General features: G+C 60.3%; 194 protein-coding genes, 2 tRNA genes, 1 other RNA gene and 2 pseudogenes. 112 read left to right on the forward strand and 87 right to left on the reverse strand.

Translation table 11 applies throughout. The annotated features are described in order from the left end of the window. Nucleotides 1-122 precede the first annotated feature (122 nt). From CLV74_RS12975 to putA, 3 genes and pseudogenes are all read left to right on the forward strand, one after another. Nucleotides 123-437 (forward strand): annotated as a pseudogene (locus CLV74_RS12975) (transposase domain-containing protein); the annotation flags it as partial. Next, a complete protein-coding gene (locus tag CLV74_RS12980; RefSeq protein WP_146134954.1) occupies nt 401-703 on the forward strand; it encodes a hypothetical protein in 303 nt (100 codons plus the stop codon). The pseudogene CLV74_RS12975 and the gene CLV74_RS12980, both read left to right, overlap by 37 nt. A gap of 324 nt (nt 704-1,027) precedes the next feature. Beyond that, nucleotides 1,028-4,441: a bifunctional proline dehydrogenase/L-glutamate gamma-semialdehyde dehydrogenase PutA gene (putA, locus tag CLV74_RS12985; protein WP_106265456.1), complete on the forward strand. Its 3,414-nt coding sequence runs from the start codon at nt 1,028-1,030 to the stop codon at nt 4,439-4,441. Nucleotides 4,442-4,495: 54 nt separating this feature from the next. Here the strand turns inward: putA and CLV74_RS12990 are convergent, their stop codons facing one another. Beyond that, a complete protein-coding gene (locus CLV74_RS12990; RefSeq protein WP_106265459.1) occupies nt 4,496-5,443 on the reverse strand; it encodes a LysR substrate-binding domain-containing protein in 948 nt (315 codons plus the stop codon). 113 nt (nt 5,444-5,556) lie between these two features. Here CLV74_RS12990 and CLV74_RS12995 point away from each other — a divergent pair, with 113 nt between their 5' ends. The 12 genes from CLV74_RS12995 (at nt 5,557) to gph (ending at nt 17,619) form a co-directional block, all read left to right on the forward strand. Further along, entirely contained in the window at nt 5,557-6,552 is a 996-nt protein-coding gene (locus CLV74_RS12995) for a class 1 fructose-bisphosphatase (RefSeq protein ID WP_106265832.1), read from the forward strand. Nucleotides 6,553-6,571: 19 nt separating this feature from the next. Continuing rightward, complete coding sequence (locus CLV74_RS13000; RefSeq protein WP_106265461.1) at nt 6,572-7,444, forward strand: phosphoribulokinase; 873 nt, start codon at nt 6,572-6,574, stop codon at nt 7,442-7,444. A gap of 10 nt (nt 7,445-7,454) precedes the next feature. Continuing rightward, nucleotides 7,455-9,449: a transketolase gene (gene tkt, locus CLV74_RS13005; protein ID WP_106265463.1), complete on the forward strand. Its 1,995-nt coding sequence runs from the start codon at nt 7,455-7,457 to the stop codon at nt 9,447-9,449. An 8-nt stretch (nt 9,450-9,457) separates the two neighbouring features. Beyond that, nucleotides 9,458-10,459 carry a type I glyceraldehyde-3-phosphate dehydrogenase gene (gene gap / locus CLV74_RS13010; RefSeq protein ID WP_106265465.1) on the forward strand — a complete coding sequence of 334 codons (1,002 nt, stop codon included), beginning with the start codon at nt 9,458-9,460 and terminating at the stop codon, nt 10,457-10,459. Continuing rightward, nucleotides 10,459-11,667 carry a phosphoglycerate kinase gene (locus CLV74_RS13015; RefSeq protein WP_106265467.1) on the forward strand — a complete coding sequence of 403 codons (1,209 nt, stop codon included), beginning with the start codon at nt 10,459-10,461 and terminating at the stop codon, nt 11,665-11,667. Before gap ends, CLV74_RS13015 begins: the two co-directional genes overlap by 1 nt. 16 nt (nt 11,668-11,683) lie before the next feature. Continuing rightward, nucleotides 11,684-12,763 carry a class II fructose-bisphosphate aldolase gene (fba, locus tag CLV74_RS13020; protein WP_106265469.1) on the forward strand — a complete coding sequence of 360 codons (1,080 nt, stop codon included), beginning with the start codon at nt 11,684-11,686 and terminating at the stop codon, nt 12,761-12,763. A gap of 23 nt (nt 12,764-12,786) precedes the next feature. Beyond that, complete coding sequence (locus tag CLV74_RS13025; protein WP_170108050.1) at nt 12,787-14,256, forward strand: form I ribulose bisphosphate carboxylase large subunit; 1,470 nt, start codon at nt 12,787-12,789, stop codon at nt 14,254-14,256. Between the two features lie 65 nt (nt 14,257-14,321). Beyond that, the gene (locus CLV74_RS13030) at nt 14,322-14,711 is read left to right on the forward strand and encodes a ribulose bisphosphate carboxylase small subunit (RefSeq protein ID WP_106265471.1); all 390 of its coding nucleotides are present in this window, start codon (nt 14,322-14,324) and stop codon (nt 14,709-14,711) included. Between the two features lie 93 nt (nt 14,712-14,804). After that, complete coding sequence (cbbX, locus tag CLV74_RS13035) at nt 14,805-15,722, forward strand: CbbX protein (RefSeq protein WP_106265474.1); 918 nt, start codon at nt 14,805-14,807, stop codon at nt 15,720-15,722. After that, nucleotides 15,719-16,396, forward strand: coding sequence for a ribulose-phosphate 3-epimerase (gene rpe, locus CLV74_RS13040; protein WP_106265477.1), 678 nt, complete (start codon nt 15,719-15,721; stop codon nt 16,394-16,396). Before cbbX ends, rpe begins: the two co-directional genes overlap by 4 nt. Before the next feature lie 12 nt (nt 16,397-16,408). After that, a complete protein-coding gene (locus CLV74_RS13045) occupies nt 16,409-16,963 on the forward strand; it encodes a thioredoxin family protein (protein ID WP_106265479.1) in 555 nt (184 codons plus the stop codon). Then, nucleotides 16,963-17,619 (forward strand): phosphoglycolate phosphatase, encoded by a 657-nt coding sequence (gene gph / locus CLV74_RS13050; protein WP_106265481.1) that lies wholly within the window; start codon nt 16,963-16,965, stop codon nt 17,617-17,619. Before CLV74_RS13045 ends, gph begins: the two co-directional genes overlap by 1 nt. On the opposite strand, the gene CLV74_RS13055 is transcribed toward gph, so the two are convergent. After that, on the reverse strand, nt 17,616-18,518 hold the full coding sequence (locus tag CLV74_RS13055) for a LysR family transcriptional regulator (RefSeq protein ID WP_106265484.1): 903 nt from the start codon (nt 18,516-18,518) through the stop codon (nt 17,616-17,618). The genes gph and CLV74_RS13055 overlap by 4 nt on opposite strands. 192 nt (nt 18,519-18,710) lie before the next feature. Between CLV74_RS13055 and CLV74_RS13060 the strand changes: the two genes are divergently transcribed. Next, nucleotides 18,711-19,997 (forward strand): NAD(P)/FAD-dependent oxidoreductase, encoded by a 1,287-nt coding sequence (locus CLV74_RS13060; protein ID WP_106265486.1) that lies wholly within the window; start codon nt 18,711-18,713, stop codon nt 19,995-19,997. 3 nt (nt 19,998-20,000) lie between these two features. Here CLV74_RS13060 and hypE read toward each other — a convergent pair whose 3' ends face one another. The 21 genes from hypE to betC all read right to left on the reverse strand — a co-directional run bounded on the left by hypE (nt 20,001) and on the right by betC (nt 41,144). After that, nucleotides 20,001-21,029 carry a hydrogenase expression/formation protein HypE gene (gene hypE, locus CLV74_RS13065; RefSeq protein WP_170108051.1) on the reverse strand — a complete coding sequence of 343 codons (1,029 nt, stop codon included), beginning with the start codon at nt 21,027-21,029 and terminating at the stop codon, nt 20,001-20,003. Then, nucleotides 21,026-22,168 (reverse strand): hydrogenase formation protein HypD, encoded by a 1,143-nt coding sequence (gene hypD, locus CLV74_RS13070; protein WP_106265488.1) that lies wholly within the window; start codon nt 22,166-22,168, stop codon nt 21,026-21,028. Before hypD ends, hypE begins: the two co-directional genes overlap by 4 nt. Beyond that, on the reverse strand, nt 22,165-22,455 hold the full coding sequence (gene hypC, locus CLV74_RS13075) for a HypC/HybG/HupF family hydrogenase formation chaperone (protein ID WP_106265490.1): 291 nt from the start codon (nt 22,453-22,455) through the stop codon (nt 22,165-22,167). Before hypC ends, hypD begins: the two co-directional genes overlap by 4 nt. Nucleotides 22,456-22,458: 3 nt before the next feature. Then, nucleotides 22,459-23,934, reverse strand: coding sequence for a sigma-54-dependent transcriptional regulator (locus tag CLV74_RS13080; protein ID WP_106265492.1), 1,476 nt, complete (start codon nt 23,932-23,934; stop codon nt 22,459-22,461). Next, nucleotides 23,934-24,884 carry a hydrogenase nickel incorporation protein HypB gene (gene hypB, locus CLV74_RS13085; RefSeq protein WP_211299049.1) on the reverse strand — a complete coding sequence of 317 codons (951 nt, stop codon included), beginning with the start codon at nt 24,882-24,884 and terminating at the stop codon, nt 23,934-23,936. Before hypB ends, CLV74_RS13080 begins: the two co-directional genes overlap by 1 nt. Further along, entirely contained in the window at nt 24,884-25,225 is a 342-nt protein-coding gene (hypA, locus tag CLV74_RS13090; RefSeq protein ID WP_106265494.1) for a hydrogenase maturation nickel metallochaperone HypA, read from the reverse strand. The genes hypB and hypA overlap by 1 nt, the downstream gene beginning before the upstream one ends. After that, a complete protein-coding gene (locus CLV74_RS13095) occupies nt 25,218-26,099 on the reverse strand; it encodes a hydrogenase expression/formation protein HupK (RefSeq protein WP_106265496.1) in 882 nt (293 codons plus the stop codon). Before CLV74_RS13095 ends, hypA begins: the two co-directional genes overlap by 8 nt. Then, nucleotides 26,100-26,927 carry a [NiFe]-hydrogenase assembly chaperone HybE gene (gene hybE / locus CLV74_RS13100; protein ID WP_106265498.1) on the reverse strand — a complete coding sequence of 276 codons (828 nt, stop codon included), beginning with the start codon at nt 26,925-26,927 and terminating at the stop codon, nt 26,100-26,102. Then, nucleotides 26,924-27,760: a hydrogenase expression/formation protein gene (locus tag CLV74_RS13105; protein WP_106265500.1), complete on the reverse strand. Its 837-nt coding sequence runs from the start codon at nt 27,758-27,760 to the stop codon at nt 26,924-26,926. Before CLV74_RS13105 ends, hybE begins: the two co-directional genes overlap by 4 nt. A gap of 21 nt (nt 27,761-27,781) precedes the next feature. Beyond that, entirely contained in the window at nt 27,782-28,177 is a 396-nt protein-coding gene (locus tag CLV74_RS13110; protein ID WP_106265502.1) for a thioredoxin domain-containing protein, read from the reverse strand. Nucleotides 28,178-28,187: 10 nt separating this feature from the next. Further along, nucleotides 28,188-28,508 (reverse strand): HypC/HybG/HupF family hydrogenase formation chaperone, encoded by a 321-nt coding sequence (locus CLV74_RS13115; protein ID WP_106265505.1) that lies wholly within the window; start codon nt 28,506-28,508, stop codon nt 28,188-28,190. A gap of 3 nt (nt 28,509-28,511) precedes the next feature. Then, nucleotides 28,512-29,120 carry a HyaD/HybD family hydrogenase maturation endopeptidase gene (locus tag CLV74_RS13120; protein ID WP_106265507.1) on the reverse strand — a complete coding sequence of 203 codons (609 nt, stop codon included), beginning with the start codon at nt 29,118-29,120 and terminating at the stop codon, nt 28,512-28,514. Nucleotides 29,121-29,418: 298 nt separating this feature from the next. Next, nucleotides 29,419-30,195 (reverse strand): Ni/Fe-hydrogenase, b-type cytochrome subunit, encoded by a 777-nt coding sequence (gene cybH, locus CLV74_RS13125; RefSeq protein ID WP_106265509.1) that lies wholly within the window; start codon nt 30,193-30,195, stop codon nt 29,419-29,421. Between the two features lie 3 nt (nt 30,196-30,198). Next, a complete protein-coding gene (locus CLV74_RS22845; protein ID WP_170108052.1) occupies nt 30,199-30,375 on the reverse strand; it encodes a DUF6732 family protein in 177 nt (58 codons plus the stop codon). A 16-nt stretch (nt 30,376-30,391) separates the two neighbouring features. Further along, nucleotides 30,392-32,182 (reverse strand): nickel-dependent hydrogenase large subunit, encoded by a 1,791-nt coding sequence (locus CLV74_RS13130; protein WP_106265511.1) that lies wholly within the window; start codon nt 32,180-32,182, stop codon nt 30,392-30,394. Nucleotides 32,183-32,185: 3 nt separating this feature from the next. After that, the gene (locus CLV74_RS13135) at nt 32,186-33,274 is read right to left on the reverse strand and encodes a hydrogenase small subunit (RefSeq protein WP_106265513.1); all 1,089 of its coding nucleotides are present in this window, start codon (nt 33,272-33,274) and stop codon (nt 32,186-32,188) included. Nucleotides 33,275-33,505: 231 nt separating this feature from the next. Beyond that, a complete protein-coding gene (gene hypF, locus CLV74_RS13140) occupies nt 33,506-35,767 on the reverse strand; it encodes a carbamoyltransferase HypF (RefSeq protein WP_106265516.1) in 2,262 nt (753 codons plus the stop codon). Next, entirely contained in the window at nt 35,767-37,191 is a 1,425-nt protein-coding gene (locus CLV74_RS13145; protein WP_106265518.1) for a nickel-dependent hydrogenase large subunit, read from the reverse strand. Before CLV74_RS13145 ends, hypF begins: the two co-directional genes overlap by 1 nt. Next, nucleotides 37,188-38,180 (reverse strand): NADH-quinone oxidoreductase subunit B family protein, encoded by a 993-nt coding sequence (locus tag CLV74_RS13150; protein ID WP_106265520.1) that lies wholly within the window; start codon nt 38,178-38,180, stop codon nt 37,188-37,190. Before CLV74_RS13150 ends, CLV74_RS13145 begins: the two co-directional genes overlap by 4 nt. Beyond that, nucleotides 38,177-39,505 carry a sensor histidine kinase gene (locus tag CLV74_RS13155; protein WP_106265842.1) on the reverse strand — a complete coding sequence of 443 codons (1,329 nt, stop codon included), beginning with the start codon at nt 39,503-39,505 and terminating at the stop codon, nt 38,177-38,179. The genes CLV74_RS13150 and CLV74_RS13155 overlap by 4 nt, the downstream gene beginning before the upstream one ends. 115 nt (nt 39,506-39,620) lie before the next feature. After that, nucleotides 39,621-41,144 (reverse strand): choline-sulfatase, encoded by a 1,524-nt coding sequence (gene betC, locus CLV74_RS13160; protein WP_106265522.1) that lies wholly within the window; start codon nt 41,142-41,144, stop codon nt 39,621-39,623. A gap of 204 nt (nt 41,145-41,348) precedes the next feature. Here betC and choX point away from each other — a divergent pair, with 204 nt between their 5' ends. From choX to choV, 3 genes are all read left to right on the forward strand, one after another. Next, nucleotides 41,349-42,263 carry a choline ABC transporter substrate-binding protein gene (choX, locus tag CLV74_RS13165; protein WP_106265524.1) on the forward strand — a complete coding sequence of 305 codons (915 nt, stop codon included), beginning with the start codon at nt 41,349-41,351 and terminating at the stop codon, nt 42,261-42,263. 95 nt (nt 42,264-42,358) lie between these two features. Next, nucleotides 42,359-43,198 carry a choline ABC transporter permease subunit gene (choW, locus tag CLV74_RS13170; protein WP_106265526.1) on the forward strand — a complete coding sequence of 280 codons (840 nt, stop codon included), beginning with the start codon at nt 42,359-42,361 and terminating at the stop codon, nt 43,196-43,198. Then, a complete protein-coding gene (gene choV / locus CLV74_RS13175; protein WP_106265528.1) occupies nt 43,195-44,226 on the forward strand; it encodes a choline ABC transporter ATP-binding protein in 1,032 nt (343 codons plus the stop codon). Before choW ends, choV begins: the two co-directional genes overlap by 4 nt. Here the strand turns inward: choV and CLV74_RS13180 are convergent. Genes CLV74_RS13180 through CLV74_RS13195 form a run of 4 tightly spaced genes read right to left on the reverse strand, consistent with a single transcriptional unit; the run spans nt 44,223 to nt 48,350 of the window. Then, nucleotides 44,223-44,846, reverse strand: a complete 624-nt coding sequence (locus CLV74_RS13180; RefSeq protein WP_106265529.1) for an ATP-binding cassette domain-containing protein — start codon at nt 44,844-44,846, stop codon at nt 44,223-44,225. The genes choV and CLV74_RS13180 overlap by 4 nt on opposite strands. Further along, nucleotides 44,846-46,543 (reverse strand): ABC transporter permease, encoded by a 1,698-nt coding sequence (locus CLV74_RS13185; protein WP_106265531.1) that lies wholly within the window; start codon nt 46,541-46,543, stop codon nt 44,846-44,848. The genes CLV74_RS13180 and CLV74_RS13185 overlap by 1 nt, the downstream gene beginning before the upstream one ends. After that, entirely contained in the window at nt 46,516-47,715 is a 1,200-nt protein-coding gene (locus CLV74_RS13190) for an ABC transporter substrate-binding protein (protein WP_106265533.1), read from the reverse strand. The genes CLV74_RS13185 and CLV74_RS13190 overlap by 28 nt, the downstream gene beginning before the upstream one ends. Then, nucleotides 47,715-48,350, reverse strand: a complete 636-nt coding sequence (locus tag CLV74_RS13195; protein ID WP_106265535.1) for a CDP-alcohol phosphatidyltransferase family protein — start codon at nt 48,348-48,350, stop codon at nt 47,715-47,717. The genes CLV74_RS13190 and CLV74_RS13195 overlap by 1 nt, the downstream gene beginning before the upstream one ends. A gap of 273 nt (nt 48,351-48,623) precedes the next feature. On the opposite strand from CLV74_RS13195, the gene CLV74_RS13200 reads away from it, so the two are divergent. The 4 genes from CLV74_RS13200 (at nt 48,624) to CLV74_RS13215 (ending at nt 54,171) form a co-directional block, all read left to right on the forward strand. Next, nucleotides 48,624-51,005 (forward strand): mechanosensitive ion channel domain-containing protein, encoded by a 2,382-nt coding sequence (locus CLV74_RS13200; RefSeq protein WP_106265537.1) that lies wholly within the window; start codon nt 48,624-48,626, stop codon nt 51,003-51,005. A gap of 137 nt (nt 51,006-51,142) precedes the next feature. After that, nucleotides 51,143-52,108: a GAF domain-containing protein gene (locus CLV74_RS13205; RefSeq protein WP_211299050.1), complete on the forward strand. Its 966-nt coding sequence runs from the start codon at nt 51,143-51,145 to the stop codon at nt 52,106-52,108. A 126-nt stretch (nt 52,109-52,234) separates the two neighbouring features. Then, nucleotides 52,235-53,758 (forward strand): aldehyde dehydrogenase, encoded by a 1,524-nt coding sequence (gene adh, locus CLV74_RS13210; RefSeq protein WP_106265539.1) that lies wholly within the window; start codon nt 52,235-52,237, stop codon nt 53,756-53,758. A 71-nt stretch (nt 53,759-53,829) separates the two neighbouring features. Continuing rightward, the gene (locus tag CLV74_RS13215; RefSeq protein WP_106265541.1) at nt 53,830-54,171 is read left to right on the forward strand and encodes a DUF779 domain-containing protein; all 342 of its coding nucleotides are present in this window, start codon (nt 53,830-53,832) and stop codon (nt 54,169-54,171) included. A 73-nt stretch (nt 54,172-54,244) separates the two neighbouring features. On the opposite strand, the gene CLV74_RS13220 is transcribed toward CLV74_RS13215, so the two are convergent. Genes CLV74_RS13220 through CLV74_RS13230 form a run of 3 tightly spaced genes read right to left on the reverse strand, consistent with a single transcriptional unit; the run spans nt 54,245 to nt 57,325 of the window. Next, nucleotides 54,245-55,279 (reverse strand): ABC transporter substrate-binding protein, encoded by a 1,035-nt coding sequence (locus CLV74_RS13220; protein ID WP_106265543.1) that lies wholly within the window; start codon nt 55,277-55,279, stop codon nt 54,245-54,247. Beyond that, nucleotides 55,276-56,661, reverse strand: a complete 1,386-nt coding sequence (locus tag CLV74_RS13225; protein ID WP_106265545.1) for a sensor histidine kinase — start codon at nt 56,659-56,661, stop codon at nt 55,276-55,278. The genes CLV74_RS13220 and CLV74_RS13225 overlap by 4 nt, the downstream gene beginning before the upstream one ends. Continuing rightward, on the reverse strand, nt 56,654-57,325 hold the full coding sequence (locus CLV74_RS13230) for a response regulator transcription factor (RefSeq protein WP_106265547.1): 672 nt from the start codon (nt 57,323-57,325) through the stop codon (nt 56,654-56,656). The genes CLV74_RS13225 and CLV74_RS13230 overlap by 8 nt, the downstream gene beginning before the upstream one ends. Nucleotides 57,326-57,508: 183 nt before the next feature. Between CLV74_RS13230 and CLV74_RS13235 the strand changes: the two genes are divergently transcribed. The 12 genes from CLV74_RS13235 (at nt 57,509) to CLV74_RS13290 (ending at nt 70,943) form a co-directional block, all read left to right on the forward strand. After that, nucleotides 57,509-58,489, forward strand: coding sequence for a Bug family tripartite tricarboxylate transporter substrate binding protein (locus tag CLV74_RS13235; protein ID WP_106265549.1), 981 nt, complete (start codon nt 57,509-57,511; stop codon nt 58,487-58,489). A gap of 110 nt (nt 58,490-58,599) precedes the next feature. Then, a complete protein-coding gene (locus CLV74_RS13240; RefSeq protein WP_106265551.1) occupies nt 58,600-59,031 on the forward strand; it encodes a tripartite tricarboxylate transporter TctB family protein in 432 nt (143 codons plus the stop codon). Between the two features lie 12 nt (nt 59,032-59,043). Continuing rightward, nucleotides 59,044-60,582 (forward strand): tripartite tricarboxylate transporter permease, encoded by a 1,539-nt coding sequence (locus tag CLV74_RS13245; protein ID WP_106265553.1) that lies wholly within the window; start codon nt 59,044-59,046, stop codon nt 60,580-60,582. Nucleotides 60,583-60,896: 314 nt separating this feature from the next. Continuing rightward, on the forward strand, nt 60,897-61,670 hold the full coding sequence (locus tag CLV74_RS13250) for a crotonase/enoyl-CoA hydratase family protein (protein WP_106265555.1): 774 nt from the start codon (nt 60,897-60,899) through the stop codon (nt 61,668-61,670). Between the two features lie 88 nt (nt 61,671-61,758). Further along, nucleotides 61,759-62,799 carry a TRAP transporter substrate-binding protein gene (locus CLV74_RS13255; protein ID WP_106265558.1) on the forward strand — a complete coding sequence of 347 codons (1,041 nt, stop codon included), beginning with the start codon at nt 61,759-61,761 and terminating at the stop codon, nt 62,797-62,799. Nucleotides 62,800-62,804: 5 nt separating this feature from the next. Continuing rightward, nucleotides 62,805-63,344 carry a TRAP transporter small permease gene (locus CLV74_RS13260; protein WP_106265561.1) on the forward strand — a complete coding sequence of 180 codons (540 nt, stop codon included), beginning with the start codon at nt 62,805-62,807 and terminating at the stop codon, nt 63,342-63,344. Next, nucleotides 63,344-64,666, forward strand: coding sequence for a TRAP transporter large permease (locus tag CLV74_RS13265; protein ID WP_106265564.1), 1,323 nt, complete (start codon nt 63,344-63,346; stop codon nt 64,664-64,666). Before CLV74_RS13260 ends, CLV74_RS13265 begins: the two co-directional genes overlap by 1 nt. A gap of 11 nt (nt 64,667-64,677) precedes the next feature. Further along, nucleotides 64,678-65,142 (forward strand): MarR family winged helix-turn-helix transcriptional regulator, encoded by a 465-nt coding sequence (locus CLV74_RS13270; protein WP_245888546.1) that lies wholly within the window; start codon nt 64,678-64,680, stop codon nt 65,140-65,142. A gap of 35 nt (nt 65,143-65,177) precedes the next feature. After that, nucleotides 65,178-66,992 carry a feruloyl-CoA synthase gene (locus tag CLV74_RS13275; protein WP_106265568.1) on the forward strand — a complete coding sequence of 605 codons (1,815 nt, stop codon included), beginning with the start codon at nt 65,178-65,180 and terminating at the stop codon, nt 66,990-66,992. A 9-nt stretch (nt 66,993-67,001) separates the two neighbouring features. Further along, nucleotides 67,002-67,877, forward strand: coding sequence for an amidohydrolase family protein (locus CLV74_RS13280; RefSeq protein ID WP_106265570.1), 876 nt, complete (start codon nt 67,002-67,004; stop codon nt 67,875-67,877). After that, nucleotides 67,877-69,424 carry an acyl-CoA dehydrogenase family protein gene (locus CLV74_RS13285; protein ID WP_106265572.1) on the forward strand — a complete coding sequence of 516 codons (1,548 nt, stop codon included), beginning with the start codon at nt 67,877-67,879 and terminating at the stop codon, nt 69,422-69,424. The genes CLV74_RS13280 and CLV74_RS13285 overlap by 1 nt, the downstream gene beginning before the upstream one ends. A 94-nt stretch (nt 69,425-69,518) precedes the next feature. After that, nucleotides 69,519-70,943 (forward strand): alkaline phosphatase D family protein, encoded by a 1,425-nt coding sequence (locus tag CLV74_RS13290; RefSeq protein WP_106265575.1) that lies wholly within the window; start codon nt 69,519-69,521, stop codon nt 70,941-70,943. Between the two features lie 133 nt (nt 70,944-71,076). Here the strand turns inward: CLV74_RS13290 and CLV74_RS13295 are convergent. The 8 genes from CLV74_RS13295 to leuC all read right to left on the reverse strand — a co-directional run bounded on the left by CLV74_RS13295 (nt 71,077) and on the right by leuC (nt 77,662). Next, nucleotides 71,077-71,153, reverse strand: a tRNA-Pro gene (locus CLV74_RS13295). Next, nucleotides 71,144-71,194, reverse strand: coding sequence for a hypothetical protein (locus CLV74_RS23470; RefSeq protein ID WP_425430981.1), 51 nt, complete (start codon nt 71,192-71,194; stop codon nt 71,144-71,146). The genes CLV74_RS13295 and CLV74_RS23470 overlap by 10 nt, the downstream gene beginning before the upstream one ends. 7 nt (nt 71,195-71,201) lie before the next feature. After that, complete coding sequence (locus tag CLV74_RS13300) at nt 71,202-72,173, reverse strand: DMT family transporter (RefSeq protein WP_106265577.1); 972 nt, start codon at nt 72,171-72,173, stop codon at nt 71,202-71,204. Between the two features lie 110 nt (nt 72,174-72,283). Beyond that, nucleotides 72,284-73,390 carry a 3-isopropylmalate dehydrogenase gene (gene leuB / locus CLV74_RS13305; RefSeq protein ID WP_106265580.1) on the reverse strand — a complete coding sequence of 369 codons (1,107 nt, stop codon included), beginning with the start codon at nt 73,388-73,390 and terminating at the stop codon, nt 72,284-72,286. A 111-nt stretch (nt 73,391-73,501) separates the two neighbouring features. Next, nucleotides 73,502-74,365, reverse strand: coding sequence for an endonuclease/exonuclease/phosphatase family protein (locus CLV74_RS13310; RefSeq protein ID WP_170108049.1), 864 nt, complete (start codon nt 74,363-74,365; stop codon nt 73,502-73,504). 95 nt (nt 74,366-74,460) lie between these two features. Further along, nucleotides 74,461-75,300 carry a hypothetical protein gene (locus CLV74_RS13315; protein WP_106265582.1) on the reverse strand — a complete coding sequence of 280 codons (840 nt, stop codon included), beginning with the start codon at nt 75,298-75,300 and terminating at the stop codon, nt 74,461-74,463. Nucleotides 75,301-75,548: 248 nt separating this feature from the next. Next, the gene (gene leuD / locus CLV74_RS13320) at nt 75,549-76,154 is read right to left on the reverse strand and encodes a 3-isopropylmalate dehydratase small subunit (protein ID WP_106265584.1); all 606 of its coding nucleotides are present in this window, start codon (nt 76,152-76,154) and stop codon (nt 75,549-75,551) included. 98 nt (nt 76,155-76,252) lie between these two features. Beyond that, nucleotides 76,253-77,662 carry a 3-isopropylmalate dehydratase large subunit gene (gene leuC, locus CLV74_RS13325; RefSeq protein ID WP_106265586.1) on the reverse strand — a complete coding sequence of 470 codons (1,410 nt, stop codon included), beginning with the start codon at nt 77,660-77,662 and terminating at the stop codon, nt 76,253-76,255. 254 nt (nt 77,663-77,916) lie between these two features. Here leuC and CLV74_RS23390 point away from each other — a divergent pair, with 254 nt between their 5' ends. From CLV74_RS23390 to CLV74_RS13360, 8 genes are all read left to right on the forward strand, one after another. Continuing rightward, nucleotides 77,917-78,042, forward strand: coding sequence for a hypothetical protein (locus CLV74_RS23390; RefSeq protein ID WP_281260663.1), 126 nt, complete (start codon nt 77,917-77,919; stop codon nt 78,040-78,042). Nucleotides 78,043-78,240: 198 nt separating this feature from the next. Beyond that, nucleotides 78,241-78,582, forward strand: a complete 342-nt coding sequence (gene rsfS / locus CLV74_RS13330) for a ribosome silencing factor (protein WP_106265589.1) — start codon at nt 78,241-78,243, stop codon at nt 78,580-78,582. A gap of 30 nt (nt 78,583-78,612) precedes the next feature. Next, entirely contained in the window at nt 78,613-79,083 is a 471-nt protein-coding gene (gene rlmH, locus CLV74_RS13335; protein WP_106265591.1) for a 23S rRNA (pseudouridine(1915)-N(3))-methyltransferase RlmH, read from the forward strand. A 129-nt stretch (nt 79,084-79,212) separates the two neighbouring features. Continuing rightward, nucleotides 79,213-80,730, forward strand: a complete 1,518-nt coding sequence (gene gpmI / locus CLV74_RS13340; RefSeq protein ID WP_106265593.1) for a 2,3-bisphosphoglycerate-independent phosphoglycerate mutase — start codon at nt 79,213-79,215, stop codon at nt 80,728-80,730. Next, the gene (locus CLV74_RS13345; RefSeq protein WP_342753489.1) at nt 80,727-81,860 is read left to right on the forward strand and encodes a murein hydrolase activator EnvC family protein; all 1,134 of its coding nucleotides are present in this window, start codon (nt 80,727-80,729) and stop codon (nt 81,858-81,860) included. Before gpmI ends, CLV74_RS13345 begins: the two co-directional genes overlap by 4 nt. Before the next feature lie 5 nt (nt 81,861-81,865). Beyond that, nucleotides 81,866-83,203 carry a S41 family peptidase gene (locus CLV74_RS13350; protein ID WP_106265595.1) on the forward strand — a complete coding sequence of 446 codons (1,338 nt, stop codon included), beginning with the start codon at nt 81,866-81,868 and terminating at the stop codon, nt 83,201-83,203. Beyond that, a complete protein-coding gene (locus tag CLV74_RS13355) occupies nt 83,200-83,682 on the forward strand; it encodes an RNA pyrophosphohydrolase (RefSeq protein WP_106265597.1) in 483 nt (160 codons plus the stop codon). Before CLV74_RS13350 ends, CLV74_RS13355 begins: the two co-directional genes overlap by 4 nt. 176 nt (nt 83,683-83,858) lie before the next feature. After that, on the forward strand, nt 83,859-84,734 hold the full coding sequence (locus CLV74_RS13360) for a LysR family transcriptional regulator (RefSeq protein WP_106265599.1): 876 nt from the start codon (nt 83,859-83,861) through the stop codon (nt 84,732-84,734). Between the two features lie 7 nt (nt 84,735-84,741). On the opposite strand, the gene CLV74_RS13365 is transcribed toward CLV74_RS13360, so the two are convergent. The 3 genes from CLV74_RS13365 to CLV74_RS13385 form a co-directional block, all read right to left on the reverse strand. Further along, nucleotides 84,742-85,551, reverse strand: a complete 810-nt coding sequence (locus CLV74_RS13365; RefSeq protein ID WP_106265601.1) for a division plane positioning ATPase MipZ — start codon at nt 85,549-85,551, stop codon at nt 84,742-84,744. 185 nt (nt 85,552-85,736) lie between these two features. Beyond that, a complete protein-coding gene (locus CLV74_RS22580) occupies nt 85,737-87,425 on the reverse strand; it encodes a Hint domain-containing protein (RefSeq protein WP_146134957.1) in 1,689 nt (562 codons plus the stop codon). 293 nt (nt 87,426-87,718) lie between these two features. Then, the gene (locus tag CLV74_RS13385; RefSeq protein WP_146134958.1) at nt 87,719-88,033 is read right to left on the reverse strand and encodes a hypothetical protein; all 315 of its coding nucleotides are present in this window, start codon (nt 88,031-88,033) and stop codon (nt 87,719-87,721) included. Between CLV74_RS13385 and CLV74_RS23395 the strand changes: the two genes are divergently transcribed. Continuing rightward, nucleotides 88,026-89,681 carry a Hint domain-containing protein gene (locus tag CLV74_RS23395; RefSeq protein WP_106265612.1) on the forward strand — a complete coding sequence of 552 codons (1,656 nt, stop codon included), beginning with the start codon at nt 88,026-88,028 and terminating at the stop codon, nt 89,679-89,681. The two genes, CLV74_RS13385 and CLV74_RS23395, sit on opposite strands and share 8 nt — an antisense overlap. A 168-nt stretch (nt 89,682-89,849) precedes the next feature. On the opposite strand, the gene rpmE is transcribed toward CLV74_RS23395, so the two are convergent. Further along, complete coding sequence (gene rpmE / locus CLV74_RS13395; RefSeq protein WP_106265614.1) at nt 89,850-90,071, reverse strand: 50S ribosomal protein L31; 222 nt, start codon at nt 90,069-90,071, stop codon at nt 89,850-89,852. A gap of 11 nt (nt 90,072-90,082) precedes the next feature. Further along, the gene (gene rplS / locus CLV74_RS13400) at nt 90,083-90,460 is read right to left on the reverse strand and encodes a 50S ribosomal protein L19 (protein ID WP_106265616.1); all 378 of its coding nucleotides are present in this window, start codon (nt 90,458-90,460) and stop codon (nt 90,083-90,085) included. A 275-nt stretch (nt 90,461-90,735) separates the two neighbouring features. Here rplS and CLV74_RS13405 point away from each other — a divergent pair, with 275 nt between their 5' ends. Next, nucleotides 90,736-91,485: a hypothetical protein gene (locus tag CLV74_RS13405; RefSeq protein ID WP_106265618.1), complete on the forward strand. Its 750-nt coding sequence runs from the start codon at nt 90,736-90,738 to the stop codon at nt 91,483-91,485. A 7-nt stretch (nt 91,486-91,492) separates the two neighbouring features. Here CLV74_RS13405 and trmD read toward each other — a convergent pair whose 3' ends face one another. The 10 genes from trmD to CLV74_RS13450 form a co-directional block, all read right to left on the reverse strand. Beyond that, nucleotides 91,493-92,269, reverse strand: a complete 777-nt coding sequence (gene trmD, locus CLV74_RS13410) for a tRNA (guanosine(37)-N1)-methyltransferase TrmD (protein WP_106265620.1) — start codon at nt 92,267-92,269, stop codon at nt 91,493-91,495. A 3-nt stretch (nt 92,270-92,272) separates the two neighbouring features. Further along, nucleotides 92,273-92,782: a ribosome maturation factor RimM gene (gene rimM / locus CLV74_RS13415; RefSeq protein ID WP_106265622.1), complete on the reverse strand. Its 510-nt coding sequence runs from the start codon at nt 92,780-92,782 to the stop codon at nt 92,273-92,275. Continuing rightward, on the reverse strand, nt 92,779-92,925 hold the full coding sequence (locus CLV74_RS22850; protein ID WP_170108053.1) for a hypothetical protein: 147 nt from the start codon (nt 92,923-92,925) through the stop codon (nt 92,779-92,781). The genes rimM and CLV74_RS22850 overlap by 4 nt, the downstream gene beginning before the upstream one ends. A gap of 12 nt (nt 92,926-92,937) precedes the next feature. After that, the gene (gene bluB / locus CLV74_RS13420; RefSeq protein ID WP_106265624.1) at nt 92,938-93,564 is read right to left on the reverse strand and encodes a 5,6-dimethylbenzimidazole synthase; all 627 of its coding nucleotides are present in this window, start codon (nt 93,562-93,564) and stop codon (nt 92,938-92,940) included. 11 nt (nt 93,565-93,575) lie between these two features. Further along, nucleotides 93,576-93,938: a 30S ribosomal protein S16 gene (gene rpsP, locus CLV74_RS13425; protein WP_106265627.1), complete on the reverse strand. Its 363-nt coding sequence runs from the start codon at nt 93,936-93,938 to the stop codon at nt 93,576-93,578. A 51-nt stretch (nt 93,939-93,989) separates the two neighbouring features. Then, nucleotides 93,990-94,292: a chorismate mutase gene (locus CLV74_RS13430; protein WP_245888547.1), complete on the reverse strand. Its 303-nt coding sequence runs from the start codon at nt 94,290-94,292 to the stop codon at nt 93,990-93,992. Further along, nucleotides 94,285-94,899, reverse strand: coding sequence for a GNAT family N-acetyltransferase (locus tag CLV74_RS23195; protein WP_106265631.1), 615 nt, complete (start codon nt 94,897-94,899; stop codon nt 94,285-94,287). Before CLV74_RS23195 ends, CLV74_RS13430 begins: the two co-directional genes overlap by 8 nt. Continuing rightward, nucleotides 94,896-95,438 (reverse strand): GNAT family N-acetyltransferase, encoded by a 543-nt coding sequence (locus CLV74_RS13440; protein ID WP_106265633.1) that lies wholly within the window; start codon nt 95,436-95,438, stop codon nt 94,896-94,898. The genes CLV74_RS23195 and CLV74_RS13440 overlap by 4 nt, the downstream gene beginning before the upstream one ends. Further along, entirely contained in the window at nt 95,438-96,952 is a 1,515-nt protein-coding gene (gene ffh, locus CLV74_RS13445; protein WP_106265635.1) for a signal recognition particle protein, read from the reverse strand. Before ffh ends, CLV74_RS13440 begins: the two co-directional genes overlap by 1 nt. 261 nt (nt 96,953-97,213) lie before the next feature. Next, on the reverse strand, nt 97,214-97,792 hold the full coding sequence (locus tag CLV74_RS13450; protein WP_106265637.1) for an FMN-dependent NADH-azoreductase: 579 nt from the start codon (nt 97,790-97,792) through the stop codon (nt 97,214-97,216). Between the two features lie 161 nt (nt 97,793-97,953). Between CLV74_RS13450 and CLV74_RS13455 the strand changes: the two genes are divergently transcribed. Continuing rightward, complete coding sequence (locus CLV74_RS13455) at nt 97,954-98,829, forward strand: LysR family transcriptional regulator (protein ID WP_106265639.1); 876 nt, start codon at nt 97,954-97,956, stop codon at nt 98,827-98,829. Here CLV74_RS13455 and CLV74_RS13460 read toward each other — a convergent pair. Then, nucleotides 98,792-99,142, reverse strand: coding sequence for an ArsR/SmtB family transcription factor (locus tag CLV74_RS13460; RefSeq protein WP_106265854.1), 351 nt, complete (start codon nt 99,140-99,142; stop codon nt 98,792-98,794). The two genes, CLV74_RS13455 and CLV74_RS13460, sit on opposite strands and share 38 nt — an antisense overlap. Nucleotides 99,143-99,350: 208 nt before the next feature. Here CLV74_RS13460 and CLV74_RS13465 point away from each other — a divergent pair, with 208 nt between their 5' ends. The 6 genes from CLV74_RS13465 (at nt 99,351) to CLV74_RS13490 (ending at nt 102,522) form a co-directional block, all read left to right on the forward strand. Beyond that, nucleotides 99,351-99,695, forward strand: coding sequence for an AtpZ/AtpI family protein (locus CLV74_RS13465; protein WP_106265641.1), 345 nt, complete (start codon nt 99,351-99,353; stop codon nt 99,693-99,695). Then, a complete protein-coding gene (locus CLV74_RS13470; RefSeq protein ID WP_106265643.1) occupies nt 99,670-100,461 on the forward strand; it encodes a F0F1 ATP synthase subunit A in 792 nt (263 codons plus the stop codon). Before CLV74_RS13465 ends, CLV74_RS13470 begins: the two co-directional genes overlap by 26 nt. A gap of 57 nt (nt 100,462-100,518) precedes the next feature. Continuing rightward, entirely contained in the window at nt 100,519-100,755 is a 237-nt protein-coding gene (locus CLV74_RS13475; protein ID WP_072709644.1) for a F0F1 ATP synthase subunit C, read from the forward strand. 107 nt (nt 100,756-100,862) lie between these two features. Next, nucleotides 100,863-101,411, forward strand: a complete 549-nt coding sequence (locus CLV74_RS13480) for a F0F1 ATP synthase subunit B' (RefSeq protein ID WP_106265645.1) — start codon at nt 100,863-100,865, stop codon at nt 101,409-101,411. A 3-nt stretch (nt 101,412-101,414) separates the two neighbouring features. Further along, nucleotides 101,415-101,972 (forward strand): F0F1 ATP synthase subunit B, encoded by a 558-nt coding sequence (locus CLV74_RS13485; protein WP_211299051.1) that lies wholly within the window; start codon nt 101,415-101,417, stop codon nt 101,970-101,972. A 178-nt stretch (nt 101,973-102,150) separates the two neighbouring features. Beyond that, on the forward strand, nt 102,151-102,522 hold the full coding sequence (locus tag CLV74_RS13490; protein WP_106265651.1) for a hypothetical protein: 372 nt from the start codon (nt 102,151-102,153) through the stop codon (nt 102,520-102,522). Here CLV74_RS13490 and CLV74_RS13495 read toward each other — a convergent pair. From CLV74_RS13495 to CLV74_RS13505, 3 genes are all read right to left on the reverse strand, one after another. Then, nucleotides 102,519-103,286 carry a FadR/GntR family transcriptional regulator gene (locus CLV74_RS13495; protein WP_106265654.1) on the reverse strand — a complete coding sequence of 256 codons (768 nt, stop codon included), beginning with the start codon at nt 103,284-103,286 and terminating at the stop codon, nt 102,519-102,521. The two genes, CLV74_RS13490 and CLV74_RS13495, sit on opposite strands and share 4 nt — an antisense overlap. A 122-nt stretch (nt 103,287-103,408) precedes the next feature. Then, entirely contained in the window at nt 103,409-104,620 is a 1,212-nt protein-coding gene (locus CLV74_RS13500) for a TsoY family (seleno)protein (RefSeq protein WP_106265657.1), read from the reverse strand. Between the two features lie 104 nt (nt 104,621-104,724). After that, nucleotides 104,725-105,180, reverse strand: coding sequence for a GNAT family N-acetyltransferase (locus CLV74_RS13505; RefSeq protein WP_106265660.1), 456 nt, complete (start codon nt 105,178-105,180; stop codon nt 104,725-104,727). A 137-nt stretch (nt 105,181-105,317) separates the two neighbouring features. Here CLV74_RS13505 and smc point away from each other — a divergent pair, with 137 nt between their 5' ends. Then, nucleotides 105,318-108,770, forward strand: a complete 3,453-nt coding sequence (gene smc, locus CLV74_RS13510) for a chromosome segregation protein SMC (protein ID WP_106265856.1) — start codon at nt 105,318-105,320, stop codon at nt 108,768-108,770. Here smc and CLV74_RS13515 read toward each other — a convergent pair. The 6 genes from CLV74_RS13515 to CLV74_RS13540 all read right to left on the reverse strand — a co-directional run bounded on the left by CLV74_RS13515 (nt 108,767) and on the right by CLV74_RS13540 (nt 113,857). After that, a complete protein-coding gene (locus CLV74_RS13515; RefSeq protein WP_211299052.1) occupies nt 108,767-109,252 on the reverse strand; it encodes a GNAT family N-acetyltransferase in 486 nt (161 codons plus the stop codon). The genes smc and CLV74_RS13515 overlap by 4 nt on opposite strands. Further along, the gene (locus tag CLV74_RS13520; RefSeq protein WP_106265664.1) at nt 109,219-110,403 is read right to left on the reverse strand and encodes a lytic murein transglycosylase; all 1,185 of its coding nucleotides are present in this window, start codon (nt 110,401-110,403) and stop codon (nt 109,219-109,221) included. The genes CLV74_RS13515 and CLV74_RS13520 overlap by 34 nt, the downstream gene beginning before the upstream one ends. A 63-nt stretch (nt 110,404-110,466) precedes the next feature. Then, complete coding sequence (gene cbiB, locus CLV74_RS13525) at nt 110,467-111,369, reverse strand: adenosylcobinamide-phosphate synthase CbiB (RefSeq protein WP_106265667.1); 903 nt, start codon at nt 111,367-111,369, stop codon at nt 110,467-110,469. Beyond that, nucleotides 111,366-112,322 (reverse strand): threonine-phosphate decarboxylase, encoded by a 957-nt coding sequence (locus CLV74_RS13530; protein WP_106265670.1) that lies wholly within the window; start codon nt 112,320-112,322, stop codon nt 111,366-111,368. The genes cbiB and CLV74_RS13530 overlap by 4 nt, the downstream gene beginning before the upstream one ends. A gap of 69 nt (nt 112,323-112,391) precedes the next feature. After that, nucleotides 112,392-113,366 (reverse strand): glutathione S-transferase family protein, encoded by a 975-nt coding sequence (locus tag CLV74_RS13535; RefSeq protein ID WP_106265672.1) that lies wholly within the window; start codon nt 113,364-113,366, stop codon nt 112,392-112,394. Nucleotides 113,367-113,473: 107 nt separating this feature from the next. Beyond that, nucleotides 113,474-113,857 (reverse strand): winged helix-turn-helix transcriptional regulator, encoded by a 384-nt coding sequence (locus CLV74_RS13540; protein ID WP_106265674.1) that lies wholly within the window; start codon nt 113,855-113,857, stop codon nt 113,474-113,476. 111 nt (nt 113,858-113,968) lie between these two features. On the opposite strand from CLV74_RS13540, the gene CLV74_RS13545 reads away from it, so the two are divergent. Together CLV74_RS13545 and CLV74_RS13550 are read left to right on the forward strand one after the other, a co-directional pair. Then, entirely contained in the window at nt 113,969-114,814 is an 846-nt protein-coding gene (locus CLV74_RS13545) for an SDR family oxidoreductase (protein ID WP_106265677.1), read from the forward strand. Between the two features lie 129 nt (nt 114,815-114,943). Continuing rightward, a complete protein-coding gene (locus CLV74_RS13550; protein WP_106265679.1) occupies nt 114,944-115,297 on the forward strand; it encodes a hypothetical protein in 354 nt (117 codons plus the stop codon). Nucleotides 115,298-115,449: 152 nt separating this feature from the next. On the opposite strand, the gene CLV74_RS13555 is transcribed toward CLV74_RS13550, so the two are convergent. Continuing rightward, nucleotides 115,450-116,622, reverse strand: coding sequence for a MalY/PatB family protein (locus CLV74_RS13555; protein ID WP_106265682.1), 1,173 nt, complete (start codon nt 116,620-116,622; stop codon nt 115,450-115,452). A gap of 100 nt (nt 116,623-116,722) precedes the next feature. Between CLV74_RS13555 and def (CLV74_RS13560) the strand changes: the two genes are divergently transcribed. From def (CLV74_RS13560) to CLV74_RS13575, 4 genes are read left to right on the forward strand one after another with little or no spacing between them, the layout of a single operon-like run. Next, entirely contained in the window at nt 116,723-117,241 is a 519-nt protein-coding gene (gene def / locus CLV74_RS13560) for a peptide deformylase (protein WP_106265684.1), read from the forward strand. A gap of 20 nt (nt 117,242-117,261) precedes the next feature. Beyond that, complete coding sequence (gene def / locus CLV74_RS13565) at nt 117,262-117,729, forward strand: peptide deformylase (RefSeq protein ID WP_106265686.1); 468 nt, start codon at nt 117,262-117,264, stop codon at nt 117,727-117,729. Next, the gene (gene fmt / locus CLV74_RS13570) at nt 117,726-118,640 is read left to right on the forward strand and encodes a methionyl-tRNA formyltransferase (protein WP_106265688.1); all 915 of its coding nucleotides are present in this window, start codon (nt 117,726-117,728) and stop codon (nt 118,638-118,640) included. The genes def (CLV74_RS13565) and fmt overlap by 4 nt, the downstream gene beginning before the upstream one ends. Before the next feature lie 3 nt (nt 118,641-118,643). Beyond that, nucleotides 118,644-118,880 (forward strand): hypothetical protein, encoded by a 237-nt coding sequence (locus tag CLV74_RS13575; protein ID WP_106265690.1) that lies wholly within the window; start codon nt 118,644-118,646, stop codon nt 118,878-118,880. Nucleotides 118,881-118,942: 62 nt separating this feature from the next. Here the strand turns inward: CLV74_RS13575 and CLV74_RS13580 are convergent, their stop codons facing one another. The 6 genes from CLV74_RS13580 to CLV74_RS13605 all read right to left on the reverse strand — a co-directional run bounded on the left by CLV74_RS13580 (nt 118,943) and on the right by CLV74_RS13605 (nt 122,601). Continuing rightward, nucleotides 118,943-119,566 carry a trimeric intracellular cation channel family protein gene (locus CLV74_RS13580; RefSeq protein WP_106265692.1) on the reverse strand — a complete coding sequence of 208 codons (624 nt, stop codon included), beginning with the start codon at nt 119,564-119,566 and terminating at the stop codon, nt 118,943-118,945. Next, on the reverse strand, nt 119,563-120,021 hold the full coding sequence (gene rnhA, locus CLV74_RS13585) for a ribonuclease HI (RefSeq protein ID WP_106265694.1): 459 nt from the start codon (nt 120,019-120,021) through the stop codon (nt 119,563-119,565). Before rnhA ends, CLV74_RS13580 begins: the two co-directional genes overlap by 4 nt. Further along, nucleotides 120,014-120,484, reverse strand: coding sequence for a DUF3429 domain-containing protein (locus CLV74_RS13590; RefSeq protein WP_245888548.1), 471 nt, complete (start codon nt 120,482-120,484; stop codon nt 120,014-120,016). The genes rnhA and CLV74_RS13590 overlap by 8 nt, the downstream gene beginning before the upstream one ends. 105 nt (nt 120,485-120,589) lie before the next feature. Then, the gene (ispH, locus tag CLV74_RS13595) at nt 120,590-121,540 is read right to left on the reverse strand and encodes a 4-hydroxy-3-methylbut-2-enyl diphosphate reductase (RefSeq protein WP_106265696.1); all 951 of its coding nucleotides are present in this window, start codon (nt 121,538-121,540) and stop codon (nt 120,590-120,592) included. A gap of 61 nt (nt 121,541-121,601) precedes the next feature. Beyond that, nucleotides 121,602-122,042, reverse strand: coding sequence for a YqaA family protein (locus CLV74_RS13600; RefSeq protein ID WP_245888549.1), 441 nt, complete (start codon nt 122,040-122,042; stop codon nt 121,602-121,604). A gap of 4 nt (nt 122,043-122,046) precedes the next feature. Further along, on the reverse strand, nt 122,047-122,601 hold the full coding sequence (locus CLV74_RS13605; protein ID WP_106265702.1) for a LabA-like NYN domain-containing protein: 555 nt from the start codon (nt 122,599-122,601) through the stop codon (nt 122,047-122,049). A 125-nt stretch (nt 122,602-122,726) separates the two neighbouring features. Between CLV74_RS13605 and folK the strand changes: the two genes are divergently transcribed. The 12 genes from folK (at nt 122,727) to CLV74_RS13665 (ending at nt 132,058) form a co-directional block, all read left to right on the forward strand. Further along, on the forward strand, nt 122,727-123,329 hold the full coding sequence (gene folK / locus CLV74_RS13610) for a 2-amino-4-hydroxy-6-hydroxymethyldihydropteridine diphosphokinase (RefSeq protein ID WP_106265705.1): 603 nt from the start codon (nt 122,727-122,729) through the stop codon (nt 123,327-123,329). 37 nt (nt 123,330-123,366) lie between these two features. Continuing rightward, nucleotides 123,367-123,723 (forward strand): DNA-directed RNA polymerase subunit omega, encoded by a 357-nt coding sequence (rpoZ, locus tag CLV74_RS13615; RefSeq protein WP_106265708.1) that lies wholly within the window; start codon nt 123,367-123,369, stop codon nt 123,721-123,723. A gap of 25 nt (nt 123,724-123,748) precedes the next feature. Continuing rightward, nucleotides 123,749-125,881 carry a RelA/SpoT family protein gene (locus CLV74_RS13620; protein WP_106265710.1) on the forward strand — a complete coding sequence of 711 codons (2,133 nt, stop codon included), beginning with the start codon at nt 123,749-123,751 and terminating at the stop codon, nt 125,879-125,881. 75 nt (nt 125,882-125,956) lie between these two features. Further along, entirely contained in the window at nt 125,957-126,559 is a 603-nt protein-coding gene (locus tag CLV74_RS13625) for a DUF2062 domain-containing protein (RefSeq protein WP_342753490.1), read from the forward strand. A 19-nt stretch (nt 126,560-126,578) separates the two neighbouring features. Next, nucleotides 126,579-127,328 (forward strand): pyridoxine 5'-phosphate synthase, encoded by a 750-nt coding sequence (locus tag CLV74_RS13630; RefSeq protein ID WP_106265714.1) that lies wholly within the window; start codon nt 126,579-126,581, stop codon nt 127,326-127,328. Further along, nucleotides 127,325-127,945 carry a LysE family translocator gene (locus CLV74_RS13635; protein WP_106265716.1) on the forward strand — a complete coding sequence of 207 codons (621 nt, stop codon included), beginning with the start codon at nt 127,325-127,327 and terminating at the stop codon, nt 127,943-127,945. The genes CLV74_RS13630 and CLV74_RS13635 overlap by 4 nt, the downstream gene beginning before the upstream one ends. Then, nucleotides 127,942-128,340: a holo-ACP synthase gene (acpS, locus tag CLV74_RS13640; protein WP_106265718.1), complete on the forward strand. Its 399-nt coding sequence runs from the start codon at nt 127,942-127,944 to the stop codon at nt 128,338-128,340. Before CLV74_RS13635 ends, acpS begins: the two co-directional genes overlap by 4 nt. 69 nt (nt 128,341-128,409) lie before the next feature. Beyond that, nucleotides 128,410-129,246, forward strand: a complete 837-nt coding sequence (gene lepB / locus CLV74_RS13645; RefSeq protein ID WP_106265721.1) for a signal peptidase I — start codon at nt 128,410-128,412, stop codon at nt 129,244-129,246. Next, complete coding sequence (rnc, locus tag CLV74_RS13650) at nt 129,243-129,932, forward strand: ribonuclease III (protein WP_106265723.1); 690 nt, start codon at nt 129,243-129,245, stop codon at nt 129,930-129,932. The genes lepB and rnc overlap by 4 nt, the downstream gene beginning before the upstream one ends. Beyond that, nucleotides 129,929-130,801 carry a DMT family transporter gene (locus CLV74_RS13655; RefSeq protein ID WP_245888550.1) on the forward strand — a complete coding sequence of 291 codons (873 nt, stop codon included), beginning with the start codon at nt 129,929-129,931 and terminating at the stop codon, nt 130,799-130,801. The genes rnc and CLV74_RS13655 overlap by 4 nt, the downstream gene beginning before the upstream one ends. Nucleotides 130,802-130,826: 25 nt before the next feature. Next, nucleotides 130,827-131,732 (forward strand): GTPase Era, encoded by a 906-nt coding sequence (gene era, locus CLV74_RS13660; RefSeq protein WP_106265725.1) that lies wholly within the window; start codon nt 130,827-130,829, stop codon nt 131,730-131,732. Continuing rightward, nucleotides 131,732-132,058, forward strand: coding sequence for a DUF1491 family protein (locus CLV74_RS13665; RefSeq protein ID WP_106265727.1), 327 nt, complete (start codon nt 131,732-131,734; stop codon nt 132,056-132,058). Before era ends, CLV74_RS13665 begins: the two co-directional genes overlap by 1 nt. Here the strand turns inward: CLV74_RS13665 and CLV74_RS13670 are convergent. Continuing rightward, nucleotides 132,031-132,633, reverse strand: a complete 603-nt coding sequence (locus CLV74_RS13670; protein WP_146134959.1) for a Pr6Pr family membrane protein — start codon at nt 132,631-132,633, stop codon at nt 132,031-132,033. The genes CLV74_RS13665 and CLV74_RS13670 overlap by 28 nt on opposite strands. Before the next feature lie 107 nt (nt 132,634-132,740). Between CLV74_RS13670 and recO the strand changes: the two genes are divergently transcribed. Next, on the forward strand, nt 132,741-133,472 hold the full coding sequence (recO, locus tag CLV74_RS13675) for a DNA repair protein RecO (RefSeq protein ID WP_106265731.1): 732 nt from the start codon (nt 132,741-132,743) through the stop codon (nt 133,470-133,472). 76 nt (nt 133,473-133,548) lie between these two features. Here the strand turns inward: recO and CLV74_RS13680 are convergent, their stop codons facing one another. Next, the gene (locus CLV74_RS13680) at nt 133,549-135,246 is read right to left on the reverse strand and encodes an acyl-CoA dehydrogenase family protein (protein WP_106265733.1); all 1,698 of its coding nucleotides are present in this window, start codon (nt 135,244-135,246) and stop codon (nt 133,549-133,551) included. A gap of 148 nt (nt 135,247-135,394) precedes the next feature. Between CLV74_RS13680 and CLV74_RS13685 the strand changes: the two genes are divergently transcribed. Further along, on the forward strand, nt 135,395-136,162 hold the full coding sequence (locus CLV74_RS13685) for a sulfite exporter TauE/SafE family protein (RefSeq protein WP_106265735.1): 768 nt from the start codon (nt 135,395-135,397) through the stop codon (nt 136,160-136,162). Nucleotides 136,163-136,274: 112 nt separating this feature from the next. On the opposite strand, the gene CLV74_RS13690 is transcribed toward CLV74_RS13685, so the two are convergent. After that, entirely contained in the window at nt 136,275-137,873 is a 1,599-nt protein-coding gene (locus CLV74_RS13690) for a phosphoenolpyruvate carboxykinase (protein ID WP_106265737.1), read from the reverse strand. A 356-nt stretch (nt 137,874-138,229) separates the two neighbouring features. Here CLV74_RS13690 and CLV74_RS13695 point away from each other — a divergent pair, with 356 nt between their 5' ends. Genes CLV74_RS13695 through CLV74_RS13725 form a run of 7 tightly spaced genes read left to right on the forward strand, consistent with a single transcriptional unit; the run spans nt 138,230 to nt 143,621 of the window. Next, nucleotides 138,230-138,931, forward strand: a complete 702-nt coding sequence (locus tag CLV74_RS13695) for a response regulator transcription factor (RefSeq protein WP_106265739.1) — start codon at nt 138,230-138,232, stop codon at nt 138,929-138,931. Next, nucleotides 138,931-140,649: a sensor histidine kinase gene (locus CLV74_RS13700; RefSeq protein WP_245888551.1), complete on the forward strand. Its 1,719-nt coding sequence runs from the start codon at nt 138,931-138,933 to the stop codon at nt 140,647-140,649. Before CLV74_RS13695 ends, CLV74_RS13700 begins: the two co-directional genes overlap by 1 nt. A gap of 53 nt (nt 140,650-140,702) precedes the next feature. Continuing rightward, on the forward strand, nt 140,703-141,113 hold the full coding sequence (locus CLV74_RS13705) for an HPr kinase/phosphorylase (RefSeq protein WP_106265741.1): 411 nt from the start codon (nt 140,703-140,705) through the stop codon (nt 141,111-141,113). Between the two features lie 9 nt (nt 141,114-141,122). Beyond that, nucleotides 141,123-142,001, forward strand: a complete 879-nt coding sequence (gene rapZ, locus CLV74_RS13710; protein WP_106265743.1) for an RNase adapter RapZ — start codon at nt 141,123-141,125, stop codon at nt 141,999-142,001. Between the two features lie 19 nt (nt 142,002-142,020). Further along, entirely contained in the window at nt 142,021-142,413 is a 393-nt protein-coding gene (locus CLV74_RS13715) for a PTS sugar transporter subunit IIA (protein ID WP_106265745.1), read from the forward strand. 9 nt (nt 142,414-142,422) lie between these two features. Then, nucleotides 142,423-142,701: an HPr family phosphocarrier protein gene (locus CLV74_RS13720; RefSeq protein WP_106265747.1), complete on the forward strand. Its 279-nt coding sequence runs from the start codon at nt 142,423-142,425 to the stop codon at nt 142,699-142,701. A gap of 17 nt (nt 142,702-142,718) precedes the next feature. Further along, the gene (locus CLV74_RS13725; protein ID WP_425430980.1) at nt 142,719-143,621 is read left to right on the forward strand and encodes a lysophospholipid acyltransferase family protein; all 903 of its coding nucleotides are present in this window, start codon (nt 142,719-142,721) and stop codon (nt 143,619-143,621) included. Nucleotides 143,622-143,785: 164 nt separating this feature from the next. Here the strand turns inward: CLV74_RS13725 and CLV74_RS13730 are convergent, their stop codons facing one another. From CLV74_RS13730 to CLV74_RS13750, 5 genes are all read right to left on the reverse strand, one after another. Continuing rightward, the gene (locus tag CLV74_RS13730; RefSeq protein ID WP_106265749.1) at nt 143,786-145,378 is read right to left on the reverse strand and encodes an ABC transporter ATP-binding protein; all 1,593 of its coding nucleotides are present in this window, start codon (nt 145,376-145,378) and stop codon (nt 143,786-143,788) included. Then, a complete protein-coding gene (locus CLV74_RS13735; RefSeq protein ID WP_106265751.1) occupies nt 145,375-146,484 on the reverse strand; it encodes an ABC transporter permease in 1,110 nt (369 codons plus the stop codon). Before CLV74_RS13735 ends, CLV74_RS13730 begins: the two co-directional genes overlap by 4 nt. After that, a complete protein-coding gene (locus CLV74_RS13740) occupies nt 146,484-147,638 on the reverse strand; it encodes a microcin C ABC transporter permease YejB (RefSeq protein ID WP_106265753.1) in 1,155 nt (384 codons plus the stop codon). The genes CLV74_RS13735 and CLV74_RS13740 overlap by 1 nt, the downstream gene beginning before the upstream one ends. A 34-nt stretch (nt 147,639-147,672) precedes the next feature. Then, nucleotides 147,673-149,601 (reverse strand): extracellular solute-binding protein, encoded by a 1,929-nt coding sequence (locus CLV74_RS13745; protein WP_170108054.1) that lies wholly within the window; start codon nt 149,599-149,601, stop codon nt 147,673-147,675. 189 nt (nt 149,602-149,790) lie between these two features. Further along, on the reverse strand, nt 149,791-150,309 hold the full coding sequence (locus CLV74_RS13750; RefSeq protein WP_106265755.1) for a c-type cytochrome: 519 nt from the start codon (nt 150,307-150,309) through the stop codon (nt 149,791-149,793). 113 nt (nt 150,310-150,422) lie between these two features. Here CLV74_RS13750 and CLV74_RS13755 point away from each other — a divergent pair, with 113 nt between their 5' ends. Next, nucleotides 150,423-151,256: a prephenate dehydratase gene (locus CLV74_RS13755; RefSeq protein ID WP_106265757.1), complete on the forward strand. Its 834-nt coding sequence runs from the start codon at nt 150,423-150,425 to the stop codon at nt 151,254-151,256. Nucleotides 151,257-151,410: 154 nt separating this feature from the next. Here CLV74_RS13755 and CLV74_RS13760 read toward each other — a convergent pair whose 3' ends face one another. Continuing rightward, nucleotides 151,411-151,878, reverse strand: a complete 468-nt coding sequence (locus CLV74_RS13760) for an SRPBCC family protein (RefSeq protein WP_106265759.1) — start codon at nt 151,876-151,878, stop codon at nt 151,411-151,413. A gap of 43 nt (nt 151,879-151,921) precedes the next feature. Next, entirely contained in the window at nt 151,922-152,890 is a 969-nt protein-coding gene (nudC, locus tag CLV74_RS13765; RefSeq protein ID WP_106265761.1) for an NAD(+) diphosphatase, read from the reverse strand. Nucleotides 152,891-153,118: 228 nt separating this feature from the next. Between nudC and CLV74_RS13770 the strand changes: the two genes are divergently transcribed. From CLV74_RS13770 to CLV74_RS13795, 6 genes are all read left to right on the forward strand, one after another. Next, on the forward strand, nt 153,119-153,760 hold the full coding sequence (locus CLV74_RS13770; protein WP_170108055.1) for an HAD family hydrolase: 642 nt from the start codon (nt 153,119-153,121) through the stop codon (nt 153,758-153,760). A 43-nt stretch (nt 153,761-153,803) separates the two neighbouring features. Beyond that, an RNA gene (ffs, locus tag CLV74_RS13775) (signal recognition particle sRNA small type) lies at nt 153,804-153,900 on the forward strand. A 154-nt stretch (nt 153,901-154,054) separates the two neighbouring features. Then, nucleotides 154,055-155,818 (forward strand): DNA polymerase III subunit gamma/tau, encoded by a 1,764-nt coding sequence (locus CLV74_RS13780; RefSeq protein WP_106265765.1) that lies wholly within the window; start codon nt 154,055-154,057, stop codon nt 155,816-155,818. A 24-nt stretch (nt 155,819-155,842) separates the two neighbouring features. Beyond that, nucleotides 155,843-156,187, forward strand: coding sequence for a YbaB/EbfC family nucleoid-associated protein (locus CLV74_RS13785; protein WP_106265767.1), 345 nt, complete (start codon nt 155,843-155,845; stop codon nt 156,185-156,187). Between the two features lie 4 nt (nt 156,188-156,191). Continuing rightward, the gene (recR, locus tag CLV74_RS13790; protein ID WP_211299053.1) at nt 156,192-156,791 is read left to right on the forward strand and encodes a recombination mediator RecR; all 600 of its coding nucleotides are present in this window, start codon (nt 156,192-156,194) and stop codon (nt 156,789-156,791) included. Nucleotides 156,792-156,863: 72 nt separating this feature from the next. Then, nucleotides 156,864-157,208 (forward strand): nuclear transport factor 2 family protein, encoded by a 345-nt coding sequence (locus CLV74_RS13795; RefSeq protein WP_106265769.1) that lies wholly within the window; start codon nt 156,864-156,866, stop codon nt 157,206-157,208. 78 nt (nt 157,209-157,286) lie between these two features. Here CLV74_RS13795 and CLV74_RS13800 read toward each other — a convergent pair whose 3' ends face one another. Continuing rightward, entirely contained in the window at nt 157,287-158,039 is a 753-nt protein-coding gene (locus tag CLV74_RS13800) for a DUF1013 domain-containing protein (RefSeq protein ID WP_106265771.1), read from the reverse strand. 130 nt (nt 158,040-158,169) lie between these two features. Here CLV74_RS13800 and CLV74_RS13805 point away from each other — a divergent pair, with 130 nt between their 5' ends. Further along, nucleotides 158,170-158,805, forward strand: coding sequence for a ribonuclease T2 family protein (locus CLV74_RS13805; protein ID WP_106265773.1), 636 nt, complete (start codon nt 158,170-158,172; stop codon nt 158,803-158,805). 6 nt (nt 158,806-158,811) lie between these two features. On the opposite strand, the gene CLV74_RS13810 is transcribed toward CLV74_RS13805, so the two are convergent. Together CLV74_RS13810 and CLV74_RS13815 are read right to left on the reverse strand one after the other, a co-directional pair. Next, the gene (locus CLV74_RS13810; protein WP_106265775.1) at nt 158,812-159,795 is read right to left on the reverse strand and encodes an NAD(P)H-quinone oxidoreductase; all 984 of its coding nucleotides are present in this window, start codon (nt 159,793-159,795) and stop codon (nt 158,812-158,814) included. An 11-nt stretch (nt 159,796-159,806) separates the two neighbouring features. Beyond that, nucleotides 159,807-160,514, reverse strand: coding sequence for a COQ9 family protein (locus CLV74_RS13815; protein ID WP_106265777.1), 708 nt, complete (start codon nt 160,512-160,514; stop codon nt 159,807-159,809). A 112-nt stretch (nt 160,515-160,626) separates the two neighbouring features. On the opposite strand from CLV74_RS13815, the gene rpsU reads away from it, so the two are divergent. Next, nucleotides 160,627-160,830 carry a 30S ribosomal protein S21 gene (rpsU, locus tag CLV74_RS13820; RefSeq protein WP_106265779.1) on the forward strand — a complete coding sequence of 68 codons (204 nt, stop codon included), beginning with the start codon at nt 160,627-160,629 and terminating at the stop codon, nt 160,828-160,830. Nucleotides 160,831-160,893: 63 nt separating this feature from the next. Here the strand turns inward: rpsU and CLV74_RS13825 are convergent, their stop codons facing one another. Continuing rightward, nucleotides 160,894-161,853, reverse strand: coding sequence for an AraC family transcriptional regulator (locus CLV74_RS13825; RefSeq protein ID WP_106265782.1), 960 nt, complete (start codon nt 161,851-161,853; stop codon nt 160,894-160,896). A gap of 118 nt (nt 161,854-161,971) precedes the next feature. On the opposite strand from CLV74_RS13825, the gene CLV74_RS13830 reads away from it, so the two are divergent. The 4 genes from CLV74_RS13830 (at nt 161,972) to CLV74_RS13845 (ending at nt 165,528) form a co-directional block, all read left to right on the forward strand. Next, nucleotides 161,972-162,739, forward strand: coding sequence for a 3-hydroxyacyl-CoA dehydrogenase (locus CLV74_RS13830; RefSeq protein ID WP_106265784.1), 768 nt, complete (start codon nt 161,972-161,974; stop codon nt 162,737-162,739). A gap of 15 nt (nt 162,740-162,754) precedes the next feature. Beyond that, nucleotides 162,755-163,945, forward strand: a complete 1,191-nt coding sequence (locus CLV74_RS13835; RefSeq protein ID WP_106265786.1) for an acetyl-CoA C-acyltransferase — start codon at nt 162,755-162,757, stop codon at nt 163,943-163,945. 181 nt (nt 163,946-164,126) lie between these two features. After that, nucleotides 164,127-164,203, forward strand: a tRNA-Met gene (locus CLV74_RS13840). Nucleotides 164,204-164,484: 281 nt separating this feature from the next. Further along, on the forward strand, nt 164,485-165,528 hold the full coding sequence (locus CLV74_RS13845) for a calcium-binding protein (RefSeq protein ID WP_106265788.1): 1,044 nt from the start codon (nt 164,485-164,487) through the stop codon (nt 165,526-165,528). Between the two features lie 52 nt (nt 165,529-165,580). Here the strand turns inward: CLV74_RS13845 and CLV74_RS13850 are convergent, their stop codons facing one another. Beyond that, the gene (locus CLV74_RS13850) at nt 165,581-166,342 is read right to left on the reverse strand and encodes a DeoR/GlpR family DNA-binding transcription regulator (protein WP_106265872.1); all 762 of its coding nucleotides are present in this window, start codon (nt 166,340-166,342) and stop codon (nt 165,581-165,583) included. A gap of 283 nt (nt 166,343-166,625) precedes the next feature. On the opposite strand from CLV74_RS13850, the gene glpD reads away from it, so the two are divergent. The 12 genes from glpD to CLV74_RS13910 all read left to right on the forward strand — a co-directional run bounded on the left by glpD (nt 166,626) and on the right by CLV74_RS13910 (nt 182,464). Next, nucleotides 166,626-168,230, forward strand: coding sequence for a glycerol-3-phosphate dehydrogenase (glpD, locus tag CLV74_RS13855; protein ID WP_106265791.1), 1,605 nt, complete (start codon nt 166,626-166,628; stop codon nt 168,228-168,230). 26 nt (nt 168,231-168,256) lie between these two features. After that, complete coding sequence (locus CLV74_RS13860) at nt 168,257-169,345, forward strand: ABC transporter ATP-binding protein (protein ID WP_106265793.1); 1,089 nt, start codon at nt 168,257-168,259, stop codon at nt 169,343-169,345. Between the two features lie 12 nt (nt 169,346-169,357). After that, a complete protein-coding gene (locus tag CLV74_RS13865; RefSeq protein ID WP_106265795.1) occupies nt 169,358-170,434 on the forward strand; it encodes an ABC transporter ATP-binding protein in 1,077 nt (358 codons plus the stop codon). Beyond that, nucleotides 170,434-171,303 carry a carbohydrate ABC transporter permease gene (locus CLV74_RS13870; RefSeq protein WP_106265797.1) on the forward strand — a complete coding sequence of 290 codons (870 nt, stop codon included), beginning with the start codon at nt 170,434-170,436 and terminating at the stop codon, nt 171,301-171,303. Before CLV74_RS13865 ends, CLV74_RS13870 begins: the two co-directional genes overlap by 1 nt. Nucleotides 171,304-171,307: 4 nt before the next feature. Next, nucleotides 171,308-172,159: a carbohydrate ABC transporter permease gene (locus tag CLV74_RS13875; protein WP_106265799.1), complete on the forward strand. Its 852-nt coding sequence runs from the start codon at nt 171,308-171,310 to the stop codon at nt 172,157-172,159. 24 nt (nt 172,160-172,183) lie between these two features. Further along, on the forward strand, nt 172,184-172,456 hold the full coding sequence (locus tag CLV74_RS13880) for a DUF2160 domain-containing protein (RefSeq protein ID WP_106265802.1): 273 nt from the start codon (nt 172,184-172,186) through the stop codon (nt 172,454-172,456). 72 nt (nt 172,457-172,528) lie between these two features. Continuing rightward, nucleotides 172,529-174,250, forward strand: a complete 1,722-nt coding sequence (locus CLV74_RS13885; RefSeq protein WP_106265804.1) for an ABC transporter substrate-binding protein — start codon at nt 172,529-172,531, stop codon at nt 174,248-174,250. Between the two features lie 113 nt (nt 174,251-174,363). Beyond that, nucleotides 174,364-175,854, forward strand: a complete 1,491-nt coding sequence (gene glpK / locus CLV74_RS13890) for a glycerol kinase GlpK (protein ID WP_106265806.1) — start codon at nt 174,364-174,366, stop codon at nt 175,852-175,854. Continuing rightward, nucleotides 175,851-177,002, forward strand: coding sequence for an iron-containing alcohol dehydrogenase (locus CLV74_RS13895; protein WP_170108058.1), 1,152 nt, complete (start codon nt 175,851-175,853; stop codon nt 177,000-177,002). Before glpK ends, CLV74_RS13895 begins: the two co-directional genes overlap by 4 nt. 262 nt (nt 177,003-177,264) lie before the next feature. Further along, nucleotides 177,265-179,040: a methyl-accepting chemotaxis protein gene (locus CLV74_RS13900; protein ID WP_106265810.1), complete on the forward strand. Its 1,776-nt coding sequence runs from the start codon at nt 177,265-177,267 to the stop codon at nt 179,038-179,040. 556 nt (nt 179,041-179,596) lie between these two features. Then, complete coding sequence (locus CLV74_RS13905) at nt 179,597-181,390, forward strand: PAS domain-containing sensor histidine kinase (protein ID WP_170108056.1); 1,794 nt, start codon at nt 179,597-179,599, stop codon at nt 181,388-181,390. A 204-nt stretch (nt 181,391-181,594) separates the two neighbouring features. Next, nucleotides 181,595-182,464, forward strand: a complete 870-nt coding sequence (locus tag CLV74_RS13910; RefSeq protein WP_106265814.1) for a LysR family transcriptional regulator — start codon at nt 181,595-181,597, stop codon at nt 182,462-182,464. Here the strand turns inward: CLV74_RS13910 and CLV74_RS13915 are convergent. Both CLV74_RS13915 and pcaQ read right to left on the reverse strand, forming a co-directional pair. Continuing rightward, complete coding sequence (locus CLV74_RS13915; RefSeq protein ID WP_106265816.1) at nt 182,461-182,874, reverse strand: response regulator; 414 nt, start codon at nt 182,872-182,874, stop codon at nt 182,461-182,463. The genes CLV74_RS13910 and CLV74_RS13915 overlap by 4 nt on opposite strands. Nucleotides 182,875-183,021: 147 nt before the next feature. Beyond that, nucleotides 183,022-183,948, reverse strand: coding sequence for a pca operon transcription factor PcaQ (gene pcaQ, locus CLV74_RS13920; protein ID WP_106265819.1), 927 nt, complete (start codon nt 183,946-183,948; stop codon nt 183,022-183,024). 85 nt (nt 183,949-184,033) lie between these two features. Between pcaQ and pcaD the strand changes: the two genes are divergently transcribed. The 7 genes and pseudogenes from pcaD to CLV74_RS23200 all read left to right on the forward strand — a co-directional run. Then, nucleotides 184,034-184,819, forward strand: coding sequence for a 3-oxoadipate enol-lactonase (gene pcaD, locus CLV74_RS13925; protein ID WP_106265821.1), 786 nt, complete (start codon nt 184,034-184,036; stop codon nt 184,817-184,819). Next, nucleotides 184,819-185,205, forward strand: coding sequence for a 4-carboxymuconolactone decarboxylase (gene pcaC, locus CLV74_RS13930; protein ID WP_106265823.1), 387 nt, complete (start codon nt 184,819-184,821; stop codon nt 185,203-185,205). The genes pcaD and pcaC overlap by 1 nt, the downstream gene beginning before the upstream one ends. Further along, nucleotides 185,198-185,926 carry a protocatechuate 3,4-dioxygenase subunit beta gene (gene pcaH, locus CLV74_RS13935; protein WP_106265825.1) on the forward strand — a complete coding sequence of 243 codons (729 nt, stop codon included), beginning with the start codon at nt 185,198-185,200 and terminating at the stop codon, nt 185,924-185,926. Before pcaC ends, pcaH begins: the two co-directional genes overlap by 8 nt. Before the next feature lies 1 nt (nt 185,927). After that, nucleotides 185,928-186,527 (forward strand): protocatechuate 3,4-dioxygenase subunit alpha, encoded by a 600-nt coding sequence (gene pcaG / locus CLV74_RS13940; protein WP_106265828.1) that lies wholly within the window; start codon nt 185,928-185,930, stop codon nt 186,525-186,527. 51 nt (nt 186,528-186,578) lie between these two features. Then, complete coding sequence (locus tag CLV74_RS13945; RefSeq protein ID WP_106265874.1) at nt 186,579-187,421, forward strand: 3-oxoadipate:acetyl-CoA acetyltransferase; 843 nt, start codon at nt 186,579-186,581, stop codon at nt 187,419-187,421. Further along, a complete protein-coding gene (locus CLV74_RS13950; RefSeq protein ID WP_170108057.1) occupies nt 187,418-188,770 on the forward strand; it encodes a lyase family protein in 1,353 nt (450 codons plus the stop codon). Before CLV74_RS13945 ends, CLV74_RS13950 begins: the two co-directional genes overlap by 4 nt. Next, nucleotides 188,767-188,861: pseudogene (locus tag CLV74_RS23200) on the forward strand (succinyl-CoA--3-ketoacid-CoA transferase); the annotation flags it as partial. The gene CLV74_RS13950 and the pseudogene CLV74_RS23200, both read left to right, overlap by 4 nt.

Genomic DNA, 188,861 nt, shown 5'->3' on the forward strand with positions numbered 1-188,861 from the left:
TGGCCTCCAAAGCCACTTTCGCCTTGAACTCTGCCGAATAGCGTTTCCGTTTGGTCATTTCTGTGCGTTCTTCCTCAGGCGCTACAGCTTAGCACCTGGTCCGAAATCCCGCGACCACCTCTTACGGCCTCAAACGATGGGTGGGCCTGACCCGGTTCCTTGACGACGGTTGCATCGAGATGGATACAAATGCAGTCGAGAACGCAATCCGCCCGATCCCTCTGACAAGGAAGAATGCACTCTTTGCGGGAAACGACGACGGGGCGGTCACATGGGCACGCATGGCATCGCTGATCGGCACCTGCAAACTGAACGGCATCAACCCGCAGGCCTATCTGGAACGCGTGCTGGACAAGATATTGAACGGACATATGCAGGACGAGATCAAAAGCCTGATGCCATGGAACTTCAAGCCGAACGGGTCAAAGTACTCATGAGTAAGATTAAGGACCTCGAGCGCAGCATCGAGGTGATTGCGGGCCAGATCACGGCTCAGCAGATGATCATGGAGGGCGTCATCGTCGAAGCCCTCCGCAAGAAAGCCATCGACGAAGCGCAAATCATGGCGCTGCTGACCCAGGGCATGGACGTCTTCGAGAGCAACAAGAACATGACCAAGAGCGAGACCTTCGGCGCGCTCGGCGCCCTGACAAGCGTTGCTGACACAATCAAACACATGAAAGACGCGAAACTCATCGGCTGATGCACCAACGACAACCCAAGTATCGTCAAGACACAACTCGAAGGGTGGTCAGCCGGCGCTTACGATACAGACAGACTGTGACAGCAGCAGATGCCCTGCAGCGTACTACGCTATTAACGCCCTACAGCGTGTTCCATCCGCATGGGTCACGGTTTTATGGAAAAGGCGAAACTGATGTAGTTTCGGCATATGAAAACCTAGATGCCGTTCATGCGTTCTATTTTAAGTCAAAATGCGCCTTGTAGCGATCAATTGCAGTGAAATCGACTTTTTGAATTCCGCTATCCTGCATCAGACAAGAATCTTCCTGTGCAGGAGCATCGCATGGCGCCTTTCGCCTTTTCCGCCTTCACTCATGACGCAAAATTCCGCGACGAACGCGCGCTTTTGGCTGAACTGATCAGCCGTGCCGGCCTGTCAGAGGCGCAGCGCAGCCAGATTTCGGCGCGGGCGGCTGTGTTGGTGGATCGCATTCGCAAAGAGGCGCGGCCTACGTTGATGGAGCATTTCCTTGCGGAATATGGCCTCTCGACCCGTGAAGGGGTGGCGCTGATGTGTCTGGCCGAGGCAATGCTGCGTGTGCCGGACTCGATCACCATTGATGCTCTGATTGAGGACAAGATTGCCCCCAGTGAATGGGGCAAACACCTTGGGACGGCCTCGTCGACGCTGGTGAATGCGTCGACTTGGGCGCTGATGCTGACAGGCCGCGTTCTGGATGATGAAAAGCCGGGCATGGCGGGCGTTCTGCGCGGTGCCATCAAGCGGGTTGGGGAACCGGTCATCCGTACTGCCGTTGGCCGCGCGATGAAGGAAATGGGCCGCCAGTTCGTTCTGGGCGAAACCATTCAGAAGGCGCTGGAGCGTGCCTCCAAGATGGAGGCAAAGGGCTACACCTACAGCTATGATATGCTGGGTGAGGCCGCGATGACGGCCGCTGACGCGCAGCGCTACGCAAAGTCCTATGGTCAAGCGATCGACGGGATTGCTGCGGCGTGCACCAAGGGATCAGTTCAGGAAAACCCTGGCATTTCTATCAAACTGTCGGCGCTGCATCCTCGATATGAAGTCGCACAGGAAGCCCGTGTGATGGAGGAACTGGTTCCTGTCGTGCTGGATCTGGCCCGCAAGGCCAAGGCGGCGGGCATGGGCCTGAATGTGGACGCCGAAGAGCAGAACCGCCTGGTCTTGTCCCTTAAGGTCATTGAAGCCGTGCTAAGCAGCCCCGACCTTGCCGGTTGGGACGGCTTTGGTGTGGTTGTGCAGGCCTATGGCAAGCGGGCAGGGCTGACGCTGGATTGGCTGTACAAGCTGGCTTCGAAGCTGGATCGCCGCATCATGGTGCGCTTGGTGAAAGGTGCCTATTGGGACACCGAGATGAAGCTGGCGCAGGTTGAGGGTCTGGATGGCTTTACCCTGTTCACCAACAAGGCTGCGACGGACGTTAGCTATATCTGTAACGCCAAAAAGCTGTTCGGCTATGCGGACCGTATCTACCCCCAATTCGCGACCCACAACGCTCATACGGTTGCTGCGATCCTAGAGATGGCCGAAGGCCGTCCCTTTGAATTCCAGCGCCTTCATGGGATGGGCGAGCGTCTGCATGAGATTGTCTTGAAGGACACCAAAGGCCGCTGCCGCATCTATGCGCCGGTCGGGGCGCATCGCGATCTTCTGGCCTATCTGGTCCGTCGTTTGCTTGAGAATGGCGCGAACTCGTCCTTTGTGCATCAGATCGTGGATGAGGATGTCCGCCCTGAAGAGATCGCCGCTGATCCCTTTAAGGCAGTCGAAACGGCCACCGCGCCCGCGGGGCTGCTGGCTCCGAAAGATCTGTTTGGTGCAGAGCGTGTGAATGCCCGTGGTTTTGATCTGACCGATGAAGAGATGCTGGCCCAGATCGATGCGGTGCGCGATGTGACCTTGCCCGATGCTGCGCCTTTGACGGTCGCCAGCCCCGCTGGTCAGCACCGCCCTGTGGTGAACCCTGCCACCGGTGAAGTGATCGCCCATGTGACCGAAGCGGACGCGGAAACCGTTGCAGCGGCCATCACCAACGCCGCCCCTTGGACCGCCCCCGTTGCCACCCGCGCCGACGTGCTGCGCAAGGCGGCTGACCTTTATGAGGCGAACTTTGGCCTGATCTTTGCGGCGCTGGCGAAAGAGGCGGGCAAGACTTTGCCCGACGCTGTGGGCGAACTGCGCGAGGCAGTCGATTTCCTTCGCTACTACGCGTTAGAGGCGGAAAAATCGGATATGGCTCCGCGTGGCGTATTCACGGCGATCTCGCCTTGGAACTTCCCGCTGGCGATTTTCACTGGCCAGATTGCGGCGGGCCTTGCCACCGGAAACGCGGTTCTGGCCAAACCGGCCGAGCAAACCCCGCTGATCGCTGCCATCGCTGTGCGCCTTCTGCATGAGGCCGGCGTGCCCACTCATGCCCTGCAACTGCTGCCGGGCGAAGGGGCGACGGTTGGTGCAGACCTGACCTCGGACGCACGGGTGTCGGGAGTGGTCTTTACCGGCAGCACTGACACCGCTCTGCTGATCCGTCGCGCGATGGCTGCGAATATGGTCCCTTCCGCGCCTTTGATTGCGGAAACCGGCGGTCTGAATGCCATGATTGTGGACAGCACGGCTCTGCCCGAACAGGCGGTGCGGGACATTGTTGCCTCGGCCTTCCGTTCGGCGGGGCAGCGATGCTCGGCCCTGCGGTGCCTATATGTGCAAGAGGACGTCGCCCCCCATTTGATTGAAATGATCAAGGGCGCGATGGACCAACTTGTTGTTGCCGACCCATGGCTGCTGTCCACGGACGTTGGCCCTGTGATCGACGAAGAGGCGCAAAGCCAGATCAACGCCTACATCAGCGCCGCGCAGGCCGAAGGCCGTGTGCTGCACCAACGTGCCGCGCCAGAGGTGGGTCATTTCGTGGCTCCGACCCTGATCAAGGTGGATGGCATTCAGACGCTAGAGCGTGAAATCTTTGGCCCCGTCCTGCATGTGGCGACCTTCAAAGGGCGTGACCTTGAAAAGGTGATCGCGGCGGTGAACGCAAAGGGCTATGGGCTGACCTTCGGTCTGCACACCCGCATCGACACCCGCGTGCAAGAAGTTGCGGACGGCATCCATGTGGGCAACCTCTATGTGAACCGCAACCAGATCGGCGCGATCGTCGGCAGCCAGCCGTTTGGCGGCGAAGGGTTGTCTGGCACCGGTCCAAAGGCGGGTGGTCCTCTGTATCTGAAACGTTTCGTCCAGCCGCAGGCTGCTGGCGCCGCTGGCGCGTGGGCGTATGCGGCTGATCTGCCTGCTTTGCAGCAGCAATTGACCGAAGCGCCCCACGGTACTGAGGTGGAACGTCTGGTGCTGCCCGGCCCGACTGGCGAGGCGAATACGCTGACCTTCACCGCACGCGAACCCATCCTCTGCATGGGGCCGGGGCCTGCGGCCGCGCAAGCGCAGGCCGCACAGGTCATGGCTCTGGGTGGCGTGGCAGTTCCGGTGGATGGCGCTGTTGATCCAGAGGCGCTGACCTCGTTGTCAGGTTTCAGCGGTGTGCTTTGGTGGGGGGATGAGGCGACGGCCCGCACCTATGCAGAGGCGCTGGCGCAGCGGACTGGGCCGATCCTGCCCCTGATCACCGACACACCCGATCCGGCCTATGTGCTGCATGAACGGCACTTGTGTATCGACACGACGGCCGCAGGGGGCAACGCTGCCCTGCTGGCCGGTTAACCGAATAACCCCCGACTGCCCCCGCCCTGTGCGGGGGCTTTTTTCGTTCATGGCCTAGCCAAGTGACGGACACAGTCCTTTTAGATCGGGAAAGATGCGATCTGTGTTCTGACCAATCCAGTCGCGCACGGTCTCTGCCGCTGCGGACAGGGGGCGATCAGGACGCGATAGCAGGTACCATTTCCGCGAAATCGGCAGCCCGTCCACATGCAGGCAAACCAAACGGCCTGTGCGCAGTTCATCCGCCACCGTGTGGGCCGAGATCACCGCGACGCCCATCCCGCTCATGACCGCTTGCTTGATGGTTTCGTTCGAATCCATGACCACACGGGCGACCTCTTGGCCGTCGCCGATCTCATCCAGAAAGCGGCTGGCCAGAATGCGGGTGCCAGAGCCTGCCTCGCGCATGACAAACCGTTCTTTCAGCACCGCATCGCGGGGAACATGCGGTAGGCCCGCCAAGGGATGATCGTGGGCGGCGATCAGAACATGGGGGTGATCGGCCAGCGTGATCTCTTCGGTCAAAGGCTCGCGCGGGGGGCGGCCCATGATGCATAGATCGAAGGCGCCCCGTTTCAGGTCCTCGATGGTTTCGCCACGGTTGCCAATGACCAAACTGACCTCGATTCCCGGCATCTCCCGTTGCAGCATTGCGACGATTTTGGGGGCAAAATACTTGCCCGTACTGACCACCCCCAGCACAACGCGGCCAGACTGCCCTTGGTTGAGCGCGACAATCTGATGCACTGCACGGTCGAGCGATGCGGTAATCTCTGCGTAGGCATCGAGTAGCGCCTGCCCTTGCGGAGTTGCAGCATTCCGGTCAGAGCCTTCGCGGGACAAAAGCGAACACCCAACAATTTCCTCAAGCGATTTCAATTGGCTATGTACCGCTGGACCTGTCAGCCCCAGCTGCAATGCGGCCGCAGAAATTGTGTTCTCTGCCGCGACTGCACGTAAGGCGCGTAGCTGCTTCAACGTGATCTGGTTGGCGTAGCGCATTAAATTTTTCTTTCGAACAGATTAAATTTTTCAAATTTTATTATCACTCAGGCTGGGGAATATCAACGGCAAGCAACCGGTTCGGGAAGGGAGGCCCTGATCACATGCTGCCAATGACCCACGCAAGCCGTGCGCCTATTCCGGCCCCCTTGCGCCCCGTAATCAGCGCCCTGTGCGATGTCGCAGCGGGCCTTTCGGACACCATCAGCCGCGGCCCATTAGGTCCGGCGTTGGCCGACAGCGTCGGCAACAACACCGATGGTGACGTGCAAAAGGCACTCGACGTCATGGCGGACGAGGCCTTCGCTGGCGCTCTTAGCGGCACAGGTGTGCGCTGGTACGCATCCGAAGAGCGTGAAGAGGTGATCGAGATCGACGTGAATGGCGCCTTGGCGCTGGCGATTGATCCGCTGGACGGCTCGTCCAATATCGACGCGAATGTTTCGATTGGAACTATTTTTGGCATCCAGCCTGCCACAGATGACGCCGAGGGAACTTTCCTTCGCGATGGCAACAGCTTGCTGGCATCTGGATACTTCATCTACGGCCCCCAGACCGCGCTGGTCGTGACCTTTGGTGACGGTGTGCGCCAGTTCATCTGGGACCGCGAAGCCCGCCAGTTCATTGAGGCCGAGACCGCCCCCTGCATCCCCGATACCTCTAGCGAATTCGCCATCAACGCCTCGAACTATCGCCATTGGCCCAAGCCCGTACGTGCCTACATCGACGATTGTCTGGCCGGTGCCGAAGGCCCGCGCGGCAAGAATTTCAACATGCGTTGGGTTGCGTCCTTGGTAGCGGAAACCCATCGGATCATGTGTCGCGGCGGCATCTTCCTTTACCCCTCGGACGGGCGGAAGGGCTATGAAAGCGGCCGCCTGCGGCTGGTTTATGAATGCGCCCCCATCGCCTTTCTGGTCGAGCAATCTGGCGGCAAGGCCACAACCGGCACTGCCCGCGTGCTGGATCAGGTGCCCGCCCATCTGCACGCCCGCACGCCGCTGATTTTCGGCACCGCCGACAAGGTGGATCGCGTGGCGACCTACTATGACCTGCCCGACACCGAAGTCTCGGCTCTTTTTGGTAACCGCGGCCTGTTTCGCGCCTGAATTCTGACGGAAAATCAATATGTCCAAGAAACATCCCATCATCTCGGTCACCGGCTCTTCCGGCGCAGGCACGACCACCGTCAAAAGCACGTTTGACCAGATTTTCCGCCGTGAAGGCGTGACGCCGGTATCGATTGAGGGCGATGCATTCCACCGCTTTGACCGCGCCGCCATGAAGGCTGAACTGGACCGCCGCACCGCCGAAGGGGATCAGGGGTTCAGCCACTTTTCCTATGATGCAAATGAACTGGAAAAGCTGGAAAGCGTCTTCCGCAGCTACGCCGAGACCGGCAAGGGCGAGACCCGCCATTACGTTCACGACGAAGACGAGGCCGCCCGCCTTGGCAGCGCCCCCGGCACCTTCACCGATTGGAAGCCCTTTGAGGAAAACAGCGACCTGCTGTTCTATGAGGGGCTGCACGGCGCGGTGGTGAATGATCAGGTCAATCTGGCCAAGCTGGCAGATCTCAAGGTGGGCGTTGTGCCTGTCATCAATCTGGAGTGGATCCAGAAGATCCATCGTGACAGTTCAAAGCGCGGTTACACGACCGAGGCCGTCACCGACACCATCCTGCGCCGCATGCACGCCTATGTGCATTGCATCTGCCCGCAATTCTCAGAGACCGACATCAATTTCCAGCGGGTGCCGGTGGTGGATACCTCGAACCCGTTCATCGCACGCTGGATTCCCACGGCGGACGAAAGCCTTGTGGTGATCCGCTTCAAGAACCCCCGTGGCATCGATTTCCCGTACCTCATGTCGATGATCCACGACAGCTGGATGACCCGCGCCAACTCGCTGGTGATCCCCGGCGGCAAGATGGACCTTGCCATGCAGCTGATCTTCACGCCGATGATCCTGCGCCTTGTTCAAGAATCCAAGCGGAGCTGAGGAGGCTGCCATGACTGTGCAAACCCGCGTAACTGTTGACGAAACAACGATGGCCAATGCGATTCGCGTCCTGACGATGGATGCGGTGCAGGCGGCCAACTCGGGGCATCCCGGTGCGCCGATGGGGCTGGCCGATGTGGCCACCGTTCTGTTCAACCGCTTTCTGACTGTGGACCCTAAAGACCACACATGGCCCGACCGCGACCGTTTTGTCATGAGCGCCGGACACGGCTCGATGCTGGTCTATGCGATCAACCATCTGCTGGGATACGACGACATGGACGCGGACCAGCTGCGCAATTTCCGCCAGATGGGCGCACGCACCGCAGGTCACCCCGAATACGGTCACGCCAAAGGGATCGAGACCACAACCGGCCCACTGGGGCAGGGGATTTCGACCGCTGTCGGCATGGCGCTGGCAGAACGGATGCACAACGCCCGCTTCGGCGATGATCTGGTGGACCACTGGACCTATGTGCTGGCCGGTGACGGCTGCCTGATGGAAGGCATCAGCCACGAGGCCATCGATTTGGCAGGTCACCTTGGTCTGGGCCGTCTGATCGTCTTTTGGGACGACAACAAGATCACCATTGATGGCGCGACCGATCTGTCCACCAGTATGGATCAGCGCGCCCGCTTTGAGGCGGCCGGTTGGCACGTGCAGGCCGTGGATGGTCACAACCCCGATGCCATCGCCCGCACGATTGAAAAAGCCCGCGCTGACTTGCGCCCTTCGCTGATCGCCTGCCGTACGACCATCGGCAAAGGCGCCCCCAACAAAGAGGGCAGCCACAAGGTGCACGGTGCGCCATTGGGCGCCGAAGAGATTGAAGCCGCGCGCGCTGCGCTGAACTGGCCCCACGCGCCGTTCGAAGTGCCGCGAGAGGTCAAAAGCGCATGGGGTGGCATCGCTGCCCGTGGCGCCAATGCCCGCGCCGACTGGACCGCCCGCAAGAAAGCCAGCGACAAGCGTGATGTGTTCGAGGCGACCCTTAGCGCCCCCGATGAGGCCGCGCTGGATGCTTGCATCAACGCTTATAAGGCCAAGCTTAGCGCCGATCAGCCCAAAGTCGCGACCCGCAAGGCGTCCGAGATGGCTCTGGAAGTGATCAATGGTGCGCTGCCCAATTCGGTTGGTGGCTCGGCGGATTTGACTGGCTCGAACCTGACCCGCACCAGCCAGATGCGCAGTGTCACCCGCGACGATTACAGCGGCGACTACATCCACTATGGCATCCGCGAACATGCTATGGCGGCGGCGATGAACGGCATCGCGCTGCACGGCGGGTTCTTTACCTACGGCGGTACGTTCTTGGCCTTCGCGGACTATTGCCGCCCCTCGATCCGCCTGTCGGCGCTGATGGGTGTGCCGGTGTCCTACGTGATGACCCACGACAGCATCGGTCTGGGTGAAGATGGCCCGACCCACCAGCCGGTGGAGACCATCGCCTCGCTTCGGGCCATGCCGAACCTGACGGTCTTCCGCCCCTGTGACGCGGTAGAAACCGCCGAGGCATGGCAGCTGGCCGCGACATCGAAAGCGACGCCGACCTTGCATTGCCTGTCTCGCCAGAACCTGCCGGTGCTGCGGACCCGCCATTCGGACAGCAACCTGACCGCCAAGGGCGCATATGTTCTGCGTGCGCCGGAAGGGGAACGGGATGTGACCTTGATCGCCACCGGATCAGAGGTCGAGATCGCGATGGAGGCTGCAGACCTCTTGGCGAACGAAGGCATTAACGCCGCCGTGGTCTCGGCCCCCAGCTTTGAGCTGTTTGCGCAGCAGCCCACCGAATACCGCGCCGCCGTTCGTGGCTCTGTCCCCCGCGTGGGTGTCGAGGCCGCCATCCGTCAGGGGTGGGAGCTGTTCCTAGAGCGCAACGACGGCTTTGTCGGCATGACCGGCTTCGGGGCCAGCGCCCCTGCGGATGAATTGTACCGCCACTTCAATATCACTGCCGGCGCGGTTGCCGCATCGGCTAAACGACTGATCAACAAGGGATAACCAGTGCCATGACAACCAAGGTTGCCATCAACGGCTTCGGCCGTATCGGGAGAAATGTGCTTCGCGCTATCGCAGAGTCCGGCCGCAACGACATCGAAGTGGTTGCGATCAACGATCTGGGCCCCGTTGAGACCAACGCCCATCTGCTGCGCTTTGACAGTGTGCATGGCCGCTACCCCGGCGACGTGCGCGTGAACGGCAATGCCATCGATATCGGTCGCGGCCCTATCGAGGTCACCGCCATCCGCGATCCCAAAGACCTACCGTGGGACGGCGTTGATATCGCGCTGGAATGCACCGGTATCTTCACTGCCCGCGAAAAGGCCGCGCTGCATTTGGAAAACGGGTCCAAGCGGGTACTGGTTTCGGCCCCCGCGACGGGCGTGGATCGGACCGTGGTCTTTGGTGTGAACCACCGCGATCTGACTGGAAGCGACATCATCGTGTCGAACGCATCCTGCACCACAAACTGCCTGTCGCCTGTCGCCAAGGTTCTGAATGAGGCCATCGGGATCGAAAAAGGCTTTATGACCACGATCCACAGCTACACCGGCGATCAGCCGACGCTGGATACCATGCATTCGGACCGTTATCGCGCCCGTGCGGCGGCTCTGTCGATGATCCCCACCTCGACCGGCGCGGCAAAGGCTGTGGGTCTGGTGCTGCCGGAACTGAACGGCAAGCTGGATGGTGTGGCGATCCGTGTGCCGACCCCGAACGTCTCGGTCGTGGACCTGACCTTCATGGCTGCCCGCGACACCACTGTCGAAGAGATCAACGAGGCCATCCGCACCGCTGCCAACGGCGATCTGAAGGGCGTGCTGGGGTTCACCGATGCGCCGAACGTGTCGATGGACTTTAACCACGATCCCCACTCGTCGATCTTCCACATGGACCAGACCAAGGTCATGGAAGGCCGCATGTGCCGCATCCTAAGCTGGTACGACAACGAATGGGGCTTCTCGAACCGCATGGCGGACACTGCCGTCGCGATGGGGAGGCTGATCTGATGACACTGCCCTCGATCATGGATGCCGAGGTGAAAGGCCGCCGCATTCTGGTCCGTGCGGATCTGAATGTTCCGGTGGATGGCGATCGGGTCACCGATGCCACTCGCATCGCCCGCTTTGCCGAAGGGATGAAGCCCCTGCTGGAAAAAGGCGCCCGTCTGGTGATCCTGACCCACTTTGGCCGCCCCAAAAGCAACGAGATGAACCCCGCCTATTCCGTGGACAAACTGCGTCCTGCCCTGTCGGCGGCCTTGGGGGTTCCGGTCAAATTCTCGGACGTCTGCGCCGAGGATTCAGCGGTGATCCTCAGCCGTAGCCTGAAAGACGGCGAGGTCCTGCTGTGCGAGAACCTGCGCTATAATCCTGGCGAGACGGCGAATGACCCCGCCTTTGCCGCTGCGCTGGCCAAGATGGGCGATGTCTATGTGAATGACGCGTTCAGCTGTGCGCACCGTGCGCATGCCTCGACCGTTGGTCTGGCGCAGATGCTGCCCGCCTATGCAGGCCCTCTTTTGCTAGAGGAAATGCAGGCTCTGACGACGGCGCTGGAGAACCCCGCGAAACCGGCGGTGGCGATCGTCGGTGGCGCGAAGGTCTCCAGCAAGATTGCGGTCCTTAAGAACCTTGTGACCAAGCTGGACCACGTGATCATCGGCGGCGGGATGGCGAACACCTTCCTCTTTGCCGATGGCGCACCCATGGGCCGCTCACTGCATGAGGCCGATCAGGTGGAAACCGTGGCCCAGATCCGCAAGCTGGCCGCCAAATCGGGCTGCCAGATCCACCTGCCCACGGATGTTGTGGTGGCGACCGAGTTCAAAGCCGGTGCCGAAAACCGTGTGGTCGGGGCCAAGGAATGTCTTGGTGGATCAATGATTTTGGATGCCGGTCCCCGCTCTCTTGCCGGTTTCCAACGGGTCCTCAGCGAGTGCCGGACGATCCTCTGGAACGGCCCGCTGGGGGCCTTTGAAATCCCGCCTTTCGACCATGCCACCAATCAACTGGCCCGCAGCGCCGCCGCACTGACGCGGCAGGGACGCGCGGTCAGTGTGGCAGGCGGAGGCGACACGGTGGCCGCCCTGAACGGCGCGGCTGTCGCGAATGAGTTTAGCTACGTCTCCACTGCGGGTGGGGCGTTTCTGGAATGGCTGGAGGGCAAGACCCTTCCCGGTATCGCGGCCCTGCAAGGGGCAGCCAAGGCAGCCTGAGGGGGAGGAGACCAATATGGCACTGATAACCTTGAGACAATTGCTGGATCACGCAGCCGAGCACAGCTACGGCGTTCCGGCTTTCAACATCAACAACATGGAGCAAGGGCTGGCGATCATGAAGGCTGCCGAGGCAACTGGCGCGCCGGTGATCCTTCAGGCCAGCCGTGGCGCACGGTCCTACGCGGGCGACATCATGCTGCGACACATGGTGACGGCACTGGCCGAGATGTACCCCGACAACCACGTCGTGCTGCATCAGGACCACGGCAACAATGACGCCACCTGCCTTTCCGCGATCCGTCACGGCTTTACCTCGGTGATGATGGACGGCTCATTGCATGAGGACATGAAGACCCCCGCCGACTTTGACTACAACGTCGAGATCACCGCACGCGTCACAAAGGCGGCCCATGCGGTGGGGGCCTCGGTCGAGGGCGAGTTGGGCGTCCTTGGCAGTCTGGAGACTGGCGAGGCCGGTGAGGAAGATGGCTCGGGCGCGGTGGGTAAACTGTCCCACGACCAGCTGCTGACCGATCCGGATCAAGCGGTGGATTTCGTAATGGCGACCCGTTGCGATGCGCTGGCGATTGCCTGCGGCACCTCGCACGGGGCCTATAAATTCAGCCGCAAACCCGATGGCGATATCCTGTCGATGGAGACCATCAAGCGCATCCACGAAAAGCTGCCCAACACCCATCTGGTGATGCACGGGTCCAGTTCGGTTCCGCAGGAGTTGCAGGACCTGATCAATGCCCACGGCGGTGACATGCCCCAGACCTACGGCGTGCCGGTCGAAGAGATCGAGCGCGGCATCAAGATGGGCGTGCGCAAGGTCAACATCGACACCGACTGCCGCATGGCCATGACCGGTCAGTTCCGCAAGATCGCCACCGAAAAGCCCAGCGAATTCGATCCCCGTAAATTCCTGATCCCCGCGATGAAGGAACTGGAAGACCTGTGCCGCGACCGCTTCGAGCGTTTCGGCACCGCTGGCCAGTCCGCGAAGATCAAGCCGCTTTCCATGGATGAAATGGCCCGCCGCTATGCCAGCGGCGCGCTGGACCCCCAAATCGCTGCCGCCCGCGCAGCCTGAGTCAGACAGAGGAGGCCTGACCCATGAACGACATGAGCAACCCTACCGAGATCAAGGACAAGAAAAAGCGCTACGCCGCTGGTGTTCTGAAATACGCCCAGATGGGCTACTGGGATGGCGACTACCAGCCCAAGGACACTGATATCCTTGCCCTGTTCCGCATCACCCCGCAGGAAGGCGTGGACCCTATCGAGGCAGCGGCCGCTGTGGCAGGCGAATCTTCGACCGCCACATGGACTGTGGTCTGGACCGACCGTCTGACCGCTGCCGACCAGTACCGTGCCAAGGCCTACCGCGTTGATCCGGTCCCCGGCCAGCCCGGCCAGTACTTTGCCTATGTGGCCTATGACCTGATCCTGTTCGAAGAGGGCTCGATCGCGAACCTGACGGCCTCGATCATCGGCAACGTGTTCAGCTTCAAACCGCTGATGGCCGCGCGTCTGGAAGACATGCGCTTTCCTGTGGCCTACGTCAAAACCTTCAAAGGCCCGCCCACCGGTCTGGTGGTCGAGCGCGAGCGTCTGGACAAGTTCGGCAAGCCCCTTCTGGGCGCAACCACCAAGCCCAAGCTGGGTCTGTCGGGCAAGAACTATGGCCGCGTGGTCTATGAGGGCCTGAAGGGTGGTCTGGACTTCATGAAGGACGACGAGAACATCAACAGTCAGCCCTTCATGCACTGGCGTGACCGCTTCCTGTACTGCATGGAGGCGGTGAACAAGGCGACTGCCGAAACCGGCGAAGTGAAGGGCCACTACCTGAACATCACTGCGGGCACCATGGAAGAGATGTACGCCCGCGCCGAGTTCGCCAAGCAGCTTGGCTCGGTCATCGTGATGGTGGACCTGATTGTTGGCTGGACCGCGATCCAGTCGATCAGCGAATGGTGCCGCCGCAACGACATGATCCTGCACATGCACCGCGCAGGTCATGGCACCTATACCCGCCAGAAAAACCACGGCATCAGCTTCCGCGTGATCGCCAAGTGGCTGCGTCTGGCTGGCGTCGACCACCTGCACTGCGGTACTGCCGTGGGTAAGCTGGAAGGCGATCCCATGACCGTTCAGGGCTATTACAACGTTTGCCGCGAAACACGGAACGAAGTGGATCTGCAGCGCGGTATCTTCTTCGAGCAGGAGTGGGGCGACATCAAGAAAGTGATGCCTGTGGCCTCGGGCGGTATTCACGCGGGCCAGATGCACCAGCTGATCGAGCTGTTCGGCGACGATGTGGTTCTGCAGTTCGGCGGCGGCACCATCGGTCACCCGATGGGCATTCAGGCCGGCGCAACCGCAAACCGTGTGGCGCTGGAGGCGATGATCCTTGCCCGCAACGAAGGCCGCGAGATCGGTCGCGAAGGTCCTGAAATCCTGCGCGAAGCGGCCAAGTGGTGCAAGCCGCTGGAAGCGGCGCTGGATACCTGGGGGAACATCACCTTCAACTACACCTCGACGGATACCTCGGACTTTGTGCCGACGGCGATGCCCGCGATGTAAGCGGTTTTGCCACACGCGATTTGCTTTGCGTGTGGCGCCATCACCAGATTTCAGGAGAGACAATCATGCGTATGACACAAGGCTGCTTCAGCTTTCTTCCCGATCTGACCGACGAGCAGATCAACAAGCAAGTCGAGTATATTCTGGGCCGTGAATGGGCGGTGAGCCTAGAGTACACCAACGATCCGCACCCCCGTAACACCTATTGGGAGATGTGGGGGCACCCCATGTTCGATTTGCTTGACGCCAAAGGCGTGATGATGGAGTTGGACGAGTGCCGGAAGGCTAACCCGGATGCCTACATCCGCATTCAGGCCTTCGACAACACCCGTGGCTTCGAGACCGTGATGATGAGCTTTATCGTCAATCGCCCTGCGGATGAACCTTCGTTCCATATGACGCGGACCGACGTGGACGGCCGTTCGCAACGCTATAGCTGGGATGCGCGGCGCTAAGGTGATCGGCGCTTGCGCCGATCCGAGAGGCCGGGGGCGCTGCCCCCGGACCCCCGAGGTATTTTTACCAAGATGAAAGCAGGGAGTAGGAAGATGGCCGACGATGTGGTGCAGACCGTAGATCTGGCGGCGGAGTATGAGGCCTCGGGCGTGCGGGAGGTTCTGGAGGAACTGGACCGCGAGTTGATCGGCCTTGCGCCCGTCAAGCAGCGTATTCGCGAGACGGCGGCTTTGCTTTTGGTGGATAAGGCGCGGCGGGATTTGGGGCTCTCGATCGAGACGCCGACCCTGCATATGTCGTTTACCGGCAATCCCGGTACCGGCAAGACGACTGTGGCGCGAATGATGGCTGGGTTGCTGCACCGGCTTGGCTATGTGCGCAAAGGGCATCTGGTGTCGGTGACGCGGGATGATCTGGTGGGGCAGTACATTGGCCATACGGCACCCAAGACCAAAGAGGTCTTGAAGCGCGCCATGGGCGGGGTGCTGTTCATCGATGAGGCTTACTATCTGTATAAGCCCGACAACGAGCGCGATTACGGACAGGAAGCCATCGAGATCCTGTTGCAGGTCATGGAGAACAACCGCGACGATCTGGTGGTGATCATGGCCGGTTACGCGGACCGGATGGACAAGTTTTTCAGCGCCAATCCGGGCTTTCGGTCGCGCATCGCCCATCACATTGATTTTCCTGATTACTCGGATGACGAATTGCTGCGGATTTCCCAGTCTATGCTGGAAAGCCAGAGCTATGTGTTTGATCCCGAGGCCGAGGCGGCCATGGCGGATTATATTGCGCTACGCCGGATGCAGCCTCATTTTGCCAACGCGCGGTCGATCCGGAATGCGCTGGACCGTGCGCGGTTGCGGCAGGCGAACCGGCTGTTTTCCGAGGCCAAAGGCCCGTTGGATGCGGTGGCCTTGTCCACCATCACAGCAGCGGATTTGCGGGCCAGCCGTGTGTTCCAAGGGGGCCTTGATGTGGACCGGATGCGGGAGGCAGCGGAATGAGTTTTGATCGCGGCGTGAAGATTGCTCCGTCCATTCTATCGGCGGATTTTGCGAATTTCGGTCAGGAGATACGGGCCATCGAGGCGCAAGGGGCCGATTGGGTTCATGTGGATGTGATGGACGGGCATTTCGTGCCCAACTTGACCTTTGGCCCGCCAGCGGTGAAGGCGTTCCGGCCCCATGTGAAGACGGTTATGGATGTGCATCTGATGATCGCGCCGGTGGACCCTTATATTGACGCTTATGCGGATGCGGGGGCCGATGTGCTGACCGCGCATCTTGAGGCGGGGCCGCATATTCACCGCACCTTGCAGGCCATACGCGGGGCGGGAATGAAGGCTGGTCTTGCTTTGAACCCCGCAACCCCTGCCGAAGCGGTGGCCCATCTGCTGGACTTGACCGATCTGATCTGCGTGATGACCGTGAACCCCGGTTTCGGCGGGCAGAAGTTCATCGATATGACCGCCAAAATCCGCGCTTTGCGGGCAATGATTGGGGATCGGCCCATCCACATTCAGGTGGATGGTGGCGTTGATCCCACCACTGCGCCTTTGGTCGCTGCGGCGGGCGCTGATGTGCTGGTGGCGGGAAGTGCGGTGTTCAGGGGCGGATCGGTGGACAGCCCAGAGGTTTATGGCGCTAATATCGCGGCAATCCGCAACGCCTGTTCCTGAAGGAGACCTTAGATGCCTGTCACTCCCCCTATCTGCGATTTCGGCTGGCCCGCGCCTGCGTTCTCATTGCCTGCGATTGATGGGCGCAAGGTGAGCCTGTGCGATGTGAAGGGCGAAAAAGGCACGCTGGTCATGTTCATCTGCAACCACTGCCCCTACGTGCTGGCGGTGATGGACCGGATCATTCGGGACGCGAAAGAGTTGCAAACGCTGGGGGTTGGTGTGGTGGCGATCAGCGCAAATGATGCCACGGCCTATCCGGCAGACAGCTTTGAAAACATGCAGAAAATGGCGGAGGAGCGTCAGTTTCCTTTCCCCTATCTGTATGATGAGAGCCAAGAGGTGGCCCGCGCCTATGATGCGGCCTGTACGCCGGATTTCTTCGGCTTTGATGCGCAGGGCGGGCTGCAATATCGCGGGCGGCTGGATGCCTCGACCAAACAGGCGGGGCCGGATGATCTGCGCCGCGATCTTTTTGAGGCGATGAAACAAGTGGCTCTGACGGGGAAAGGCCCGCAGGAGCAGATCCCCTCGATGGGGTGTTCGATCAAGTGGAAGGAGAGTTGATGGCGCGGATAGTTTTCGACCTTGATGGGACGCTGATCGACAGTGCGCCCGATATCCACGGGATCGCCAATGCGCTGCTGACCGCCGATGGCTATGACCCGATCACGCTGGAACAGGCGCGGGATTTCATCGGCAATGGCGCGGCTGTGTTCGTACAGCGGATGCGGGCGGCGCGTGGCATTCCTGACAGTCGGCAAGAGCGGATGCTGATGGATTTCGTGGCCAACTACGATCGCGCTGTGACCCTGACCCGTCCCTATGCGGGGGTCGAGGCAGCGCTGCGGACCCTGCGCGGGCAGGGGCATCGCTTGGGGATTTGCACGAACAAGCCGCTGCGGGCGACGAAGGCGGTGTTGGATCACCTCGGATTGTCGCCGTATTTCGAGACCGTCTGGGGCGGGGACAGCCTGCCGGTGCATAAGCCTGACCCCTCGCCACTGGATGCGGCCTTCCGCAAGCTGGGGGAGGGGCCAGAGATTTATGTGGGCGACAGCGAAGTGGATGCCGAAACCGCGCAGCGGGCGATGGTGCCGTTTTTGCTGTTCACCGAAGGCTATCGCAAAACGTCCCTGTCGATGATCCCGCATACAGCCACTTTTAGCGCCTTTGACGGGTTGCCCGATCTGGTCAGTTCACTGCTGGCCGAGGCCGCCTAGGCCCCCGACGTGGGCGCTGTGATCCGTGCCAGCCAGTCGCGGAAGGCGACCAGCGGCGGATAGCTGTCCCGCGCATAGGGCCAGCACAGGTAATAGGCCGCATCGCTGCGCATCCCTTCGGGGCGGGCGCGGACCAATGTGCCTGCGTCCAGTTCATTCTTGATCAGGAATTCCGGCAGCAGGGCTATGCCGATGCCTGCCATCGCGGCTTGGGCGGCGGTGGCGAACTGGTCAAACAGCATCCCGTGGACTGCGCCGCAAGCAATGCCTGCGTGGTCAAAATACCGCTCCCATGCGTCGGGGCGGCTGGTCAGGTGCAGAAGGGGCGCGGCCATCAGGTCTTCGTCGCTTTGGATGTTCAGCCGCTCTAGCAGTTCTGGCGAGCAAGCGGGCACCACGGTTTCCCCCATCAGGTACAGAAAATCGCAACCGGTCCAGTCCGGTTTGCCGAAATGGATTGCGGCGTCCACGGCCTCGGACCCGAAATCGAAGCGCTGGATTTTGGTGACCAGATTGATGGTGATTCCCGGCGTCTGTTGCAGAAAATCAGGCAGGCGCGGGGCCAGCCAGCGGGTGCCGAAGGTGGGCAGGATCGCCAGAGACAGGGTGCCGCCCGTGGGATTTGCCCGCAAATTCATCGATGCGGCCGAGATTTTTTGCAGCGCCTCGCGGATGTCGCGTGCATAGCGCTCTCCCCCTGCGGTCAGGCGGATGGTCTGGCGTTCGCGGTGGAAGAGGTCCGTTCCAAGCTGCTCTTCCAACGCCTTGATCTGCCGAGAGACCGCCGATTGGGTCAAAGAAAGCTCATGGGCCGCAGCAGTGACGCTTTGGGTGCGGGCTGCGGCCTCGAATGCCTGCAAAAGCGACAAAGAAGGCAGGAAACGGCGGGGTGTGCGCATCGGGAAAACTCATTCGTCAGTCGTATGACACTAGCGCGGAGCAGGGCCAAAGGCGAGGGTCAGGGCTATGTTTTGACGTGGCGCTCTGGCGGGGTCATGCGAAAAGAGAATGACCTTGGCATGATTTGGCAATGGCTTTGCGGCGCGGATGGCGCTCATGCTTTGGGAAAGACTGCGCAAGAGAGATTGCCGATGACTGCAAGCACCCTGACTCACGGCCTTTGGGGCCGCAGCGCCCCTGCCGCGCGGGACACCGCGCCTTTGGACGGCGATGTTCAGGCTGATGTGGCCATTATCGGCGCGGGTTACACGGGTTTGTCGGCGGCGCTGCATCTGGCGCAACTGGGCCGTAGCGTGGTGGTGCTTGAGGCGCGGGATATCGGCTTTGGCGGCGCTGGGCGCAACGTGGGGCTGGTGAACGCAGGAATGTGGGTGATGCCCGAGGACCTGCTGACCGCGCTTGGGTCGGACATGGGATCGCGCCTGCTGGATTTCCTTGGCGATGCCCCGCGAGAGGTCTTCGATCTGATTGACCGATACGCCATCCCGTGTGAGGCGCAGCGGACCGGCACCCTGCATTGCGCCGTGGGCCCAAAGGGCTTGGCCGAGGTGCGGGACCGTTGCCGCCAATGGCAGGCCCGTGGCGCAGCAGTTGAGGTTCTGGGCAAGGCCGAGGCAGCACGCAAGATCGGCTCGGATGGTTATGAGGGCGCTTTGTGGGATCATCGGGCGGGAACGATCCAACCGATGGCTTATGCGCGTGGCTTGGCGCGGGCGGCGCTGGCCGAGGGCGCACAGATTTTCACCGCCACGCAGGTTCGGGACGTGCAGCATGTGGGCGATGGCTGGCAGTTGCGCACTGATGGCGGCACCGTGCGGGCGGGCGCTTTGATTGCTGCGGGCGATGCCTATATGGCCCGCGTTTTTCCCGAACTTGCGACGCAGCAGGTTATCCTGCCCTATTTCAACATGGCGACCACGCCGCTGACACCGCAGCAACTGTCCGAAATCCTGCCCGAAAAGCAGGGGGCTTGGGACACGCAAGAGGTGCTGACCTCATTCCGGTTGGATGCGGCGGGGCGGCTGGTTTGGGGCTCGGTCGGGGCCTTGGGGGTTGAGGCTGGCGTGCATCGCGCGTGGGCCCTGAGGGATATGGTGCGCCTTTTCCCGCAGCTTAGGGGCGTGACGTTTGAACATGAATGGTTCGGCCAGATTGGCATGACGGCGAACAACCTGCCGCGCCTGCATGTGCTGGGGCCGAACGGCTTTGCGGTGGCGGGCTACAATGGGCGGGGCATTGCGCCGGGCACTGTGTGTGGCAAAGCGTTGGCCCATCACATCGCGGGCAATCTGCCTTTGGACGAAATCCCCTTGCCGCAGGTCACGGCTCACCCTGCGCCGATGCGCGATATAAAAAGCGCCGCCCTGAGAGTGGGGGCGGCGCTGGTCCATGGGGTGAACGCGGTGCGTCCCCGTTAGGTGTCAGCAGATGCGCGGCAGTTGCTCGCCCACCAGCATATCCACGATGCGCGCGCCGCCGAACAATGTGCGCATGGTGACCTGACCTTTCGGCCCCTTCTTGGCTTTGCCGATGATGCAGGCCCCTTGGCCCGCTTCGGTGGTTTTCATCGCGGCTAGGGCTGCCTCGGCCTGATCTTCTGGAACGAACAGCACCAGCGTGCCTTCATTCGCCAGATACAGCGGGTCGAGGCCGAGGATCTCGCAGACCCCTTTGACCTCGGTGCGCAGGGGCAGAGCGGTTTCCTCGATCTCGATCGCCAACCCGCAGGCCTCTGCCATCTCGTTCAAGGCGCTGGCCACGCCGCCACGGGTGGCATCGCGGCAGGCTCGCACGTCTGCCGCCGCGCAGACAGCCTGCATCAGATGGTCAAGCCCCTGACAGTCGGACTGGATGTCGGTGGACAGCATCATATCGCCCCGCGCTGCCAGAATGGCCGCGCCGTGATCGCCGAGAACGCCGTTGACGATGGCAACGTCGCCCTCTTGGATGCGATCGGCGGACAGTGTGCGCCCCGCAGGGATCACGCCCACGCCCGAGGTGGTGATGAAGACCTTATCCGCGCTGCCACGGCCCACGACCTTGGTGTCACCGGTGACAATGCGAACGCCGGCCTTTTCCGCCTCAATACGCATGGACTCGACGATCCGGCGCAGCAGGGCGATTTCGGTACCTTCTTCGATGATGAAGGCCGCCGACAGCCACAGGGGGTTTGCGCCGCCAACGGCCAGATCGTTTACGGTGCCGCAAACGGCGATCTTGCCGATATCACCGCCGGGGAATTCCACAGGGTCAACGACAAAGCTGTCGGTGGTGAAGGCCAGTCGCGCACCCGGTTCCTGCAGAGCGGTGTCCATCAGGCGGGCCTGATCCTCCATCCCGTCGGGTTGGAAGACCGATGTAAAGACGCTCTCGATCAGATCGCGCATTGCCTTGCCGCCGCCGCCGTGGGCCAGCGTGACGGTGTCCTGTTTCAGGCGCATCATGTTCATTCTGCTGCCTCCACTGCGCGGGCGCCGCCGTATTGGTAGTATGCCGCGCAGGCCCCTTCCGAGCTGACCATCAGCGCGCCAAGGGGCATTTCCGGTGTGCAGCCCTTGCCGAACATCGGGCACTGGGTGGGCTTCATCCGGCCAGTCATGACCGCGCCGCATTCGCAGCCCTCGGGCTCTTGGACCGAGCGGGTGCCGGTGGCGTAGCCGATGCCGAACTTCTCTTCCGCATCAAAGGCTTTGTATTGCTCGCGAATGCGCAGGCCGGAATGATCGATCTCGCCCAAGCCCCGCCATTCAAAGCTGGGGCGCTGTTCGTAGACGTCATTGATGGCCGCGATGCTGACGGGGTTGCCGTGTTCCGGAACAACGCGGGCGTATTGGTTCTGTACAGTCGCTTTGCCGTCGCGGATTTGCTCTAGCACCATCAGGACCGATTGCAGCAGGTCCAAGGGTTCAAAACCCGCCACGACGATCGGCTTGCCGTAATCGTCAGCGATAAAGTCGTAGGGGTGGGTACCGATCACCATGCTCACGTGGCCGGGTCCGACAAAGCCGTCCAGCTTCATGTGCGGATCGTCCAGCAGCGCCTTGATGGGCGGCGGCACGGTGATGTGGTTGCAAAAGACGGTAAAGTTGGTCAGCCCTTCGCGCGACGCTTGCTGGATCGAAAGCGCGGTTGATGGCGTGGTGGTCTCAAACCCGAGGCCAAAGAAGATCACCTCTTTGTCGGGGTTCCGGCGGGCCAGTTCCAGCGCGTCCAAAGGCGAGTAGACCATGCGGATATCCGCGCCGTCCGCCTTGGCCTGAAGCAAGGACTTGCGGGTGCCGGGCACGCGCATCGCATCGCCAAAGGTGGTGAAGATCACGTTGGGCTGCTCGGCCAGTTGGACGCATTCGTCCACGCGGCTCATGGGCAGAACGCAGACGGGGCAACCGGGGCCGTGGATGAACTCGATGCCCGGATGGGTCAGCTTATCAAGGCCATAGCGGAAGATTGCGTGGGTGTGGCCACCGCAAATCTCCATGATCCGGACGGGGTTTTCGGCGGTCGCGCCGATCTGGTCACAGACGCGGGCGATGGCATCCAAAGCTGCGCGGGCAGCTTTCGGATCGCGGAATTCCTCAGCGTATTTCATGCCCGTCCCTCCAGTGCCGCGTCACCAGCGGCCATCGCCTCTAGGGTTTCCTGCGCCTCACCAAGACCGCGCAGAGCCTCTAGTGTTTTAGCAGCCTCATCCTCATCGATTTCGGCCATGGCAAAGCCCACGTGGATCAGGGCCCATTTGCCCACCACATCCTCTAAGGCGCCGGTGACAATGGGCGCGACGTTCACCTCGCGCCGGACGCCCGACACTTCGGCCATGGCCATCATGCGGGTGGGGTCGGTGATGGCTGTGATCTGACCGGGTATACCCAGACACATGGCTTAGTCCTCCCTCTCGTCGGCATCGGCGTGTGTGTCGATGCCATAGCGTTCAATCTTTGCCCGCAGACCGACGCGGGACAGGCCCAACTCGTTCGCGGCGCGGCTTTTGTTCCATTTCAGGCGGGTCAGGGTCTCGCGCAGGATGCGCATTTCGATGACCTCGATCCGGTCTTTCAGCGTGCCTTCGGTGGTCAGCACCGCATCCGTATGCATGTCCGAGTGGGCATCGCGCGGCGCGGCTTGCAGGATGTGGCGGCTGATCAGCTCGGGCCCAAGCGTCGCGTCCTGCGAGAAGATCAGCATGCGGATCATCTCATTCTCAAGCTCGCGCTGGTTGCCGGGCCAGTCGTAGTTTGCCAGAAACCGCAGCGCATCGTCCGAGATGCCATGCACCGGTTTGCCATGCTTGGCCGCCGCATCGAACAGCAGGCGCTGTGCCAAAACGGGCAGATCGCCAAGGCGGTTGCGCAGGGGCGGGATGCATAGGGTGGTGGGGGCCAGCGCGTGATAAAGATCGCCGCGGAAGGTGCCGTCAGCCACCTCTTGGCGCAGGTCTTTTTCGCTGCCCGACAGGATGCGCACATCCACGCGGATCATCTCATACCCGCCCAAGGGGCGGAACGCGCCTTCGGTCGCGACGCGCAGCAGGGCCAGTTGCATACGCGGGCTTAGATCATGGATGCCGCTGATATAAAGCGTGCCGCGATCTGCCTTTTGCAGCAGGCCGGTTTTCTTGGATGCCAAACCGGGGACCGAGCCACGACGGGCGCCGAACAACTCGATCTCAAGAATATCGTCATCAACGCCGGTGACGTCGATCTCATAATAGGGCCGGTCCGAGCGCAATGAGGTATAGTGCATCGCCCGCGCGATTTGGCCTTTGCCGGTGCCTGCCTCGCCTTGCAAGAGGACCGGCACGTCAAAGCTGGCGAATTGGCGGGCCTGTTCGATCACCCCGTTCAGGGGCGAGTTGGCCGAGCGCAGCACATTTTCAAAACCCATGCCTTCGCGCAGAGCCTTGCGCTGATCTTCAACGCTGCTTTCCACGCGGCGGGCCAGATAACGCATCTCTAGCGACATGCGCTCATGATCGCGGTTCAGGCGGAATAGGTCTGTGGCGTTCTTGGCTACCATGATCAGCTGATCTGGATGCCAAGGCTTGGTCAGGAACTGGTAGATCCCCGCGTCATTGATCGCGGAAATCATGTCGTTGGTTTCGGTGTAGCCCGTGATGATGATGCGCACAGTTTCTGGCCAGCGCTCGCGCACTTCGGCCAGAAACTCGACCCCCGATTTGCCCGGCATCCGCTGGTCGCAGAAGATCACCTGAATGTCCTGTTCCTGCATGATCGTCAGCGCGGGTTCAGCGCCCGTGGCGGTATAGCAGTCAAAGTCATCCTCAAGCGCCATGCGCATCGCCGAGAGGCTGTGCTCTTCGTCGTCAACCAGCAGGATAGAGGGCAGGGGCGCAGTCATTATTCCGCCGCCTCAGGCTTTGCTTTCTGGGCCAGACGGTCACGCAGCCATTGCAGCCACACGTCCATGCCCTCGCCGGTGCGAGCGCTGACGCGGATGATCTCGATGCTCGGGTTCACGCGGCGCAGGTTTTCCTCATAGAGGTCCAGATCCACGTCGCAGTAGGGCGCCAGATCCACCTTGTTCAGCAGCGCCATGCGCGATGCGGTGAACATGTCGGGGTACTTCAGGGGCTTATCCTCGCCCTCGGTGACCGAGAGGATCGCGACCTTGGCGTCCTCGCCCAGATCAAAACCGGCGGGGCAGACAAGGTTGCCCACGTTCTCGATGAAGAGCATCGAGTTATTGGCCAGCTTCAAATGCTCCATCGCGTGGCCGACCATATGGCCATCCAGATGGCAGCCCTTGCCGGTGTTGACCTGCACGGCCTTGGCTCCGGTTGCGCGGATGCGGTCGGCGTCATTGGCCGTTTGCTGGTCGCCTTCGATCACGGCCAAAGGCTGATCGCCCAAGGCCTCGATGGTCTTGCACAGCAGGGTGGTTTTCCCCGATCCGGGCGAGCTGACAAAGTTCAGGGTCAGAATTTCGCGGTCGGCCAGAATGGCGCGGTTCGCAGCGGCATAGCGGTCATTCTTTGCCAGAATATCGGTTTCCAGCTGGATCAGGCGTTCCTGGCTCATGCCCGGTACGGCGACGCCTGCGGGACCGGTGCCATAGTGGATGTCCCCGTGATCCCCGTGGTGATGGTCGCCGTGGTGGTGATGCCCATGATCGTGGCTGTGGTCATGCCCATGCCCATGCGCGTGGTCGTGGTCGTGTCCGCAGCCGCAGGCATCCCCGTGGGCATGGCTGTGATCATGGTCATGATGGTGATGATGGCCCGCGCCATGATCGTGATGATGGCTGTGTCCTTCGACGCTGCCGGTTCCGCATCCGCAAACATTACACATCAGAGTACCTCCAGATCCTTGATCCGCATTTCATCGCCCCCCACGGGCATCAGCTTGCCGCCGCCGCAATCAGGGCAGGGGTCCAAGCGGTTTTCAATCTCGACCTCATGTATGCAGTCGTAGCACATGGCCCGTCCGGGCAGGTCGATCATTTCCAGCGTGGCACCTTCCGCGACCGAGCCGCGCATCACCACGTCAAAAGCAAAACTCAGCGCGTCCTTCTCGACGCCGGAAAAGCGGCCAATCTCGACCCGAACGCATTTCACACCGTTGAAGGCATGTTGGCGGGCCTGATCCTCGATCACGGTGCGAATGCCTTCGCAAAGGGACATCTCATGCATCCAGCGGCCTTTCCTTCAAAGTCAGCGGCGTGCAGGGGTCAAGCACGTCGATGATCGCTTGCGCCTGATCCTGATCGCATGGCGTCAGGCTCGCAAGGGTTTGATCCATAACGCCATTCTTTGCCAGCAGATGATCGGTGGGCGTTATCCGCGCAAACTCCATGACCCGTCCGTCGCGCACGGTTGCCCGCACCGCATATGTTCCGCGTGCTGCCGGAACTGTGACGCACCCGTCCGGCAGCACGCGGGCCTCGGGACGCCAGCCACTCACGAGTAGCGCCACGAGGTCAAGGGCCCGCCCCACGACACGCCAGAGGGGCCCCCTGCCATAAAGGCATTCGATGTCGCGCATCAAAGGGTGGGCCATCTGGCGCGCGGCGGTCGAATTTTCAAGCGGGCTGGAGGAGAAAAGGCTTTGGTCAGTCGGGATGGGCAAACCGTTCGCCACCGCAGTATGCGGCGCAAAGCGGGTCATGACAGCCGCCAGCAAGGGCGCAAGCCCTGCGTCGCTGGCGGTGAAATCGGTTAACTGGTGAACATCGTCCGGCAGACCTTTGCCGAAAAGATGGGTGTGCAGATTGTCTGCCTGCATCGGCTCGGGCGCAATGCCGAACCGTTGGGGCCAGATCAGACACAGACGCAGCAGATGCTCGCGCCGGATTTCATTCGCCAGATCGTCGCTGGCGGAAGGGGTCGGCAGGCCAAGGGCCAGCCGGACAGCCGTGCTTTGGGCCGCGCGGCACAGGTTGAAAATGCGCGGCAGGGTTTCGGCCACCTCGGCAGCGGGTCGGCCAAGCACCAACCGCGCCACCGGAAGACCGGTGGGGGGCAGTGCGGACCAACGGGCCGCTGTGATCAAGGTGGTCGTGGTCATTTAATCGGCCTCGCTGGACGCCATGCCGGCCGAGATGATCTGGCGGCGGGTGGGTGCGTCGGTCAGGATCGGCACGGGCTGTTCTTTGGCCTTTGCCTCTTCCGCTGCGGCCTCTTCGGCAGCCTGCACAGCAGCGATTTCTTCTTCGCGGGCGGCGCGGATGTCGGCGCTGCGGTCGGTCTCGGCGCGGTGTTCTTCTTGGAAAAGGGCCACCATGACGGCCTCGGCGACCTCAACCGCTGCGGCCTGCGATTTGAAATCATTCATCGGCGAGAACAGAGAGCACGCCTTGTAGCCGCCTGTCTGTTCGCGGGTGTTGCATATGAATTCATACTGCCCCGAGGGGAAGCTGTGGACCTCTTTGGCCCCTGCCATCAGGTCATTCCAATCCTCGCCCTCGGCGGGCAGCTGGATCAGGTTCATGAACCAAGGCGAGATCAGGATGCCCAACGGGCGCCCCTCATGCATGCGCCAGCCCACGGCCTGCACATGCAGCAGCTTGTTCACAATCGGCACGTCGCGCATCTTGGCGTGCCAGACTTCGGTGAAATCGGTCACCAACGCCTTGGTCTTGGCCGACAGAACCGCAGCCTCTGCCATCGCGTCCGAGCCCGGATCGTGGCTGACAAGGAACTGTTCCTTGGGCGCATCGCAGTTCGGGCAGGACCAGTCATCGGGCAGGTGGATAAAGGGCGTGCCGGGCAGGACCTGACGGGTGTCGTCGCCCTCTTCAGGATCGTAGGGTGTCCAGCAAATCTTGCACTCCATCACGGCGCGCGGGCTGATTTTATCGTTTGCGCCCAGATAGCTGCCTTCAAAGCCGCTCATCGGATGGCCTCCAGAACTTCCACCAGACGCTCACCGCTATCGATCAGGTCTTCGGGGGCGGCGACGGTCACTTCGGGGATCGCGGTGACTTCGAACGTATCAAGGATCAGCACGTCCATCGAGTTGAAGAACTGCACCCGCCAGGCATTCTGAAGCGCGGTTGCGGTGACGCGGCAGTTGCCATAGCCGCGCGACAGGATGTCGGTGCTGCCTTGGCCCAGAGCCTTGTCCAGCCACTCCAGATCCTGCTCGGTGTGGGGCAGCAGGGTCAGATTGATCACGTGAACCTCATCGCCCGCCTGATAGCTGGCCGATTTGTCCTGCATTTCCACCAGCAAGGGCGGCGCGTTCAGCACGCCTGCCGCCTTTGGGGCGCTGGTGCCAAGGGCCGCGCGGCGCGGCGCAAAGGCGCGGTCGCGGGCGATCTGGGGCGAGGGGCCGACCTCGATCATGTCCAGATTGGCGGCCTTCAGAACCCAGATACCGGCAAAGACAGATTCCTGCGCGGCAACGGCGGGGATGCCGTGCATCTTCATCGCCACTTCGCCTTCGCCCATGGTCTCGGCCACAAGGCGGCGGTTGGCTTTGTCCAGACCGCTAAGATCAAAGGTACTGTTCATGCCGCCTTCACCGCTGACCTTGGCGGCTTGAGCCACCGCGGCCATCAGTTCCATCGCAGGGCGCAGGGACTCATCAATCTCCATCTCGGGGAAATGGGTGTGATAGGTGCGCATGTCCTGCGGCATGGGCATGTACTGCAGTTCTTCGCCGCTATCGTCCTGCTGTGAGCCGGGGCCGTAGCCCGTGGGGGGCAGGTGGAAGTTGCTAACCATCTGTCGTCTCTCCTTTGGGGCTTAGGCGTCTGCGATTTCGCAGGTGGCGGTCTGCGCCAGAATCTGGGTGATGCGGGCCATGTATTCGTCCCAATCCCGCACGCGGGGAATGCCGCCTATCATCTGGCCATCGCGGTAAAAGATCAGGCTGGGGGTTTTCAGAACGCGGGTATCTTCGCGCACCTGCTGTTCGATCGCGTCATCGACGACGGCGCAGTCGAAACGGCCCTGAAAGGCTTGCTTCAACTCTGGCAGGATGACGGCCACATCGGCGGTCTCAAGGTTGCGTTTGGGATCGCCGGGGACGAACAGCACATGCACGCCGGGGCGGGCGGTGAATTCGGTCACGTCATGGGCGCTGGCAAGGTTGGGCCAGCTGAATTCAGTCACCAGACGGTCAATCAGCGGATGGGTCATAGCGGGCCTCTCAGGCTGTGGTTTTGCCCGCGTCCAGCGCGGCTTGAAGGTGGGGCGGCAGTTGCGGGCCGCGCTCCTCGATATCGGCAAAGGCATCGCCCAGATCATGACCGGCCATCAGATTGCGCAGCCCGTCCAGAGCGGCGGTAATCTTTTGCGCCTCATCGGCGGTGATGATTTCGCGGGAGGCCCCGAGAAATGTCAGCACCCAGTCACCGGGCTTGGCCTCATCGGTCAGGGAAAGGTCAATCAGCGCCTCTTCCCGCCCGTCTGTGGCGCGGGCGGCAATGCCATCAACCGAGATCACTTGCATCGGAACACCAAGGCACATGGGTCAGACGCTTTCAGGAAAGAAACGGTCATCGCCTGTGCGGCAGGCCTCGGCCTCGGAGGGGCGGCCCCCTTCATAAGCGCCGCGCATGATCGAGGGGTCTGCAAGGTTGCTGGTGTCCACATCACCGTCTACGGGCAGGACACCCATCTCGGCCAGCTTGTCGAGGCCGATCTTCAGGGCGGGGTCGATCTGGGCCGCAACTGCGTCACGCAAGCCCCCGCCGTAGTCTTCCAGTTCAACCGGCTGGCAGCCGATCAGCACCATACGCTCGGGGCAGTAGCCCATCAGCTGCGCGGTGGCGATCACGTCCTGAAAGCCGGTTTGGTGCAGACTCATTTTCTTGGCGCCCATAAAGGCGGGCACTTCGTCATCTTCGACAATCTTCAGGGTGCCGGGCTCCAGCCCGTAGTCGACCGCGTCAAAGACGACCAGAGCGTCTGCGTCTTCCAGAAATGGGAGAAGATAAAGGCCCTGTGTGCCGCCATCCATAACCGTGACATTCGGGCCGAAAGCTGTGGTTTGGGCAAGCCGCTCAACACACCGCACACCAAAGCCTTCATCGGCCCAAAGGACATTACCAATACCAAGTATGAGCACTTTCGGTGCCATCGTCTTCTCCCCCCTGACCGGCGCCGACTGGTTGCCAGCTTTCCGGTTTCTTCCAATATCGGCAGTGTGGCAGCGGACGCGAAGGGATGGAAGAAAATCACCTTTTCCCGCAGAAAGTTGATTTTTATTGTTTTTCAATTGGTTGTTGGAATTCTGGCTGCATCGGGCCGCGTATTGATGAAAAGTAAGTATCCATAATTGTGGTAACTTGGAATGTTGCTATCAGGCAGAAAGGCGGACCCGAAGATCCGCCTTTCCGATTCCCGTCCAAAGTGACAGGGGCATATACAGTCGACCGTTATTCGGGACGGTCGTCCTTGAAGGTCCGGTGCCCCGAAATCATGGTCGAGACCATAGACTGGCGGCTGAGGATGTCTTCGCGGATGGCTGCATAGATGTGGATGATCATGAAGACCACGATGAACCACATGCCCAGATGGTGGATGCCATGCAGGATCTGGGTGTTGCCCACCAGACCGATCAGCCAACCCATGACGATATCGGGCAGGCTGCCTTGACCCGCGCCTTCGGCATAAAGGGCCCAACCGGTTAGCAGCATGAAGGTGATGCCCACGGTCATGAACATGAACATGGCGATCTGTGCCAGCGGGTTGTGACCCACGTACTTCTTGGGCTCGGCCTCAAGGAACATATACCAGCGCAGTTCAAAGAAGACCTCGCGCCACCAATGGCCATTCCAGAAAGGCACGTAGAACAGCTGCTTGGAGTGGTGGTTGCCCACGATCGCCCAGTAGATCCGGCCAAAGAAGCCGACTGTCATGATCTGCGCCGCCGCAAAGTGGGCAAAGCGCATATAGCCCATGACGAACTGGTGGGTCGCCTCGGCAAAGGTCATGGTGGGCAGCGGGCTGGCGATAAACCAGCCGGTGAAGCACAGCACCAGAATACAGGCTGCGTTCACCCAGTGCCACAGACGCACGGGCCATTCGTAAACGAAGACCGATGTGCGGCGGCGGATGCTTTCGATGTCGTCGGCTGTGGCATCACCCGTCAACCGCGAGCTTTCGAGGGGGCGGACCCCCTCGTTCGGAGTGTGGATGGTGTCATGGGCCATTGATCACTCCTTCCGGCGTGCGGTGCGGAGGGTGTACAGGACACCCGCCACAGCAATCAGGCCAAGACCATGCATCGGCGACAGCAGCCAGTGCGATGCGCCCGAAAGGGCGGCATCGTGGCCGGTGTGTGCCTGAGCCGCAGTCGCGCCGAACAGAAGAGCAAAAGTTGTGTATTTCATGGGTTTGTTCCTCTGATTAGCGCACTTTGACGGTGGTCAGTTCATCGCCGTCGGGCGACATCACGTGGGTCGAGCAAGCCAGACACGGATCGAAGCTGTGCAGGGTGCGCAGGATTTCGACCGGCTCGTCGGGACGCTCCATCGGGGTGTTCATCAGCGACGCTTCAAACGCGCCGATGTTGCCTGCGGTGTCGCGGGGGCTGCCGTTCCAAGTGGTGGGAACCACGCACTGGTAGTTCTCGATCCGGCCGTCCTTGATCTTGATCCAGTGACCTAGAGCGCCGCGGGGCGCTTCGGTCATGCCAACGCCTTTGGCCTCTTTCGGCCAGGTGCTGGGATCCCACTTCTCGACGTTGGCGGTGTTCTCATCGCCGTTCTTGATGTTCTGCACCAACTTGTCGAAGAAGTGCTTCTGCAGGCGGCCACAGTATTCGGATTCCAGCGCACGCGCCGCAGTCCGGCCAAGGGTCGAGAACAGCGCCTCGACGGGCAGATCCATAGTCCGCAGCAGACCGTCGACCTGATCCTTGATGTCCTCGTGGCCTTTTGCGTAGCCGACGATGTAGCGGGCCAGCGGGCCGACTTCCATCGCGTGACCGCGCCAGCGGGGGGCCTTGATCCAGCTGTATTTGCCAGCTTCGTCCAGCTCCTGAATGTTGGTCTTGGTGCCTTTGGCGTTCGGACCCAGTTCGAACTTGGGCTCGGTGCGGCCATCCCAAGGGTGCAGACCCTTGCCGGGCTCGCCGTAGTCATACCAGCTGTGATCGACGAATTCCTGAACCTGCTCGGGGTCGCGGGGATCAACGTCGTGCACCTCGTTGAGGTTGCCGTTGATGATCGCGCCACGGGGCAGATGCAGTTGCTCGGGGCTGAAGTCGTTGGGGTTTTCGGGGATGTCCCCATAGGCAAGACACGCCTTGGACGACAGACCGCCACCATAGAGCCAGCTCTTGTAAAAGCCGCCAATGGCCACAACGTCGGGCAGATAGACGTTCTTGTTGAACTCAATACACTTGTCGATGATCGAGGACACAAGGTTCAGACGTTCCATGTTGATCGCGCCGACAGCACCGGTGCTGTGGACGTTGATCGGGCAGGGTACGCCGCCCACCAGCCAGTTCGGGTGCGGGTTCTTGCCGCCGAAGATGGTGTGCACCTTCACGATCTCTTTCTGGAGGTCCAGCGCTTCGAGATAGTGGGTGGTGGCCATCAGGTCTGCCTCGGGGGGCAGTTTGTAGGCGGGGTTGTCCCAGTAGCCGTTCTTGAACAGACCCAGCTGACCCGATTCAACGAACTTTTTCAGGCGGTTCTGAACGTCACGGAAATAGCCGGGCGACGACAGCGGGTGCGAGGGCGACACCATCTGCTGCAATTCGCTGGTGGCTTTGGGGTCCGCGCGCAGGGCGTTGACGGGGTTCACCCAGTCCAGCGCGTGCAGGTGATAGAAGTGCACGACGTGGTCGTGAATTTCCAGGTTCAGCTGCATGATGTTCCGGATCGAGTTCGCGTTGTCGGGGATGGTGATCCCCAGCGCGTCTTCCACCGCACGGACCGAGGTCAGCGCGTGGGTGCCGGTGCAAACGCCGCAGATGCGCTCGGTGAAGGCCCAGGCGTCACGGGGGTCACGACCCTTCAGGATCACTTCCAGACCGCGCCACATGGTGCCGGTGCTGACCGCGTTGCGGATCACGCCGTTCTCATCCACGTTCACTTCGCAGCGCATGTGACCTTCGATACGGGTCACCGGGTCCACGACGATGCGGCGGCCGGTGTTGTCGAGGTCAAAGCCGTTCGGAGTTGCGACCATGGCTTATGCCTCCTCTTTCTTGTCTTGGGTTTTTCGTTGGGCGGCTTTCAAAGCACTGACAGCGGCGTGGGCGGCCACACCTGCACCGACGACGCCAGCAGCGGTCAGGCCGATCTTGTCCGCGTTTGCCTCAACGCCGAATTGGGTCAGGTCGGTCACGCGGTCATAGAAGCTGCCCTGATCCCAGAACCCGTCTTCCGAACAGCCGATACAGCCGTGGCCCGACTGGATCGGGAAGCTGACGCCTTCGTTCCACCGGATGGTCGAGCAGGCGTTATAGGTGGTCGGGCCTTTGCAGCCCATCTTGTACAGGCAGTAGCCCTTGCGTGCGTGCTCGTCGTCCCATGCCTCGACGAACTGGCCGGCGTCAAAGTGCGGACGGCGGTAGCATTTGTCGTGGATACGCTGGCTGTAGAACATCGCGGGGCGGCCCTGACGGTCCAGCTCGGGCAGACGATCAAAGGTCAGCATGTAAGTGATCACACCGGTCATTACTTCGGCGATGGGCGGGCAGCCCGGAACCTTGATGATCGGCTTGTCGGTGATGACCTTGTGGACGGGCGTCGCTTGGGTCGGGTTAGGCTTGGCGGCCTGCACACAGCCGTAGGACGCACAGGCCCCCCAGCTGATGATCGCCTTGGCGTCTTTCGCCGCATGACGCAGCTTTTCGACAAAGGGCTTGCCGCCGGTGATGCAGAACATGCCGTCTTCATTGAGGGGCGGATTGCCCTCAACGGCTAGGATGTAGTTGCCTTTGTACTTCTGGATGGTCTCTTCCAGTGCGGCTTCGGCAGCGTGACCGGCAGCGGCCATCAGCGTGTCGTCGTAGTCCAGCGAGATCATCGACAAGACCACATCCTTGGCCAGCGGGTGCGCGGCGCGGATGAAGGATTCCGAACAGCAGGTACATTCCAGACCATGCACCCAAATAACGGGCGTACGTGGTTTGGTTTCCATCGCATGGGCGATTTTGGGTACAAAGCTGGGGCTCAAGCCCAGGGCCGCCGCGGTCAGCGAGCAATATTTCATAAAGCTCCGCCGCGTGATCCCCTGACGCCGCATGACGTCGTAAAAGGTTTCGATCTGGCTCAAAACTGGTCCTCCCCTCACTGGATCGATTCCGTTGGAATGCGATTGCATACATTCCATCAGGTTAACCTTCGGGCAGGTGGGGCATGTGATCAAAGCGAATGCATGTGGCGGGCAGACACATTTAATGTGCTGCATTTTCATGCACTTGCTGCATATGTGGCGGTGTTTTCTGCGACTGCGGGCGGATGGGTGGTTGCCAGCTTTCTATCCGTTTGGATGGATAGTTTTCAGTCAGCCTAAGTGACGGGCTGCCGCGATCAGTGCCTGCCCCAGCGCCAGACCGCCATCATTCGCGGGGGTCTTGGTGTGGTGCATCACTGGCACTTTGATGCCTAGAGAACTGGCTTCGGCCTCGATCCAATGGCAGGTCAGGTCCAGCAGCAACGCGCTTTGAAAGCACCCGCCCGATAGGGCAATTGCCCGCGCTCGTCCCTGCTGTACAAGCCCCACGGCGGCGCACGCAAAGGCCCGCGCAAGGGCAGAGTGGAACCTGAGCGCGATGATCTCAGTCGAAACGCCATTCTCCAGATCATTACGGAGTGGCTCCCACATCTTGGCGGGATCGATGCGCGAACCGGATGCGTTGATGTCGTAGTAAAACGCCATTTCCTCGGGCGGCGCCTTTTGTGCGAGCGCTTCCAGCGTCATCGCCGCCTCGCCCTCATAGCTTTGTCGGTCGGGGCAAATCCCAAGACAGGCGGCCACCGCATCAAAGAGCCGCCCCGCGCTAGAGGATTGCGGCGTGTTCAGGCCCCGTTCAGCAGCCATGCGGGCCATTGCAAGCGGTTTGTCAGGGAACAATGCATCCGCCCAATCGGGCAACCCTGCCTGATCCAGCCTCGCCAGCGCATTGCGCCAAGGCTCTTTAGCGGCCATGTCCCCACCGATCAGCGGAGCAGGCCGCAGCCAAGCGGCGCGTTCATAGCCTGTGTAGTCCCCAAGCAGCACCTCACCGCCCCAGACAGTGCCATCCGGCCCCAGCCCAACCCCGTCTAGGATGATCCCTGCCACCTCTCCTCCGTCCAGAGGCCAGAGGTTTTCCCCCATGCAAGCGGCCAGATGGGCGTGATGGTGTTGGATTTCTTCCAGCTTCAACCCTTCGGCCTCGGCCCGCGCTGCCCCGTGACGCGAGGCGCGGAAATCGGGGTGCAGGTCCACGGCGACCACTTGAGGCTTGTGGTCAAAAAGGTCCGAATAGTCGCGGTCAGCTTGCTGGAATGCCTCCCACGTCAACGCCTCGTCCAATTCGCCCAGATGGTGTCCCAACAGCGCCTGCCCGTTCTTGATCAGGCACAGCGCCGCCTTCATCTGCCCGCCATAGGCCACAGTCTGCGGCGCATCCTCAAAGCCCTTAGGCAGTGGCAATGTTCCTGGTACGCGCCCCCGCGCACGGCGCAGCACCATCGGGCCATGGGGCGTGATCCGCTCGACACTGTCATCAATACGGCGGGCGATATCGCGGTCATGCATCAGGAAGGCATCCACGAAGGGGGCCAGCTTTTCCCGCGCCTCTTCATTGCCAATCACCTGCGGCTCGCCGCTAAGGTTGCCACTGGTCATCACCAAAGGCCCGTCCAGCAGATCCAGCAGCAGATGGTGTAGCGGTGTGTAAGGCAACATCCAGCCAAGGGTGCTTTGATTGGGGGCAATTTCAGAGGGCAGCGACCCGCGGTTGGCCAGCAAAACGATGGGCGCAGCGGGGTCTTGCAGAAGGGCGACCTCTGCGTCCGAGGGGGCGGCGTACTGGCGGATCGTGTCCAGCGTTCCCATCAGGGCAAAGGGCTTTGCGGGGCGCATCTTTCGTTGGCGCAGCAGGGCGATCGCCCCTGCATTGCGCGCATCACCTGCCAGATGAAATCCGCCAAGGCCTTTGATAGCTAGGATTTCCCCGTGGTGTAGACGGGCGGCGGCCTCGGCCAGTGGCGCATCATGGTGGGGTTCGATCCAGACCTTGGGACCGCAGGCGGGGCAGGCTACGGGCTGCGCGTGAAAACGGCGATCCGCAGGGTCGGTGTATTCCGCAGCACAGTCCGCGCACATCGCAAAGGGGGCCATAGTGGTTTGGCTGCGGTCATAAGGCAAAGCGTTCAGGATCGTGAAGCGCGGCCCGCAGTGGGTGCAGTTGGCAAAGGCATAGCCAAAGCGGCGCTCGCTTGGGTTATGGATTTCTTCCAAGCAATCGGGGCAAGTGGCTGCATCGGGTGTCACACGGGTCTCGGCCCCTGACCCCTCAGAGGCAGCGATCACGAAATCCGTCGGAGCCTCGCCCGTGATCGGTGTGACCTCGATCCCGTCGATGCGCGACAGGGGCGGAGCCTTGGTGCGGAGCAGATCGGGAAGGGTGGCGGCAGGGCCATATGCCTCGATCAGCACGCCTTCGGGATCGTTCAGAACACGGCCCGTCACCCCAAGTTCACGGGCCAGCAGCCAGACGAAGGGGCGAAAGCCCACGCCTTGGACTTGCCCCCGTACCCTGATGCGCAGGCCTTCCATCAGTGGACCGTGCAGACCATGCAAGGGTCAAAGCTGCGCACGATGTGCTGGACAGACAAAGGCGTATCCTCGCCCTCGGCCACAGGTGCGCCGACCAAGGCGGCCTCTACAGGGCCTGCGGTCCCGCCCGCATCGCGGGGGCTAAAGTTCCAAGTGGTCGGCGCGATGATCTGGTAGCCGCTGATCGCGCCGTCTTTGACGGTGATCCAATGGCCTAATGCCCCGCGTGCAGCCTCGACCACGCCAACGCCAGCGCCGTCTTTGGGCAAAATCACTTGATCCATGAACCGCGCTTCAGGGCGAATGTCCCGCAACAGGCGCTCCATTTCGATCTGGGTTAGGGCCAACTCCAACAGACGCCCTGCCACGCGGGCCCTGACACCGCCCTCAGCCGCCAGCGCCCGTGCCAAGGGGTGACCCACGACGATCTGCCGCGCAAGTGCGCCGGTTTCAAAGGTCCGCCCCTGAAGGCGCGGCGCTTTGCACCAACTGTAGGCGCCCTCGCGCATCATCTCATCGGGGACGGTTGCGCCTGCAGACGGATGCGCGGCCTCACCAAGCATCCACGCATGGCTGATGTCTTCGCGAATGGCTGCGAAATCCACGGGGGCCTCAGCGCCGTTATCCCATGTGCCACCTTTGAAAACGCGCCCCTCTGGCAAGGGGTAGGCCCCAAAGGACAGATACCGCCCTGTTCCGCGCCCCATCGCGCCGGTGCCAGTTGCCTCGGCCACGCGCAGGAACAGGCCCGCATCGCCAGTGGTCCATGCCTCTAGCTGCTGCACAGTTCCGAGCGCGATGAAATCTTCCAGCTTGCCGCCAAAGGTCTGCGCCTCAAGGTACCTGCGAAACGCCTGAAGCGAGGCACCGATGCGGATCAGATCGCGGGCTGTAGGCGTGCGGGTCACGCCGCCCGGTTGGATCGCCAGCGTATGGGGCCACTTGCCACCCAGCATTCCCACCACATGCAAGAGGTCCGCGCGCGCCTCGATCGCGCGGCGCAGGGCGCTGCCTTGTCCGGCGGTGAAACGCTCAAGAACGGTCTGATGCCAGTCCGCACCCGCATAGGCTGCCCGAGCGTAGTCGGGCATGAAGAACAGGTTGAAATGGGCCATATGGTCCGAGACATTCTCGATCATATGCAGCAGGGCCGCGACCTTGGCCCCTTCGGGCGCAGGCTGAACGCCCGCCAAATCAGCCAGCGCTAGCGCCGCTGCCGCCGACTGGCTGATCGAGCAAATCCCGCAGATGCGCGGCGTAATCGTCAACGCATCCAGCGGACCTTTCCCCAGCATCATCCGTTCAAACCCGCGAAACAGGGGCGAGTTCGTATAGGCCGCCGAGACAGCGCCGTCCTGCACCTCAAGCCGGATTTCCAGATCCCCTTCAACACGGTTGAAAGGGCCAACAAGAAGGGTCGTCATGGTTTGGGCTTTCGCAGGGTCGGAGGGACCGTGACGCGGTCCGATACCGCATTTTCGGCCAGTCGTTTCGGGGTCGCGGCTTTGGAGAGTGACGCCAGTGCCATGAACCACGCTTTGGGCATGTCGGTAGGCAGACCCACGGGGATGCCCGCGAATTTCGGCGTCTCGGTAAAGCCGTGGCCAGGTTCTTCAAACTCGGGCGCGGTGCAGTTGATGCAAGGGTAGCCCGCCCGTGTGCAACTATTGGCCCCGTTCCAGCCCCGCGTGTTGCAATCGCCCACGGCTTGGGTGCCGACACAGCCCAGATGCTCCATCATGCAGCCCATCTCGCACAGGTGTTCGGCGCTGGCTTTGTATTCGTAGAACTCGTTCTTGGTGCAGGCGTGGTGGACCAGCGTGTCGGCGTAAAAGCGGGGACGGGCCAGACCGTCCAGATCATCGTTGCCCAAGGCACCGGCTTTCAGCAGCAGTAGCGTTTCGGTCACCCAATCGGGGTGCGTTGGGCAGCCTGCCACGTTGATCACCGGCAGACCTGACTGGCTGCGCCATTTAGCAGGGAAGAGGCCGCCCGCATGGCCGCCGTCATACTGCAGACCGACCGCATCGGTCAGGTTTTCCCCAGCCGAGGTCATGCCTCCGTAAGCCGCACAGGTGCCCACCGCGATCACATGCTGCGCTTTCGGGGCCAGATCGCGGACCCACTCCATCATCGAGCGTCCTGTGCCCGCCAGCAAATGATAGCGCCCCGTGCCATTCGGCCCCCGCAGGATCGAGCCTTCGACGCAGAGGATATCCAGCCTCTGTTCGCCCGTAGCCACCGCATCCAGCATACGGCGCACCTCGGCCCCCGTGGCTTCGGATAGAGACGGGTGCCACAGGAATTCAAGCCCCGCGCCGTCCAGCAGGTCCAGAACATTGGGGTCTTCGGCACAGAGCAGAGACATAGTGCAGCCCCCACAGCCGCCCGATTGCAGCCAGAGAATATTCATACCGCATCCCCCCGCAGCAATGTCAGGCGAAAGCAGGTGCCTGTGTCTGTGGGCACCAGTTCCAATGCGCCGCCGTGTTCATCGGCAATCTTGTGGCTGATTGACAGGCCAAGCCCCGTGCCTTGGCCGACCTCTTTCGTCGTGAAGAACGGGTCAAAGACCTTGGCGCGGACATCTTCGGGAATGCCGGGGCCATTGTCGCAAACGTCGATGATCGCCTTGTCGCCGTCATATCGGGTCTCAATGCAAAGGCGGGCGTCGTCTTGGCCGGTCATGGCATCCACCGCGTTCTGGATCAGATTCATCAGCACCTGCTGGATATGGCCTGCGCGGGCGTGGGCGATGCAGGGGCTTTCGCCTTTGATCGTCACGGTCACATTGCGCTTGCTGCCCCGCTCTACCCAATCGGCGGCGATGCGGGCGGTGCGTTCAAGGTCTGTGGGGGCCAACTCGCCCGATCCCTCAGCCGACAGGCGGCGCAGGTCTTCGACGATGTTCTTGACCCTTTCCGAGCCGTCGCGGGCCCCTTCGATGGCAATGCGCAGATTGCGCAGGTCGCGGTCCAGTTTCAACGAGGTGCGCAATTCGATCAACTCTTGCCGCGGGGCGCCAGCCTGCACGCGGTCAAAGTAGGTCTCGAACCGGTTGATGTATTTTTCCAGCGCGTGGGTGTTGGCGTAGACAAAGCTGATGGGGTTGTTCAACTCATGGGCCACGCCCGCCAGAAGACGGCCTAATGACGCCAGCTTTTCGTTGCGCACCAGTTGGGTTTGGGTCTGCTTCAGCTCTTCGTGGCTGGCTTCCAGTTCCGAATAGGCGCGGCGAAGCTCTCCCAAGGGGCGGCCCGTCAGGATCACACCTGCCCGCTTGCGGCCTGCCCGTAGGCGGGGCGAGACGCGGAATTCCACCGGCTCGGCCCCGATTGTTGTCGCCAGTTCCGCCTCGGCGGTGTTGTCGGCCCGCTGCGCCATTGTCTTGGCGATCGCCTCCATCAACGCGCCGCCTGATGTGCCTTGCAGGAATCCCGCGATGGGTTGGCCAATCAGCTTTTCCACTGGCAGACCCACGGCTTTGCAGAAAGACCGGCTGGCATCTGCGATGCAATGGGCGGTGTCGGTCACCACCAGATAGTCGCTGATCGAATGCATGATCGACGACAGAAAGGTGCGCAAGGCTTCAAGTTCAGCGTTTCGTGTCTCTAGCTGTTCCTGATAATCGACCAGTTCCGCATAGGTCCGGTCCACGGCCTGCATGACGTCCACCCACGCGGCATCGCCCAAGTCGGCACGAAGCGTTTCGCCAGAGTGTAGCTGCTCGGGTGTCATGGTTGCCTTCCGCGTCATGAAAAGACCCCGCGGGTCTTCCCGCAGGGTCCAACAGATTGAAACCAAAGGTCAAGGGCCAGCAGCTAACCACAAGTGGCAAGCCGCTTGGCAGCGCTTATTCCCCGCGGGGGAAGCGTTTGTTTTCTTCCAGAACGTTCAGGTCCATGTGGTTGCGCATGTAGCGTTCCGACGCCTTTTGCAGGGGCTGGTAGTCCCATGGGTAATAGTCGCCGTTGCGCAGGGCCTCATAGACCACCCAGCGACGGGCCTGACTTTCGCGGACCTCTGAATCAAACCGGTCCAGATCCCAGCGCTTGTCCGCCTCGGCGCGGAAGCGGGCCAGCACATCGGCATGATCGGGGCTGCCAGCCAGATTGGTCAACTCGTGCGGGTCGTTTTCCAGATCGAACAGTTGTTCGGGGTCCAGATTGCAGCGGGTGTATTTCCACTGTTCATGACGCAGGCAGACCATCGGCGCGTATGAAGCCTCGGCCGCGTATTCCATTGCGACGGGGCTTTCCCGTTTTACGCCCTGACCGCAAGGCACCAGCGATTCACCGGTGGTCCACGGCATGACCTCATCCATGCTGACGCCCGCTAGATCGCAGACCGTCGGACAGATATCGATGTTCGAGACCGCCTCGGTCACCAGACCGGGTTCCATCTGCGGCGCGGCGATCATGATCGGCACGCGGGCCGAGCCTTCAAAGAAGTTCATCTTGAACCATAGGCCCCGTTCCCCAAGCATGTCCCCGTGGTCCGAGACAAAAAGGATGATGGTGTTCTCGGTCTGGCGGGTGCCGTCCAGCGCCTCAAGAATGCCGCCGATCTTGTCGTCCAGATAGGTGATGTTGGCGAAATAGGCGCGGCGCGAGTCGCGGATGTCCTTTTCGGTGATGTCAAAGTTACGCCAGTCGTTCGCGTCGAAAATCCGCTTGGAATGGGGGTCCTGTTCCTCATAGGGAATGGCCGGAATCGTGGGCAGCAGATGGTCGCAATCCTCATACATGTCCCAGTATTTTTTGCGGGCCACGTAGGGATCATGGGGGTGGGTAAAGCTGACGGTCAGGCACCACGGACGCGCATCCAGACCGCGCCCCAGATCATAGATCTTGCGGGTCGCGTTGTAGGCAACCTCATCGTCGTATTCCATCTGGTTGGTGATCTCGGCCACGCCCGCGCCGGTGACGCTGCCCATGTTGTGATACCACCAGTCGATCCGCTCGCCGGGTTTGCGATAGTCCGGCGTCCAGCCGAAATCGGCGGGGTAAATGTCGGTGGTCAGGCGCTCTTCGAACCCGTGCATCTGGTCTGGGCCGACAAAGTGCATTTTACCCGAAAGACAGGTCTGGTATCCCGCACGACGCAGGTGATGCGCATAAGTCGGAATTGACGAAATGTATTCCGCAGCGTTGTCATAGACACGGGTCGCGCTGGGAAGCTGGCCCGACATGAAAGACGCGCGCCCCGGTGCGCACAAAGGCGAGGCGGTATAAGAGTTGCGAAAACGTGTCGAACGTGCCGCCAGTTTTTTCAGGTTCGGGGCATGTAGCCATTCAGCCGGTCCGTCCGGAAACAGAGTCCCGTTTAACTGGTCCACCATCAGAATGAGGATGTTGGGGCGATTTTCGGAACTCATGCAACACAGTCCTTTCACATTTGCGGCGGGACGAAACCCGATAACTCTTGGCCAAGGTTTAGCGCAATCTGCGCCTAATCCATGGCCTGTCAGCGGCAGAAACGCGGGAATTTCCGCCTTTTTCGTTGACTCTCGGCAGATGACCTTATCTTTATTGACTGGTCAATCAATAAAACACAGAACACAAACTCAGGGAAAAGAAGTATGAAACTGAAAACCACTCTTTCGGCTCTGGCGATCGTTGCTGCGGCACCGGCGCTGGCAGAATGCAACGAAGTCAGCTTTTCTGATGTGGGCTGGACCGACATCACCACCACCACTTCGGTGGCCAAGCACGTGCTGACCGGTCTGGGCTACGATGTGGATATCAAGATCCTGTCGGTTCCCGTGACCTTCGCCTCGCTGGAAAGCGACGACGTTGATGTGTTCCTTGGCAACTGGATCCCCGCGCAGACCGGCGCGATCCAGCCCTATCTGGACAAGGGCGAGATCGAGCAGCTGGTCGTGAACCTGGAAGGCACCAAGTACACGCTGGCCGTTCCCACCTACACCTATGAAAAAGGTCTGAAGACCTACGGCGACATCGCCAAGTTCGAAGAGTCGCTGGACGGCAAGATCTACGGCATCGAGCCCGGCAACGAAGGCAACGACTACCTGATCGGCCTGACCGAGGCGAACACCCATGGTCTGGGTAACTTTGAAGTCGTCGAAAGCTCGGAGCAGGGCATGCTGGCGATGGTGAACCGCGCCGTGAAAGACGACGAAGATGTTGTCTTCCTTGGCTGGGAACCCCACCCGATGAACGCCAACTTCAGCCTCAAGTACCTGACCGGCGGCGAAGACTTCTTTGGCGGTGAAGGTGTGGTCTACACCACCACCCGCAAAGGCTACGCCGAAGAGTGCCCGAACGTCGGCACCCTGCTGAAAAACATGAAGTTCAGCCTTGCCATGGAAAACGAGATCATGGGCAAGATCCTGAACGACGGCGAAGACGCGGATGACGCAACCAAAGCATGGCTGGTTGCCAACCCCGATGTGCTGGGTCCCTGGCTGGAAGGCGTGACCACGCTGGACGGTGCAGAAGGTCTGGCAGCTGTGAAAGCCTCGCTGGGTCTGTAACGACCGAAGTTGCGAAGGGGGCCCGTCCGCGTGGCGGGCCCTTTTCGTTCCGGCACCGAAGGACACAGTCGAACAAGGAAACTTAAGGGTAAATTATGCTTCAATGGCTGACAGATAACAAAATTCCAGTAGGGGCTTGGGCCGAAGACGTCTTTGATTTCCTTCGCGACAACGCCGAATTCTTTTTCGAAGGGATGTCCAACGCGATGGAGTGGCTGATCGATGCCATTCTTTGGGTGTTGCAAACGCCCCATCCGTTCATCGTTATCGCAGCCTTCGTCGCGCTGACCTGGGTTTTGCAACGCAGCTGGAAAGTCTGTGCCTTTGTCACTTTGGGGTTCCTGTTCATTCTGAATCAGGACTACTGGGAAGAGACCACGGAAAGCATCACGCTGGTGCTGTCGGCCTGTGTGGTCTGTATGGCCGTCGGCGTGCCCATAGGGATTTACGCTGCGCACCGGCCCAAGGTGTATAGCTATCTGCGGCCCATTCTGGACCTGATGCAGACCCTGCCGACCTTTGTGTATCTGATCCCTGCTATTGTTTTCTTCGGCATCGGCATGGTGCCCGGCCTGATCGCGACGGTGATCTTTGTACTGCCCGCACCGATCCGCCTGACCTATCTGGGTGTCTCCTCGACCCCGCAGCAGCTTTTGGAGGCCGCACGTGCCTTTGGCGCGACGCCCAAGCAGGTGCTGTATAAGGTCGAGCTTCCCTACGCGTTCCCGCAGATCATGGCCGGTCTGAACCAGACCATCATGCTGTCGCTCTCGATGGTGGTTGTGGCCGCGCTGGTGGGCGCGGATGGCCTTGGCGTGCCGGTTGTGCGGGCGCTGAACCAGGTGAACACCAAGCTTGGCTTTGAATCCGGCTTTGTCATCGTGGTTGTCGCCATCATGCTGGATCGCATCCTGAACATGGGAGACAAGAAATGAGCACGGCAGTCCAATTCGATAACGTCTCGATCGTCTTCGGCTCTCATCCGGAAAAGGCTCTGCCCCTGATGGATGATGGCAAGGATCGCGGTACAGTACAGACCGAAACCGGTCAGGTGCTTGGCGTGCATAACTGCTCGCTCGATGTGGCGACCGGTGAAATTCTGGTGCTGATGGGGCTGTCTGGCTCGGGTAAGTCCACGCTTTTGCGGGCGGTGAACGGTTTGAACCCCGTGGTGCGCGGGGCGGTGCATGTGAATGACGGCCAGAACATGGTCGATATCACCCATGCTGACAAACAGACCCTGCGCCGGATGCGTCTTAGTCAGATCGCGATGGTCTTCCAGCAGTTCGGTCTGCTGCCATGGCGCACCGTGCGCGAGAACGTGCAACTGGGTCTGGAACTGGGCGGCATGGACAAGGCCGAGCGCGACGCAAAGGTCGAGCAGCAGCTTGAGCTGGTGGGCTTGTCCCAATGGGCCGATCGTAAGGTGGGCGAGTTGTCGGGCGGCATGCAGCAGCGTGTGGGTCTGGCCCGCGCCTTTGTCACCGACGCGCCGATCCTGCTGATGGACGAACCCTTCAGCGCGCTGGACCCACTGATCCGCGCCAAGTTGCAGGACGAACTGCTAGAGCTTCAGCAAAAGCTGAACCGCACTATCATCTTCGTCAGCCACGATCTGGACGAGGCTTTCAAGATCGGCAACCGTATCGCCATCATGGAAGGTGGCCGGATCGTGCAGTGCGGCACCCCGCAGGAAATCTTCTCGAAGCCTGCGGATGAGTATGTGACCGAGTTTGTGGCCCACATGAACCCGCTTGGCGTCTTGCGCGCGCAAGACATCATGTCGGCGGCAACTGGCGTGGCCTTTGGTCAGGTGGATGCCAAAACCCCCGTGGGCAAGGTCATGGAGATGATGACCGGCGAAGAGGGGGCCTTGGACGTCACGCAAGGTGGCCAGATCATCGGCCAGATCACGAAGGACGATATTCTGCGGAATCTGGTGGACCCGCGCAGCGCGGCTTAACCGATGTGGATCACCGGTCCTGCGGCGGCTTCGGCATCTGCGGGATCGTGGGTCACCATGACCACAGGCAAATTCTGGACGCGGGCGCGGGTGAAAACCAGCGCCCGTATCTGTTCGCGCAGGTCCGCATCCAAACCGCTGAACGCCTCATCCAGCAGCAACGCCTTTGGCTGGCTAAGCAGCATCCGCATCAAGGCCACCCGCGCCTTTTGCCCGCCTGAGAGGGTGGCTGGATCGCGGTTGGCAAAGCCCTGAAGCCCGACGTCCCTCAGGGCGGTTTCGATGGTCTTATGACGCTCTTTCCGGTTGCCGCCTTTCGGCAGGCCAAAGGCAAGGTTCTGCCCGACGCTTAGATGCGGAAACAGCAGGTCGTCTTGGAACAGGATACCGATGCGGCGCGCCTCGGTCGGCAGGGCGGTGATATCCTGCCCGTCCAGAATGATCCGCCCTTGTTGGGCGAAGGCGGGGTCCAACGTGCCGGTGATGGCCGCCAGCAGCGTTGACTTGCCCGAACCTGATGGCCCCATGATCGTCAGCACCTCGCCCCCGTGCACGGTGGTATCCACCTGCGCGATCAGGCGCTGGCCAAGGGTGATGGTCAGGTTCTGGAGATGCAGCATCAGGGGTGGGTTCCACGGCGGTTGGCGTAAAGGATGCGCGGCAGGGCCAGCGCAAGGGCAAAGGGCAGTAGGGCCGCCAAGGTCAAGGCGATCCCGTAGACCCCGATGGCGCGGCGATCCCCGCCTGAGGCTAGGGCGACTGCCTCGGTGGTCAGGGTGGCAATGCGGCCCCCGCCGGCCAAGAGGGTCGGCAGATATTGCCCGACCGAGACAGCAAAGCCCACAGCGGCGGCGGTCAGGATCGGAGCCAGCAGCATCGGCAGGCGGATGGCGAACAGCACGCGCGTGGGGCTGGCGCCTAGCGCATGGGCGACTGTGGCGTGGCGGGTGTTCCACGCCTGCCAAGGGTCCGACAGGGAGAGGAAAATATAGGGGATCACAAAGACCAGATGGCTTAGGATCACCACCCAGCGTCCCATAGTCAGCCCGCCGCTGATCAGCAGCACTTGCAGGCCCGGCAAGAACGCGATCTGCGGGATCAGCAGCGGTAGATAGACCAGCCACATCACGCGCCCCTCTAGAGGTTTGCGCTTGCGATAGCCTGCCTCAAGGCAGCCGATGCATAGGATCAGCGCGATCAGGGTTGTGGTTGTGGCGATCAGGGCGGTCTCGGCCAGTGGGGCGCCAAGCTGCGGCAGAAACCGGTCCAGCGTGCGGGTGGTCAGGGCCTCGGGCAGGGCGTCCGGAAACTGCCAGCGGGCGGCAAAGGACCAGACCGCAAGGCTGGCAAGACCGCCCAAGACCGCAATGGCTGATGTCGCTGCGGCGGCGATTGCCAAGGGCCGCAAGGCGGGTAGCCATGGGCTGCGGGTGCCTGATGTGATCCACAAAAGGCCGAGTTTGCCCACCAACTTCTCTGCTAGGAACCACGCAGCAAGGGCAGCGATGACTAGCGCCAGTTGGATCACCGCCCCCGCCGCGCCTTGCAGGCGCAGGGTCAGGTCGGGATCGGACATCCAGCGCAGGATTTGCACGGATAAGGTTGATGGTGTCGTCGGCCCCAAGATCAGCGCCATATCCACGGCGGTCATGGCATAGGCCAGCACCACATAGACTGGCAGGCGGATTTGGCCGTAAAGGCGCGGTAGCACCACCTTCAACCAAGCGCCCGCGCCCGAATGCCCCAGACTGCGGGCCACGGCCAGACTGCGGATGGCATCGGTCTGCGCCAAAGCAGCCAGCGCTATCAGCAGAAGGAAGGGCATCTCTTTGACCGCAAGCCCTAGCGTCAGGGCGATGCCCGCGGGGTCGTTCAAAATCAAAAGGTCGGGCGGGCGGTCCCAGCCGGTCAGCCAAGGGCTAACTGCGCGGGCAATCCAGCCGGAAGGTGCGATCATGAACGCCAATCCGAACGCCGCCGAGGCATGAGGGACCGACAGCAGCGGCGATAAGGCCCGCCGCAGCCACATCAATGCGCGGCTGCCGTGCAACTGGCTGAGGATCAGAATGACGAGCCCTAGGGCGATCAGGGTGGAGCCAACCCCAGTCACCACCGACAGCCAAGCGGCGCGGGGCAAACCGGGCCACGCCAGCACATCGGCCATGGGCGCTGCACTGGCGCCATTTAAGGTGATAAAACCGAAAAGGGGGGCAAAGACCCCCCATAGCCCCGCAGCCACCGGCAGCAACATGGCCGCCAGTGTCAGGCGGGGCACCCACGCCAGCAGGGTCACTGCACCCCGTAGCGCTTGGTCCATTCCTCGGTCAGCATGGTCATCCAGCTGGGATGGGGCTCGGGCAGGGCGGTGCCAAGCTGCGCAGGCGTCAGGGTGGCGACACCCAACTCGATCTGGTCGAAGGCAGCGCGCTGGTCATCGGACAGTTTCGCCATATCCAGTACGGTGCCATAGCCAAGGTTCAGCGGGTCGAGACCGTGGGCCTGCGCCTCGGGCGAGAGGATGAAGTTCGCGATAACCATCGCCCCTGCCGCCGCATTGGCGTTGTAAGGGATCGCCAGATAGCTGGCGTTTCCAAGGGTGCCTTTGTCCAGAACATAGGTGCGCACGGTTTCAGGCAGTTGGAAGTTCGCGATGGCGGTCGAGGCCTCGCCCGGGCTGAAGCTGATGGCCAGATCAATCTCGCCGTCGTTGATCAACTGCAACTGCTGCGGGCCGGTCTGGGGATAGGCCTTGCCTTCACGCCAAAGGGTCGGGGTCAGGGTATTCAGATAGTCCCAAAGCGGGGCCGAGACTTTGGCGAATGTCTCAGGCGTGGCCTCTTGCGACAGGGCAGCGGCGTCATCTGTCAGGTCCAAAAGCGCCTGCTTCAGGAAGGTCGCGCCAAGGAAATCCGGCGGCTGGGGGTAGGTGAAACGTCCAGGGTGCGCGGTGCTCCATTCAAGGATTGCGTCCATTGAGGTCAGCGGTGCCTCAATATCTGCGGTGTCATACATGAAGACCACTTGCGCCATGGCCCACGGGCTTTCATAACCCTCGGTCGGGACGGTAAAGTCGGTTTGCACGGTCTTGCCGTCCACATCCACGAACTGCCAGTTGGGCAGCTGTTCCGCGAAGGGGCCGAACAGCAGATCCTGCCGCTTCATCGAGGCAAAGTTGGCCCCGTTGATCCAGATGATATCCACCGCGCCGCCTTCGTTCTTGCCGGCTTGCTGTTCGGCCAGAACGCGGGCAACCGCATCGGCGGTGTCGGTCAGTTTCACATGCTCAAGTGTGACGCCATATTCCTCGGCCACTCGGTCCCCGACCCACGCGATAAAGTCATTGGTGGTGGTCGAGCCGCCCCATGCGTTCCAGTAAACGGTCTGGCCGTTTGCCTCTTTCAACACAGCGTCCCAATTGCTGGGATCAGGTTGCGCCATGGCGGTGGTGGCGAAAAGAGCGGCCGAAAGGGCCGTCAGCATGCGTTTCATCAAGATCCTCCAGAAGTGTCTGTCTTGTCTGGTCCGAACACCTGACGGGCCAGCAATATGCGTGAGAGCGCCGTGACAAAGCACAGCGATCCAAAAATCCATGCGGCCACGGGAAAAGCCGCGGGCCAAAGGCACAGAAGGGCGAAAAAGGCGATGGTCTCAAAGCCCTCCAGCAGCCCTCCGGTGAAATAGAGCGATTTTGCCCCGCGGGCAGAGGTCTGCATCCGGTGTTTTTCCGCCAGAATGGCGTAGCCCAGAAAGCTGGCCCCGTTGACGTAGAAACTGGTCAGAAGGAAGGCTCCTGCCGCGCCGTTCTGTGCGGGGTCCAGCAGGACAAATCCCAGGGGCACAGCGCCGTAGAACAGGAAATCACAGGTGATATCCAGATAGCCGCCAAAGTCGGTTTTGCGGCTGGCGCGGGCAACGGCTCCGTCCAGCCCGTCGGCCAAGCGGCTGGCCAGCAACAGCATCAGTGCCGCGCCGGTCATCCCCAGCGCGATCAGCGCAGCCGAGGTCAACCCTAGCGCCAGACCTGCAAGCGTCACCCCATTTGCACTGACACCGCGCCCCGCAAGGGCGTGGCCCATGCGGTTCAAGGCAGGGTCGATCAGAGGGCGTATGGCGGCGTCAAACATGGGGCATAAAATGTTCGTAAGATCAGGGCTTTGTCACCCGCCAATTTGCATTGCTACAGCATCTCTACAAGAACGTGATTGCCTTGTGAAAAGCCGAAAGTGTTAATAACAGTTCTGAAAATGGTACTTTTCGGGAACTTTCCGTCAGGGAAGACGTAGGTCAAGTGATCCACTTTGTCCGCCAATCGGGTAGGACGAAGGCAATTCGATGCTTCGGTGCTGCGTTTAAGCAATGCAGCCGAGGCCAATAAACGACAGGAAGATCTTCCAGATATGATCCGACTTCAGACTTTGATGACCGCCCTGATGCTGGCGCTTGCCCTGCTTTTCGGAACGGTTTCAGGCCATGGGGCGCTGGCGCAGGATGCTACGGCAACGGCCACCGAAACCCCCGCTGAACAGACCCAGACCGATAAACTGATCGACGTTCTTCAAGATGACGCGACCCGCGCCAAGCTGATTGACGCGCTGCGCAGTCTGGATGATGCCACCGTTGCGCCCGCGTCAGAAAGTGCCGAAGGACCCAGTGCCGATACTGCCGTTGAAGCAGCCGCAACCGAAGCGGCCAGCGCGGTAAGTGACGATGTCTCGGTCGGGCGTCAGATCGCGACCTTTACCAAGGTTTTCGCCGAGGACATCATTCAGGAGGTCCAGCAAACGTGGAAACAGACCGTCCGTTCGCTAAGCAACCTTAGTGCCTTGGGCGGCACCGATAGCGTTGTGCTGACCGATGCCTTTCGTGATCTGGGTCTGCTGATCGTCGCAACGGTTGGTGTCTTCCTTGTGCTGCGGGGCGTGGCACAAGCGTTCTACGCCCGTCTTGGCGCTAAAGCCGCCGAGAGCCGCTTCCTTCGGACGGTCGGCCTGTTCATGTTCTCGGGCGTGGTGGATGTTCTGAACGTTCTGGTCGCGTGGCTGGTGGGCTATATTCTGGCCCTGACGGTCTTTGGCAGCTTTGGCGAGATCGGCATCCGCCAGACCCTTTATCTGAACGCTTTTGTTCTGGTCGAGCTGATCAAGGTCGTGGTCCGCATGGTCTTCTCGCCCGCGTCCAGCGCGTTGCGTATCCTGCCGCTTAGCGACACAGGGGCCAAGTTCACCGCGCGTCGTCTGAGCCTGCTGATCGGTTTGATCGGCTATGGCCAACTGCTGGTGATCCCTGTGATCAATGGCGATGTGTCATTTGCAGCGGGCCGTGCGGCGACGCTGGTTCTGGCGCTACTGGTGCTGCTGATCACCATCTTCACCGTTCTGCGTAAGCGCGGCGACGTGGCAAGCTGGCTGCTGGGACAGGACGAGGAACTGGCCCCCCGAGGCGCCGCCCGTGTTCTGGCGCGCAACTGGCACTGGCCGGTGCTGCTGTATCTGGCGGGCGTCTTTGTGATCGTGATGACCCGTTCCAGCAATGTGGTTTTCACAACTTTTGTGAACTCGGCCCAAGTGGCGCTGGTGGTGCTGATCGGGATCATCGCCTCGGGTGCGATGACGCGGATCGTGCGCAAGGGCATTTCGCTGCCCGATACGATCAAGGAAAAGCTGCCCGCGCTTGAAGGTCGCCTGAACGCCTTTGTGCCCAAGTTGTTGATGGCGGTGCGGGCGCTGATCATTCTGTTTGTGATCCTGTTCGCACTAAATGCTCTGGGTGTCTTGAGCCTTGGTGCGCTACTGGCCAGCGAGTTCGGCGCGAGAGTGTCGGGAACCGTTGTCAGTGTCCTGTTCATCCTGATCGTCTCGACTGGGATCTGGCTGGCGCTGAGCAGCTGGGTGGATTACCGCCTGAACCCCGAATGGGGCAGCGTTCCGACCAGCCGCGAGACCACGCTGCTGACCCTGCTGCGCAACGCGGCAACCATCGCATTGGTCATCATAACCCTGATGTTCGTTCTGGCCGAAATCGGTCTGGACATCGCGCCTCTGCTGGCCTCGGCCGGTGTGCTGGGTCTGGCGATCGGCTTTGGCTCGCAGAAGATGGTGCAGGATATCATCACCGGTATCTTCATCCAGTTCGAAGGCGTCATTAACGTGGGTGATGTGATCACCCTGAACGGCACCACCGGCGTGGTGGAAAAGCTGACCATCCGCTCGGTCAGTCTGCGCGACTATCAAGGGGCCTATCACATGATCCCCTTCAGCAGCGTGGACATGGTGTCGAACTTCATGAAGGACTACGGCTATTTCGTCTGCGATATGGGTGTCGCCTACCGTGAAAGCGTGTCCGACGTGAAAGACGCCATGTTCGCCGCCTTTGAAGAACTGGTCGCCGATCCAGAACATCGCGCCAAGATCATGGGCGATATGGAGTGGTCGGGCCTGAACACCTTCGGCGACAGCGCGATTATCCTGCGCAGCAAGATCAAGTGCTATCCAGGTGATCAGTGGAACATTGGACGCGCCTACAACGAGATCGTCAAACGCATCTTTGACGAGCGCGGGATCGAGATCCCTTATCCCTACCAGACCCTCACCTTTGCCGAGAGCAAAGCAGGCGAAAGCCAGCCGGTTCGGGTAAAAATGGAAGAAAAGCTGATCGAAGGGACGGCCCGCGAAACAACCCGCGAAGATGCTCCGGCCAAGTCGGATCGTCCGAAAAGCAGGGACATTCCGGCGCAATCCGACACGAATCCGGGCGATGGACCGGACGGAGACATGCGCTAAGGCGTGTCTCTAAGACTAACGGACAATGGCCCGCAGGGATTCAATCCTTGCGGGCTTTTTGCTGCTGCGAAAGAATGTGCGCGCTGGCACATGGCTTGGGGAAGCAGTCTGCCAGCCTGCGGGGAGGAGTGATGGTTATGGATTTTCGTGAACATACGGATCGGGTGTTGTCGGTGGCGGAGTCCGGCTCGGCTGCGGCACGGTCGCGGCTGGCGGCGTCTTGGCGGCGATCCTTGGTGCGTCACGGCATTGATCCAGCCACGGGCCGTGCGCCCCAGCGTCTGACCCAGCGCGAATTGCGCCCCCTGCTAGAGGCGAACGAGTCCTTCATACGCAGCGCCGAAAGCCGCATCGACAACCTGTTCGATCTGGTCGGCCAGTCGGGCTGTGCGGTCCTGCTAACGGACGCGCAAGGGATCGTGCTGCAGCACCGCTGCGGTGATGGCGATGCGGATACCTTTCAGAACTGGGGCCTGTGGGCAGGAAATAACTGGTCGGAAGAGGCCGAAGGCACCAATGGCATCGGCACCTGTCTGGCCGAGCGTCGCCGCGTCACGATCCACCGAGACGATCACTTCATCGCCCGTAACATCGGTCTTAGCTGCATGGACGCGCCGATCTTTGGCCCGCAGGGGCAGCTGTTGGGGGCGCTGGATGTGTCCTCGGCGCGGTCGGACCAGACCGAAGGCTTTAACCAGCTGATCGCGGCGATGGTGGAACAAACCGCCCGCCAGATCGAGGCTGACTGCTTCCGTGCGACCTTCCCCAAAGCCCGCATCGTCATGGCTGGTGAAGGCGACACCCGTGCCAATTCCTTGTTGGCCGTGGATCAGGATGATCTGGTCATCGGCGCAACCCGTCAGGCCCGTCTGACGTTGGACCTGCCCAGTGAGGGAATTCTGCGTCCGCTGCCCGCCGTGGACGTGCTGGGACGCGACGATGATTCCCAAAAAGGATTCGAAGGAGCCGAGCGCGCTGCGGTCATGCGGGCCCTTTCCCGTGCCGATGGCAACGTGACTCAGGCGGCAAAGGCCTTGGGAATCGGTCGGGCGACCATGTATCGCCGGATGAAGCGTCTGGGAATTTCCGAAAAGTCTCACTGACTGTCTCAGCCCTGAGACAGTCCCCCGAAAGCTGCGACTTTGGTGGGGATGCGCTGGATCAAAAGGGTGGGCATCGTCCCCTCAATCCCGGTCGGAGGATACCGGGTCACATGAGGAGGACTATCCATGAACGAGATGGCTCAAGCCGGTACCGCTGCACGCGTTTCGCCCTTTAAAGAGCGTTATGACAACTTCATCGGCGGTCAGTTTGTTGCACCCCGCAACGGCCGTTACTTTGACAACGGCAGCCCCATCACCGGTGGCAAGATCTGTGAAATCGCTCGCTCGGACGAGGGCGACATCGAAGCGGCACTGGACGCCGCACACGCCGCAAAAGACGCATGGGGCCACACTGCCCCCGCCGCACGCGCAGCTGTTCTGCTGAAAATCGCAGACATCATGGAAGAAAACATCGAGCTGCTGGCAACCTGCGAAACCTGGGACAACGGTAAGCCGATCCGTGAAACCATGGCCGCTGACCTGCCGCTGGCGATCGACCACTTCCGCTACTTTGCTGGCGTTCTGCGCGCTCAGGAAGGCGCCCTGTCGGAAATCGACTCGGACACCGTTGCCTACCACTTCCACGAGCCTCTGGGCGTTGTTGGTCAGATCATTCCCTGGAACTTCCCGCTGCTGATGGCGTGCTGGAAACTGGCACCTGCACTGGCCGGTGGTAACTGTGTGGTTCTGAAGCCCGCAGAGCAGACCCCCGCAGCGATCATGGTTCTGTGCGAACTGATCGCAGACGTTGTGCCCGCAGGCGTTCTGAACGTCGTAAACGGCTTTGGTCTGGAAGCAGGCAAGCCGCTGGCACAGTCCAAGCGCATCGCCAAGATCGCCTTCACCGGTGAAACCAGCACCGGTCGTCTGATCATGCAGTACGCATCGGAGAACCTGATCCCCGTCACGCTGGAACTGGGCGGCAAGTCGCCGAACATCTTCTTCGAAGACGTGGCACGCGCTGACGATGATTTCTTCGACAAAGCGATCGAAGGCTTCGTGATGTTCGCGCTGAACCAGGGCGAAGTCTGCACCTGCCCCAGCCGCGCACTGATCCACGAATCGATCTATGACCGCTTCATGGAGCGTGCTCTGGCCCGCGTTGACGCCATCGTTCAGGGTGATCCGCTGAACCCCGCCACCATGATCGGTGCGCAGGCGTCGAACGAGCAGATGGAGAAGATCCTTGGTTACTTCGACATCGGCCGTCAGGAAGGTGCAGAAGTTCTGATCGGTGGTGAGCGCAACGTTCTGGGCGGCGATCTGGCAGACGGCTACTACGTGAAGCCGACCGTCATGAAGGGCCACAACAAGATGCGCATCTTCCAGGAAGAGATCTTTGGCCCGGTTGTGTCTGTGACCACCTTCAAAGATGCCGACGAGGCGCTGTCGATTGCGAACGACACCATGTTCGGTCTGGGTGCCGGCGTATGGTCGCGTGATGCGAACACCTGCTACCGCTTTGGTCGTGCCATTCAGGCGGGCCGCGTCTGGACCAACTGCTACCACGCGTACCCCGCACACGCGGCGTTCGGTGGCTACAAGCAGTCGGGTATCGGCCGCGAGACCCACAAGATGATGCTGGACCACTACCAGCAGACCAAGAACATGCTGGTCAGCTACAGCCCCAAGAAACTGGGCTTCTTCTAAGAGACCCAAGGCCGGGGGGCGCTGCCCCCCGGACCCCCCGAGGTATTTTCACCAAGATGAAAGAGGCGGAGATGACCAAAGTCTATGACAAGGTTTCTGCCACTCCTGCAGCGCTGAAACTGTTGGCCGAGATCGTGGAAGACCACGGTCCGGTGATGTTTCACCAATCGGGCGGATGTTGCGATGGCTCGTCCCCGATGTGTTACGCGCAGGGGGATTTCAAACTGGGTGTGAACGACATTCAAATGGGAGAAATTGGCGGCATGCCCTTTTACATTTCGGAGACCCAGTTCGAAGTGTGGATGCATACGGATCTGATCATCGATGTGGTGAAGGGCCGTGGGGGTATGTTCAGCCTTGATAATGGGCGCGAGCAACGCTTCCTCACCCGCTCGACGCTCTGTGCCAGCTGACTCCCCGTATTCCATCCAGCTGGCTAAAAAAGAAGGCGTAGACCACCTCTCCGGTCTGCGCCTTTCTTTGTTTTTATGGGGTTAGAAAACGGGGGGCGCCGAAGGTGAGACGCCATTGGGTGATGAAGAGGCTGCGCCTTTGTTGGTCGCGGGCCACCAGTAGCATCGGCTCGAGCCGGATCGAGCGTTCCGAACTGGCGGGTAGGCCGCTTTCGTCTTCGTCGCGCTGCCATTCAAGGCCGCTCATGAAAAGCTGTGCCTTGCCCGCGTCCGAGAGCAGGAAATCCAAGAGGCGGCTGGCGGCGATCGGGTTCGGAGCGTTCTTCGGGATCATGAAGGCGCGGGAGAGAAAGAGCGTGTAATCCTCGGGCAGGATCACGCCGATTTTGTCGTTGGTCTGGGTGCTGACGTAGGAGCCAAGCACGTTATAGGCCAAGAGATAGCGCCCTTCGGCCACGCCTTTGATGATCTCGGCCGAGCAGCAGGTGGCGATGGCGTCCGTGCGGCTGAAACCTTCTAAAAGACCGCCGAAGGTGCTGGCCTCGATGCTGTCGGAGAAGGCCAAGAGGTAGCCCAGACCGGAAGCCTCGATGTCATAGGTGGCGATGCGGTTCTGGTAGCGCGGGTTTTGCTGGCGCATCAGGTCCAGAAGCTGGAAGCGGGTGCGGGGAACCTCTTCGGGGGGGACCAGATCGGTGTTGTAGAGCATGACCGCAGGTTCGCGGGTGATGCCCCAGAGTTCATTGCGCCAGATCCGTTCGGACGAGAGGGTTTCCGTGAGGCTGGAGCGATAGGGGCGGGCGCAGGCAATATTGACCAGTTCGACCATCTGGTGGACGCCGGACGACAGGACCGCATCGGCGGGATTATCCCCCGTTTGGCAGCCGTCCAGCGTAAGTTTGTAAAGGGCGTTTGACCCCCATTGCTCATAGGTGACGGTGATGTCGGGGTTGGCCTCTGTGAAGGCCTGGATCGTGGGTCCAAGGACGGCGATATCCGTGGTGGACCGGAACATCAGCGCAGTCGGGCCGGTGCCATAGGTGGCGACGGCCTCTTGCGCGGTGGCTGGGACGGCGAGGGCCAGCAGAAGGGCGGCAGCGCGGATCATTCGGGCACCTCATGGGCGGTCAGGGTCAGGCTGACGCGAAAGCCGTCATCGGTGGGGGTCATGGTTAAATCGCCCTCGAATGCCTCGGCCACGGCACGGACGATGGAAAGGCCGAGACCTGCGCTTTGCCCTTTGGAGGCGGCGTTGCGTTCGAACCGTTGGCCCATGCGTGACAGGACTTCGGGGGTGGGGCCGGGTCCTGCGTCCTGCACCCAGAGGCTGGCGCGGGTGCCGGTACGGCTGACGCCGATGCGGACTGGCGGGGTGCCGTGGCGCAGGGCGTTGTTGAACATGTTCTTTGCCGCTTCGGTCAAGGATATTTCATCGGCCATCACGAAGATCGGATCGGGGCCGATGACCAGTTCAACCTCGGCACCGGGGGAGAGCAATTCGTGATCGCGGGCTTCGACCACCTCTAGCGCCACATCTCGCAAGTCGATGGGACGGCGCGGGGCGCTGTCGGTGCGGTGGATCACAAGTGCGCGGGACAGCATCTGGTCTAGCAGTTCACCCAAGGACCGAGACCGGCGGGCAAGGCGGCCAACCATCAGGCGTTGCGCCTCGGGGACGGTTTCCTCGCTGGCCAGTTCCGCTTGGGTGCGGATGGCGGCCACTGGGGTGCGCAACTGGTGGGCCGTGTCCGAGATCAGGTTGCGCATGCTGCCGATCTGGCGATCCAGACGGCGCATAAAGCGGTTCATGGCGTCCACCATCACGGCGGCCTCGGCAGGAACGTTGTTGTCCATTGGCGTCAGGTCATAGGGGTCGCGGTCCAAAAGCTCGGATGCGATCCGGTCCAGTGGCGCCATCGCATTGCGGATCACCACAATTGCCAGCACCATCAGCGCAAGCCCTGCGAGGATCGAGGCGATCAGCGCATCCCGTGTCAGGCCAAGGGCCATGGCGTTGCGGGCCAGCATGGTCTGGCCCACGGTGACCGAGACCGTGCCGGAAAATTCCCGCTCCGCGAAGATGCGGGTGATGGTGACAAAGCGGGCGGCCTCATTCTGAAGGGTGGCGTCGAAGAAGACCGGTTGGTTTGAGGGGCGACGCTGGGGCTCGGGGGCCGAGGTGACAGCGGCGTGGCCGGTTAGAAGTTGTTCATCGGGGCCGCGCACGGCATAGCCGATCCGGTCATCGGGGGCCTGCGCCAGCAGCTGAAACGCCGAGACTGGCAGATCGGCCATCGGGGTGCCGTTCAGGATGGTGATGGATTCGGCAATGTCACTTGCCGCGCCCAAAAGTAGCCGGTCATAGGCCTGTTTGGCTGCCTGTTGCCCATAGGCGAAACTGGCAATCGCCACGATCACGCCCCCGACCAGCAGCAGCGACAGAACCCCGACAACCACGCGCGAGGTCAGGGATCGTGTGGCCCTAGCCATCCAGCGCGATCCGGTAGCCCAGGCGGCGCTGGGTCTCGATCAGAACACCTGTGCCAGACAGTTTTTTGCGCAGTCGGGCGATGTAAAGCTCGATCGCGTTCAGTCCCACATCCGCATCGTCAAAGGCGAAAAGCCCGTCATAAAGCCGCTCTTTGCTTAGAACGTTGCCGTTCGCGCGCAGCAAAAGGCCCAGAAGGGTGGCTTCGCGGCGGGTCAGGTCCACGGGGTCCCCGTTGATCTGCGCGGTCATGGTGGCGGGGGAAAAACTCAGCGGACCAAGGGTCAGCGCATCGGTTTTCTGATCGGATTCACGGCGGACCAAAGCCCGCAGGCGGGCCTCAAGTTCGCGGTGATCGAAGGGTTTGACCAGATAGTCATCGGCCCCCAAATTCAGCGCCGAGACCCGATCATCTACCGAAAATAGCGCCGTCAGCATCAACACAGGGGTGCGAATCCCCCGCCCGCGAATGTCTGAAAGCAGTTCAGTTCCCGCCCGATCCGGAAGGTTGATATCCAGTACAATCGCGTCGTAGCGCTGGACCGCCAGAAAGTCCTCGGCGCTTTCGCAGGACTCGGCCAGATCGCACGCCATGCCTGCTTTTCCTAGGCGAATGGCGATGGCCTCGGCCATATCGACCGCATCTTCGACGATCAGAATGCGCATAATTTTCTTTCCCCATCCGGCCCAGAAAATGCGTTTCCTGTCGCGGTGACAGGTTGGTGACAGCTTTCCCCGTTAGTGGTCCTTCATAGCCCGACACGAGAAGACTGCAAATATGCAGCGCTATGTCGGCAAAAACGACCGGATCCGAGGAGATCCGCGAAGATCACTGTGGAGGAGATAGACATGATCTTTAAAGCAACTGTTGCTGCCCTGATGCTGGGTGCGTCCGCGTTTGCCGCTTCGGCAGAAGGCTGGAAGCCCGAGAGCCCCGAGTGCATCGCACCCGCGAACCCCGGTGGTGGCTGGGACTTCACCTGCCGTCAGGTTGGCAAGTCGATGCAGGACCTCGGCTTGATCGAGAAAACCATGCAGGTTGTGAACCTGGCCGGTGGCGGTGGCGGTGTTGCCTACGCCGAAGTCGTGAACAAGCGTAACGACAGCAACGACCTGATCGTTGCGGCCTCGTCGGCAACCGCGACTCGTCTGGCGCAGGGCGCATACCCCGGCAACACCATGGACCAGGTGCGTTGGCTGGCGTCGATCGGCGCAGACTATGGCGTGATCGCCGTGGCCGCCGACAGCGAAATCACCACCCTTCCCGCGCTGCTGGACATGATCAAAAATGACCCCACCTCGGTGTCGGTTGCTGGCGGTTCGGCTGTTGGCGGCTGGGACCACCTGAAGGTTTTGATCGCAGCGAATGCCTACGGCGTCGAAGACGTGCGTAAGGTCAAGTACATCGCGTTCGATGGCGGCGGCGAAGCTGTAACCCAGCTGCTGGCCGGTTCGGTTCAGGCATTCACCGGTGACATCTCGGAAGCCAAAGGCTTTGTTGACAGCGGCGACCTGAAAGTCATCGCAGTTCTGTCGCCCGAGCGTCTGGGTGGCGAATTCGCCGACTTCCCGACCGCAAAAGAGCAGGGCGTTGACGCGATTGGCGCAAACTGGCGTGGTTTCTACGCTCCCGGTGGCATGAGCGACGAAGCTTATGACGCATGGGTCGGCAACATCTCGGCGCTGTACGCATCGCCCGAGTGGAAAGAGATCATGGCCGCAAACGGTCTGGCGCCGCTGGACCTGCAGGGTGCAGATTTCGAGAAGTTCGTGAGCGAGTCGGTTGCTCAGATCCAGAACATCTCGCGCGAGATCGGCATCATCAAGTAATTCTACGCAGTCCCCCTGTGTAGATCTTAAGGGGCGCCGCTCTCTCCCCTTCATAGCGGCGCCCCTACTTTCATACCCCCCAAATACAATGCCGTTTCAGGAGATCCCTAATGAGTGATCGTATCTTCGGCATCTTCGGCGTTCTTCTTGCGATCGGCTACGCTATGGCGGCCTTCGCAATCGAAGAAAGTTTTCTGTCGGATGCTGTTGGCCCCAAAGCCTTTCCCCTGATCATCGCCACCGTTCTAGGACTGAGCTCCTTGGTGATCGCGATCAAACCCGATCAAGAACCCCATTGGCCCCCCTTCGCCCGTCTGGCGGAAATCGCGGCGGCCGTGGTTGTTATGGTGCTTTATGCCCAGTTCCTGCCGGTGATCGGCTTTGTCTTTGCCACCGCTTTGGCTGCGACCTATCTGGCGTGGCGTCTGGGATCGACGGTCCTTGGCGCGATTGCCACCGGCGTCGGCACCTCGGTCGGTATTTATGTCATTTTCCATCTGGTTCTGGGCCTGTCGCTGGCCCGTGGCCCGCTGGGTTTCTAAGGAGGATTACGCATGGAACTCCTGTCTTCGCTTGGTGACGGCTTTCTGATCGCCCTGACCTGGCAAAACCTGCTGCTGGCGCTTCTGGGCTGTTTTCTGGGCACCATCATGGGCGCGCTGCCCGGCCTTGGGCCGTCGAATGGCGTGGCTATCCTGATCCCGCTGGCCTTTACCCTTGGTCTTGGCGCGACGCCTGCGCTGATCCTGCTGACCAGCGTTTACTATGGCGCGATGTACGGTGGCCGTATCAGCTCGATCCTGCTGAACATTCCGGGTGACGAGCCCGCGATGATGACCTGTCTGGACGGCTACCCGATGGCCAAGAAGGGCATGGCCGGCGAGGCCCTGAGCCTTTCGGGTATCGCATCCTTCGTCGGCGCGTTCTTTGCTACTTGGGGTCTGATCCTGCTGGCACCGCAGCTGGTGAAAATCGCCCTGCTGTTCGGCCCTGCGGAATACTTTGCCCTGTTTGCACTGGCGTTCATGACCCTTGGTGGTGTCAGTTCGACCAATCAGGCGAAATCGGCCTTTGCTGCCGCGCTGGGTCTTGGTCTGGCGATGGTTGGTGTGGACACCCAAACCGGCGTGCCGCGCTTTACCTTTGGCGAAGTGCACCTCTACGACGGTCTGGATTTCCTTGTGGCGATCGTGGGTCTGTTTGCTCTGTCCGAAGTGTTCATCTTCCTTGAAGAGCGTCATGGAAACGCAAACGCCGACAGCCGTCAGTTGCAGATCGGCCGCCTGACGCCGCCGATGTCGATGATCAAGCAGTGTACCCCCACCATGCTGCGTACCTCTCTGCTGGGTTTCCTTGCGGGCGTTCTGCCCGGCGCGGGTGCCTCGCTGGGATCGTTCATCAGCTACTCGATGGAAAAGCGTCTGGTGGACAAAGAGGGTACCTTTGGCAAAGGCGATCCGCGCGGTGTGGCTGCCCCCGAGGCTGGCAACAACGCGGCTGCGGGTGGCGCACTGGTGCCAATGCTAGCGCTGGGTGTTCCCGGTTCGGGCACCACGGCGGTTCTGCTGGCGGTTCTGCTGTCGCTGAACATCACTCCCGGTCCGCTGCTGTTCAGCCAGAACCCCGATGTGGTCTGGGGCCTGATTGCCGCGCTGTTCATCGCCAACTTCATGCTGCTGGCTCTGAACATCCCGATGGTGGGCCTCTTCACCCGCCTGCTGATGGTTCCCCCGCGCATTCTGATGCCGATTGTGGCCATGGTCAGCTTTGTGGGCATCTACGGCATCTCGGGTTCGTCCTTTGACCTGCTGGTGATGATCGGCTTCGGTGTGATGGGCTGGGTGCTGCGCAAGCTGGACGTGCCGCTGGTTCCGATCATTCTGGGTACGCTTCTGGGCAATTCCATGGAGGCCAACCTGCGCCGCGCGATCACCATCGACAACGGCAACTGGTTCACCCTCTTTGACAGCCCGCTGGCAATCGGTCTTTGGGCCGTGGCGATTATCGGCTTCATCCTGCCGATGGTGTTCGGCCGCGTCGTGAAGGGCAAAATGCGCCAGCGCCGCGACGAAGAAGGCGCGATTTCGGACTGATCAGTCCTTACTTTACCACCACTCACGAGGCCCCCAACCGCAAGGTTGGGGGCTTTTTTTCATGGCGCGCCCTTTCGAGGGGCCGACGACAACACGCCAGACGAAAATTTTCTGCACATGCGCAGTGATACCGCAAACAGCCAGAGTAACACGTTGAAAAGACGCCTGTTCACACGCAGCATTTCTGTTTCCAAGAATTTAGTTTCCAAGGAAAATGTTTGTTGACACAACAGTTCCGTTTATCCCATTCTGCTAGCCAAAAGGGGCAAGGTGTTTTTAATCGCGCCATGTGCCACGCAGACGGAAAGACTTTGATGACCAACACCACCGATATCCTGAAGGTCGAGATTGACGGCCCCGTAGCCACCCTGACCATGAACCGTCCGGGCAAGCGCAACGCTATGTGCGATGAGCTGCTGGAGCAGATCGACACCTTCTTCGCGGCGCCCCCCGAGGGCGTGCGGGTGGTGATCATGACCGGCACCGAAGGGCATTATTGCTCGGGTCTGGATTTGTCTGAACATGTGGCCCGCGATGCCGAAGGCACAATGCGCCACAGCCGCAATTGGCATCGGGTGATGGACCAGATCCAGTTCTCGGGTCTTCCGGTGATCAGCGCGATGTTCGGAGCGGTGATCGGCGGCGGTTTGGAAATGGCGGCCAGCACCCATGTGCGCATCGCCGAGCCGGGCACGATTTTCCAGCTGCCCGAAGGGATGCGCGGCATCTTCGTGGGTGGCGGCGCGACTGTGCGTATCGGGCGCATCATCGGCGCGGACCGTATGTGCGAGATGATGCTGACCGGTCGCAAATACAACACCGAAGAAGGGCTGGCCCTTGGCCTGACCCACTACGCAGTAGGCGAGGGCGAGGCACTGCCGCTGGCATGCAAACTGGCCGCCAAGATCGCCAAAAACGCATCGCTATCTAATTATATGATGATCCAGGCGATCAGCCGGATCAACGATATGTCGAAGGCAGACGGTCTGTTTACCGAAAGCCTTTGTGCGGCGGTCAGCCAGACCAGCCGCGACGCGGAAGAGGGGCTGAAAGCCTTCCTCGAAAAACGCGCGCCCGAGTTCCGATAAGGGCTATATCAGCTTTGTGCGCCACGGAGGATGGCGCACGAGACAAGATCGTTCATTCACAGAACAGGATTTTAGGGAGGACCTGAGAATGACCAAACTAACTCGCCGTACCATGATGGCGTCCATGGGTGCCGCACTGGCCACCCCCGCACTGCTGAGCCGCGCGAATGCCGCAGAGGTCACCCTGCGCCTTAGCCACTTTCTGCCCGGCGTTGCGCCCATCCAGACCAAATTCTTCGAGCCTTGGGCCGCAGAACTGAAAGAAGCGTCGAACGGTGCAATCGACGTACAGATTTTCCCCTCGCTGCAGCTGGGTGGTAAGCCGCCGCAGTTGGCCGACCAGACCCGTCAGGGCATCGTCGACATCGCGTGGACCCTGCCTGTTTACACGCCTGACCGTTTCCCCATCGCGGAAACCATGGCGCTGCCCTTCATGGTGACCAACGCCGAGAAGACCTCGATCGTGATGCATAAGCTGATGGACGAGTTCGCACAGGGCGAATACGACGGCATGAAAGTGCTGGCCTATCACACCCACGATGGCGGCAAGCTGCACACCCGCAACGCCCCCGTCACCAGCCAGGCTGACCTTAAGGGTCTGAAGCTGCGCGCACCGAACCAGGCGACCGGCCAGATGCTGGCGGCGCTGGGTGCCGAGACCGTGTTCTTCCCCGTGACCGAGATGGTCGTGGGTCTGTCGAATGGCGTGATCGACGGTTGCTGCCTGCCCTTCGAAGTGGTTCCCGCATTCAAACTGCAAGAGCTGACCAAGTTCACCTCGATGCCCGCAGCGGGCGCGCGTGGCCTTTACGCCAACACCTTCTCGCTGGTCATGAACCAGCGCAAGTACGACGACATGTCGGATGACCTGAAGGCAGTGATCGACGCGCATTCGGGCATGGATCTGTCGGCACGTCTTGGCAAGCAGTTCGACGAATTCGAAGCCTTTGGCCGCTCGGTCGTTGAAAAGCAGGGCAACGAGATTGTCGAAATTCCCGCCGAAGAGATCGCCAAGTGGCAAGAGGTTTCCAAGCCTGTCGTCGCCGCATGGGTCGAGAAGCTGAATGGCATGGGCTTTGACGGTCAGGCGGTTGTCGACCGCGCCAACGAACTGCTGGACGCGGGTTAAGCGGCATGGCCGAACGGCTTGAAACAGAAGACTGGCAGGGGGTGAACGGCCCCCTGTTCAGCATCCTGCGTCCCATCGCGGTGGCCTCGGCGGCCGCAGGGGGCGTGGTGATCTTTGCGGCGGCGGTGCTGGTCACTGCATCGGTCGTGATGCGAAATCTCGGGATCGGCGGCATCCGCGGCGACTTTGAATCGGTCGAGCTGGCGTGCGCTGCCTGTGCCTCACTGTTCCTGCCCCTTTGCCAGATGAACAAGGGCCACGTCATGGTGGACCTGTTTACCAATTGGCTGCCTGACGGGGCGCAGCGCCGTCTGGACGGGATCTGGACCTTTATCTTTGCCCTTGTCTGGGGCCTGCTGTGCTGGCGTCTGACCCACGGGCTTTCCGAAATTTACAGCTATGGAGACAAGACCATGCTGCTGCGCGTGCCCGTTTGGCTGGTTTACGTGCCCGCGGTCTTCGGCACCGGCCTTTCGGCCATCATCGCCTTCTTCATGAGCCTTCCGATGCTAAGCCGCGTGTTCCGCGGTCTGGGGACTGTCTGATGGATCCGACGACTATTGCGACCATCATGGTCATTGTTCTGCTGCTGCTGATCTTTGTCCGCATGCCGATCGCGCTGGCGATGGGTGCTGTGGGGGCGGTCGGCTATGTGGTGCAGCTGAACCACTATGCCCTGCTGGCGTATTTCAATGTGGCTTGGGTCGACAAGTTCATGTCCTATGAACTGGCGATTGTGCCGCTGTTCATCCTGATGGGCCATCTGGCCACGCGGACCGGCATTTCGGGGGCCATCTTCTCGGCGTCAAACGCTTGGATCGGCCACAAGCGCGGCGGTCTGGCGATGGCGGCTGTGGCGGGCTGTGCGATGTTCGGCTCGATCTCGGGCTCATCGCTGGCAACTGCGTCCACCATGGCCCGTGTGGCCCTGCCCGAGATGCGCAAGCACGGCTATTCCGGCGCGCTGTCGTCCGGCTCGCTGGCGGCTGGCGGCACACTGGGTATTCTGATCCCGCCGTCGGTGGTTTTGATCATCTACGCCCTGCTGACTGAACAGAACATCGTAAAGCTGTTCCTTGCGGCAACCATTCCCGGTCTTCTGGCTGTGGTCGGCTTTTTCATCGCGATTGCGGTCTATGTCCGCCTGCGCCCCGAAGAAGGCCCCACCCATGAGAAAGCGGATATGAAGACCCGCATCAAATCCCTGACCGAGATCTGGCACGTCGTCGCGATCTTTGTTGTGGTGCTTGGCGGGATCTACGGCGGCTTTTTCACCCCCGCCGAGGGTGCCTCGGTTGGTGTGATCATGACGCTGGCTGTGGGCATCTTCAAAGGCGGCCTGAGCATGGGCGACTTGATCGACTGTCTGATCGACACCGCAGGTTCGACCGCGATGATCTTTGCCATCGTCTTTGGCGCGGACATTTTTAACGTGGCGCTGGCCCTTAGCCAGATGCCTGCGGATGTGGCCAACTACTTTAGCAATGCCGATATCGCACCGATGACCGTTCTGCTGGGGATGGTGGTGTTCTACCTGATCATGGGCTGCGTCATGGACAGTCTGTCGATGATCCTGCTGACCGTTCCGGTGTTCTTCCCGACGGTCATGGCGCTGGACTTTGGCCTGATGCCGGAACAGCAGGCCATGTGGTTCGGGATCATCACGCTGGTTGTGGTCGAGATGGGTCTGATCACGCCACCTGTGGGGATGAACCTCTTTGTGATCTCGGCCATGGCCAAGGACATTCCGACCAGCCAGATCTTCCGCGGCACCACGCCATTCATCATGGCCGAGTTCTGCCGGATTGCGATCCTGATCAGCTTCCCCGCCCTCAGCTTCTGGCTGGTGGATGTGGTTGCGAACTAGGGGGTAATGGCATGACGCAGGCAATGAACAAGATCGAACAGGATGACCGTCCCTTGGACAACGGCTTGCGCCAGTTCATGGGGTACACCCTGAAACGGGCTTATCTGACGCTTCGCGCGGATATGATCCTGTCGATCGAACCGCTTGGCCTGCGCACGCGCACGTTCTCGGCCCTGTCAGTTGTGGCCGAGAACCCTGACATCACCCAAACCCAGCTGGCCTGTGCCTTGAACATCGAACGTTCAGGCGTGGTTGTGCTGGTTGACGAATTGCAGCGCGCCGGGCTGATCACCCGCAACAAGGTGCCGGGGGACCGCCGGTCCTATGCGCTGCGGGCCACCACCAAGGGCATGGCCACTTGGAAGGACGCCGAGGCGCGCGTTTTGGCCCATGAACGCCAGATGTTGGCGGGTCTGACGACCGAAGAACAAGAGAATTTAAAAGTACTGCTGCGCCGTATTGGCGCTGGCGCCTGATCCACGACAGGGCTTGGCCCTCTAGGGAGGCTAGAATGAAAGACCAAATCACGGGGCTGGAACTGGTCCCGCACTCTGTCCGGCTTGACCGCCGCGATGGCTCTCTCGAAATGCGTTCGAATGTTGCCTGCGATCCGGTTGTCGCGCACACCGGCGTGTGGGTGCATCAATGGGCCGAGGCCGCGCCCGAGCGGACCGCAATCGCAGAACGTTCGGGTGAAGGCTGGCGCGAGGTCTCTTATGCCGCGCTGCTGGAACAGGTGCAGGCGATTGCCGCTTCGCTGGCCGCCCGTGGTTTGGGGCAGGACACACCCATCGTGGTAATGTCCGGCAACGGTGTGGATCACGCGCTGCTGTCGCTTGGGGCGCAATACGCGGGCGTTCCCGTTGTCCCGCTGGCCGAACAGTACTCTCTGATCACCGAGGCCCACGCCCGTCTGGTCTATGTCCTGAACAAGGTCAAACCTGCGATGGCTTTCGTCGATGACGCGGGCCGCTATGCCGAGGCGCTAAAGCGCCCCGAGCTGGCAAACGTTGAGGTTGTCGCGAGCATCACCGAAGGTGCGCCCCGTGCTGTGACGCCCTTTGCCGAACTGTTGAAAGGTGACAGTGGCGTTGATCTGGCCGCCGTTCACGCCAAGGTCGGTCCCGATACGCTGGCGAAAATCCTGTTCACATCCGGCTCGTCCTCGGACCCCAAAGGGGTTCTGACCAGCCAAGGAATGATGTGCGCCAATCAGGCCCAGATGGCTGCGGTAATGCCCTTCTTGAAAGAGCGTCCGCCAAGCATCACCGACTGGCTGCCGTGGAACCACGTCTTTGGCGGCTCGCACAACAGCTACATGATGTTGGCCAATGGTGGCAGTCTGTACATCGACAACGGCAAGCCCACCAAGTCGGGCTTCAAGCACACAGTGCAGAACATCATCGACCGCCCCGGCACGCTGTCGTTCAACGTACCGGTTGGCTTTGCCATGCTGGTCCATGAGATGGAGACCAACACCGCCCTGCGCGAAGCCTACTTCCGCGATCTGGATCTGATCTTCTATGCCGGTGCCTCATTGCCGCAGGATGTCTGGACCCGTCTGGAAGAAATGGCGATGGAGGTCCGTGGCCGTTTGCCCTTGATGATCAGCAGCTGGGGCATGACCGAAACGGCGCCTGCCACGATCATGGTGCATGAGCCCATTGGCCGTTCAGGCGTGATCGGCGTGCCGCTGCCCGACACCACCGTCAAGCTGATCCCCGATGATGAGATGCGCTGTGAATTGCGCGTAAAGGGGCCCAACGTGATGAAGGGCTATTGGGGCGATGAGGTGAAATCCAAAGAGGCCTTCGACGAAGAAGGCTTCTTGATCACCGGTGATGCGGTGAAGTTTGTGCACTCCGATGACGCGGAGCGGGGTCTGACTTTTGATGGTCGCGTGTCCGAAGATTTTAAACTGCTGACCGGCACTTGGGTGCAGGCGGGCAAGTTGCGTCTTGAGGCTCTGGAAGGTCTGCGCGGTCTGGTGCAAGACGTGGTGATCTGTGGTCACGACCGCGATCAGATCGGCCTGTTTATTTTCCCGCGTCCGGATCATGTGCATGGGGACAACACGTCCGAAGGCGCTGTAATTGATCCGGTTCTGCAAGCTGAATTGGAAGAGCGTCTGCGCGCCATGGCCTCTGCCGCGACGGGGTCCGCCAAGCGCATCAGCCGCGCGATCATCTTGGCCGAGCCGCCCTCGGTCAAGGATGCAGAGATCACGGATAAGGGCAGCCTGAATGTCCGCAAAATCATGACACGCCGCGCAGATTTGCTTGAGCGGCTTTACGACAACGAAGACCCGGCGCTGATCCGGGTGTGAGGTGACACTATGGTAGATTTCTCGAAAGTCCGCGCGATCGATTTCCACACCCATGCCGAGGAAAGCTGCGGCTGCCACGCTGATGACGGCTATGACGAGCTGCAAAGCACCATGGCCAAGTATTTTGGCGCTCCGTGGAACCACCCGCCGACCATCCCTGAAACGGCAGCCCATTACCGTGAGATGAACATCGCGGCGGTGATCTTCCCCGTGGATGCCGAGCGTGAGACCGGCTATCGCCGCTACAGCAACTATGAGGTCGCCGAGGCCTGCGCGAAAGAGGATGATATCCTGATCCCCTTCGCCAGCATTGATCCCCACAAGGGCAAGCTTGGCGCCCGTGAGGCCCGCGATCTAGTAGCGAACTACGGCGTTCAGGGCTTTAAGTTCCACCCGACCATGCAGGGGTTCTACCCCAACGACCGCATGGCCTATGACCTCTATGAGGCGATTGCCGAAACCGGCAAACCCGCCCTGTTCCACACCGGTCAGACTGGCGTGGGATCGGGGATGAAGGGCGGCAACGGCATGCGCCTGAAGTATTCCAACCCCATGTATATTGATGATCTGGCGGTGGATTTCCCTGATATGCCGATCATTCTGGCGCACCCGTCCTTCCCCTGGCAGGAAGAGGCGCTGTCGGTCGCGACCCACAAGCCCAACGTCTACATCGACCTGTCGGGTTGGTCGCCCAAGTACTTCCCCGAGATCCTGATCCGCTATTCGAACACCCTTCTGAAAAAGAAGATGCTGTTCGGGTCGGACTGGCCGATGATCGCGCCAGAGAAGTGGCTGGATGCCTTTGACAAGCAGAACTTCAAAGACGAAGTGCGCCCGCTGATCCTGAAAGAGAACGCCATGCGGCTGCTGGGGGTGACGGGCTGATGGTTCCGTTCAAAGCGCCCGTTGATGACATCCTCTTCAGCCTGCGCCATGTGGCCGATGCTGCGCGTCTGCCGTCCTATGACGACGAACTGACCGAAGGCATCGTCAGCCACTTTGCCAGCTTTGCCGAAGGGGTCATCGCCCCTTTGGATGAAAGCGGCGATGCGCAAGGATGCCGTCTGGAAAATGGCCGCGTGCGGATGCCGGACGGCTTTGGCGATGCGTTCGCGCAACTGGTCGAAGGCGGCTGGCAAGGGCTGACCGCGCCAGAAGAGTTCGGCGGCATGGCTGCGGACCACGTGACCGCCGCCTGCGTGTCCGAGATTTTCAGCGGCGCGAACCATTCGCTTCAGATGGTCTGCAATCTGGTGCCGGGGGCGATCTCGACCCTGATGCGCTTTGGCTCGGACGATCAGAAGGCCGCCTATGTCCCGCCTTTGGCCGAGGGGCGCTGGCTGGCGACCATGTGCCTGACCGAACCGGGCGCGGGCAGCGATCTGGGCCGTGTTCGCACCAAAGCGGTGAAGGACGGCGATCACTGGGCGATCACCGGCGAGAAGATCTTTATCTCGGGCGGTGATCAGGACATGAGCGAGGGGATTTTCCACCTTGTTCTGGCCCGCACTGGCGCGATGGAAGACGGGGTAAAGGGGCTATCGCTGTTCCTGTGCCTGTCGGAAAACGATGGCGTGCGCAATGACATCACTGTCACGCGGATCGAAGAGAAGCTGGGTCTTCATGCCTCGCCCACTTGCCAGATGGCCTTTGACGGCGCGCGCGCCGAATTGCTGGGGCAAGAGGGTAAGGGCCTGATGGCGATGTTCACCATGATGAACCACGCCCGCCTTGATGTGTCGTTGCAAGGGGTGGCCCATGCCTCGCGCGCCCATCAGATCGCCAGCACCTACGCGGCCGAGCGGACGCAGGGCCGTAAGAAAGATGGCTCGGTTGCCGTTCTATCGGATCATGCGGATGTGCGCCGGATGCTGGACACCCAGCGGGCCTTGGCCCTTGGGGCGCGGGCCATGTGCCACCTGACGATGGTAGAGATGGACCTGAACGCACGGCCTGCGCTGGTCGATTTCCTGACGCCGGTCTGCAAGGTGTTCTGCACGGAGGCCGGCACCGCCAGCGCCGATCTGGGGATGCAGGTTCTGGGCGGCTACGGCTATCTGACCGAATACCGCGTCTCACAAACGTGGCGGGATGCGCGGATCACCTCGATCTATGAGGGGGCGAATGGCATCCATCACCTGACCACGGCGACTCGGGGCCTGAAAATGCCCGGCGCAGGAGACGCTTTCGCCGATCTCATCGGTGAATTGACGAAGGGCGCCGATGTTTTGCAGGTGTTAGAAATATGGAAATCCCAGCGGGCCAAGCTCGAAGCCTCCGACGATCCGGCAGAACTGGCCCATGGATTCGGAGAGCTGACTGGCGATCTGTTCTATCGGGCGGTTTGGGCTAAGCTGGCGGCCAGCGGTGACGCCGAGATGCAGCGCCTGAATGATCGGGTGCAAGCACGCCCCTTGCCTGTGCGGGTTTAACCGCACCGCAAGGACGGAAATACAGCCGTAAGGGTTTAAATCGGAGCGGGGCGACTATCTTAAAAGGGTCGCCCCGCTTTTTTTATGAGTTTTCATGACCGAATTGAACATTCCCCGCCGCGCTGGTCCGATCCTGCATTTTCGTGGCCACTCTGACGCGGGCCTTTCCCTGCATGTGATCGTCGTGCGCCCCGCGGATGAGGACGCGCCTGCTTCTTTATCAGTGTCAGGGGATGAGACGACGCCTGAACTGTTGACCGAGGTGCAGGGCGCTCGGTTCTGGCGCTATGGGGTCACGCTGACAGCGGCGGATACGGGATATGCCTTTGAAGGGCAGCACTATGATGTGGTGACGGCTCTGGACGGGGATCTGCGGGTCGGCTTCGTGTCGTGCAACGGCGAAGAACATGGGGATCTGCATCGCAATATGGCTGACCGGAATGCCATGTGGCTGCGTTTGTGGGAGGCCCATCGCACGTCGCCATTGGCTTTGCTGATCCAAGGGGGTGATCAGATTTACGCCGATGAGGTGACCGACGGGCATCCTTTGACGGATGATTGGCCGAAGGGGCTGAAGAAGGCGCCGACCACTGAAGAACTGGCTGATTTATATGGGTATCTCGAGCGGCGGTTTGTGGATCGGTATTTGCGTTTGCTGGCCTCGGACCAGATGGCGCCGCTTTTGGCGCGAGTGCCGACGCTGGCGATTTGGGACGATCACGACATCTGCGACGGCTGGGGGTCTTTGCCCGAAAAGGTGACGGATAGTGCGATCGGACAGACTTTGTTCGCGGTGGCGCGCCAGATGTATCTGCTGTTCCAGCAAGGCATGGTCGAGGCCGATATTCCGACCCTGTTTCCCGACCCGACAGGGGCAAGTCTGGGCTGGCGCCATCGCCTGCCGGGCCTGACTCTGCTGGCGCCTGATCTGCGATCCCAGCGGCAACGCCATCAAGTGATGGGCCCTGAAGGGTGGTCCATGGTTGAAAGCACAATGCCCGAGAAGGGTGATCAGACGTTCTTGATCTCAAGCGTACCGCTGTTGGGACCACGCCTGTCGATCGTCGAGGGCTTGATGATGCTGATGCCCAGATTTCAGAAATACGAAGACGATCTGCGGGACCAATGGCAGAGCCGCGCCCATCGCAAGGCCTGGCAACGTATGCTGCGTGAGGTGCTGCGAATGCGGGCAGCAGGGCCGGTGACTGCGATTTCGGGCGAGATTCATCTGGCCACGCGGGCCGAGATGACCTGTGGCGAGGGAGTGATGCATCAACTTGTGGCGTCTGGGATTTCCCATCCGGCACCAACAAAGAACTACGCTCGCGGATTGGGGCTGTTGGCGGGGCTGGGAGAGGCGCCTTTGAAGGGACATCCCATACGCATTTTGCCGCTGCCAGGCCAAAACACTCGCTATATTGCGGAGCGGAATTTCCTAGTGCTTGAACGGCAGGGCGGGACATGGGAGGCCCGCTGGCATCTGGAAGAAAGCGGTGTGACCCCTGCGCTGGTGCTTTAGAGAAGGGGGCTGTCTGCCCCCTCTTGGGCCATGCGGCCCAATTCACCCCCGAAGGTATTTTCACCAAGATGAAGGGGCGGTTTTCTGGTGGGGCAGAACGAACAAAGGCGCCCGACGGGGCGCCTTGTTTTATTGGTCGGAGTGAGAGGATTCGAACCTCCGGCCCCTGCCTCCCGAAGACAGTGCTCTACCAGGCTGAGCTACACTCCGACCGTGACGGGGCAGGTACCGCACTTGGGGTGTCTTGGCAAGGGCGCTTTAGCGTTTCTTGGCGCGGTTTAGGAACAAAAGTGTGTAGCGGGGGGTGGTGCCGGTTTCGAACCGGACGCCGGTGTTGGTGACGGGCGCTTTGGTGTCTTTGCGGACCCCTTCGCGCATCACAATATAGACGCCGCTGGCGATGATGATTCCCGCTCCGATCATGGTGGGGAAATCGATGTATTCGCCGAAGAACATGTAGCCGTAGAAGATCGCCCAGAGCATCTGGCTGTATTGCATGGGAGCGACAACGCCTGCCTCTCCGGTGCGGTAGGCGCGGATCATAAGGCTCATGGCGGTGAGAGAGAGTAGGGCGACGGCGGCAATGGTGCCAAGTTCCCACAGTTCCATGGGTTTGTATTCAAAGGGCAAAAGCATGCCCATGATCACGATGTTGGCGATCAGGGGGTAGAGGAGCAGCACGATGCTGCTTTCCTGCGAGCCGATGCGGCGGACAATGATGGACACGAACGAGCCGCCGACCGCAGCACCGAGGGCGGCGAAATGGCCCAAGGTCAGCTCGGATGAGCCGGGGCGTAGAACCACAATCACGCCAATCAAGCCCACAATGACGGCGCCCCAACGGCGGGGGCCGACGCGTTCACCCAGAATGGGGACCGAGAGGACTGTGATCAGTAGGGGTGTAGCGAAGATCATCGCATAGACCTGCGCAAGTGGCAGAACCGAGAATGCGTAGAAGGCGCAGACGCCGGTGAAGACCACTGCGACTGTGCGGGCGTAGGTCCAAGCAGGGGTGGCGGGGCGCAGGTTCGCGGGCTCTTTCGTCTGGATGAGCACGACTGTGAGGACCGGAAAGCTGAAGAGGACGCTGAAGAAAACGATCTGGAAGGGATGGTGATTGGCCCCCAGCACTTTGACCAGCACGTCATGCAAGGCGTAGAGGGCAAAGCCCAAAAGCGCGAAGGCAGCACCTTTGCCATTTGACTGGGGAGGAAGAGACGTGGTTGCCATGCTGTCACCTGCAGAGGATTGTGGGCCCTAAGGAAAACCCTATTCCCCTCAATCAAAAAGAAAAGGGGGCCGCAAGGCCCCCCTGATGCATTTATGAACTTGCGCTCAAATCAGAGGCTGCTGTCCAGCGCTGCCAGGATCGCATCGCCCATTTCGCTGGTCGAGACCGGTGTTGCGCCTTCTTCGCCCAGAAGATCGGCGGTGCGGACACCGTCACGCAGCACTTTTTCGATGGCCGCTTCCAGACGATCTGCCTCTGCGCCCTGATCGAAGCTGTAGCGTAGGGCCATCGCGAACGACAGGATGCAGGCGATCGGGTTGGCCTTGCCTTGACCCGCGATATCGGGGGCCGAGCCGTGGACCGGTTCGTACATCGCCTTGGGGCGGCCGTTGGCCATGGGGGCACCGAGCGACGCCGACGGCAGCATGCCGAGCGAGCCGGTCAGCATCGCGGCGGCATCCGACAGCAGGTCACCAAAGAGGTTGTCGGTCACGATGACGTCGAACTGCTTGGGCCAGCGGCAGAGCTGCATAGCGCCTGCGTCGGCGTACATGTGCGACAGTTCCACATCGGGGTATTCTTCGTCGTGGATCTTCTGGACCACTTCGCGCCACAGGATACCCGATTCCATCACGTTTGCCTTCTCCATCGAGCAGACCTTGTTGCCACGGCGGCGGGCCAGTTCGAAGGCCGAGCGGGCGACGCGTTCGATTTCCGATTCGGTGTAGCGCTGGGTGTTGATGCCCACACGCTCGTTGCCTTCTTCGAAGATGCCGCGCGGCTCGCCGAAGTAGATGCCCGAAGTCAGTTCGCGCACGATCATGATGTCCAGACCGGCAACCACGTCACGCTTCAGCGAGCTGAAGTCGGCGAGCGCGTCAAAGCACTGGGCGGGGCGCAGGTTGGCGTAAAGGTCCATTTCCTTGCGCAGACGCAGCAGGCCACGTTCGGGCTTCACGCTGAAGTCCAGCACGTCGTACTTGGGGCCGCCAACGGCACCTAGCAGAACTGCGTCGACTTCCTGTGCTTTCGCCATGGTGTCGTCGTGCAGCGGAGTGCCATGAGCGTCGTAGGCTGCGCCGCCGACCAGATCCTCGCTAACGTCGAATTTCAGGTCACGCTTTTCGCCGTACCAGTCGATGATGCGGCGAACCTGGCCCATGACTTCGGGGCCGATGCCGTCGCCGGCAAGGATAAGAAGCGAGGGATTGCTCATTGGCTGGTCCTTTCTGTCCCAAGTGTTGCCGATGGCCTACCCAAGCCCGCGCGTAGGGTCAAGAAAGGCCGTTGGGAATCGGGGGTGGAATCGCGCAAATTGCCGTTAAAATCAGGGTGGAACGGTAAGATCGGCCCAGATCAGGCTGTGACGGCTGGCGCCTGCTGGTGGAGGGATATGGCCGCGTGCTGTGACGGTCAGTGTCCGTTGCGGCAGGATGTAGCTGACGCGCATCTGCGGCAGGCCCAGATCGCGCCAGTCTGCGGTAGGAAAAGGGGCAGCGGCATCTGTGAGGCGCGGGTCATTCAGCAGCGCGTGCAGCGGAGGTTTGAGACCTTCGCCAAGGGTTGGATCATTGTTCAGATCGCCGAGGATTACGAACGGCGCGTCCCCTAAGGTGTCCAGATGGTTGTGGATCAGGCGGATTTCATCGCCGTTGCGTAGGCCATTCCGGTCTTCTGGTCCGTCAAAGACCGGCGGGCTGGCGTGGAGGGTCAGGAGATGGAAGAGCGACCCATCGGCCAGTTGAATGGGGATGCGCCAGTGGCCGATCGTGGACAGTCGTTGACGCGCCCTTGCCTCATCTGACATGGGGGGCAGAGTTGCCCACGGCAGATCGGCCCAAATGAGACCTGAGAGGTCCGTAAAACCGCTTGTATCAAGCGGAAAGCGCGACAGGATCGCCATTCCGGCCTGCCCGTGAAATCGCCCGTAGCCTTGCCGGTCTTCGGGGCCCAACCGACCATCGCCGTTCAGGTCGATGCCTGTATAGAACCCGGCGTTCGGCGGGGCGGTGAATATGTAGGGGTAATCGCGACCCCGTTCGGCGATCAGGTCGCGAAAGGCTGTCAGGGCGCGGTTTTCCGCGTCGAAATCCAACGATTGCAGGGCGATGATGTCGGCCTGCGATGCGGCAATCATTTGTGCGGCGGCTAGGACATCAGGGGCTTTGCCCGAGAGGATGTCGCGCAGCAAAAGGCCCGGCCCTTTGCGAGATAGTTCGGTGTTGAAGGTGGCGACGCGAAGCGTCTCAGCCCAAGCGGCTCCGCCCCAAAACAGGGCGAAGGCGATTATCCAAAGGCATGCAGTTCGTCCCCATCCTCGCGGTGCTGCGAGCGACGGCGCTTGTCTGCGATCATATGTGCCACCCGTGCTGTCGCGATACCGCGCATCAGCAGGCTGGCAGGAAGAAATGCCCATGCTGCCACCGACCAGATCAGAGTCTGCGGCTTGCTTGCGTCAATCGGGTCAATCAGCCCCGAAGCCATTTGCAAAACCGCCGGGATCAGGAATGGCAGAAGAACCCCTAACGCCACGTTAAAATTGGCGTCCCGATTAAGACGGCTGACAACATCGCCGCCGCCAGTGGGGTCAAATGTGGGCAGGTTGGTCCAGACGTTGAAGGCATGGCGCTGGCGCGGCCAGCCGTTGACCCACAGCACAAGGGCAAAGAAGCAAAGGGCAATCAGCGAGACCAGATAGGCCAGACCAGCGGTGCGCTGGACAGTCAGAATTTCGACGGGGGTGGCGTTCTCGGGCAAGCTCAGCAGCAGCAAGCGCACGGGCGAGAAGGGGAAATCCAGCACATTGCCCACAACCGTACCGACACTGGTGAACAGCTGGCTCATGGCGGTGGGGTAGACGGTGCCGCGCTGGATGATGCTGAGGATCAGAACCGTTAGCAAAAGTGACCCGAAGCGCAGCCGGTTGAAGGGCGGTGCGTCGCGAAACTCGACCAGACTGGGGTAATCGGCGGTATATTCAGAGAATACAAGCCAGCCAGAGAACAGAGCGACCAGCAGAATGATCGGCGCACTGTCACTGCCGCCGGGTTCCAGCAGCGATGGCGTTGCGACAAGCAATACGACCAGAAACGCACGCAAAAGCGCGCCAAAATAGCGAGTAAACACCGCTCTACCTCTCAAACCAGGGCCTGAGCTTTTGCTCTTTTATCCCCTGATGTGCCCGCAATTATGCGGGGCTGCCTCATTCTTGCCTTAATTAAGCAGCGTGAGGGGGATGGCCTCAATACCTGTAAGCAGGATGAACATGAATCCGGGCGATTTAGAGGTGAAGTTGGTGCGCAATTGCATCATTTTCAGAACAAGAAAGGGGTCCCAAAAGGACCCCTTACAAGATATTGTGGTTTTATAGGGTCTTAGACCCAAGGACGCTCTTGCGTGGCTTTCGATTCGAAAGCGTCGATCGAGGCACCTTTTTCAAGCGTCAGACCGATGTCATCCAGACCTTCCAGCAGGCAATGCTTGCGGAAGGGGTCGACTTCGAACGAGAAGCTTTCGCCGTCCGAGGTGGTCACGGTCTGGGCTTCCAGATCCACTTCCATACGGGCGTTGGCGCCTTTTTCTGCGTCCTTCATCAGCACGTCGACCTGCTCTTGGGGCAGGACGATGGGCAGGATGCCGTTCTTGAAGCAGTTGTTGAAGAAAATATCGGCAAAGCTGGGTGCGATCACGCACTTGATGCCGAAATCCTTGATCGCCCAAGGGGCGTGTTCGCGCGACGAGCCGCAGCCGAAGTTGTCACCGGCAACGATGATCTCGGCTTCGCGATAGGCGGGCTTGTTCAGCACGAAATCGGGGATTTCTTTGCCTTCGCTGTCGTAGCGCATTTCATCAAACAGGTTCACGCCGAGGCCCGAACGCTTGATGGTTTTCAGGAACTGCTTGGGGATGATCATATCGGTGTCGATGTTGATCAAAGGCATAGGTGCGGCGATCCCGCTGAGTTTTTCGAACTTGTCCATATCCTGTTTTCCTTCCGAAAAAGGTGGGTATGGCCTGCGTCTGGTCTACGTATGGCAAACGTACATACATAAACGCCTGACGCAGGCGGCGGGATTTCTTAGGCCAGAGTGCGCACGTCGGTGATCTTGCCGGTGATCGCAGCAGCAGCTGCCATCGCGGGCGACATCAGGTGAGTGCGGCCACCGCGGCCCTGACGACCTTCGAAGTTACGGTTCGAGGTTGCTGCGCAACGCTCGCCCGGCTTCAGCTGGTCGGGGTTCATGGCAAGGCACATCGAGCAGCCTGCAAGACGCCATTCGAAGCCGGCCTCTTGGAAGATATCTGCCAGACCTTCTTCTTCGGCCTGTGCGCGGACCAGACCCGAACCGGGAACGATCATCGCACGGATGCCGTCCTTGACCTTGCGGCCTTTCAGGATCTCGGCTGCGGCGCGCAGGTCTTCGATACGACCGTTGGTGCACGAACCGATGAAGACGGTGTCGATCTCGATGTCGGTCAGGGGCGTGCCCGAAGTCAGGCCCATGTATTCGATCGAGCGGGCAGCCGCATCAACCTTGCCGCCTTTGAAATCGGCGGGCGAGGGAACCACGGCGCTGATCGGCAGTGCGTCCTCGGGCGAGGTGCCCCAGGTCACGGTGGGTTCAATCGATTCACCTTCGATGACCAGCACCTTGTCGAAGTGTGCGCCTTCGTCGGTGAAGAGGGTCTTCCACCAGTTCAGAGCGGCATCCCACTGGGCGCCTTTGGGCGCATGGGGACGACCCTGCACGTAGTCGAAGGTGGTCTGGTCGGGAGCGATCAGACCGGCGCGGGCGCCGCCTTCGATGGCCATGTTACAGATGGTCATACGACCTTCCATGGACAGATCGCGGATCGCTTCGCCACAATATTCGATCACGTAGCCGGTGCCGCCAGCGGTGCCGGTTTCCGCGATGATGCGCAGAACGATGTCTTTCGCGGTCACACCGGGCAGCAGTTTGCCGGTGATCTCGACCTTCATGTTCTTGGACTTCTTCTGGATCAGGGTCTGGGTGGCCAGAACGTGTTCCACTTCCGAAGTGCCGATGCCGTGGGCCAGTGCGCCGAACGCACCGTGGGTCGCGGTGTGGCTGTCACCACAGACGACGGTCATGCCGGGCAGGGTCCAGCCCTGTTCGGGGCCGACGATGTGCACGATGCCCTGACGGACGTCGGTCACGGGGTAGTAGTGGATGCCGAATTCTTTCGCGTTGGTGTCCAGCGCGGCAACCTGAATGCGGCTGTCTTCGGGCATGTTGCTGGGATCTTCACGGCCCTCGGTGGTGGGGACGTTGTGATCGGGAACAGCAATGGTTTTCTCGGGCGCGCGCACCTTGCGGCCGGCCATACGCAGACCTTCAAAGGCCTGAGGGCTGGTCACTTCGTGAACCAGGTGGCGGTCGATATAAAGCAGGCAGGTGCCGTCTTCGGCCTCATGGGCGACGTGGGCATCCCAGATTTTATCATAGAGTGTCTTCGGGGCGGTCATGGTCCTCTCCCGTGGATATCTTGGAAATGTGATGGTCAAGCAGGTTCGGGTCCCGCCTTATAGGCGGGCGAGAACGGTGTGCGTCGCACCGAAGAAGCGCCACGGCAAACGGGCGCGATCATCCATGTCGAAAAAAGCCATCATGGCGTGGAAATACAGCGACCCGCACTTATCTTCAAGAGCGCAGGCGCGGGCGGGGTGACATTCCGGTTTCCATGCAGTAATTGCGCCGTTCTGTCTGGATGGTCCGAGTGATGAAAAATACGTTGTCCCTGCTGCAAATGCTGCTGACCTGTGCCCTTGTTGCGATGTTTGCCGGAGCCCACGCCAGTCCCGATTTTCCGCCGCAGACGGTGGTACATCCCGCGGATGCCCGTTAATAGAGCGCCCCAAGTGAGTCGCGCCGCCCGGACGGGCGCTGCGCGATTGAGATTTTTCGCATCAAATGGTACTGTGGACTTATGTCCGGCGTCAGGACCATATGGCGCGTTATACAGGAGGACTGAGTCCTGACACTGACCGATCATGCGGCCGAGCCCGCTGACAACTCTCCGGTAGCTGCTGCCGGAACGCCTGAACTGACCAGTGAGGTCATTCTGGCCCGTGTCCTGAAATCCCTTGATGAAGACAAGGCCGAGGACGTTGTGCAGATCGACCTGCGCGGCATTTCCTCGATCGGTGATTATATGATCATCGCTTCGGGCCGGTCTTCGCGTCAGGTGGTATCGATCTCTGAAAAGATGGTGGATCGCCTGAAGCAGGAATATGGCATCTCTTGCAAGCTGGAAGGTAAAGACGGTGGCGATTGGGTTCTGATCGATACCGGCGACGTGGTGGTGCATGTGTTCCGCCCCGAAGTGCGCGAATTCTACCAGCTGGAAAAGATGTGGCTGCCCGCAGGGGCATCCGGCGCGAAGTAAAGCCCTGCGGGGCAAGGACAGGGAGCAGGGATGCGTGTGCACCTCTGCGTGGTGGGGCGGCTTCGGTCCGGCCCCGAGGCCACGCTTGTCGACGATTATCTGACACGGTTCGACCGGACTGGGCGGGCGCTGGGTCTAGGCCCTGCCCGCATCATCGAGGTCGAGGATAAGAAAAGCCGCGGCATGGGTGCCGAGGCCGATTTGCTTCGCAAATCGATTCCCGCTGGCGCCAAGCTGGTGGTGATGGACGAACGGGGCAAGGTGATGACCTCGCCCGATTTTGCGAACAAGCTTGGAGACTGGCGCGATACGGGCTGTCAGGATCTGGCCATCGTGATCGGTGGCGCGGACGGGATTGATCCGTCCCTGCGGGCCGAGGCGGATTTCGCGATCTCTTTCGGCAAGATGGTCTGGCCCCATATGCTGGTGCGGGTCATGCTGACCGAACAGCTTTACCGTGCAGCCAGCATCCTGTCGGGCGCGCCCTATCATCGTGAGTGAGCGGTAAAAATCTTCGCCGAAGATTTTTTAATGGCAGATTTTTCGGCGAAAAATCTGGTCGCGCGGTTGTCTATGGTTCACCCCGCCTTTGGCTTGCGCTAGGAGAGGGCAAGCCTAGGAGGGAACGTGATGACTGCACCCAAGCCCGTTGTTCTGTGTATTCTTGATGGTTGGGGTCTGAGTGATAGCAACTCGGCCAATGCGCCGGCTTTGGCGGACACCCCGAATTTCGACCGGATCTGGAACGATTGCCCCCATGCGCGGCTGATCACCCATGGTCCTGATGCGGGTCTTCCCAGCGGGCAGATGGGCAACTCTGAGGTCGGTCACACCAATATCGGCGCGGGCCGTGTGGTGGCGATGGATTTGGGCCAGATCGATTTGGCGATCGAGGACGGGTCTTTCTACGAAAATCCTGCCTTGCAGGATTTTATCACCAAGGTGAAGGAAAGCGCAGGGATGGCTCATGTAATGGGTCTGATCTCGGATGGCGGTGTGCATGGTCACACGGTCCATGCGCTGGCCGCGGCCAAGGCGATCACCGATGCAGGCGTCCTTGTGGCGATGCATGTGATCACCGACGGGCGCGATGTGGCGCCAAAGTCCGCAGACAAATACGTGGCCGAACTGGAAGAGAAGCTGCCCGAGGGTGCCTTTATCGCCACCGTGTCGGGCCGCTACTATGCCATGGACCGCGACAACCGCTGGGAGCGGGTTCAGCTGGCCTATGACGCGATGATCCACGGCAAGGCCCCTGATGCAGAGAGCGTCGCGGCGGCGATTGAGGCCAGCTATGCCGAGGATGTTCTGGACGAGTTCATCAAGCCCGTGACCATCGGCGGCTATGAGGGTGTGCATGACGGGGACGGGGTCTTCTGCCTGAACTTCCGTGCGGACCGCGCCCGTGAAATCCTGCGCGCCATTGGCGAGCCTGACTTTGCCGATTTCGACGCGGGCGAGCGTCCTGCTTTGTCGGCGCTCTTGGGCATGGTGGAATATTCCGAAGGTCATAGCGCCTATATGACCACCGCCTACCCCAAGCGTGAGATCGTCAATACGCTGGGCGCGTGGGTGGCCAAACAGGGCAAGACCCAGTTCCGTCTGGCGGAAACCGAGAAATACCCGCATGTGACCTTCTTCCTCAACGGCGGGAAAGAGACCCCCGAAGAGGGCGAAGATCGCTTTATGCCCAAATCGCCAAAGGTGGCGACCTATGATTTGCAGCCCGAAATGTCGGCCCCCGAAGTGACCGAGAAATTCGTGGAAGCGATTAACAGCGGCTATGACCTGATCGTCGTGAACTATGCCAACCCCGACATGGTCGGTCACACTGGCGATCTGGAGGCGGCGAAGGCGGCATGTACCGCTGTGGACACTGGGCTGGGCAGGGCGCTGGAGGCGCTGGCGGCCAATGGTGGCGCGATGATCGTCACTGCCGACCACGGTAACTGCGAGGTTATGGTTGATCCCGCAACCGGCGGCGCACATACCGCGCACACGCTGAACCTTGTGCCTGTGGTGCTGGTGGGTGGCCCCGAGGGGGCCGCGCTGCGTGATGGCCGTCTGGCCGATCTGGCACCCACGGTGCTGGCGTTGATGGAATTGCCCCAGCCTGAGGAAATGACCGGGGAGAGCCTGCTGAAGTGAGCTTGCTGCGCGCTGTTTGCCTAGCCCTGTCCTTTGCTGCGCCAGCTATGGCGCAGGACGATCCGGCTGCGGCGGCTTTGGCCGCCAAAGAGCAGTTGCAGGCGGCCCATGCGGCGCTGGATGCGGCCAGCGGCAGTCAGGATCGGGTCGAGGCACTGACGCGTACTGTCCAAGCCTATGAGGCGGGATTGCAGGCCATGCGGAATGGCCTGCGCCGTGCGGCGATCCGTGAAACAGCTTTGCGGGAAAGTCTGGATGCCAAGCGGGACGAGGTCTCGGCCCTGTTGGGCACCTTGCAGACCATCGGCCGCGCCCCTGCGCCGATGATGCTGATGCATCCGTCGGGGCCGACGGGGACGGCGCGGGCGGGGATGATCCTGTCTGATATCTCGCCTGCGGTTCAGTCCGAAGTGAATGTCCTGAGCGCGCAACTGGATGAGGTGCGCACCCTGCGGGCCTTGCAGCAGACTGCGGCTGAAACCCTGCGCGACGGCTTGCAAGGGGTGCAGGAAGCACGGACCGAGTTGAGCAAAGCCATCAGTGACCGTGTTGACCTGCCCCGCCGCTTTTCCGCCGATCCGGTGAAAGAGGCGCTGCTGATCGCCTCGGCCGAGACGCTGGAGGGGTTCGCAGGTGGCCTGAGTGAAATCGTGGTGGATGACATTCCCGAAGGCGAGGGTGCGTTGCAGCCATTCGTGGGGCCGGAGAAGGGTGATTTGCCCTTACCGGTGCAGGGAACGATTCTGCGGATGCCCGGCGAAGCCGATGCCGCAGGCATCCCGCGCCCAGGTATCATTATCGCAACCGAGCCCGGTGCGCTGGTCACCAACCCCTCGGCGGCGACGGTGCGCTATGCAGGTCCCCTGCTGGACTACGGAAACGTGATAATTCTAGAGCCCGAACCGGACATTCTTTTCGTGCTTGCGGGCATGGAACAGGTTTACGGTGAGGTCGGACAGGTATTGCCTGCGGGCGATCCGGTAGGTTTGATGGGCGGCGAGAGGCCAGCACAGGATGCGGTAGCCACGCAAACCGGTGCGAGCCAGAGCAGTGAAACGCTCTATTTAGAGATCAGGGAAGGCCAGCAGCCGGTAGATCCGGCGGAATGGTTCAAGACGGATAAGGACTGAAGACTATGCGCAAGTTTGTAATGGCCATCGGTGGCGGCGTTGTGGCGGGCCTGTTGGCCTCGACCCAGATTGCCGGTCCGCTGCTGGCGCAGGAAGCCGCAACCAAGGGAAGCGTCTATGAGCAGCTGGACCTGTTCGGCGATATCTTCGAGAGAATCCGTGCGCAGTATGTCGAAGAAGTGGACGAAGGCGATCTGATCGAGGCAGCCATCAACGGCATGTTGCAATCGCTTGACCCCCACAGCAGCTATCTGGCCCCCGATGATGCACAGGCCATGCGCGTCCAGACCCGTGGCGAGTTCGGCGGTCTGGGTATCGAAGTGACACAGGAAGAGGGCTTTGTGAAAGTCGTCTCGCCGATGGATGGCACCCCTGCCGATGAAGCAGGCGTTCTGTCGGGCGACTTTATCACTCATGTGGATGGCGAGAGCCTGCTGGGTCTGACGCTGGATGAGGCGGTCGAGATGATGCGCGGGCCGGTGGGCTCGGAAATCCGTGTGACCATCGTGCGCGAAGGCGAGCCGGAGCCGTTCGACGTCACCATTATCCGCGACACCATTACCCTGACCGCTGTGCGCACCCGTATGGAAAGTGGCGCTGTGGTCCTGCGGGTCAGCACCTTTAACGATCAGACCTACAAGAACCTTGCGGAAGGTCTGGAAAAGTCGGTCGAAGAAGCGGGCGGCATGGATGCAGTGACGGGTATCGTCATCGATCTGCGCAACAACCCCGGTGGTCTGCTGAACCAGGCCATTCTGGTGGCCGATGCCTTCCTTGAGAAAGGTGAAATCGTCAGCACCCGTGGCCGTAACCCCGAAGACGGCGAGCGCTTTAACGCGACGCCGGGCGATCTGGCGGGTGGCAAGCCTGTGGTTGTGCTGATCAACGGCGGCTCTGCCTCGGCCTCCGAGATCGTGGCGGGCGCGCTGAAAGATCACCGCCGCGCGGTGATCGTGGGGACGAAGTCCTTCGGTAAGGGCTCGGTCCAGACGGTGATGCCGCTGCGCGGGGATGGTGCGATGCGTCTGACCACGGCGCGGTATTACACGCCGTCGGGCCGGTCTATTCAGGCGCTGGGTGTCTCGCCCGATATCGTCGTCGAACAGCCTCGCGTGCCGGTGAATGCTGAGGCCGAGGAAAAGACTACCCGCAACACCCGCAGCGAAGCGGATCTGCGCGGCTCGCTGGACAATGACAGCCTGACCGAGGACGAAATCCGTCAGATCGAGGAAGAGAACGCCAAGGCCGAGGAAGCCGCGAAGCTGCGCGACGAGGACTATCAGCTGGCCTATGCGATCGACATCCTGAAGGGACTGTCGGCTTTGGAGCTGGAACAGAAGTGAGCCCCGAAGACATTCTGAAGCTGCCCTACCGGCAAAACGTGGGCGTTATGATCGTCAATGGCGAGAACCACGTCTGGGTCGGGCAGCGGCTGGACAGCGAGGTTCCCGCCTGGCAGATGCCCCAAGGGGGCATCGACAAGGGCGAGGACCCGAAAGTGGCAGCCTTGCGCGAGCTGGAAGAAGAGACCGGTATCGCCCCCGATCAGGTGGTGGTCGAGGCCGAGACCGATGGCTGGCTGGCCTATGACCTGCCCCATGACATCGTGCCGAAAATCTGGAAGGGCCGCTATCGCGGGCAGGAGCAGAAGTGGTTCCTGATGCGCTATCTGGGCCCTGACGAGGCGATCGTTATCGAGCAGGAGCATCCCGAGTTCAGCGAGTGGCGCTGGCTGCCGGTGGATGATCTGGTCGACAACATCGTGCCGTTCAAGCGCGCGGTCTATGAGCAAGTCGTGGCAGCGTTCCGCCAGTATTTGTGAGGCGTTGCCTTTGGGCCGAGGTCTGCGCCGTGAGTATTTAGGCAATAAAGAAGCCTGCACGGCGGGTTGACCGGCTGGGGGCGCTCTTGCGGCAAAGCTTGCGCCGGTGAGTATTTAGGTCAAGAAGAAGGCGGGGCGTTTGCTCTGCCTTTTTTGTTTCGCGTCCGGAGGCGGCTATGATCGACAAGCTGGAGATGTTTATCGCCTTGGCGCAGCACAGCCATTTCGGGCGGGCGGCGGAGGCTTGCGGGGTGACGCAGCCGACGCTCTCGGCTGCGATCCGGCAGTTGGAAGAGCAGCTGGGGGTGATGCTGGTCTGGCGGGGCAGCCGGTTTCAGGGGCTGACGCCGGAAGGGCAGCGGGTGCTGGAATGGGCGCGGCAGATTTGCGGTGATGCGCGGGCCATGCGCGAGGAGATGCGGGCGCGCAAGAGTGGCCTCTCGGGCCATGTGCGTTTGGGCGTTGTGCCGACTGCGGTCAGTATGGTGCGCCTGTTGACCGTGCCTTTTGCCGAGCGCCATCCGGGGGTGAAGTTCACTATCCTGTCGCGGACGAGTGCGGAGATTTTGTCTTTGCTGGAAGATCACCGGATCGATGCGGGGCTGAGCTATCTGGAGAACGAGCCCTTGGGCCGCGTGGTGACGGTGCCGCTCTATGAAGAGCGTTATGTCCTGATGGTGCCTGAGGGGCATCCTTTGGCCCTGCAGGGGCATGCGGATTGGGCCGATGTCGGAGGCGAGGCTTTGGCGGCGCTGACGCCGGATATGCAGAATCGCCGGATTTTGAACCAGCTTTTGCTGGCGGCTGGGGCGGCCCCCGAGATCGCGGTGGAAAGCAACAGCGTTCTGGCCTTGGTGGCGCAGGTGCGGGCGGGGGGCTGTGTGACCATTCTGCCCGAGGGCAATGCCGAGATGTTCGCGATGGAGGGGCTGGCCTGTTTGCCTTTGGCGGGAGGCGGGCAGCCCTTGGGGCTGATTGCGCCCGAGCGCGAGCCCTATACGCCGGTCCTGGCGGCGCTGATTGATGAGGCGCGGCGGGTGGCCGCGCCCTGATCCGTTCTTAGAAGTTCACTTTGACGCCGGGCAGGTTCAGCGTCTTGATCAGGTCGCGCAGTTCCTGACGGGCGGCGATGTTCGAGATCGAGAGTTGCGTCACACCGATGTCCTTGAGGTCCAGCAGCGTAAGACCCTTGGGGAAGAGTTCGCGGAAGACCACACGTTCCGAAAAGCCGGGGGCGATGCGGAAGCCGATCCGCTGGGCCAGTTTTTCCACCGCGGCGGTCATCTTCTTTTTGTTGATCATGTTCTGGGCGCCGATCCGATTGCGGACCACGATCCAGTCAATCGGCGAAAGGCCGGCCTGTGCGCGCAGCTGGCGGGCGTGCCAGACCATCTCTGAATAGACCGAGGGGCCAAGGATCGTCTCGCCGTCCGCATCGGTGCGGGCCAGCAGGTCAAAGTCCACGAAGCTGTCGTTCAGGGGGGTGACCAGCGTGTCGGCAAGGCTGTGGGCCATCTGGCTGAGGCGGGTGTGCGAGCCGGGGCAATCGATCAGGATGAAATCGCAGTCGGCCTCGAACGCTTGTACGGCGGCCGAGAGGCGGGCGTCGTAGATGTTCTCGCCGTCCTTGAGGGTGGCGGGATCGATCTCGGGCAGTTCGGAGTAGAGGGGGCTGGGAAGGGTGATGCCTTCGAGCTTCATGAAACGGGCGCGGTTTTCGGCGTAGCGGCCGAAGGACTTCTGACGCATGTCCAGATCCAGTGCGCCGACCTTGAACCCGAGGCGCACCAGCGCGGTTGCGATATGCATCGAGGTGGTCGATTTACCCGAACCGCCCTTTTCATTGCCGACAACAATGATATGCGCCATACGCCTTTATCCCTTTTCCATGCCCTGCCACGGGCCGTTCTTTAGCATTGCTTATGCATAGCGAGAGGCGGAAACGGCAAGACCGTGCATGTCGCCTGACGCTATTTTTTCACCAGATTTTGCCATTTTCCCACCATTTTGTGGGGCAGATGACAATATGCAGCAGATTTGGTGGTGATGTGGTGTCACGCGGCGTCGGTCAGGACGCAGGCGCGGACCAGCTTTGCCTCGTAGGTGCGCAGGCAGGGGCGGGCGGTCTGGCCGTAGCTTTTGGTTACATGGGCCGCGTCCAGTTCGGGGAAGATGCTCAGGATCTCGGATCGGGCGGCAGCGGTCATGGCGTTCCAGCATTCCGCGCCGGGATGCAGGCTTTCCGAGGCCAGTCCTTCGGCGAAGACGATCTGGTGGTTGTCAAAGAGCATGTGGAAATATTCCACGGTCGGGCCCTCTTGGCGGGTGACGAAACGGCCATCGACCAGATGTTTTGCGGCGATGAGGATTTCCTCTTCTCCCAGCAGCAGTTCGGCGCGGGGGTGGCGGAACCAGATGCGGTGATTGGGCGAGAGCAGAAGGTCTGCGGTGGTGCCGAAGACCCCCTGGCGGATGCGGACAGGGGCCAGATCTCCTTGGGCGCAGACGGTGCGGCTGCCGATCCATCGGACCGGTTGATAGCCGTTGTCCATGGTTTGGACCTTGTCGCCCGCGCGGATGTCCTGAATGGGGATCGCGCCGCGTTGGGTGGCGATCAGGGTGCCGCGGGCAAAGCAGATTACGCCGGTGCGGGTTGTGGTCAGTAGGTCGGCGTTTACCGGTTCTCCTTTGTTCTTGAGGGTGATGTCCAGCGCGCCGGTGAATGCCGCATAGTTGGTGCCGCTAATGGTCCCGTCTAGTGCCCCATCCGCCGCGTCTGCCTTCATCAGTTGTAGCGGGGTTTTGTAATGCTGGGCCGGATCGCTGATGGTGGCGTTGATCTGCGCCAGAGAGGTGGTCGAATAGTAGCCACCCAATGCGATAGCGTCGGTATTCTCGCCCTCGCCGGTGGTGAAGTCGGTGATGGTGACACTGCCGCCAGTGTAGATGAAGATGTCGCCGCCATCGCCGCCAGTGACGGTATCGCCGTCGCCCATCATGATGGTGTCGTCGCCCGCACCGCCGATGATGACGTCGCTGCCGCTGCCACCGTCGATGATGTCGCCGCCCGCACCGCCGTCTATGGTGTCAGCACCGCTGCCGCCGTCAATCGTATCACTGCCATCATTACCGCTAAGGGTATCGGCACCGAGCCCGCCCGAGATCACGTCGTTACCATCGCCGCCGTAGATCGTGTCCACGCCGTTGCCACCGTCGATGGTGTCATCGCCGCCGCTGCCGTCGATCATATCGGGGCCGTTATCGCCTTGAATAGCATCGCCCAATTCGGTGATTGGGCTGCCGTTGCTGTCGGTAAAACCCGCAGTCATCGTGTCGGCGCCGTTCAGACCCCGTACGATGCCATCGCCTTGCAGGGTGAAGCTGGCGCTCTGGTCAAAGGTGATCGCAACACCGCTGATCCCAGTCAGCGACAGGCCGTCCACCGCATGGAAATACAACTGATCGCCGATGGAAAAGACCATCAGTGGCAGATTTGCCGTCGTCACGCCCATGTCGATCGTCGCGGTCGCCTGCCCGAGATAGCTGGCGCTTTGGCCGCTTTGTCCGTTCAGGGCGAATTGGAAACTCTGGCCCGGAGACAGAGAGGCATCGCTGGCGGCAATGGCTCCGTCAACGGTCTGCTGCATTTGGGTGCCGCTGGCAATCGAGAGGCCAGCGTCCAGATCCACGCCGCTAAGGCTACCCTGATACAGGTAGATATGTTGGAGAGAATACGTACCCATCCGATGATCCAGCTTTCTGCTTCGGGTCTCTTGAACGGACCCGCCTGCGCGCTCACGCGAATTTGCTGTCTCAAAGATATTACGTTCATCGGTATGTTACATTTACCCTTTGGGCTAAATGCTTATATCAAAAATGTGTATATATTACAATTGCTTGCATGGCATTTTTCGAGACATCTCGCCTAGCGCGCGTTTGCTATCCTTTTGGATATAAGGTAAAAGTGCTAATCATGTTTTGCGCAAAGCTTTAGACGACACCTTTGCGAAGGCTTACGAATCTGCAAATACCTGTTTCAGGTATTCATCTTTGATGTTGATTTATAGGGGTGCGATCCTTCGCAAAGCGTAGAGCGCAGGCTATGTGCCTCTTTTAGATCACATTTTTGAAACATCTGTGCATATTTATCGGATGTCTTGCATAAGCTTTTGAAATCAAAAATGGAAAAAAGTTTCAAACGGCTCTTCATGATCAGCGTTGCATTTTTGCGGTCTGATTGAGTTGGACGTTCTGAGGTGTGCATCACATCCTTAAGGGCAAGAGCGTATCTGCCAGTTCCCCATTTTACCCGAGTGTAACGCGTAAGCCTGAGGAACATTTTGATGCCCACATATGCTTCCACGAATGCAAATGCGAACTATGCTTACAACGACTCGTTCCTGTCACTAACGGGAACACTGGTTCAGGCGCTGGTTCTAAATGACCTGTCCAGCAGTGGCGCAGTGACCTTTGAGGACAACGATGGCACGCTGCAGCCGGACGAGAGTTTCGCTGTTATCAACGCCAGCGGCGCTGCGCAGATGGCGACCTACCTAGGGTCGGGCACCGCCTACACACTGGGGCTGAATCTGTTCGGGATTGGGGTGCGTCTGAACGAAAAGCCGGTGATGGCTTATGAGATTGGCGGTCAGGTGTATCTGTACACCCCTGAGGGGCTGCCGATCCTGTCAGGGATCATCACCTATTTCGAGATTGATGCGAACGCCAGCTTCACCTTCGACACCGACCCTAACGGGATCGTTGATGGTAGCTCTACCTCTGAGGTGATGGGTGTGGGCTACACCGATGGCGACGGGGACCAGATCACCAACGGCGCTGACAGTATCCGAGGCAACGGGGGCGATGATACGATCAACGCCGGAGACGGAGCCGACACGGTAGATGGCGGCGCAGACAACGACGTGATTTATGGCGGCAACGGCAACGATGTGCTGATTGGCGGCAGCGGCAATGACATTCTGGATGGCGAGGCTGGCAGCGACCAGCTGCTTGGAGGCGAAGGTGATGACCAACTGACCGGTGGCGAGGGGGATACTCTGACCGGTGGGGCTGGGAATGACCAGTTCGTCTACACGGGCGGCTTGGTGCTGATCGACGACTTTGGCAACGACGACGGTTTTCTGGATGACGGCGATACTACCAACAATGACTTCGTGGACCTGAGCGGGTACTACGACATTGATGCGGTCACGCTGGTGAATGCCCGCATCGCCAACCCCGAGGACCAGTTCCGCAATGCACTCGATCTGCTTAAGGCGGACCAGTTGGACGGGACGCTGGATGGGGTGGTCGAGGGGACGGATTACTCTGACATCATCGGCTCGATTGATCTGACGCTTCAGTCCGGTGGCGGCGCGGTGGCCGGCGCCAGCCTGACCAACGACAACACCGGCGTGATCTGCTTTGTGCGCGGGACGCTGATCAGCACGCAACGCGGACAGATTCCGGTTGAGGAACTGACCTGTGCGGACAAGGTCCAGACCATGGACAACGGGATGCGGCCCATTCGCTGGATCGGGCATCGTTCGGTCAGTGGGCGCGGGGCGCTGGCGCCGGTGCGGATCACCAAGGGCGCCTTGACCAACGACCGCGATATTCTGCTGTCGCCCAATCACCGGGTCTGGCTGCGAGACACCCATAGCGGCCTATATATGGGAACCGAGGAAGTCCTGGTTTCGGCCAAGCATCTCACAGGGGCGAAGGGGGTCGAGGTGGCCTCTTGCGATACGGTGGAATATTTCCACCTGCTGTTTGATAACCATGAGGTGATCTTTGCCGAAGGGATGCCAAGCGAAAGCCTGCATCCGGGCAAGCAGACGTGGGGCACATTTGGCGATGCGGCCCGCGCGGAAATTCTGGAGATCTTCCCCGAACTAAACGCCGAGCAGGTGACCGAGACCTATGGCATCACTGCCCGTCCCTGTGCGCGGTTCTATGAGGGCCGATTGATCGGCCAGATGGTCATGCAGCGCCGCTGAGGCGCAACGGTTCGGGTCTGCATCGGTTCGCAGGCCCCGGCGCTGCCGCGCTATCCCCCAATGCACTTGCAGGCAGCGCCCCTTATTCTTTCCCTCCTGCCACGCGCAGAACGAAAAACGCCGCGCTGGAAAGCGCGGCGTTTGACGTTGAACCAATGCGGTAAGGGATTAGAAGCCCAGACCTGCGTATTTGTTCTTGAACTTCGACACGCGGCCACCCTGGTCCAGCAGGCGCGAGTTGCCGCCGGTCCATGCGGGGTGCACGGTGGGGTCGATGTCCAGCGACATGGTGTCGCCTTCTTTGCCCCAGGTCGAGCGCATTTTCAGGATGGTGCCATCGGTCATTTTGACGTCGATGAAGTGGTAGTCGGGGTGAATGTCTTTTCTCATGACTACGATCCTTATGCGTTAGCTTTGGGCTTGTAGTTGGTAACTTCTGCGATACGGGCCGACTTGCCGCGACGCGAGCGCAGGTAGTACAGCTTCGAGCGACGCACGCGACCGCGACGTACAACTTCGATGCTCTCGATGTTGGTCGAGTAGAGGGGGAATACGCGCTCTACGCCTTCACCGAACGAAATCTTGCGAACAGTGAACGAGCCCGCGATGCCTTTGCCGTTCTTACGGCCAATGCAGACGCCTTCGTACATCTGCACACGGCTACGGGTGCCTTCGGTCACTTTGTAGCCGACGCGGATGGTGTCACCGGCTTTGAAGTCGGGGATTTCTTTCCCCAGCGCAGCAATCTGCTCCGCTTCGATCTGAGCGATCAGGTTCATCGCTGTTCTCCTAAATGCTTGTGGTTGATCCACAAAGGTCTGTTCGCCGCACCATAGCTCTTGGTCTTCTATCGGGTCCGCTGGATGCGCCCGCCAGAGATCGCTTGGCTTTCCTTATGTCATCCCGACATGGGGAAGGGCCCGATACCCGCCAGAAGAAGACGGAATCGCACTGGGTCCAACCATGCGCGGAATGCGCGCGGTATGTCAGGTTTTGCTGGGGTTGGCAAGGGGTAGGGTTAGTAGCTAAGCGTTTGATAGCAGGAGGCTAGAGAATGAAAAACTTTGTAGACGGCGTATTGGCACACGGAATATTTTTAGGGGCGCTTTCAATCTTAATGCTCTTTAGTCTTTATCAGACCTCCTTGTTTGATGATGAGGCATTGATCTCAGCTCTAATGGGGGCAGTAGTTGGCGGCGCATTCACGTTCTCTGCATCGTTCTGGATAAATGCGAAGGAAAAGAACGAAGAAGCTCATAGCGCGGTACTGATTGCCCAGAAAAAGCTCTTTGGCTATGCAGCTACCTTTGCGCTCATTGAGAAGAAATTGGAGGCCGTGAAAAAATTTCGAATTGACGAAAATGAAGCAAATTTCGGAACTATCGACCTTGAAATTGCTTTTGAGCCATTTGACGCGCGAGATGTCGCTTCCGTCCTTCCCATTCTTGAAGGTGAGCAGAAGGAAAAATTTCTGAACTATTTGGCTGTAAGTGAACTGATCGTCCGCAAGTTTGAGCGACTGTGCTCTGCACAGATAGAAGTCGCGAAGACTGCTTCTTTGCCTGAGTCATCAATACTGTTAAAAGGGAATTTCACAATTGAGAACCCGCAGTCAATTGCGCAAGATTTGGAGAATATGTCGGCCTTCGCGCGTGATTTGCAGATGGAAGTATTAGGAAAAGCAGGAGATGGCGATTCCGACGAGCGTATGAGTAAACAGGCTGGGGTTCATATTTATAATCTCACAAAAAACTTCGAGCGAAAAACGGGCATGAAAACCGGATATTTAAATATTTCTGGCTAAGGTTCAATTACTCCAACAAATCAGGCCGACGCTCCCGAGTGATCCGCTCTGACTCTTCCTTGCGCCATTCGGCCACCTTTCCGTGGTGGCCGGACATTAGCACGGGGGGGATTTCTCGGCCCTTCCATTCGGCGGGGCGGGTGTATTGGGGGTGTTCCAGCATGCCGTTGGAAAAGCTTTCTTCCTCGATGCTTTCGGCATTGCCCAGAACGCCCGGCAGCAGGCGGACGGTGGCGTCCAGTAGGGCGTAGGCGGCGATCTCGCCCCCTGTCATCACGAAATCCCCGAGCGAGACCTCTTGGATGCCGTAGTGTTCCAGCACCCGCTCATCCACGCCTTCAAAGCGGCCACAAAGGATCGTAACCCCGTCGCAGCGCGACAGGTTGCGGGCCATTTGCTGGTCAAGCCGTTTGCCGCGGGGCGACATGTAGAGGATCGGCCAGTTGCCGCGGGCGCCGGCCATGGCGTCCTCGATCGCGTTGCCGACCACATCAGGGCGCAGCACCATGCCCGCGCCGCCGCCGGCGGGGGTGTCGTCCACGTTCTTGTGCTTGCCCACGCCGTAGTCGCGCAGACCGATGGTCTCTAGCTGCCAGCGGCCTTCCCGCAGGGCTTTGCCCGTCAGGCTTTCGCCCAAGATGCCCGGAAAGGTTTCAGGAAACAGCGAGATGATGCGCGCGGTCCAGACCCCTGCCAGTTCGGGGTTGGGGTCCATCAGATCACGGGGCTGGACGGTCAGCTTGACCGCCTTGCGCCCGTGCGAGCGTTTGGGCGTGTCGGTCATGGGTTATTCAAACAGTCCTTCGGGGGGATCGGCGATCACGCGGCCACCGGCGATATCCACGGTGGGCACGACCTCTTTGGTGAAGGGCAGAAGGACGGTGGTCTTCATGCCGGGGCCGAATATCTCCAGCAGGTCCGAGGCGCCGTGGTTCTGCACCGCCTTGATGGTGCCAAGCGCATTGCCGCCGGTGTCCAGCACGGTCAGTCCGATGAGGTCGGCGTAGTAGAATTCATCCTCATCGGTGGCGGGCAGCTGGCTGCGCAGGGCGTATAGGCGCAGGCCGCGCAGGGCGTCGCCTTGTTCCTTGGTGTCCACGCCCGACAGGCGCGCGGCCAGACCGTTGCTGATCTGGCGGCTGATGGTCACCTCAAAGCTGCGGCTGCCGTCCTCGGAGGTGAGGGGGGCGTACATCGCGATATCTTCGGGGTTGGCGCAGTAGCTTTTCAGGCGCACTTCGCCTTTGACGCCGTAGGCTCCGCCGATGGCTCCTACACAGACGCGGTCTTCGGTCATTTCACGGCCCTCATCACACATAGTCCGTTGCGGCTTTCGCCGCCGATTTCATCGCAGAGTTTATTCTTTTCCGACCGTTCGTACATGACACCGGCAAAGAAGACGATGGCCAGAAGGAACGGAAGGCGGATCAGCCCGAACATCAGGAAAGCCTTTCAGCGGGTTTCGACGGGTGGGACGGTGCGGACCTCCCATCCTTTGCGCTGGAGTTCGGGGGTGTCGTCCTCTTGTTCGGGATAGCCGATACAGAGGTAGGCCACCAGACGCCAATCCGGTGAGACGTCCAGATCACGGCATAGCTGGTCGGGGTCCAGAATGGAGACCCAGCCAAGTCCAAGCCCGTGGGCCCGCGCGGCCAGCCAGAACTGCATGATGGCCGAGACGACAGAATAACGGCGCATTTCGGGCATGGTGCCTGCGCCAAGGCCTTTGCCCTTGATCGTGGTTTCGTCACAGAAGACAGCCAGATGCACGGGGGCCTCTTGCATGCCGGACAGCTTGAGACCGGCATAGATTTTCGCCGCCTCGCCCGAATAGCCCTCAAGCGCTTCGGCGTTGGCGGTCTGGAAATTCGACAGCGCCGCAGCACGGGCCGCGGCGCTGGTCACGCGCACTAGGCGCCAAGGTTCGGACAGGCCCACAGACGGGGCCAGAGCAAACGTGGCAAGCAGGTCCGACAACAGGGGTTCCTCGACCGGATCGGTGCGGAAGTGGCGCACGTCGCGCCGCCACCGCATGAGCCGGTCGAGCTCGTCCAGAAAACTGTCCGAAAACCCTGTCATGGCAGAAGTGCTTATTCTTCTGCTGCTTCAGCTGCCGCTGCGGCCTTTTCAGCCTTCTCTTCAGCGCGCTCTTGAGCTTTCTTGCCGGGAACGGCTTTCTTGGGGTTGTTGCGAACTTTTTTCTCAACAACGCCAGCGTTTTCCAGGAAGCGTGCTACGCGGTCGGTCGGCTGTGCGCCGTGACCCATCCAGTACTGGACGCGTTCGATGTCCAGAACAACGCGACGCTCGTCGTCTTTTGCCAGCAGGGGGTTGTAGGTGCCCAGCTTCTCGATGAAGCGGCCGTCGCGGGGCATGCGCGAGTCGGTTGCAACGATTGCGTAGTGGGGGCGTTTTTTGCTGCCACCACGGGCCAGACGGATTTTCATGGACATTGGAGTGTCTCCTTCGAGGGTTTTCTTGGTTTTTCCAGAGTGGGCCGCGTCTTACGCGTCCTTCTGTTTTGCTTCGTGATGCTTGATCACTTCCTGAATGATGAAGTTCAGGAATTTCTTGGCGAATTCGGGGTCCAGATCGGCCTGAATCGCAAGGTCTTCGAGGCGCGCGATTTGCTTTTCTTCGCGCGCGGGGTCCGAGGGGGGAAGGTCGTGTTCGGCCTTCAGCTTGCCCACAGCCTGCGTGTGCTTGAACCGCTCGCCCAAGGTATAGACGAGGATCGCATCCAGACGGTCGATGCTTTCACGATGCTCTTTCAGCACGTTGGCGGCGCGGCTCACAGGATCAGTCAAGGGCCCATCCTTCGGGTTTGAAATTGGGGTTCTGGTAAAAGCCGATTTCCTGCGCGATCGCGTCGGCGATCTGGCTGGAGCGGCATTTCTCGGGCGAGGGGTGGCGGTAGACCACATCGTTGCCATCGACGGACGGTGCCTCATGATCCTTTTTGCAGCCAAGCCGTTCGGCAAGGCGGATGGAATCGAGGTTCTTGGGGTCCAGATAGCTGACGGCGGTTTCCCACCCGCGCTTATAGTAGAAATAGCGGCGCACGGCGTCGGCGGCCTCAAGGGCGATGCCGCGACCGGCCACGCGGGGCCAGATGATCCATGCGATCTCGGCTTCGGGCCAGCCTGCGGGTTTCCAGCCGCCGGCCATGCCGTAGGTCTCATCGGTTTCGGAATCGTGGATCATCCACATGCCGTAGCCGCGGATCTGCCAATGGCCGATTTCGGCGGCGTAAAGCATCCACGCCTCATAGGTGTTCAGCGGCCCGCCCATAAAGCGCGAACGGTAGCTGGAGAACGTGGCCTTGAAGTCGGGGTAATCCTGTGGCTCGGGGCCGCGTAGAACCAGACGCTTGGTGCGGATCTCGGGGATCTTGGTGGGGACGAAGTCGCTCATGCGTAGGCCTCCATACCGCCGTCCATCAGGTCGGCTGCCGAGAGGTGACGCCAGATTTCTTCCTGCCCGTAGCGGACATGGTTGAACATGCTTTCAAAGCGCGCGCCCATCTTACGGGCGACGGCCTTGCTGGCGTCATTAGGGGGCATGATCAGGCTGACAACAGTGCCCCAGCCCAAGGTTTCATAGGCGTAGGTGCGGGCGGCGATGGCGGCCTCGGTCGCGTAGCCTTTGCCGTCATAGCCTTCATAGATGTCCCAGCCGATTTCGGGTTCGGGCCAGCCTTCGGGGTTCCAAAGGCCGACGTTGCCGATCAATTCGCCGGTGTCCGACAGGGTCACAGCCCAACGGCCATAACCGCGCAACTGCCAATGCCCGATCTCACAGGCCAGCATGCGCCAACTGGATTCGGGATGCGCAGGCCCACCACAAAACTTTGAACGCTCGGACGCATAGAAGGCCGAGAACACGGGGAAATCCCCGAGCTCGAACCCCCGCAGCGTCAAACGCTCGGTCTTTATGATGGGTGCTTTGGTCATTACTTCTTCTTGCCGAACATGTTGGGCAGACCGCCAAGGCCGGGCATACCGCCGCCCATGCCACCCAGACCGCCCATGCCCAGTTTGCGGGCCGTGCTTTCCAGCTGGCGGGTGTCGATCTGGCTGGGGTCGATCTGGCCGTCCGCGCCCATGCCGGGCATGTCCTTGCCGCGCATGGCCTGAATAGCCTGCTTGAGCATACCCTTGCCGCCCTTCTGGCTGATCTTTTTCATCATGTCCGCCATCTGGCGGTGCATTTTCAGCAACTTGTTCAGATCGGAAACGTCCTGACCTGCACCGGCAGCGATCCGCTTTTTGCGGCTGGCTTGCAGCAGGGCGGGGTTCGCACGCTCTTTCTTGGTCATCGAGTCGATCAGGGCGATCTGGCGGCGGATGACTTTGTCGTCCATGCCAGCGGCCTCGGCCTGCTTGGCCATCTTGGCCATGCCCGGCATCATCGACATCATGCCCTGCATGCCGCCCATTTTCAGCATCTGTTCCAGCTGGCCCTTCAGGTCGTTCATGTTGAACTGACCCTTCATCATGCGCTTCATCATGCGCTCGGCCTGTTCGGCCTCTAGGGTCTGCTGGGCCTTTTCAACCAGCGAAACGATGTCGCCCATGCCGAGGATACGGCCGGCCACACGCTCGGGGTGGAATTCTTCCAGAGCGTCCATCTTTTCGCCGAGGCCGACGAATTTGATAGGCTTGCCGGTGACAGCGCGCATGGAAAGAGCCGCACCGCCGCGACCGTCACCGTCCATACGGGTCAGGACAACGCCCGAGACGCCGATCTTGTCGTCGAATTCGGTTGCAACGTTCACCGCGTCCTGACCGGTCAGGCCATCGACCACCAGCAGGGTTTCGCGGGGATTTGCCACGTCGCGGACAGCGGCGGCCTGCGCGATCAGTTCCTGATCGATGTGCAGACGGCCTGCGGTGTCCAGCATGTAGACGTCATAGCCACCCAGCGACGCCTGTGTCTTGGCGCGCTTGGCGATGGTGACGGGGTCTTCGCCTTTGACGATCGGCAGGGTGTCCACGCCGATCTGCTGACCCAGAATGGCCAGCTGCTCCATCGCCGCGGGACGGTTGACGTCCAGCGAGGCCATCAGCACGCGCTTGCCTTCGCGGTCTTTCAGACGCTTGGCCAGTTTGGCGGTGGTGGTGGTCTTACCCGAGCCCTGCAGACCGACCATCAGGATCGGGGCGGGCGGGTTGTCGACCTTCAGCTTGCCGGGTTCGCCTTCGCCGGCCAGAAACTCGACCAGTTCATCGTGAACGATTTTGACGACCTGCTGGCCGGGAGTAATGGATTTGGTAACTGCGGCGCCGGTGGCTTTCTTCTGGACCGCTTTGATGAAATCGCGGGCGACCGGAAGCGAAACGTCTGCCTCAAGCAGGGCAGTGCGGACTTCGCGCAGGGCGGTTTTCACATCGTCTTCGCTGAGTGCGCCCGCTTTGGTCAGCCGGTCAAAGACACCGCCAAGGCGTTCAGAGAGATTTTCGAACATGCCAAGCCCTTTCAAAGACCGTTAAAGTTATGCCACCCATGTAGGCGACGCAGCGACATACGCCAAGCGCCCCCATGGGCGCAACGCGCTGATGGAGGGCGATCCCGGCAAAAGCCATGGGACCGGAAGTTTTCACGCTTCCGGAGATTCCAGCGGGCTATGCCTGAATTGCCTGCCAGAGTCAACAAAGGCGCACCCCGTTCAGGGCACGCCTTTGCACATTATATACAGGGCCGCGCAGAGGGAGGCGGGGCCAGCCGGTTAGGCGGCGATCTGTGCGACCGCGTCATAGGCTTTTTTGACCGAGCCGTCCGCGTCTACCGCCAACTGGTCTGCGGCCACGATGGTCACGTCGGTGATGCCGATAAAGCTGAGAACCTGCTTGAGGTAGGTGCTGGCGAAATCCACGGGTGAGCCTGCGGGCACACCGCCCGAAGCCACAGCGATGATGGCGCGCTTGCCAGTCAGCAGACCTTCGGGGCCAGCTTCGGTGTAGCGGAAGGTGACGCCTGCGCGGGCGACCAGATCGATCCATGCCTTCAGACGGGCAGGGACGCCAAAGTTGTAGATCGGCAGGCCGATGACCAGCGTGTCGGCGGCTTGCAATTCAGCGATCATTGCGTCGGACAGAGCCAGCGTTTCCTTCTGGGCTTCGGTGCGTTGATCCGCGGGGGTAAAGTTCGCGCCGACCCATGCTTCGTCGATCAGGGTCAGGCCCGCCAGATCGCGGGTGGTGACCGTGTCTGCGCCCAGACGTTCGATGATGCGGGTGGTCAGATCGCGGGAGATCGAGCCTTCAGTGCGGACCGAAGAGTCAATGCGGAGTACAGAATTCGCCATAGTGGACCTCTTAAACTTACAAGTGAGGAGGGAGGGGGATGTGTTCTTTCTGCACCATCATTTGAACATTGCATTTTCGAACTCAATTGCGTGAAATATGTGATAGAGTGTGAGTAGGCGCACATAAATAATAACGAGTGAGCGGGACTGGGGAACGAGCAATGGACAATTGGGACGAGATTCGTACCGCCTATCAGGTTGCGAAAATGGGAACCGTGTCGGGGGCGGCAGATATACTGGGCGTGCATCACGCGACGGTTATCCGCCACATCGACGCGCTAGAAGGGCGTTTGGGGGTCAAGCTGTTCCAGCGGCACGCGCGAGGCTATACGCCGACCGAGGCCGGTGAGGATCTGTTTCGCGTGGCCCAGACCACCGATGACCAGTTCAGCCAGCTAAAGGGCCGCATCAAGGGGCAGGGCGCCGGTGTCGGGGGCGAGTTGATCGTGACCTCGCTTGTGCAGCTGTCGCCGCTGATCGTGCCCGTGTTGAAGGGATTTCAGGAAGAGCATCCAGATGTGATCGTGCGCTTTCTGACCGGTGAGCGTCTGTTCCGTCTGGAATATGGCGAGGCCCATGTGGCGATCCGCGCAGGCTCGCCGCCGGAACAGCCCGACAACGTGGTGCAGCCGTTCTTTCGCCAGCAGGTCACGCTGTTCGCTGCCAAGAGCTATGTTGAAAAGCACGGCATGCCCAAGGATGAGGCGGACTATGTGAACCATCGTTTTGTGGGGCAGGATGACATCGACAGCCGTGCGCCATTCTATCGCTGGATGCGCGATAACATCCCGCGCAACAACGTCACCTTCCGCAGCGAAGACCCGCGGGCCAATGAGCAGGCCATTCTGGACGGGGCCGGTATCGGCTTCATGGCCTATTGGGAATGGCAGCAGAACCCGAATGTGGTGAAGGTGTGCGATCCCAAGGACGATTGGTCATCCAACATCTGGATCGTGACCCACGTGGACCTTCACCGGACGCCGAAGGTTCAGACCTTCCTCAAGTATCTGAAGCTTCAGGCGAAGGACTGGCGCTAAGCTCGGTCTCTAGGAAACGTTCGAAGGCGTCCAGATTGACGGCTTCGAACTGGCCAAAGCTCTGCATCCAGATGCTGGCATCGCGCAGGGCGTTGGGCTCTAGCTTACACCATTTCACCCGCCCGCGTTTCTCCTGAGAGATCAGCCCCGCATTCGCGAGGATCATCAGGTGTTTGGAAATAGCGGCCAGAGACATCTCGAACGGGTCGGCCACATCGGTGACGGCCATATCATCCTCAAGCAGCATCGACAGGATCGCGCGGCGGGTAGGATCGGCCAGAGCGGCAAAGACGAGGTCGAGTTTGTTCTCCATATACAGCGCAATGGGGCAGGGAAAAACAAACGTCAACCGTTTGGTTGAATAAGGAATCCTGCCCTTTGGTGGCATATTTCGCCCCTTGGCTGCGGCGCTAACAGAATCCGATCTGTTATTTTTCAATGACTTAAGGTGGACATTGTGCCGCTTGACTCACGGGGCCGTGACACCTATTCAACCCCCAACTGCCCAAGGGACGACACGGATGATTGATCCAGCCGAAAAAGAGCGCCTCGCGGAGCTCGAGGCACGGATCGACGCGGCCAAGAAAGCCGCCGCCGAGCCGGAACCGCGGGCCGACGAGCACTATAGTCAGGCACAGGTCGCCTGGCGGATGGTGACAGAACTTGTGGCCGGTCTGCTGATCGGCTTCGGCATGGGATACGGACTGGACGCTGTTTTTGGCACCACCCCGTTTCTAATGTTGATTTTTACATTGCTGGGTTTCATCGCGGGCGTGAAGACAATGCTCCGTTCGGTGACTGAGATCCAAGAGAAACAGGCGGCGACGGCCGCGCAGGATGATGAGGGACGTAACAGTGGCGGATAATGCACACGCAGCAGCGGCCGAACACGCAGCCGAAGGTACTGGCCTGGTTTTCCACCCGATGGATCAGTTCAAGGTCCAGCCGCTGTTTGGCGGCGGTGACGTACACTGGTACAGCATTACCAACGCCACCCTGTGGCTGGCACTGACCGTTCTGGCAGTCTTCGCTGTTATGGTTCTGGCCACCCGCGGCCGCGCAGTCATCCCCTCGCGCGGGCAGTCGGTTGGCGAACTGGCCTACGGTTTTGTCTACAAGATGATTGAAGACGTGACCGGCAAGGACGCCATCGTCTACTTCCCCTACATCATGACCCTGTTCATGTTCATCCTGATGAACAACTTCCTTGGTCTGATCCCCACCAGCTTCGCGAACACCGCGCAGATCGCCACCACCGCGATCCTGGCATTCGCAGTATTCTTTGCCGTGACGATCATCGGTTTCGTCAAGCACGGCAGCCACTTCCTGGGCCTGTTCTGGGTGACGTCGGCGCCTCTCGCCATCCGTCCCGTTCTGGCCGTGATCGAAGTGATCTCGTACTTTGTTCGCCCTGTCAGCCACTCGATCCGTCTTGCCGGTAACATCACCGCCGGTCACGCCGTGATCAAAGTGTTCGCTGCCTTCGCCGGTCTGGTCGCTCTGTCGCCGCTGGCCATCCTGGGCATCACCGCTATGTACGGCCTCGAAATGCTTGTTGCATTCATCCAGGCCTACGTATTCACCATCCTGACTTGCGTCTACCTGAAGGACGCGCTGCACCCGAGCCACTAAGGCTCGGACCCGCAGACAGGACTGAATTATCGCCATTCCAACGTAAGGAGAAATGTTATGGAAGGCTCGATCGCAGAAATGGGTAAATTCATCGGTGCCGGCCTGTCGGCATTCGGTATGGGTCTGGCAGCTATCGGTGTGGGCAACGTCGCCGGTAACTTCCTGGCTGGCGCACTGCGCAACCCTTCGGCCGCTGGCGGCCAAACCGCGACCCTGTTCATCGGTATCGCGTTCGCAGAAGCACTGGGCATCTTCTCGTTCCTGGTTGCTCTGCTGCTGATGTTCGCCGTCTAATCTACGGGTTCATTCCTTACGGCCGGGCGAGAGTCATAGCGACGCTCGCCCGGTAACATCGGGCCTTCGGGTCCGTACCAAGGACGGGGCCACGGAGGACGCATAACATGGCAACTGAATCGCATGGCGCAGACGCCGTTGCAGCAGGTCACGCCGCAGCTGAGTCGGCAGGGATGCCGCAGCTTGCTGTCGAGACCTTTCCGAACCAGATCTTCTGGCTCGTTGTCGCGCTGGTCGCGACCTACCTGATCCTGTCGCGCGTGGCTCTGCCGCGTATCGCAGCCGTTCTGGCCGAGCGTCAGGGAACCATTACGAATGATATCGCCGCTGCCGAAGAGCTGAAGCTCAAGGCGAAGGAAGCCGAAGCCGCTTATGAAAAGGCTCTGGCAGACGCGCGCGCAGAGGCGAACCGCATCGTCGACGAGACCCGTGCCGCAATCAAGGGCGACCTTGATGCTGCTCTGGAAAAAGCCGACGCAGAAATCGCAGCCAAGACGGCTGGTTCGGAAAAGGCAATCGCCGACATCCGCGCCGGTGCCGCCGAAGCCGCAGCCGAAGTGGCAAAAGAGACCGCGAAAGAGCTGGTTGCAGCTCTGGGTGGCGACGCAGATGGTCGCTCGGTTTCGGCAGCTGTGAACGCCCGGATGAAAGGATAAATCATGCGTAGTCTGATCATCCTCGCCGCCGCTCTGGCCGCATCGCCGGCAATGGCCGCATCGGGGCCGTTCTTCTCGCTGCACAACACGAACTTTGTTGTTCTGATCGCCTTCTTGGTGTTCCTGGGCGTCCTGGTTTACTTCAAGGTCCCCGGCGTTCTGGGTGGCATGCTGGACAAGCGTGCCGAAGGTATCCAGGAAGAGCTGAACGAAGCACGCAAGCTGCGCGAAGAGGCTCAGAGCCTGCTGGCCAGCTACGAGCGTAAGCACAAAGAAGTTCAGCAGCAGGCTGACAGCATCGTTGCCGCTGCGAAAGCAGAAGCCGAAGCTGCCGCCGAGCAAGCCAAGAGCGACCTGAAAAAGTCGATCGCACGCCGTCTGCAAGCTGCTGAAGAGCAGATCGCATCGGCAGAGGCTTCCGCTGTTCGCGAAGTGCGCGACACTGCAATCACCGCCGCCATCGGCGCTGCGCAGGACATCCTTGCCAAGCAGATGACTGCTGAAAAGTCGGGCGCTCTGATTGACGCTTCGATCAACGAAGTGAAGGCAAAGCTGCACTAAGGGCCAAAGGTCCACACAGGGAATATGCAGAGCCCGAGGCGTGAAAGCGCCTCGGGCTTTTCTTTATGCAACTTCGCAATTCCTAACTTGTGCATTCGCCGGATTGCGGATTTCCTGAGAAAATGATCGAAGGGCGCCGTGCAAATCATGCGACCACATCTCTTGGATAGCTATCAGAATGAGTTTTCGTTTCGCCTCTGCATTCACTGCGGCCTTCTTGTGCTTGATCGGCTTGGTGATGGTTTTCATTCCGGCGACCTATCTGGATCGCACCGGAATTGAGGTGACGGACGTCGCGGTTTTCCTACAGCAACGGATCGGATTGGTGTGTTGGGGATGGGCCGCGCTGATGCTGGCCTTCGCCAATATTGAGCCATCGCCCCTGCGTCTGCGGATTGCGCTGATCAATATCATTATGATGACGGTGCTGGCGGGCCTTGCGGTCTACGAATGGCATCAAGCGATCGTAGGTGTGAACATGCTGCGACTGGCCTTGGGCAACATGGTGATCGCAGGCCTCTACCTCTCGACGCTGTTCCATAAAGGTTAACGCTTGGTCTCGTGCTCGAACCGGCGACGGGCGATGTCTTCGTTGCGCAGGGCACGCTGTTCGTCCCGTAGGGCGCTTTCCACATAGTCCAGATGGGCGCTGACAGCGGCGCGGGCGGCCTCGGGGTCGCGGGCCTGTAGGGCCTCGTTGATGGCGCGGTGTTGGGCCAGCAGGTCATCGCGGGTGGTGCGCTGTTTGAACATGACGTTCCGGTTATAGAACACCCCTTCGCGCAGCAGATCGAACATGGACCGCAGCATATGCAGCATGATCACGTTGTGGCTGGCCTCGATGATGGCCATGTGGAAGTCGGCGTCGATGGCGGCTTCTTCGGCGGGGTTACGCTTCGGGTGGGCGGCCTCCATCCGTTTGAAGACAGCATCAATCACTTGCAAATCGGTGTCCGAGGCCAGACGGCAGGCGCGGTCGGCGGCCAGCCCTTCGATGTCGCGGCGGAAGGCGATGTAGTCAAAGACCGCCTCTTCATGAGCCGCGAACAGCCGGATCAGCGCGGGCGAGAAGGCATTTCCCAGCACCTCAGCGACGAAGATCCCCGAACCCGCGCGTGTTTCCAGAAGGCCGTTCTTTTGCAACTCGGCCACCGCTTCGCGCAGCGACGGGCGCGAGACGCCAAGCCGGTCAGACAGTTCCCGTTCGGACGGCAGCCGTTCCCCCGGACGCAGGACGCCACGCAGGATAAGTTGCTCGATCTGGCGGACCACGGAGGTCGACAGCTTTTCGGGTTCGACTTTTTGAAACGGCATGGGTCGTCCTATTCGCAATTGGTTAGATTATATGACCGCGAAAGGCGTTCCTTCAATGGCGAAAAAAGAGGCGCCCCGAAGGGCGCCTTAGGTCTGTTTCCAGGGACGGAAATGAGTGGTGGTTATTCTGCCGGTACCGCAGCCGGTGCATGGCGGCTGAAGTGCTGTCGGTTCAGGCGGAAGACCAGTGCCACCATGGCGAACTGTGCGATCAGGGCGATGGCGGTCAGGCCCCAGTAGGTCACGTCGTACTTGGCGATCACTCCGGCAGCCACGAGGCCCTTGTTGATGAAGAAGTGCAGCATGACGCTCAGGGCAACACCGGGGCAGACCAGCGCGTAGCTGCCAGCCGAGGTTTTCGGACCCATGACGAACTCTTTGAAGTAGCCCTGACGGCGCAGCACTGCCAGACCAAGACCAAGGAAGGCCAGTTGTACGGCCAGCAGGCGGGCCAGTAGGACCATGGTTTCGCCGGCGGTGGTGTGGACCTCGAACGTGGTGTGCAGGCCGTGGTTCTGGCGGACCAGCATAATGCCAAGCACGGTCATCAGCGGAACGATGATGAGCAGGGTCGGGCCAGCCTCTTTCGCGGTGCCATAGTGTAGCATCGAGTTGAAGGCGGTGAAGACAGCCACGGCGGCATAGATCGTTGCGGCCACCCCGAAGAGAGTGGACAGGACCAACGCCGTGCCAACGGTGGCGGTATTGCCGGACATCGCAGCGGGGGCCGAGAGGCCGACAGCGACCATCGCCAGCGCAAAGGCAGGCAGCATCTGCGCGAACGAGTTGTGGGCGGTCACATCAAACACGCCGCCCTTGGACAGCACGCGGCCAAGAAAGCTGCCGATCAGGCTAAGGGCCCAGATGCCGGTCAGTGCGAAGGCCACCAGCGCGGCGGGGAAGAGGTATTCAACGATGCTCCAGAGTTGCGGAACAAAGACAAGGCCGACGATGAAGCTGGCGTTGATGCTCATGGCGACGGCCAGCGGGGCGGCCAGCAGAGTGCTTTCGGCATTCGAGTTGCGCAGGGCAGTGTAGCGTTCGGTCTTAGCGAACTGCGACAGCTGGCCAAGGTTCCAGATCAGGCCCTTGATGTTCATGAAGGCAAAGACCGCGATGCCAAGCGCTGCGACAATGATCGCCCCTTGCAGGGCGGGGGTGCCGGTGGCGAAGGCGGCGCTGATGTCCTCGAACACGGGTACGGGCTTGCCGGGGTGGGGTACCCAGAACATGAGGTACATAAAGAAGGTCACGGCCAAGCCACCGGCTCCGACAGAGCTGAGGAAGTAGGTCGGGACGTAGGTGTCTGCGGGTCTTGATGCGTGTGCGGACATGACTGCCTCCTGTTACATTCCGATTTAAGAATATAATGGTATTCGAAAAATGGAATGTGAAGGGATGAGATGTCGCACCCCAAACGAGTGGGGTTAAGGCCCTGTCAGGACAGACGTTTTTCCATGAAAAGACTGTCGGGATGTTCTTTGTAACTGCCGAACGGGCCGCAGAACAGATAGCCGTGGCGGGCGTAAACCTTGTGCGCGGCATACAGCACATTGCCGGTTTCCAGCTTTAGAATCGGCAGGCCCTGATCCAGCGCGACAGATTCGATGCGGCGCAGCACCGCGTCGGCTAGCCCCAAACCGCGGGCCTCTGGGTCAACGAACATTGATTTGATCTCGCCATAGCCGGTCTTTATCGCAAGGGCGCCGCAGCCCATGGTCGCGCCATCGACCTGCACCTCAAAGAAGTGGATGTTGTTGGCCCGCAGGGCATCGATGGATAGGTAATGGTTACTTTCCGCAGGAAAAAGGCTTTGCATCAATGCGTGGCTGGCCTTGAGCAACCGTGTTGCCTCGGGGGACGTGGGATCTCCTTCAATCACTGTAATTCCCATTGGGCTACCTCCTACTCGCGCAATATCTTGTGGATAATATCGCAACTTACAATATATCGTGCGGTCCTGACGTTGACTCAGTGGTTTTTCAGCCTGCAAAATAGGCGCTCACCGACTCGAACGGGAACGACATGCCCCTGAAGTTTACCAAATTGCGACTCCAAGGCTTTAAAAGCTTTGTCGATCCGACCGATCTGATCATCAATGATGGTCTCACAGGTGTGGTGGGTCCGAACGGCTGTGGCAAGTCAAACCTTCTTGAGGCGCTGCGCTGGGTGATGGGCGAAAACCGCCCCACTGCCATGCGCGGCGGCGGGATGGAGGACGTGATTTTCGCGGGTGCCTCTAGCCGTCCGGCCAAGAACTTTGCCGAGGTGTCGCTGCTGCTGGACAACAGTGATCGTTTGGCGCCGCAGGGGTTCAATGAGACCGACGGGGTCGAGATTGTCCGCCGGATCACCCGCGACGTGGGCAGCGCCTATAAGGCCAACGGCAAGGACGTGCGGGCGCGCGATATTCAGATGCTGTTCGCAGATGCCTCGACTGGCGCGCATTCACCGGCGCTGGTGCGGCAGGGGCAGATCTCAGAGCTGATCAACGCCAAGCCCAAGGCGCGGCGGCGCATTCTGGAAGAGGCGGCGGGGATTTCCGGCCTCTATCAGCGGCGCCATGAGGCAGAATTGAAGCTGAAGGCAGCCGAGGGTAACCTTGAGCGCGTGGATGACGTGATCGACCAGCTGGCGAACCAGTTGGGGCAGTTGCAGCGTCAGGCCAAGCAGGCGCAGCGCTATCGCCAGATCGGCGAGGAACTGCGGCGGGCCGAGGGGCTGCTGTTGTACCGTCGCTGGCGCGAGGCCGACGAGGCGCGGGCGCGGGCCGAAGAGGCGCTGCGTCAGGCCAGCCTGACCGCGTCGCAGGCCGAAGCAGAGGTGCGCAAAGCGAATGCGGGCCGCGAAGAGGCCGAGGCTATGTTGCCCCCTCTGCGTGAGGAAGAGGCCGTAGCCAGCGCGATTTTGCAGCGTCTGACTGTGACCCGCGATGCCCTGAGCGATCAGGAGAAGCAGGCCGAAGAACGCATCCGGACCTTGCAGGCGCGGATCACGCAACTGGCCAAGGATATTGACCGTGAGGCTGGTCTGAACCGCGATGCGGGCGAGACCATCGAACGGCTGGAATGGGAAGAGCGCGAGTTGGCCAAGGCCAGCGAAGGCCATGATGAAAAGCTGGAGCTTTCCAGTGATCAGGCCCGCGAGGCGGCAGACATCTTGGCTGAACGCGAAGCCGATCTGAGCGAGCGTCAGGAAGACGTGGCGCGTCTGTCGGCCCGTCACCAGTCGGTGCAGCGTCTGCTGTCTGACACGCGCCGGACGCTGGAAAAGGCCGAGGCCGAGGGCGAACGCGCCCGTCAGGCCGTGGCCGAAGCCAAAGCCGCGCTGGAAGAAGCCCGCGCTGGCTATGCGCAGGCCGAAGAAGAAGAAGCCATCGCGCAGGCACAGTCCGAGGCGGCAGAGATTGCCCTCTCTGATGCGGAAAGCGCCCGCGCGGCGATGCAGGATCGGGAAACGGCGGCACGCTCGGCCCGGGCAGAGGCCGAAGGTTCGGCCAGCACCCTGCGGGCTGAGGTGGGCGCTTTGACCAAACTGGTGGCCCGCGATGAAAGCGATAGTGCGCCGCTGCTGGATCAGCTTCAGGTGCACCCCGGTTATGAAAAGGCACTTGGCGCGGCATTGGCCGATGACCTGCGTCAGCCTGCGGTGGATGGGGGCGCGTCCGGCTGGGTGCGTCTGCCCGATTACGCGGTGCCTCAGGCCCTGCCTTCGGGCGTCATGCCCCTGACCGAAGTGGTCAAGGCCCCCGCGGTGCTGACCCGCCGTCTGAGCCAGATCGGTGTGGTCTCGGCTGCGGAGGGTGCGCGTTTGCATTCGGTGCTGGCCCCCGGTCAGCGTCTGGTCACCGCCGAGGGCGATCTGTGGCGCTGGGACGGTTTGCAAGCGCGGGGCGAGGATGCCCCCAGCGCGGCGGCCTTGCGTCTGGAGCAGTTGAACAAGCTGGAACGTTTGCGGTCCGAATTGGATGATGCGGAAGGCCGTGCCGAAGAGGCGCGGTATCAGCACGAAGAGATTAACGCGGAACTGGCCGATCTGGCCCGCGCCGATGCCGCCGCCCGCGATGCCCGCCGTCAGGCCGACCAGCAGGTTGCCGAAGCGGGCCGCCGTCTGTCCCGTCTAGAGGCCGAGCGCAATCTGGCCGAGGGCAAACTGGAGACCCTAGGCTTGTCTGTGCGCCGTCACGCCGATGACGCGATGGCCGCCCGTGAACAACTGTCCGAGGCCGAGGCCTCTGCCGAGGAACTGGGCGATCTGGATGCCGCCCGCGCCGAGATCGAAGATCTGAAGATGACGGTTGAGGCGGCGCGGATGACCATGATGACCAAGCGGTCCATGTGGGATTCGATCAAGCGCGAGGGGGAGGCGCGGACCAAACGCTCGCAGCAGGTGAAACAGGAACTCTCGGGCTGGCGTCACCGTCTTGAGACCGCCACCCAGCGGGCCGAGGAATTGGCAATCCGTAAGGAAGACACCGAATACGAATTGGAAGAGGCCAGCGCCGCACCCGAAGAACTGGCGATCAAGCGCGAGGAACTGGGTCACAGTATCGAAGATGCCGAGGCCCGTCGCGCCGCTGCTGGCGATGCTTTGGCGGCGGCTGAAAATGCGCTGCGTGCTGCCGACATTGCTTCGCGCGACATGGAGCGTCAGGCCGGTGAGGCCCGCGAATCCCGCGCCCGCGCCGAGGCCCGCGTAGAAGCGGCCCGCGAAACTGTTGCCGCCGCCGCGGACCGGATCGAGGAAGAGCAAGAGGTCTCGCCTGATCAGTTGCTGGAGCAGCTGGATGCGGACCCCGCCAACATGCCTGCCTCGGAAGAGATCGAAGAGGACGTCCTGCGTCTGCGCCGCCAGCGCGATGCCTTGGGCGCGGTGAACTTGCGTGCTGAAGAGGACATGAAAGAGGTCGCCGAAGAGCACGACACGCTGGTCGGTGAAAAGCATGATCTGGAAGAGGCGATCAAAGCTCTGCGCACGGGTATTGCCGGTCTGAACAAAGAGGGCCGCGCCCGTCTGCTGGCTGCCTTCGATCAGGTGAACGAGAACTTCAGCCTGCTGTTCACGCACCTATTCAACGGGGGCGAGGCCAAGCTGGTCATGGTGGAAAGCGATGATCCGCTGGATGCGGGCCTTGAGATTATGTGTCAACCGCCCGGCAAGAAGCTGAGCGTTCTAAGCCTGCTGTCGGGTGGGGAACAGACCCTGACCGCGCTGGCGCTGATCTTCGCGGTGTTCCTTGCGAACCCCGCCCCGATCTGTGTGCTGGACGAGGTGGACGCGCCTTTGGACGATGCGAACGTCACCCGTTTCTGCGACCTGCTGGACGAGATGACCCGCCGCACCGACACCCGCTTCCTGATCATCACCCACCATGCGGTGACGATGGCGCGGATGGACCGTCTGTTCGGCGTGACGATGGCTGAACAAGGCGTCAGTCAGTTGGTGTCCGTAGACCTAAAACGGGCGGAGGCGATGGTGGCCTAAGGTCGCTTTGGGTGGCGGCGCATCTGGAAGCCGGTCTTTGATTGTTCAAACCCCGAGGCTTTGTAGAAGGCGTGGTTGTCGGGGCGATCGGCTCCTGTCAGCAGCATGACTTTGTAGCACCCTGCCGCCCATGCTTGCTCTGCAGCGGCGTGCAGGATGCGCCGTCCCAGTCCTGTGCGGCGGGCGTCTGGGTGGGTGACCACATTCTCGATCAAGCCATAGGGTTTGCCGCCGCGCGTGAGGTTCGGAATGACGACCAGCGTGCAACTGGCCAAAAGGCGTGCGCCATCATCGGCCACCAGAATGGCACTGCCCGCCCATGTCATCAGCTGGGTCAGGGACGCCTCGGCGATGGTCAGATCGCAAGGCGCCTCTTCGGGGATCAGATGGGCATAAAGGGCGGTGAGGGCGGGAAGATCCGCCACTGTTGCGGGGCGGATCTGCATGGTTACAGCCTGTTCAGCAGGGCGGGTGTGGGCCATGCGTCGGCGGGCAGTCCCAGTTCGCGCTGGATGTCTTGCACGGCCTCACGGCTTTTCTCGCCCAAGATGCCGTCCGCGCCGCCCACGTCGTAGCCGCGCTGTTGTAGCTTTTGTTGCAGTTGCTTGATTTGGGGGCCCGACAGGCCCGCTTCGGGATTGCCTGCGTTATAGACCGGCGCGCCTTCCAGACGTGTGGCGAAATAGGCGGCGGTCAGCACGTAGGTAAAGCTTTGGTTCCATTCGAAATAGACGTGGAAGTTGGGGTAGGCGAGGAACGCCGGACCGTTCCGTCCCATCGGCAGGATGACCGAGGCAGGCAGATCAGGGCGCAGCATTTGTCCGCTGCGGGGCTGCACGCCCATCGCCTGCCATTCGGCGGCGGACAGGCGCGTGCGGATACCGGTTTTGCTCCAGTCCAGATTGGCGGGAACGCTGACCTCTTGCAGCCACGGCTCGTTCGGGCGCCAGCCAAGGTTTGACAGCATATGCCCCCCCGACATCAGCGCATCAGGGGCCGAGGTTTTCAGGCTGACGTGCCCGTCGCCGTCGCCATCAACGCCGCTTTCTAGAATGTCTCCGGGCAGCATCTGGACCATGCCGATCTCGCCAGCCCATGCGCCGGTGGTGTTTCGGGGGTCAAAGTCGCCATGGGCATAGAGTTCCAGCGCGGAATAAACCTGCGGCAGGAACAGATGCGGGCGGCGGCAATCATGGGCCAGCGTGACCAGCGCATCGCGGGTGTTAAAGTTGCCTTGGAACCCGCCGTAGTCGGTCTCGAACGCCCAGAAGGCCAGAAGGACGCCGGGGTTGACGCCGTAGCTCTGCTGGATGCGGTCAAAGGTGCTGCGGTATTTGCGCCAGTTGGCCGCGCCTGCGTCCATGCGGTTCTGGCTGATCAGCATGCGCGAGAACTCGATAAAGTCCTTCTGGAAGACGCCCTGTGCGCGGTCGGCCTTCAACACCGCTGCCGATTGGCTGGTGCCTGCGAAGAAGTTGTCCACGAGGGTCGCGGGATAGCCCTGTGCCTGCGCTTGCGCCTTCAGCTGGCCGACGAAATTGCCAAAGCTGCCGCCGCAGCTTTGGGCGGTCGCAGAGGTGCCAAGAGCAAGGGCGGTGGTCAGGGCCAGAAGGCTGGCGGCAATGGGGCGCATGAAAGTCCTCGGGTCTTCGGAAATGTCCGGTGGACCCTAGCACGGTGCCCGCAAGGGGCAAGCTCAGCCAAGCAGCAGAAGGACGGCCAGCACCATCATGCCGATCCATGTGCGCCAAAGGGCATCGCAGGCGCGGTCGATGTCGCCGGGGCCGGGCGAGCGGATGCCAGATGGGTGCACCCACGGGAAATCCTGCATCTTGCCATGATAGGCGCGGGGGCCGGATAGAGCCACGTTCAGGATGCGGGCCATGGCGCTTTCGGGCCAGCCTGCGTTGGGGGATCGGTGCTGCCGCGCCTCTTTCGGCAGCCCGCGCCAGAGGGCCGGTTTGCCGTGGGACAGCAGGATCAGGATGGCGGTCAGGCGGGCCGGTATCCAGTTCAGCACATCGTCCAGACGTGCTGCGGCCCAGCCGAATTTCTCATGTCTCGGAGTGCGGTGGCCGATCATGGAATCGGCGGTGTTCACAATTTTGTAGATGACGATGCCGGGCAGGCCGCCGACCAGAAACCAGAAGGCAGGGGCGATGACGCCATCCCCCAGATTCTCGGCGGCGGATTCGATGGCGGCGCGGCTGACGGCGGGGCCGTCCATCTGCCCAGTGTCGCGACCGACGATCATCGCGACCTTTGCGCGTCCTTGCACGACCGAAGTGCGCAGGCCTGTGGCCACCGCCCGCACGTGATCCACCAAAGACCGCTGTGCCAGCAGGATCGCGCCGCAGATAACCTGCGCGATGATCCCTAGTTGGGCGATCCCCATGGCGATAGCGCCCCAGCAGACGATAAGCATCACCAGCGCGATCACGCCCTTTTGCCGCTGCGCCCGCCCGTGGTTGAAGGTCCGGTCGGCCCAATCCACGGTGCGACCCATCAGCACCGCCGGATGGGGCAGGCGTTTCCACAGCCAGTCAGGCTCGCCCAAGATACCGTCCAGCAGCATGGCAAGGATAAGGGTCGTGCTCATAGGCTGGCCTCGAACTGGTCCCAGCGGGAGGGGGCGGGCAGGCCAAGTCTGATCCAGCGGTCCGAATAGGGAAAGATGCGGGTCCAGACGTGGGCCTTGGCCATCTGGTCCTGCCACGACCTTGCGTCGCCTACATCGTAAAGGCGGAATAGGGTCGTCCCGCCCACCAATTCCGCGCCTTTGGCCTGCATCAAGGCATCCATGCGGGCGGTGTCTTGGGTCAAGCGGGCGCGGGTTTGATCCGCCCAATAAAGGTCGCGCAGGGCGCGTGTGCCGACCTGCAACGCAGGGCCAGAGACCGCCCAAGGCCCCATCATATCTGACAGACGCGCAATCAGGGCCTGATCCCCCACAGCAAAGCCGATGCGCAGACCCGCCAGACCCCAGAACTTGCCAAAGGATTTCAGCACCAGCGTATTGGGGCGCTGTGCGAGATGGATCAGGCTGCGGTCGGGGGTGACGTCGCAAAAGCTTTCGTCAATCACCGTGAGAGGGGCGGTGAGGTCTGTCTCATTGGCAAAGCTGCCATCGGGATTGTTGGGGTGAACGCGGACGATGGCGTCGGGGGTGGTGATATCCTCGGCCACGTCCCAGCCTTCCGCGCGGAAGGCGGCGGCGTGTTCGTTGTAGGTGACGCCAGCGATCTTGGCGGGGCCCTTGGGGGCCAGCGCGGGAATGCGGGCGATCAGCGACGAGGCACCCGGCGCCGCGAGCACGGCCACATCATCGGGAATGTTCCAGAAGGCGCGGGCGGCGGCCTCTAACCCGTCTTGGGCGTTGCGGTCGGGCAGGGCGGCCCAAGCTTCCGCGCTGATGGTGCCCACCGGATAGGGCACAGGATTGATGCCGGTGGAAAGGTCCAGCCAGCCATCCCGCGTCCCGCCGAAACGGGCGACTGCGGCATCGATGCCGCCACCGTGGTCGCGCTTGCGGGATGGGTTTGCGATGGACATTGGGGCTTCCTCCGGAGTTGCCCCGCAGGTTGCCCATCACAGCGATCAGGGCAACCCCTTTTGCGCCGTTTAACCGCGCCCGTGCGGCATCAAAAAGTCGGGCTGGGGGCCGATCGGGACAATCCGGTTCGGATTGATCATGCCATGGCTGAAGTAATAGTGCTGCGTGATGTGGTCGAAATGCACGGTCTCGGCCACAGCGGGATGCTGGTAAAGCTCACGGACATAGGCCCACATGTGCGGGTAATCGGTGATCTGCTTGCGGTTACACTTGAAGTGCGTGTGGTAGACCTTGTCAAAGCGCACCAGCGTGGTGAAGAGGCGCCAGTCGGCCTCGGTCAGGGTATCGCCCGCCAGATAGCGGTTTTCGCCGAGGATGCCTTCGATCCAGTCCAGACTGTCGAAGAGGGGGCCGACGGCCTCATCATAGGCTTCCTGAGTGGTGGCGAAACCTGCCTTGTAGACGCCGTTGTTTACGGTGTCATAGACGCGGGCGTTGATGTCCTCGATCTGGTCGCGCAGTTCGGCGGGCCAGTATTCATCTGTGTTTCCAGTGATCCCGTCGAAGGCGCTGTTGAACATGCGGATAATCTCAGAGCTTTCGTTCGAGACGATCTGGCCGGTTTCCTTGTCCCACAGCACGGGCACCGTGACGCGGCCGGTCATGTCGGGGGTGTCCTTTAGGTAGACCTCACGCATGTAAGGAAGACCGAACAAGGTATCGCCTGTGGCACCGTCAAAATCGGTCTCGAAGGTCCAGCCTTCGCCCAACATGTCGGGATGGACGACCGAGATGCTGATGTGATCCGTCAGCCCCTTGATCGCACGGAAGATCAGGGCGCGGTGCGCCCAAGGGCAGGCGTAAGACACATAAAGATGGTAGCGGCCGCTTTCGGCCTTGAACCCGCCCTTGCCCGAGGGGCCAGCCGCGCCGTCAGCGGTGACCCAATTGCGAAACTTCGCCTCATCGCGCTGGAATTTGCCACCGCTTTTGCCGGTGTCATACCATTTGTCCTGCCATTTTCCGTCAACCAGCAGTCCCATGCCTTGATCCTCGTTTGCTCAGATATCGGGCAAACTAGAGCGCTGCGGGATTCGTTCCCACTGGTGTGGCAGCACGGGCCCCCTGCATTTTCGCACAGATGACTGTGTCAGGCTGCTTGGTCTGGGCGATTTTGCAGGATGTCGGAGATGTTGTCTTCGATCCAGTCCACTAGCACGCGGACCCGCTCGGCCACCTCAAGACCAGCGGGGGTCAGGCTGTAGTCCACGCGGGGCGGAACCTCATGGTGGTCCGTGCGCAGGACAAAGCCGTCTTTTTCAAGCAATTGAAGGGTTTGCGCCAGCATCCGGTCGCTGACCCCGCCCACCAGACGGCGCAATTCGGCAAAGCGCAGGGTGCCTTTTTGCAGGGCGATCAGCACCAGTACGCCCCAGCGGCTGGTGACATGTTGCAGCACTTCGCGGCTGGGGCATTCACGGGCCAAGACATTGCCACGCAGGGCGCCTTGGTGGATCTTGTCAGAGAGGGACATGGGTGTCTCCTGCCAGAATTCTTGCACTAACATTTATGTGCGTACTTCTTTTTTGCAAGTGCTAATTTTAAGTAAGCGCTATCTGATTTGAGACCGAGAAGGACCAAGACAATGACGATTGCAGTAACCGGTGCGAATGGCCAGTTGGGCCGTCTGGTGATTGAACGGCTGAAGGCCAAAGTGCCTGCGGGCCATATTGCGGCGCTGGTCCGCGATCCGGCAAAGTCTGCCGATCTGGACGTCACCCTGCGCCCCTTTGACTACAACAAGCCCGAGACTCTGGCCGATGAGCTGGTGGGCGTGGAGAAGCTGCTGCTGATTTCCGGCAGCGAGATTGGCCAGCGCGAGGCGCAGCACAAGGCGGTGATTGCGGCGGCGAAAAAGGCTGGCGTGGGCCAGATCGTCTACACCAGTCTGCTGCACGCGGACACAAGCCCCCTGTCGCTGGCGCCCGAACATCTGGCGACCGAAGAGGCGTTGAAAGCCAGCGGCATTCCTTACGTGATTCTGCGCAATGGCTGGTACACCGAGAACTATGCCATGGGGATTGCCCCTGCTTTGGAGCATGGCGCGCTGATCGGTGCGGCTGGCGAGGGGCGAATCTCGTCCGCGGCGCGGGCAGATTTTGCAGATGCAGCGGTGGCGGTGCTGACCTCGGACGGGCATGAGGGCAAGACCTATGAGCTGTCCGGAGATGATAGCTATTCTCTTGCCGAATTCGCAGCAGAGCTTTCGAAACAGGCGGGTAAAGAGATCGCTTATGTGAACCTGCCCGAGGCTGATCTGGCAGCAGCTTATGCGGGGGCCGGTGTCCCCGAAGGCTTCGCCGCTGCGCTGGCCAGCTTTGATGTGGGGGCCTCGGAAGGGGCGCTATTTGATAGCGGATCGCAGTTGGCGACCCTGATCGGACGGGCAACCACCCCCTATACGGCAGTGATTGCTGAATCGCTGAAATAGTCGGGAACCCCGACTTTGGCATGCGCGTTGCAACAAGGTTACGATGCGCATGCAGAAAAAGTTGTTTCCTTTTGGTAACTTGACGAAAACCAATCTTCGGGCATGCTGGGGTCGTGAATGGAGGGTATCATGTCTACGTTTCTGCCGAAGGATGTCGAAGAAGGTCTTCGCGCCGCTGTCATCGCCAACCAACGCCGCCGCAGCAAGATGCGGGTCGAGGCGGATGGGGATAGCTATAAGATGCTGCGCGTCTGGCAGAACGGCTTTTCCGTGGCGGCAGAGGATGCGCCCAAATTGCGTGGCTTGGTGGATCTTTATGATGCCGGTCGTCATCTGGGGCAGGCGCTGATTGTGGCCTCGGAAGAGGTGGCGGGCGAGATCTGCTATGACTTCAAGCGCAACACCATGGCCGCCGATCGAGCGCCTCTGGACTTTGCCCGAGACCCCGACGCGCCGATTGCCCTGTTGCCTGACGGGCGGTGAGGCGGGGCGCCTGTGGCGCGGTCTGCATGAGTATTTGGATCAAGAAGAAGCCCTGCGCGCGGAGATCGGCGGCAGGGCTTTTTGCTGTGAGTATTTGAGCAATAAAGAAGTTGTTTTGACAGCGCCGGATCGGGGCGCTGTCTTTTGGGGTTTTATTGCAGGTCGCTGAAGGCGGCCTTCAGGCGCTCGGCCGCTTCGGCGACGCGGGCGCGGGGGGTGGCGAAGTTGAAACGCATGAAGGTCTCTCCGCCCTTGCCGAAGGTCTCGCCATGGTTGGCGGCGATGCGGGCGTCTTGTTCGATGCGCTTTTTGTATTCCTTGTCGCTCATGCCGGTGCCGGAGAAATCGACCCACGCCAGATAGGTGGACTGCATCGGCATGGAGGTGACGCCGGGGATGCTGTTCAGAGCAGTGTCCAGCAGGCGGCGGTTGCCGTCGAGGTATTCGGTGAGTGCGTCCACCCATTGCGCCCCTTCGGGGCTGTAGGCAGCGGTGGTCATTTCCAGACCGAAGGAGTTGCCGGAGATGCCGAGAGCCGCAAGGCGGGTGGTGAATTTGGCGCGCAGGGCGTCATCGGGAATGATGACATTGCCTGTGTGGCTGCCAGCGATATTGAAGGTCTTGGTGGTGGCGGTCATCATCACCAGCCGGTCCAGAATGTCCGGCTCTGCTACGGCCATGACGTGGTGTTTGTTGCCCGGCATGACCAAATCGTGGTGGATCTCATCGGAGACAAGGATCAGGTCGTGGCGCTTGGCGAATTCGGCCACGCCTTTAAGTTCATCCAAGGTCCAGACGCGGCCGCCCGGATTGTGGGGCGAGCAGAGGATGACCATCTTTTCGTTGCCGGTCATCTGGGCGTCATAAGCGGCGAAGTCCATTTTGTAGATGCCGTCCTCGATCACTAGCGGGCATTCGACCACCTCGCGGCCTGCGGCGCGGATGGTGCGGGCGAAGGCGTGGTAGACGGGGGTGAAAAGGACCACGCCCTCACCGGGGTTGGTGAAAGCATCGACACACAGGCCGGTGCCGTTTACCAGACCATGGGTAGTGGTGATCGCTTTGGCGTCCACTTTCCAGCCGTGGCGGTTTTCCATCCACCATTGGATCGCGCCTTTGTAATCCTGATCGCCGCCGAAATAGCCGTAGACCCCGTGGGCGGTCATATGCTCTAGCGCTTGTTGCACGCAAGCGGGCGGTCGAAAGTCCATATCGGCCACCCACATGGAAATCCCGTCCTTGGGGGAGACGCCGTAGAGGGGCTCCATCTGGTCCCATTTCGAGGAATGGGTGCCCACGCGGTCGATGATTTCGTCAAAATTCATGGGGGTGCGTCCTTTTATGATCGTTCCGGCAGGCTATCGCGGTGTTTTACAGGCGCAAGGGGCGTTGCGCGTTTGTCCTGCATCGCCTAGATGAAAATTTATGATACGCCCCATTCTGATCCACCCCGACCCGCGCCTGAAAAAGGTATGCACCGCTGTTCCGGACATCTCGGACGACCTGCGCAAGCTGGCCGACGATATGCTGGAAACCATGTATGACGCCCCCGGTATCGGGCTGGCGGCGCCGCAGATCGGCGTGCTGGACCGGATCATTGTGATGGACTGCGTCAAGGAAGAGGGTGAGGCGCCTCGTCCCATGGTCATGGTGAACCCTGAGGTGATCGGCGGATCCGATGACACCAATGTCTATGAGGAAGGCTGCCTGTCGATCCCCGAACAGTACGCTGAGGTGACCCGCCCCAAAGATGTGCGCGTGCGCTGGCTGGATCTGGATGGCAACGTGCAAGAGCAGGACTTTGGCGGCCTTTGGGCGACCTGCGTCCAGCATGAGATCGACCACCTGAACGGCAAGCTGTTCATCGATTATCTGGGGCCGATGAAGCGGCAGTTGATCACCCGCAAGATGGTGAAGCTGAAAAAAGATCGGGCGCGCGCGTGAGACGGAAGACTCTGCCATATATGGACAAGCGCCTGCGGACTGTGGCGGCGCCGGTGGAAGAGATCACCGATGAAATCCGTGCGATCTGGCAGGACATGATCGACACGATGGAGGCAATGCCCGGTGTGGGGCTGGGCGCGAACCAGATCGGTGTGTTGCTGCGTCTGGCCGTTGTGGATGCCAGCGACGAGCGTGGTCAGGCGGTGCGCATGGCGAACCCCGAGATCCTGCACGCCTCGGTCAAACTGCGCGAACACGAAGAGGCCAGCCCCCATTTGCCCGGCGTTTCGGCCAAGATCGAACGGCCCCGTGCGGTGACGGTTCGGTTTATGGATGAAAATGGTGAGATGGTTGAGCGGGACTTTGTCGGCCTCTGGGCAACCAGCGTTCAGCACCAGATCGACCATCTGAACGGCAAGCTCTACACCGATCATCTGTCCAAGGTGAAACGGGACATGCTGGTCCGCAAATCAAGGAAGTTCCAGTGAAGGTCGTCTTTATGGGAACGCCCGATTTCTCGGTTCCGGTGCTGGATGCGCTGGTCGAGGCGGGACATGAGGTTGTTTGCGTCTACTGCCAGCCGCCCCGTCCTGCGGGGCGCGGCAAAAAGGATCGCCCGACGCCGGTTCATGCGCGGGCCGAGGCGCTGGGCTTGCCCGTGCGCCATCCGGTCAGCTTAAAGGGCGCGGAAGAGCAGGCCGCGTTCGCCGCTTTGGGTGCGGATGTCGCAGTGGTCGTGGCCTATGGGCTTATCCTGCCGCAAGCGGTGCTGGATGCACCCGCGAAGGGCTGTTTGAACATTCACGCCTCGCTCCTGCCGCGCTGGCGGGGGGCCGCGCCGATCCATCGGGCGATCATGTCGGGCGATGCTGCCACGGGTGTGTGCATCATGCAGATGGAGGCCGGTCTGGACACGGGCCCCGTCCTGATGCGCCGCGAAACCCCGATTGGCGAGACCGAGACCACCGACCAGTTGCATGACCGCCTGTCGGTTATGGGGGCGGAGTGCATCGTGGACGCGCTGGCCACGTTGGACGATCTGACCCCTGAGGTTCAGCCCGAGGAAGGCGTGACCTACGCCCACAAGATCGACAAGGCCGAGGCAGCGATTGACTGGTCGAAACCTGCGGTAGAGATCAGCCGCCAGATCCGGGGCCTCGCGACCTTTCCCGGTGCTTGGACCACCCATAAAGACCAGCGGATCAAGCTGCTGGGGGCTGAAGTTGTGGACGGGCAGGGGGCTGCGGGAACGGTTCTGGAGGGCGGCCTTGTCGTCGCCTGTGGAACTGGCGCAGTGCGCATCACCCGTGCACAGCGCGCCGGTAAGGGCGCACAGGACATTGACACTTTCCTGCGCGGCTGGCCTGTTGAAACCGGTGAGGTTCTTGGGTCGGAGTAAGCGATGTTTCCTGTTTTGATTGGCACCGTGGTGATCGCTGGGATCGTGGGCTACGTGGCCGAAAAGACGGGGTTCACGCGCAACGGCTATATCCCGTCCATCATCATCTGCGTGGGCGGGGCATTTCTGTTCTACTTCCTGCGTATCATGTTCGGGATCGGCTTTGGCAGTCCGGGGGTGAACGCGATCGTCTCATCCATCGGGGCACTGATCATCGTTCCCACCCATTGGCGTCGCTGATCGGGGGCGAAAACCCTTCGCCGAAGGATTTTTCCGGTGCACGATTTTCGTCGAAAATCGTGTCAGCTTTGCGGGGGGTTATGCCGGTAGTTGGGCAGGGCCCAACCGAACAGCAGGCTACCTGCGCGCAAGATGAAACAGGCCAGTGCGCCTGCCAGCAGGTAGACCATCGGGTCGGGAAAGACCTGCGCCACTATCGCTGAGGTCAGGGACCCTGCGAAGGCTGCGGTCACGTAAAGCTCGCCATGGCGCAGGACCAGCGGCACGTCGTTGCAGACCACATCGCGCATGAGGCCCCCTGCGGTGCCAGTTACAATGCCCATGATAGTGATGATCATCGGGCTTGCGCCCATCTCGATCGCGGCCGAAACGCCTGCGACCACGGCCACTGACAGGGCCACGGCGTCCAGCCAGCGGATGACCTTGATCCGGCTTTCCAATTGCGGGGCGATCAGAAAGGCGAGGGCTGCAGCCAGAAGGGCGGCGGCGATGTTGATCGGCTCTGCGATCCAGAAGACAGGGTTGCGGTCCAGCAGCACATCGCGGACCGTGCCGCCGCCCACCGCAGTGAGGCAGGCCACAAAGGCAAAGCCCACAGGGTCCAGCTGCTGGCGGCTGGCGACCAAAGCGCCCGATGTTGCGAATACAAAGACCGACGCCAGATCAAGGGCGTCTGTCGCGGTCATGACTTGCCCTTGAAGGGGGCCATACCTGCACGGGCCAGTTCATCGGCGCGTTCGTTTTCGGGGTGGCCGGCGTGACCCTTGACCCATTCCCACGTGACCTCATGGCGTTGGCGGGCCTCATCGAGGCGCCGCCACAGGTCTTCGTTCTTGACCGGCTTTTTGGTGCTGGTCTTCCAGCCGTTCTTTTTCCAACCATAAAGCCACTGGGTGATGCCGCCTTTTACATAGGCGCTATCGGTGACCACGGTGATGGTGCTGGGACGCTCTAGCGCTTCCAAAGCGTTGATCGCCGCCAGCAGTTCCATCCGGTTGTTGGTGGTGTCGGCCTCGCCACCTTTTAGTTCCTTTTCCTTTACGACCTCTTCACCGGCCTTGGCTTGCAGCAGCGCGCCCCACCCTCCGGGTCCGGGGTTTCCGCTGCAGGCTCCGTCGGTGTAGGCGTAAAGGTCAGGCAAAGGCGATGATCCCCAGGAAGATGACAACAAACACGGTCAGGATCACGCGCAGGCGGATCCACCATTTCGGATTGAGACCCAGATAGTTGTAATAAAAGTCGAGCGCCAGTACCGCAATAAATCCGACGATCAGATTGATGGCCGATTGCACAGGCCCGCCGCCGACCATGAAAAATACCCAGATCGCGGGAATGCTGGACAGGATCAGGCCGTAGGTGCGCAGGGTTGCGTCCTCGACGGTGGCGGAGAAACCCCACAAAATCCCCGAGATAAAGCAGATGATGATCGTGCCGTAGCTCAGCTGGATAAAGGGCGAGGACATGCGCGGGCCGAACATCTCGACGCTGAGGGCGTTGAGTTCGGGATTGTAAAGGCACGCTGTCCCCCAGATGAACGGGATAAGCCCCCCGAAGCCCAAGATAAGCGCGGGGAGAGGCATTTTGTGATCCATATTGTGATCCATGTGAGCTCCAATATTTTGGGCCGATGTGGCCTTTGAAATTAGCTCACTCCCTAGCGTGTCCTACGGGTTACGCTTTGAGATGGATCATGTTCTTTTCAGGAATCGTTAAGCGGGAATGCGCAAAACGCGGGGGACTTTGAACTCGATGTTCTCTTGCGCGGTCTCGATCAGCTGCACGGTGACGTTGTAGCGGTCGCGGAAGGCGTCGATGACCTCATTCACCAGCACTTCGGGGGCCGAGGCGCCAGCGGTGATGCCAAGGGTGCGGATCCCGTCCAAAGCGCGCCAGTCGATTTCGGTCGCGCGTTGGACCAGCTGCGCATAGTTGCAGCCGTTCTTGGCCGCGACTTCCACCAGACGCTTGGAGTTCGACGAATTCGGCGCACCTACCACAAGCAGCGCATCGCAATCGGGGGCGACGGCTTTGACCGCCTCTTGGCGGTTGGTGGTGGCGTAGCAGATGTCTTCTTTGTGGGGGCCGACGATGGCGGGGAAGCGTTCGCGCAGGGCGGCCACAATGTCGATGGTGTCATCGACCGACAGAGTCGTTTGGGTGACGAAGGCCAGCTTGGAGGGATCGCGCACATCGACCTTGGCCACGTCTGCAACGGTTTCCACCAGCAGAACCTCGCCCTCGGGCAACTGACCCATGGTGCCAAGGGTCTCGGGGTGGCCCGCGTGACCGATCATGATCATTTGCAGGCCGTTGTCATAGTGGCGCTCGGCCTCGATATGGACCTTGCTGACCAGCGGGCAGGTGGCGTCAACAAAGACCATCTCGCGCTTGGTGGCGGCGGCGGGTACGGATTTCGGAACGCCGTGTGCCGAGAAGATCACAGGCCGGTCGTCGGGGCATTCGTCCAGTTCTTCGACAAAGACGGCGCCTTTATCACGCAGGCTGTCAACGACGAATTTGTTGTGCACGATCTCATGGCGGACATAGACCGGTGCGCCCCATTTCTCGATCGCCATTTCCACGATCTTGATGGCGCGGTCTACGCCAGCGCAAAACCCGCGAGGGGCGGCCAGATAGATGGTCAGATCGGGCTGGGTCATGGGTCGGTCCTGCTATAGCGTCTTGCCCTTGACCTAGTGCATGAAGGCGCAGTTCGCAATCTCAGGCGTAGCCCGTGGCCACGGTCAACCACATCACAACAATGTAGCGGCCGGTTTTAGAGATGCCGACCAGAAGGGTGAACAGCCAGAAGTTCGTGCGCATCACGCCCGCAATAACGGTCATCGCGTCCCCTAGCGGTGCCCATGACAAAAGCAGCGCCCAAACGCCCCATTTGTTGTACCAGTTTCGCGCCCGCTCCATCTGGCGGGGCGAGGCGGGGAACCATTTCTTGCCCTCGAACCGGTCCAGATACCAACCCAGCCAGTAGTTCACGCAAGATCCAAGGGTGTTGAAGACGCTGGCCACCAAAAGCAAAAGGGGCAACGAAGTGTCGCCCCCTACTATCAAGCCGATGAACAGGAATTCCGATTGCAGCGGCAGGATGGTGGCCGCTCCGAAGGCTATTGCCGCCAGAGAGGCCAGTGCGATCAAATCCTCCAAGGGATCATTCGTCGCCTTGCTCAGGCACGTCGCGGGGCGGACGACCGATGACTTCTTTCAGGTCATTAAGGTCGATGAAGTTATCCGCCTGACGGCGCAGTTCATCCGCGATCATTGGCGGCTGGCTGCGGATGGTCGAGACCACCGAAACGCGTACACCCTGACGCTGCAGGCTTTCCACCAGTGGGCGGAAGTCGCCATCGCCCGAGAACAGCACGATGTGATCCACATGGGGGGCAAGCTCCATCGCGTTGACGGTCAGCTCGATGTCCATGTTGCCCTTGACCTTGCGGCGACCCTGGCTGTCCACATATTCCTTCGCGGGCTTGGTCACCATAGTGAAGCCGTTGTAGTGCAGCCAGTCTACCAGCGGACGGATGGGCGAATATTCATCGTTCTCCAGCAGGGCAGTGTAGTAGAAGGCGCGCAGCAGTTTGCCGCGGCGCATGAATTCTTGTCTTAGCAGCTTGTAGTCGATGTCAAACCCAAGCGATTTGGCCGCCGCGTACAGGTTCGATCCATCAATGAACAGAGCTAAACGCTCGTCCTTGTAGAACATTAATCAATTCCTTCTTATTAAACGGCGGTTTAATGTGAGTGGTGGTTCCGCCTTTAGGTGTAAATCTAGATGCCTTTAAAAAACTTGCAACCGCAGCCGTCTGAGCAATTCGACTAAGAGAAAACATGAAAAAGTATAGGCAAGTCCTCATCGCCATGGGGGGCAATAGTTCAGCTAACATTATTAGTCTTGTTCAGATACAACGCAAGGCCTTAGATCGCCTTGGAGCGCTTGGGGTTTCCGTACAGACTGTTTCGCGCTTCTATACCAATCCGGCATTTCCGGCGGGAAATGGAAATGATTATGTCAATTCTGTGGTCGAAATGGTTAGCGATAAGCCTGAGGTTGAATTACTGGACGCCTTACATGTGGTAGAGGGAGAGTTCGGGCGTACCCGCGAAGGACGATGGGCACCCCGCAGTTTAGACCTTGATCTGCTTTCCGTGGGGGACGAAATCGCTCCAAATCGTGAAATCTGGGATGACTGGTATTCCCTTTCACTTGAAAGACAAATGGCTGAGGCTCCCGAACAACTGATTCTTCCGCATCCACGGATGCAGGATCGCGCGTTTGTTCTGGTCCCGCTGTGCGATGTGGCTCCGGACTGGGTTCATCCGGTTCTGGGACGCTCTGCCCGCGAACTTTGTGAAAGTTTGCCTGCAAAAGATCGTGAAAGCGTGGTGCCGATCCCCGAAACACGGGTTGTCAATTTTTCCCAAGGTGTATAAAGAAGCGCCTTCTATACCTGCATAAACCGGAGATCCCATGGCCCGCGTTACTGTTGAAGACTGCGTAGACAAGGTCCCGAACCGTTTTGACCTGGTGATGCTTGCTGCTCACCGTGCGCGCGAAATCTCGGCCGGTGCAGCGCTGACTGTGGACCGTGACAACGACAAAAACCCCGTTGTTGCTCTGCGTGAAATCGCGGATGAGACCCAGTCGGCCGATGCTCTGCGCGAGCGGATGATCGAGAACAACCAGACCCAGATTGAGGTTGATGAGCCCGAAGATGATTCGATGGCTCTGCTGATGGGTGCTGAACAGGCAGACAAGCCCGCGGACGACGATATGTCCGAAGAAAAGCTGCTGCGCGCACTGATGGAAGCACAGGGTCAGAAGTAATCCGCAAGCCTAGGGCTGAACCAGAATGATTGCAGCGCAAGACCTGGTCGCCCTGGTCCGGAACTACAACCCGAAGACAAATGCCAAGTTGATCGAGGCGGCCTATGACTATGGCCGCCTTATGCATGAAGGGCAGTTCCGCCACTCGGGCGAGCCCTATTTCACGCATCCCGTTGCGGTGGCCGCGATCCTGACCGAACAGCGTCTGGATGATGCGACGATCATCACCGCGTTGCTGCACGACACCATCGAAGACACCAAATCCACCTACGCCGAGGTTGAAGCCCGCTTTGGCAAAGAGGTGGCTGATCTGGTGGATGGTGTGACCAAGCTGACCAACCTTCAGCTCTCCTCGACCGAGACCAAGCAGGCAGAGAACTTTCGCAAGCTGTTCATCGCTATGTCGAAGGACCTGCGCGTTATTCTGGTCAAGCTGGCCGACCGTCTGCACAACATGCGCACCATCAAGGCCATGCGCCCTGAAAAGCAGGCCCAGAAGGCGCGCGAGACCATGGAAATCTTTGCGCCGCTGGCAGGCCGCATGGGTATGCAGTGGATGCGTGAGGAACTGGAGGACCTGTCCTTCCGTGTTCTGAACCCCGAAGGCCGCGCCAGCATCATGCGCCGCTTTGTCATGCTGCACAAAGAGGCGGGCGATGTGGTCCACCGGATCACCGCCGACATGCGTGCGCTGCTGGAAAAGCAGGGGATCGAGGCCGAGGTCTTTGGTCGCGCGAAAAAGCCTTATTCGATCTGGCGCAAGATGCAGGCCAAAGATCAGGGCTTTAGCCGTTTGTCGGACATCTACGGCTTCCGCATCATCACCGACACCGAGGATGACGTGTACCGCGTGCTGGGGGCAATCCACCAGCGTTGGCGGGCGGTTCCGGGCCGGTTCAAGGATTACATCAGCCAGCCGAAATCGAACGGTTATCGCTCGATCCACACCACGGTGTCTGGCCGCGATGGCAAACGGGTTGAGGTGCAGATCCGCACCCGCCAGATGCACGACGTGGCCGAAACTGGCGTGGCGGCGCACTGGTCCTATCGGGACGGTGTGCGCAGCGGCAACCCCTTTGCGGTGGACCCTGCGAAATGGCTGGCTGGCCTGACCGAACGTTTCGAAGAGGACGATGATCACGACGCTTTCCTAGAGGCGGTGAAGCTGGAAATGTACACCGACAAGGTGTTCTGCTTTACCCCCAAGGGCGAGGTGATCAAGCTGCCCAAAGGCGCGACTCCGATCGACTTTGCCTATGCGATCCATACGCGGATCGGTAACGCCTGTGTGGGCGCCAAGGTGGATGGTCTGCGGGTGCCTCTGTGGACCCGTCTCAAGAACGGCCAGTCCGTTGAGATTATCACTGCCGAAGGCCAGACCCCGCAGGTCACTTGGATCGATATCGTGGCAACGGGCCGCGCCAAATCGGCGATCCGCCGTGCCCTGCGTGCCGAAGACCGCGAACGCTTTATCAAGCTGGGTCGCGAACTGGCCCGTGTGGCGTTCGAGCATGTGGGCAAGAAGGCGACTGACAAGGCCCTGACCACCGCCGCGACCGCCCTGCGTATTGAGGACGCGGACGAACTGCTGGCCCGCCTTGGCAGCGCCGAAGTGACTGGCACCGAAGTGGTCCGCGCGATCTATCCGAACCTTAAACCCACCGTCACCCCCGAGGTGGACGCCAAGCGCGCCGTGGTGGGTCTTGAGCCGGGTCAAAGCTTCCGACGGGCAAGATGTTGCCAACCGGTCCCCGGGGAACGGATCGTCGGGATCGTTTCGCGCGGTGAAGGCGTTGTGGTTCATGCCATCGATTGCGAGGCCCTCTCGGAATATGAGGACCAAACCGACCGGTGGATGGATCTTTATTGGCACAGCGGTGAACATCCGGCGGCTTATGCCGTTACCTTGGATATGACGATCAGCAACGATGCAGGTGTCCTTGGACGCATCTGCACATTGATCGGCGAGCAGAAGGCCAATATCTCGGATCTGCATTTCGTTGACCGAAAGCCGGATTTCTACCGGTTATTCGTCGATGCGGACCTGAAAGACGTAGAACATTTGCATCGTGTCATGACAGCGTTGCAAGCAGAGAGTGATGTAGCAGAGATTTCGCGTTATCGCGATCCGGCATGGGCCGAGGGCTCGTCGAAGTAACCGAGAGAAAGGTGGTCTGACGTGGTCTTCAAGCGTCGTGACAAACGAACAGCTTGGCAGATCTTGAAAGACTTCGTGTATCCAAAAGGTGGCTGGACACGGGCCTTTCACTACGTTCGCCACAGGGTCTCGCGCCTACCGGACACGCCGGAAAAGATCGCGCGCGGGATCGCGGCGGGTCTGTTTACCACATTCACACCGTTCTACGGGCTTCACTTTGTTGTTGCGGCGACCTGCGCATCGCTTCTGCGCGGGAATATTCTGGCCTCGCTGGCGGCGACGTTCTTCGGCAATCCGCTGACCTATGTGCCCATCGGGGTAATCTCGATGAAGATGGGGTATTTCCTGCTGGGGATCGCGCCCGATCACACGCTGGACAAATCCCTTGTGGCAAAGTTCATCGGCGCGGGTGAGGACCTGTTTGCCAACCTTTGGGCGGTTCTGACTGGTCACCATGTGGACTGGACGCGCCTCTTGGTCTTTTACCATGAGGTTTTTATCCCCTATCTGGTCGGGGGATTTTTGCCCGGATTGGTCCTAGGCGTGGTCGGCTATTACGTCACATTACCTTTGATACGTGCCTACCAGAACCGGCGGCGCGGGGCCTTGGCGGCGCGGATTGCGGCGCTCAAGCACAGAAAACAGCAGGCCAAGGAACAAAAGTCCCGCGGCCACTAAAAGGAAAAGAGAGGCGATTATGCAGCCTTCTGGAAAACTCCGTCTTGGTGTGAACATCGATCACGTGGCCACTGTGCGTAATGCCCGTGGTGGCAACGTGCCGGACCCTCTGCGCGCCGCCCGCATCGCCGAAGAGGCGGGCGCTGACGGGATCACCGCCCACCTGCGCGAGGACCGCCGCCACATCAGCGACGCCGATATCGACGGTCTGATGGAGATGCTGACGGTCCCGCTGAACTTTGAGATGGCCGCCACCCAAGAGATGCAGGCCATCGCTCTGCGCCACAAACCGCACGCTGTCTGCATCGTCCCAGAAAAGCGTGAGGAACGGACCACCGAGGGCGGTCTGGAAGTTGCCCGCGAAGAAAACCGTCTGGCCCATTTCATCGCGCCCCTTCGTGAGGCTGGCTGCCGCGTGTCGATTTTTATCGCCGCCGACAAACGCCAGATCGAGGCCGCTCACCGCATCGGTGCGCAGGTGATCGAGATTCACACCGGCGCCTATTGCGATGCCCACGCCGAGGGGCGCTTTGACGACCGCGACCGTGAATTGGCCGCAATCACCGAGATGGCGGCCTTTGCCCATGATCTGGGCCTCGAGGTCCACGCGGGCCATGGCCTGACCTATGACACTGTGAAGCCCGTCGCGGCGCTGCCCCAGATGATGGAACTGAACATCGGTCACTTCCTGATCGGTGAGGCGATTTTCCGTGGGCTGGATGGCTCGATCCGTGAAATGCGCCGCCTGATGGATGAGGCGCGGGCATGACCGGACTGCAATTGGCGCTGTTCGTCGGGGGCTGGATGCTGATGGTTGGCTCGCCCGGTCCCGCGACGCTGGGGATCATGGGCACTGCCATGCGGGCAGGGCGCAAACAGGCAGTGACCTTTGCCGCCGGTATCGTCACCGGCAGCCTGATTTGGTCAACGGTGGCGATCTTGGGCATGGGCGCAGTGATGCAGGCCCATGTCTGGATGTTCACCGCGATGAAATACCTAGGCGCGGCTTACCTGCTGTTTCTGGCGGTAAAATCGTTGAAGTCGGCGATGAAGAAAGACGTGACGATCACGGCCAAGATCGCCGAAGGCGCATTGCCCAAGGTTTATCTGAAGGGCCTGTTGATCCACCTGACCAACCCCAAGGCCGTGCTGGCGTGGGGCTCGGTCTTTGCGCTGGTCTTGCCGCCTTCCGCGCCGCTGGCGGATCTGTTCCACCTGCAGATGATCCTGATGGCGGCGTCGGCCTTTGTGTTGTTCGTTTATTCGCTACTCTTTTCCAGCAGGGCGGCGATTGCGGCCTATGAACGGGCCCGCCGCTGGTTTGAATTTACCTTCGCCGCCCTCTTCGGGGCGGCCAGTCTAAAGATTTTGATGGTTAACGTATGATCCTGGGTATCGGCTCCGATCTGGCCAATATCGAGCGGATCCAGAACACTCTGGACCGCTTTGGCGACCGCTTTCGCAACCGTGTGTTCACTGAACGGGAACAGGCCACCGCCAATCGCCGCAAGGATGAGGCAGGCACCTACGCCAAGCGTTGGGCGGCGAAAGAGGCGTGTTCAAAGGCGCTGGGTACCGGTCTGGCGATGGGGATCAGCTGGAAGGACATGGGCGTCAGCAATCTGGAGACCGGCGCGCCGGTGATGCACCTGACCGGCTGGGCCGCCGAAAAACTGGCGGCGATGACGCCCGCAGGCCATGAGGCCGTTGTTCACGTGACTTTGACCGATGATCACCCGTGGGCACAGGCCTTTGTGGTGATCGAGGCCCGTCCCAAGTAACCGCATCGCTTGACACTTGAGGGCCAGCCCCCCAAGAAACCCGCACTGATCCCGCCGGAGTATGATTTTATGGCCGCCAAGACCGAAGCCGGAAACCCGATTATCGAGACCATCAAAACGGTCGTCTATGCGATCCTGATCGCCGGTGTCTTCCGCACCCTGTTTTTCCAGCCGTTCTGGATTCCGTCGGGCTCGATGAAGGACACCCTGCTGATCGGGGATTTCCTGTTCGTGAACAAGATGGCCTACGGCTATTCCTACGCCTCTTGCCCGACAGTGAAGATGCCCCGCTTTGGCATCGATATCGACGCCGAGGACATCTGCGGTTTCATCAAGGGCGACAACAACCGTATTCTGGGCGGTGACCCCGAGCGTGGTGATGTTGTGGTCTTCCGCCACCCCGTATCGGGCGCGGATTTCATCAAGCGCCTGATCGGTCTGCCGGGTGACGAAATCCAGATGAAGGACAGCGTTCTTTACATCAACGGCGAAGCGGTTGGTCTGGAAGATGGCGGTCAGTTCGAGGAGATCTTCACCGCCCAAGGCCCCGAAGGTTTGTACCCCCGCTGTGAAAACGGCCCCGTCGGCGAAGGTGCCCTGTGTACCAAGTCGCGTCAGATCGAAACCCTGCCCGGTGGCGTGCAGCACGATATCCTGAACATCACCCGTCAGGCCTCGGACCAGACGCCGATCTATACCGTCCCCGAAGGTCACTACTTCTTCATGGGCGATAACCGCGACAACTCGACCGACAGCCGCGTGCCTCAGGCGATTGGCGGCGTGGGCTTTGTGCCTTATGAAAACATCGTTGGCCGTGCCGACCGCATCATGTTCTCGTCCGCGGGGCGTTCGATGCTGTTCTTCTGGACTTGGCGCAGCGACCGTTTCTTCAAGAGGATCGATTGAAACTTTCTGCCGACCTGAAAGCGTTTGAAAAGCGGTTGGGGCATTCGTTTGAACGCCCCGATTTGCTTGTGCGTGCCTTGACCCACCCATCCATGTCCTCGCCCACCCGTGAGGACAACCAGCGCCTTGAGTTTCTGGGCGACCGCGTGTTGGGTCTGGTTATGTCAGAGGCGCTGCTGAAGGCTGACAGGTCCGCTGCCGAAGGTCTGCTGGCCCCCCGTTTCAACGCCTTGGTGCGCAAGGAAACCTGCGCCGAGGTGGCCCGTGAGATTGGCCTTGGCGACGTTCTGAAGCTTGGCCGGTCCGAGATGATGTCCGGTGGCCGCCGCAAGCAGGCGCTGTTGGGCGACGCGATGGAGGCGATCATCGCCGCCGTCTACCGCGACTCGGACTTTGAAACGGCCCGTGCCTTGGTTCTGCGTCTTTGGGGTAAGCGCGTCAGCACCGTTGAGGCAGACGCCCGCGACGCAAAGACCGCCCTGCAAGAATGGGCGCAGGCCCGCAAGCAGCAGCCCCCGAAATACGAAGAGATTGCCCGCGACGGCCCGCCCCATCAGCCCATGTTCACCATGTCGGTGACCTTGGAGTCCGGTGAACGCGCACAGGCCCGTGCAGGCTCAAAACGCCAGGCGGAACAGTCGGCAGCCAAAAGCCTGCTGGACGCGCTGGAAGGCAAATCCGCGTGACGCAGAACCGCCTTGGCAGCCTGTATATGGTTGCCTCGATGGGCGGCTTTGCGGTCGAGGATGCACTGTTCAAAGTTGCCACTCAAAGCATTCCGACCGGACAGGCGCTGACCATGTTCGGTCTCTTTGGTCTGATCGGCTTTGCTAGCCTGTCGCTGCTGAAGGCTGAACGGGTCCTGCATCCGCAAATCCTGTCCCGCCCGCTGCTACTGCGCTCGGCGTCCGAGCTACTTGGGCGCTTGTCCTTTGCGCTGGCTTTGGCGCTGATGCCCCTGTCCAGCGCCAGCGCCATCCTTCAGGCCGCGCCGTTTGTGGTCGTTGTTGGCGCCGTGGTGTTCTTTGGTGAGCATGTGTCGTGGCGCCGCTGGCTGGCCATCGGCTTTGGTTTCATCGGTGTTCTGTTGATCATCCGCCCGACGCCTGCGCTATTTGATCCGGTGTCGATCTTTGCGGTGCTGGCGATGCTTGGCTTTTCGGGCCGCGATCTGGCCACCCGTGCCAGCCCCGCCACCATGACCACCCGCCAGCTTGGCACCCTTGGGTTCATCGTCATGACCGTCGCTGGCGTCATCTTGTGGAGCGTCGGCGGCGGCACCCCTACCGTCCCGCCCCTGATGACCACACTTGCCCTGCTGGCAACTGCGGCTGCGGGGATCTTGGGCTATAGCTTTGTGACCTTGGCCATGCGCACGGGGCAGATCAGCGTCGTGACGCCGTTCCGGTATTCGCGCCAACTCTTCGCCATCATCTTCGGCTTTGTGCTTTTTGGTGAATGGCCGGACCTGCTGACATGGACAGGTATCCTTATCATTCTGCTCTGCGGGGTTTACACTGCGCGGGCAGGGCGGATAGACCGCCCCAATCCCTGACATATTCCGATTCGAAAAGAGACCCATGACCCAACGTGCAGGCTTTGTCGCCCTGATTGGCGAACCCAATGCAGGTAAATCGACCCTTCTGAACCGCATGGTGGGGGCCAAGGTCTCGATCGTGACGCACAAGGTGCAGACCACCCGCGCCCGTATCCGCGGTGTGGCGATCGAAGGCGACAGCCAGTTGGTCTTCGTGGACACCCCTGGTCTGTTCAAACCCCGCCGCCGTCTGGACCGCGCCATGGTGGCCGCCGCTTGGGGCGGCGCTGCGGACGCGGATGTCATCGTCATGCTGATCGAGGCGCACCGCGGCATCACCGAAGGCGTTGAGAAAATCCTTGAGAACCTTGGCGATGTATCCAAAGGCCGTCAGGTGGTTCTGGGCATCAACAAGATCGACCGCGTACAAAGTGACGTGCTGCTGGCCCTGACCAAAAACATGAATGACCGCTTCCCGTTCGAGAAGACCTTCATGATCTCGGCCGAGAAGGGCTATGGCGTTGACGACCTGCGCGTCTGGCTGGCGGACCAACTGCCCGAAGGGCCGTGGCTGTACCCCGAAGACCAGATCGCCGATCTGCCCATGCGCATGATCGCCGCCGAGATGACCCGTGAAAAGCTGACTCTGCGCCTGCATCAGGAACTGCCCTATCAGTTGACGGTCGAGACCGAGCATTGGGAAGAACGCCCCGATGGCAGCGCCCGCGTGGACCAGATCATCTACGTGGCCCGCGATGGTCACAAAGGCATCATCCTTGGCCATAAGGGCGAGACGATCAAAGCGATCTCGAAACTGGCCCGCGAAGAGCTGACCGAATTCCTTGGCCGCAAGGTTCATCTGTTCCTGCAGGTGAAAGTGCGTGAGAAATGGTTGGATGAGGCCGAGCGCTATAGCGAGATGGGTCTCGACTTCAAAGACGGGAACTAATGGCCCGTCTTGCCACCGATTTCTGGGTGCATGCCTATCTGGCGCGACTGCGGCTGGCGGATATCCCCGCCTATGTGGTCGCCCACGGGGATGATACGGCGGGCGCCGTGATCGTCAAACTGGCGACACTGGACGGGCGTGCCAAGGCATTCCACCGCAGCTATGACCTGATGACCGGCGAGCGGGTCTGGGCCACACTTGCTGAAGGGTCCGAGCCAGAGGTTGACGCCGCCCTCAGCCGTCAGCGCGGCTTTGATCCTGATCTCTGGGTGATCGAGGTCGAAGACCGTCAGGGCCGTCACCTGCTAGACGAAGAGGGCCTATAGGCTTTGGAAATCCCCAGCAGGATGAAGCCGAAGACCAGAAATCCTGCGGCCACAATGCTCATCTCACGCAAAAGGCCAAGCGGCCCCAGCTTCGGTAAATCCAGAAAATAGTAGGGATATTTGCCCTCGAACGTGCCGCGCAGGATGGCATAGGCAGAATAGACCAGCGGCCAGATCACCCATAGCAGCGGATTGGGCCAACTCAGGCCGGCTTTTGGTGCAAAGACCAGCCACCAGATGAACACCAGTGCAGGAACCACCGTGTGCAGCCCGTGGTTGGCAATATCATCGACCGCGCCGTTTGATCGATGCGTGGCCGATAGCAGCACGTGATAGACGATGCCCACCAGCAGAATTTGCAGGGTGATCGCCCCCGCCCAATGGGCCGTAAAGCGGACCCGCGCCACGAAACACAAACCAACCACCAGATTGGTCAGGATGGTGTAATAGCGCAGCATGTTCCACCAGACCGCCAGCAGCCGTGCCTCTGGCCCGTCCGCCACATAATCCGCATAGGTCTGAAGGATCAGGCTAAATAAAGCCGACACCCCGATCACCAGCATCAATACCCGCATCATTGGCCTCCCTCGCGGAACACCCTGCCGCGCGTCTCGCCTATGACGCAAGAAAGCCCTCACGTCACCCCCTTGCAAGAGGGCCGCGCAACCCCATAGTGATCCCTATGGAATGGCGAGATCAGGGCATCCTTCTCTCCGTGCGCAAGCACGGAGAATCCTCGGTAATCGCCGAGGTCTTCACCGAACATCACGGCCGACACTATGGCGTGGTGCGCGGCGGAACCTCACGCAAAACCGCCCCCGTCCTACAACCGGGCAACCAGATCGATGTGCATTGGCGTGCACGCCTCGAAGACCAGCTTGGGGCCTTCACCGTGGAACCCGTCCGCTCGCGCAGCGCTGCCCTTTCCGATCGGATCGCACTGGCGGGCCTAAATGCCACCACGGCCCTTCTGCACGCGGCTTTGCCCGAACGGGAAAAACATCACCCGCTCTATATCCGCAGCGTTACGCTCATGGACCTCACCGCCCACCCCCAAGCCTTCCCGCTGGCCTTCCTCAGGTGGGAACTGACATTGCTCGAAGACCTCGGCTTCGGCCTTGATCTGACCCGCTGTGCGGTCACCGGCGATATGGACGATCTGGCCTATGTCTCGCCCCGCACCGGCCGCGCTGTTAGCTCCGAAGGCGCAGGCGAATGGGCGCCGAAACTCCTGCCCTTACCCCAATGCCTCTTGGGGCAAGGCCCGACGACGGACGGCGAAATCCTTACCGGCCTCGCGCTCACGGGCTATTTTCTCGAAAAGCACCTCGCCCACGCCATGGGCGACCGCCCGCTCCCCGAAGCCCGCGCCCGCTTCCTCGACCTCCTCCAAAGACAAATGCCGGCCTCCTGACAGAAGACCGGCACCCACCATTTCATCTTGGCCCCAATACCTCGGGGGAGGCCGCAAGGCCGGGGGCAGAGCCCCCTTAGTTCCGCTGATCCAGCAGACGACGGGCAATCACCTGCGCCTGAATCTCGCCAGCACCTTCAAAGATGTTCAGGATGCGGGCGTCACACAGGATGCGGCTGATGGTGTATTCCAGCGCAAAGCCGTTCCCACCGTGGATCTGCAAGCCGTTGTCCGCTGCCGCCCAAGCCACACGGGCCCCCAGCAGCTTGGCCATACCGGCTTCCAGATCGCAGCGACGATCGTTGTCCTTCTCGCGGGCCGAGAAATAGGTCAGCTGACGGGCAATCATCAATTCCACCGCCATCATCGCCAGCTTGTTGGCCACACGGGGGAACTCGATCAGCGACTTGCCGAACTGCTTGCGATCCTCTGCATACTGGATCGAGACATCTAGCGCCGACTGACCAACGCCAATGGCGCGGGCTGCGGTCTGGATACGGGCCGATTCAAAGGTCTGCATCAGCTGCTTAAAGCCGTGACCTTCCTCGCCACCCAGCAGGTTCTCGCCTTTGACGTGGAACTTGTCGAAACCAAGCTCGTATTCCTTCATGCCGCGATAGCCCAGAACCTCGATCTCGCCGCCGGTCATGCCAGGAGTGGGGAAAGGCTCATCGTCGGTGCCAGGGGTCTTCTCGGCCAGGAACATCGACAGACCCTTGTAGTTGTCGGTCGCCGGATCGGTCCGCGCCAGCAGGGTCATCACATGGGTCCGCGCCGCATGGGTGATCCAGGTCTTGTTGCCAGTCACCTCATAGTCACCGTCAGCATTCTTGACCGCTCGGGTGCGCAGGCTGCCAAGGTCCGAACCGGTGTTCGGCTCGGTGAAAACAGCGGTCGGCAGCTTTTCGGCCGAGGCCAGCGCAGGCAGCCACTGTTGCTTTTGCTCTTCGGTACCACCGGCCAAAATCAGCTCTGCCGCGATCTCGGAACGGGTCCCAAGCGAGCCAACGCCGATATACCCGCGCGACAGTTCTTCCGAGACCACACACATCGCAGTCTTCGACATACCAAATCCGCCGTATTCTTCGGGGATGGTCAGACCGAACACGCCCATCTCGGCCAGTTCGTTGATGATCTCCAGCGGGATCAACTCGTCCTTCAGGTGCCACTCATGGGCGTGAGGCTCGACGCGGTCCACCGAATAGCGACGGAACTGCTCGCGGATCATCTCCATCTCGTCATCCAGACCGCTCTGACCGGTGGTCAGGTTGGCGCGGCTGTCACGCATGATGGCCACCAGACGGCCACGGGCCGCTTGGGTGTTGCCACCAGCAATCAGTGCCTTGACCGCATCGGTCATCAAAGAAGCCGCGGTGTCAGCGGGCAGACCCAGATCCGACAGGCGCACCAACTCGCCCTGGTTCATGGGAATGCCGCCTGCGATCTGGTTCAGGTATTCGCCAAAGGCAATCTGCAGGATCAGCGCTTCGGTCTCGCCGAACTTGCCCTCTGTCTTCAATTCAGTCGCCCAACGGTGCATCTCGCGCAGGGCTTCCACATAGGTCGCCAGCCATGCAAGGCCGTGGGTCGCGGTCTGGTTCTCTTCAACCAGCGCGTTCGAGACCCGATCCCCGTCAACCACCATGGCCCGCACGGTCTGGCGGGCACGCTCCAGCGTTGCTTCGGCGGGCGCAATCGCTGCCTCGGTCAGAGCCAGCAAATCAGGCAGCAGCGTCGCGGTCTGCGCTGCGATGTCCTGTCCGTCATGTGCCATCTGTCATCTCCTGTTATGCTAGTGCAGAGAACTAGAGCCTTTGCAGTCGCAGCGCAACAAAAATACAAATAATGCGACAAAAGGATACCTAATGTTGCGCATTGAAAAATGTCAGCGCAGCCCTAAAGGCCGTGATAAAGCGTAATTCATGGAAATGATTACCTCACTCATGGACCCATGGGCCTTTGCGCTGGCCCTCAGTGTCGCGTTCATCGCGGGAATCGTCAAAGGGATGGTGGGATTCGCCATGCCCATGATTCTGATTTCCGGCCTTTCCACTGTTATTTCGCCTGAATTGGCTCTCGCAGGGCTGATTCTGCCCACTCTGGCCACCAATGGGCTACAGGCCTTGCGCCAAGGCTGGCGGGCGGCGCTGGAATCACTCCTGCGGTTCAAGGGCTATCTGGGTACGCTCCTTGTGGTGCTGCTGATCAGCGCCCAACTTGTCAGGGTTATTCCGGCTGACGTGCTGCTGCTGATCATCGGCGTGCCAATCGTGCTTTTCGCTGCAACGCAGCTTGCGGGCATCCCTCTGCGCATCGCCTCTCCCCCAAGCCGCGCGGTCGAGATCTCGATCGGCGCATTCGCCGGCTTCATTGGCGGCCTCTCCGGCGTCTGGGGCCCGCCTACGGTTGCCTACCTCACCGCTCTGGACACCCCGAAAGCCGATCACATCCGTGTCCAAGGGGTGATCTATGGCCTCGGCGCCTTCGTCCTTCTCTTCGCTCATATCGGTTCAGGCGTCGTGCGCGCTGAAACCATTCCCTTCTCTCTCGCCCTGCTGGTTCCCGCCTTTGTGGGTATGTGGCTCGGGCTCAAGGTGAATGATCGGATTGATCAGAAGGTCTTTCGCAAAGCCACCCTCTTTGTGCTCTTCTTCGTCGGCCTGAACCTCATCCGCCGCGGCTTGACCTAAGCCCCGACACCCGCACAAAAGAAAACCGCCACGAACCATCGCGGCGGTCTCTATTTCATCTTGGTGAAAATACCTCAGGGGTGTGGGGGCAGCGCCCCCACGTGGCCAAGGCTTAGCCGATGGCGGCTGCTTTCACGTCTTTGTCGATGTGCGGCACATACTGCTCGAAGTTGTCCGAGAACATCTTCACCAGCTTTTCAGCCTGCGCATCATAGGCCGCCGGGTCACCCCAGGTGCGGCGGGGGTCCAGCAGAACTTCCGGAACGCCGGGCACATCAACGGGTACGTCAAAGCCAAAATTCGGGTCCTTGCGGAACTCGACGCTGCTCAGGCTGCCATCCAGCGCGGCGGTCAGCAGGGCGCGGGTTGCCTTGATGGGCATACGCTTGCCGGTGCCGTAGGCGCCGCCGGTCCAGCCGGTGTTCACCAGCCAGCAGGTTGCACCATGCTTGGCGATCTTGTCGCGCAGCAGGTTGCCATACACTTCGGGGCGACGGGGCATGAAGGGCGCACCGAAGCAGGTCGAGAAGGTGGGCTCGGGCTCGGTCACGCCGCGCTCGGTCCCGGCAACCTTCGAGGTGAAGCCCGACAGGAAGTGGTACATCGCCTGCGCAGGGGTCAGACGTGCGATGGGAGGCAGAACACCGAACGCATCACAGGTCAGCATGATGATGTTCTTGGGGTGGCCGCCCTGCGCCGAGTAGCTGGCGTTCGAGATGTAGTGCAGCGGGTACGCGCAACGCATGTTGGCGGTCAGGCTGTCATCGTTGAAGTCCAACTCAAGGGTTTCGTCATCGAAAACCATGTTCTCGATCACGGTGCCGAACTTCGAGGTCGTCGCGTAGATTTCCGGCTCGGCTTCGGCGTTCAGGTTGATGGTCTTGGCGTAGCAGCCGCCTTCAAAGTTGAAGGTGCCCTTGTCCGACCAGCCGTGCTCGTCATCACCGATCAGCGTACGCGAGGGGTCTGCCGACAGAGTGGTCTTGCCGGTGCCCGACAGGCCAAAGAACACAGCTGCATCGACAGGGTTGCCGATGGCGTGGTTGGCCGAGCAGTGCATCGGCATGATGCCTTTTTCGGGCAGCAGGTAGTTCAGCAGGGTGAAGACCGATTTCTTGTTCTCGCCTGCGTATTCGGTGCCGCCGATCAGGATCAGCTTGGCGTCCATGTTCAGGGCGATTACGGTCTCGCTGCGGCAGCCGTGCTTTTCTGCGTCGGCCTTGAAGGTCGGGCAGTTAATGATGGTGAACTCCGGAACAAATGTGTCCAGCTCTTCACGATCGGGGCGGCGCAGCAGGTGACGGATGAACAGGCCGTGCCATGCCAGTTCGGTCACAACGCGCACGTCCAGACGGTTCGCGGGGTCCGCGCCACCGAACAGATCCTGCACGTAGTAGTCTTTGCCTTTCATGTGCTCCAGCATGTCGGCGTACAGAACGTCGAACTTTGCGGGCTCCATGGGTGCGTTGTTTTCCCACCAGATGGTGTCTTCGACGCTGGGGGTGCGGACCACAAATTTGTCCTTGGGCGAACGACCGGTGTGCTTGCCGGTGGACACCAGAATTGCGCCCCCTTTACCAAGACGGCCTTCACCGTTTTTAACCGCGGCTTCAACAAGCGCGGGTTCCATCAGGTTGTAATAGACATTGCCGAGCCCTTGGATCCCTTGATCTTCAAGCTGGTGCTGGGGGTTTACCCGTCCAAATGCCATTGTTCTCACTCCTGTCCGCGCGTGCGGTAGATTTCATTCGCAACCCCGCATTCCTACTTTCGAACGCGGGAACCACATACTAGCAGTAAGTGGGTCCATAACATGCAGAAATTAGAAATGAACAGCAGACTAAGTGACTGTTAGCGCAACCAAATTCGCTTTAGCGCAATCATCTTTCGGGCCCTGCGATATGTTGCCGCTCTGTTAACGTTAACCGCGTTAAGAACCTCAAAGCGACACGTTAAGAGCTGAAAACGGTCACGTCACTTTACCGAATCACAAAAAGGATTGCGGACCCACGCGAAAGAACGGCATAAATGTAAGAAAAAATAATCGTGCAGTACAAGGAAACGTTTATGTCCAAGATCGCCCTGGTCGATGACGATCGAAACATCCTGACTTCCGTCGCTATGACGCTTGAGGCCGAGGGCTTCGAAGTCGAAACTTATAATGACGGTCAGGCGGCGCTGGACGCCTTCGAAAAGAAGCTGCCCGACATGGCTGTTCTGGACATCAAGATGCCCCGCATGGACGGGATGGATCTGCTGCAGCGACTGCGCAAAAAGACCTCGATGCCCGTTATTTTCCTGACCTCAAAAGATGACGAAATCGATGAGGTTTTGGGTCTGCGCATGGGTGCCGACGACTATGTGAAAAAGCCTTTCTCCCAGCGTCTGCTGGTCGAGCGTATCCGCGCTTTGCTGCGCCGTCAGGATGCTCTGAACTCGGACGCCACCGGCGAGGTCGAGGAAAGCAAAGTGCTGGTTCGTGGCCAGCTGACCATGGATCCCCTGCGCCACGCGGTGACCTGGAAGGGTGAGGATGTGTCGCTTACAGTTACAGAATTCCTTTTGTTGCAAGCACTTGCACAGCGCCCGGGCTTTGTAAAAAGCCGTGACCAACTGATGGATGTAGCGTATGACGATCAGGTCTACGTGGACGACCGGACCATCGACAGCCACATCAAGCGCCTGCGCAAGAAGATGCGGATGGTCGATCAGGAGTTCTCGGCCATCGAGACGCTTTATGGTGTGGGCTACCGGTATAACGAGGAGTAATGAACCAGATCGACAAGGCTGCGACAGCTGAACGGCGCATGGCGCAATCGGCTGATGTTATGCTCGGGGATGACTATGTCTCTCCGGACGCTTTGCGTGATTTGGTTGAACGTAAGTCAGCCACAAAGCGTGGCTGGTTCGCGATCAATACCTCGCCTCTGGCCCGCAAAATCATCACCTTCAATCTGCTTGGTCTGATTGTTCTGCTTGCAGGTATTTTGTACCTGAACCCCAGCCGCGACAGTCTGGCGCTACAGCGCGCTGGCAACCTCGTGGCCGAGGCGGAACTGGTCGCCGACATCATCGAAATGCAGATGGGCAACACGGGTGATTCGCGTGTGGGTGGTGCCACGGGTTTGGATGTGGCGCAGGTTTTGCGTCAGCTGGACCTCTATGAAGGCACCGAGGTTTACGTTTTTGACGGGCAGGGCAACCTTGTCACCGTCGAAAAGGGGCTGCGTCCCCATAGCGAGGCGCAGGTTCGGGCCGAGGGGAAGACCTACGTCACTGACGGGCTTGAGGCGATCTGGGGTTGGATGGTGCAGCTGTTCTCGCCCACGGACGAGATGACCAGCGCGCTGCGATCCGAAGACATCGTGCGCGACATGATCGGTGGTGCCCGCATCGCGCAGACCCGCATGGCTTCGGGCGTGGGTGCAAATGGCGAGACGATCTTTACCGTCGCCACGCCCGTTGAGGTCGCAGGTGTGCAGGTCGGCGCGGTGGCAATCGCCAGCGCCACCGGCGAGATTGACCGTCTGGTCAGCATTGAACGCGAACGCGTGCTGCGCATGTTCATCGTGGCGCTGATCGTGTCCATCGGTCTTAGCCTTGTTCTGGCTTCGACCATCGCTAACCCGCTGTCCGATCTGGCCGCCGCGGCCGAGATCGGCCGTGACCGCAACCGCACCCGCTATAGTCCTGGCCGTGTACGCATCCCCGATCTGTCGGCGCGTCCCGATGAGATTGGCCGCCTGTCAGAGGCGCTGCGCGGCATGGTGGCGGCGCTTTATGAGCGGATCGACAGCAACGAACAGTTCGCCGCCGACGTGGCCCATGAAATCAAGAACCCGCTGGCGTCCTTGCGTTCTGCTGTGGGCACGTTGCGCGTCGCCCGCCGCCCTGAACAGCAGGAACAGCTGCTGGATGTGATCGAACATGACGTGCGCCGTCTTGACCGTCTGGTCAGCGACATCTCGAATGCGTCGCGTCTGGACAGCGAATTGGTCCGCGAAGATGAGGAACAGTTCAACCTGCTTCAGATGCTGGGGAACCTGATCCAGTATCTGGGCGAGGATGCGCGCGGTAAGGGCATCGACTTTATCTCGGACCTGCCCGAAGGCCCCGTGATTATTCAAGGGCTTGAGGCCCGTCTGGCGCAGGTCTTCGTCAACCTGATCACCAACGCGATTTCTTTCTGCGAAGAGGGCGATGCGATCCGCGTTTGGGCCCGTCAGCGGGACAATCGCGTTCTGGTGGTGGTCGAGGATACCGGCCCCGGTATTCCCGAACAGTCCCTGACCAAGATCTTCAAGCGGTTCTATTCGCACCGTCCCGTAGGCCAGTTCGGCAATAACTCCGGTCTGGGTCTGGCGATCTCGAAGCAGATCGTTGAGGCACATGGCGGCGTCATCTGGGCCGAGAATATCCGCCAGCCCCAAGGCGATCTGGACGATGAGCCGCTGGGTGCCCGCTTTGTCGTCGGTCTGCCCCTGTAAGCGCGGTGAAAAGCCTGTCCCTTGATCAGCTCTGTGACCATGACGGCCCCGTCATGGTTCACGGGTCTGCTGTGGCGGTGGATGGACGGGCGCTGCTGATCACCGGCCCCTCTGGCGCGGGGAAATCCGCGCTGGCACTGCAAATGATGGCTTTGGGCGCTGGCCTAATTGCTGATGACCGCACCATTCTGCACCGCGAAGATGGGTGCATCATTGCCTCATGCCCCGACACCATCCGCGGTATGATCGAGGCGCGGGGCATCGGCATCCTGCCCGTTCCTGCGGCCCCGCCCGCCGCCCTTTGCGCGATCATGGATCTGAGCCAGACAGAAACAGAACGGCTGCCTGAGGTCCGCTCAATTTGCATTCTTGGAAACCCTATTCGGCACCTGAAACGGATCGAAGGGGCTTATGTCCCCGCAGCGCTTGTGCAATACCTTAGATCAGAGGGCACAATCGACTAAGGGTGGACAATGTCACAGGAAACGCCGCGCATTTTGCTGGTCACAGGCCCCTCTGGCGCTGGTCGCCTGACCGCCATCCATGCTTTGGAAGATCTAGGCTACGAGATCATCGACAACTTGCCTTTGCGCCTTGTTCCCCACCTGATGAACGAGGCTCAGGCGGCCCGTCCACTGGCCTTGGGCATCGACGTGCGCAACCGCGATTTCAGCCTTGGTGCCCTGATCGAGGCGCTGGATACCCTGAGTGCAGATCCCAGATGGAACGTCAGTCTGGTCTATCTGGATGCCCGCGCCGACGTGCTGGTGCGCCGCTATTCCGAAACCCGCCGCCGCCACCCTTTATCCCCCGAGGAAACCGCCGAGGCAGGCATCGCCCGCGAGTTGGAAATCCTGCAACCGGTCCGCAGCCGTGCCGACGTGCTGATCGATACCTCTGAACTGACGCCCCACGATCTGCGGGCTGAAATCTCGCGCTGGTTTGATCCCGAAACCAACGGCGGGCTGTCGGTTTCGGTAGAATCATTCAGCTTCAAACGCGGCACACCCCGAGGGCTGGACATGGTTTTCGATGGCCGTTTCCTGAACAATCCCTACTGGGAACCTTCGTTACGTAAGATGAACGGTCGCGACCCGGAGGTGCAGGCTTACGTAGGGGCAGATCCGAATTACGAGGAATTCTTTTCAAAAGTGCACGATCTGGTTGAGTTTTTGTTGCCCCAGTACTCCCGAGAGGGCAAATCCTACCTCTCGATCGGCTTTGGCTGTACCGGGGGGCAACACCGCTCGGTTGCACTTGCAGAAAACCTGTTCAAAGCCCTTGCAACCGCCGGATGGCAGGTGTCAATTAGACATCGGGAACTGGAGAGGCACGCATCTGTGCACTCGTAATAGGTAAAGTGGAACAGACGTGATCGGTATCGTGATCGTCGCGCATGGCGGGTTGGCCAAAGAGTATCTGGCTGCTGTCGAACATGTGGTGGGGCACCAAGAGGGTATCCGCGCCATTTCGATTGAACCGGATCATGACCGCGGACAAAAACAAAAAGAAATCTGCCTTGCAGCGGATTCTGTTGATGGCGGCGATGGGGTGATCGTTGTCACGGATATGTTCGGAGGCTCGCCTTCGAACCTTAGCCTGATGGCCTGTGCGGCGAAGAACCGACGCATCCTCTACGGCGCCAATCTTCCGATGCTGATCAAGCTGGCCAAAAGCCGTCATCGCACGGTTCCAGAGGCTGCCCAATGCGCATTGACCGCAGGCCGTAAATATATCGACAGCTGCGATGTCAGCGCCGACTAGAGAACACCGATGTCAGAAACCATTTCCCGCCAGTTCGAAATTGTGAACGTCAAAGGCCTGCACGCTCGTGCCTCGGCTAAGTTTGTTGAGGTCGTTGAAGAGTTCGACGCCGACGCCGAAGTCTCGCACGGGGGGAATTACACCTCTGGCGACAGCATCATGGGACTTTTGATGCTGGCTGCGTCGAAAGGCACGTTTATTGATGTTGAAACCCGCGGCCCGCAGGCGCAAGAACTGGCAGATGCGCTTCAGGCGCTGGTAGCCGACCGGTTCGGCGAAGACATGTAGGCCGCGGAGAACTTCATTTGCACGACACTCTGGATCAGAAGGGCTCTGCGCCCACCCAGCTTAAAGGGCAGGGGGATGGGGGCAATCTGGCAGATCAGGCCTATGACGGGCGCCGTCTGTCCTATGCGACCACCTTCGACAATCCGTTCCAGCGGATCACGATCCAGACGATGGAGTTTCTGACCGGCAAACTCCGCCTTCTACGCCTGATCCGCAAGTTCGAGGCGATGGGCGTGCCCCATGGCCAGCCGTTCTGGAAACAGGCTCTGGATGTGATGGGTATCCCCCTGACCACCCCGCAAGAACAGATCAACCGCATTCCGGAAACCGGCCCGCTGATTATCGTCGCCAACCACCCTCATGGGCTGGTGGATGGCATGGTGCTGGCCGAACTCATCGGTCGCCGCCGGACCGACTACAAGATCCTGACCCGCTCGCTTCTGACCGGCGTGGGCGAGATCGACGAATTCATGATCCCCGTCCCCTTCGCCCACGAAGAGGACGCGCTGCAGCAGAACCTTGAGATGCGCAAGAAAGCCATGTCGCATCTGGCAGACGGCGGCGTAATCGCGCTGTTCCCGTCGGGCGTTGTCGCTTCATCGGACACGCTGATGGGCGATCCGGTCGAACGCGAATGGAACCCCTTCACTGCGAAAATGATCCAGCGCTCGAATGCGCAGGTGCTGCCCATCTATTTCCCCGGTGCAAACTCGCGCTGGTACCAGATGGCGAACCGGATATCGGCGACAATGCGTCAGGGCTTATTGCTTTACGAAGTGTGCCACGCCCTGAACAAGCCGCAGGCCCCTGTGGTTGGGGAAATGATCGATCGCGATACCATTAAGGAATGGTCCAGCAATCCGCGCGGGTTTATGGCTTGGCTGCGCGAGCAGACACTTGCACTGGGCAAGAAGCGCTAAGCGCCTGTTTCTTCTTTATTGCATAAATACTCATATCTGGCCCGTGCGGTGCGCGCGAGCTGTGAGTATTTTCACAATAAAGAAGCATATTTGGCTGCGCTTCTCCTGATCTAAATACTCAAAAGGCGCAGGGCTCAGGTTCCATGCGCTTTTTGTTTCGGGGCTCAGCTTGCGTGGGCGAAGGCGGCTGCCAGAAGGGCTTGTGCGTATTCGGTTTTTGGGGCGGTAAAGACGTCTTCGGCGGTGCCGGTTTCGACCACATCGCCGTTTCGCATGACCATCACTTTGTGAGACAGAGCGCGGACGACCCGAAGGTCATGGCTGATAAAGAGGTAGGCCAGCCCGTATTTCTGCTGCAGATCGCGCAGGATGTCGACGATCTGAACCTGTACAGTCATGTCCAGCGCTGAGGTAGGCTCGTCCAGAACCAGCAGTTTGGGCCGCAGGATCATAGCGCGGGCGATGGCGATCCGCTGGCGCTGGCCGCCAGAGAACTCGTGCGGGTAGCGGTGCATGGTTGCGGGATCAAGGCCGACTTCGGTCATGATCTCGGCCACTAGTTCGTCTTTGCTGCGGTGGCTATCGATTTTGTGGACGCCAAGGCCCTCGGCGATGACCTGAGCGCAGGTCATACGGGGGCTGAGGCTGCCGAAGGGGTCTTGGAAGACGATCTGCATGTCCCGCCGCAGGTGGCGCAGTTCTTTGGTGCTGAAGCGGCGCACATCCTGTCCGCTGACGTAGATTCCGCCAGTGCTGTCGATCAGGCGCATGGCCGCAAGGGCGGCGGTGGTTTTGCCCGAGCCGGATTCCCCGACGATGCCAAGGGTCTCTCCCGCCCGCAGGGTCAGGCTGAGATCGTTGACTGCCTTTACGTGGCCTACAGTGCGTTTCAGAAGGCCCGCCTGAATGGGGAACCAGACCCGCAGGTTCTGGGTCTTCAGGACCTCTGGTGCGTCCTCAGGGGCAGGTAGGGCCACGCCCTTGGGTTCGGCAGCCAGCAGCATCTGGGTATAGGGGTGCTGGGGGTTGGCGAAAATCTCGGCGGTGGGACCGGCTTCGACAATCTCGCCGTTCTTCATGACGCAGACACGGTCGGCGATCTTGCGCACAATCCCGAGATCATGGGTGATGAACAGCAGGCTCAGACCTTCGGCCTTTTTCAATTCCGCCAGCAGGTCCAGAATCTGCGCCTGAATGGTGACGTCCAGCGCGGTTGTGGGTTCGTCCGCGATCAAGAGGTCCGGCTTGTTGGCCAAGGCCATAGCGATCATCACACGCTGGCGCTGGCCACCGGACAGCTGGTGCGGATAGCTGCCAAGGCGGGTTTCGGGGTCGCGAATGCCAACCCGTGTCAAAAGCTCAATGATCCGGTCGCGGGCCTGCGCGCCGATGATCCCTTGGTGCAGGGCCAGCGTTTCCCCCAGCTGCTTTTCCAGCGTGTGCAGCGGGTTGAGCGAGGTCATCGGTTCTTGGAAGATAAAGCTGATGCCGTTGCCGCGCACCTGTCGCAGGGTCTTTTCCGAGGCGGTGACCATGTCCTGCCCCTGATAGCGCACTGCGCCACTGACTTCGGCAGAATCTCCTAGCAGTTGGACGGTAGACAGGGCCGTCACGGATTTGCCCGAGCCGGATTCGCCCACCAGCGCGACGGTTTCGCCCTTTTCAACGGTGAAGGACACGCCTTTGACGGCTTTGAATGTCTGACCGTCCTGGCGGAAGGCCACTTGCAGGTTATCGACCTCCAATACATGCGTCATTTGAAGGTCTTTCTTGGGTCGAAGGCATCGCGCACGCCTTCAAAGATGAAGACCAGCAGCGAGAGCATGATGGCGAAGGTAAAGAAGGCGGTGAAGCCAAGCCACGGGGCATGAAGGTTCTGTTTGGCTTGCAGGGTCAGCTCGCCCAAAGACGGGGCCGAGGAGGGTAGGCCAAAGCCCAGAAAATCCAGACCCGCCAGCGTGCTGATGGTGCCGGTGATGATGAAGGGCATCATAGTCAGGGTGGCGACCATAGCGTTGGGCAGCATGTGGCGGAACATGATGGTCCAGTTGCCGACCCCCAGTGCCTTGGCGGCGCGGACGTATTCCAGATTGCGCGCCCGCAGGAATTCGGCGCGGACAACCCCCACTAGAGAGGTCCAGCTGAACAGTACGGTCAGGAACACCAACAGCCAGAAGCTGCGCCCCAAAATCGCGAACATGATGATGATGATGTAGAGCGAGGGCGTCGCGCCCCAGATCTCGATCACCCGCTGGAAGATCAGGTCCAGCCAGCCGCCAAAGAACCCCTGGACAGCGCCTGCAATGATCCCGATGACCGAGGCCAGCGCGGTCACGATCAGGGTAAAGATGATCGACAGGCGGAAGCCGTAGATCACCCGTGCCAGCACGTCCCGCGTGGTGTCATCGGTGCCAAGCCAGTGATCGCCATCGGGCGGACTGGGAGCGGCGCGGCCAATGTCGTTGGGGGTGTCGTAGCTGTAGGGGATGGGCGGCCAGATCATCCAGCCGGTTTCAACCGCCTCACCCTCGACTGTGCCGTTTTCCTGCGCCTCTTGCATGAAACCTTCGGGATCGTCCCAGCAGGCCTCAGAGCCACCGGTGGTGATCAAACACTGGACTTCTACGTCGCGGTAGATGGCCTCGGTCCGGAAATCACCGCCAAAGGTGGTTTCGGGGTAGAATTTCAGCACGGGCACGTACAGTTCGCCCTGATAACGGACGAGGATCGGTTTGTCGTTGGCTAGAAACTCGGCAAAGAGGGACAGGCCGAACATCAGGATAAAGATGATCAGCGACCAGAACGCCCGCCCGTTGGCGCGGAAGTTCCGCCAGCGGCGCTGGTTCAGCGGAGACAGAGCCATCAGCCTTCCCTCCGTTCAAAGTCGATGCGCGGATCAACCGCCACATACATCAGGTCCGACAGGATGCCGACCACAAGGCCGATCAGGCCAAAGACGAACAGTGTGCCAAAGATCACGGGGTAATCGCGGGCCACGGCGGCCTCAAACCCCAGACGGCCAAGGCCATCCAGCGAGAACAGGGTCTCGATGATCAGGCTGCCACCGAAGAAGACGCCGATAAAGACCGAGGGAAAACCCGCAATCACGATCAGCATCGCGTTGCGGAAGATGTGGCCGTAGAGGACGGATTTTTCCGACAGGCCCTTGGCGCGGGCGGTCATGACGTACTGCTTTTTGATCTCGTCCAGAAAGCTGTTCTTGGTCAGCAGGGTCAGGGTCGCAAAGGCGCTGATCGTGCCTGCCAGAACCGGCAGGGTGATGTGCCAGAAATAGTCGGCGATCTTTGCGCCAAGGGACAGGCTGTCCCAGTTGTCGCTGGTCAGCCCCCTTAGCGGGAAGATTTGCCAGTAGCTGCCCCCTGCAAACAGAACAATCAGAAGGATTGCGAACAGAAAGCCCGGGATGGCATAGCCGACGATGATGGCGCTGCTGGTCCACACGTCAAAGCTGCTGCCATCGCGAACGGCCTTTTTGATCCCTAGAGGGATCGAGACCACATAGGCGATGATGGTCGACCACAGGCCAAGGGTGATTGAGACCGGCATCTTTTCCATCACGATTGAAAAGACCGGCGCGTCGCGGAAAAAGCTCTCGCCAAAGTCCAGATGCAGGTAGTTCCAGATCATGATGCCGAAGCGTTCCAGCAGCGGGATCATTTCCTTTTCGCACTCGGGGTGCTTGAGGTCAGGGGTGCCTTCGAACCCGTCCGTGCAGACGATGCGGGCGAAGCCGTATTCGATTTCCAGTCGAGCGATCATTTCAGGGGGCAGGCCGCGGGCGCCAAGGTAGGCGCTTTCGCTTTCACCCGATCCGATGTTCACGTCATTGCTGCCACCTGCGATGCCTTCGAAGACATCGCCTTCGCCCTGAAAGCGGGCGATGGCCTGTTCGATCGGGCCACCGGGCACAAACTGGGTGAGGGCAAAGTTGACCAGCATGATCCCGAACAACGTCGGGATCACGAACAGCAATCGCCTGAGGATATAGGCACCCATCTAGCCTGCTCTCTTTCTTTTATCGTTCAGGGCCTTAGCGCAGAACGCCCGCGTCTTTCAGGGCCTGACCCTTTTCGGCGTTGTACCACCACCAGTCCATGGAACCCATATCGAAACGGGGCAGTTCTGCGGGATGTTCGTACATATCGTAGTAGGCTACCCAGTAGCTGTCGTTGAACCATGTGGGGATCAGGAACCGCTCTTGCCGCAGAACGCGGTCCAGCGCGCTGACAGCGGGCTTGATCTGCTCGTCGGTGGTGCTGGCCACGATCTCGTCGATCAGCTTGTCTACGCCCTCATTCGCCAGCCCTGCGGGGTTGAACAGGCTATAGGCCGCATCCGCCGAGCCGAACTGCTGCGCCAGACCGGTCGAGGGACGTTCGAACATCGTGTAGGCGGTGTAGATCATGTCATAGTCGCGATCGCGGCGGCGATTGGTGTATTGCGCAGGGTCCACGCGGTTGTAGACCGCTTCCACACCCAAAGCCTTCAGGTTCTCGATGTAGGGCAGGACGATCCGGTCGAAGGTCGGAGTGTCCTCTAGAATTTCCAGCTTCAGGGTCTGGCCATCCTTGCGGCGGATACCATCATCACCAGCGATCCAGCCTGCCTCTTCCAGCAGCTTTGACGCCTTGCGCAGATTGCGGCGGTCCAGCTGGCTGTCGCCAGAAGTATGGGCCATCACAGGCTCGGCGGTTTGGATCCCTTCGGGCAGGACGTCTTTGTATTTCTCCAGCAGGGCCAGTTCTGCGCCTTCCGGCACCCCTTGGGCCGCGACGGGGCTGTTTTCGAAGAACGAGTTGCGCTGACGGAACAGGCCATACTGCACCTGCGCGTTGGTCCATTCAAAGTTATAGGCCAGCCCGATTGCTTCACGGACGCGGATGTCTTGGAATTTCGGTTTGTCCAGATTGAACACAAAGCCCGCAGCCGCAGGCACGTTGCCGTTTGGCAGCTCGGTTTTCACCACATGACCGTCGCGCATGTTCGGGAAATCATAGGACGTGGCCCAAGAGCGAGAGCTGTTTTCCTGACGGAAGGTATAGGCACCGGCCTTGAACCCCTCCATCGCGGCGTTGCTGTCCGCGAAATATTCATAACGAATGCGGTCAAAGTTGTGACGACCTTTGTTGATCGGCAGATCATAGCCCCAGTAATCCTCGCGGCGCTTATAGGTCACGCGGCGGTTGATGTCGTAGCCTTCCAGAATGTAGGGGCCCGAACCGATGCCCATCTCCATTCGGCTTTCGTCCAGACGGGCACCCGATTCTTCGAACCATTTTTTCGAGAACACAGGCGCGCCACCGACCTGATCGATCAGGGCACGGCGGGGAATGTCAGGGGCGAAGGTGAACTTGACGCTCAGATCATCCAGCTTTTCCACGCCGATGACCCGCTTACTGACTGCCTCGCGGTAGCTTTGCAGGGATTGTTCCATCATCAGATTGTGGCTGAAGACCACATCGTCCGCCGTGACGGGCGATCCGTCCGAGAAACGTGCCTCAGGGCGGATGTGGAACGTCACCCACGACATGTCCTCGGGGTATTCAAGGCTTTCTGCCAGCAGACCATAGGATTCCTCCATGGTGTCGGCGGTGTCTTCCAGCAGGGATTCGTACTGGATGCCGCCACCAGCCGCTGCGCGGCCCTTGCGGGAATAGGGGTTCATGCTGTCGAAGGTGCCTTCGGCGGAAACCGAAATCTCGCCACCTCTGGGGGCATCGGGGTTCACATAGTCCAGATGCGGAAAGTCAGCAGGGTACTTCGGCGCACTCCAGAAGGAATAGGCGTGGGTCTTGATGATCTTTTGCTCGGCCTCTTGGGCGCGGGCGTAGCTGGCAACGGACAAAACCCCCAGCCCTAGCAGACCTGCCATCAGAACGCGGCGCATCGGGTTGCGCGGGTCGGGGCGGGCCATTGTTCGGGCGATTGCGGTACGCGCGCCGTGGCGGGGGTGGATCATCCTGTTCCTCCTAAGACATGTCGCTGTCACGACAATATAGGACAGGACGCTAACGGGGGAAGGCAGGGGGTTTCAAGTCGAGGATGTGTGAGTTCCCGTGAACCCGCCCTTTGCATGCGAAAAAATGCATAAAAAAAGGGGCGGTCCGAAAACCACCCCTTTTCAAATCTCTGCGATCTGGTGATCGGCTTAGTTTGCAGTGCTCTGCAGGTAGGCCACCAGGTTGGCGCGGTCTTCGACGCTTTTCAGACCAGCAAAGCCCATCGCGGTGCCGGGGGCGGCGCTTTTGGGGTTGGTCAGGAAGTGGTCCAGTGCCTCGGGGGTCCAGGTCTCGCCGACTTGCAGCAGGGCGCCCGAGTAGGCGAAGCCCGCAACGCTGTCGATTGCGCGACCGACGACCGCGTGAAGGTGCGGACCGGTTTTGTTTTCGCCGTCTGCGACCGAGTGACATGCCGCGCACTTCTTGAAGACTTTTTCGCCCTTGCCTGCGTCTGCGCTGGCCAGAAGGGTTGCGAAGTCAGGGCCTTCTTCGGCCTCGCCAGCGCCACCGGCGTCAGCAACTTCGATCATATAGCCCTGTGCGTGCTCGTCGCCGTGACCACCACCCACGTGGTAGATCTCCTCGGCGACCCACTTGCCCAGAAGGAAAATCAGAAAGGCGCCGCAAAATCCGCCCAGTACCTTGGTGAAGGTCATCGTATCAAGCATGGCTCGCGTCTCGTATCGTTAGCTATTGCGGCTTCATATGCGCTTCCCCCCTAGGGACGCAAGGTGTAGTTACCGCGACCAAACGACCGAAACCGCAGAAATGGACCGAAAACATGACAAAATGCATCGCTTTCCAGGGGGAACTGGGGGCTTATTCCCATCAGGCATGCCGCGAAGCATGCCCTGATTTCGACGTTTTGCCTTGTGCAACCTTCGAAGATGCCATCGAAGCGGTTCGTTCGGGGCAGGCTGACCTTGCCATGCTGCCGGTCGAGAACTCGACCTATGGCCGAGTGTCGGACATTCACCACATGTTGCCCGAATCCGGCCTGCACATTGTCGGCGAGGCCTTTGTCCGCGTCCGAATCACTTTGCTGGCCGTCAAAGGAACCAAGCTGGAAGAGGTGAAAACCGCCACGTCGCACCCGATGCTGCTGGGGCAGTGCCGCAGTTTCCTGACCGAGCATGGCATCAAGCGGATCACTGGCGCGGATACCGCAGGCTCTGCCCGCGTGATCGCCGAGCGCAATAAACCCAGTGACGCCGCACTTGCCAGCGAGCTGGCGGGCGAAATCTACGGTCTGGATGTGCTGGCCAAGGATATCGAGGACGAGGGCACCAACACCACCCGATTCCTGATCATGGCGCGCGAGCCTGATTTGAGCCGTCGCGGCGAGGGCAAGATGATGACCACCTTCGTGTTCCGCGTCCGCAACATTCCCGCGGCGCTTTACAAGGCGATGGGCGGTTTTGCGACCAACAGTGTCAACATGACCAAGTTGGAAAGCTACATGGTCGGCGGCCAGTTCACCGCGACCCAGTTCTACGCGGATATTGAGGGTCATCCCGAGGATGAAAACGTCAAGCTGGCGATGGAAGAGTTGAATTACTTCACCGACCATATCCGCGTGCTTGGGGTATACCCGTCTGATCGACCGCGCGGGTAAGGACTGTTGTCGGGGGCTCTGCCCCCGGCCTGCGGCCTTCCCCGAGGTATTTTCGCCTAGATGAAGCCTGCGGTTTGCCGATTGGCGGGCAGGGACAATGTAAACAGTAAAAGGCACCCGTTGGGGTGCCTTTTTCAATTTAATAACAAAAAGTTCAGGCGACGCGGGAGGCGGATTTCTCGATCTCGCGCGCGTATTCGTAGGCCCGTTTCTTGAAGCGTTTGGTCAGATTCGCCTTGGCCAGTTTGAAGGACTGGATCATCAGGCGGGCCGAGAGGGTTCGGGGTTTGAGTTCCAGATCCATCGACAGGCGCGTGCGTTTGCGCGACAGGGCGGTCAGGTCAATGAGTAGTGTATGTTCAATCCCGCCAGCGCGGCCTGCGAAGCTGAAAGAATCAGGGGCGGTGATGGCCAGCAGTGTGGCGGTCATCTGGCGCTCCTTGCCGCGCATCTTGAAGTCGATGGTCCAGGTTGTGCCCGGCGCGATCGGCGCGGTTTCATCAGAGCGGCGTACGATGATTCCCCTGCGCAGGGCTGCACGCTCGAACTGCTCCAGATCACTGACATGGGCAAAAACCTCTTCGATGGGGAGGTCGATATCTTCGCGCGTGCTGAATTTCATCGTGGTGGTATTCCGTCGTAATCAAAAAATCGATGCTGTTGCGTTAGTCTAACCGATCCGACAGCCAATGTTCCAACAAGAACTGGGCGATAGAGCCCTTGCGGGCGGGGTGAATGGTCGGATGTTGCCCTATGAAGGCGCGGGCCACCTCTTCGCGGCTGACCCAGATTGCGTCTTCCAACTCGGCGGGGTCGATTCGGATCTGGTCGCTGGTGGCATCGCCCATGCATCCCATCATCAGGCTGGCGGGGAAGGGCCAGGGCTGGCTGGCCAAATAGGTGACGCTGCCCACGGTGATTCCCGCCTCTTCCAGCACTTCGCGGCGGACGGCGGCCTCAAGGGTTTCGCCGGGCTCTACGAAGCCTGCGAGGAGGGAGTACATGCCCTCTGGCCAGCCGGGTGAGCGTCCCAATAGGACCGAGTTGCCATGAGTGATCAACATGATCACCACCGGATCGGTGCGCGGGAAATGGGTGGCGTGGCAGCCTTCGCAGCCGCGTTGCCAGCCGCCGTGTTCTATGTGCGAGAGCTGGCCGCAGGCGGCGCAAAAGCCGTGGCGGCGGTGCCATTCGAACATCGCTCGAGCCGTTGCCGCCAATTCCGCATCGCGAGGGCTGAGGCGGGTCATGACGCCGCGTAGTTCGGCGAAGACGTGGCCGTCATCCGCAGCGGGGTGGTGTTGTTCGGTCTGGTCGAAAAAGCCACCGAGGGCGCTGGCGTCCAGCCCTTCGGGCCACCAGTTGCCAAGGTCGTGGATGAAGATTGCGTCCTCGCCCTCGCGCCCAAGGAAAATCTGTTCGCCGGTGCAGGCTTTTAACAGGGGATGGCCTGTGGGCAGGACTGCAAGTCGGTCCAGATCAGGCTGTACCACCAGAGGTTTGCCGCGCCACATGACCAGATGGCGCGTTGTCACGGCACTGAGCGCGGCCTCTATCGCGGCTTTGTCCGCGCGCAGATGAGCGGCGCGGTCCAGACCCGATCCTCCGAAGGTGACGGTTTCGGCCAATTTCATGTGTCTTCTCCCGCTTGCTCTGGCTTCTTCGCACGAGGCGGCGGGCGCGGCAACGATTTGGGCTTTATTAGATGCACTCTTTACGAAGATATCTTGCCACAGGCGATGGCGGGAAAGCTGCATTTTACCTGCGCCTTCATTGTGCTATCGGGTGCAAAGCGTGGATGATAGCGGTAACGCTGCCTGCGCGCGATGTGTGTAGTGACTGGCGGCGTGTTGGAGAGATTGATGAAATTCGATGCAGTGATTTTCGATCTGGATGGAACCTTGATCGACACCGAGGCTCTTGGCTGGCAAGCGGGCCGCGCCGCGTTCGAGGCCCACGGGATCGCGCTGGATGAGGATTTGTTTCATCAGCTCGTCGGAAAAGACAAAGGCACTGGCGGGCAGATCCTGCGGGATTTCTATGGCGATATCGATCTGGAGAGCATCAACCGTCATTGGCTGGAGGGGGTGAATGCCCTTTATGCTGAAGGTATTCCGCACAAGAAGGGGCTGATGGAGGCTTTGGCCGCTGTGGATCGCGCGGGCTTGCCCAAGGCGATTGCCACATCCTCGCAACTGGATGAGGCGGCGTTGAAGATGGCCAAATCGGGGTTGGATGCTCATTTCGATGTGGTGGTGACGGTGGCTCATGTAGAGCGCGCCAAGCCTGCGCCAGACCCTTATCTGCTGGCCGCTGAAAAGCTGGGTGTCGCGCCTGAGCGGGCGCTGGCGTTCGAGGATTCCGAGACCGGCGCCGAGGCGGCATTTGCCGCAGGTTTGACTGTGGTTCAGGTGCCTGATGTGATTCCCAGTTCCCGCCGGTTTGCCCATTTTGTCGCGGATGATCTGGCGTCGGGGCTGGAATGGGCAGGGATTGAGGTCTGATCACCTCTTGCATCGGTGGCTTTGACGTCCTAAATGAGGCCTTGAGAGGTTGGCGCGGGCGAGCGCCTCGCCAACCCGGTCAGGTCCGGAAGGAAGCAGCCGCAACGAGCCCCGTTCGGGTCGCTGTTCAACCTCTCACCTTTCACGACAGTGATAGCCGCGATGTGCGGGGGCTTTGCCCCCGTCGCGCTTTGGCGCGACTCCCCCAAGGTATTTTTGCCAAGATGAAAGCTGCAGCGCTGGACGTTTGACAGGCCCGCGCATAGGTTTGGCCCGTGAGAATTGTGAGGCCTTATGAGCGAAACCGGACAGACCGCCTATCAGGTGCTGGCGCGCAAATACCGTCCCGAGACCTTTGCCGATCTGGTGGGGCAGGATGCGATGGTGCGCACGTTGAAGAACGCCTTCGCGGCGGACCGGATTGCGCAGGCCTTTATCATGACCGGCATTCGGGGCACGGGTAAGACCACCACGGCGCGGATCATTGCCAAAGGCATGAACTGCATCGGGCCCGATGGGACCGGTGGGCCGACGACCGAGCCTTGTGGCCAGTGTGAGCATTGCACGGCCATTATGGAAGGCCGGCACGTAGATGTCATGGAGATGGACGCGGCCTCGCGCACGGGTGTGGGTGATATTCGCGAGATCATCGACAGCGTTCATTATCGGGCGGCTTCGGCGCGGTACAAGATTTACATCATCGACGAAGTTCACATGCTGTCGAACAGTGCGTTCAACGCGCTGCTCAAGACGCTGGAGGAGCCTCCGGCCCATGTGAAGTTCATCTTTGCGACCACTGAAATCCGGAAAGTTCCTGTAACGGTCCTGTCGCGCTGTCAGCGGTTTGATCTTCGGCGGATCGAGCCTGAGGTGATGATTGCCCTGCTGCGCAAGATCGCAGGCGCGGAAGGCGCTGAGATTGCCGATGACGCGCTGGCGCTGATCACGCGTGCGGCGGAAGGGTCGGCGCGGGATGCGACGTCGCTTCTGGATCAGGCGATCAGCCACGGGGCGGGCGAAACAACTGCCGAGCAGGTGCGGGCGATGCTGGGTCTGGCAGACCGGAGCCGCGTGATGGACCTGTTCGAGATGGTAATGGCCGGTGATGCGGGCGGAGCCCTGACTGAACTGGGTGCGCAATATGCAGACGGGGCAGACCCGCTGGCGGTGCTGCGGGACATGGCCGAGATTACCCATTGGATCAGTGTGGTGAAGATCACGCCGGATGCCTCGGAAGACCCGACCATTAGCCCTGATGAGCGTCGGCGCGGGGTGGATCTGGCGGCTCGGTTGCCGATCCGTGCCATGACGCGGATGTGGCAGATGTTGCTGAAAGCGCTGGAAGAAGTGAGCGCCGCACCTAACGCTATGATGGCGGCAGAGATGGCGATCATTCGCCTGACCCATGTGGCGGACCTGCCAAGCCCCGAAGATCTGGTGCGCAAGCTGCAAAGCGATCCACCCCGGCCCGGTGGTTCGAACGGAAGCGGCGCCGTGCCCACAGGTGGCGGCAGTGTGACGGCGCGGGGCTTGATGCCCCCGACGGCGCAGGCCCCTTCCGGTGGCGCGACGATGATGCGGGGCGGCGGGGCGCAACCGGCTGCAGAGGCGCTGGATGCCCATGCGCTTTATCCAACGTTTGACGCTGTGGTGGCGCTGTTGCGGGAAAGCCGTGACGTCAAGCTGTTGATCGAGGTCGAGAACTATTTCCGCCTTGCCAAATACAGCCCCGGCCGGATCGAGTTCCAGCCGACAGAACAGGCGCCCGCCGATCTGGCGCAGCGTCTTGGCCAGCAATTGCAGCGCTGGACCGGCGCCCGTTGGGCGGTGATCGTGGTGAAGGACGGTGGGGCCGAGACCATCGCCGAAGAGCGGGATGCCGAAGCCCGTGCCTTGCGCGCTCAGGCAGCGCAGCATCCGCTGGTGGCGGCAGTGCTGGCGCAATTTCCGGGCGCTGCGATTTCAGAGATCAAAACTCCGCAGGCGCAGGCCGCCGAGGCATTTGCCGAAGCCCTGCCCGAAGTGGATGACGAGTGGGATCCCTTCGAGGATCAGTAACGGACCCTGAACAGGAGAAACCCGATGTTCAAGAATCTGGGCGCCATGGGTGACATGGCCAAGATGATGAAAGCTGCCAAGGAAATGCAGGGCAAAATGGCCCAGTTGCAGGAAGACATGGCGAATATGATGGTCGAGGGCGAAGCTGGTGCCGGTCTGGTGAAGGCGACCGCGAACGCCAAAGGCAAGGTGACCAAGCTGGACATCGACCCCTCGATCTTCAACGCCGAAGAGAAAGAAGTGGTCGAAGACCTGATCCTTGCAGCGATTACCGATGCGCAGACGCGTGCGCAGGAACGTGCCAAGCAAGAGATGAACAAGCTGGCCGAAGACATGGGTCTGCCTGCGGGCATGGACCTGCCGCTCTGAGGGTATGGCATTGGACGGCACGCGGGATATTGAGGCGCTGATCGAGATGATGGCGCGGTTGCCGGGGCTTGGGCCCCGCTCGGCTCGGCGTGCCGTTTTGCAAATGATCCGCAAGCGGGGGCAGCTTTTGGCGCCGCTTGCCGAACAGATGTCAAAGGTGGCGGCGACAGCGCGGGAATGCCTGCGCTGCGGTAATGTCTGCACCTCTGATCTTTGTGAAATCTGTTTGTCCGACAAGCGTGCCACTGGCGAAATCTGTGTGGTGCAGGATGTGGGTGATCTGTGGGCCATGGAGCGAGGCGGGGCCTTCGCTGGCCGCTATCACGTTCTGGGCGGCACGCTTTCGGCGCTGGACGATATCGGCCCCGAGGACCTGCGTATTCCCCAATTGGTCACCCGTGTCCGCGAAGAAGGTGTGAGCGAGGTCATTCTGGCCTTGAACGCCACTGTGGACGGCCAAACCACCGCCCATTACATCGCTGATCAGTTGGAAGGTCAGGTGCGCCTGACGTCACTGGCGCAGGGCGTCCCCATCGGCGGAGAGCTGGATTATCTGGACGATGGGACGATTTCGGCGGCTCTACGCGCACGTAAATCAATCTAATTTTAACTTTTCGGAACTTTAAACGGGCCGGTGCGTTCACAGTCATGAATGCAAGTTAAAGGCCTTTTTATTATGTCTATCGAAGACGACCGGTGGCGCGACGAGATCGAGTTCTGGCTGTCACCCTCAAGTTTTTGCAAGCTCCGCGTCGCGAAAGATGCGGTTATGGTGCTGCCTCAGGCGCGAGGGATCGTGCATGGTGCAGACGTTCTGAGTGTTTTGGGCGATGCTGATCGCTGGGATCAGGTCAGCTTTTCTGATGAAATCTCTCTGGAGCACGGGGATTGCTTTGTGCTGGCCTATGAGGCTCGGGCCGAGGCGGAGGGCCGCGTGTATCGCGCGCTGTGTAGCTCGACCTATTGCCGTAGTGGCGACCGCTGGCAGATGATCGCCCATCACCGGAATGCACTGGATTAGGGCACACTACACTTTTGTTAAAATGAAAAAACCCGGCCAAGAAGCCGGGTTTTTGCTGTTTTCTTGATGGGTGCCAGATCAGGGCTGTTCGTCCTCGTCTTCGTCGTCCTTGCCACCGGGCAGGTTGAAGAAGCTGTCCGCGCTGCGGCTTTCATCAAAGTTGTCTTTTTCGTCGTCGTCGTTCGACAGGCCGAATGTTTCAAAGCCTTCGATGCCGCTGGGCAGACGGGGTTCGTCTTCCATGGCAAGGCTTTGCTCGGTGCTGACCAGTTTGCGACGCTCGTCGTCGGTCATCACGCCTTCTGCGCGGCGCTTTTCAGCGGCTTTTTGAACGGCGGTGTCCAGTTCCGACTGTTTGCACAGGCCCAGAGCGACCGGATCGATCGGCTGGATGTTGGCGATATTCCAGTGGGTCCGCTCGCGGATAGCGGCGATGGTCGGTTTGGTGGTGCCGACCAGCTTGGCGATCTGGCTGTCCGCCAGTTCCGGGTGGAACTTGACCAGCCACAGGATCGACGCGGGACGGTCCTGACGCTTGGACAGGGGGGTGTAGCGCGGGCCACGGCGCTTTTCCTCGCCCTGAGCGGCGGCGTTGAATTTCAGGCGCAGTTTGTACAGCGGGTCCGCTTCGGCGCGCTTGATCTCTTCGGGGTCCAGCTGATTGTTCGCGACCGGGTCAAAGCCACGGACCGAGCCAGCCACATCACCATCTGCGATGCCCTGAATTTCCAGTTCGTGCAGTCCGACGAAATCCGCGATCTGCTTGAAGCTTAGCGTGGTGTTGTCAACGAGCCAGACGGCCGTTGCCTTCGCCATGATCGGTTTGCCCATATCGTCACTCCTTGAGTATATTTTCCCCGTCGCCCGGCTGCGGGCTGTTCCGGTATTTGCGGAACGGGTTCACTTTGTTAGGGGAACTGGCAGCCCATATAGCGTGAATTGTGTTGAAGGAAAAGAGCCTATGCGTTTGATTTTTGCTTTGCTTGTTTGGGCAGGGATGTGGGGAACGCCCACCTTGGCGGACGGTGAACCCGCTGGAGAGTTCGATTATTATGTGATGGCCCTTAGCTGGAGCCCCAACTGGTGCGCGATCGAAGGGGATGCCCGTGATGCGCCTCAGTGTGACACCGATCTGGGGTGGAGCCTGCACGGCCTGTGGCCCCAGTTCCATCGGGGCTGGCCGTCCTATTGCCGCACGACCGCCCGTCCGCCGTCGCGGGCGATGACCGCATCCATGGCCGATATCATGGGCGATGGCGGCTTGGCGTGGTATCAATGGAAAAAGCACGGGGTCTGTAGTGGGCTGGAAGCTGACGCCTATTTCGACCTTGCCCGCCGCGCTTACAACAGCGTGACCCGTCCAGCGGTGTTTCGCAAGCTGGACAAGTCCGTGAAGCTGCCCGCGAAATTAGTCGAAGAGGCGTTTATTAAGGTCAATCCGACGATTGATCCTGATGAATTGACGGTCACTTGTATGGATGGCCGCATTCAAGAGGTTCGCATCTGTCTGTCGAAAGACCTGACGCCTGTGCCGTGTGGCGCGGATGTGATCAAGGACTGCACGATGAAAGACGCGCTGTTTGATCCCATCCGCTAAAGGGCCTTAGGCGACCTTCATCACAATCTTGCCGATATGCCCGCTGCTTTCCATGCGGGCATGGGCCTTGGCGGCGTCTTCCAGCGCGAACTCGCTGTCCATGACGGGGCCGATGCGGCCTGCATCCAGCAGGGGCCAGACGTGTTCGCGCAAGGCCGCTGCGATCTTGGCTTTGGCCAGATCGCTTTGCGGGCGCAGGGTGCTGCCGGTGATGGTCAGACGGCGGGTCATCACCTGAGCAAAGTTCAGTGCGACCTTTGGCCCTTGCAGGAAGGCGATCTGCACAAGGCGGCCATCATCGGCCAGACACTTCACATTTCGGGGAAGATAATCGCCGCCGACCATATCGAGGATCAGATTGGCGCCGCCCTCGGCGCGGAGAATCTCGACGAAGTCCTCTTCGCGATAGTTGATCGCCCTTTCAGCGCCCAAATCCAGACAGGCCTGACATTTCTCGGCCGAGCCTGCGGTGACGAAGACCCGTGCGCCAAAGTGGTTCGCCAGTTGGATCGCCGTTGTGCCAATACCGGACGAGCCGCCGTGGATCAGGAACCGTTCGCCCGCAGTCAGGCCGCCGCGCTGGAAGACGTTGGACCAGACGGTAAAGAAGGTCTCGGGCAGGCAGGCGGCGCGATCAAGGCTCATGCCTTGCGGGACGGGCAGGCAGTGGGCGGCAGGGGTTGCCACATATTCCGCATAGCCGCCGCCGGGCAGCAGGGCGCAGACCTGATCGCCGACCTTCCAGTCCGACACGCCTTCACCAATGGCGCTGATGGTGCCCGAGCATTCCAGACCGGGCAGATCACTGGCGCCGGGGGGCGGGTTGTATAGGCCCGCCCGTTGTAGGGCGTCAGGACGGTTCACGCCCGCGTAGGCGACTTTGATCACCACCTCACCGGCTTTCGCCGCTGGAATAGGCCTGCGGGCTGGGGTCAGCACCTCGGGTCCGCCAGCTTGGGCGATCTCGATCACGCGCATATCTTGGGTCATGGAAAATCCTGTTATTTCTGAGTGTCTTGATCCGCCGACACGTGACCGGGCAGATCACGGAAGCCTCGGCCTTGCGGGGCGCGGATGTTGGAAAGGATCATGTTCGGCCCTGCCATCATCTTGGACAGCAGGCGGTTGTTGCGCATCTGGGCTTTGAATTTCTCGATCTGCATGACGTTGTCGATCCGCCGGTCAAGGAAGGCCCATGTTGCCTCATGGCCTTCGCTGTCATCGCCAAGCCAAAACAGCACGGTGGTCGAGTAGACGCCCGACAATGTGGCCCGCTTGGAATACCAGTTCACATCGTCCGAGGTGTCGCCGATGGCATTCCAGATCTTGTCGCAAGTCTCCCACACCAGTTTGGTGCCTTCGCCCGCATGTTGGGGCAGGGCGAAGAGGGTCATGCCGCGACGGACCAGTTCCTTGTCCTCAACCAGCTCAAGGCGGGTGCGCACACCGAACGCGATCTTTTCGCGGATTTTCAGGGCGTCCAGATCAGCCTCTTGCATCCGCTGAACCATCTGCGCGTCACCTGCACGGTGATAGGCAACCGCCAAATCCAGTGCACCGCGCGGGCAGATGATCTTGGCCATTTCCGCGGACATTCCGGTGTCTGCGACCGCCATGTCAAAGGCGGGTTTGGTCCAGCCGTCAAAGGGAACGTGCATGACGATCGCATCCAGCAACTGGGTTTGTGCACTATCGGACGGCGTGTTCATCGGACTCTCCTGTCTGTCTTGCGGCCATGCTAGACAAATAGGGCGGCCGATGCTATATGGCCACTTCCTGCAATGCATCGAAACTTTAGACTAGAAAGGTGGTGACACCACTATGCAGGTCAGTGTTCGCGATAACAATGTTGATCAGGCGCTTCGTGCCCTGAAAAAGAAGCTTCAGCGTGAAGGCGTATTCCGTGAGATGAAGCTACGGCAGCACTTCGAGAAGCCCTCTGTAAAGAAGGCTCGTGAGAAGGCCGAAGCGATTCGCCGTGCCCGTAAATTGGCGCGTAAGAAGGCCCAGCGCGAAGGTCTCTAAGACATTCGCCACTGAAAAGTGTCTGGAACCCCCGAGGCTGCGCCACGGGGGTTTTGTTTTGCCCTAAATCCGCTTGCGCGGGCTGGTGCCCGTCCATTTTCGATAGGCGCGGAAAAATGCGCTGGGTTCGGAATAGCCCAAGGTGGCCGCGATCTGGGCGACGGTTTGGTTCGGGTCCTCCAGCATCCGCCGCGCACGCTTGCGCCGCAGATCATCCTTGATCGCCAGATAGCTTTGCCCTTCCGCCCGAAGGCGTCTGCGCAAAGTGGCGGGCGAGGTTTTCAGGGAATTCGCCAGCGCATCAAAGTCCGGCCAGTCCTCTGCTGCCATGCCTGCAAGGTGTTGCCGGACGCGGGCAGCGGTTTCCTGATCATGTCGAAAGCGGATCAGAATATTTGCGGGCGCTTTTCTCAGAAAGAGATTCAGGCTGCTCTCATCTTGAACACAGGGCAAGGACAGATGGCGGGCATCCAGCACCAGCCGCGTGGCGTCAGCGTTGAACTTCACTGGCGCTCCGAAGAACTGGCCGTACTCGCTGCGGTCCACTGGCGCTGGGCAAGCAAAATCCAAGCGCATCAAGGGCAGGCGTCGCCCCACCAGCCAGCACGCGACCCCCATTAGGATCAGCCAGTATGTGCGGTAGGCAAAGGCACTGCGCGGGTGGGTGTCGGTCAGGGTAATCACCGCCTCGCCCTGTTGCACGGTCAGCGCCCCCGCCGGATGGTCCAGCACAACAGTCAAAAACCGCAGCGCCCGTTGTAACGCTTGCCGCAAATTGGCTGCCCCGACCGTCGCCTGACACATCAAGGCAAAGCTGCCGGGCCGCATGGGCCGCGCGCCCAGACCAAAGAATTCATCCTGCATCACTTGCGCAATGTGCCACCAGAGCTGGCCGTAGATCTGGGCCGAGACCGGTTTGCTGACATCCAGCCCTTGCAACAAAGGCGCAGGGTCATGACTGGCGCTGCGCAGGCAGGACAGGGCATCTTCGATAAACTCGGCAGAGATATGAGGTGTCTCCATTGCCACACAACATGGCATTTCCGATCATCATTCAAGTCAATTGATGTCATTGCTTGCCACCTTCCAACGGCTAGTCTGCGCGCAAACCCGCGCGGGAGGCGCGGTGACGGAGGACAACATGGATATTTCAGAAAAGGCCTTTGTGGTCACAGGCGCAGGTTCGGGCCTTGGGGCGGCCGTGGCGACAATGCTGGTGGGCGCAGGTGCCAAGGTGCTAATCGCAGACGTTAATGAGGCAGCAGGCGTGGCGCAGGCCGAGGCATTGGGGCAGGGCGCCGTCTTTTGCCGCACGGATGTGACCAGCGCCACCGACGGGCAGGCGGCAATCGACGCTGCCCTTAATGCTTTCGGTCGGCTGGACGGTTTGGTGAACTGCGCCGGTGTTGCGCCCGGCGAAAAGATCTCTGGCCGCGAGGGCCCCCACGATCTGGACAGCTTTTCCCGCGCTATTCAGATCAACCTTATCGGCACCTTCAACATGCTGCGCCTTGCCGCTGACGCGATGGTCAAAGCGGCCCCCGGCCCCGACGGAGAGCGCGGTGTGATCATCAACACTGCCTCGATCGCCGCCTTTGACGGACAAATCGGACAGGCGGCATACGCGGCGTCCAAAGGGGGCGTTGCGGCGCTGACCCTGCCTGCGGCCCGCGAATTGGCCCGCCACGGAGTGCGCGTGGTCACCATCGCACCTGGTATCTTTGAGACGCCAATGATGGCAGGCTTGCCCCAAGACGTTCAGGACTCGCTCGGGGCATCGGTGCCGTTCCCGTCGCGCCTTGGGAAGCCGGCAGAATACGCCGCCCTCGTGCGCCATATATGTGAAAACACGATGCTGAACGGCGAGGTGATCCGTCTGGACGGCGCCCTGCGCATGGCACCGCGGTAAGAAGAGGAGGCAAAGATGTCAGCAATAGATCCGGTTGTCATCGTCGGCATGGCCCGCACGCCCATGGGCGGCTTTCAAGGGGACTTCGACGGAGTCGCAGCCAGCGCTCTGGGAGGCGAGGCAATTCGCGCCGCAGTCCAGTGCGCGCAACTCGCGCCCGAGGCCATCGAAGAGGTCATCATGGGCTGCGTCCTACCCGCAGGTCAGGGACAAGCGCCCGCGCGGCAGGCTGCTCTGGCAGGGGGCTTGCCCCTTGCGGCTGGGGCGACCACGGTGAATAAAATGTGCGGTTCGGGGATGAAGGCGGCGATGCTGGGCCACGATCTCTTGCTGGCGGGCAGCGCCACAGCGGTCGTTGCCGGCGGTATGGAAAACATGTCCAACGCGCCATACCTGCTGCCAAAGGCGCGGGGCGGCTACCGCATGGGCCATGGCGCTGTTCTGGACCATATGTTTCTCGACGGGCTGGAAGACGCTTATGACAAAGGCCGCCTCATGGGCACCTTTGCCGAGGAATGCGCCCAGTCCTACGGCTTCACCCGCGAACAGCAGGATGACTATGCCATCACCTCGCTCAAACGGGCCCAGGCGGCCATCGCAGAAGGCTATTTCACCGATCAGATCACACCTGTCACCGTCTCGACCCGCAAAGGCGATACTGTCATCAGCATCGATGAGCAGCCCGGCAAAGCCCGTCTGGACAAAATCCCGACCCTGCGTCCGGCCTTTGCAAAGGACGGCACCGTGACGGCAGCCAACGCCTCCTCGATCTCGGACGGCGCGGCAGCACTGGTGCTGATGCGTGAAAGTCAGGCGCTGGCCCAAGGTCTCACCCCACTTGCGCGGATCACGGGCCATACCACTCACGCCCACCAGCCAAGCCTCTTCCCGACCGCACCCATTGGCGCCATGGAGAAACTTTCTGCCAAGACCGGCTGGGCTCTCAAGGATGTGGATCTTTTCGAAGTGAACGAGGCATTCGCCGTTGTTGCCATGGCGGCCATGCGCGATCTCGATCTGCCGCACGATAAGGTCAACATCCACGGGGGCGCTTGTGCATTGGGGCACCCCATCGGCGCTTCAGGGGCCCGCATCATGGTGACCTTGCTCGCAGCCCTGCAAACCCATGACCTCAAACGGGGGGTTGCCTCACTCTGCATCGGCGGGGGCGAGGCAACGGCGATCGCGATCGAACGGCTCACCTAACTGTTTCATCTTGGTGAAAATACCTCGGGGGTTCGGGGGCAGAGCCCCCGTGCGCCCAAGCGCGACACACTACCGAAATGGGCTTTCAGATCACATCGAAAAAATCTGCGGAAATTTCGGATTTCCTGATTTTTCGTTCTTGACCTCCCCCGCCCCACACCGTAGATGAGCCACACCTTATGGCGGAGTAGCTCAGTTGGTTAGAGCAGCGGAATCATAATCCGCGTGTCGGGGGTTCAAGTCCCTCCTCCGCTACCATAATCCTCCCTCAAATTGACGAATCCACTGGCAGACGCTCAGTTTGTTTCTGTCACTTTTGGCCCTGAAGTCCAGTTCGACATGCAGGCCCTTGGCGCTGTTTTATCAACGCGCCCCGCTTCCTTGCGCCTTTGTATCCTGCTTTGAGCCAATTCGGGTGCTTTTGCACCCGTATAAAAAAGTGATGGCCAAAATTGCATAAAAGCTCTTAACGATACAACTTGAGAATGATAGTTCAGTTATTGAAACAACTTTAACGCAAACTTTCTTACGAGGCACAAATGGCCATTATTACCTCAACAACCGGCTTTTCGTACGAAGCACTCCACTTGGGGAACCTGGTTTCCTACATCGTGACCGATTACAGCGCGTCGGATCTGCTCAGCTACTCGCTTCCGAATGCAGATTTTCTGGCAGTTCAGTGGGAGGCTGACGGTCAAACCTATGTCACAGCCTTTGCAGGCTCTGATTTCGTGGTTCAGAACGGCATCCTGGTCAGCGGCACCATTGAAGGTGCCCTAGAGGCAACGGTCGAAGTCAGCTCGCTTTCGGTCAATCTGAACTGGAGCATTCTGGACATGCAGGTGGACGTTGCCGATCTGGTGGCAGTCGCCTTGACGCCATCTCCGGCGGATGATCTGGCGCTGATGGCGCAGGCTCTTTCGGGCGATGATAGCTTCCTGCTGTCGGACGCCGTGGATAATTTTAGCGCGGGCGCTGGCAATGACACTGTCTCTGCGGCAGGCGGTGATGACACTGTTTACGGTGGCGAAGGCAAAGACGTTATCCGTGGTCAGGCGGGCAATGATGTGCTGTTTGGCGAAGCAGGCGCAGACAAGCTGTTTGGCAATGTCGGCAATGACAAGCTCTATGGTGGCGCTCAGAACGACGTACTGAACGGCGGCATTGGACGTGATTTCCTTGTTGGTGGTGCCGGCAAGGACTTTATCAAAGGCGGCGTTGGTGCTGACCGTGTCGTTGGCGGCTGGGGTGCGGACACCATGGTTGCTCAGGGTGCAGACACCTTTGTCTACAAAGCAATCGGTGAAAGCGGCATTGGTGCGAACCGCCGTGACGTGATCCGCGATTTTGACACAGATATTGCAAAGATAGCTCTGGCGCAGATTGATGCCGATACCTCGACCGAGGCAGATGATGCATTTGCCTTCTCGATCAACGCCGCGGCGAATTCTGTCTGGTTCAAGCAGGTGGGCGAAGACGTCATCCTGCGCGCTGACGTGGACGGCGATGCGGCGGCCGACATGGCAATCCTGTTCGAAGGCGCCACCCTAGACGGTTTTGATGCATCGGTTTTGATCCTGTAATCAGGCGTAGGAAGCATTGCAGCACCCGGCCATTCTTGGCCGGGTGTTTGCGTTATTCCGCAACGATGACCTCGGTTCCCCAATCCTGACATTTTCGCGCCAGCGCGGGGGGCAGGGCATGATCGGTAAAGAACGCATCCAGCGCCGACAAGGACGCGATACGCGCCGGTGCGCTGCGCTGGAACTTTGAGGTGTCCGAGACCAGAAAGGTCTTGCGTGACTGGCGCAAGATCGCCTGACTGACGCCGACCTCTTGAATATCAAAGTCCAGAATGTCTCCGTCCTCATCCAGCGCCGAGCAGCCGATGACCGCGATGTCGAACTTGAACTGCTGGATTGCCTGCACGGTTAAGCTGCCCGTTAGCCCGCCGTCGGATCGGCGCAGTGTGCCGCCCACAACAATCACCTGACAGTCCGAGCTTTCGGCCAGAATATTCGCCACATTCAGGTTGTTGGTGACCACCATCATATCCCGATGGCGAAGCAATTCGGTTGCCACGGCCTCGGTGCTGGTGCCGATGTTCAGAAAAATCGAGGATTTTTCCGGAATACGTGCGGCGCAGGCGCGGGCGATGGCCTGTTTGCTGTCCTGATTTAGAAACCGCCGCTCTTCATAGCCGATATTTGAGGTGCCCGATTTCAGGATCGCACCCCCGTGGACCCGCTCCAATCGACCGGCGTCGGCCAGATCGGTCAGATCGCGGCGAATGGTTTGCAAGGTCACGCCGAAATGGGCGGCCAGCCCTTCGACGGTCACTTTCCCTTCACGGCGGGCGATCTCCAGAATTTCCGGATGGCGTAAAGTTTGCGACATGGTCTCCTCCCCATGGGTCGTGGCGAGTATGCGCGGTTTTTTTCGGTTTTCAAGATTCACCGTAAAATTCGCGCAAATCTGCCGCAGGCGCAGCGATTCCTGTGAGATATTCTTTCGCATGTGCAGAAAAAACGAAAGTAAGAGAACATATTGGTTCTTCTTGATCCATTTCAGATCAATGGCTTACAGGAAAACGAACATTAACGAACATTTTTGCTTTCCTTTTTAGCGACTCAAGCGTAGCGTGGCGACAAATCGAAGCTGTGGCAAAAGGGAGGGCCGCGTGTCTTCTGTGTCAGGAAACCGTTCGCAAACGGACCTTTTCATTATTGGTGGCGGTATCAACGGCTGCGGGATCGCGCGGGATGCGGTCGGACGTGGCCTGACGGTTGCGCTGGCCGAGATGGGGGATCTGGCGTCGGCAACGTCCTCTGCTTCGACCAAACTGTTTCACGGTGGCCTGCGCTATCTGGAGTATTTTGAGGTTCGCCTTGTCCGCGAAGCCCTGATCGAACGCGAAGTGCTGCTGAAGGCGATGCCGCACATCAGCTGGCCCATGCGGTTCGTCCTGCCTTACCACAAGGACATGCGGTTCGAGAATTCGACGCCCACGTCGCGCCTTTTGAACTTGTTTATGCCGTGGATGAAAGGGCGTCGCCCTGCGTGGCTGATCCGCTTGGGTCTGTTTATGTATGACAACCTTGGGGGCCGTGAAATTCTGCCCGGCACCAGCACCGTTGATCTGACCCGTGGCCCTGAGGGTGCGCCGCTGCAGGATCGCTTTGAAAAGGCGTACGAATATTCCGATTGCTGGGTCGAGGATTCCCGTCTGGTCGTCCTGAACGCCCGCGACGCCGAGGCCCGCGGTGCCGAGATCATGACCCGCACCAAGGTTCTGTCGGCCACGCGTGAAGGCGACCAATGGCGTGTCACGGTGCAGGATATGCACACGGGCATGGTGCGCGATCACTTTGCCAAGATGCTGGTGAATGCGGGAGGCCCTTGGGTGGGCGATATCATTCAAGGGAAAATCCGTTCGAACAGCAAAGAGGGCGTGCGTCTGGTTCGCGGCAGTCACATCGTGACGCGCAAGCTTTACGACCATGACAAATGCTACTTCTTCCAAGGGACCGATGGACGGATCATCTTTGCCATTCCCTATGAGCAGGACTTTACCCTGATCGGCACCACCGATGCAGAGCACGATGACCCCTCGGTCAAGCCGGTCTGCACCGATGAAGAGCGAGACTATCTGCTGGATTTCGCCAGCCAGTACTTCGAGCAGAGCCTCAGCCGCGATGATATCGTGTGGACCTACTCGGGCGTGCGTCCGCTGTATGATGACGGGGCCTCTAGCGCCACGGCGGCCACACGGGACTATACGCTGAAGGTGGACGACAAGGGCGGCGCGCCCGTGCTGAACGTCTTTGGTGGCAAGATCACCACTTATCGCCGCCTTGCCGAAAGCGCGATGGAGCATATCGCCGAGGTATTTCCGCAGGCCAAGACCAAGTGGACCGCTGGTGTCCCTTTGCCGGGCGGCGACTTTGCCGTCGCGGATGTCGAGGCGATGATCGCTGATTTACAACGGAAATACCCGTTTCTGACCCCGTTCTGGGCCCGCCGCCTGATGCGCGCGTATGGGTCCGAGGTGTCAAAGGTTTTGGGTGACGTAACGAACGTAGCACAACTGGGGCGTGACTTTGGCGCGACCCTGACAGAGGCTGAGGTACGATGGCTGATGGAACGCGAATACGCGCAAACAGCCGAAGACGTCATCTGGCGTCGTAGCAAGTTGGGTCTGCGCCTGACGGCCGATGAGGTCGCGGCGTTGGATCAGTGGATGAAGGACGCGACCGTGCAAGGTGCCGCAGCAGCGGCGCAATAAGCGCGGAGCGACAGGGAGGAGAAAGTATGACTCTCGCTTTGGAGCGGGTCGAAAAGGTCGTGAACGGCCAGACCCATATTTATACGACCGATCTGGTCTTGCAGCCCGGCACGATGAACGTGCTGTTGGGGCCGACCTTGTCGGGCAAGACCTCGCTGATGCGTCTGATGGCTGGCCTTGATGTGCCGACCTCGGGCCGTATTCTGTGGAACGGTCAGGATGTGACGGGCGTGCGGGTGCAGGACCGTCAGGTTGCGATGGTCTATCAGCAGTTCATCAATTATCCCTCGATGACCGTCTACGACAACATCGCCTCGCCGCTGAAACTGATGGGCAAGACTGCCGCAGAGATTGACGCTGCTGTGAAAGAGGCTGCCGATCTGATGAAGCTGACCCCGATGCTTGGCCGCAAGCCGCTGGAGCTGTCGGGCGGCCAGCAGCAGCGTTGCGCCTTGGCGCGAGCGCTGGTGAAGAACGCGGGCCTTGTGCTGCTGGACGAGCCGCTGGCCAACCTTGACTACAAGCTGCGCGAAGAACTGCGCGTTGAAATCCCCAAGATTTTTGAGGAATCCGGCAGCGTCTTTGTTTATGCGACCACCGAACCCGAAGAGGCTCTGCTGCTTGGCGGGAACTGCGCCACCATGTGGGAAGGTCGCGTGACCCAGTTCGGTCTGACGCCGTCGGTCTATCGTCAGCCTGTGGACGCCACCACGGCGCGGGTGTTCAGCGATCCGCCGATGAACTTCCTTCAGATCAGCAAGACCGGCCATGTTCTGATGTTCGGTAAGGGCCAGAAAACCCCCGCCACCGGCGCGTTGGCGAACCTGCCTGATGGCCGCTACATCGCGGGATTCCGTCCCAACCACGTGGAAATCGGCAAGCACACCGCTGACGCCATGAAGTTCACCACCCGTCTGGAAGTGACCGAACTTACGGGCTCTGAAACCTTCGTCCATCTGGACCATCATGGTGAAAAGTGGGTCGGTCTGGTGCATGGGGTGCATAACCTCAGCCTTGGCGCGGATCTGGATGTCTATCTGGACCCTAGCCACGTCTACATCTTCGGCGAAAACGGACAGCTTGTGGCCCCGGCGGCCTACGCGGTCGCTGCATAAGGAGCGGGAAAGATGGCAAAAATTACCCTCGATAATCTGGCGCACTCCTACCTGCCCAACCCCACCAGCGAAGACGATTTCGCCCTGAAGCAACTGGACCACGATTGGGTGGACGGCGAGGCATATGCCCTGCTTGGCTCTTCGGGTTGCGGCAAGTCCACGCTGCTGAACATCATCTCGGGCCTCTTGACCCCGTCGCAGGGGCGTATCCTGTTCGACGGTAAAGACGTGACCAACGCCCCGACCGCCGAGCGCAACATCGCGCAGGTGTTCCAGTTCCCCGTGGTCTACGACACCATGACCGTCCGCGATAACTTGGCCTTCCCGCTGAAGAACCGCGGCGAAAAGCCCGCCTATATCGCAGAGCGCGTGAACCAGATCGCAAAGATGATCGGGATGGAGCATGAACTGGGCCGCAAGGCACGCGGTCTGACCGCCGATGCGAAGCAAAAGATCAGCCTTGGTCGCGGCATGGTCCGTGAGGACGTGAATGCACTGCTGTTCGATGAGCCGCTCACCGTCATCGACCCCCACATGAAGTGGGAACTGCGCACCCAGCTGAAAAAGCTGCACCATGAATTCGGTCACACCATGATCTACGTGACCCACGACCAGACCGAGGCACTGACCTTCGCGGATAAGGTTGTGGTCATGTACGATGGCCGCGTTGTGCAGATCGGCACGCCCGAAGAGCTGTTTGAAACCCCTGAGCATACGTTCGTGGGCTACTTCATCGGCTCGCCCGGGATGAACGTGATTCCCGCCAAGGTGGATGGCGATAAGGCCTATATCAACGGCAGCTATGTGCAGCTTGGCCGTGGCTATGCGCCGCTGGATGGCAAAGTGGAAATCGGCGTGCGTCCCGAATTCGCCACTCTGTCGGAAACCGATGGTCTGCCCGTGAAAATCCGCCGGATCGAGGACGTGGGCCGCCACAAGATCATCCGCGCCGAGTTCTTTGGCAGCGACATCAACATTATCGCGAACGAGGGCACCCCGATCAGCGCGGACATGAACCGCGTCAGCTTCGACCCCGCCCACGTCAATGTCTACGCCAATGACTGGCGCGTGAAGGGGGAGGCCGCCTGATGGAAAAGACAGTCAACCAAAAGGCATGGTTCCTAGTTCTGCCGGTGCTGCTGCTGGTGGCATTCTCGGCGGTGATCCCTCTGATGACCGTGGTGAACTATGCGTTTCAGGATACCTTCGGGAACAACGTCTTCTTCTGGGCTGGCCTCAGCTGGTTCGAAGAGTTGATCGAATCCGACCGCATGTGGGCGGCCTTGGGCCGTCAGGCGATCTTCTCGGCGATCATTCTGGCGATTGAAATTCCGCTGGGGATTTTCGTGGCGCTCAACATGCCGAAAAAGGGTTTCTGGGCCAGCTTCTGTCTGGTGCTGATGTCCCTGCCGCTGCTGATCCCGTGGAACGTGGTAGGCACCATCTGGCAGATCTTTGGCCGCGTGGACATTGGCCTGTTGGGCTACACGCTGGATAAACTGGGCATCAGCTACAACTACACGCAGGATTTCTATGCGGCGTGGATCACCGTCATCGTGATGGACGTCTGGCACTGGACCTCGCTTGTGGCGCTGCTAGCCTATGCCGGTCTGCAATCGATCCCCGACGCCTATTATCAGGCGGCGAAGATCGACCAAGCCAGCCGCTGGAACGTCTTCCGCTATATCGAGCTGCCCAAGATGGCCGGTGTTCTGATGATCGCGATCCTGCTGCGCTTTATGGACAGCTTCATGATCTACACCGAGCCCTTCGTAGTCACTGGCGGTGGCCCCGGCAACGCAACCACCTTCCTGTCGATCGACCTTGTGAAGATGGCTTTGGGGCAATTCGACTTGGGTCCGGCGGCGGCGTTCTCGCTGATGTACTTCCTCGTGATCCTCTTGATTTCATGGGTGTTCTACACCGTCATGACCAACCTTGATAAGCGGGAGGGCTGATCCAATGGCCGATATGACCGTCAATCAATCCGCCGCCCGCAGCAAAGCTGCGGTCAAGGTGAACACCCGTGCTATCGTGATGGGCATTTACCTGCTGTTCCTGCTGTTGCCGATCTACTGGCTCATAAACATGAGCCTGAAGACCAACACGGAGATCCTCAGCAGCTTTTCCCTGTGGCCCCGCGATCTGACGTTCCAGAACTATGCGACGATCCTTACCGATCCCAGCTGGTACATGGGCTATGTGAACTCGCTGATTTATGTGGTGATGAACACGGTGATCAGTATCGTGGTGGCGCTGCCTGCGGCCTATGCGTTCAGCCGCTACAGCTTTATGGGCGACAAGCATCTGTTCTTCTGGCTGCTGACAAACCGCATGGCACCGCCCGCCGTCTTCGCGCTGCCGTTCTTCCAGCTTTATAGCTCGGTCGGTCTGTTCGACACGCATATCGCCGTGGCGCTGGCGCACTGCCTGTTCAACGTGCCGCTGGCCGTGTGGATCCTGGAGGGTTTCATGCGCGGCGTGCCCAAGGAAATCGATGAGACCGCCTATATCGACGGCTACAGCTTTGGCCGGTTCTTCATCAAGATTTTCACCCCCCTGATCGCCAGTGGCGTGGGTGTGGCTGCATTCTTCTGCTTCATGTTCTCGTGGGTGGAACTGCTGTTGTCGCGCACCCTGACCAGCGTTGAGGCAAAGCCCATCGCCGCCACCATGACCCGCACGGTGTCGGCCTCGGGGATGGACTGGGGCGTGCTGGCTGCCGCTGGTGTGCTGACCATCGTTCCGGGCGCTTTGGTAATCTACTTCGTCCGCAACTACATCGCCAAGGGCTTTGCCCTGGGCCGTGTGTAACCCGAAGAAAGAGGAGTTCTGACAATGGCTTGGATGGCTTGGACCCTGCCCACAGCGGCATTCTTCGGGATTATCGCCTGCCTGCTGATCACCTTCACGGTGCTGGCAATCAAATTCCCAGAAACGCCCCGCACCGGCGTTCTGCGGATCGAGACGACGCGTGGTGACCGCTTGTTCATCACGCTTCTGGGCTCGGCCTTTATCAACCTGGCTTGGCTGGGTTTGGTGGGGGCCAATCAGCCCTATGCGCTTGGTGTCTGCCTTGTTTACGCCTTTGCGGTCTTCCGCTGGGTCTAAGGGCTGATGCCATGCTGGCGGCAATGACCGCCGGCGTACCAGTAGAAACGGTTCAATATAGGGAGGAAACTTATGAACCCGTTTTTCAAATCGACCACAGCGCTTGGCATTGCGCTGACGTTGCTGTCCGGTCCCGCATTTGCGGACATGGACGCAGCCAAGAAGTTTCTCGATGACGAAATCGGTGAACTGTCGTCGCTGAGCCGCGCCGATCAGGAAGCCGAAATGCAGTGGTTCGTCGATGCGGCGCAACCGTTTGCCGGCATGGAGATCAAGGTGGTGTCGGAAACCATCACCACCCACGAATACGAATCCAAAGTGCTGGCTCCGGCCTTCACCGCGATCACCGGCATCAAGGTCACCCATGACCTGATCGGCGAAGGCGACGTGGTGGAAAAGCTGCAGACCCAGATGCAGTCGGGTCAGAACATCTATGATGGCTACATCAACGACTCGGACCTGATCGGCACCCACTGGCGCTATCAGCAGGCCCGCAACCTGACCGACTGGATGGCAGGCGAAGGCGCTGACGTGACCAACCCCGGTCTGGATATCGCGGACTTTATCGGCACCCAGTTCACCACTGGCCCCGATGGCAAGCTGTACCAGCTGCCCGACCAGCAGTTCGCGAACCTCTATTGGTTCCGCTACGACTGGTTCAATGACGAAAAGACCAAAGCGGACTTCAAGGAAAAGTACGGCTACGATCTGGGTGTTCCGGTCAACTGGTCGGCCTATGAAGACATCGCCGAGTTCTTTACCGGCCGCGATATGACCTACGCAGGCGGCCCCGAGAGCGTCTTTGGCAACATGGACTACGGCAAGAAAGACCCCAGCCTTGGCTGGCGCTACACCGACGCGTGGATGTCGATGGCTGGCATGGGCGACAAGGGTGAACCCAACGGTCTGCCCGTCGACGAATGGGGTATTCGCGTTAACGAAAACAGCCAGCCTGTCGGCTCGTGCGTAGCCCGTGGCGGCGCAACCAACGACGCGGCAGCTGTCTACGCGGTGACAAAAGCGATCGAGTGGCTGCAAAAGTACTCGCCCCCCGCAGCGGCAGGTATGACCTTCGGCGAAGCCGGTCCCGTTCCCGCGCAGGGCGAGATCGCGCAGCAGATGTTCTGGTACACCGCCTTCACCGCGGACATGGTCAAGGAAGGCCTGCCTGTCATGAACGAAGACGGCACGCCCAAGTGGCGCATGGCCCCCAGCCCGCACGGCGTGTACTGGGAAGAGGGCATGAAGGTTGGCTATCAGGACGCGGGTTCGTGGACCCTGATGCAGTCCACCCCCGTCGACAACGCCAAGGCTGCATGGCTGTATGCACAGTTCGTGACCTCGAAGACCGTAGACGTGAAGAAGGCCCACGTGGGTCTGACCTTCATCCGCGAGTCGACCGTGAACCACGACAGCTTCACCGAGCGCGCACCCAAGCTGGGTGGTCTGGTGGAATTCTACCGCTCGCCCGCACGGGTCCAGTGGTCGCCCACCGGTACCAACGTTCCTGACTACCCCAAGCTGGCTCAGCTGTGGTGGCAGAACATCGGCGACGCAATGTCGGGCGCCAAGACCCCGCAAGAGGCTCTGGATGCGCTTTGCGCCGATCAGGAAAAAGTGCTTGAGCGTCTGGAGCGTGCAGGTGTTCAGGGCGACAACGGTCCCAAGCTGAACGAAGAGCAGGATCCGGAATACTGGCTCAGCCAGCCCGGCTCGCCCAAAGCCAAGCTTGAGAACGAGCGCGAAGAACCCAAGACCGTCGCCTACGACGAGCTGATCGCAAGCTGGAAGTAAGATTACTCCCGAAGGGTGGGGCTGCACATTGCGGCCCCGCCCGACTTGTTTGTACTCTCCCTTGAAAATTTGAAACTATTTGCACCGCCGCGCTGCGTCACAGGAGGTTTGCGATGACATATATTCTGGCAATCGATCAGGGCACCACGTCCAGCCGGGCGATCCTGTTTGATGAAAAGATGCAGCTGAAGGCGACCGCGCAGGAAGAATTCCCCCAGCATTTCCCCCAGTCCGGCTGGGTGGAACACGATCCCGCCGATATCTGGTCCACCACCGCAGGCACCGCCCGCGAAGTGATCGAACGGGCGGGCATCAGCGCCAATGATATCGCTGCCATCGGCATTACCAACCAGCGCGAAACCACGCTGGTTTGGGACAAGACGACCGGCCAGCCGATCTATAACGCCATCGTCTGGCAGGACCGCCGCACCTCGGATTACTGTAAGGAACTGAAGGCCGCTGGCCATGAAGAGATGTTCACCGACCGGACTGGTCTGCTGCTGGACCCCTATTTCTCGGGGACCAAGCTGAAGTGGATTTTGGATCATGTGGACGGTGCCCGCGACCGTGCCCGGAATGGCGAGTTGCTGTTCGGAACCGTCGATAGCTTTCTGATCTGGAAGATGACGGGCGGCAAATCCCATGTGACCGATGCCACCAACGCGGCGCGCACGCTGCTCTATGATATCCGCAAGGGCCGCTGGTCCAAGACGATCTGCGATCTGATGGACATTCCGATGGAGATGCTGCCAACAGTTCAGGACTGCGCCAGCGATTTCGGCGTGACCCGTGCGGACCTCTTCAGCAAGGAAATCCCGATCCTTGGGGTGGCAGGCGATCAGCAGGCTGCGACTGTGGGGCAGGCGTGCTTTCAGCCCGGTATGATGAAATCCACCTATGGGACGGGCTGTTTTGCGCTGCTGAACACCGGTGAGACGCCGGTTCGGTCCAACAACCGTCTGCTGACCACCATTGCCTACCAGTTGGATGGCAAGCCGACCTATGCGCTGGAAGGCTCGATCTTTATTGCGGGGGCAGTGGTGCAGTGGCTGCGTGACGGCTTGCAGATCATTCGCAGCGCCTCGGAAACCCTGCCGCTGGCTGAAAAAGCCGACGCGACGCAGGACGTGATCCTTGTGCCCGCCTTCACCGGTCTTGGTGCGCCTTATTGGAACGCCGAATGCCGTGGGGCGGTTTACGGGCTGACCCGCAACTCTGGCCCCGCCGAATTCGCCAAAGCCGCGTTGGAAAGCGTCGGCTATCAGACCCGCGATCTTCTGGAGGCGATGACCGCCGACTGGCAGGACGCCAATGGCGGCGCGGGCACCTTGCGCGTTGATGGCGGGATGAGCGCCAACGATTGGGCCATGCAATTCCTGTCTGACATCATCGGCGCGCCGGTGGATCGCCCGACCGTGCTGGAAACCACAGCCCTTGGGGCCGCATGGCTGGCGGGGATGAAGGCGGGCGTCTATCCGGCAATGGAAGACTTTGCCAAGACTTGGGCGGTCGAAAAGCACTTTGACCCCGCCATGGACGATGATACCCGCGCCACCAAGTATGATGCGTGGAAACGCGCGGTGACCGCCACGATGAGTGTCTGATGCAATTTTCCCTGACTGCCCCCGCCAAACTGGAATTCGGACGCGGCAAAGCGGCCCTTGTGGCCCCCGCTGCCGTTAAAATGGGGCAGCGGGTGCTGTTGGTGCGGGGACGCTCGGCCGTTTGGGCCGATACCCTGCACGCCGATCTAACTGTTGCGGGCTGCACGGTCACAGTGGTTTACGGACAGGGCGAGCCCGATCTGCCGCTGGTCTTGGACCTTCTGGGGCAAGTGCGCGGGCAGGGGGCGGATGTGGTGATCGGGGTCGGGGGCGGCTCGGTCCTTGATCTGGCCAAGGCGCTGGCCGCGCTGGTCCCCGCGCCTGCCGATCCCATGCGCTATCTGGAAGTGGTGGGCGAGGGCAAACCCCTAGAGGCCGCGCCGCTGCCGTTCATCGCCGTGCCAACGACCGCTGGCACAGGGGCCGAGGTTACCAAGAACGCTGTCATCGGCATCCCCGAACATAGCCGTAAAGTCTCGCTGCGTGATGATCGCATGATGGCGCGTCTGGCAGTGGTCGATCCGGCCCTGACCGATGGCTGTCCGCGCGGCGTCACACTTGCCTCGGGCCTTGATGCGGTGGTGCAGGTGATCGAACCCTATCTGTCCTGCAAAGCCACGGTTTTGACCGATGCCCTGTGCCGCGACGCGATCCCGCGGGGTCTGTCGGCGCTAAACCGTTTGATGCAGGGCGAAGACGCGCAGTCCCGCGATGATATGGCCCTGTGCAGTCTTTACGGAGGGCTTGCCCTTGCTAATGCGGGCCTCGGGGCCGTGCATGGGGTTGCGGGCATTCTTGGCGGTGTGACCGGTTGGCCCCACGGGCTGATCTGCGGCCGTTTTCTGGTGCCTGTTCTGCGGGATCACGCGACTGCGCCCGATCTGCCGTTAGACACCGAAAATCGCCTGCAAGAGGTCCGTCAATGGATCGCTGATGCGATGGGTGGCAGCCCTGATCTGGCCTTCGAGACGCTGGAAAACTGGATCGAAGATGCTGGTCTTCCGCGTTTTTCGACCATGGGCGGTTCACAAACCGATGAAATTTTCATCGCTAACGGGGCTGCGGTCTCGTCCTCGATGAAGGGGAACCCTGTGGTGGTTCCTGCAGATCGTCTGGCCAAATTGGTGAAAACGGTCCTCTGCGCGTGAAGCTCTGCCTCACAACCCCTTGAAAGCCTGCGTCAATCTGACCGCACACACTTTCGGACGTAGAATTTTTTCAATTAAATCAACTGCTTTTGTTTGAAAATCAGAGAGGGCACGTTTGTATTTCTGCAAACGATAAAAGGCACATCTGAGATAAATCGAAGGGTCTAGCCGTCGTACCTTTGATTATGCCGTTCTCTCTTTAGTTCGTTTTTCCGCAGTATCGAACGGGTCTCGCTCAACCCAATCCGATGAAAGTGCCAACATGACCAAGATTGCAGATAAAATGGACGCCCATGAGCGTGTCGTTTCTAACTGGCAAGACGTCGACGCCTGGACTGCTTTAGACATTCTGTCTAACCCGATCATGATCTCGGACACCGATCTGGTGGTCCGCTTCGTCAACAAGGCCGCGATGAAAATGTTCGCGGCGATTGAAGACGACATTCGCAAGGATCTGCCCCATTTCCGCGCCGATGATGTTCTGGACAAGTCTATCGACCAGTTCCACAAGAACCCCGGCCACCAGCGCGGTATGCTGGCCCATCTGGTCCGTCCCTATGACGGTGGCTTCACCATCGGGGGCAAGCATCTGAACTTCCGCGCGACACCCAAGATGGGCACTGATGGCAAGCCGGTGGCCTTCTTCGTCGAGTGGAAAGACAATACCGAGTTGGTCGAGACCCAGCGTCAGACCGAACTGCTGATCGAAGGCGTCGTGAAGATGGCTGGTGCCCACAAGAACGACGAGATCACCGCACGGATCAGCGAAGACGGTATGGACGAGAAATATGCTGGCATCGCGCGCGACGTGAACAGCATGATCACCGAGCATATCGAGACCAAGAAGACCATCATCTCGGCTATGCGCGCCTTTGCGCGGGGTGATTTTGCCCATGACTTCCCCGTATATGGCGGCGAGCGTGCCTTTATCACCGACGCCGTTGAGGAGGCCCGTCGTGTGTTTCTGGAAGTGGTTGATGAGATTGAAGAGCTGTCGCAGGCCATCGTGGACGGGCAACTGGACAAGATCATCGAATGTGACCGCTATGAGGGCGGTTTCAAGCGGATCGTCGAGGCATTGGACCGGGCCTATGACGGCCTGAACACCACCATTCGCGGGATCAGTGAAGAGGTGGGGCAGGTTTCGGGAACGATCACTCAGGTCAGTGAAACCGCCACTGAACTGGCCACCAACGCGCAGATGCAGTCTTCGGCGATCGAGGAAATCTCGGCCACCACCGAAGAGACCGACGCTATGGTGCGCAGCAACGCGGACGCCAGCAAGTCGACATCGGAAGTTGTGACTGCTGCCCGCGCGGTGTCGCTGGACGGTCAGAACAAAGTGGCCGAAATGGTCGAAGCGATGCAGGACATCCGCAGTGCCTCGGACGACATCAGCAAAATCATCAAGGTCATCGACGAGATTGCCTTCCAGACCAACCTGCTGGCCCTGAACGCTGCGGTTGAGGCCGCTCGTGCGGGTGAACACGGACGCGGTTTCGCCGTTGTGGCGCAAGAAGTGCGCAATCTGGCAGGACGTTCGGCCCAAGCGGCGAAGGAAACGTCAGAGCTGATCGACAGCGCTGGCCGCAAAGTGCGCATGGGGGTCGACCTGGCGGATCAGACGAAGGAGTCGTTCACCTCGATCGGTGCGGACATCGCCCGGATCGACGAGCTTACGAACACCATCAGCGTGGGCAGCGCCGAACAGTCGCGCGGTGTCAGCCAGATCAGTCAGGCCGTGAACGAACTGACCCGTAGCAGCCTTGGTGTCACCAGCCAATCGGACCAGTTGGCGACCGCGGCAACGCAGATGTCTTCGGCCTGCCAATCGGTGCAATCGGCCATGTCGCGCTTCCAACTGCGCGAGGTCCGCAAGCCTGCCGGGGGAGCTTCGGATATTCTGAAGAACCTGTCGCCTGATCGCTTGCGAGAGCTCGAGGCATTCTTGATGCGTGGGCAGGGTGCGCCCACGAAGTCAGAGCCTAAAGCCAGCGGAAATCGGGATATGGACCCGCGCGGCTTTGGCAGCTTCTAATTAAAGACAGAGGGCACCTGATGGATCGGGTGCCCTTTTTGCCTTCCCAGACAGACATCCTTTGCAAAAACATCAGACCTAGCCTTGATATTTTTTGAGTTTAGGTGAATACATAGGTATCTTTCGATTAGCCCTTTTGTGTTCCTTCTGAGCCAAGGCTGTCCCAATGATTAAACCCCAAGGATACAATGCGCGACAGTTGACCGTTTATTTAACGGCTGCCGTTCTGATGATCGGGGGAATTTTGGCCTTAGACCTTTATTTGGAAAGGTCTTTTACCAATAGCATTCGTAGTCAGTTCCGTGCCGAGATCGACTCGGAGATGGAAGCTTTGCACGCTTGGAAAGAACGCCGCCGAAGTGAAATGGCGGCAATCGTTTCTGACCCCTACCTGGTCGATCTAACGCAGAAAATCTTACTTGTTCCGCCTGACAAAGAATCGCTTGTGGCGTCTGATGCGCAGCAGAGACTGCGCGAGCATTTTAAATCTTGGTTCAAAAATCACCTTATTCAGGGCATTTCCCTGATCGCCAAAGATGGCACTAGTCTGGCCTCAATGCGGGATATTAACCTAGGCAGCCAGAACCTACTAACCCTGCAGCCCGAGACACTGGAAAAAGCCTGGAACGGCCAAATCGTTCTAAGCAAGCTTCAGCCGTCGGATGTTGTGCTGCAAGTACTCCCGTCGGATTTTGGTGATCTGACCTTTTTCGTGCTCGGACCTGTGTTTGACGAGGCAGGTCAGGTGATGGCGGTGTTTGCCCTGCGGCTTTCCCCGTACGAGCGCCTTTTCGCGCCCATCCGCCAAGCGGATAGTGCCGATGGTGACGATATTCTTGGCTTTGACCACTTTGGTCATCTGGTCAGTCTCAGTCCGAGCGGATCCATTTTGCACTCAGAGTCCAACTCTCCGTTGATGCCGATGTCCGTCTCTGGCGAGGATTTTAACGGATATGAGCTTGCAGATGGGACCAAGAAAATCGGCGTCTGGCGCTGGGATGCTGAGTTGGGGTTCGGCTATCTGAAGCAAGCCCCGATTTCGGTCGTCATGGGATATAAAACGCCTTTGCGCCTTGCTTCACTGGTGCTGGCGGTCTTGCTTTTGACGACGCTTGGGTCGCTTTACTCAACTTTGTGGGCCATGCGGATGCGCGAAAGAGAGCAGGAACAACTGCTGCACTTGGTCATGCATTCGACCAGAGATCTCAATGCCCTTGTTGACGAAAACGGGCGGATTTTGCGCGTAAACAAGGCCAGCAAATCCATTCTGGGCGTCCCGATGGAAGAGGCGATCGGCCTTGATCTGTCGTCCATGCTCAAGCCTCACGTTCGGCACCAACTGTTGAACTTTCCAGGGGCGCGGGTCCTGCGAAGTCTGGCCGAGGATACAGCCGAGGAACATCGCTGCTTCTTGAGGCGCTATCAGGGGCCGATGCTGCCTTGCCTTGTCTCGGTCCGGTCTTACCGCACGGTGGATGCACGGACCGAATATCTTGTAATCATTCATGATTATTCCGGTGCGGACGCGCAGGAAGAAGAACTGACCTCGGCGGTCAGTCAAGCCGAGGCCGCGGGGCGGGCCAAATCGGCTTTTCTTTCAATGATCAGCCATGAATTACGCTCGCCCGTGGCCAGCGTCAGCGCGGCGCTGCGGTTCGTGGAAGAACATGTGAAGGATATCGGCGGGCGGAAAGTTCTGCACAGCGCACAGCGCTCGACGGGTCATTTGTTGTCGATCATCGATGACATTCTGGACTATTCCCGTCTGGAGGCCGAGCAACTGTCCCTGTCGCCCGAGCCGATGAAGCTATGCGATGCCCTGCGCGACGTGGTGGACGTCTTGCATTGGAGTGCGGATGAAGCCGGCGTTGAATTGATCACTGAATGTGATGACACCTTGCCAGCCATTCAGGCGGATGCCCTGCGCATCCGGCAAGTTCTGATCAATCTGATTGGCAACGCGGTGAAATTCAGCGCCCGTCTGGATCACAAGGGCGAGGTCCGCGTCTCGATCAAAAGCCACCGTCGCACCGATGATATGATTGAGGTTGCTTTGCTGGTCGCAGACAACGGTATCGGGATCGAAGAAGATCAGGTCGCTAAAATGTTCGCGCCCTTTACGCAGGGCAAGAATGAGGGCCGCCGCGCAAAAGGGGGGGCGGGTCTTGGGCTGTCCATCGTGGCGCGATTGGTGGCGCTGATGGATGGATCGATTGATGTGAATTCCAGAAAAGGGGTGGGAACGCAGATTGCCGTAAGCTTTTGCTTTCCGATCTCAAAAGAAACGGGCCGCGTGGTCCAGTTGCACACGTCGGCTAAGGGGGCGTCAGCCAGCAAATTGATCGGCTGATTGTTCTGTCGCCTGTGGCGGTGTGTTGTTTCGGACAGTTTTTGTCCGCTGTTGATGATTTGAATTTTAAATCTAACAATTTGAAAAATTGAAATTTTTTGATTTCTTCCGTTTGCCCTTTCCTATCGGTCAGGTCCGTTCGGAATAGTGATTTAATGGTCCGTAGCGGGTTTTATTGCACCCTTAAAAAATGAGAGGGGACCTATGGAAAATTGGGATGACCTACGCTTTTGCCTAGCGCTTTCGCGCTACCACACTATGTCGGCGGCGGCTGAACATCTGGGAACCAATGTCGGGACAGTCTCGCGGCGGATACACGGGTTCGCAGAACGATTGGGGTTTCCCCTGTTTGAAAAGAATGGCGTCGGTTGGGCGCCCACCGAAGAGGCCAAGGGCCTGATCGCCTGTGCTGAACAAACAGAACAGCAACTGATCTTTGTGACCTCCCAATGTGATGCGGGTGCGCGTGACCGCGAGATCCGTGTGTCCTGCGCTCCGGAAATGCGACAGGCAGAGTTGATCAGGAAGGTCGGTGAATTCTGGCGTAACAATCCTGACATCCGCCTCAATATGTCCTTCCGCACCGCAAGTCTGGCCTACGGCGAGACCGATATTCTGATCACCCCCGAATTGATCAGCGAAGGCAACCTGTTGCGAAAGCGGGTCGGCTCGATCACTTATGGAATTTGGTGTGGGGCTGATTTTCAGGGCCGCGACCAGTTGAAAGGCTGGATCATGTCGCAAGGGATGCAAGGCGTCGAAGGGTTATACGGGGAACTGCGTGACCGTTTCGGAGCGCCGTATCTAACCACCTCGGATCGGACCGTCGAGGCGGATGTCGTGGTGGACGCGCCGTTTTGCGCTGTTTTGTCAGAGCCTTACGCTTTGTCCCATGGCGGGTTGCGGCTGCTGTCCGAATACTCTGGGATGGAGCAGGACATCTATCTGTACATTCACGCCCTGCGAAAGAAAGACGCGACGGTGCGCCGTGTGATGGATTGGCTGGAAGGCACATTCGCCGCGCGTAGTGACCGACTGGTCCTAAGCGCCATTCCAGATCAGCATCTGGATTAGGCGTAGACCAGGCGTTCCTTTTGCAGACGCCGTGCGATGCGGATCGCGATGCCCAAACTCTCGCGCGAGATCTGGTCCTTCAGGAGAAATCCGTCGATGGCCAGATCCTGCGTGGCGCGGGCCAGACTTTTTGCGGAAACGCCGGTGGTCATAATGATCCCCGCACTGGCGATTGGCCCTTGTGTGCTGCGGATGACATTCACCAGATCGGCCCCTGTCTCCCCTGCGCCATTGCCAAGGTAAAAGTCCATCAAGATGACTTCGGGGGCAGCTCTATTGCCGTTCAATTCGCCATCGCGAAAGCTGGGGCCGTTGTCATAGCTGGTGATTTCACAGCCAAACAGTTCGGAAACCCATTCGGTGATGATGCTAAGCTGTAGCGCGTCGTCTTCGACGATTACGATCCGCATGGAACGATCCGATCTTGATGAGGTGGGAAACCGGAAAACGATCACCAAGTATCTATAGTATTAAAGTATAGCCTTTTTATTGTATGAAGTCAATTTTCCGAAGCGGAGAAAACGATTTTTGCAATGATTTTGAAGTTCCTTTGCATTTTATGAGGTCAAACGCGTGGGGTGCTGGCGTGCTGTCTCTAGCAGGATATCCAGCATCAATGCCTGTTCGGCAGTTTGAAAGGTCTCGGACCGCATGGAAACGCCTACGGGGCCGCCAAGCAGATCATTGGCCAAGGGCAGCAACGCCAGCGTGCCGATCTCAAGCTCTTCACGTACCACTCCATGTGAGATGAACCAAATCGTGTCCGAGCGCTGCACGACCTTGCGTCCAAACGCCAGCGAGACATTCTCGAACGCCGGACGCGCAGCTCCAAGACCAATGGAATGCAGGAATGTGCGCACGGACTGAGAGATCACTGCACCGGAAGGGGGCAGCATCAGCGGGTAATCGTCCAGCTCGGTCAGGGCCCATTCGCGGCTTAGCAGCGGGTGATCGGGACGCACGACAGGGACGACTCTTTCGGAATAAAGCTGGCGAAATGACAGCCCCTCGGTCGTGCCGGCGGGAGGCATCCGGCCCACCACCATATCAAGCGCGCCTTCGCGCAACTGGCTAAGCAGCATCCAGTTGGGGCCTGTGGTGACGCGCAGCAGGCATTCGGGCATTTCTTGACGCAGGCGCAAGGCGGCCAGTGGCAGCAGGTCCGTGGCCGCCGTGGGCAGCGCTCCGACCGCCAGACGGGTCAGGTCTTTCGGGGCTGATTGGGCCATATCCTGCGCGCGGCGCAAATCCACCATTGCAGGGCCCGCATGACGCTGGAACAGACTGCCCGCCCGTGTCAGGGTCAGCCTGCGACCACTGCGATCAAAAAGGGCGACCCCCAGAATGTCTTCCAGTTCCTTGATGGTTTTCGACGCGGCTGGCTGGCTGACATGCAGCGCATCTGCCGCCGCAGACAGGCTGCCAAGACGGGCGGTTTCCAGAAAGCACCGGATGTGGCGCATGCGGATCTGCGGATCAATCACTATAACCTCTGGGTTATGAAACTTTCACGAGATTATAATTTTATTCACCGATTGGCTATGCCAAACACCGCGCAGGGAGATTCAGATGCACACTGTTACTGTTGATCAAGTGGTTCTTCACGTTCAGGACCAAGGCCCCAAAGATGGCCGTGTGGTGATGTTCGCCAACTCGCTTGGCACGGATCTGCGGGTCTGGGATCATCTGATCCCGCTTTTGCCGCAGGACTTGCGGATTGTCCGCTTTGACAAGCCGGGCCACGGTCTGAGCGATTGCCCCGAGGCGCCCTATACCATGGAGCAGCTGGTGGATTTCGCAGAAGGCGTGGCCAAGGCGCTTGACCTGAGCGAGATTACTTTTGTTGGTCTGTCCATCGGCGGCATGATCGGGCAGGGGCTGGCGGCCAAGCGCCCCGATCTGCTGAAGGCGCTGGTGTTGATGGATACCGCCGCCAAGATCGGCAACTTTGATATGTGGAACACGCGGATCAATGCGGTTGCGAAGGACGGCATTGAATCGCTGGCCGACGCGATCCTTGAGCGCTGGTTCGGTGCCGCCTTCCGCACCGGCAAACCCGAAGAGCTGGCCATGTGGCGCAACATGCTGTCGCGCACGCCTGCCGAGGGTTACATCGGTTCCTGTCAGGCGATTGCAGGCACTGATCTGACCGACGCGACCAGCGGGCTCACCTTGCCAGTGTTGGCGATGGCTGGCGATCAGGACGGCAGCACGCCGCCCGAACTGGTGCAGGCCACCGCCAAACTGTGCGGCGCTGAGTTCCACATCATCGATGGGGCGGGCCATCTGCCCTGCATCGAGCAGCCCGAGGTGGTTGCCGAACTGATTATCGACTTTCTGGAGAAGACAAACTGATGTCTGACCGCTTTGACCAAGGCATGAAGGTGCGCCGTTCCGTGTTGGGGGATGCCCACGTGGACCGCGCCGAGGCCAACAAGACTGATTTCGATCTCGCCTTCCAGACCCTCATCACCGAGGGCGCTTGGGGCACCGTGTGGGCGTCCGATGGCATCAGCCGTCGCGAACGCTCGATGATCACGCTGGCGCTGCTGGCGGCCACGGGCAACTTTGAAGAGATCCCCATGCATATCCGGGCCACTGCCCGTACCGGCGCAAGCAAGCGCGACGTTCTGGAGGCTTTCCAGCATGTTGCCATCTACGCCGGGGTCCCTCGCGCGAACCATGCCTTGAAATTGGCGAAAGCCACCTATGCCGAAATGGAGGCGGCATCTGATGACTGATTTAGGCCCGCTTATTCCGCGGAATCGCGAAGCGCACCCAGACGCATACGATCCTGCATATAAAACAAGTGTTTCCCGTTCCCCGTACCTACCTTTGTTGTCGATGGAATCCGGCCTCTCCGAGGAAACCGGCCCCACCTTCGGCCACAACAAGCTGGGTGCTTTGGACAACAACCTGATCCTGAACTGGACCAAGGGCGCGGCCCCCGCTGTGGGCGAACGCATCCTGATGCACGGCCGTGTGGTTGATGAAAACAACCGCGCTGTGCCGAACACGCTGGTCGAGATCTGGCAAGCCAATGCCGGTGGCCGCTATCGCCACAAGAAAGACGGCTATCTGGCACCGCTGGACCCGAACTTTGGTGGCTGCGGTCGGACTCTGACCGACGAGAACGGCTACTACCAGTTCCTGACCATTCGCCCCGGTGCCTATCCTTGGCCGAACCGTGGCAATGACTGGCGCCCCATGCACATTCACATCTCGGTCTACGGCCACAGCTTTGGCCAGCGCCTGATCACCCAGATGTATTTTGAGGGCGATCCGCTGATCAACCACTGCCCGATTGCTGCGACCATCAAGAACCGCAGCCAGTTGGACCGTCTGGTCGCGCCGCTTGACTTGGCAAGCTCGCGTCCGCTGGATTTCCTTGCGTACAAGTTTGACATCGTTCTGCGCGGTCGCCGCCAGACCATGTTCGAAAACAAGCTGGAGGGGATGTAAGATGGTACAGAAACTGGACACTCTGGTAGAGACCCCGTCGCAGACCGCTGGCCCCTACGTCCACATCGGCCTGATGCCCACCTATGCGGGCAACGCGGGCTACTATGATGAGGAAATCGCCACTAGCCCCATCGCCGACGGCGCAAAGGGCGAAGTGATCGAGATCGTCGGTTCGGTCTTTGACGGCACTGGTTGGGCAATGCGCGATGCGCTGCTGGAAAGCTGGCAGCCCGATGCGGCTGGCAAATTCGCTGGCCAAGAGGGTGCAGACCCCGCCGTGACCGGCCACTGCCGTTTTGCAGCCGATGCCGAAAGCGGCGAGTTCACTCTGCGCACGGTCAAGCCGGGCAAGGTTCCGGCTCGTGGTGGCGGCTTTTCGGCGCCTCATATCTCGGTCTGGATCTGCGCACGTGGCATCAACATCGGCCTGCAGACCCGCATCTACTTTGAGGATGAGGACAACAGCGCAGATCCGCTGCTGGCCCGCATCGAACAGCGTCCCCGTGTGGACACGCTGATCGCTAAGAAGATCGGTGAAGGCAAATACCGTTTTGACGTTCGTCTGCAAGGCGAAGGCGAGACGGTTTTCCTCGATATCTAAATCATTCGGGGCGTCCATCCGTGGGCGCCCCTCAGCATGAAAGACGCGAACATGACCAAACCCTGCATCATCTGTGTGGCGATCACTGGCTCGCTGCCGACCAAAGAGAACAACCCCGCAGTGCCGATCACTGTGGCAGAGCAGATCGAAAGCACCCAAGAGGCGTTCGAGGCTGGCGCGACTATCGCCCACTGCCACGTGCGCGACGATGAGGGTAAGCCGACCTCTGACCCCGAGCGTTTTGCGCGTCTGAAAGAAGGTCTGGAAAAGCACTGCCCCGGCATGATCGTGCAGCTTTCCACCGGTGGCCGTTCCGGCGCGGGTCAGACCCGTGGCGGTATGCTGCCCCTGTCGCCTGACATGGCCTCGCTGTCGGTTGGCTCGAACAACTTCCCCACCCGCGTCTATGAGAACCCGCCGGAACTGGTCGATTGGCTGGCCGCCGAGATGGTGAAATACGGCGTGAAGCCCGAGATCGAGGCGTTCGACCTGAGCCACATCCTCAAGGCCGCCGACATGTTCAAAAAGGGCCAGATCGCGGAAACCCCCTACGTCCAGTTCGTGATGGGTGTGAAAAATGCGATGCCTGTGGATCGCGATGTCTTTGATTATTATATCAAAACCGTGCACCGCCTGTTCGGCGCGGATGCCAATTGGTGCGCCGCTGGTATCGGTGCGCATCAGATCACTTTGAATGACTGGGCCGTTTCCTCGGGCGGTCACGCACGCACCGGTCTTGAAGACAACGTGCGCATTGACCGCGACACACTGGCACCCTCGAACGCGGCACTGGTGCAGCGCGTGGTCGATCTGTGCGACAAGTACGAGCGTCCCGTCGCCACATGGCAGCAGGCACGCGAAATGCTGAATCTGAAGGTGCCTGTAACCGCATGACCCCGACCCCTTTGACTGGCGCCGTCACGGCGCCGCTCTATGGCGATCCAGAAGCCACCGCCCTTCTTTCAGAAGCGGCGGTTGCTGCGCATATGGTGTCCTTTGAGGTGGCCTTGGCCCGCGCGACCGAGGCCGTCGGCCTGACCGAAACCGGTAGCGCCGATGCCATTGCCAAGGCTTTGGACGGGTTTGCACCCGATCTGGTAGGGCTGGGGCAGGGGACCGCATCTGCCGGTGTTCCTGTGCCTGCGCTGGTGGCGCAGCTGCGTAAGGCCTGCGGCCCTGAGGGGCAGGCCTTGCACTGGGGCGCGACCTCTCAGGACGTGGTGGATACGGCGACGGTGATGGCGCTGCGCGATGTGCTGGGGCTGTTCGCGGCCCGTCTGCCCGCACTGATCGCGGCGCTGAAGCAAGCGTCCGAGGATCAGGCCGAAACCGTCATGGCAGGCCGCACCCGTAGCCAGATCGCTACGCCGATCACATTGGGTCTGCGGGCGGCCAACTGGGCCGCGCCGCTGATTTCCCTAACCGAAGAACTGCCAAGCCTGCGGGAAAAGCTGTGCCGCGTGCAATTTGGCGGTGCTGCGGGCAACAATCTGGCGGTTGCACCGCATGGTGATGAAATCGCTCGTCAGATCGCCGAAATGCTTGGTTTATTCCATGATAACGTCTGGCATTCCGACCGCAACGCTGTGGTCCTGCTTGGCGCTTGGTGTGCCCGTGTCGCGGCTGCACTGGCGAAAATGGCCTCTGATCTGGTTGTCATGGGCCGGTCCGAGGCTGCCGAGGGCAAGGCTGGCAAAGGGGGCGGTTCGTCCACCATGCCGCAAAAGGCCAACCCCGTCGGGGCCGAGGCGATTGTCACGCTGGCTGCTTATATCAACGGCCTGAACCCCTTGCTTGTTACCGCCGCCAGCCCGCTGGAAGAGCGGGACGGGGCGAAATGGGCGCTGGAATGGTTCGCCCTGCCGCAGATCCTGATCGCCACTGCAGCAGCCCTGCGCCACGGGCAGGAGCTTGCCACCAGCCTGCAAGCCTTCCCTGACAACATGGCGCGGATGCTTGAGGCAAACGGCGGCGCGGTGATGTCCGAAGCGGCCAGCTTTGCTCTGGCGGCCCACATGCCCCGCGCCGATGCGCAGGGGCTGGTGAAGGACGCCTTGAAGATCGTGAACACCCGTGGCGGCACATTGGCCGACGCTCTGGCCGAGATTGGCCCCAAGGGCATCGACTGGGCCGCCGCGTTGGACCCCAAACGGGCGATTGCCCCCTCGCAAATGCAGGCTGCGGCCATCTTTGCGCGGGCAGCGCCTTTGATTGAAACCTCATCCTCGGAGGAAGATGAATGAACAAAGTGTATGGCAGCGCGTCGGAGGCTCTTGAAGGGCTGCTGCGCGACGACATGCTGATTGCGGCAGGGGGCTTTGGCCTTTGCGGGAT

Source organism: Donghicola tyrosinivorans, from assembly GCF_003003355.1.
Taxonomy (GTDB): Bacteria; Pseudomonadota; Alphaproteobacteria; order Rhodobacterales; family Rhodobacteraceae; genus Donghicola; species Donghicola tyrosinivorans.

What these genes read in the sequence shown, in the direction of transcription:
- ispH (WP_106265696.1), bottom strand. Translation starts at nt 121,540, where the DNA reads ATGACCCAGCCCGATCTGACCATCTATCTGGCCGCCCCTCGCGGGTTT.
- CLV74_RS13945 (WP_106265874.1), top strand. Translation starts at nt 186,579, where the DNA reads ATGACCAAACCCTGCATCATCTGTGTGGCGATCACTGGCTCGCTGCCG.
- CLV74_RS13150 (WP_106265520.1), bottom strand. Translation starts at nt 38,180, where the DNA reads ATGAATATTCTCTGGCTGCAATCGGGCGGCTGTGGGGGCTGCACTATG.
- CLV74_RS13530 (WP_106265670.1), bottom strand. Translation starts at nt 112,322, where the DNA reads ATGTCCATCGCAAACCCATCCCGCAAGCGCGACCACGGTGGCGGCATC.
- CLV74_RS13580 (WP_106265692.1), bottom strand. Translation starts at nt 119,566, where the DNA reads ATGACCGCGACAGACGCCCTTGATCTGGCGTCGGTCTTTGTATTCGCA.
- CLV74_RS13275 (WP_106265568.1), top strand. Translation starts at nt 65,178, where the DNA reads ATGAAAGACCAAATCACGGGGCTGGAACTGGTCCCGCACTCTGTCCGG.
- CLV74_RS13255 (WP_106265558.1), top strand. Translation starts at nt 61,759, where the DNA reads ATGACCAAACTAACTCGCCGTACCATGATGGCGTCCATGGGTGCCGCA.
- CLV74_RS13735 (WP_106265751.1), bottom strand. Translation starts at nt 146,484, where the DNA reads ATGGCTCTGTCTCCGCTGAACCAGCGCCGCTGGCGGAACTTCCGCGCC.
- rplS (WP_106265616.1), bottom strand. Translation starts at nt 90,460, where the DNA reads ATGAACCTGATCGCTCAGATCGAAGCGGAGCAGATTGCTGCGCTGGGG.
- pcaD (WP_106265821.1), top strand. Translation starts at nt 184,034, where the DNA reads ATGCACACTGTTACTGTTGATCAAGTGGTTCTTCACGTTCAGGACCAA.
- CLV74_RS13300 (WP_106265577.1), bottom strand. Translation starts at nt 72,173, where the DNA reads ATGGCAACCACGTCTCTTCCTCCCCAGTCAAATGGCAAAGGTGCTGCC.
- CLV74_RS22580 (WP_146134957.1), bottom strand. Translation starts at nt 87,425, where the DNA reads ATGGGTACGTATTCTCTCCAACATATCTACCTGTATCAGGGTAGCCTT.
- CLV74_RS13705 (WP_106265741.1), top strand. Translation starts at nt 140,703, where the DNA reads ATGGTTCACGGGTCTGCTGTGGCGGTGGATGGACGGGCGCTGCTGATC.
- CLV74_RS13730 (WP_106265749.1), bottom strand. Translation starts at nt 145,378, where the DNA reads ATGACGCATGTATTGGAGGTCGATAACCTGCAAGTGGCCTTCCGCCAG.
- nudC (WP_106265761.1), bottom strand. Translation starts at nt 152,890, where the DNA reads ATGAAATTGGCCGAAACCGTCACCTTCGGAGGATCGGGTCTGGACCGC.
- hypB (WP_211299049.1), bottom strand. Translation starts at nt 24,884, where the DNA reads ATGTGTAATGTTTGCGGATGCGGAACCGGCAGCGTCGAAGGACACAGC.
- CLV74_RS13235 (WP_106265549.1), top strand. Translation starts at nt 57,509, where the DNA reads ATGATCTTTAAAGCAACTGTTGCTGCCCTGATGCTGGGTGCGTCCGCG.
- CLV74_RS13865 (WP_106265795.1), top strand. Translation starts at nt 169,358, where the DNA reads ATGGCAAAAATTACCCTCGATAATCTGGCGCACTCCTACCTGCCCAAC.
- CLV74_RS13215 (WP_106265541.1), top strand. Translation starts at nt 53,830, where the DNA reads ATGACCAAAGTCTATGACAAGGTTTCTGCCACTCCTGCAGCGCTGAAA.
- hypE (WP_170108051.1), bottom strand. Translation starts at nt 21,029, where the DNA reads ATGAACATGATGCGCCTGAAACAGGACACCGTCACGCTGGCCCACGGC.
- CLV74_RS13490 (WP_106265651.1), top strand. Translation starts at nt 102,151, where the DNA reads ATGAGTTTTCGTTTCGCCTCTGCATTCACTGCGGCCTTCTTGTGCTTG.
- CLV74_RS22850 (WP_170108053.1), bottom strand. Translation starts at nt 92,925, where the DNA reads ATGTTCGGGCTGATCCGCCTTCCGTTCCTTCTGGCCATCGTCTTCTTT.
- CLV74_RS13880 (WP_106265802.1), top strand. Translation starts at nt 172,184, where the DNA reads ATGGCTTGGATGGCTTGGACCCTGCCCACAGCGGCATTCTTCGGGATT.
- CLV74_RS13440 (WP_106265633.1), bottom strand. Translation starts at nt 95,438, where the DNA reads ATGACCAAAGCACCCATCATAAAGACCGAGCGTTTGACGCTGCGGGGG.
- acpS (WP_106265718.1), top strand. Translation starts at nt 127,942, where the DNA reads ATGATCCTGGGTATCGGCTCCGATCTGGCCAATATCGAGCGGATCCAG.
- pcaH (WP_106265825.1), top strand. Translation starts at nt 185,198, where the DNA reads ATGACTGATTTAGGCCCGCTTATTCCGCGGAATCGCGAAGCGCACCCA.
- leuD (WP_106265584.1), bottom strand. Translation starts at nt 76,154, where the DNA reads ATGGACAAGTTCGAAAAACTCAGCGGGATCGCCGCACCTATGCCTTTG.
- CLV74_RS23390 (WP_281260663.1), top strand. Translation starts at nt 77,917, where the DNA reads ATGAAAAATACGTTGTCCCTGCTGCAAATGCTGCTGACCTGTGCCCTT.
- CLV74_RS13225 (WP_106265545.1), bottom strand. Translation starts at nt 56,661, where the DNA reads ATGGCTAGGGCCACACGATCCCTGACCTCGCGCGTGGTTGTCGGGGTT.
- CLV74_RS13755 (WP_106265757.1), top strand. Translation starts at nt 150,423, where the DNA reads ATGACAAAATGCATCGCTTTCCAGGGGGAACTGGGGGCTTATTCCCAT.
- CLV74_RS13455 (WP_106265639.1), top strand. Translation starts at nt 97,954, where the DNA reads ATGGACAATTGGGACGAGATTCGTACCGCCTATCAGGTTGCGAAAATG.
- CLV74_RS13555 (WP_106265682.1), bottom strand. Translation starts at nt 116,622, where the DNA reads ATGAATTTTGACGAAATCATCGACCGCGTGGGCACCCATTCCTCGAAA.
- CLV74_RS13205 (WP_211299050.1), top strand. Translation starts at nt 51,143, where the DNA reads ATGGATTTTCGTGAACATACGGATCGGGTGTTGTCGGTGGCGGAGTCC.
- CLV74_RS13605 (WP_106265702.1), bottom strand. Translation starts at nt 122,601, where the DNA reads ATGTTCTACAAGGACGAGCGTTTAGCTCTGTTCATTGATGGATCGAAC.
- CLV74_RS13270 (WP_245888546.1), top strand. Translation starts at nt 64,678, where the DNA reads ATGACGCAGGCAATGAACAAGATCGAACAGGATGACCGTCCCTTGGAC.
- CLV74_RS13720 (WP_106265747.1), top strand. Translation starts at nt 142,423, where the DNA reads ATGTCAGAAACCATTTCCCGCCAGTTCGAAATTGTGAACGTCAAAGGC.
- CLV74_RS13830 (WP_106265784.1), top strand. Translation starts at nt 161,972, where the DNA reads ATGGATATTTCAGAAAAGGCCTTTGTGGTCACAGGCGCAGGTTCGGGC.
- leuC (WP_106265586.1), bottom strand. Translation starts at nt 77,662, where the DNA reads ATGACCGCCCCGAAGACACTCTATGATAAAATCTGGGATGCCCACGTC.
- CLV74_RS13115 (WP_106265505.1), bottom strand. Translation starts at nt 28,508, where the DNA reads ATGTGCCTTGGTGTTCCGATGCAAGTGATCTCGGTTGATGGCATTGCC.
- CLV74_RS13265 (WP_106265564.1), top strand. Translation starts at nt 63,344, where the DNA reads ATGGATCCGACGACTATTGCGACCATCATGGTCATTGTTCTGCTGCTG.
- CLV74_RS13875 (WP_106265799.1), top strand. Translation starts at nt 171,308, where the DNA reads ATGGCCGATATGACCGTCAATCAATCCGCCGCCCGCAGCAAAGCTGCG.
- tkt (WP_106265463.1), top strand. Translation starts at nt 7,455, where the DNA reads ATGACTGTGCAAACCCGCGTAACTGTTGACGAAACAACGATGGCCAAT.
- CLV74_RS13685 (WP_106265735.1), top strand. Translation starts at nt 135,395, where the DNA reads ATGGAAATGATTACCTCACTCATGGACCCATGGGCCTTTGCGCTGGCC.
- CLV74_RS13260 (WP_106265561.1), top strand. Translation starts at nt 62,805, where the DNA reads ATGGCCGAACGGCTTGAAACAGAAGACTGGCAGGGGGTGAACGGCCCC.
- hypF (WP_106265516.1), bottom strand. Translation starts at nt 35,767, where the DNA reads ATGGAAGGCCTGCGCATCAGGGTACGGGGGCAAGTCCAAGGCGTGGGC.
- CLV74_RS12990 (WP_106265459.1), bottom strand. Translation starts at nt 5,443, where the DNA reads ATGCGCTACGCCAACCAGATCACGTTGAAGCAGCTACGCGCCTTACGT.
- CLV74_RS13025 (WP_170108050.1), top strand. Translation starts at nt 12,787, where the DNA reads ATGAACGACATGAGCAACCCTACCGAGATCAAGGACAAGAAAAAGCGC.
- def (WP_106265686.1), top strand. Translation starts at nt 117,262, where the DNA reads ATGGACAAGCGCCTGCGGACTGTGGCGGCGCCGGTGGAAGAGATCACC.
- CLV74_RS13805 (WP_106265773.1), top strand. Translation starts at nt 158,170, where the DNA reads ATGCGTTTGATTTTTGCTTTGCTTGTTTGGGCAGGGATGTGGGGAACG.
- rimM (WP_106265622.1), bottom strand. Translation starts at nt 92,782, where the DNA reads ATGACCGAAGACCGCGTCTGTGTAGGAGCCATCGGCGGAGCCTACGGC.
- CLV74_RS13465 (WP_106265641.1), top strand. Translation starts at nt 99,351, where the DNA reads ATGATTGATCCAGCCGAAAAAGAGCGCCTCGCGGAGCTCGAGGCACGG.
- CLV74_RS13860 (WP_106265793.1), top strand. Translation starts at nt 168,257, where the DNA reads ATGACTCTCGCTTTGGAGCGGGTCGAAAAGGTCGTGAACGGCCAGACC.
- rpe (WP_106265477.1), top strand. Translation starts at nt 15,719, where the DNA reads ATGAGTTTTGATCGCGGCGTGAAGATTGCTCCGTCCATTCTATCGGCG.
- CLV74_RS13500 (WP_106265657.1), bottom strand. Translation starts at nt 104,620, where the DNA reads ATGTCCGCACACGCATCAAGACCCGCAGACACCTACGTCCCGACCTAC.
- CLV74_RS13575 (WP_106265690.1), top strand. Translation starts at nt 118,644, where the DNA reads ATGTTTCCTGTTTTGATTGGCACCGTGGTGATCGCTGGGATCGTGGGC.
- choV (WP_106265528.1), top strand. Translation starts at nt 43,195, where the DNA reads ATGAGCACGGCAGTCCAATTCGATAACGTCTCGATCGTCTTCGGCTCT.
- CLV74_RS13680 (WP_106265733.1), bottom strand. Translation starts at nt 135,246, where the DNA reads ATGGCACATGACGGACAGGACATCGCAGCGCAGACCGCGACGCTGCTG.
- CLV74_RS13750 (WP_106265755.1), bottom strand. Translation starts at nt 150,309, where the DNA reads ATGCTTGATACGATGACCTTCACCAAGGTACTGGGCGGATTTTGCGGC.
- CLV74_RS13360 (WP_106265599.1), top strand. Translation starts at nt 83,859, where the DNA reads ATGATCGACAAGCTGGAGATGTTTATCGCCTTGGCGCAGCACAGCCAT.
- CLV74_RS13120 (WP_106265507.1), bottom strand. Translation starts at nt 29,120, where the DNA reads ATGGCACCGAAAGTGCTCATACTTGGTATTGGTAATGTCCTTTGGGCC.
- fba (WP_106265469.1), top strand. Translation starts at nt 11,684, where the DNA reads ATGGCACTGATAACCTTGAGACAATTGCTGGATCACGCAGCCGAGCAC.
- CLV74_RS13620 (WP_106265710.1), top strand. Translation starts at nt 123,749, where the DNA reads ATGATTGCAGCGCAAGACCTGGTCGCCCTGGTCCGGAACTACAACCCG.
- cybH (WP_106265509.1), bottom strand. Translation starts at nt 30,195, where the DNA reads ATGGCCCATGACACCATCCACACTCCGAACGAGGGGGTCCGCCCCCTC.
- CLV74_RS13450 (WP_106265637.1), bottom strand. Translation starts at nt 97,792, where the DNA reads ATGGCGAATTCTGTACTCCGCATTGACTCTTCGGTCCGCACTGAAGGC.
- CLV74_RS13745 (WP_170108054.1), bottom strand. Translation starts at nt 149,601, where the DNA reads ATGATCCACCCCCGCCACGGCGCGCGTACCGCAATCGCCCGAACAATG.
- CLV74_RS13485 (WP_211299051.1), top strand. Translation starts at nt 101,415, where the DNA reads ATGCGTAGTCTGATCATCCTCGCCGCCGCTCTGGCCGCATCGCCGGCA.
- CLV74_RS13285 (WP_106265572.1), top strand. Translation starts at nt 67,877, where the DNA reads ATGGTTCCGTTCAAAGCGCCCGTTGATGACATCCTCTTCAGCCTGCGC.
- CLV74_RS13810 (WP_106265775.1), bottom strand. Translation starts at nt 159,795, where the DNA reads ATGACCCAAGATATGCGCGTGATCGAGATCGCCCAAGCTGGCGGACCC.
- CLV74_RS13740 (WP_106265753.1), bottom strand. Translation starts at nt 147,638, where the DNA reads ATGGGTGCCTATATCCTCAGGCGATTGCTGTTCGTGATCCCGACGTTG.
- CLV74_RS13700 (WP_245888551.1), top strand. Translation starts at nt 138,931, where the DNA reads ATGAACCAGATCGACAAGGCTGCGACAGCTGAACGGCGCATGGCGCAA.
- CLV74_RS13250 (WP_106265555.1), top strand. Translation starts at nt 60,897, where the DNA reads ATGACCAACACCACCGATATCCTGAAGGTCGAGATTGACGGCCCCGTA.
- CLV74_RS13630 (WP_106265714.1), top strand. Translation starts at nt 126,579, where the DNA reads ATGCAGCCTTCTGGAAAACTCCGTCTTGGTGTGAACATCGATCACGTG.
- CLV74_RS13245 (WP_106265553.1), top strand. Translation starts at nt 59,044, where the DNA reads ATGGAACTCCTGTCTTCGCTTGGTGACGGCTTTCTGATCGCCCTGACC.
- CLV74_RS23395 (WP_106265612.1), top strand. Translation starts at nt 88,026, where the DNA reads ATGCCCACATATGCTTCCACGAATGCAAATGCGAACTATGCTTACAAC.
- CLV74_RS13055 (WP_106265484.1), bottom strand. Translation starts at nt 18,518, where the DNA reads ATGCGCACACCCCGCCGTTTCCTGCCTTCTTTGTCGCTTTTGCAGGCA.
- CLV74_RS13460 (WP_106265854.1), bottom strand. Translation starts at nt 99,142, where the DNA reads ATGGAGAACAAACTCGACCTCGTCTTTGCCGCTCTGGCCGATCCTACC.
- recO (WP_106265731.1), top strand. Translation starts at nt 132,741, where the DNA reads ATGGAATGGCGAGATCAGGGCATCCTTCTCTCCGTGCGCAAGCACGGA.
- CLV74_RS13220 (WP_106265543.1), bottom strand. Translation starts at nt 55,279, where the DNA reads ATGATCCGCGCTGCCGCCCTTCTGCTGGCCCTCGCCGTCCCAGCCACC.
- adh (WP_106265539.1), top strand. Translation starts at nt 52,235, where the DNA reads ATGAACGAGATGGCTCAAGCCGGTACCGCTGCACGCGTTTCGCCCTTT.
- pcaG (WP_106265828.1), top strand. Translation starts at nt 185,928, where the DNA reads ATGGTACAGAAACTGGACACTCTGGTAGAGACCCCGTCGCAGACCGCT.
- rpmE (WP_106265614.1), bottom strand. Translation starts at nt 90,071, where the DNA reads ATGAGAAAAGACATTCACCCCGACTACCACTTCATCGACGTCAAAATG.
- CLV74_RS13780 (WP_106265765.1), top strand. Translation starts at nt 154,055, where the DNA reads ATGAGCGAAACCGGACAGACCGCCTATCAGGTGCTGGCGCGCAAATAC.
- CLV74_RS13495 (WP_106265654.1), bottom strand. Translation starts at nt 103,286, where the DNA reads ATGCCGTTTCAAAAAGTCGAACCCGAAAAGCTGTCGACCTCCGTGGTC.
- CLV74_RS13145 (WP_106265518.1), bottom strand. Translation starts at nt 37,191, where the DNA reads ATGACGACCCTTCTTGTTGGCCCTTTCAACCGTGTTGAAGGGGATCTG.
- CLV74_RS23195 (WP_106265631.1), bottom strand. Translation starts at nt 94,899, where the DNA reads ATGAGCGACTTCGTCCCCACCAAGATCCCCGAGATCCGCACCAAGCGT.
- CLV74_RS13825 (WP_106265782.1), bottom strand. Translation starts at nt 161,853, where the DNA reads ATGGAGACACCTCATATCTCTGCCGAGTTTATCGAAGATGCCCTGTCC.
- CLV74_RS13785 (WP_106265767.1), top strand. Translation starts at nt 155,843, where the DNA reads ATGTTCAAGAATCTGGGCGCCATGGGTGACATGGCCAAGATGATGAAA.
- CLV74_RS13850 (WP_106265872.1), bottom strand. Translation starts at nt 166,342, where the DNA reads ATGTCGCAAACTTTACGCCATCCGGAAATTCTGGAGATCGCCCGCCGT.
- CLV74_RS13905 (WP_170108056.1), top strand. Translation starts at nt 179,597, where the DNA reads ATGCGGGATATTAACCTAGGCAGCCAGAACCTACTAACCCTGCAGCCC.
- CLV74_RS13195 (WP_106265535.1), bottom strand. Translation starts at nt 48,350, where the DNA reads ATGTTTGACGCCGCCATACGCCCTCTGATCGACCCTGCCTTGAACCGC.
- choX (WP_106265524.1), top strand. Translation starts at nt 41,349, where the DNA reads ATGAAACTGAAAACCACTCTTTCGGCTCTGGCGATCGTTGCTGCGGCA.
- CLV74_RS13690 (WP_106265737.1), bottom strand. Translation starts at nt 137,873, where the DNA reads ATGGCATTTGGACGGGTAAACCCCCAGCACCAGCTTGAAGATCAAGGG.
- CLV74_RS13110 (WP_106265502.1), bottom strand. Translation starts at nt 28,177, where the DNA reads ATGACCCATCCGCTGATTGACCGTCTGGTGACTGAATTCAGCTGGCCC.
- glpK (WP_106265806.1), top strand. Translation starts at nt 174,364, where the DNA reads ATGACATATATTCTGGCAATCGATCAGGGCACCACGTCCAGCCGGGCG.
- CLV74_RS13635 (WP_106265716.1), top strand. Translation starts at nt 127,325, where the DNA reads ATGACCGGACTGCAATTGGCGCTGTTCGTCGGGGGCTGGATGCTGATG.
- CLV74_RS13550 (WP_106265679.1), top strand. Translation starts at nt 114,944, where the DNA reads ATGTCTACGTTTCTGCCGAAGGATGTCGAAGAAGGTCTTCGCGCCGCT.
- era (WP_106265725.1), top strand. Translation starts at nt 130,827, where the DNA reads ATGACCCAACGTGCAGGCTTTGTCGCCCTGATTGGCGAACCCAATGCA.
- CLV74_RS13590 (WP_245888548.1), bottom strand. Translation starts at nt 120,484, where the DNA reads ATGGATCACAATATGGATCACAAAATGCCTCTCCCCGCGCTTATCTTG.
- gph (WP_106265481.1), top strand. Translation starts at nt 16,963, where the DNA reads ATGGCGCGGATAGTTTTCGACCTTGATGGGACGCTGATCGACAGTGCG.
- rpoZ (WP_106265708.1), top strand. Translation starts at nt 123,367, where the DNA reads ATGGCCCGCGTTACTGTTGAAGACTGCGTAGACAAGGTCCCGAACCGT.
- hybE (WP_106265498.1), bottom strand. Translation starts at nt 26,927, where the DNA reads ATGAGCGGCTTTGAAGGCAGCTATCTGGGCGCAAACGATAAAATCAGC.
- CLV74_RS13130 (WP_106265511.1), bottom strand. Translation starts at nt 32,182, where the DNA reads ATGGTCGCAACTCCGAACGGCTTTGACCTCGACAACACCGGCCGCCGC.
- CLV74_RS13060 (WP_106265486.1), top strand. Translation starts at nt 18,711, where the DNA reads ATGACTGCAAGCACCCTGACTCACGGCCTTTGGGGCCGCAGCGCCCCT.
- CLV74_RS13835 (WP_106265786.1), top strand. Translation starts at nt 162,755, where the DNA reads ATGTCAGCAATAGATCCGGTTGTCATCGTCGGCATGGCCCGCACGCCC.
- CLV74_RS22845 (WP_170108052.1), bottom strand. Translation starts at nt 30,375, where the DNA reads ATGAAATACACAACTTTTGCTCTTCTGTTCGGCGCGACTGCGGCTCAG.
- CLV74_RS13505 (WP_106265660.1), bottom strand. Translation starts at nt 105,180, where the DNA reads ATGGGAATTACAGTGATTGAAGGAGATCCCACGTCCCCCGAGGCAACA.
- rpsP (WP_106265627.1), bottom strand. Translation starts at nt 93,938, where the DNA reads ATGTCCATGAAAATCCGTCTGGCCCGTGGTGGCAGCAAAAAACGCCCC.
- choW (WP_106265526.1), top strand. Translation starts at nt 42,359, where the DNA reads ATGCTTCAATGGCTGACAGATAACAAAATTCCAGTAGGGGCTTGGGCC.
- betC (WP_106265522.1), bottom strand. Translation starts at nt 41,144, where the DNA reads ATGAGTTCCGAAAATCGCCCCAACATCCTCATTCTGATGGTGGACCAG.
- gpmI (WP_106265593.1), top strand. Translation starts at nt 79,213, where the DNA reads ATGACTGCACCCAAGCCCGTTGTTCTGTGTATTCTTGATGGTTGGGGT.
- putA (WP_106265456.1), top strand. Translation starts at nt 1,028, where the DNA reads ATGGCGCCTTTCGCCTTTTCCGCCTTCACTCATGACGCAAAATTCCGC.
- CLV74_RS13885 (WP_106265804.1), top strand. Translation starts at nt 172,529, where the DNA reads ATGAACCCGTTTTTCAAATCGACCACAGCGCTTGGCATTGCGCTGACG.
- CLV74_RS13800 (WP_106265771.1), bottom strand. Translation starts at nt 158,039, where the DNA reads ATGGGCAAACCGATCATGGCGAAGGCAACGGCCGTCTGGCTCGTTGAC.
- cbiB (WP_106265667.1), bottom strand. Translation starts at nt 111,369, where the DNA reads ATGAGCACGACCCTTATCCTTGCCATGCTGCTGGACGGTATCTTGGGC.
- folK (WP_106265705.1), top strand. Translation starts at nt 122,727, where the DNA reads ATGAAAAAGTATAGGCAAGTCCTCATCGCCATGGGGGGCAATAGTTCA.
- gap (WP_106265465.1), top strand. Translation starts at nt 9,458, where the DNA reads ATGACAACCAAGGTTGCCATCAACGGCTTCGGCCGTATCGGGAGAAAT.
- CLV74_RS13910 (WP_106265814.1), top strand. Translation starts at nt 181,595, where the DNA reads ATGGAAAATTGGGATGACCTACGCTTTTGCCTAGCGCTTTCGCGCTAC.
- def (WP_106265684.1), top strand. Translation starts at nt 116,723, where the DNA reads ATGATACGCCCCATTCTGATCCACCCCGACCCGCGCCTGAAAAAGGTA.
- CLV74_RS13760 (WP_106265759.1), bottom strand. Translation starts at nt 151,878, where the DNA reads ATGAAATTCAGCACGCGCGAAGATATCGACCTCCCCATCGAAGAGGTT.
- CLV74_RS13200 (WP_106265537.1), top strand. Translation starts at nt 48,624, where the DNA reads ATGATCCGACTTCAGACTTTGATGACCGCCCTGATGCTGGCGCTTGCC.
- CLV74_RS12995 (WP_106265832.1), top strand. Translation starts at nt 5,557, where the DNA reads ATGACCCACGCAAGCCGTGCGCCTATTCCGGCCCCCTTGCGCCCCGTA.
- CLV74_RS13845 (WP_106265788.1), top strand. Translation starts at nt 164,485, where the DNA reads ATGGCCATTATTACCTCAACAACCGGCTTTTCGTACGAAGCACTCCAC.
- cbbX (WP_106265474.1), top strand. Translation starts at nt 14,805, where the DNA reads ATGGCCGACGATGTGGTGCAGACCGTAGATCTGGCGGCGGAGTATGAG.
- CLV74_RS13290 (WP_106265575.1), top strand. Translation starts at nt 69,519, where the DNA reads ATGACCGAATTGAACATTCCCCGCCGCGCTGGTCCGATCCTGCATTTT.
- CLV74_RS13350 (WP_106265595.1), top strand. Translation starts at nt 81,866, where the DNA reads ATGCGCAAGTTTGTAATGGCCATCGGTGGCGGCGTTGTGGCGGGCCTG.
- CLV74_RS13405 (WP_106265618.1), top strand. Translation starts at nt 90,736, where the DNA reads ATGAAAAACTTTGTAGACGGCGTATTGGCACACGGAATATTTTTAGGG.
- CLV74_RS13480 (WP_106265645.1), top strand. Translation starts at nt 100,863, where the DNA reads ATGGCAACTGAATCGCATGGCGCAGACGCCGTTGCAGCAGGTCACGCC.
- recR (WP_211299053.1), top strand. Translation starts at nt 156,192, where the DNA reads ATGGCATTGGACGGCACGCGGGATATTGAGGCGCTGATCGAGATGATG.
- hypC (WP_106265490.1), bottom strand. Translation starts at nt 22,455, where the DNA reads ATGTGTCTGGGTATACCCGGTCAGATCACAGCCATCACCGACCCCACC.
- CLV74_RS13670 (WP_146134959.1), bottom strand. Translation starts at nt 132,633, where the DNA reads ATGCGGGTATTGATGCTGGTGATCGGGGTGTCGGCTTTATTTAGCCTG.
- CLV74_RS13915 (WP_106265816.1), bottom strand. Translation starts at nt 182,874, where the DNA reads ATGCGGATCGTAATCGTCGAAGACGACGCGCTACAGCTTAGCATCATC.
- leuB (WP_106265580.1), bottom strand. Translation starts at nt 73,390, where the DNA reads ATGAGCAATCCCTCGCTTCTTATCCTTGCCGGCGACGGCATCGGCCCC.
- CLV74_RS13280 (WP_106265570.1), top strand. Translation starts at nt 67,002, where the DNA reads ATGGTAGATTTCTCGAAAGTCCGCGCGATCGATTTCCACACCCATGCC.
- CLV74_RS13185 (WP_106265531.1), bottom strand. Translation starts at nt 46,543, where the DNA reads ATGGACCAAGCGCTACGGGGTGCAGTGACCCTGCTGGCGTGGGTGCCC.
- rapZ (WP_106265743.1), top strand. Translation starts at nt 141,123, where the DNA reads ATGTCACAGGAAACGCCGCGCATTTTGCTGGTCACAGGCCCCTCTGGC.
- CLV74_RS12980 (WP_146134954.1), top strand. Translation starts at nt 401, where the DNA reads ATGGAACTTCAAGCCGAACGGGTCAAAGTACTCATGAGTAAGATTAAG.
- CLV74_RS13190 (WP_106265533.1), bottom strand. Translation starts at nt 47,715, where the DNA reads ATGAAACGCATGCTGACGGCCCTTTCGGCCGCTCTTTTCGCCACCACC.
- CLV74_RS13545 (WP_106265677.1), top strand. Translation starts at nt 113,969, where the DNA reads ATGACGATTGCAGTAACCGGTGCGAATGGCCAGTTGGGCCGTCTGGTG.
- ffh (WP_106265635.1), bottom strand. Translation starts at nt 96,952, where the DNA reads ATGTTCGAAAATCTCTCTGAACGCCTTGGCGGTGTCTTTGACCGGCTG.
- CLV74_RS13535 (WP_106265672.1), bottom strand. Translation starts at nt 113,366, where the DNA reads ATGGGACTGCTGGTTGACGGAAAATGGCAGGACAAATGGTATGACACC.
- CLV74_RS13770 (WP_170108055.1), top strand. Translation starts at nt 153,119, where the DNA reads ATGAAATTCGATGCAGTGATTTTCGATCTGGATGGAACCTTGATCGAC.
- bluB (WP_106265624.1), bottom strand. Translation starts at nt 93,564, where the DNA reads ATGACAGGGTTTTCGGACAGTTTTCTGGACGAGCTCGACCGGCTCATG.
- trmD (WP_106265620.1), bottom strand. Translation starts at nt 92,269, where the DNA reads ATGACCGACACGCCCAAACGCTCGCACGGGCGCAAGGCGGTCAAGCTG.
- CLV74_RS13815 (WP_106265777.1), bottom strand. Translation starts at nt 160,514, where the DNA reads ATGAACACGCCGTCCGATAGTGCACAAACCCAGTTGCTGGATGCGATC.
- CLV74_RS13080 (WP_106265492.1), bottom strand. Translation starts at nt 23,934, where the DNA reads ATGACTGCGCCCCTGCCCTCTATCCTGCTGGTTGACGACGAAGAGCAC.
- hypA (WP_106265494.1), bottom strand. Translation starts at nt 25,225, where the DNA reads ATGCATGAGATGTCCCTTTGCGAAGGCATTCGCACCGTGATCGAGGAT.
- hypD (WP_106265488.1), bottom strand. Translation starts at nt 22,168, where the DNA reads ATGAAATACGCTGAGGAATTCCGCGATCCGAAAGCTGCCCGCGCAGCT.
- CLV74_RS13105 (WP_106265500.1), bottom strand. Translation starts at nt 27,760, where the DNA reads ATGGTTAGCAACTTCCACCTGCCCCCCACGGGCTACGGCCCCGGCTCA.
- CLV74_RS13045 (WP_106265479.1), top strand. Translation starts at nt 16,409, where the DNA reads ATGCCTGTCACTCCCCCTATCTGCGATTTCGGCTGGCCCGCGCCTGCG.
- CLV74_RS13695 (WP_106265739.1), top strand. Translation starts at nt 138,230, where the DNA reads ATGTCCAAGATCGCCCTGGTCGATGACGATCGAAACATCCTGACTTCC.
- CLV74_RS13950 (WP_170108057.1), top strand. Translation starts at nt 187,418, where the DNA reads ATGACCCCGACCCCTTTGACTGGCGCCGTCACGGCGCCGCTCTATGGC.
- CLV74_RS13095 (WP_106265496.1), bottom strand. Translation starts at nt 26,099, where the DNA reads ATGACCACGACCACCTTGATCACAGCGGCCCGTTGGTCCGCACTGCCC.
- CLV74_RS13000 (WP_106265461.1), top strand. Translation starts at nt 6,572, where the DNA reads ATGTCCAAGAAACATCCCATCATCTCGGTCACCGGCTCTTCCGGCGCA.
- lepB (WP_106265721.1), top strand. Translation starts at nt 128,410, where the DNA reads ATGGCCGCCAAGACCGAAGCCGGAAACCCGATTATCGAGACCATCAAA.
- rpsU (WP_106265779.1), top strand. Translation starts at nt 160,627, where the DNA reads ATGCAGGTCAGTGTTCGCGATAACAATGTTGATCAGGCGCTTCGTGCC.
- CLV74_RS13540 (WP_106265674.1), bottom strand. Translation starts at nt 113,857, where the DNA reads ATGTCCCTCTCTGACAAGATCCACCAAGGCGCCCTGCGTGGCAATGTC.
- rlmH (WP_106265591.1), top strand. Translation starts at nt 78,613, where the DNA reads ATGCGTGTGCACCTCTGCGTGGTGGGGCGGCTTCGGTCCGGCCCCGAG.
- CLV74_RS13795 (WP_106265769.1), top strand. Translation starts at nt 156,864, where the DNA reads ATGTCTATCGAAGACGACCGGTGGCGCGACGAGATCGAGTTCTGGCTG.
- CLV74_RS13365 (WP_106265601.1), bottom strand. Translation starts at nt 85,551, where the DNA reads ATGGCGCATATCATTGTTGTCGGCAATGAAAAGGGCGGTTCGGGTAAA.
- CLV74_RS13870 (WP_106265797.1), top strand. Translation starts at nt 170,434, where the DNA reads ATGGAAAAGACAGTCAACCAAAAGGCATGGTTCCTAGTTCTGCCGGTG.
- CLV74_RS13900 (WP_106265810.1), top strand. Translation starts at nt 177,265, where the DNA reads ATGACCAAGATTGCAGATAAAATGGACGCCCATGAGCGTGTCGTTTCT.
- CLV74_RS13030 (WP_106265471.1), top strand. Translation starts at nt 14,322, where the DNA reads ATGCGTATGACACAAGGCTGCTTCAGCTTTCTTCCCGATCTGACCGAC.
- CLV74_RS13665 (WP_106265727.1), top strand. Translation starts at nt 131,732, where the DNA reads ATGGCCCGTCTTGCCACCGATTTCTGGGTGCATGCCTATCTGGCGCGA.
- pcaC (WP_106265823.1), top strand. Translation starts at nt 184,819, where the DNA reads ATGTCTGACCGCTTTGACCAAGGCATGAAGGTGCGCCGTTCCGTGTTG.
- CLV74_RS13515 (WP_211299052.1), bottom strand. Translation starts at nt 109,252, where the DNA reads ATGGCCCACACCCGCCCTGCTGAACAGGCTGTAACCATGCAGATCCGC.
- CLV74_RS13240 (WP_106265551.1), top strand. Translation starts at nt 58,600, where the DNA reads ATGAGTGATCGTATCTTCGGCATCTTCGGCGTTCTTCTTGCGATCGGC.
- CLV74_RS13015 (WP_106265467.1), top strand. Translation starts at nt 10,459, where the DNA reads ATGACACTGCCCTCGATCATGGATGCCGAGGTGAAAGGCCGCCGCATT.
- CLV74_RS13155 (WP_106265842.1), bottom strand. Translation starts at nt 39,505, where the DNA reads ATGACACCCGAGCAGCTACACTCTGGCGAAACGCTTCGTGCCGACTTG.
- CLV74_RS13230 (WP_106265547.1), bottom strand. Translation starts at nt 57,325, where the DNA reads ATGCGCATTCTGATCGTCGAAGATGCGGTCGATATGGCCGAGGCCATC.
- CLV74_RS13470 (WP_106265643.1), top strand. Translation starts at nt 99,670, where the DNA reads ATGAGGGACGTAACAGTGGCGGATAATGCACACGCAGCAGCGGCCGAA.
- CLV74_RS13180 (WP_106265529.1), bottom strand. Translation starts at nt 44,846, where the DNA reads ATGCTGCATCTCCAGAACCTGACCATCACCCTTGGCCAGCGCCTGATC.
- CLV74_RS13520 (WP_106265664.1), bottom strand. Translation starts at nt 110,403, where the DNA reads ATGCGCCCCATTGCCGCCAGCCTTCTGGCCCTGACCACCGCCCTTGCT.
- CLV74_RS13475 (WP_072709644.1), top strand. Translation starts at nt 100,519, where the DNA reads ATGGAAGGCTCGATCGCAGAAATGGGTAAATTCATCGGTGCCGGCCTG.